Source organism: Vibrio sp. HM8-C (genome assembly GCF_058630515.1).
The window spans coordinates 288,358-519,043 of the sequence record NZ_JBMMKS010000001.1 but is presented as its reverse complement, the minus strand read 5'-3'; the positions used below and the strand labels follow the sequence as shown (position 1 = coordinate 519,043).

214 protein-coding genes, 2 tRNA genes and 1 pseudogene (2 of these 217 running past the window's edge) are annotated in these 230,686 nt (G+C 42.7%); 81 read left to right on the top strand and 136 right to left on the bottom strand.

The features are described 5' to 3' along the window. The 4 genes in view from flgE to flgB are tightly spaced (at most 43 nt apart) and all read right to left on the bottom strand, a layout consistent with a single transcriptional unit that may run on beyond the window. On the bottom strand, positions 1 to 1,172 hold the 5' portion of the coding sequence (flgE, locus tag ACOSVQ_RS02370) for a flagellar hook protein FlgE (RefSeq protein WP_491980990.1). The gene continues 25 nt to the left of window position 1, outside the view; the window shows 1,172 of its 1,197 coding nt (coding positions 1-1,172); its start codon is at positions 1,170 to 1,172; its stop codon lies beyond the left edge, outside the window. Positions 1,173 to 1,187: 15 nt separating this feature from the next. Further along, on the bottom strand, positions 1,188 to 1,877 hold the full coding sequence (locus ACOSVQ_RS02365) for a flagellar hook capping FlgD N-terminal domain-containing protein (protein ID WP_491980989.1): 690 nt from the start codon (positions 1,875 to 1,877) through the stop codon (positions 1,188 to 1,190). A 3-nt stretch (positions 1,878 to 1,880) separates the two neighbouring features. Beyond that, positions 1,881 to 2,306, bottom strand: coding sequence for a flagellar basal body rod protein FlgC (flgC, locus tag ACOSVQ_RS02360; protein ID WP_491980988.1), 426 nt, complete (start codon positions 2,304 to 2,306; stop codon positions 1,881 to 1,883). Between the two features lie 43 nt (positions 2,307 to 2,349). Continuing rightward, positions 2,350 to 2,697: a flagellar basal body rod protein FlgB gene (flgB, locus tag ACOSVQ_RS02355; protein WP_491980987.1), complete on the bottom strand. Its 348-nt coding sequence runs from the start codon at positions 2,695 to 2,697 to the stop codon at positions 2,350 to 2,352. 285 nt (positions 2,698 to 2,982) lie between these two features. On the opposite strand from flgB, the gene ACOSVQ_RS02350 reads away from it, so the two are divergent. The 6 genes from ACOSVQ_RS02350 to flhB are packed head-to-tail and all read left to right on the top strand — an operon-like array spanning position 2,983 to position 7,030. Continuing rightward, complete coding sequence (locus ACOSVQ_RS02350; RefSeq protein WP_491980985.1) at positions 2,983 to 3,744, top strand: FliM/FliN family flagellar motor switch protein; 762 nt, start codon at positions 2,983 to 2,985, stop codon at positions 3,742 to 3,744. Continuing rightward, a complete protein-coding gene (locus ACOSVQ_RS02345; RefSeq protein ID WP_491980984.1) occupies positions 3,737 to 4,105 on the top strand; it encodes a FliM/FliN family flagellar motor switch protein in 369 nt (122 codons plus the stop codon). The genes ACOSVQ_RS02350 and ACOSVQ_RS02345 overlap by 8 nt, the downstream gene beginning before the upstream one ends. After that, a complete protein-coding gene (gene fliP / locus ACOSVQ_RS02340) occupies positions 4,098 to 4,850 on the top strand; it encodes a flagellar type III secretion system pore protein FliP (protein WP_491980983.1) in 753 nt (250 codons plus the stop codon). Before ACOSVQ_RS02345 ends, fliP begins: the two co-directional genes overlap by 8 nt. A gap of 2 nt (positions 4,851 to 4,852) precedes the next feature. Continuing rightward, positions 4,853 to 5,122 (top strand): flagellar biosynthetic protein FliQ, encoded by a 270-nt coding sequence (locus ACOSVQ_RS02335; RefSeq protein WP_165311069.1) that lies wholly within the window; start codon positions 4,853 to 4,855, stop codon positions 5,120 to 5,122. 15 nt (positions 5,123 to 5,137) lie between these two features. Beyond that, the gene (gene fliR / locus ACOSVQ_RS02330; RefSeq protein WP_491980980.1) at positions 5,138 to 5,911 is read left to right on the top strand and encodes a flagellar biosynthetic protein FliR; all 774 of its coding nucleotides are present in this window, start codon (positions 5,138 to 5,140) and stop codon (positions 5,909 to 5,911) included. Continuing rightward, positions 5,912 to 7,030 (top strand): flagellar biosynthesis protein FlhB, encoded by a 1,119-nt coding sequence (gene flhB / locus ACOSVQ_RS02325; RefSeq protein ID WP_491980978.1) that lies wholly within the window; start codon positions 5,912 to 5,914, stop codon positions 7,028 to 7,030. It begins immediately after the preceding gene. Between the two features lie 122 nt (positions 7,031 to 7,152). On the opposite strand, the gene ACOSVQ_RS02320 is transcribed toward flhB, so the two are convergent. Continuing rightward, positions 7,153 to 8,211, bottom strand: coding sequence for a hypothetical protein (locus ACOSVQ_RS02320; RefSeq protein ID WP_491980977.1), 1,059 nt, complete (start codon positions 8,209 to 8,211; stop codon positions 7,153 to 7,155). Then, positions 8,204 to 9,232, bottom strand: coding sequence for a plasmid segregation protein ParM domain-containing protein (gene parM, locus ACOSVQ_RS02315; RefSeq protein WP_491980976.1), 1,029 nt, complete (start codon positions 9,230 to 9,232; stop codon positions 8,204 to 8,206). The genes ACOSVQ_RS02320 and parM overlap by 8 nt, the downstream gene beginning before the upstream one ends. A gap of 335 nt (positions 9,233 to 9,567) precedes the next feature. Here parM and metR point away from each other — a divergent pair, with 335 nt between their 5' ends. Then, positions 9,568 to 10,479: an HTH-type transcriptional regulator MetR gene (metR, locus tag ACOSVQ_RS02310; protein ID WP_491980975.1), complete on the top strand. Its 912-nt coding sequence runs from the start codon at positions 9,568 to 9,570 to the stop codon at positions 10,477 to 10,479. A 14-nt stretch (positions 10,480 to 10,493) separates the two neighbouring features. On the opposite strand, the gene ACOSVQ_RS02305 is transcribed toward metR, so the two are convergent. Together ACOSVQ_RS02305 and ACOSVQ_RS02300 are read right to left on the bottom strand one after the other, a co-directional pair. Then, a complete protein-coding gene (locus ACOSVQ_RS02305) occupies positions 10,494 to 10,694 on the bottom strand; it encodes a DUF4250 domain-containing protein (protein WP_165311063.1) in 201 nt (66 codons plus the stop codon). 91 nt (positions 10,695 to 10,785) lie between these two features. Beyond that, positions 10,786 to 11,469: an HI_1241 family integral membrane domain gene (locus ACOSVQ_RS02300; protein WP_491980972.1), complete on the bottom strand. Its 684-nt coding sequence runs from the start codon at positions 11,467 to 11,469 to the stop codon at positions 10,786 to 10,788. A 189-nt stretch (positions 11,470 to 11,658) separates the two neighbouring features. Here ACOSVQ_RS02300 and ACOSVQ_RS02295 point away from each other — a divergent pair, with 189 nt between their 5' ends. After that, on the top strand, positions 11,659 to 14,031 hold the full coding sequence (locus ACOSVQ_RS02295) for a YgiQ family radical SAM protein (RefSeq protein WP_491980971.1): 2,373 nt from the start codon (positions 11,659 to 11,661) through the stop codon (positions 14,029 to 14,031). A 77-nt stretch (positions 14,032 to 14,108) separates the two neighbouring features. Here the strand turns inward: ACOSVQ_RS02295 and serC are convergent, their stop codons facing one another. Beyond that, complete coding sequence (gene serC, locus ACOSVQ_RS02290) at positions 14,109 to 15,203, bottom strand: 3-phosphoserine/phosphohydroxythreonine transaminase (protein WP_491980970.1); 1,095 nt, start codon at positions 15,201 to 15,203, stop codon at positions 14,109 to 14,111. A gap of 138 nt (positions 15,204 to 15,341) precedes the next feature. Beyond that, positions 15,342 to 16,607, bottom strand: coding sequence for a DUF945 family protein (locus ACOSVQ_RS02285; protein WP_491980968.1), 1,266 nt, complete (start codon positions 16,605 to 16,607; stop codon positions 15,342 to 15,344). Positions 16,608 to 16,818: 211 nt separating this feature from the next. Between ACOSVQ_RS02285 and ACOSVQ_RS02280 the strand changes: the two genes are divergently transcribed. The 3 genes from ACOSVQ_RS02280 to ACOSVQ_RS02270 all read left to right on the top strand — a co-directional run bounded on the left by ACOSVQ_RS02280 (position 16,819) and on the right by ACOSVQ_RS02270 (position 20,006). Then, positions 16,819 to 18,759: an ATP-binding protein gene (locus ACOSVQ_RS02280; RefSeq protein ID WP_491980967.1), complete on the top strand. Its 1,941-nt coding sequence runs from the start codon at positions 16,819 to 16,821 to the stop codon at positions 18,757 to 18,759. A gap of 10 nt (positions 18,760 to 18,769) precedes the next feature. Next, positions 18,770 to 19,267, top strand: a complete 498-nt coding sequence (locus tag ACOSVQ_RS02275) for a response regulator (RefSeq protein WP_491980966.1) — start codon at positions 18,770 to 18,772, stop codon at positions 19,265 to 19,267. 190 nt (positions 19,268 to 19,457) lie between these two features. Next, positions 19,458 to 20,006 (top strand): hypothetical protein, encoded by a 549-nt coding sequence (locus ACOSVQ_RS02270; protein ID WP_491980965.1) that lies wholly within the window; start codon positions 19,458 to 19,460, stop codon positions 20,004 to 20,006. A 64-nt stretch (positions 20,007 to 20,070) separates the two neighbouring features. On the opposite strand, the gene ACOSVQ_RS02265 is transcribed toward ACOSVQ_RS02270, so the two are convergent. Then, positions 20,071 to 20,661 carry a TfoX/Sxy family DNA transformation protein gene (locus ACOSVQ_RS02265; RefSeq protein WP_491980964.1) on the bottom strand — a complete coding sequence of 197 codons (591 nt, stop codon included), beginning with the start codon at positions 20,659 to 20,661 and terminating at the stop codon, positions 20,071 to 20,073. A 365-nt stretch (positions 20,662 to 21,026) separates the two neighbouring features. Here ACOSVQ_RS02265 and ACOSVQ_RS02260 point away from each other — a divergent pair, with 365 nt between their 5' ends. From ACOSVQ_RS02260 to ACOSVQ_RS02240, 5 genes are all read left to right on the top strand, one after another. After that, a complete protein-coding gene (locus tag ACOSVQ_RS02260; RefSeq protein WP_491980963.1) occupies positions 21,027 to 21,947 on the top strand; it encodes an HDOD domain-containing protein in 921 nt (306 codons plus the stop codon). 19 nt (positions 21,948 to 21,966) lie between these two features. After that, positions 21,967 to 22,872 (top strand): LysO family transporter, encoded by a 906-nt coding sequence (locus ACOSVQ_RS02255; RefSeq protein WP_491980962.1) that lies wholly within the window; start codon positions 21,967 to 21,969, stop codon positions 22,870 to 22,872. 131 nt (positions 22,873 to 23,003) lie between these two features. Continuing rightward, entirely contained in the window at positions 23,004 to 23,516 is a 513-nt protein-coding gene (locus ACOSVQ_RS02250) for a hypothetical protein (protein ID WP_491980961.1), read from the top strand. A gap of 253 nt (positions 23,517 to 23,769) precedes the next feature. Continuing rightward, on the top strand, positions 23,770 to 25,416 hold the full coding sequence (gene panP / locus ACOSVQ_RS02245) for a pyridoxal-dependent aspartate 1-decarboxylase PanP (RefSeq protein ID WP_491980960.1): 1,647 nt from the start codon (positions 23,770 to 23,772) through the stop codon (positions 25,414 to 25,416). Between the two features lie 298 nt (positions 25,417 to 25,714). Further along, positions 25,715 to 26,569 (top strand): MurR/RpiR family transcriptional regulator, encoded by an 855-nt coding sequence (locus tag ACOSVQ_RS02240; protein WP_165310972.1) that lies wholly within the window; start codon positions 25,715 to 25,717, stop codon positions 26,567 to 26,569. A 77-nt stretch (positions 26,570 to 26,646) separates the two neighbouring features. Here the strand turns inward: ACOSVQ_RS02240 and ACOSVQ_RS02235 are convergent, their stop codons facing one another. Further along, the gene (locus ACOSVQ_RS02235) at positions 26,647 to 27,894 is read right to left on the bottom strand and encodes an iron-containing alcohol dehydrogenase (protein ID WP_491980959.1); all 1,248 of its coding nucleotides are present in this window, start codon (positions 27,892 to 27,894) and stop codon (positions 26,647 to 26,649) included. A gap of 367 nt (positions 27,895 to 28,261) precedes the next feature. On the opposite strand from ACOSVQ_RS02235, the gene ACOSVQ_RS02230 reads away from it, so the two are divergent. Together ACOSVQ_RS02230 and ACOSVQ_RS02225 are read left to right on the top strand one after the other, a co-directional pair. After that, positions 28,262 to 28,528: a GrxA family glutaredoxin gene (locus tag ACOSVQ_RS02230; RefSeq protein ID WP_165310968.1), complete on the top strand. Its 267-nt coding sequence runs from the start codon at positions 28,262 to 28,264 to the stop codon at positions 28,526 to 28,528. A 169-nt stretch (positions 28,529 to 28,697) separates the two neighbouring features. Further along, positions 28,698 to 30,380, top strand: a complete 1,683-nt coding sequence (locus tag ACOSVQ_RS02225; RefSeq protein WP_491980958.1) for an aspartate:alanine antiporter — start codon at positions 28,698 to 28,700, stop codon at positions 30,378 to 30,380. 109 nt (positions 30,381 to 30,489) lie between these two features. Here ACOSVQ_RS02225 and fabV read toward each other — a convergent pair whose 3' ends face one another. The 3 genes from fabV to psrA form a co-directional block, all read right to left on the bottom strand. Further along, a complete protein-coding gene (fabV, locus tag ACOSVQ_RS02220; RefSeq protein ID WP_491980957.1) occupies positions 30,490 to 31,692 on the bottom strand; it encodes an enoyl-ACP reductase FabV in 1,203 nt (400 codons plus the stop codon). A 176-nt stretch (positions 31,693 to 31,868) separates the two neighbouring features. Beyond that, a complete protein-coding gene (locus ACOSVQ_RS02215; RefSeq protein ID WP_491980956.1) occupies positions 31,869 to 34,151 on the bottom strand; it encodes an acyl-CoA dehydrogenase in 2,283 nt (760 codons plus the stop codon). A 46-nt stretch (positions 34,152 to 34,197) separates the two neighbouring features. Continuing rightward, positions 34,198 to 34,827, bottom strand: coding sequence for a TetR family transcriptional repressor PsrA (gene psrA / locus ACOSVQ_RS02210; RefSeq protein ID WP_491980955.1), 630 nt, complete (start codon positions 34,825 to 34,827; stop codon positions 34,198 to 34,200). A gap of 478 nt (positions 34,828 to 35,305) precedes the next feature. Here psrA and ACOSVQ_RS02205 point away from each other — a divergent pair, with 478 nt between their 5' ends. The 4 genes from ACOSVQ_RS02205 (at position 35,306) to ACOSVQ_RS02190 (ending at position 38,516) form a co-directional block, all read left to right on the top strand. Next, positions 35,306 to 35,980 (top strand): response regulator transcription factor, encoded by a 675-nt coding sequence (locus ACOSVQ_RS02205; protein WP_491980954.1) that lies wholly within the window; start codon positions 35,306 to 35,308, stop codon positions 35,978 to 35,980. Then, complete coding sequence (locus tag ACOSVQ_RS02200; protein ID WP_491980953.1) at positions 35,980 to 37,242, top strand: sensor histidine kinase; 1,263 nt, start codon at positions 35,980 to 35,982, stop codon at positions 37,240 to 37,242. Before ACOSVQ_RS02205 ends, ACOSVQ_RS02200 begins: the two co-directional genes overlap by 1 nt. A 72-nt stretch (positions 37,243 to 37,314) precedes the next feature. Continuing rightward, entirely contained in the window at positions 37,315 to 38,238 is a 924-nt protein-coding gene (locus ACOSVQ_RS02195) for a 1-aminocyclopropane-1-carboxylate deaminase/D-cysteine desulfhydrase (protein WP_491980952.1), read from the top strand. Between the two features lie 11 nt (positions 38,239 to 38,249). Then, on the top strand, positions 38,250 to 38,516 hold the full coding sequence (locus ACOSVQ_RS02190; protein WP_491980951.1) for a DUF1496 domain-containing protein: 267 nt from the start codon (positions 38,250 to 38,252) through the stop codon (positions 38,514 to 38,516). A 116-nt stretch (positions 38,517 to 38,632) separates the two neighbouring features. Here ACOSVQ_RS02190 and rhaD read toward each other — a convergent pair whose 3' ends face one another. The 9 genes from rhaD to ACOSVQ_RS02145 form a co-directional block, all read right to left on the bottom strand. Then, a complete protein-coding gene (rhaD, locus tag ACOSVQ_RS02185) occupies positions 38,633 to 39,457 on the bottom strand; it encodes a rhamnulose-1-phosphate aldolase (RefSeq protein ID WP_491980950.1) in 825 nt (274 codons plus the stop codon). Between the two features lie 67 nt (positions 39,458 to 39,524). Then, positions 39,525 to 40,535: an ABC transporter permease gene (locus ACOSVQ_RS02180; protein ID WP_416924156.1), complete on the bottom strand. Its 1,011-nt coding sequence runs from the start codon at positions 40,533 to 40,535 to the stop codon at positions 39,525 to 39,527. Between the two features lie 25 nt (positions 40,536 to 40,560). Further along, complete coding sequence (locus ACOSVQ_RS02175) at positions 40,561 to 41,541, bottom strand: ABC transporter permease (RefSeq protein ID WP_491980949.1); 981 nt, start codon at positions 41,539 to 41,541, stop codon at positions 40,561 to 40,563. Beyond that, the gene (locus ACOSVQ_RS02170; protein ID WP_491980948.1) at positions 41,538 to 43,043 is read right to left on the bottom strand and encodes a sugar ABC transporter ATP-binding protein; all 1,506 of its coding nucleotides are present in this window, start codon (positions 43,041 to 43,043) and stop codon (positions 41,538 to 41,540) included. The genes ACOSVQ_RS02175 and ACOSVQ_RS02170 overlap by 4 nt, the downstream gene beginning before the upstream one ends. A 134-nt stretch (positions 43,044 to 43,177) precedes the next feature. Next, positions 43,178 to 44,179, bottom strand: coding sequence for a rhamnose ABC transporter substrate-binding protein (gene rhaS, locus ACOSVQ_RS02165; protein ID WP_491980947.1), 1,002 nt, complete (start codon positions 44,177 to 44,179; stop codon positions 43,178 to 43,180). Between the two features lie 91 nt (positions 44,180 to 44,270). Continuing rightward, positions 44,271 to 45,530 (bottom strand): L-rhamnose isomerase, encoded by a 1,260-nt coding sequence (rhaA, locus tag ACOSVQ_RS02160; RefSeq protein WP_491980946.1) that lies wholly within the window; start codon positions 45,528 to 45,530, stop codon positions 44,271 to 44,273. Further along, entirely contained in the window at positions 45,530 to 46,993 is a 1,464-nt protein-coding gene (rhaB, locus tag ACOSVQ_RS02155; RefSeq protein ID WP_491980945.1) for a rhamnulokinase, read from the bottom strand. Before rhaB ends, rhaA begins: the two co-directional genes overlap by 1 nt. Before the next feature lie 244 nt (positions 46,994 to 47,237). After that, the gene (locus ACOSVQ_RS02150; RefSeq protein WP_491980944.1) at positions 47,238 to 47,954 is read right to left on the bottom strand and encodes a carbonic anhydrase; all 717 of its coding nucleotides are present in this window, start codon (positions 47,952 to 47,954) and stop codon (positions 47,238 to 47,240) included. A gap of 152 nt (positions 47,955 to 48,106) precedes the next feature. Beyond that, on the bottom strand, positions 48,107 to 48,997 hold the full coding sequence (locus tag ACOSVQ_RS02145; RefSeq protein ID WP_491980943.1) for a LysR family transcriptional regulator: 891 nt from the start codon (positions 48,995 to 48,997) through the stop codon (positions 48,107 to 48,109). A gap of 165 nt (positions 48,998 to 49,162) precedes the next feature. On the opposite strand from ACOSVQ_RS02145, the gene ACOSVQ_RS02140 reads away from it, so the two are divergent. From ACOSVQ_RS02140 to ACOSVQ_RS02120, 5 genes are read left to right on the top strand one after another with little or no spacing between them, the layout of a single operon-like run. Next, a complete protein-coding gene (locus ACOSVQ_RS02140; RefSeq protein ID WP_020328720.1) occupies positions 49,163 to 50,185 on the top strand; it encodes an amino acid ABC transporter substrate-binding protein in 1,023 nt (340 codons plus the stop codon). Positions 50,186 to 50,243: 58 nt separating this feature from the next. Then, entirely contained in the window at positions 50,244 to 51,398 is a 1,155-nt protein-coding gene (locus ACOSVQ_RS02135) for an amino acid ABC transporter permease (RefSeq protein WP_491980942.1), read from the top strand. Between the two features lie 2 nt (positions 51,399 to 51,400). Next, entirely contained in the window at positions 51,401 to 52,486 is a 1,086-nt protein-coding gene (locus ACOSVQ_RS02130; protein ID WP_491980941.1) for an amino acid ABC transporter permease, read from the top strand. Between the two features lie 24 nt (positions 52,487 to 52,510). Continuing rightward, the gene (locus ACOSVQ_RS02125; RefSeq protein ID WP_165310941.1) at positions 52,511 to 53,245 is read left to right on the top strand and encodes an amino acid ABC transporter ATP-binding protein; all 735 of its coding nucleotides are present in this window, start codon (positions 52,511 to 52,513) and stop codon (positions 53,243 to 53,245) included. 8 nt (positions 53,246 to 53,253) lie between these two features. Then, complete coding sequence (locus ACOSVQ_RS02120) at positions 53,254 to 54,183, top strand: isoaspartyl peptidase/L-asparaginase family protein (RefSeq protein WP_491980940.1); 930 nt, start codon at positions 53,254 to 53,256, stop codon at positions 54,181 to 54,183. 52 nt (positions 54,184 to 54,235) lie between these two features. Here the strand turns inward: ACOSVQ_RS02120 and ACOSVQ_RS02115 are convergent, their stop codons facing one another. Continuing rightward, positions 54,236 to 55,078: an SGNH/GDSL hydrolase family protein gene (locus tag ACOSVQ_RS02115; RefSeq protein ID WP_491980939.1), complete on the bottom strand. Its 843-nt coding sequence runs from the start codon at positions 55,076 to 55,078 to the stop codon at positions 54,236 to 54,238. 161 nt (positions 55,079 to 55,239) lie between these two features. Here ACOSVQ_RS02115 and gltS point away from each other — a divergent pair, with 161 nt between their 5' ends. Continuing rightward, positions 55,240 to 56,466: a sodium/glutamate symporter gene (gltS, locus tag ACOSVQ_RS02110; RefSeq protein WP_491980938.1), complete on the top strand. Its 1,227-nt coding sequence runs from the start codon at positions 55,240 to 55,242 to the stop codon at positions 56,464 to 56,466. 91 nt (positions 56,467 to 56,557) lie between these two features. Here gltS and ACOSVQ_RS02105 read toward each other — a convergent pair whose 3' ends face one another. From ACOSVQ_RS02105 to ACOSVQ_RS02080, 6 genes are all read right to left on the bottom strand, one after another. Next, on the bottom strand, positions 56,558 to 58,087 hold the full coding sequence (locus ACOSVQ_RS02105; protein ID WP_491980937.1) for a GGDEF domain-containing protein: 1,530 nt from the start codon (positions 58,085 to 58,087) through the stop codon (positions 56,558 to 56,560). Between the two features lie 22 nt (positions 58,088 to 58,109). Beyond that, complete coding sequence (locus tag ACOSVQ_RS02100) at positions 58,110 to 58,412, bottom strand: hypothetical protein (protein WP_491980936.1); 303 nt, start codon at positions 58,410 to 58,412, stop codon at positions 58,110 to 58,112. Positions 58,413 to 58,555: 143 nt separating this feature from the next. Then, a complete protein-coding gene (locus tag ACOSVQ_RS02095) occupies positions 58,556 to 59,740 on the bottom strand; it encodes a hypothetical protein (RefSeq protein WP_491980935.1) in 1,185 nt (394 codons plus the stop codon). Between the two features lie 571 nt (positions 59,741 to 60,311). Next, a tRNA-Ser gene (locus ACOSVQ_RS02090) sits at positions 60,312 to 60,399 on the bottom strand. Positions 60,400 to 60,558: 159 nt separating this feature from the next. After that, positions 60,559 to 61,008: an L-alanine exporter AlaE gene (locus tag ACOSVQ_RS02085; RefSeq protein WP_491980934.1), complete on the bottom strand. Its 450-nt coding sequence runs from the start codon at positions 61,006 to 61,008 to the stop codon at positions 60,559 to 60,561. Between the two features lie 259 nt (positions 61,009 to 61,267). Further along, a complete protein-coding gene (locus tag ACOSVQ_RS02080) occupies positions 61,268 to 63,685 on the bottom strand; it encodes a hybrid sensor histidine kinase/response regulator (protein WP_491980933.1) in 2,418 nt (805 codons plus the stop codon). 188 nt (positions 63,686 to 63,873) lie between these two features. Here ACOSVQ_RS02080 and ACOSVQ_RS02075 point away from each other — a divergent pair, with 188 nt between their 5' ends. After that, positions 63,874 to 64,446 (top strand): UPF0149 family protein, encoded by a 573-nt coding sequence (locus ACOSVQ_RS02075; RefSeq protein WP_491981114.1) that lies wholly within the window; start codon positions 63,874 to 63,876, stop codon positions 64,444 to 64,446. Between the two features lie 66 nt (positions 64,447 to 64,512). Here the strand turns inward: ACOSVQ_RS02075 and nadA are convergent, their stop codons facing one another. The 16 genes from nadA to cysS all read right to left on the bottom strand — a co-directional run bounded on the left by nadA (position 64,513) and on the right by cysS (position 78,799). Next, the gene (gene nadA, locus ACOSVQ_RS02070) at positions 64,513 to 65,574 is read right to left on the bottom strand and encodes a quinolinate synthase NadA (protein WP_491980932.1); all 1,062 of its coding nucleotides are present in this window, start codon (positions 65,572 to 65,574) and stop codon (positions 64,513 to 64,515) included. 180 nt (positions 65,575 to 65,754) lie between these two features. Next, complete coding sequence (ybgF, locus tag ACOSVQ_RS02065) at positions 65,755 to 66,531, bottom strand: tol-pal system protein YbgF (RefSeq protein WP_491980931.1); 777 nt, start codon at positions 66,529 to 66,531, stop codon at positions 65,755 to 65,757. A gap of 16 nt (positions 66,532 to 66,547) precedes the next feature. Beyond that, complete coding sequence (gene pal, locus ACOSVQ_RS02060; RefSeq protein WP_491980930.1) at positions 66,548 to 67,090, bottom strand: peptidoglycan-associated lipoprotein Pal; 543 nt, start codon at positions 67,088 to 67,090, stop codon at positions 66,548 to 66,550. A gap of 30 nt (positions 67,091 to 67,120) precedes the next feature. Continuing rightward, positions 67,121 to 68,473, bottom strand: a complete 1,353-nt coding sequence (gene tolB, locus ACOSVQ_RS02055; protein WP_491980929.1) for a Tol-Pal system beta propeller repeat protein TolB — start codon at positions 68,471 to 68,473, stop codon at positions 67,121 to 67,123. A gap of 14 nt (positions 68,474 to 68,487) precedes the next feature. After that, positions 68,488 to 69,558: a cell envelope integrity protein TolA gene (gene tolA, locus ACOSVQ_RS02050; protein WP_491980928.1), complete on the bottom strand. Its 1,071-nt coding sequence runs from the start codon at positions 69,556 to 69,558 to the stop codon at positions 68,488 to 68,490. A gap of 14 nt (positions 69,559 to 69,572) precedes the next feature. After that, positions 69,573 to 70,016, bottom strand: a complete 444-nt coding sequence (gene tolR / locus ACOSVQ_RS02045; RefSeq protein ID WP_491980927.1) for a protein TolR — start codon at positions 70,014 to 70,016, stop codon at positions 69,573 to 69,575. 3 nt (positions 70,017 to 70,019) lie between these two features. Continuing rightward, entirely contained in the window at positions 70,020 to 70,703 is a 684-nt protein-coding gene (gene tolQ / locus ACOSVQ_RS02040; protein ID WP_491980926.1) for a protein TolQ, read from the bottom strand. Further along, the gene (gene ybgC, locus ACOSVQ_RS02035; RefSeq protein ID WP_491980925.1) at positions 70,693 to 71,100 is read right to left on the bottom strand and encodes a tol-pal system-associated acyl-CoA thioesterase; all 408 of its coding nucleotides are present in this window, start codon (positions 71,098 to 71,100) and stop codon (positions 70,693 to 70,695) included. Before ybgC ends, tolQ begins: the two co-directional genes overlap by 11 nt. 169 nt (positions 71,101 to 71,269) lie before the next feature. Next, positions 71,270 to 71,575, bottom strand: coding sequence for a cyd operon protein YbgE (gene ybgE, locus ACOSVQ_RS02030; protein WP_491980924.1), 306 nt, complete (start codon positions 71,573 to 71,575; stop codon positions 71,270 to 71,272). Beyond that, complete coding sequence (gene cydX, locus ACOSVQ_RS02025; protein ID WP_000270285.1) at positions 71,568 to 71,675, bottom strand: cytochrome bd-I oxidase subunit CydX; 108 nt, start codon at positions 71,673 to 71,675, stop codon at positions 71,568 to 71,570. The genes ybgE and cydX overlap by 8 nt, the downstream gene beginning before the upstream one ends. A 12-nt stretch (positions 71,676 to 71,687) precedes the next feature. Next, complete coding sequence (gene cydB / locus ACOSVQ_RS02020) at positions 71,688 to 72,824, bottom strand: cytochrome d ubiquinol oxidase subunit II (protein WP_491980923.1); 1,137 nt, start codon at positions 72,822 to 72,824, stop codon at positions 71,688 to 71,690. 15 nt (positions 72,825 to 72,839) lie between these two features. After that, a complete protein-coding gene (gene cydA, locus ACOSVQ_RS02015; RefSeq protein ID WP_491980922.1) occupies positions 72,840 to 74,426 on the bottom strand; it encodes a cytochrome ubiquinol oxidase subunit I in 1,587 nt (528 codons plus the stop codon). 460 nt (positions 74,427 to 74,886) lie between these two features. Next, positions 74,887 to 75,891 carry a Holliday junction branch migration DNA helicase RuvB gene (ruvB, locus tag ACOSVQ_RS02010; protein ID WP_491980921.1) on the bottom strand — a complete coding sequence of 335 codons (1,005 nt, stop codon included), beginning with the start codon at positions 75,889 to 75,891 and terminating at the stop codon, positions 74,887 to 74,889. 132 nt (positions 75,892 to 76,023) lie between these two features. Then, complete coding sequence (ruvA, locus tag ACOSVQ_RS02005; RefSeq protein ID WP_491980920.1) at positions 76,024 to 76,641, bottom strand: Holliday junction branch migration protein RuvA; 618 nt, start codon at positions 76,639 to 76,641, stop codon at positions 76,024 to 76,026. A 141-nt stretch (positions 76,642 to 76,782) separates the two neighbouring features. Next, a complete protein-coding gene (ruvC, locus tag ACOSVQ_RS02000) occupies positions 76,783 to 77,304 on the bottom strand; it encodes a crossover junction endodeoxyribonuclease RuvC (protein ID WP_491980919.1) in 522 nt (173 codons plus the stop codon). Between the two features lie 115 nt (positions 77,305 to 77,419). Next, positions 77,420 to 78,799 carry a cysteine--tRNA ligase gene (gene cysS, locus ACOSVQ_RS01995; protein WP_491980918.1) on the bottom strand — a complete coding sequence of 460 codons (1,380 nt, stop codon included), beginning with the start codon at positions 78,797 to 78,799 and terminating at the stop codon, positions 77,420 to 77,422. A 145-nt stretch (positions 78,800 to 78,944) separates the two neighbouring features. On the opposite strand from cysS, the gene ACOSVQ_RS01990 reads away from it, so the two are divergent. The 4 genes from ACOSVQ_RS01990 to ACOSVQ_RS01975 all read left to right on the top strand — a co-directional run bounded on the left by ACOSVQ_RS01990 (position 78,945) and on the right by ACOSVQ_RS01975 (position 82,067). Beyond that, the gene (locus ACOSVQ_RS01990) at positions 78,945 to 79,439 is read left to right on the top strand and encodes a peptidylprolyl isomerase (protein WP_167411048.1); all 495 of its coding nucleotides are present in this window, start codon (positions 78,945 to 78,947) and stop codon (positions 79,437 to 79,439) included. Positions 79,440 to 79,491: 52 nt separating this feature from the next. Beyond that, the gene (gene lpxH, locus ACOSVQ_RS01985; protein ID WP_491980917.1) at positions 79,492 to 80,220 is read left to right on the top strand and encodes a UDP-2,3-diacylglucosamine diphosphatase; all 729 of its coding nucleotides are present in this window, start codon (positions 79,492 to 79,494) and stop codon (positions 80,218 to 80,220) included. A 100-nt stretch (positions 80,221 to 80,320) separates the two neighbouring features. Then, positions 80,321 to 81,535 (top strand): EAL and HDOD domain-containing protein, encoded by a 1,215-nt coding sequence (locus ACOSVQ_RS01980; protein WP_491980916.1) that lies wholly within the window; start codon positions 80,321 to 80,323, stop codon positions 81,533 to 81,535. A gap of 64 nt (positions 81,536 to 81,599) precedes the next feature. Further along, complete coding sequence (locus ACOSVQ_RS01975) at positions 81,600 to 82,067, top strand: YchJ family protein (RefSeq protein WP_491980915.1); 468 nt, start codon at positions 81,600 to 81,602, stop codon at positions 82,065 to 82,067. A gap of 67 nt (positions 82,068 to 82,134) precedes the next feature. Here the strand turns inward: ACOSVQ_RS01975 and ACOSVQ_RS01970 are convergent, their stop codons facing one another. Next, positions 82,135 to 82,731 (bottom strand): DUF2057 family protein, encoded by a 597-nt coding sequence (locus ACOSVQ_RS01970; protein ID WP_491980914.1) that lies wholly within the window; start codon positions 82,729 to 82,731, stop codon positions 82,135 to 82,137. Positions 82,732 to 82,838: 107 nt separating this feature from the next. Further along, positions 82,839 to 83,819 (bottom strand): porin, encoded by a 981-nt coding sequence (locus tag ACOSVQ_RS01965; protein ID WP_491980913.1) that lies wholly within the window; start codon positions 83,817 to 83,819, stop codon positions 82,839 to 82,841. A 511-nt stretch (positions 83,820 to 84,330) separates the two neighbouring features. On the opposite strand from ACOSVQ_RS01965, the gene dinG reads away from it, so the two are divergent. The 4 genes from dinG to rsmS are packed head-to-tail and all read left to right on the top strand — an operon-like array spanning position 84,331 to position 87,960. After that, positions 84,331 to 86,406: an ATP-dependent DNA helicase DinG gene (dinG, locus tag ACOSVQ_RS01960; protein WP_491980912.1), complete on the top strand. Its 2,076-nt coding sequence runs from the start codon at positions 84,331 to 84,333 to the stop codon at positions 86,404 to 86,406. 55 nt (positions 86,407 to 86,461) lie between these two features. Then, positions 86,462 to 87,241 carry a TSUP family transporter gene (locus tag ACOSVQ_RS01955; protein WP_491980911.1) on the top strand — a complete coding sequence of 260 codons (780 nt, stop codon included), beginning with the start codon at positions 86,462 to 86,464 and terminating at the stop codon, positions 87,239 to 87,241. Continuing rightward, the gene (locus ACOSVQ_RS01950; RefSeq protein WP_491980910.1) at positions 87,238 to 87,786 is read left to right on the top strand and encodes a primosomal replication protein; all 549 of its coding nucleotides are present in this window, start codon (positions 87,238 to 87,240) and stop codon (positions 87,784 to 87,786) included. Before ACOSVQ_RS01955 ends, ACOSVQ_RS01950 begins: the two co-directional genes overlap by 4 nt. Continuing rightward, complete coding sequence (gene rsmS / locus ACOSVQ_RS01945) at positions 87,787 to 87,960, top strand: pleiotropic regulatory protein RsmS (protein ID WP_491980909.1); 174 nt, start codon at positions 87,787 to 87,789, stop codon at positions 87,958 to 87,960. 31 nt (positions 87,961 to 87,991) lie between these two features. Here the strand turns inward: rsmS and ACOSVQ_RS01940 are convergent, their stop codons facing one another. Continuing rightward, a complete protein-coding gene (locus ACOSVQ_RS01940; RefSeq protein WP_491980908.1) occupies positions 87,992 to 90,112 on the bottom strand; it encodes a methyl-accepting chemotaxis protein in 2,121 nt (706 codons plus the stop codon). A 252-nt stretch (positions 90,113 to 90,364) separates the two neighbouring features. Between ACOSVQ_RS01940 and xthA the strand changes: the two genes are divergently transcribed. Continuing rightward, positions 90,365 to 91,171: an exodeoxyribonuclease III gene (gene xthA, locus ACOSVQ_RS01935; protein ID WP_491980907.1), complete on the top strand. Its 807-nt coding sequence runs from the start codon at positions 90,365 to 90,367 to the stop codon at positions 91,169 to 91,171. Positions 91,172 to 91,238: 67 nt separating this feature from the next. Here the strand turns inward: xthA and ACOSVQ_RS01930 are convergent, their stop codons facing one another. The 4 genes from ACOSVQ_RS01930 to ACOSVQ_RS01915 form a co-directional block, all read right to left on the bottom strand. Beyond that, a complete protein-coding gene (locus ACOSVQ_RS01930) occupies positions 91,239 to 91,916 on the bottom strand; it encodes an ABC transporter permease (protein WP_491980906.1) in 678 nt (225 codons plus the stop codon). A 2-nt stretch (positions 91,917 to 91,918) separates the two neighbouring features. Next, positions 91,919 to 92,650 (bottom strand): ABC transporter permease, encoded by a 732-nt coding sequence (locus ACOSVQ_RS01925; RefSeq protein WP_491980905.1) that lies wholly within the window; start codon positions 92,648 to 92,650, stop codon positions 91,919 to 91,921. Between the two features lie 128 nt (positions 92,651 to 92,778). Then, a complete protein-coding gene (locus ACOSVQ_RS01920; RefSeq protein ID WP_491980904.1) occupies positions 92,779 to 93,555 on the bottom strand; it encodes an ABC transporter substrate-binding protein in 777 nt (258 codons plus the stop codon). An 87-nt stretch (positions 93,556 to 93,642) separates the two neighbouring features. Further along, entirely contained in the window at positions 93,643 to 94,413 is a 771-nt protein-coding gene (locus ACOSVQ_RS01915) for an ABC transporter ATP-binding protein (protein WP_491980903.1), read from the bottom strand. A 609-nt stretch (positions 94,414 to 95,022) separates the two neighbouring features. On the opposite strand from ACOSVQ_RS01915, the gene ACOSVQ_RS01910 reads away from it, so the two are divergent. The 3 genes from ACOSVQ_RS01910 to ACOSVQ_RS01900 all read left to right on the top strand — a co-directional run bounded on the left by ACOSVQ_RS01910 (position 95,023) and on the right by ACOSVQ_RS01900 (position 100,316). After that, positions 95,023 to 96,570, top strand: a complete 1,548-nt coding sequence (locus tag ACOSVQ_RS01910) for a DUF3360 family protein (RefSeq protein WP_491980902.1) — start codon at positions 95,023 to 95,025, stop codon at positions 96,568 to 96,570. A gap of 291 nt (positions 96,571 to 96,861) precedes the next feature. Then, complete coding sequence (pflB, locus tag ACOSVQ_RS01905) at positions 96,862 to 99,141, top strand: formate C-acetyltransferase (protein WP_491980901.1); 2,280 nt, start codon at positions 96,862 to 96,864, stop codon at positions 99,139 to 99,141. Positions 99,142 to 99,329: 188 nt separating this feature from the next. Then, entirely contained in the window at positions 99,330 to 100,316 is a 987-nt protein-coding gene (locus tag ACOSVQ_RS01900) for a lipid A deacylase LpxR family protein (protein WP_491980900.1), read from the top strand. A gap of 13 nt (positions 100,317 to 100,329) precedes the next feature. Here the strand turns inward: ACOSVQ_RS01900 and ACOSVQ_RS01895 are convergent, their stop codons facing one another. Next, a complete protein-coding gene (locus ACOSVQ_RS01895; protein ID WP_491980899.1) occupies positions 100,330 to 102,210 on the bottom strand; it encodes a methyl-accepting chemotaxis protein in 1,881 nt (626 codons plus the stop codon). 237 nt (positions 102,211 to 102,447) lie between these two features. On the opposite strand from ACOSVQ_RS01895, the gene pflA reads away from it, so the two are divergent. The 3 genes from pflA to ACOSVQ_RS01880 all read left to right on the top strand — a co-directional run bounded on the left by pflA (position 102,448) and on the right by ACOSVQ_RS01880 (position 104,569). Continuing rightward, positions 102,448 to 103,188 (top strand): pyruvate formate lyase 1-activating protein, encoded by a 741-nt coding sequence (gene pflA, locus ACOSVQ_RS01890; protein WP_491981113.1) that lies wholly within the window; start codon positions 102,448 to 102,450, stop codon positions 103,186 to 103,188. A 75-nt stretch (positions 103,189 to 103,263) separates the two neighbouring features. Beyond that, positions 103,264 to 103,944 carry an energy-coupling factor ABC transporter permease gene (locus ACOSVQ_RS01885; RefSeq protein ID WP_491980898.1) on the top strand — a complete coding sequence of 227 codons (681 nt, stop codon included), beginning with the start codon at positions 103,264 to 103,266 and terminating at the stop codon, positions 103,942 to 103,944. 124 nt (positions 103,945 to 104,068) lie between these two features. Further along, positions 104,069 to 104,569 carry a YfbU family protein gene (locus ACOSVQ_RS01880; protein ID WP_165310851.1) on the top strand — a complete coding sequence of 167 codons (501 nt, stop codon included), beginning with the start codon at positions 104,069 to 104,071 and terminating at the stop codon, positions 104,567 to 104,569. Between the two features lie 79 nt (positions 104,570 to 104,648). Here the strand turns inward: ACOSVQ_RS01880 and ACOSVQ_RS01875 are convergent, their stop codons facing one another. After that, on the bottom strand, positions 104,649 to 105,401 hold the full coding sequence (locus ACOSVQ_RS01875) for a MipA/OmpV family protein (protein ID WP_491981112.1): 753 nt from the start codon (positions 105,399 to 105,401) through the stop codon (positions 104,649 to 104,651). 326 nt (positions 105,402 to 105,727) lie between these two features. On the opposite strand from ACOSVQ_RS01875, the gene ACOSVQ_RS01870 reads away from it, so the two are divergent. The 3 genes from ACOSVQ_RS01870 (at position 105,728) to ACOSVQ_RS01860 (ending at position 110,631) form a co-directional block, all read left to right on the top strand. Further along, positions 105,728 to 107,662, top strand: coding sequence for a PrkA family serine protein kinase (locus ACOSVQ_RS01870; RefSeq protein ID WP_491980897.1), 1,935 nt, complete (start codon positions 105,728 to 105,730; stop codon positions 107,660 to 107,662). A gap of 125 nt (positions 107,663 to 107,787) precedes the next feature. Beyond that, entirely contained in the window at positions 107,788 to 109,059 is a 1,272-nt protein-coding gene (locus ACOSVQ_RS01865) for a YeaH/YhbH family protein (RefSeq protein ID WP_491980896.1), read from the top strand. 12 nt (positions 109,060 to 109,071) lie between these two features. Next, a complete protein-coding gene (locus ACOSVQ_RS01860; protein WP_491980895.1) occupies positions 109,072 to 110,631 on the top strand; it encodes a SpoVR family protein in 1,560 nt (519 codons plus the stop codon). Between the two features lie 166 nt (positions 110,632 to 110,797). Here ACOSVQ_RS01860 and kdsB read toward each other — a convergent pair whose 3' ends face one another. From kdsB to ACOSVQ_RS01835, 5 genes are read right to left on the bottom strand one after another with little or no spacing between them, the layout of a single operon-like run. Further along, complete coding sequence (kdsB, locus tag ACOSVQ_RS01855) at positions 110,798 to 111,553, bottom strand: 3-deoxy-manno-octulosonate cytidylyltransferase (RefSeq protein ID WP_491980894.1); 756 nt, start codon at positions 111,551 to 111,553, stop codon at positions 110,798 to 110,800. After that, the gene (locus tag ACOSVQ_RS01850) at positions 111,553 to 111,732 is read right to left on the bottom strand and encodes a Trm112 family protein (RefSeq protein ID WP_165310841.1); all 180 of its coding nucleotides are present in this window, start codon (positions 111,730 to 111,732) and stop codon (positions 111,553 to 111,555) included. Before ACOSVQ_RS01850 ends, kdsB begins: the two co-directional genes overlap by 1 nt. After that, on the bottom strand, positions 111,713 to 112,720 hold the full coding sequence (lpxK, locus tag ACOSVQ_RS01845) for a tetraacyldisaccharide 4'-kinase (RefSeq protein WP_491980893.1): 1,008 nt from the start codon (positions 112,718 to 112,720) through the stop codon (positions 111,713 to 111,715). Before lpxK ends, ACOSVQ_RS01850 begins: the two co-directional genes overlap by 20 nt. Before the next feature lie 8 nt (positions 112,721 to 112,728). Then, positions 112,729 to 114,477, bottom strand: a complete 1,749-nt coding sequence (gene msbA, locus ACOSVQ_RS01840; protein WP_491981111.1) for a lipid A ABC transporter ATP-binding protein/permease MsbA — start codon at positions 114,475 to 114,477, stop codon at positions 112,729 to 112,731. 32 nt (positions 114,478 to 114,509) lie between these two features. Continuing rightward, positions 114,510 to 116,753 carry a DNA internalization-related competence protein ComEC/Rec2 gene (locus ACOSVQ_RS01835; protein ID WP_491980892.1) on the bottom strand — a complete coding sequence of 748 codons (2,244 nt, stop codon included), beginning with the start codon at positions 116,751 to 116,753 and terminating at the stop codon, positions 114,510 to 114,512. A gap of 8 nt (positions 116,754 to 116,761) precedes the next feature. Here ACOSVQ_RS01835 and ACOSVQ_RS01830 point away from each other — a divergent pair, with 8 nt between their 5' ends. Then, positions 116,762 to 117,277 (top strand): DUF2062 domain-containing protein, encoded by a 516-nt coding sequence (locus tag ACOSVQ_RS01830; RefSeq protein WP_491980891.1) that lies wholly within the window; start codon positions 116,762 to 116,764, stop codon positions 117,275 to 117,277. A 141-nt stretch (positions 117,278 to 117,418) separates the two neighbouring features. On the opposite strand, the gene lolE is transcribed toward ACOSVQ_RS01830, so the two are convergent. Genes lolE through lolC form a run of 3 tightly spaced genes read right to left on the bottom strand, consistent with a single transcriptional unit; the run spans position 117,419 to position 120,550 of the window. Then, positions 117,419 to 118,663: a lipoprotein-releasing ABC transporter permease subunit LolE gene (gene lolE / locus ACOSVQ_RS01825; RefSeq protein ID WP_491980890.1), complete on the bottom strand. Its 1,245-nt coding sequence runs from the start codon at positions 118,661 to 118,663 to the stop codon at positions 117,419 to 117,421. After that, positions 118,663 to 119,349 carry a lipoprotein-releasing ABC transporter ATP-binding protein LolD gene (lolD, locus tag ACOSVQ_RS01820; protein WP_491980889.1) on the bottom strand — a complete coding sequence of 229 codons (687 nt, stop codon included), beginning with the start codon at positions 119,347 to 119,349 and terminating at the stop codon, positions 118,663 to 118,665. The genes lolE and lolD overlap by 1 nt, the downstream gene beginning before the upstream one ends. After that, the gene (gene lolC, locus ACOSVQ_RS01815; protein ID WP_491980888.1) at positions 119,342 to 120,550 is read right to left on the bottom strand and encodes a lipoprotein-releasing ABC transporter permease subunit LolC; all 1,209 of its coding nucleotides are present in this window, start codon (positions 120,548 to 120,550) and stop codon (positions 119,342 to 119,344) included. The genes lolD and lolC overlap by 8 nt, the downstream gene beginning before the upstream one ends. 227 nt (positions 120,551 to 120,777) lie before the next feature. Here lolC and ACOSVQ_RS01810 point away from each other — a divergent pair, with 227 nt between their 5' ends. The 4 genes from ACOSVQ_RS01810 (at position 120,778) to ACOSVQ_RS01795 (ending at position 126,269) form a co-directional block, all read left to right on the top strand. Further along, positions 120,778 to 121,347 carry a PilZ domain-containing protein gene (locus ACOSVQ_RS01810; RefSeq protein WP_491980887.1) on the top strand — a complete coding sequence of 190 codons (570 nt, stop codon included), beginning with the start codon at positions 120,778 to 120,780 and terminating at the stop codon, positions 121,345 to 121,347. A gap of 8 nt (positions 121,348 to 121,355) precedes the next feature. Next, positions 121,356 to 124,817 carry a transcription-repair coupling factor gene (gene mfd, locus ACOSVQ_RS01805; RefSeq protein WP_491980886.1) on the top strand — a complete coding sequence of 1,154 codons (3,462 nt, stop codon included), beginning with the start codon at positions 121,356 to 121,358 and terminating at the stop codon, positions 124,815 to 124,817. A 73-nt stretch (positions 124,818 to 124,890) separates the two neighbouring features. Then, positions 124,891 to 125,661, top strand: a complete 771-nt coding sequence (locus ACOSVQ_RS01800; RefSeq protein WP_491980885.1) for a peptidoglycan binding protein CsiV — start codon at positions 124,891 to 124,893, stop codon at positions 125,659 to 125,661. A 71-nt stretch (positions 125,662 to 125,732) separates the two neighbouring features. Further along, complete coding sequence (locus ACOSVQ_RS01795; RefSeq protein WP_491980884.1) at positions 125,733 to 126,269, top strand: GNAT family N-acetyltransferase; 537 nt, start codon at positions 125,733 to 125,735, stop codon at positions 126,267 to 126,269. Positions 126,270 to 126,370: 101 nt separating this feature from the next. On the opposite strand, the gene ACOSVQ_RS01790 is transcribed toward ACOSVQ_RS01795, so the two are convergent. From ACOSVQ_RS01790 to hinT, 7 genes are all read right to left on the bottom strand, one after another. Next, positions 126,371 to 127,660 (bottom strand): NAD(P)/FAD-dependent oxidoreductase, encoded by a 1,290-nt coding sequence (locus ACOSVQ_RS01790; protein ID WP_491980883.1) that lies wholly within the window; start codon positions 127,658 to 127,660, stop codon positions 126,371 to 126,373. A 340-nt stretch (positions 127,661 to 128,000) separates the two neighbouring features. Then, positions 128,001 to 128,540 (bottom strand): alpha/beta hydrolase YcfP, encoded by a 540-nt coding sequence (ycfP, locus tag ACOSVQ_RS01785; RefSeq protein WP_491980882.1) that lies wholly within the window; start codon positions 128,538 to 128,540, stop codon positions 128,001 to 128,003. A gap of 100 nt (positions 128,541 to 128,640) precedes the next feature. Next, on the bottom strand, positions 128,641 to 129,495 hold the full coding sequence (locus ACOSVQ_RS01780) for a phosphotransferase (RefSeq protein WP_491980881.1): 855 nt from the start codon (positions 129,493 to 129,495) through the stop codon (positions 128,641 to 128,643). 34 nt (positions 129,496 to 129,529) lie between these two features. Then, positions 129,530 to 130,120 carry a penicillin-binding protein activator LpoB gene (lpoB, locus tag ACOSVQ_RS01775; RefSeq protein WP_491980880.1) on the bottom strand — a complete coding sequence of 197 codons (591 nt, stop codon included), beginning with the start codon at positions 130,118 to 130,120 and terminating at the stop codon, positions 129,530 to 129,532. A 20-nt stretch (positions 130,121 to 130,140) separates the two neighbouring features. Beyond that, positions 130,141 to 130,530, bottom strand: a complete 390-nt coding sequence (locus ACOSVQ_RS01770) for a YcfL family putative periplasmic lipoprotein (protein ID WP_491980879.1) — start codon at positions 130,528 to 130,530, stop codon at positions 130,141 to 130,143. Then, a complete protein-coding gene (locus ACOSVQ_RS01765) occupies positions 130,530 to 131,924 on the bottom strand; it encodes a COG3014 family protein (protein ID WP_491980878.1) in 1,395 nt (464 codons plus the stop codon). Before ACOSVQ_RS01765 ends, ACOSVQ_RS01770 begins: the two co-directional genes overlap by 1 nt. Positions 131,925 to 131,989: 65 nt before the next feature. After that, on the bottom strand, positions 131,990 to 132,340 hold the full coding sequence (gene hinT / locus ACOSVQ_RS01760) for a purine nucleoside phosphoramidase (protein WP_042486751.1): 351 nt from the start codon (positions 132,338 to 132,340) through the stop codon (positions 131,990 to 131,992). Positions 132,341 to 132,610: 270 nt separating this feature from the next. Here hinT and ACOSVQ_RS01755 point away from each other — a divergent pair, with 270 nt between their 5' ends. Together ACOSVQ_RS01755 and ACOSVQ_RS01750 are read left to right on the top strand one after the other, a co-directional pair. After that, positions 132,611 to 134,602 carry a methyl-accepting chemotaxis protein gene (locus ACOSVQ_RS01755; protein ID WP_491980877.1) on the top strand — a complete coding sequence of 664 codons (1,992 nt, stop codon included), beginning with the start codon at positions 132,611 to 132,613 and terminating at the stop codon, positions 134,600 to 134,602. Between the two features lie 177 nt (positions 134,603 to 134,779). Then, positions 134,780 to 135,940: a DUF1887 family protein gene (locus ACOSVQ_RS01750; RefSeq protein WP_491980876.1), complete on the top strand. Its 1,161-nt coding sequence runs from the start codon at positions 134,780 to 134,782 to the stop codon at positions 135,938 to 135,940. Positions 135,941 to 135,995: 55 nt separating this feature from the next. On the opposite strand, the gene fadR is transcribed toward ACOSVQ_RS01750, so the two are convergent. Then, entirely contained in the window at positions 135,996 to 136,835 is an 840-nt protein-coding gene (fadR, locus tag ACOSVQ_RS01745; protein WP_491980875.1) for a fatty acid metabolism transcriptional regulator FadR, read from the bottom strand. A gap of 641 nt (positions 136,836 to 137,476) precedes the next feature. On the opposite strand from fadR, the gene nhaB reads away from it, so the two are divergent. Beyond that, positions 137,477 to 139,069, top strand: coding sequence for a Na(+)/H(+) antiporter NhaB (gene nhaB, locus ACOSVQ_RS01740; RefSeq protein ID WP_491980874.1), 1,593 nt, complete (start codon positions 137,477 to 137,479; stop codon positions 139,067 to 139,069). An 83-nt stretch (positions 139,070 to 139,152) separates the two neighbouring features. Further along, positions 139,153 to 139,686 carry a disulfide bond formation protein DsbB gene (gene dsbB, locus ACOSVQ_RS01735; protein WP_491980873.1) on the top strand — a complete coding sequence of 178 codons (534 nt, stop codon included), beginning with the start codon at positions 139,153 to 139,155 and terminating at the stop codon, positions 139,684 to 139,686. Between the two features lie 68 nt (positions 139,687 to 139,754). Here the strand turns inward: dsbB and ACOSVQ_RS01730 are convergent, their stop codons facing one another. Together ACOSVQ_RS01730 and lrp are read right to left on the bottom strand one after the other, a co-directional pair. Further along, positions 139,755 to 142,613: a DNA translocase FtsK gene (locus tag ACOSVQ_RS01730; protein WP_491980872.1), complete on the bottom strand. Its 2,859-nt coding sequence runs from the start codon at positions 142,611 to 142,613 to the stop codon at positions 139,755 to 139,757. Positions 142,614 to 142,801: 188 nt separating this feature from the next. Beyond that, positions 142,802 to 143,296: a leucine-responsive transcriptional regulator Lrp gene (gene lrp / locus ACOSVQ_RS01725; protein WP_004726475.1), complete on the bottom strand. Its 495-nt coding sequence runs from the start codon at positions 143,294 to 143,296 to the stop codon at positions 142,802 to 142,804. A gap of 156 nt (positions 143,297 to 143,452) precedes the next feature. On the opposite strand from lrp, the gene ald reads away from it, so the two are divergent. After that, entirely contained in the window at positions 143,453 to 144,577 is a 1,125-nt protein-coding gene (gene ald, locus ACOSVQ_RS01720) for an alanine dehydrogenase (protein ID WP_491980871.1), read from the top strand. Between the two features lie 39 nt (positions 144,578 to 144,616). Here the strand turns inward: ald and ACOSVQ_RS01715 are convergent, their stop codons facing one another. Together ACOSVQ_RS01715 and cysB are read right to left on the bottom strand one after the other, a co-directional pair. After that, positions 144,617 to 145,816 carry a methyltransferase gene (locus tag ACOSVQ_RS01715; RefSeq protein WP_491980870.1) on the bottom strand — a complete coding sequence of 400 codons (1,200 nt, stop codon included), beginning with the start codon at positions 145,814 to 145,816 and terminating at the stop codon, positions 144,617 to 144,619. A gap of 54 nt (positions 145,817 to 145,870) precedes the next feature. Then, a complete protein-coding gene (gene cysB, locus ACOSVQ_RS01710) occupies positions 145,871 to 146,845 on the bottom strand; it encodes an HTH-type transcriptional regulator CysB (protein ID WP_165310789.1) in 975 nt (324 codons plus the stop codon). A gap of 310 nt (positions 146,846 to 147,155) precedes the next feature. Between cysB and ACOSVQ_RS01705 the strand changes: the two genes are divergently transcribed. Both ACOSVQ_RS01705 and miaE read left to right on the top strand, forming a co-directional pair. Continuing rightward, positions 147,156 to 147,920 carry a DNA repair protein gene (locus ACOSVQ_RS01705; RefSeq protein WP_491980869.1) on the top strand — a complete coding sequence of 255 codons (765 nt, stop codon included), beginning with the start codon at positions 147,156 to 147,158 and terminating at the stop codon, positions 147,918 to 147,920. A 71-nt stretch (positions 147,921 to 147,991) separates the two neighbouring features. Next, positions 147,992 to 148,762 carry a tRNA isopentenyl-2-thiomethyl-A-37 hydroxylase MiaE gene (gene miaE, locus ACOSVQ_RS01700; protein WP_491980868.1) on the top strand — a complete coding sequence of 257 codons (771 nt, stop codon included), beginning with the start codon at positions 147,992 to 147,994 and terminating at the stop codon, positions 148,760 to 148,762. A gap of 40 nt (positions 148,763 to 148,802) precedes the next feature. Here the strand turns inward: miaE and pyrF are convergent, their stop codons facing one another. From pyrF to tig, 13 genes are all read right to left on the bottom strand, one after another. After that, positions 148,803 to 149,498, bottom strand: coding sequence for an orotidine-5'-phosphate decarboxylase (pyrF, locus tag ACOSVQ_RS01695; RefSeq protein WP_491980867.1), 696 nt, complete (start codon positions 149,496 to 149,498; stop codon positions 148,803 to 148,805). A gap of 101 nt (positions 149,499 to 149,599) precedes the next feature. After that, entirely contained in the window at positions 149,600 to 150,769 is a 1,170-nt protein-coding gene (gene lapB, locus ACOSVQ_RS01690; RefSeq protein ID WP_491980866.1) for a lipopolysaccharide assembly protein LapB, read from the bottom strand. Positions 150,770 to 150,781: 12 nt separating this feature from the next. Beyond that, on the bottom strand, positions 150,782 to 151,069 hold the full coding sequence (locus ACOSVQ_RS01685) for a LapA family protein (protein ID WP_491980865.1): 288 nt from the start codon (positions 151,067 to 151,069) through the stop codon (positions 150,782 to 150,784). 133 nt (positions 151,070 to 151,202) lie between these two features. After that, the gene (gene ihfB / locus ACOSVQ_RS01680; protein ID WP_491980864.1) at positions 151,203 to 151,481 is read right to left on the bottom strand and encodes an integration host factor subunit beta; all 279 of its coding nucleotides are present in this window, start codon (positions 151,479 to 151,481) and stop codon (positions 151,203 to 151,205) included. A gap of 299 nt (positions 151,482 to 151,780) precedes the next feature. Continuing rightward, positions 151,781 to 153,451, bottom strand: coding sequence for a 30S ribosomal protein S1 (rpsA, locus tag ACOSVQ_RS01675; RefSeq protein ID WP_165310767.1), 1,671 nt, complete (start codon positions 153,449 to 153,451; stop codon positions 151,781 to 151,783). 105 nt (positions 153,452 to 153,556) lie between these two features. After that, complete coding sequence (cmk, locus tag ACOSVQ_RS01670; protein ID WP_491980863.1) at positions 153,557 to 154,237, bottom strand: (d)CMP kinase; 681 nt, start codon at positions 154,235 to 154,237, stop codon at positions 153,557 to 153,559. A 195-nt stretch (positions 154,238 to 154,432) separates the two neighbouring features. Further along, entirely contained in the window at positions 154,433 to 154,747 is a 315-nt protein-coding gene (locus tag ACOSVQ_RS01665) for a ComEA family DNA-binding protein (RefSeq protein WP_491980862.1), read from the bottom strand. Positions 154,748 to 154,892: 145 nt separating this feature from the next. Beyond that, positions 154,893 to 156,752: a peptidylprolyl isomerase gene (ppiD, locus tag ACOSVQ_RS01660; RefSeq protein WP_491980861.1), complete on the bottom strand. Its 1,860-nt coding sequence runs from the start codon at positions 156,750 to 156,752 to the stop codon at positions 154,893 to 154,895. Between the two features lie 154 nt (positions 156,753 to 156,906). Further along, entirely contained in the window at positions 156,907 to 157,179 is a 273-nt protein-coding gene (locus tag ACOSVQ_RS01655; protein ID WP_042486811.1) for an HU family DNA-binding protein, read from the bottom strand. Between the two features lie 192 nt (positions 157,180 to 157,371). Next, entirely contained in the window at positions 157,372 to 159,726 is a 2,355-nt protein-coding gene (gene lon, locus ACOSVQ_RS01650; protein ID WP_491980860.1) for an endopeptidase La, read from the bottom strand. A gap of 149 nt (positions 159,727 to 159,875) precedes the next feature. After that, on the bottom strand, positions 159,876 to 161,156 hold the full coding sequence (clpX, locus tag ACOSVQ_RS01645) for an ATP-dependent protease ATP-binding subunit ClpX (RefSeq protein WP_491980859.1): 1,281 nt from the start codon (positions 161,154 to 161,156) through the stop codon (positions 159,876 to 159,878). A gap of 83 nt (positions 161,157 to 161,239) precedes the next feature. After that, positions 161,240 to 161,866, bottom strand: a complete 627-nt coding sequence (clpP, locus tag ACOSVQ_RS01640) for an ATP-dependent Clp endopeptidase proteolytic subunit ClpP (RefSeq protein ID WP_165310753.1) — start codon at positions 161,864 to 161,866, stop codon at positions 161,240 to 161,242. A 107-nt stretch (positions 161,867 to 161,973) separates the two neighbouring features. Next, positions 161,974 to 163,278, bottom strand: a complete 1,305-nt coding sequence (gene tig, locus ACOSVQ_RS01635; protein ID WP_491980858.1) for a trigger factor — start codon at positions 163,276 to 163,278, stop codon at positions 161,974 to 161,976. Positions 163,279 to 163,800: 522 nt separating this feature from the next. On the opposite strand from tig, the gene ACOSVQ_RS01630 reads away from it, so the two are divergent. Both ACOSVQ_RS01630 and ACOSVQ_RS01625 read left to right on the top strand, forming a co-directional pair. Further along, a complete protein-coding gene (locus ACOSVQ_RS01630; protein ID WP_491981110.1) occupies positions 163,801 to 165,636 on the top strand; it encodes a sensor histidine kinase in 1,836 nt (611 codons plus the stop codon). Between the two features lie 15 nt (positions 165,637 to 165,651). After that, the gene (locus ACOSVQ_RS01625) at positions 165,652 to 166,992 is read left to right on the top strand and encodes a sigma-54-dependent transcriptional regulator (RefSeq protein WP_491980857.1); all 1,341 of its coding nucleotides are present in this window, start codon (positions 165,652 to 165,654) and stop codon (positions 166,990 to 166,992) included. Between the two features lie 69 nt (positions 166,993 to 167,061). Here the strand turns inward: ACOSVQ_RS01625 and ACOSVQ_RS01620 are convergent, their stop codons facing one another. The 7 genes from ACOSVQ_RS01620 to ACOSVQ_RS01590 all read right to left on the bottom strand — a co-directional run bounded on the left by ACOSVQ_RS01620 (position 167,062) and on the right by ACOSVQ_RS01590 (position 175,574). Beyond that, positions 167,062 to 168,423, bottom strand: a complete 1,362-nt coding sequence (locus ACOSVQ_RS01620) for a TRAP transporter large permease (RefSeq protein ID WP_491980856.1) — start codon at positions 168,421 to 168,423, stop codon at positions 167,062 to 167,064. Between the two features lie 3 nt (positions 168,424 to 168,426). Further along, a complete protein-coding gene (locus ACOSVQ_RS01615; protein ID WP_491980855.1) occupies positions 168,427 to 169,089 on the bottom strand; it encodes a TRAP transporter small permease in 663 nt (220 codons plus the stop codon). 100 nt (positions 169,090 to 169,189) lie between these two features. Further along, entirely contained in the window at positions 169,190 to 170,188 is a 999-nt protein-coding gene (locus ACOSVQ_RS01610) for a DctP family TRAP transporter solute-binding subunit (protein WP_491980854.1), read from the bottom strand. Positions 170,189 to 170,503: 315 nt separating this feature from the next. Then, on the bottom strand, positions 170,504 to 171,751 hold the full coding sequence (locus tag ACOSVQ_RS01605) for an ABC transporter substrate-binding protein (protein WP_491980853.1): 1,248 nt from the start codon (positions 171,749 to 171,751) through the stop codon (positions 170,504 to 170,506). A gap of 24 nt (positions 171,752 to 171,775) precedes the next feature. Then, entirely contained in the window at positions 171,776 to 173,230 is a 1,455-nt protein-coding gene (locus ACOSVQ_RS01600; RefSeq protein ID WP_491980852.1) for an ATP-binding protein, read from the bottom strand. A 5-nt stretch (positions 173,231 to 173,235) separates the two neighbouring features. Beyond that, entirely contained in the window at positions 173,236 to 173,964 is a 729-nt protein-coding gene (locus ACOSVQ_RS01595) for a response regulator (protein ID WP_491980851.1), read from the bottom strand. Between the two features lie 140 nt (positions 173,965 to 174,104). Next, the gene (locus ACOSVQ_RS01590; protein WP_491980850.1) at positions 174,105 to 175,574 is read right to left on the bottom strand and encodes a protein adenylyltransferase SelO; all 1,470 of its coding nucleotides are present in this window, start codon (positions 175,572 to 175,574) and stop codon (positions 174,105 to 174,107) included. Positions 175,575 to 176,089: 515 nt separating this feature from the next. On the opposite strand from ACOSVQ_RS01590, the gene ACOSVQ_RS01585 reads away from it, so the two are divergent. The 4 genes from ACOSVQ_RS01585 (at position 176,090) to ACOSVQ_RS01570 (ending at position 180,925) form a co-directional block, all read left to right on the top strand. Continuing rightward, positions 176,090 to 177,622 (top strand): GNAT family N-acetyltransferase, encoded by a 1,533-nt coding sequence (locus ACOSVQ_RS01585; RefSeq protein ID WP_491980849.1) that lies wholly within the window; start codon positions 176,090 to 176,092, stop codon positions 177,620 to 177,622. A 184-nt stretch (positions 177,623 to 177,806) separates the two neighbouring features. Next, positions 177,807 to 178,427 carry a LysE family translocator gene (locus tag ACOSVQ_RS01580; RefSeq protein WP_491980848.1) on the top strand — a complete coding sequence of 207 codons (621 nt, stop codon included), beginning with the start codon at positions 177,807 to 177,809 and terminating at the stop codon, positions 178,425 to 178,427. Next, positions 178,409 to 179,329 carry a DMT family transporter gene (locus tag ACOSVQ_RS01575; RefSeq protein ID WP_491980847.1) on the top strand — a complete coding sequence of 307 codons (921 nt, stop codon included), beginning with the start codon at positions 178,409 to 178,411 and terminating at the stop codon, positions 179,327 to 179,329. The genes ACOSVQ_RS01580 and ACOSVQ_RS01575 overlap by 19 nt, the downstream gene beginning before the upstream one ends. Positions 179,330 to 179,602: 273 nt before the next feature. After that, a complete protein-coding gene (locus ACOSVQ_RS01570; protein ID WP_491980846.1) occupies positions 179,603 to 180,925 on the top strand; it encodes a tyrosine-type recombinase/integrase in 1,323 nt (440 codons plus the stop codon). A 152-nt stretch (positions 180,926 to 181,077) separates the two neighbouring features. Here the strand turns inward: ACOSVQ_RS01570 and ACOSVQ_RS01565 are convergent, their stop codons facing one another. Together ACOSVQ_RS01565 and ACOSVQ_RS01560 are read right to left on the bottom strand one after the other, a co-directional pair. Then, positions 181,078 to 181,374, bottom strand: a complete 297-nt coding sequence (locus tag ACOSVQ_RS01565) for an HNH endonuclease (protein ID WP_491980845.1) — start codon at positions 181,372 to 181,374, stop codon at positions 181,078 to 181,080. A 160-nt stretch (positions 181,375 to 181,534) separates the two neighbouring features. Continuing rightward, positions 181,535 to 181,801 (bottom strand): hypothetical protein, encoded by a 267-nt coding sequence (locus ACOSVQ_RS01560; protein ID WP_491980844.1) that lies wholly within the window; start codon positions 181,799 to 181,801, stop codon positions 181,535 to 181,537. 107 nt (positions 181,802 to 181,908) lie between these two features. On the opposite strand from ACOSVQ_RS01560, the pseudogene ACOSVQ_RS01555 reads away from it, so the two are divergent. Then, positions 181,909 to 182,073: pseudogene (locus ACOSVQ_RS01555) on the top strand (IS110 family transposase); the annotation flags it as partial. Between the two features lie 220 nt (positions 182,074 to 182,293). Here ACOSVQ_RS01555 and ACOSVQ_RS01550 read toward each other — a convergent pair. The 17 genes from ACOSVQ_RS01550 to ACOSVQ_RS01470 all read right to left on the bottom strand — a co-directional run bounded on the left by ACOSVQ_RS01550 (position 182,294) and on the right by ACOSVQ_RS01470 (position 196,137). Continuing rightward, positions 182,294 to 182,881, bottom strand: coding sequence for a hypothetical protein (locus tag ACOSVQ_RS01550; RefSeq protein ID WP_491980843.1), 588 nt, complete (start codon positions 182,879 to 182,881; stop codon positions 182,294 to 182,296). 153 nt (positions 182,882 to 183,034) lie between these two features. Continuing rightward, complete coding sequence (locus tag ACOSVQ_RS01545) at positions 183,035 to 184,144, bottom strand: hypothetical protein (RefSeq protein ID WP_491980842.1); 1,110 nt, start codon at positions 184,142 to 184,144, stop codon at positions 183,035 to 183,037. 172 nt (positions 184,145 to 184,316) lie between these two features. Beyond that, positions 184,317 to 184,853, bottom strand: a complete 537-nt coding sequence (locus ACOSVQ_RS01540) for a hypothetical protein (RefSeq protein ID WP_491980841.1) — start codon at positions 184,851 to 184,853, stop codon at positions 184,317 to 184,319. Between the two features lie 6 nt (positions 184,854 to 184,859). Continuing rightward, entirely contained in the window at positions 184,860 to 185,315 is a 456-nt protein-coding gene (locus tag ACOSVQ_RS01535) for a hypothetical protein (RefSeq protein ID WP_491980840.1), read from the bottom strand. A gap of 167 nt (positions 185,316 to 185,482) precedes the next feature. After that, entirely contained in the window at positions 185,483 to 186,415 is a 933-nt protein-coding gene (locus ACOSVQ_RS01530) for an FRG domain-containing protein (RefSeq protein ID WP_491980839.1), read from the bottom strand. Between the two features lie 140 nt (positions 186,416 to 186,555). Continuing rightward, a complete protein-coding gene (locus ACOSVQ_RS01525; RefSeq protein ID WP_491980838.1) occupies positions 186,556 to 187,221 on the bottom strand; it encodes a hypothetical protein in 666 nt (221 codons plus the stop codon). A gap of 89 nt (positions 187,222 to 187,310) precedes the next feature. Continuing rightward, entirely contained in the window at positions 187,311 to 188,108 is a 798-nt protein-coding gene (locus ACOSVQ_RS01520; RefSeq protein WP_202854166.1) for a PD-(D/E)XK nuclease domain-containing protein, read from the bottom strand. Between the two features lie 144 nt (positions 188,109 to 188,252). Next, the gene (locus ACOSVQ_RS01515) at positions 188,253 to 188,852 is read right to left on the bottom strand and encodes a hypothetical protein (RefSeq protein WP_491980837.1); all 600 of its coding nucleotides are present in this window, start codon (positions 188,850 to 188,852) and stop codon (positions 188,253 to 188,255) included. Positions 188,853 to 189,248: 396 nt separating this feature from the next. Further along, on the bottom strand, positions 189,249 to 189,494 hold the full coding sequence (locus ACOSVQ_RS01510) for a hypothetical protein (RefSeq protein ID WP_491980836.1): 246 nt from the start codon (positions 189,492 to 189,494) through the stop codon (positions 189,249 to 189,251). Positions 189,495 to 189,599: 105 nt separating this feature from the next. After that, positions 189,600 to 190,922 (bottom strand): McrC family protein, encoded by a 1,323-nt coding sequence (locus tag ACOSVQ_RS01505; protein WP_491980835.1) that lies wholly within the window; start codon positions 190,920 to 190,922, stop codon positions 189,600 to 189,602. 3 nt (positions 190,923 to 190,925) lie between these two features. Then, positions 190,926 to 192,980: an McrB family protein gene (locus ACOSVQ_RS01500; RefSeq protein WP_491980834.1), complete on the bottom strand. Its 2,055-nt coding sequence runs from the start codon at positions 192,978 to 192,980 to the stop codon at positions 190,926 to 190,928. 182 nt (positions 192,981 to 193,162) lie between these two features. After that, entirely contained in the window at positions 193,163 to 193,786 is a 624-nt protein-coding gene (locus ACOSVQ_RS01495) for a hypothetical protein (RefSeq protein ID WP_491980833.1), read from the bottom strand. Between the two features lie 158 nt (positions 193,787 to 193,944). Then, positions 193,945 to 194,418 carry a hypothetical protein gene (locus tag ACOSVQ_RS01490; protein WP_491980832.1) on the bottom strand — a complete coding sequence of 158 codons (474 nt, stop codon included), beginning with the start codon at positions 194,416 to 194,418 and terminating at the stop codon, positions 193,945 to 193,947. A gap of 89 nt (positions 194,419 to 194,507) precedes the next feature. Continuing rightward, positions 194,508 to 194,864 (bottom strand): hypothetical protein, encoded by a 357-nt coding sequence (locus ACOSVQ_RS01485; RefSeq protein WP_491980831.1) that lies wholly within the window; start codon positions 194,862 to 194,864, stop codon positions 194,508 to 194,510. Between the two features lie 10 nt (positions 194,865 to 194,874). After that, positions 194,875 to 195,060: a helix-turn-helix domain-containing protein gene (locus ACOSVQ_RS01480; RefSeq protein ID WP_491980830.1), complete on the bottom strand. Its 186-nt coding sequence runs from the start codon at positions 195,058 to 195,060 to the stop codon at positions 194,875 to 194,877. Positions 195,061 to 195,145: 85 nt separating this feature from the next. Further along, positions 195,146 to 195,604: a hypothetical protein gene (locus ACOSVQ_RS01475; RefSeq protein ID WP_491980829.1), complete on the bottom strand. Its 459-nt coding sequence runs from the start codon at positions 195,602 to 195,604 to the stop codon at positions 195,146 to 195,148. Between the two features lie 456 nt (positions 195,605 to 196,060). Further along, positions 196,061 to 196,137 (bottom strand) — tRNA-Arg (locus tag ACOSVQ_RS01470). A gap of 200 nt (positions 196,138 to 196,337) precedes the next feature. On the opposite strand from ACOSVQ_RS01470, the gene folD reads away from it, so the two are divergent. Further along, positions 196,338 to 197,198 carry a bifunctional methylenetetrahydrofolate dehydrogenase/methenyltetrahydrofolate cyclohydrolase FolD gene (gene folD, locus ACOSVQ_RS01465; RefSeq protein WP_491980828.1) on the top strand — a complete coding sequence of 287 codons (861 nt, stop codon included), beginning with the start codon at positions 196,338 to 196,340 and terminating at the stop codon, positions 197,196 to 197,198. Positions 197,199 to 197,262: 64 nt separating this feature from the next. Here the strand turns inward: folD and ACOSVQ_RS01460 are convergent, their stop codons facing one another. Next, complete coding sequence (locus tag ACOSVQ_RS01460) at positions 197,263 to 198,234, bottom strand: lytic murein transglycosylase (RefSeq protein ID WP_491980827.1); 972 nt, start codon at positions 198,232 to 198,234, stop codon at positions 197,263 to 197,265. A 24-nt stretch (positions 198,235 to 198,258) separates the two neighbouring features. After that, positions 198,259 to 198,537, bottom strand: coding sequence for a YcgL domain-containing protein (locus ACOSVQ_RS01455; RefSeq protein ID WP_491980826.1), 279 nt, complete (start codon positions 198,535 to 198,537; stop codon positions 198,259 to 198,261). A 191-nt stretch (positions 198,538 to 198,728) separates the two neighbouring features. Here ACOSVQ_RS01455 and minC point away from each other — a divergent pair, with 191 nt between their 5' ends. From minC to minE, 3 genes are read left to right on the top strand one after another with little or no spacing between them, the layout of a single operon-like run. Next, on the top strand, positions 198,729 to 199,391 hold the full coding sequence (gene minC / locus ACOSVQ_RS01450) for a septum site-determining protein MinC (protein WP_491980825.1): 663 nt from the start codon (positions 198,729 to 198,731) through the stop codon (positions 199,389 to 199,391). A 21-nt stretch (positions 199,392 to 199,412) separates the two neighbouring features. After that, a complete protein-coding gene (gene minD, locus ACOSVQ_RS01445; protein ID WP_491980824.1) occupies positions 199,413 to 200,225 on the top strand; it encodes a septum site-determining protein MinD in 813 nt (270 codons plus the stop codon). Between the two features lie 9 nt (positions 200,226 to 200,234). Then, the gene (minE, locus tag ACOSVQ_RS01440; RefSeq protein WP_491980823.1) at positions 200,235 to 200,498 is read left to right on the top strand and encodes a cell division topological specificity factor MinE; all 264 of its coding nucleotides are present in this window, start codon (positions 200,235 to 200,237) and stop codon (positions 200,496 to 200,498) included. 74 nt (positions 200,499 to 200,572) lie between these two features. Here the strand turns inward: minE and rnd are convergent, their stop codons facing one another. The 8 genes from rnd to ACOSVQ_RS01400 all read right to left on the bottom strand — a co-directional run bounded on the left by rnd (position 200,573) and on the right by ACOSVQ_RS01400 (position 208,522). Continuing rightward, complete coding sequence (gene rnd, locus ACOSVQ_RS01435; protein WP_491980822.1) at positions 200,573 to 201,691, bottom strand: ribonuclease D; 1,119 nt, start codon at positions 201,689 to 201,691, stop codon at positions 200,573 to 200,575. Between the two features lie 103 nt (positions 201,692 to 201,794). Continuing rightward, on the bottom strand, positions 201,795 to 203,483 hold the full coding sequence (gene fadD, locus ACOSVQ_RS01430; protein WP_491980821.1) for a long-chain-fatty-acid--CoA ligase FadD: 1,689 nt from the start codon (positions 203,481 to 203,483) through the stop codon (positions 201,795 to 201,797). A 143-nt stretch (positions 203,484 to 203,626) separates the two neighbouring features. Continuing rightward, positions 203,627 to 204,487 (bottom strand): alpha/beta fold hydrolase, encoded by an 861-nt coding sequence (locus ACOSVQ_RS01425; protein WP_491980820.1) that lies wholly within the window; start codon positions 204,485 to 204,487, stop codon positions 203,627 to 203,629. Further along, positions 204,484 to 205,047, bottom strand: coding sequence for a Slp family lipoprotein (locus ACOSVQ_RS01420; RefSeq protein ID WP_491980819.1), 564 nt, complete (start codon positions 205,045 to 205,047; stop codon positions 204,484 to 204,486). The genes ACOSVQ_RS01425 and ACOSVQ_RS01420 overlap by 4 nt, the downstream gene beginning before the upstream one ends. Positions 205,048 to 205,084: 37 nt before the next feature. Then, on the bottom strand, positions 205,085 to 205,381 hold the full coding sequence (locus ACOSVQ_RS01415) for a chromosome partitioning protein ParA (RefSeq protein WP_491980818.1): 297 nt from the start codon (positions 205,379 to 205,381) through the stop codon (positions 205,085 to 205,087). 103 nt (positions 205,382 to 205,484) lie between these two features. Further along, on the bottom strand, positions 205,485 to 206,186 hold the full coding sequence (gene tsaB / locus ACOSVQ_RS01410; protein ID WP_491980817.1) for a tRNA (adenosine(37)-N6)-threonylcarbamoyltransferase complex dimerization subunit type 1 TsaB: 702 nt from the start codon (positions 206,184 to 206,186) through the stop codon (positions 205,485 to 205,487). A gap of 8 nt (positions 206,187 to 206,194) precedes the next feature. Continuing rightward, positions 206,195 to 208,126, bottom strand: coding sequence for a DNA repair helicase YoaA (yoaA, locus tag ACOSVQ_RS01405; RefSeq protein WP_491980816.1), 1,932 nt, complete (start codon positions 208,124 to 208,126; stop codon positions 206,195 to 206,197). A 186-nt stretch (positions 208,127 to 208,312) separates the two neighbouring features. Beyond that, positions 208,313 to 208,522 (bottom strand): hypothetical protein, encoded by a 210-nt coding sequence (locus ACOSVQ_RS01400; RefSeq protein WP_165311881.1) that lies wholly within the window; start codon positions 208,520 to 208,522, stop codon positions 208,313 to 208,315. 219 nt (positions 208,523 to 208,741) lie between these two features. Between ACOSVQ_RS01400 and purU the strand changes: the two genes are divergently transcribed. Then, positions 208,742 to 209,575 carry a formyltetrahydrofolate deformylase gene (gene purU, locus ACOSVQ_RS01395; RefSeq protein ID WP_491980815.1) on the top strand — a complete coding sequence of 278 codons (834 nt, stop codon included), beginning with the start codon at positions 208,742 to 208,744 and terminating at the stop codon, positions 209,573 to 209,575. A gap of 60 nt (positions 209,576 to 209,635) precedes the next feature. On the opposite strand, the gene ACOSVQ_RS01390 is transcribed toward purU, so the two are convergent. After that, on the bottom strand, positions 209,636 to 211,639 hold the full coding sequence (locus tag ACOSVQ_RS01390) for an FAD-dependent oxidoreductase (protein ID WP_491980814.1): 2,004 nt from the start codon (positions 211,637 to 211,639) through the stop codon (positions 209,636 to 209,638). A gap of 207 nt (positions 211,640 to 211,846) precedes the next feature. On the opposite strand from ACOSVQ_RS01390, the gene sppA reads away from it, so the two are divergent. After that, on the top strand, positions 211,847 to 213,694 hold the full coding sequence (gene sppA / locus ACOSVQ_RS01385) for a signal peptide peptidase SppA (RefSeq protein ID WP_491980813.1): 1,848 nt from the start codon (positions 211,847 to 211,849) through the stop codon (positions 213,692 to 213,694). Positions 213,695 to 213,813: 119 nt separating this feature from the next. Beyond that, positions 213,814 to 214,827, top strand: coding sequence for an asparaginase (gene ansA / locus ACOSVQ_RS01380; protein ID WP_491980812.1), 1,014 nt, complete (start codon positions 213,814 to 213,816; stop codon positions 214,825 to 214,827). Positions 214,828 to 214,913: 86 nt separating this feature from the next. On the opposite strand, the gene ACOSVQ_RS01375 is transcribed toward ansA, so the two are convergent. Further along, positions 214,914 to 215,198, bottom strand: a complete 285-nt coding sequence (locus ACOSVQ_RS01375; RefSeq protein WP_491980811.1) for a YeaC family protein — start codon at positions 215,196 to 215,198, stop codon at positions 214,914 to 214,916. A gap of 195 nt (positions 215,199 to 215,393) precedes the next feature. On the opposite strand from ACOSVQ_RS01375, the gene ACOSVQ_RS01370 reads away from it, so the two are divergent. Continuing rightward, positions 215,394 to 216,215: a DUF2989 domain-containing protein gene (locus tag ACOSVQ_RS01370; RefSeq protein WP_491980810.1), complete on the top strand. Its 822-nt coding sequence runs from the start codon at positions 215,394 to 215,396 to the stop codon at positions 216,213 to 216,215. Positions 216,216 to 216,257: 42 nt separating this feature from the next. On the opposite strand, the gene msrB is transcribed toward ACOSVQ_RS01370, so the two are convergent. After that, positions 216,258 to 216,662 carry a peptide-methionine (R)-S-oxide reductase MsrB gene (gene msrB, locus ACOSVQ_RS01365; RefSeq protein WP_491980809.1) on the bottom strand — a complete coding sequence of 135 codons (405 nt, stop codon included), beginning with the start codon at positions 216,660 to 216,662 and terminating at the stop codon, positions 216,258 to 216,260. Positions 216,663 to 216,998: 336 nt separating this feature from the next. Between msrB and gap the strand changes: the two genes are divergently transcribed. Both gap and ACOSVQ_RS01355 read left to right on the top strand, forming a co-directional pair. Then, positions 216,999 to 217,994 carry a type I glyceraldehyde-3-phosphate dehydrogenase gene (gap, locus tag ACOSVQ_RS01360; protein ID WP_102940087.1) on the top strand — a complete coding sequence of 332 codons (996 nt, stop codon included), beginning with the start codon at positions 216,999 to 217,001 and terminating at the stop codon, positions 217,992 to 217,994. Between the two features lie 129 nt (positions 217,995 to 218,123). After that, on the top strand, positions 218,124 to 219,008 hold the full coding sequence (locus ACOSVQ_RS01355) for a D-hexose-6-phosphate mutarotase (protein WP_491980808.1): 885 nt from the start codon (positions 218,124 to 218,126) through the stop codon (positions 219,006 to 219,008). 136 nt (positions 219,009 to 219,144) lie between these two features. On the opposite strand, the gene ACOSVQ_RS01350 is transcribed toward ACOSVQ_RS01355, so the two are convergent. Next, positions 219,145 to 221,028 carry a methyl-accepting chemotaxis protein gene (locus tag ACOSVQ_RS01350; protein ID WP_491980807.1) on the bottom strand — a complete coding sequence of 628 codons (1,884 nt, stop codon included), beginning with the start codon at positions 221,026 to 221,028 and terminating at the stop codon, positions 219,145 to 219,147. Between the two features lie 287 nt (positions 221,029 to 221,315). On the opposite strand from ACOSVQ_RS01350, the gene rlmA reads away from it, so the two are divergent. Then, positions 221,316 to 222,134: a 23S rRNA (guanine(745)-N(1))-methyltransferase gene (gene rlmA, locus ACOSVQ_RS01345; protein ID WP_491980806.1), complete on the top strand. Its 819-nt coding sequence runs from the start codon at positions 221,316 to 221,318 to the stop codon at positions 222,132 to 222,134. A 237-nt stretch (positions 222,135 to 222,371) separates the two neighbouring features. Beyond that, entirely contained in the window at positions 222,372 to 222,728 is a 357-nt protein-coding gene (locus ACOSVQ_RS01340) for a hypothetical protein (RefSeq protein WP_491980805.1), read from the top strand. Positions 222,729 to 222,807: 79 nt separating this feature from the next. Here the strand turns inward: ACOSVQ_RS01340 and ACOSVQ_RS01335 are convergent, their stop codons facing one another. Further along, a complete protein-coding gene (locus ACOSVQ_RS01335) occupies positions 222,808 to 223,248 on the bottom strand; it encodes a YcgN family cysteine cluster protein (RefSeq protein ID WP_491980804.1) in 441 nt (146 codons plus the stop codon). 165 nt (positions 223,249 to 223,413) lie between these two features. On the opposite strand from ACOSVQ_RS01335, the gene ACOSVQ_RS01330 reads away from it, so the two are divergent. Both ACOSVQ_RS01330 and aqpZ read left to right on the top strand, forming a co-directional pair. Next, on the top strand, positions 223,414 to 223,662 hold the full coding sequence (locus tag ACOSVQ_RS01330) for a YkgJ family cysteine cluster protein (RefSeq protein WP_491980803.1): 249 nt from the start codon (positions 223,414 to 223,416) through the stop codon (positions 223,660 to 223,662). 122 nt (positions 223,663 to 223,784) lie between these two features. Then, positions 223,785 to 224,483, top strand: a complete 699-nt coding sequence (aqpZ, locus tag ACOSVQ_RS01325) for an aquaporin Z (RefSeq protein ID WP_491980802.1) — start codon at positions 223,785 to 223,787, stop codon at positions 224,481 to 224,483. Positions 224,484 to 224,562: 79 nt separating this feature from the next. Here the strand turns inward: aqpZ and recR are convergent, their stop codons facing one another. The 6 genes from recR to ACOSVQ_RS01295 form a co-directional block, all read right to left on the bottom strand. Further along, the gene (gene recR, locus ACOSVQ_RS01320; protein WP_491980801.1) at positions 224,563 to 225,165 is read right to left on the bottom strand and encodes a recombination mediator RecR; all 603 of its coding nucleotides are present in this window, start codon (positions 225,163 to 225,165) and stop codon (positions 224,563 to 224,565) included. A gap of 14 nt (positions 225,166 to 225,179) precedes the next feature. Continuing rightward, complete coding sequence (locus ACOSVQ_RS01315) at positions 225,180 to 225,509, bottom strand: YbaB/EbfC family nucleoid-associated protein (protein ID WP_042486139.1); 330 nt, start codon at positions 225,507 to 225,509, stop codon at positions 225,180 to 225,182. 79 nt (positions 225,510 to 225,588) lie between these two features. Further along, complete coding sequence (dnaX, locus tag ACOSVQ_RS01310) at positions 225,589 to 227,739, bottom strand: DNA polymerase III subunit gamma/tau (RefSeq protein WP_491980800.1); 2,151 nt, start codon at positions 227,737 to 227,739, stop codon at positions 225,589 to 225,591. A 90-nt stretch (positions 227,740 to 227,829) separates the two neighbouring features. Beyond that, complete coding sequence (gene apt, locus ACOSVQ_RS01305; RefSeq protein WP_491980799.1) at positions 227,830 to 228,375, bottom strand: adenine phosphoribosyltransferase; 546 nt, start codon at positions 228,373 to 228,375, stop codon at positions 227,830 to 227,832. A gap of 136 nt (positions 228,376 to 228,511) precedes the next feature. Further along, complete coding sequence (locus ACOSVQ_RS01300) at positions 228,512 to 228,904, bottom strand: YbaN family protein (protein WP_491981109.1); 393 nt, start codon at positions 228,902 to 228,904, stop codon at positions 228,512 to 228,514. 356 nt (positions 228,905 to 229,260) lie between these two features. Continuing rightward, complete coding sequence (locus tag ACOSVQ_RS01295) at positions 229,261 to 230,364, bottom strand: response regulator (protein WP_491980798.1); 1,104 nt, start codon at positions 230,362 to 230,364, stop codon at positions 229,261 to 229,263. Positions 230,365 to 230,601: 237 nt separating this feature from the next. Here ACOSVQ_RS01295 and ACOSVQ_RS01290 point away from each other — a divergent pair, with 237 nt between their 5' ends. Next, positions 230,602 to 230,686: the start of a LysR family transcriptional regulator gene (locus ACOSVQ_RS01290; protein ID WP_491980797.1), read on the top strand. It continues 791 nt past the right edge of the window; 85 of the gene's 876 nt are visible here — the first part of the coding sequence; the start codon lies at positions 230,602 to 230,604; its stop codon lies beyond the right edge, outside the window.

The following is a 230,686-nucleotide window of genomic DNA, read 5'->3' as shown; positions in this document are numbered from 1 at the left end:
ATCAGTTGATCTGATGTAGAAATTGTTTTGGTGTTTGCTTGGTAGTTGCGTTGCGCTGTCATCAGGCTGACTAGTTCTGACGTTAAATCAACGTTTGAGCTTTCAAGCGCACCCGATGCAAGCTCACCAAACTGACCCGTACCCGGTACACCGTATACTGGGTTACCAGATGCGAATGTTTGCGTCCAAGAAGTGTTTGATGTTTGTAGAAGCTCTTGAGGTGCTGTGAAGTTAGCAAGAACTAACTGTCCTTGAAGCAGAGACTGACCATTACTGTAGGTTGCGTAAACCATACCGTTAGATTCGATACGAATATCAGAAAAGTCACCCGCGGTGTAACCATTAGCGCTGTTTTGAGAAACCACAAAGTCACTGCCGTATTGGCTTAGTGAAGAGATATCGATAGTGATATCAAGTTGGTTTGCACCCGCTGCGTTTGCCGTCACAGTGTATGAAGGGTTAGACGTTAGCTTACCCGTTGTATCAAACGTTACTGGTGATTCAGTAATGATATTCGCGGTGTCGCCATCAACAACAGAATGAATCGTCCATTCGTTGTCAGCAGTTTTTACAAAATACTGCGTCAGCGTGTGCTCGTTACCTAATGAGTCATAAACTGGAGTCGTGTATGAGTTGGTGTAAGAGTTCACGTCTGATGGATCAAATGGATAGGTCGCCGTATCAACGATGTCTGAACGTGAATCAAGATTTGAGGTAAACGTCATACTGTCTGTTGCTTTTGCTGGCAGAGAAGCACTATCAATCTTCAGGTTACCCATTGAACCTTCAAGCAGGTTATTGTTGTTATCAACCGCATAACCCTGCAAGTTACCGCCTGTGTTTGAAACGATGTAGCCATTTGCATCCATTGAGAATGCGCCGTTACGGGTATAGCTCATCTGACCGTTGCCTTCTTGGATAACAAAGAAGCCACCGCCAGTTAGCGCCATATCTAACGAACGCCCCGTACCTGCAATCGAACCTAGTGAATCAAAGTTCTGGCTGATACCGTTCACTTGAACACCGCCCGCTTGACCACCGTTGTACACAGAACCAAACTCAGTACGAGACTCTTTAAAGCCAGTCGTTGACGAGTTAGCGATGTTGTTTGAAATTGTGTTTAGCTCTTGGTTAGAGGCATTTAGGCCACTCAGGGCAATATTAAAACTCATAAAATACTCTCTTTATTAACTGTTGTTACTTTTTTGCCCGAACGAGGCAATTTCGTAGAATGGGATGTCGCCAATGCCGTTGATAGTCAAGACACTAGAACCACCAGTAGATGGAATAGAGACCATTTCAACAGTGCCGTTTAGCATAATATCTGGGGTGTAAGTTTGACCTTCATCGAGCAACACCGTCATGGTGTAATCACCACTTAGACCTAACGCTGCTGTATCAATAGAGAAGTCCACCATGCCTGCAGAGTGACTACCTAAAGCAATATTGCTTACGTTACCCTGCGCATCAGTTAACTGCAGAGTTACTGTGTTTGATGCAGAAGTCAGTTCAATCGAACCGTCAAAAGTACTTTCACCATCGGCTTGTAACGTATCAGTACGAACAGATACTGTTTGACCCACTAAGTCAGCAGTAGTCAGTACTTGTAAGTTATCCATCATGATGGCGTTGTTGTTCAGGATCGTAACCATGTTCTCGGTACTTTGAACCTGAGCAAACTGAGCTAACTGAGACACATATTCAGTACCATCTGCTGGGTTTAATGGGTCCTGATTTTGCACCTGAGCCACCATCAACGTGATGAATTGGTTGTACAACGCATCCGCACTGTTCTGATTGGTTGTCACCGTTGATGCTGACGTTGTTGCCGATTGAACGGTCACGCTAGTATCTGCACCCGCTACTACTGTCGTCATCGATTAAACCTCCCAAATGCGCATTAGAGACTGCTGCATTGATTTCACGTTATTAAGTACTTCAACGTTGGCTTCAAAACTGCGTGTTGAAGACATCATGTCTGCCATTTCATTCACTACGTTTATTCCTGTGTGGTAGACGTAACCTTGTTCGTTCGCCAAAGGGTTGTTCGGCTCATAACGAGTCTGCGCTAAACCATCCATCTCAATCACATCTGCAATTTTCACAGGCACAAGACCTTGGTCTTTCTGTGCTGCTGAAAGTGAGTTGAACGCCGCAGAAAAAACAGGCTTCAATGGCTTGTAGACATCGTTAGGATTACTTGCCACAGAGTCAGCGTTCGCCAAGTTACTGGAAATCGTATTCAAACGAATGGTTTGCGCCGTCATGGCTGAACCGGATGTTTCGTAGATGCCGTTAAAAGACATGTTGCCCCTTAAATAAAATTACTGTGGGTTCTATTGAGAACCTTTATTGACCTTCAATCGCTCGTTTTAAGCCTGATACTTTCGACTTTAGAAACTGCAAACTCTGGTGGTATTCCATGCTGTTTTGAGCAAATCGAGCTTGCTCTGACTGAAGCTCAACAGTGTTTCCGTCACGGCTGCGCTGCACCGGAATTCGGTACATCGTATCGGTTTGAATTTGGGTAGATGACACACCACCAATCTCCGACATTACTGCATTGAACGTAACGTCTTTTGCTTTGTAATTAGGCGTGTCTACGTTAGCAATATTCGATGCGAGTACAGACGTACGCTCTGTTCGAAATTGCAACATCTTAGGGTGAATACCCAATGCATCGTCTAAACTGATCATAAAGCTAAAATAAAATCCTAATAATGTATTCCCGGTTATTCATACAAACATTCACAACCTGAAAATAAAACATTCAACATTAATGATCTGCATTATAAATAATTCAATTCAAATCTAATGTAGGATTAATCCCAAACTGATTCGTAGTTCTTCCTAACAATCCTTACATAGCAATATATTAAGCATTATTAAGGTGTTTTCCATTTGAAGTAATATTTCGCTTATGTATAATCGCCCGCCTATTTCCGAACTCTATAATTCGGTTTAGTTCTTTGGAGTATTTTCATGCAACATATCGCAATAACCGATATTGGCAATCCTAAAATTGCCATTAAGAAAAGGATTATTGAGTTTCTTCAAGAACATGCGAACGTAATTAAACGTCAGCTACGTGGTACATTTAATGGTGTATCCGTCGAAGTTGAGCCACGAGATGAAGGCTCTTCTGAAGAAGACTTACATGAAATATGCCTAGATATAAGTAATATCGGCATTATTTCTTTTTCTTTATCCATCAGTACGTTGGATAAATTATTTTGCAAACATCTGAATATTCCTACAAATAGTTCAGATAGCAATGTGAGCATTAATTCTATTACAGTCTCACACAGAAAATTTTTCGAACGATTTGCAAGTAAGATTATTAATTGTTTATTTCCAAGTGAGAAAATAAACACCATACAGTGTGAGAAAATTAAACATACTGATATCAGAATTAATAACATTCTTTCTATCGGTGATATACATGAAGAAATGTTTATTACTTTTAGTGAAGAGTCGCTCAAATATTTTTCAAATGGTCTCAGAAAATACCGACCATTTAATCAGAAAGATGTCGTTGCTACGTTGAACCAAGTACCTGTTGACGTAAGTGCAATTCTGATGAGAACAGAATTATCTATTGATGCACTTGATGCGATCTCAGTCGGAGACATTATCAACGTGCAAAAACCTGAACAAATTGACGTAAAAGTAAGTGGTAACACACTTTTTAAAGGTCAGCTTGTGATTGATGAACATGCTCAATTTGGAGTGAAGTATGAGTGATTTAGACCAACTAGATGATCTTGACCTGCTAAACGATGATCTGGATTTTGATGCGCAAGATTCAGCGTTAACATCGAACAGAGCTCCAAACACATTGGATGCTCCAACAAGCAAGTCGAACATCGGTATGATCCGCGACATTCCAGTTGAAGTAACAGTAGAAGTTTCAAGACGCAGCCTTCCTCTCAAAGAAGTAATGGCGATTGAGCCCTCTTCTGTTGTCATGCTTGATAAGCATGAAGGTGAACCTGTTGATATCAAGATCAACGGAGTTTTATTTGGTACAGGAAGCATTATCACTAAGGATGGCAAATACGGTGTTCAAGTTTTGTCCCTTGTTGATAGTGGAAGCCATGAATAAAAAATATTTAGGATGGCTAACAGTCATCCTTTTTTTATTGTTGCCAAATATAGCTGCAGCAGAACCAGAACTGAGTTTATTCACCATCAATGATGCTTCAGGCTCAAGTGAATACTCGGTAAAACTGCAAATCCTCATTTTGATGACAATGCTGAGTTTTATTCCAGCGTTTATCATCATGTGTACCTGCTTTACACGTATCATCATCGTATTAGGTATCTTAAGACAAGCTCTTGGCTTGCAACAGTCTCCACCAAACCAAGTTCTGGTTGGTCTAGCTTTGATCTTCAGTATTTTAATTATGCGCCCTGTTTGGACAGACATTTACGACAATGCCTACCAACCTTATGCCAATAACGAAATTACTTTAGTGGACGCGCTACAAAGAGGCAGTGTACCGCTGCGCGAGTACATGTTGGCTCAGACGCAGACGCAGACACTTGAACAGGTAACTAAAATCGCGGATGAACCTTTAGCAGAAAAACCAGAAGACATTCCATTTCTGGTACTGCTACCTGCCTATGTGCTCAGCGAGCTAAAAATCGCTTTTCAGATCGGCTTTATGGTGTTTCTGCCATTTTTGATCATCGACCTTGTTGTAGCATCCGTATTGATGTCTATGGGTATGATGATGTTGTCACCCTTGATTGTTTCACTGCCATTCAAACTACTTGTATTCGTTGTCGTTGATGGTTGGGGCATGTTATTGGGTAGTTTGTCGCAAAGCTTTTGGGTTGGGGGTTAATCATGACTCCTGAAGTATCCGTCACCATCGTCGCTCGTGCACTTTGGGTAGTTGTCTCTATGGTATCGGTTCTGATTGTACCGAGCTTGTTGGTCGGTTTACTGGTTGCTGTTATTCAAGCAGTAACCCAAATCAACGAACAAACACTGAGCTTCTTTCCGCGACTGATCATCACCATGTTAAGCATCATTTTTGCTGGCCACTGGTTACTCATGCAGGTATCCGAGTTCTTCGAATACATTTTCTTCACTGTGCCAACTTTGGCTCAGTAATAGAGCGCACGCTGTATGCTCGATCTTACGTTTACCCAAATTACCGAATGGCTTGGCTTTGTCTGGTGGCCATTTGTTCGCTTTTCAGGGTTCTTTCTGATCGTCCCTTTTTTCGGTGACACGCGAGTACCTGTCATGGTGCGAATTTTATTACCTATGATCTTTTCGATCATGTGTGCAGGGATAATTGATAACGTACCTTCATTCAACCCGTTTTCCATCCAAGCGTATGTCTTTGCTATTTATCAGTTTAGTTTCGGCTTTATTCTTGGAATGGTGGTATTGCTGTTTATGAATATTTTCAGTATCGGTGGACAAGCGGTATCCATGCAGATGGGTTTAGCGATGGCGGTAATGAACGACCCAAGCAGTGGCGCGAGCGTGCCGATCACAGCGCGAATCTTCAACATTACTGCAATGTTGCTGTTCCTCTCTTTGGATGCGCATTTGATTGTCTTAGATATCTTCGTAGACAGTTTTCGTCAGTGGCCATTTGATACTGAATATCCATTTGAAGGTATTAAACACGTCCTCACCATGTTCGGCTGGATGTTTTCATCAGCGCTGATTATCGCCATTCCAGCCATGTTGACTATGATGCTTAGCAACGTCACCTTTGGCTTCCTTGGCAAAATCGCTCCTTCATTAAACATTTTTACATTGGGTTTCCCGATGACCATGTTGTTAGGCATGATCGCTTTGATGCTCTCTATTTTTGGTGTCGGCGATATTTTCTTTGATATGGTCAGCGAGATGCGTGACCACATGAATTACGTATTGAGTCTATAAATGAGCCAAGGGGATAAAACCGAACAGGCCAGTAGCCAGAAACTCAGTAAGGCACGCTCCGAAGGTCAGGTAGCCCGAGCCAAAGAGTTTACGACTGCTATCTGTATGATCGTCGGCGTCAGCTACTTCTATATGTATGGTGCAGAACTTAAGCGATCGATATTTTTGTTATTCGAGACGGCTTATACCTTCGACTCGACAACAATTTTCGATATCGATCCTATGCTCGAAATGTTCGCCCAAGCGCTGTTCATTCTGATTAAACTTTTTGCCCCAATGATGCTTTTTATCACTCTAACAGCTGTCGGTGCCAGTAGTGTTCTGGGCGGGTTTAACTTCAATTTCAAATCCATCAGTCCCAAGTTTTCCAAGATCAATCCAGCATCTGGTTTAAAGCGCATTTTTTCAAAGCAGACCTTTATTGAGTTCTTAAAAAGTGTGCTCAAGATTTCCATCATTCTTTCTTTGCTGTACATCACTATCAACAACAATGTAGGCATCATCAGCGGACTCGTTAGAGCTTCTTTCCAGACAGTTATACAAATTGCTTTTGGTAACTTGTTAAGTCTTATCATCATGCTCATTTCTGTTGCGGTTATTTTCGGTTTGATTGACTTGCCATATCAAAAAATGACGTTTAATAAACAGATGATGATGTCAAAAGAAGAACTAAAACAAGAACATAAACAGCAAGAAGGTAGCCCAGAAGTCAAAGGCCGACGCCGTCAAATTCAAATGCAGTATGCGCGTAACTCTGCCAATAAAATGGTACCGACGGCAGATGTCGTACTAATGAACCCAACCCACTACGCTGTGGCTCTCAAATACGATATTTCAAAAGCAGAAGCGCCATTCGTTGTGGCGAAAGGAAAAGATGAAGTGGCTTTCTATATACGTTCTTTGGCAGATAAACATGAAATTGAAGTTCTGATCGTGCCTGAAATAACACGTTCGATTTACCACACCACTCAAATTAACCAAATGGTTCCCAACCAACTGTATTTAGCCGTGGCTCAAATTCTAAAATACGTGCAGCAATTACAAGCATGGAAAAAGGGACAACAAGCGAAACCCAACAAGCTACCAAGTTTCACGATTCCTGAGAACATTCGCTATTAGGATTAGGTAATGCATATTGCTACTACCAATTGTTACTCAAGTGGTTGTTGCTGACCCCGGTTATAATATCCACAAAAAAAGCCAGCTTAAGCTGGCTTTTTATTCGTTAGAAGAATCGAAGGTTAAAACACTCCCTTCTTCTTCAAACGCTGTACTTTTTCTAAGCGCTCTTCAACAGACTCTTGAGGCTCTGCAAAGTTTGCAGGTGTCGTCACAACACCGCCTTGCTGCCTGATTTGTTGCATTAACTGATTGATAAGCGTGTTTTGTTGGGTCACGACACTCTTTAGTTCAGATATTTGCTGGCTATGGTCAAGCTTATCGCCAATCGCCATAGCAATATCATGACTCAAAGCCTGCTGGTCAACAGGTTGCATCTGCGCGCTGTTCGACGAGCTACCTAACAATTGTTTTTGATGTTCAATAAGCTGACTACTAATGATTGACGCAATGTCTTGGCTAAGCGCTAGTGTATCAATGTCGTTTGAAGATGAGCTTGGCATCAACGTGATGAGGTCACGCAGAGCCTTTTCGTTTTCCGCAAACTTACCACTCATTGAGTTAACAATTTCTTGGCTCAATGACTGTGCATCAATCTTGCTCTCAAACTGAGTATTGGCATGAGCAGCAATGTGCTCCACCAGCGATTGTTGATGTTGAGCCAACTGGGAACTCATATGTTCAGTGATGTGTGCAAAATCAGGCACAGATGGCATTGAACCCGCCGAGAAATCAATCTGAGACAAGTGTTCTGACAGTTTCATTTCGAGTAAATGTTCAATCTTCGACGAAACGTTATCAATCACAGCATCAACATCGATAGATTTGCTTTCGGATGCTACTTTGCCCTCATCTATGCTGCTTTGAACACTTTGTGGATAAATTTGGTGCACTTTCAGAATATCGAGCAGTGATTGCTCGCTGATTGAATCATTGGACAGCGCCGCTGCAAAGCTAGTAGCCAATTCTGGCTTTAAGCAGTGCAAAAACATTCCACTCATATAGATATCTTTATGAATATGGACTAACTGGTGCAGTTCCATCGCAGCGGTGGCATCCGCTGCGAGTTCTTTGCGCTTTTTCGACCAACCAATAAAGGTGTTATATGCAAAGCTATCAGGGATAGATTGCAGTGGGTCGAGGTAGATCGCTAGTGATACGCGTTTAAAGCGTTTATTCATCACTACCAGCCTCTGCGCTGTTGTTTTCATCTGCGTGATACAAACACATTTCTTGTGCCAGTGCAGACTGTGCATTATCAACAAGGATCACGCGATCACCCAACGTTGGATACGCTTCTTTTACCGCATCAAAAATCAACGTTGCACCGCCGCCAACCAAATAAACTCGGTTAGGGTTTTTAGCAAATTTCTTCGCTTCGGTGACGACTTGTTTGCCAAGTTCGTGAATTTTCGCGTTCATTTTTTCACGAACCATCTCGATTTGAGATTCGTCGTTGATCACTTCCGATGCAAATTCATCATCATGTCGACGGCGGATTAGTTCGTTAGCCACTAAGTAACTTGAGTCACTGTCCGCAAACGCCAATGCTTTGCGAACGGTGTTAGTGACCATAGATACACCAATCTCGTTGTTGCCGTAGACGCCAGACACTTCATCGAACTCACCGACAACGATACCCATGTCTAACGTTGTTCCGCCTAAGTCAATGACAAGTGAGCGAGTAAACTCATTGCAGTTGGAGTTCACTAGCGTTGATAACACGGCTGGTAAACTTTCAGGCATCACCTCAACTTCTACCACGTTGAACGTTTCACCTTTGTTCAGTGAAATTTCGCGCATCAGGTTTTGACGCTTACGTTCAATGTTCTTTTCATTCTTTTGGCAATCTTCAAAACGGTAGTATTCGGTGATCGGTAAAGTCACAACCAGAGATACGTTACAAGGCTCTAAACCCGTTTGTAGAAGTGCATGATGAACCGCCAGTAGGTTCAAATCGTCATACTGATAATCAACGTGTGTTGTTTCAAGTGCTTTATCAGACGTTGCATCGTAAGTGTATTTAAAGCCATCAATGGTGTAGTTGTAGACTTTTTTATCGTTTCTTAACGCTGCACTCTTCCAATCTTTTCTAAATGAGTTTGGTGACACCAAACTTTTAATTTCACCGTCAGCCAACCAACTTACTTTTACGTTTGTTGAACCATCATCAACAGCAAATTTCATCAAAGTATTAGTCATGTGTGTAACCTTAAGATAAAAAACCAACTAAATAGGAGCGAAGGCGGATGTTAACTGAAGCTCAGTCGATTAACCTAACTTCCAAGAAATATCAAAGCCGTAGGAAATTCAATGTAACTCTTTGTTTAAATTGAAATATATCTAAACAACACAGACTCAAACCTCAAGGACGACATCAAAATAAGAAAAGACTCACAACGCAAAACCTACACACTTACAGCTTAAACTGACACCTAGTTAAATTCTCAAATAGACGTCTAGATGTTTACAGCTCCAAAAAAAGAGCGTAACTTAGGTATAAATTCATGATGCTTAAGGAATGATGAGGATTTCTCATGTTAGAGCTAAAACATTTAAGAACGATTGCGTCACTGCGTGATACAGGGTCACTGACCTCCACTGCAACATCGCTGCATTTGACTCAATCTGCCCTTTCGCATCAGATTAAAGACCTTGAAGCTAGGCTTGGTGGCCAACTATTCCTACGTAAAACCCGACCGGTCAAATTTACTTCCGAAGGCGAAATACTGCTTAAACTTGCAGACGATATCTTGCCAAGAATTGCCAAAGCCGAAAATGAACTTGCCAGTTTGAAAGAGGATGTAAATGGTCGCCTGCATATGGCTATTGAGTGCCACTCCTGCTTCCAGTGGCTTATGCCTGCGTTAAGAGAATACCAAGTTGCATGGCCAAGTGTTGCTTTGGATTTTTCTTCGGGTTTTGGTTTTGAACCACTTCCTGCTCTGTTGGCTGGTGAGTTAGATTTAGTGATTACTTCAGACATTCTTCCTCGCTCTGAAGTGCATTATGAACCACTGTTTGATTTTGAAATGCGCTTAATCACTGCAACGAATCACCCTCTTGCTAATAAAGAGTGGATCGCTCCTGAAGATATTGCCGATCAAACTCTACTGAGTTACCCAGTACAAAAGCAGCGTTTAGATGTGGTGAAGCACTTCCTTCAGCCTGCAGGCGTAGAGCCAGCAAAATGGAAACAAGCAGACAACACATTGATGTTGGTACAGATGGTATCAGCAGGGTTGGGCGTTGCCGCACTGCCAAACTGGGCGATCAGTGAATTTTCTCGCCAAGGATTAATCACCAGTAAACCACTTGGTAACGGTTTATGGCGTCGGCTATTCGCCGCTGTTCGCAACAGCGATAAAGAGAAGCGTTACTTGCAAACCTTTTTCGCTACTGCGCGACAACAATGCAAAAGCCACCTCGAAGGGATCAAGATGGCTTAAAAATGCGATTAAACTTAGCGACCAGAAGATTTGAACTGGTTGGTCAATGGATCATAGCGAAAACCGAGATGACTTAATTTACCAACCACGTTTTCAACATCCATCTCATAAGTAGAAACAAGCTCATCCAAACTGTCACACTCTAAGCGCAACTTCTCGTTCACTATCCCTAAGAGAATAATACTGTCTAGTTTATTAACGTTGCTCAGATCCATATTGGCACTCCTTTGAACAAAACCCACTTATTAAGCCTAGTCTGGATTTCTCACAAGAAAAGTGATTTTGTTCTAGGGATTAAAATTCCAACTATTGAATCAGATACAAGCTATGAAAGCCGGTACAAGCTAGCAGTACCAATAAGAAAGCTACCGTTAACTGGCCTTTTTCCGGTTTCTTCGCGGTAATGATATGCCAGCTCCAAAATACAATTCCTGCAATCAACAAGCTAAAACTAATAAGCAGCGGCATAGTAAGTTCAGCTAGCGCTTCACTTTCAAGTGAGTAAGCAAACGGCACAATACATACCGTCGTTGCCATTGCAGACAAAATTCCTACCACAGGCAAGATTCGATGAAAGGCATCTAGTCGACTGCGAGCGATAGACAAAAGCATGTTCGCAAAAGCAGACCCAAGTAAAAAGATCATCATAAACAGCGAAAGCGAGGCACTCCAACTTGGCGCTTCACCAATGAGGATACCGACGTAAGCCAATGAAAGACCGTTAACTAAATAAAGAACCCATAGCGGCCCTTCATCACGAGTTTTGGTGGTTTGAACGCGTGAGTAGAAATAGAAAATGGCAAAAACCACCATAAATGCTTCAATTTTAATAGAAGCGACCGCCAACCAAAGTACACCTAAAGAAGGTAAAACCTTATGCAAACGTCCACGTTGACCAGGACAAATTTCACCTTTGACCAAAATCATCGTCAAAATAATTTGAGCACCTAAAAGCATAGGAGCGAAAACAGAGAGTAGTGAATAAACCATAATTTCAAATAACTAAGCCCGATTTAATAGAGGGCGATAATAGCAAAGCCCAGTTATCTTTCCTATCTCCGCGGACTTTCCTATCTTTATCAACATAGAAAAATCCCCAACAAAGATGAGGTGATGTTCCGCTAGATACTCCATGTTCAAGTCGCTATAATGCGCACCTCTCAAATACAAGGTCAAAATATGTACAGCAATATTACTCCTATCCATCAACACAAAAAGTACTGGGCAGAATGCTTCGGTACGGCACGCTTTTTACCTACCAGCCGTAAAGAGATGGATGCGCTTGGATGGGATAGCTGTGACATTATTATTGTAACTGGTGACGCCTATGTCGATCACCCAAGTTTTGGTATGGCAATTATCGGACGTCTGTTAGAAGCTCAAGGTTTCCGCGTCGGTATCATTGCGCAGCCAGAATGGCAGAACAAAGACGCATTTATGGCGTTAGGCAAACCCAATCTCTTCTTCGGCGTAACAGCAGGTAACATGGACTCCATGATCAACCGTTATACGTCAGATAGAAAGCTGCGCCATGATGATGCATACACGCCAAACAATGAAGGCGGCAAACGCCCTGATCGTGCAACCTTGGTTTATTCTCAACGCTGCCGTGAAGCGTATAAAGATGTACCTATTGTTCTAGGTGGTATTGAAGCTAGCCTTCGTCGTGTTTCTCACTATGATTATTGGTCTGACAAAGTTCGTCGTTCAGTACTGTTTGATGCAAAAGCCGACATTCTTTTGTTTGGTAACGCAGAACGCGCTCTGGTAGAAGTGGCACACCGACTAGCTGATGGTGAGTCTATTAGCGATCTTATTAATGTCCGCGGCACAGCAGTCAACCTTGCAGCCGTACCTGAAGGCTTCAAAGTCATTGACTCATCACGCATTGACAAACCTAGTACGCCATTTGTACCAACAAACCCGTACGAAATTGAAACTCAGTGTGAAACCAAAAAAGACGAAGAAGAAGCAAAACCGATTACGGTTCGCCCTTCCCGCCATGATGCGAAAACAACTGCTGTACGTCTGCCTTCGTATGAAAAGTTACTGAATGACCGTATTCTTTATGCTCACGCAAGCCGCGTACTGCATTTAGAAACAAACCCGTACTCTGGTCGTGCTCTGATTCAAAGCCACGGCAACCGCGAACTATGGGTAAACCAAGCTCCGATTCCATTAACTACAGAAGAAATGGACTATGTGTTTGATTTACCATACGCACGTGTGCCTCACCCTAAATACGGCAAAGATAAGATTCCTGCGTATGACATGATTAAAACGTCAGTCAACATTATGCGTGGCTGTTTTGGTGGCTGTTCTTTCTGTTCAATTACAGAGCACGAAGGACGAATCATTCAGAACCGCTCAAAAGAATCTATCATCAACGAACTAAAAGAGATTCGCGATAAAGTACCGGGCTTTACTGGCACGATTTCGGATCTCGGCGGACCAACAGCTAACATGTACCGTTTGGGTTGTTCAGATCCTAAAGCGGAAGCAAACTGTCGTCGTCCTTCATGTGTTTTCCCTGGTATCTGTCATAAGTTAAATACAGACCACAAGCACACTATCGATTTGTATCGTGAAGCACGCAAAGTGGAAGGTATTAAGAAAGTGATGATCGCGTCTGGCGTCCGTTACGACTTAGCCATTGAATCTCCAGAATACGTCAAAGAGCTTGTGACGCACCACGTAGGTGGTTATCTGAAGATTGCTCCTGAACATACGGAAAAGAACCCGCTGGATCTGATGATGAAGCCAGGTATGGGTACATTTGACCGCTTTAAAGAGCTATTTGATAAATACAGTGCGGAAGCAGGCAAGAAACAATACCTTATTCCTTATTTCATCTCTGCACACCCAGGTACTGAAGATGAAGACATGGTGAACTTGGCGCTTTGGCTAAAAAGCCGTGATTATGAGTGTGACCAAGTACAGAACTTCTACCCATCACCAATGTGTAATGCAACAGCGATGTATCACTCTGAAGTGAACCCGCTTAAACGTGTGAAGTACAAAAAGCGTGAGGAAGTCACTGTACCAAAAGGTGACCGTCAAAGACGTCTGCACAAAGCACTGCTTCGTTATCACGACCCACTAAACTGGCCGTTGATTCGTGAAGCGTTGATTAACATGGGTAAAAAACACCTTATCGGTGATAAGCCAGGCTGTTTGGTACCTTCGGAAGACAGCGACAAGCTCACACCTGCGCAACGTCGTAAATCTGGCCGTCATGGTTCAAACCGCTTCGCGACAAAGCATACAAAAACTCAACCGGGTTTTGATGCACTTCGTGGTGACAATAGTCGTGGTGATGGCGGCCGTGGTGAAAATAGCCGTAAAGAAAACAATCGTGGCGAGAATCCACGTGGAAACAAAGCATCAGGCAACAACAAATCAGGTGGAAAAGGTTCCTACGGCAGCTCACAAGGTACTAGTAATTCACAAGGCAGCAGTCGTCCTCAAGGAAATGCTCGCCCACAGAGCGGCGCTCGACCAAATGCGAACAAAGGTAAAGGTCAGAGCCGACCTTCTCAACGAACTCAATAACGTATTCGTTAACCGCAAAGCATAAAAAAGCGCAGCTCTCGGGCTGCGCTTTTTATTAACTGTTTTTTCAGAGCGATTTAAGCGTACTGCGCTTCGAACTCTTTCATAAACGAAACAAGTGCTTGAACACCTTCAAGAGTCATTGCGTTGTAAATTGACGCTCGCATGCCACCAACCACTCGGTGACCTTTTAGTGACGTTAAACCACGTGCTTCAGCCAACTCTAAGAAAGTACCGTCTAACTCTGGCTTCGCTAATTGGAATGGCACATTCATTAGAGAACGGTTGTCTGGATGAATACCGTTGCGGTAAAAATCTGACGAATCAACGTAATCGTATAGTAATGCTGCTTTTTCGCGGTTGATTTTCTCAATCGCTTTTACGCCACCTTGCTCTTTCAACCACTTAAATACCAAACCTGACAAATACCAAGCGTAAGTCGGTGGTGTGTTGAACATTGAATCTTGTTCTGCCAACAATTTGTAATTCAAAATACCCGGTACTAAATCACTTGCTAGTCCTAATAAATCATCACGTACGATCGCGATACAGATACCAGCAGGACCAATATTTTTCTGCGCACCAGCGTAAATAACACCGTATTTCGACACATCAATTTCACGAGAAAGAATGGTTGAAGACATATCAGCAACGATTGGTTTATCGGTTACTGGTAGATCGTTAATCTCGATACCATCAATAGTTTCGTTTGGACAGAAGTGAACATAAGCCGCTTCTGGATCAATTTTCCATTCGCTCGCAGGTAAAATGGCAATTTTGCCATCTTTTTGCACTTTCGCGTCAAAAACGTCCGTTTCGCAATATTTTTGAGCTTCATTTACTGCGCTTTCTGCCCAGTATCCACCATCAATATAAGTTGCTTTCTTCGCATTACCCATGAGGTTTAGCGGCACTGCTGCAAATTGTGCACGTGCGCCACCTTGGCAAAATAGTACTTTATAGTTGTCTGGGATATTTAGAAGATCGCGTAAATCTTGTTCAGCTTCTTCTGCCACCTTGATGAAAGGTTTACTACGGTGGCTAATTTCCATAACCGAAACGCCCATGCCGTTCCAATTAACAAATTCAGCCTGTGCTTTTTCCATCACGGCTTTTGGTAACGCTGCTGGACCAGCACTAAAGTTATAAACAGTGTCCGTTTTCGGCTCCATGTGTTCCTTGCTCCTGCTATCGATGATGAGTGTGATTAATACCACTTTTTTCATCGGATAAAAAGCAAGAAAAGAGGTCTTTCGACCTCTTTTCTTCAACTAATCTAAATTTCAAAGACTTTAGGATGTGTAGCGAGATTAACGTGCCATCATCGCCGACATAAACAACGCAAAAAGTGGCACTTGATGACCATTAGAGAAGACCACATTCCCTTCTTTGATATCAGCATTTAACTGATAACCTTGGTCGTTTTGAGTCATCATTTCCATTAGCAACAGTTCATCCACACCTTGCTGAATAGTTGGATAATCCAAAACCAGTTGATTTGAAACAAACGCTTCCAAACTGCCAGTGAGTGCAGATAAAACGATACTTGGGTCTTTAGAAACACTACTAGTACCTTCAGGGATTGTCAGAGTCATATTTGACTTAAACTCACCTTCGCCAAGCGTTAAAGCTAAAGGATTCATACTGACAAAGAAACCTTTGGAGAACAATGCATCAATATGTGGCATCGCTTTTTGAATATCATTAGCATCCAGATACGGATTGCTTTGATAGATATTAGAAAGCGCTAAGAAAGCAGCACTGTCTGCATCACCCAAAGTGAAATCTACCTGAACATCGTTTACTTCACCGTCCTCAAAAGTTAATTGCTCAACATTAATCTTGTGATTGCTGGTAAAACGAGCTTGTTCAGCATCTAGCTTCGATTCAAACTGATAAGAAGTATTGTTAATAGCAAACAGGGTCGTTCCTAACCCATCATCTACGGTTAAAGAACCAAGATTGACGTTTTGCTTTCCAATCCAAAAGCCCGCATCTTGCTTCCCATCACCATGACCGTTTAAATCGGTCAGCAGCATGTTCTCACCCGTCGCAAAATTCAATGCAATGGAAGGAATAGAAATATTAAAGTCCACTTTACCTAATGTGGTCACAGTGCCAGTCAATTCAGAAGAAAGAATCGATATAGCGACGGAATCTGGACCTTCGCTTTGGAAATGCCAATTATCAAGCTTAGAAGAATAGCTCGTATTGCCATTCAGTTGCGTTGTACTGTTTATCACTAGAGGAGACTCAGGATAATCAGGGAAAGTGGATACTGCAGTAATACCCACCAGACCATGGTGAACATCACTGTTAACAGTAACTTCTGTTGGGATGCCTTCTGCCATCATCTGTTGTTTCAGAACTGGACTTGTCACGCTAAACCGAGTTTGTACACGCGAAGAAAGGTATCCGCGATCGTAACTGATCAGCTCCGCAGATATTTCGTCATTGCTGACATGTTTCAGACCATCAGTAATAACATTTTGACCAATTTGCCCAACAGCTAAAGGCCAACACAATGCTAGCGAAATAGCACCACCCACTGCGCCAACTAATTTCAATTTTTTCATATATGGAAGTTCCCAACGTGTTTCATGCAGTCTACCCATAAGGTTCGGCTATCTCAAGGCAACGGTCAGTGAATTGATTGTAAAGAAGTTTGTATACTCAAAGTGTTGATGATAATTGACTCTGATTTGGCATTCTAAAACCTCGCTCTCAGTTCGTTTTCACACCGCTTGCTAGAGTAAAGCGGTCAGATTTCAATATGATGAGAGCACCGTGAATCAATACGCCCTACTCTGCTTAGATAACAACCCGATTAGTATCGAACAATGGCGGCAAGAACTGCGCTCGTTCGCCACTAAGTTTGACCTGCACACAGCTGATTCTTTTGACGAGGCACAGCAGGCACTCGAGTATTTGGAATCACAAAATCAGACTGTGGCATTAGTCATCGCTAGCCATAACGAGAATTTAAACGGCGCAGATTTCCTGATTCATCTAGATAGAATGGAAAATACCAAGAATGCCCGAAAAGTTCTCATCAGTTGCGGACAGGATATTCAAGCGATAGTCAGCGCTGTAAACGAAGGACGTCTTGACTACTGCTTAACCAAACCACTGCAAAACAATGTGCTCTATAAGACAGTCGTCCAAGAGCTCACTACCTATGTATTGGAAAATGATAAAGATAACGCGCTTCATTACAGCAGCGTGCTCGATCAGCAAAGGTTACTGCGTTCGCATATCGACAATAAAATGCACTCCTACCGCCAAGGCTTTATCACTGAATACCACCAGCTATCCGATGCAGAACTTGCAGACCAAGTGATAGGTGCTCTTTATCAGTTCTTTGAAAAGCAAGATGACACCAAAGCATGTAGAACCTATTCTGCCGACCATTTGCTCACCGTCGAAGGAAAGGAGAACCGCTTTTTGTGGTTCATTACTGAAGGCGAAGTCGCACTGTACAAAAAGGACAAACACGGCCAGCAAAGAGAAGTTGTTAGGCATAAAAAAGGAAATATTGTAGGTGGTATGTCTTTCGTGACCGGTGAGAGTTCTTTTTCAACAGCAATAACGCTGACTAAAACAGAGGTTATCAAGCTAGACCGAGACGTTTTCGCTAAAGTCATGCATACAAACACCAGTTTGCTGCCTCTTTTTACCAACCTTTTATTACGCCATTTTAACCGACGTCTGCAAAGAAGCATCAATACGAAAATACAGCTGCAAGAAACCCTTGAGTCTTTGGAATCCGCACACCAACAGCTGATCGAAGGCGAGAAAATGGCGATGCTTGGACAGTTGGTTGCAGGTGTAGCTCATGAACTGAATAATCCGGTGTCAGCAATACTAAGAGGCACTGACACACTTTCCAATAACATTGAAAGTATTGTTGAATCATATTCTGATTCAACAACTAATCGTCAAGGCGCCCAAATGCTTAAAGCAGCATTGACAGCAAAGCCCATGTCGACGTCAGAAGAGCGAGAGCTCGCCAAGCAATTGGAAGCCCAAATACACCATCGCCTGCTAGCCAAAAAAATGGTTAAGCTAGGCTTAAATAGCCAAGAAGATTCGGTTAAACAAGCCAAAGCTAATCCCGAGGCGATGTTGAAGGATTTGGAATCACTCGAGCGTTATCATCTAACTGGCGCCACGCTTCGCTCTATTAAAGTATGCGCACAACGGATCACCGACATGGTTAAAAGCTTAAAAGGTTACGCTCGTGCCGATGATGAAACATTCCATCTGGTTGATATCCATGAAGGTATTGAAGATACACTGGTTATCTTTGAAAATCGGCTAAAGCTGCACAAATTAATCAAAGAGTATTCAGAAATCCCACCCATTCGTTGCCTTCCGATTGCGCTCCAACAAGTTTGGACGAACTTAATTTCAAATGCGATAGACGCTTTCCCTGAAAGAGGGATATTGGAAATCCGCTCTGCTATCGAAGAAAAAGAAGGGCAAACTTATGCCGTCATAAGTTTCAAAGATAACGGTCATGGTATTTCAGAAGACATTAAAGAAAAAATATTCGAGCTTAACTATACAACGAAACGCGAAGGCAATTTCGGCCTAGGTATTGGGCTTTCTATTTGCCAGCAAATAATGCATCAGCACAATGGTTGGATCGATGTTGAGTCCGAACTCGGTCAATACACAAATATGCGAGTATGGCTGCCTTTACTCCTCGCCCACACTGAACAATAAGGAAAATAACATGAGCAAATTCATGATTTTATGTGTCGATGATGAACGAGAAGTACTAGATAGCGTCCTTCAGGACATAGATTGTTTTGAAGATAGCTTCATTATTGAAGCTGCACAGTCAGTGAGTGAAGCTAAATCTGTGATTGAAGATTACCGTCAACAAGATGTCTCTTTGGCTCTTATTCTATGTGACCACATCATGCCAGAGCAAACCGGCATTAGTTTTCTCATTGAATTGAACGACGAATCGGATACGGCAAAAACTCGTAAGATTTTGTTAACAGGACAAGCAGGTCTTAACGACACTGTAGAAGCAGTTAACCACGCTAGCTTGGATTTTTTCATCGCAAAACCATGGATGGGAGATCAACTTCGCCAAGTGGTAAAAGAACAACTTACACAATATGTGATTGAAAATGTGAAAGATCTTCTGCCATGGGTAAAAATACTTGATACCGAAAAGCTTCTCAATGCTATCGCTGAGAAGCGAATGGATTTTGGTGAATAACGATTTCCCGGAGAAAATGGCATTTAAATTGCTTTAATTCAACAAACGACAAAACTATGACATTTTTTGATGGTTTCTTGATACATCAATGCTTTATGATGTCACAAGAGTTGAAGTAGGATTCAGGAGTAAGGCGAATCTTCCTTTATAACCATGGAATTAACGATAAAAATACAGGTTTACCGTAACTATGCGTAAAACAATCATTGCAGCAGCACTACTTATTGCTTCGGGTCAAACTTTTGCCGAAGTTGACCGTAACAGCCCTTCAATTATGAGCAACTTTAGCTACGACTATGCAGAAGCTCGAATTGGCGCTAGCCCAATGACATTTGGTGGCGCTATCAGTAAGTCTATTCACCCTAACGCTCACGTGATTGGCCGAATTGATTCTGAACTTGATAGCGATTACGCGGCAGCAGCAGGTTTTGGCTTCCATGCTCCAGTAAACAACTGGGCAGATTTCACCGGTGAGATGTTACTTCGTCTTGAAGACAAAAAAGATGGTTCAAGTGCAGATACAGGTATGGAACTTAACTTAGGTATTCGCCAATGGTTAGGTCCTCAACTTGAAGTAGGCGGCAAAGGTGGCTACGTTTCAATTGACAACAACGATGACTGGATCGCTTCTTTCTATGCTCGCTTCCACTCAACAGAGCTTTTTTCAATTGGTGCTGAAGCGCGCTTCAACGACTCTTACGGCGACCAAATCATGTTTACAACTCGCTTCAAACTATAGTTTCAAGCGAAGTTAAAAAACAAAAGCCGAAGTTAATAACTTCGGCTTTTTTATTATTTTTCGTTTAGCGCTGACAACTTTCCAAAAGCTGGCGCTTTCGAGGTTCTTGTAGCAATTTCCAGTGGATACCTTCAATCGCTCCGGCAAATTTCCACAATAATTTGATGTCTACATCGTTTCCATACGTCTGACAAACTTTACTAAATACAGCTGGAGCGCCTAACTTAATAAACGTTTCTACATCATCCACACCCGACTTCTTAACCATCCGTTCTAGAGTCAGTTGCATGTTCGGCAAATCACGTAAACGACGGTTCAGTGATGATTTTTGAACAACACGTTGAGACACAGCTTTTTTAATTGAAGTGCCAACAATAGTTTCTAGCTCTAAACTGTTACTCGCATAAAGGTCAGTGATGTCATAGTAGTTAACTGTCGCTACCGTCTGTTTCTTAACATGACGGTATTTTTCACATCCCAATGCGGTTAACTGGTCATCAAGCTCCTCTCCGCCACGGATATATATGCAATCGTTAGTTAACAGCGCATACATAGCATCTTCTTGGAATAAACCTATACCACCAAACATTGAACGCTGCTGGCTTTCGCCAAACTTATTTACAAAATCGAAAAATGTTTGTTCTACCATAGTCATTGACCCTTTAATCAAATTCCCCGATTAAGAAAGATCACCAGATAGCAGTACAATTTAGCGAATAAAATTAATAACTTAATTGTTAGTATCTCATCAATGTGAAGATACCTGTTTGTTATGGCAGTATCATAGTTAACGAAGCGAATTAAGTCAGGATATATCTCACACTAGAACGCTTTATTTTTACCAAGAATGAGAAGTGACTCGCATAGCTATATTTTTAAGAGATTCAGTTTTAAAAATTCCTTCCAAATTCTGCTTTTTGCCTTGCAATAGAAGAAATTGACCACTTTAAGATGGAATCTGTTGCGTATCTACATTCGCGAAAGTTAAAATCGCGTTACATCTGCCTACTAATATTATTTATGAATCACTTATCCTTTTACTGGCTTCCAGACAACAAACAGCTTCTTATTAAAGGAGTCGAGAGCGAGTTTGCGAAACTTGTGGAAACCTCCATCAGTACAGGAAAAATAACGCTACCTCCTATTCCAGATGTGGTATTAAAAATCCAGAAAATGACATCTCAGGAATCGACATCCATCTCGGATGTAGCAAACTGTTTAGCTGATGACCCAAGTCTTGCCGCTGTTGTGATTCGTATAGCGAACTCTGTTATTTTTAACCGTCGCAATATCACTTGTACTGATTTAACCACTGCTGTTTCTCGTTTAGGAATCATGCGAGTAAGAGATATTGTGACTGCGCAAGCGATCGAGCAGCTCAAACACTCGGTCAATTTGAGCAAAGAATGCAATAAGGTTTTGGTACAAAGCGCGATTGTTTCTCGTGAGCTTGGAGCAACAATGGTACTGGTTACGCAGGCTTTCAAAGAGCTTGCACCAGAAAAATATCATCACCTAGAGCAAGAAAAAGCCCTTCTTGTTGGCTTGCTTGCCGATATTGGTCTGTTTTGCTTGGTCAACGAGTATCATCTCTATTTGGAAAACGGCAATTACCTTGATCAGGATATTGCTCTGCAAGTTTTCCACTCCCGCTGTTCAGACACCAGCCATTTGGTATTAAAACATTGGGGATTCGACAGTGACTTTTTAGACGTATGTTGCAACAAACAAAGTGTGGCACATTCTTTCGAAGTCAGTTACCTTGATGTAGCACGAATATCAAACCACTTGCTTATGTTTAGAAAACAAGACGACGCCATTGATGATCATGAAGTTGAAATCAATACAACCGGTGCAGAAGTTCTCTACAACCTGAGTAATCTTAGTGACGTAGAATTTAATTCAAAACTTAGAGCGGTTATAAACGCCAGCGGGTTCTAAACCTTATTTCGAGGAATGTATGCTTTCAGGGATGTTGTTTATCTTTGCCCCACTTGTTGTGGGGTATCTGTTCTCTATTCACAATAAAAATTGGCTAGCAAAACTTAACAGCGCAACGGCATCACTGGTTTATGTGATTTTATTCCTAATGGGTTTAAGCCTTGCATCGTTAGATAATCTAGGTGACAACCTTCAGCTCATCATTAAATACACGGCGGTATTCTTCTTAGTCATCGGTAGCTGTAACCTGATGATACTGCCGTTAGTGGACAAATTTCTGCCTCTAGAAACGGACATCAGCCATACAAAACTGCCCCTATCAAGAATGGCTTTGGAATCAGCGAAACTGATACTTGTTGTTGGCGGTGGTTTGGCTATTGGTGTTGTACTCGGTTTCGATCTGAGTTGGGTAGATACCGCCAGTGAATGGATCTTGTTCATCTTGCTGTTCTTTATTGGCATTCAACTTCGAAACAGTGGATTGTCTTTAGGTCAAATTTTGCTGAACAAACACGGCATGGTGATAGCAAGTGTTATCGTGGCTACAAGCTTAATCGGTGGTGTAATTGCATCGTTTATTTTAGATATTTCGCTTTATCAAGGCTTAGCGATGGCTTCAGGTTTTGGCTGGTACTCACTGGCTGGTATCTTAATGGGCGACGCCTTTGGTCCTGTCTTTGGTGGCGCATCTTTTCTTATAGAACTTTTACGCGAACTTATATCCCTCGTTTTAATTCCGATGTTTATCGGCAGAAAGCCTTGTACTTCTATCGGCTATGCGGGTGCGACCGCAATGGACTTTACACTTCCGGTCATCCAAACGACAGGTGGAGTTCGTTGTGTTCCTGTCGCTATAGTTAGCGGATTCATACTTAGCTTGCTCGTTCCTGTTTTGATGTTATTTTTTGTATCTCTCTCGCACTAATTGCCAGAGAATTTATGTACATTATGGAACGCTTATAAAAGACAAATTTGTCAGCCCAATACAAGAAAAAATGCATGGCTATACGATTTATGGATAGTCATAGCAATATAACAATAGTTAAAGGAACAATTATGAAACGCCTTCTAACCACGCTACTTCTTACCGCAACCTCTCTGAGTGCGGCCGCCGCGGATAACAAATGCTACGCTGGAAAATATGATGCGTATATCGATGCGTCTTTAGGCTGGTATGAAGATCTAGCAAAACTAACAACTGAGAAGTACCCAGAACTTTCCGATGTGAGTCAGTGGTTTTTAGAAGGTCGCCAACACCACTTTGAACTGAATCGTGCTGCAGTTCACTACTACTTAGAACACGACGCCTCTAAAGTAGCTACAAGCCAACCTGTTGAAGCTTGGTTAAAACTAGAACAGCATGACATTAAGGTTCTCGCATCTCGCAGCGATGATTTAGGCATAATCGCTAAAACCACTTTTGATGATCGCCAAGCAAAGCCACATGAAAAAAATTACGAACTTCGTTCAGCATTTGCAGAGCTTCTAAGTCATCCAAAGCAGATAGATACTGCTCTGAATCGATATAACGACGCGATTGCGAAATTAGAAAAAATAGAATGTAACTAAAACCACAGTTTTTAGCCGGTAATTTTCGTAATTTATACTCAAACTACTTGAAGTAGCAGGTAGGCGACAAGTGAGTGAATCCCCATGAGCATAGATAAACTATGTGATTGAGGAGAACGAACGTAGGTAACACCGCTGCGACTTCAAGTAGGACGGGTATAGGCTTCCCGAATTAAGACGGGACATTAGTCCCGTTTTCGTTTAGATTGTCCCGCTTGCAACCCTAAAACTACAACTATTATATAGACGCGCCATGGTATCAGAACAAAGAACCGCTGATGCGAATTTCGAATCTCTGCTTCGAATCTTCACAGTACCAGAAGGTCCAGACTCAACCCTGACCAAAATAGAAGAAGAACTCTCACGCAACCTAAATAAGTTTTTGCGAGAGCATATCGTTGCTGAAGAAAAATCTCTCAAAGATATCGAAAAAGACTTCTCACACGCTCACATACCTGAGCAACCAGAATTCGTCTCTGATCATACTCAGCATCTGCTAGACACCTTGGTTTCTCACTCTGTTCATACAGCATCGCCAAGCTTTATTGGTCATATGACTTCAGCATTACCTTATTTCTTAATGCCGTTGTCCAAGATCATGATCGCGTTAAACCAAAACTTGGTAAAGATTGAAACATCCAAAGCTTTTACACCGCTCGAACGTCAAGTGCTTGGCATGCTTCACCGCTTAATCTACAGCCGTGATGACAGCTTCTATTCCTCTTGGATGCACAGCGCGGAACACTCGTTAGGAGCATTTTGCTCTGGCGGTACCATTGCCAACATCACGGCGCTTTGGGTTGCCCGTAACAAAGCGTTAAAAGCTCAAGGCAGTTTTAAAGGCGTTGAAAAAGAAGGTTTGTTCAAAGCCATGAAACACTATGGCTATGAAGGATTAGCGGTACTTGTTTCCGAGCGCGGTCACTACTCTCTTAAAAAAGCGGCTGACGTTTTAGGTATTGGGCAAGAAGGCCTGGTATCTGTAAAAACAGCGGATAACAACCGTATCTGTCCTCAAGATCTGCAAGAAAAAATAGCTCAGCTAAAGGAACAGAATATCAAGCCGTTTGCAGTTATCGGTGTTGCTGGAACAACAGAAACTGGCAACGTTGATCCGCTGAGAGAAATTGCAAAAATATGTCAGGATGAAGGTTGTCACTTCCACGTCGACGCTGCTTGGGGTGGCGCAACATTGATGTCGAACAATCATCGTCATTTGCTTGATGGAATCGAGCTCGCAGACTCAGTAACCATTGATGCTCATAAACAGCTCTACATCCCTATGGGCGCTGGCATGGTGTTGTTCAAAGATCCTGATGCGATGAAGTCTATTGAACATCACGCACAGTACATCTTACGCAAAGGTTCGAAAGATTTAGGCAGTCATACCCTAGAGGGGTCTCGCTCAGGGATGGCAATGCTTGTGTACGCAAGTATGCACATTATTAGCCGAGCTGGTTATGAGCTGTTAATTGACCAAAGCATTGCTAAAGCTCGTTATTTTGCCGACCTTATAAAAGCTCAACCTGATTTCGAGTTAGTATCGGAACCTGAGTTGTGCCTTTTGACTTATCGTTACTTGCCTGCCCACATTAAGCAAGCACTAGAAAAAGCCGACGCTAAGCAAAAATTTGCGCTCAATGAACTGCTCAATGAGCTGACTAAGTTTGTGCAAAAAACGCAGCGTGAAACTGGTAAGTCATTCGTATCGCGAACTCAGTTGAATCCAAAATGTTGGGGCCAACTTAATACGATTGTTTTCCGTGTCGTATTAGCTAACCCACTAACGACTCACGACATCCTTCATTCAGTGTTGGAGGAACAGCGCAAAATTGTTCTTCAAGCACCAAACTTGATGCGTCAAATTGAGCAAGCAGCGCAAAGCATCTTAAGCGCGTAAAGCTTAAAAAGTTACAGTAAATTTGAAAATTACTTTCGGTTTACTGTAACTTTTTCGTCAATCACTCGCCGATATTCTCCTATATCGAGAATTCTCTGCTAAAAACTGTAGTTTTTTTAATTTTTAGTTTGAGGCTTGTCATATTCTCATCATCCCGTAGATTTTTCGTTTCGGGATTCTTACAGCTTAGGTTTATACTGACATTATGGCGTTGGTATTAGGAAATTTGTTATTTCCTTCTTTTAAAATGGTCTATCCATGAAACCAACAAGTTGTTCTCTATGCCTGCGTGAACACTATGAATACATTAGAAAAAATTCAAAAAAATCTGGAAAACTTTAGCAAGTCAGAGCGTAAAGTTGCGGAAGTTATTATGGCTTCTCCGCAAACAGCTATTCACTCTAGCATTGCAACATTAGCTAAAATGGCTGATGTGAGTGAGCCGACTGTAAACCGCTTTTGTCGTCGTTTAGACACTAAAGGCTTTCCTGATTTTAAATTACATTTAGCTCAGAGCCTTGCTAACGGTACTCCTTACGTTAACCGTAACGTAGAAGAAGACGATGGCCCAGACGCCTATACTCATAAGATTTTTGAGTCAACCATGGCGTGTCTGGATGTTGCTAAAAACAGCTTAGAGCCAATGCAAATTAACCGTGCGGTTGATCTACTGACACAGGCGAAACGTATTTCGTTCTTTGGTCTGGGTGCTTCTTCTGCAGTCGCTCGTGATGCGCAAAACAAGTTTATTCGTTTTAACATTCCAATTAGCTGTTTTGAAGATATCGTAATGCAACGCATGAGCTGCATTAACTGTACGGACAACGATGTCATCGTACTTATTTCTCACACTGGCAGAACGAAGAGCCAAGTTGAGATTGCAAATCTGGCTCGTGAAAACGGCGCGACAGTCATTGCTATTACAGCCAAGGATTCTCCACTAGATAAAGCGGCATCTTTATCTATCTGTTTGGAAATTCCAGAAGACACTGATGTCTACATGCCGATGGCTAGCCGTGTTGTTCAAATGACTATTATTGATGTGTTAGCAACAGGGTTTACTCTGCGTCGAGGCTCAGGCTTCCGTGAAAACCTAAAGAGAGTGAAAGAAGTATTAAAAGACTCTCGCTACGACAAGTCATCACACTTCTAAAAGAAACGGAGCATAAGGCTCCGTTTTTATTTCCCATTATTCTCTAAGCACATATGTTTGCCAAAAACTCGATGTAATTACTCGGCTTCAAGCCCTCTCTCTTCTCGCATCGAATTATAAACAATCTCAACTTTCGCACTGGCTTGACTCTCACTCGCCTCTTGGCATACACCACTGCACGAACATACTTGATTTAAGATGAACACTAAACGTTCTTTGGTAAGCGGAATTGGATTTCCTTTGATCGAATTCGACTTCAATGCATCTTGCGCCACCTTATCAAAAGAAGTATTGCAGACACCAAAACTGCTCAGCAGTGGCAATGCAAGCGTATCTAGCATCTCTTCTACCCATGATATACCGTCTTCGATTGTTGCTCGGCCATTACGAGTTAGCAGCTCAGCAAGGTGCGTGTAACGATAAATAATATCTTCCCTACCCGCTAAGCGTGCAGCATTGACATTTTCTCGCATCACATAGGGAGCAAGACGAGCGGTAATAACACTATGCGGTGCTTCGAGCTTTCCACAAAGAGCAGAAGCTAAGCCATGAGCTGCACCTAACTTAGCATTTGTCGCCGACATACCTCCTAACATAGCTGCAAATGACAAATCCGATCGTGCCGATTTATCATCATTCAAGCACCCAGGAAGAATCGCTCGGGACAGTTTACGAACGCCCTCTTCACAAACCATGTCAGTCAATGGATTTGGGTCACCGCACACATAGGATTCCATAAGATGCGTGAAAGTTTCCATCGCTCCACGCCCTGAAATTAAAGAGTCTGTTCCATAGGTTAACGTCGGGTCTACAATTGCGACGTCAGGGATCATCTCTGGGCTACGTAAACTCACTTTCACTTTGTCTTGCCCAGATTTCAACACTGCTTTTCTCGTAACTTCTGATCCTGTACTCGCCGTCGTGGGGATGGCAATCATAGGGAGTGGCTTAGTTTTCAACGGAACGCATCGCCCCAACACTTCAACATAGTCATACACATTTCCTTGGTTAGGTATTATGGCCGCGAGCGCTTTTCCCATATCGATAACACTACCACCACCAATTGCGACAACCAGATTCGGAGAGAATCTCCGACCTACGATGGCCGTTTCTTCAACCATAGTGATATTGGGTTCACCGGAAATAGAGACATGTTGATAACGGAGTTTTTGATCATTTAGATAATCAACAATTGGACGAGCACGATCACTCTGCTTACCAGAGACTAAAAGGACGCTGTAACCAAGCTGTTTTATCAATGAGAGGGAGTTGTCGAGCGCCCCTTCCCCAAAGATAATTCGGTTAGAAGTCATGAATTGAAACATAGTGGAACTCCATTCCGCTACAATAGATGGCAACTAGATTGCTCCTATCCATAACGAATTTTTTTGACTCAGGGCAATTCGTAAGCAATAACCCTGTTTTTTGACTGAGAATATGCTCAAAGTCACGTATGTTTTTATAGAGCAATTTTCTCCACTGAAAAATATTCAACAGCTATCTGATTGGTTTCGATGAATAATAATTGCGCGTATAAAGTCGCATTTTTATTCGATCCATTTGTTGTTCGATAACGTATTTAATAGACTCACTTTTCAATAGGTTTTAACTATTAAAACAAGTGATAAATGCCACTTTATTTTCTATGTTGGATCGGGCATAGTAGACTCAAATGAATTATAGGAGAAAGATATGTTCGCAGTTATTTTTGGTCGCCCAGCTTGCCCTTATTGTGTTCGTGCTAAAGAGCACGCTGAAACGCTAAAAGCAAAACGTGACGATTTTAACTACCGTTATGTTGATATTCATGCTGAAGGTATCTCAAAAGCTGATCTTGAAAAAACTGTTGGTAAACCAGTAGAAACTGTTCCACAAATCTTCCTAGATCAAGTGCACATTGGCGGTTGTACAGATTTTGAAGCTTACGCAAAAGAGCACCTAGGTCTGTTCGACGAGTAAGCACAACGCTTATAAAAACGATTGCAAAAAAGCCCGCTAATTTAAGCGGGCTTTTTTTGTTGATTCGAAACAGGTTTGCTCAAGAATTTAATTATTTTTTTTTCTTATTACGTTAGAATCGTCACACTTTATAGCTCCACTGTTGCACATGTAATAATTGAGATAATTTGTGAACATCGACGTCGTCCTTTTACTTGAACAAAACCCGATATTGCTAATTTTTGTCGTATTAGCAATTGGCTTATCTATCGGCAAAATTCGGTTTGGTAGCTTACAGTTAGGTAATTCAATCGGTGTGCTAATTACCTCTCTTCTAATGGGGCACTTAGGGTTTTATATCAACCCTGAAGCATTAACTATCGGCTTCATGTTATTTATTTATTGTGTGGGGATCGAAGCGGGACCGAACTTCTTCGGTATCTTCTTCCGCGATGGAAAAGATTATCTCATCTTGAGTCTTGTGGTTCTGACTACCGCTACTTGGATTACCTATTTTGGTGGCTACTACCTTAAGCTCGATTTCGGTCTTGCGGCAGGTATGATGGCCGGCGCATTAACATCAACGCCTGTGCTCGTAGGTGCTCAAGACGCATTGAACTCCGGTCTGGCTGAAGCTCCGCGTAATATGGAACTATCAACCATTCTCGAAAACATGTCTGTCGGCTACGCAATGGCTTATTTGATCGGCTTAATTAGCATGATCCTATTTGCTAAGTTGTTGCCAAGACTACAGAAGCAGAACCTTTCAGATTCCGCTCAACAAATCGCGCAAGAACGCGGTATTGGTGGCAGCGGTCAACGTAAGGTTTACCTTCCGATTATCCGTGCTTATCGCGTTGGCCCTGAACTGATTAAGTGGATCGACGGACGTAACCTCAGAGAGCTGGGCATTTACGGCCAAACAGGCTGCTACATCGAACGTATCCGCCGTAACGGCATTCTTGCACATCCTGATGGTGAAGCGATTCTGCAAGAAGGCGATGAAATTGCACTGGTTGGTTACCCTGACAGCCATGCTCGTCTTGATTCTAGTTTCCGTGAAGGTAAAGAAGTTTTCGACCGCAACTTACTAGACTTACGTATCTCAGAAGAAGAGATCGTGGTTAAAAACGACAAGTTCGCTCAAAAACGTCTTTCTGATTTGAACTTATCTGAATATGGTTGTTTCTTAACTCGAGTTGTTCGCGCACAGGTAGAAATGCCGATGGATCTGGATATTGTGCTGGCGAAAGGCGATATCCTGCATGTGAGCGGTGAAAAGAGCAAAGTATTAGGCTTAGCCGATAAAATCGGTTTCATCTCGATCCACAGTCAGATGGCAGATTTACTTGCGTTCTGTAGCTTCTTCATTCTAGGTATCATGTTTGGTCTAGTGACCATGACATTTGGTCAGGTTTCCTTTGGTCTTGGTAATGCTGTAGGCCTGTTACTCTCAGGCATTACACTTGGTTTCTTACGTGCAAACCACCCGACATTCGGATACGTACCGCAAGGTGCGCTGAACATGGTGAAAGACCTAGGCTTAATGTTCTTTATGGCTGGTATCGGTTTGAGTGCCGGTGGCAACATGTTCCAGCATCTATCTGAAGTTGGCGTACAAGTTCTAGGTCTTGCATTCTTAGTGAGTTTTGTACCTGTCGTACTCGCGTATCTGGTCGGTGCCTATCTATTGAAAATGAACAGAGCCCTACTGTTTGGTGCCATCATTGGTGCGCGAACCTGTGCTCCTGCAATGGACATCGTAAACGAGTACGCAAAATCAACCATTCCAGCTTTGGGTTATGCGGGAACGTATGCCATAGCCAATATCTTGATGACTCTGACAGGTACTATCATCATTTTGTTGGTTTAATAGTTTAGCCACATTAACCCTGATAGCGGCTAATGTAAAAATCAGACACAAAAAAGGCGCTTATAATAAGCGCCTTTTCTTTATCTCATTTGTCTATCTCATACAGAGATTAGATATCAATTACGTCAAATGCTACTTCTGCACTCACGTCTGCATCGTAATCCACGCCGTCGATACCGAAGCCAAATAGTTTTAGGAACTCTTCTTTGTAAAGTTCGTAATCTGTTAACTCTTTTAGGTTCTCAGTCGTAATTTGAGGCCATAGATCGCTACAGTGTTTTTGGATATCTTCACGAAGTTCCCAGTCATCTAAACGCAGACGGTTTTTCTCGTCTGTTTCAGGAACGCTGCCGTCTTCTTTATAAAGACGTTGACTGAACATGCGATAGATTTGCTCCATACAACCTTCATGGATGCCTTCTTCACGCATCTTCTTGAATACCATCGCAATGTATAAAGGCATTACAGGAATTGCAGAACTTGCTTGAGTCACAACAGATTTAAGAACCGCTACGTTTGCGCTTCCGCCAGTTGCAGATAGTTTCTCGTTCAGCGCTGCCGCTGCACGGTCTAGGTCCATCTTCGCACGACCTAACGCACCATCCCAGTAGATTGGCCAAGTTAGTTCAGTACCGATGTAGCTATACGCAACTGTTTTACAGCCTTCTGCTAAAACACCACCTTCTTCAAGCGCTTGCATCCAAAGTTCCCAGTCCTGACCACCCATTACAGTGATAGTGTCTTGGATTTCTTCTTCAGTCGCAGGCTCTACACTCGCTTCGATAATAACGTCTTTGTTAGTATCAACCGCTGTTGAAGTGTAAGTCTCGCCGATTGGTTTTAGTGAAGAACGAACCAATTCGCCTGTTTCAGGCATTTTACGAACAGGAGATGCTAGTGAGTAAACAACCAAGTCGATTTGACCAAGGTCTTGTTTAATTAGCTCTACTGCTTTTTGTTTAGCTTCGTTTGAGAATGCGTCGCCGTTTAGGCTTTTCGCGTACAGGCCTGCTTCGTGAGCAAGTTTGTCAAATGCAGCTGCATTGTAGAAACCCGCTGTACCTGTCTTCTTCTCTGAACCCGGTTTTTCAAAGAAAACACCGATAGTTGCAGCACCACCGCCAAATGCAGCAGCAATACGAGAAGATAGGCCGTAACCACTTGAAGAACCGACAACAAGCACACGCTTAGGCGCATTCTTGATTGGACCTTGTGCTTTAGTGTAAGCGATTTGTTCTTTTACATTAGCTTCACAACCCACTGGGTGCGTTGTTGTACAGATAAATCCGCGAATTTTAGGTTTGATGATCATATTCAACTTCCTTCAAAAATCTTCGCTAGGATAAAAGTTTCAACCACAAATCGCACCCTATTTCTGTCAAAATAGCCCGATTTAGCAAGTGGTTGGAGCACTTTCCATCAACGTTTTCAGGTGACATAAAGAAGGCTTCACAATGGAAGCCTTCTTATAAGTGATTACTCTTATCCTTAAGCTACGTTGTTTAGCTTAGGTTTCACTGTCTGATTGGTCAAAACTTTTGAAAAATCATGGCTGAAGTGATCCACTTGAATCGCTTTGTAGCGCAGTTTTTCAGCTGCGAGAATGGCATCAATCTCTTCGGCAGTTAACACACCCGCTTCTTTTGCCTGAATCAGGCGGTCAGCCAGTAGACCTTTACGCGCCACTTTACCTTCTTTAACTCCACGATACAGTTTCTTCTCAAGTCCTTGAATGCTGTAAAGCGCAAGGAATGCTTTTTCCATCAGACCAACGCTGTCATATTCACCCTTTCCGATGTAGCAAAGGTGTGTCAGACGATCACGATGAGCGCCCGGAATCATTAAGCTCTCAGCCACCGCAAGCGTCAAATCATTACTTGGTGCTTGATAGTGATTGCCCAGCGGGAACAGCAAGCCTTTTAGCAATTTACCGACCGCTTTAGACGGATAATTTCGGTACACTTCATTGAGTGACTTAGCCGCATTGTACAAACAGTGCTGCATCGCGTAATGAACATAGTTGAGGTCAGACTGCTGACGTCCATCATCTTCGTACTTCTTCAATACCGCTGAAGCCATATATAAGTAACTTAAGCCATCACCTAAACGCGCTGAGATCATCTCTTTACGCTTCAGTTCACCGCCTAGCGTTAGCATTGCCATATCAGCACTTACTGCCAGTACACGACTTAATCGAGTTAACTGTTTGTAATACGTCTTCGTTGGACCACTCATGTGAGCTTTAACAAACGCTGATCCTGTTAATGCCGCAGTAAGCGCACCAATCGAGTTTTTCGTTGCATGACCAATGTGCTTGAACAGTAACTTATCAAACTCTTTAGCCCCCTGTTTTTCATCAGGATTCGCAGCCGCTTCCATCTCTTTCAATACATATGGATGACAACGCGTTGCACCTTGACCAAAGATCATCAGGTTACGAGTTAGAATGTTCGCGCCTTCTACTGTAATCGCGACAGGAATACCTAAGTAGTGGCTTGCCAAGTAGTTCATAGGACCATCTTGAATGGCACGTCCAGAATGAATGTCCATGGAATCATTCAAAATCGTGCGAGCAATTTCTGTCATGTGATACTTAGCAATCGCAGTAACAATACCCGGTTTCTCTTTAAGATCTAGAGAAGTGGTCGTCAGTGTTCGTGTTGCTTCCAACAGATACGTTAAGCCACCAATTCGACCAAGTGACTCTGCCACACCTTCGAATTTGCCAATCGGCATACCAAATTGCTTACGAACATAAGCGTAGGCACCCGTCGTGCGAGAAGTCAGATGACCAATGGCTGTACCTAATGCTGGAAGTGATATACCACGGCCAGCAGACAAGCATTCCACTAGCATGCGCCAGCCTTTACCTGCGTAGTCAGAACCACCAATCAACCAATCCATAGGAATGAACACATCATTACCACGAGTTGGGCCATTCATGAACGCAAGCCCCAGTGGGTCATGGCGTTCGCCAATTTCCACCCCTTCGTGGCTCGCAGGAATTAAGGCACAGGTAATACCGATATCTTCTTTATCACCAAGTAGCTTTTCAGGGTCGTTTAGTTTGAATGCTAAACCAACGACTGTCGCCACCGGCGCAAGTGTGATGTAGCGTTTGTTCCAGCTTAAACGAATACCCAGAACTTCTTTTCCTTCGTGTTTGCCATAACAAACCACACCTTGATCGGGAATGCCACCAGCATCAGAACCCGCTTCAGGCCCGGTTAGCGCAAAACACGGAATATCAGTACCATCCGCAAGACGTGGTAACCAGTAGTCTTTTTGCTTTTGAGTACCATAGTGAGACAGCAGCTCACCTGGGCCTAATGAGTTAGGTACCATTACGGTTACAGCAGCACTGATTGAACGAGTCGCAATGCGTGAAACGATGGTTGAGTTTGCTAAAGCAGAAAACTCACGGCCGCCATATTCAGCAGAGATGTTTAGAGAGAAGAAACGCTGTTTGCGCATGAATGTCCAGACATCCTCTGGCAAGTCACGATCTTCTTTCACGATTTTATGGTCATCAAGCATTTCAAGCAGGGTTTCCAGCTCGTTATCCATAAATGACTGTTCTTCGGCAGTAAAAGACGGTTTTGGGTAATGGTGAAGCTTCTGAAAATCTGGCTGACCAGAAAACAGTTCACCATCCCACCAAACACTGCCCGCTTCCATTGCTTCTTTTTCGGTACTAGACAGCGGTGGCAATACCTTCTTAAACAGCTTGAAGGCAGGGTCACTTATCCATTTTTGTCGTAGAGAGCTCATTGTTCAGATCCTTTTGTTCACGGGGCTTTATTATTATTTTTTAGCTTTATATTTTTGCTGCAACGCCAGCAGCAAGATATGGAATGATTTGGTCGACAACCACTTTTGCATCAACCTTACTTCCAAAATCATTTTCTGCGATTTCTGCCAACGCCTTACTTGAAGCCATAGTGAAAACACATGTGCCTAACGTAAAGTGAAGACGCCAAAACAGAGTCTCGCGTGTCAGTTCAGGGTTCGCTTTCATTACCGAATCAGTAAACAATTTCAATACATCTTCGTAACGAGTGGTAATAAACCAACGCAGATGTCCTTGCACGTCTGTATAACCCCGTCCAATCAACAACATAAAGCGGCTTGTACCATGTGTACTGACCTTGTTGAGGTTTTTCAAAGGTTCACGCAACGATTCAAACACATCTTCCATGGAGTAAGATTCACGTTGATTCAGTGCAATCAGAGCTTTCTGTACTTCAGGCATAAATGCCTCCAAGTAACGATTCAGCACTGCGCGAACCAAAGTTTTCTTATCGCCAAAGTGATAATTCACTGAAGCTAAATTGACCCCAGCCTTGCCGGTAATCGTTCTAAGCGAGGTGTCTTTAAAACCCTGCTCAGCGAAAAGCCCTTCAGCCACATCCAGTATTTTTTCTTTGGTACTACTTCTCGACGCCATTCATCACTCACATGAAACACTTAAATCAAACACCTGTTTGAAATATACTTCTGATACACAAAATTAACAACAGATTAACATCACACTTTCTGATCTTGCCTGACCCTTCTCCTGTGCCAACGTTGGATCAAATAAAGCAAAACAAAAAAATTGAAAATATTTCGCTACTCGTGGAACTAAACAAAAAACACTTAGTCTTAATTAGTGTCCGTTGTTAGCGCATTAAGAGTTTTACAGGCCGTCGAACTGTTTTGTTTTCTGACAACATGAACACCACTGCTTTTCATATTTAACTCCAATTTTTGTATCCGCCCAGATCGCTTTATGTTCTGGGCTTTTTTTATGCCTCTTAAACACACGCCTACTGAATCATTAAAGGGATGTACTTTTCTTAAACGACGAATAGATGCAAGATAGAACCAAATAGTTTTAGGCTTACTTTACAAATGCTAAGCCACACAGCTGAATGAGCGTCGACATGAAGAAAATATTACTGGTTGAAGATAATCGAGAAGTTGCGGGAATCTTGTTTGATTACTTTGAAAGTGAAGGTATGGAACTCGATTATGCCGACAATGGAGAACTCGGCCTCAAGCTAGCCCTACAAACACCATTCGATGCCATCATTTTAGATCTCATGCTGCCGCGTATGGATGGTTTGACTGTTTGTGAAAAGCTGAGAGAAGCAGGTAATACAACACCTGTGCTGATGCTTACCGCATTGGATAGTCGTGAAGATATGTTGAGTGGATTCAAATATGGCGCAGATGATTACCTCACTAAACCTTTTGATCTCGAAATTCTCGAAGCTCGCTTACACGCTTTAATTAAACGCTACCGCAGAACGGTTACAGAAACCTCACTCGAATTTGCCAGCCTTCGCATTGATCAAAAAACTCATCAGGCTTATCGAGATGGTATCAAGCTCTCGTTAAATCCAACCACATATTCAATCTTGGAACTGCTTTGCCAACGTGCCCCCGATGTTGTCACCCGCGACGAAATCACCGATATGCTCTGGCAGGATAACGAACCAAACAATGATGTGTTACGTAGCCATATTTACCAACTGCGTAACCAATTAGATAAACCGTTCGAAGTATCTATGTTGGTCACAGTGCCTAAAATTGGCTTTCGTTTGGAGAAGGTATAATGAATACCATCAGTTTTACCAACACTCGCACCCTTACCGGACAACTCGCTATTTTCTTTACCAGCGTTGCCTTAGTTATGGGCCTAGCCAGTTACATCATTTTTTACACCGCACTGCACTGGTCAGAAGACAGAGTGGGTGAACGACGTATCGAAATCGATAAGAACGAAGCCATTTCGCGTTTTATGAACGGCGAAAATGGCAAGATAACCATAGATGTACTAACCACCGCCTATAACGATATCAGCCTAGTTCCAGCAGAATACCATAAGTATTTTGAAGGCAGAGACAACTTCGTCGGTGAAGTGGGTAACGACCCAGATTCACGTATGGTGTTTTTTAGTTATTACTATAAAGACGGTGAGAGAAAACCTGTGATCTTACTGTCTGATATCAACCAAATAGAGTTTGGGCAAAACGAAACCATATTCTCCGGCATTATCGTGATAACCAGTGTTGCTGGTCTGCTACTCATTTTCGGCGGATTACTTATGCGCCTCTCCCAGCGCTTAATTGAGCCGATCAATAACCTGACACAACAATTGACTGAGCACAGCGGTAATGCGGCACACGTATTTGATATTCCCACAGGCGGTGCAAGTGAGTTCCAAATCCTTGCTGACCAACTTAATCAATACCGCCATGAAATCCACAGCTTACTTAAACGTGAACAAGCCTTTGCCCGTTACGCCAGCCATGAGTTAAGAACGCCGTTAACGATAGTCAAAGGCGCAAGTAAACTATTGGAACGTAATGTCGAAGATGAATTTCAGCAGCGCCAAATCGTACGAATCAACGAAGCCACATTACAAATGAGCACTATGGTTGACGCGCTACTTGGGCTTGTTCGCTATGAACGCAGTGAAGACGATGCCATTGTAAGAGATGTAAGCAAAACCGAGTTTGAAACCATCATTGACCTCAACAGCGCACAAGCAAAAGACAAAAGCATCGACATAGAACTGATTTTCCACCAAATGCCACAGCTCAAAGCAGCACCCGCAGTGCTTAACATGGTGGTTGGTAACTTACTGCGTAATGCCATTGCCGCAACCCATCAAGGCGATGTTACTTTGGAAGTATCTGCCGATTCGTTAGCCGTCAGAGACAGTGGACCCGGTCTGAACCAAACTGCCAATCAAGATGGGCATGGCTTGGGTTTATTAATTGTCGAAGACTTATGTCGCCGATATCACTGGGATTTTTCGATTGAGAATCGTCCTACTCGTGGCTGCGAAGCCTTAATTACTTTTGGGCAATAAACTTACGTGTGAGCAGAAGACTTAGGGTTATAATGCGCCTTCTTTAGCTATCTCATTGAAGTAGGAAGAGTTATGAAACTCGCCGACAGCCCTATTACCGAACATCATTTCAATGGTCATCACTTTTACCTCAAACGTGATGACCAACTGCATTCTCAGTTCAGTGGTAATAAAGCAAGAAAGTTCATGTCGTTGCTGGAAGCCGATCTCCCTCAGGTAACTACGCTTATAGGCTATGGATCAGCTCAGGCCAACTCCCTCTATTCGATGGCGGCATTAGCGAGTATTCGCGGTTGGACACTGGAATTCTATGTAGACCACATTCCCTCTTGGCTAAAACAAAGACCGATTGGTAACTACCGCGGTGCTCTCGAACTTAACGCAAACATCATTGAAACTCGTTCATCAGGTCTTCACCCGAGAGATTATGTCGAGCAAATTCGTCAGCCCGACGATAGCTGTTTATCCGTACCGGAAGGTGGACGCTCAAAAATTGCGCAAGCAGGCGTTAAACAATTGGGTTTGGAAATTCTCGAGTGGGTTCGAATGCAGCCTAAGCAGCAATGGTGTGTCGCACTCCCTTCTGGCACTGGCACCACCGCGCTCTATTTGCACAAAACCCTTTCCCCACATGGCATTCAGGTTATGACCTGCCCTTGCGTGGGAAATGCAGAGTATCTTACAGAACAGTTTCTTGAGTTAGGGGAAACAAGCCATCCTGATATCCTGCGACTTGAAGACAAACACTATTTTGGTCATCTTTATCGTGAAGATTTTGATATCTGGCAGCAGCTACAAGACCAAACCCATGTCGAATTCGACTTACTTTACGACCCTATGATGTGGCGCTGTTTACAAACGTGGTTTGAAAAAGAAACCTCTCAAGAAGGAAGTAAACAGCCTGAAAACCACCCTTCACTCATCTATATTCATCAAGGTGGTCTGTTGGGAAATGAAAGCATGCTGCCTCGTTACCAACGCCAATATGATCTATAAGGACCAAAGCCATGACTAAGTATTTAGCTCTCACTTTTCTGCTTCTCAGCCCAGTATCGATAGCGAAAACGGTCACCACACCTGCTGCACCAGTTCCTGTGATTGTCGATGGCAATGTGGGCAAACGCGTTTGCTACTATCAGGATCAAGCCTACTCAGAAGGTTCTCTACTGCAAGTGGGTGAGCTGTATATGATTTGCCAAGCCACAAACAAATTTGAGACCAACGGGCAATTGAAATGGGTACAGCTAGATAGCGACCCAAAAAAGCCTCAGTGAAAACTGAGGCTAAATAACCACTACACGATATTCAAACTACAGCGCGCTCTACAAATAAGGGATCTATACCCGCCGACCTGCAACTCCAAATAGTGTGGGTATATAGTCGTTGTTTATTACAATCCGAACGTTTCTTTCAGTTCCTGCATGTCTTTAGCACTGACGCCTTCTGGAACAAAACCGCTAGATAGACACATCAGGAACAACTTGGCACCTTTGTTAGCCACATCCACATAGTCAAACGCTTCAAGAGCATCTTTACCTGTCGCTACCGCGCCATGTTTTTCCCAAATCGCCACATCATGTTTAAGCAGTTTTGCTGTAGTTCCGTTCGCCATAGTTTGGCTACCCGGCATGCAATAAGGCACGATACCAATTCCTCTTGGAACAAACGCTCTCACTTCTGGAATCATCTGCCAGCACACGTGGGTATATTGGTCTTCATTGTGTCCATAGTCAGAGTGATGAGACAGAGCAATTAATTCCAGCGGATGAGTGTGAACCACACAGCGGTCTTTTGAACCCTGTTTGATTTTCGCCATGATGATTTCAACGTGAGAGATAAATTCACTGGTTGGCGCGAACGTTTCATCACCATTGCCACCCCAAAGGATGTGATACCCCTTAGCCTCATCATCAATGCGCAAAATACAGCCTGCTTTCTCAGGGTTACGCAGTTCGCGAATACGCTGCCCAGTACCTTTTACGAAGAAGATATGCCCCGCACTCTCTTTTGGAAATGCAAATTCACCAACGGATTTAAGAATGTTATGCGCAAAACCAGAAAGATCTTGTGGTGCTTCGCCAAAGATATCGGTCACATCCACTGAGATATTGCCGCCATTGCGCTCTGCCCATTCTCGCAACCAAAGGTATTCGCCGACTTCAGAAACTTTGCTGATCTCATCCAATACAGCTGCATTGGGTTGTATTGTTTTCATGAAAACTTCCTTTAAATAAAGAGGATCTCTACTTTTTAGAACCTGAGCCCGAAGGCTCAGATTTCCCTTATGCCTTCTTCTTGTTTGCCAAGCGCTTCAAGATCACAGGACAAGCAATAACACTAATGAGCATGATGCCGATGATGATGGACATAACGATGCCTGGAACGTTTAGCAGCCCTAGACCCGCAGTCACGAGTCCCATCAAGAATATCGAAAGCACGACACCAACGATGGTGCCCGAGCCACCCATAATGCTGACGCCACCCAATACCACCATAGTGACGATGTTAAGTTCCCAGCCCATTGCGATGGTTGGACGTGTACTGCCTAAACGGGAAGTCAGCATGATAGAGGCAATGCCACTAAACAGACCGACAAGCGCGAACAACAGCAACTTATGCCCTTGCACATTAATACCTGAGTAGTAAGCGGCGGTTGGGTTATTACCTATCGCATAAGTTCGACGACCAAAATTGCTCTTTTGCAACAAGACATAGAACACAACCGCCATCACGAGAAAGAACACAAACTCAAAACTGAAGTAAGGGAACACATAGCCTTGACCAAAGAACTCAAAACCCTCTGGGTATTCACGAATGGCTTTGTCTCCCAGCACTATGTATGCAATACCGCGGAATAAGCTCATGGTACCGATAGTGACCACAATCGAAGGAATGTTCATTCGCGTCACAAGTAGTCCGTTGAACAAACCACACAAAGTGCCAACGACTAAACCGACTAGGCAAACAACCTCAACGCCAAAACCTTGTTGAGCCACCATACCCATGGCGACGGAACATAGAGCAATGATTGCTGCCACTGAGATATCAATCTCTCTGACTATAATGACTAGCGCTAAAGGCAGAGCGATGATCGCTTTTTCAGTAAAGTTAAACGTCGCATCAGACAGTGACCAAGGGTCCAAGAAATACGGTGATGCAAAGCAGTTCAGAACAAAGACAACCACCACAGTTAACAACAAGAACGCTTCCCATGATGCAAAGTTTGACAGCCATTTACTCTTGGACTTTGGTTTCATCTCGTTGTTTAACAAGTTGTTATTTACGTTTTCCATATTCAAATCTCCAATCAGTATTCGGCTACGCGTTCTGCACCGCTTTTCTCAAAATGATGCGTCCAAGCTTGCGCTCCGAACGAGAGTTGGCGACAACGGCAATGATGATGACCGAACCTGAAATAGCCATCTGCCAGAATGGAGAGACGCCAATAACAGGCAGTGCGTTGTTAATCACGCCAAGGAAAATAGCACCAAGCACACAACCCAATACCGTACCAGTGCCACCAGCAATACTCACACCACCGATAACGCAAGCCGCCACCACTTGTAGTTCAAAACCATTGGCGATATCGACATACGCAACTGCGTAACGAGAGATCCACAAGTAGCTGGATAATCCCGCGCACAAGCCTGAAATGGTAAAAGCAATGAACTGGATTTTGCCTACATCGATACCGGTATAGAACGCAGCAGTTGGACTATTGCCCGCGGCATACACTTTACGACCGAGCTGACGATGGCGCATGAGGTAATACACTGCCCCAATAGCGAAAATGGAACACCAGCTCAGCACTGGAAGCCCAAGAATCGAAGCGCGTGGAATCGCTAAGAAAGACTCCGTCATCTGGTGAGCGTTGATCCAAGCACCATCACTAATAAGGAAGACAATACCGCGATAGATACTCATTGTGCCCAAAGTCACCACGATGGCAGGGATATTCATTTTCCACACAAGGAAGCCGTTTATCATGCCTAATAAAGTACCTAAGCAAGCACCGATAAGAATGATCAGCGGCACGCTCATCTCTGGATACGTGTTGTTCAGAGTAGCCACCACCATCCCCGTCAACGCTACGTTGGCAGCAACCGACAAATCGATGCAGCGGGTAATAATCACCAACATCTGACCTAAGGCGAGAATGATAAGAATCGACGTATCGTTGTAAACCGAGAGCATATTGCCCAAACCAAGGAAATCAGGAACAACGAGTGAAATCAGCCCCACGATGACCACGATCACTAGGGCAAGCAACGCTTCCCTTTGTTTCATTAAGCTCTTCATGACGCACTCCTTAAGCCAGTCGCCGCACCAACGATATCTTCTGCGGTAAACTCATCGCGTTGGAACTCTTTCACCATCAGACCTTCGCGCATCACAATAATGCGATCTGCCATACCCATAACTTCAGGCAGCTCAGATGAGACCATAATGACCGCCAAACCTTCTTGAACCAGCTCGGACATAAACTGGTGCACAGCAGCTTTAGAGCCAATGTCGATACCTTTTGTCGGCTCATCAAGAATGATGACTTTTGGTCGAGTCGATAACCATTTACCAATAACTACTTTTTGTTGGTTACCACCGGACAAGTTCTCAACCTTTTCTTTCCAGTTCGGCGCTTTTACACGCAGTTTTTGCGCATAACTGTCCGCTAAGGAGTATTCCGCCTGTTCATCAATGAAGCCTTTACCGTTAATTTCGCTGAGTTTCGGTAAGCTGATGTTTTGATAGATCGGGAATTCAAGAACGACACCTTGGCTTTGGCGCTCTTCTGGTACATAAACGATGCCTGAATTGATCGCATCTTTAGGCGAACGAATGGAAACCACATTGTCATCAATGCGAATTTCACCCTTAGCCACGTTGGTAATACCAAACAACGACTGCATCAGCTCGGTTCTTCCTGAACCAACCAAGCCGTAAAAACCTAAAATTTCCCCTTCATGGAGATCAAAGTTAATGCCGTCGAATTCAGTAGGATGACAGAATTGTTTCACTTCAAGGCGCTTCACGCCCTTCTCAACATCGATTTTCGGATAGGCATTTTCAATGGTTCGTCCCACCATCATGGCAACGAGTTCTTGTTCTTCCACCTGATTAATAAAGCCGCTACCTACGTAGCAACCATCGCGGAAGATGTTATAGCGATCAGCTATTCTGAAAATTTCATCGAACTTGTGGCTGATAAATAAGATGGCGCAGCCTTTATTTTTCAAACGTTCAACGATTTGATAAAAGTCTTCGATTTCTCGATGAGAAAGCGCAGCGGTCGGTTCATCTAATACCACCACTCGAGCGTCAAATGACAATGCGCGAGCAATTGCAACCATATGGCGTTGACCGATACTCAGCTCTTTCAATAATTTGGTTGGGTTAATTGGCGCATCAATCGATTTCAGGATTTCAGCGGCACGGGTCTCCATCCCTTTCCAGTTCAGTCTGCCCGAAGGGTAAAGCATGTAATTACCCGCAAAAATGTTCTCGGCAACACTGAGTTCATCAAACAAAACCGTTTCTTGGTGAATCGCTGTGATCCCCAAAGCACGTGCATCATCCGGCGTTTTTAGTTCGATTTTCTGATTATCCAGTTCCAACTGACCTTCAGTAATTTCATGAATCCCAGTCATCACCTTAACTAAAGTGGATTTGCCAGCACCGTTTTCGCCAATCAGTGCGGTTACTTGCCCCGGATAAAGATCAAGCTGAACATTGTCCAACGCTTTAACGCCAGGAAAATGTTTGCTGACATTACGCAAGGAAAAAATGGGTTCTAATTCAGACATAATTAATCTTCTTCTCTTTTGTTATTTGAGCGCCTAGAGACCTCTGCATAGAGAGAGCTGCCTAAAGGCGCTCATGCATCAATAAAAACGCAAAGATGATTGAGTTCTGTTAACCAACAGAACTCGACCAGTTTTTAGAAGATACCTGCAAATTTATGTACGTTAGATGCGTCATAAACAAACGGTTTCGCCATTGCTGCATTACCGTCTTTGTCTAGTGTCGCTTTACCCATTCGACCCATATCAACTTCAGTATCGGTGTAATCACCTTTAATCAAGTTAACTGCGATAGTTGTTGCTGCGTAACCCAAATCGATTGGGTTCCAGATAGCGAAGCTCTTCACTGCGCCTGAATCCACGTGACCAGCAAGTTCAGAAGGAAGACCTAAGCCTGTTACATAAACCTGACCCACTTTACCCATGTCGCTTACCGCCTGAGCTGCCGCTACAATACCCACAGACGTCGGCGCGACAATCGCTTTAAGGTTTGGATAAGAGTCAATTAGACCTTTAGTTTCGCGGTAACTTTTATCTGCTAAGTCATCGCCATAAACGGTCGCAACAAGATGTAGGTTCGGATACTTAGCAAGATCTTTTTCCATCTCGCCAATCCAGATGTTTTGGTTGGTCGCTGTTGGAGAAGCACTCAGAATCGCGATGTCGCCTTTCTCGTTACCTGTTGCCTTAACGGCAACGTCAGCCAACTCAACATTCATCAAACCAATCAGCTCGTTGCTTGATGGGTTTAGGTGAATTTGACGACCTTCAGGCGCAACACCCGAGTCAAACGAGACCACTTTGATACCGCGTTGTTGTGCGCGTTTTAGGATTGGAACTAAAGCATCTGTGTCGTTAGCAGAAACCACAATCGCATCCACTTTTTGGGAAATTAGCGAGTTGATGACTTCAATTTGACCCTCAGCTGTTGGCGTTACAGGCCCAGTGTAGATAACGCTTACATCACCAATTTCTTTTGCAGCCTGTTGTGCGCCTGCATTCGCCGCTTCAAAGAAGCCGATACCTTGCGCTTTTACCACAAGGCCGATACGTAATTCGTCAGCACTGGCAGCGAAGCTTGCAACGATACTGGAAGCAAGAAGTGCAGTTTTTAGTAGGGTTTTCATGTTCTTTTTCATTATTCAGAACTCCATTCTCTTTATTATTGTGTTTCACGTTGTAGGGGTTTTAATGCTCTACCCCAGCCACACTATGTAACTGGGGTATAACTTAGCGTTTGAGCAGAACTTCTTTTTCATACTCTTTAACTTGTTCCAGCCAGCTCAAACCAACTGGGACATCTTGGCTCATGCAGTAGTAATCCCACACTGCGTTCCAAGGTAATGACTTGTTTTCCTCCATCATGGCTAGTCGTGTTGTGTAGTCGCCAGACAACTCAGCTTGTTTCATTTGCTTACTTGGCTCTAGCAGTGCTCTAAGCAGTGCTTTACGCATATTTCGTGTACCAATGACCCATGCTGCAATTCGGTTTATAGACGCATCAAAGAAGTCCAGACCAATGTTGACGCGATCAATCAAATCGTTACGAACGATTTCGTTGGCAATCGCTTGTGTTTCGTCATCAAGTAACACAACGTGGTCACTGTCCCAACGGATTGGACGACTCACATGGAGCAACAACTCATCGACGTAAAGAGAAGCTGCAGAAATTTTGTCTGAGATAACTTCCGTTGGGTGAAAATGCCCTGCGTCCAAACAAAGCATGATGTTTCGGCTACCTGCGTAACCAAGGTAAAACTCATTTGAACCAGGCGTATATGCTTCAGCACCTATACCAAACAGTTTCGACTCCACGGCATCCTTGTGATATTGCTTGGATATTGGTTCAGCAATAATCTTATCTATCGATTCCATTAAGCGCTGACGAGGACCTAGACGATCAACTGGTAAGTCTTTAGAGCCATCCGGAACCCAAATATTCATGACCGATGGAGTCCCAAGTTCTTTGCCGAAATATTCCGATATTTTTCGACTCGCAATACCGTGATCTATCCAGAATTGACGTACTTTTTCATCAGGATGACTCAATGTCATGTTGTCTTCGCTGAGCTTGTGTGAAAAGAACGTTGGGTTGAAATCTAAACCGATTTTTTGCTCTTTTGCCCATTCAACCCAGTTTTTGAAATGCTCAGGTTTAATCTGGTCACGATCAACAAACTGCTCTGCTTCTAAATAAATGGCATGCAGATTTAAACGCAACGCACCCGGAATTAACCGCATTGCTTCATTAAGGTCACTACGCAGCTGCTGCGGAGTTCGAGCTTTACCCGGATAGTTCCCTGTAGTCTGAATGCCGCCCGTCAATTGCCCATCGGGGTCTTCAAAACCAACAACATCATCTCCCTGCCAGCAATGTAATGAGATGGTGATTTTATTCAGTGTTTCTAAAGCACTGTCGACATCAATACCCAGTTCATTAAATGCCTGTTTGGCGAATTCATAATTCGACTTGATTTGCTCTACGTTCATCAGTTCACACTCTTTCTAGTTGTTAACGACATGAATCGACTCCAATGCTCACCAAATGAAGCGCTGTTGCTTGCAACAGGCGTGTACTTTTTCATTGGGAAAGAATCGCGAACGATTTGTCTTGCTTGTTTCACGTTTTGGATTTCATTTAGCGCAATAAGCTGCCCGCAAAGGTTACCTAAAGCAGATGCTTCAATCGGACCGGCAGATACCTCACACTCACAGGCATCAGCACACAGCTGATTGAGAAATTCGTTTTGACTGCCGCCGCCAATAATTTGGATTTTCTGTAACCGTCCTTGGCGTAATTCATTCAGCTCAATCCATACTTTTTTGTACTGGAAGGCTAAGCTTTCAAACACAGAACGTGCGAGTTCTCCGGCTGATTGAGGAACAGGTTGTTCGCTGGCAGCACAGTAGTTTTGGATAGCTTCAGTCATTGAAGTTGGGCTAAGAAAACAGATGTCGTCAGGATTGATTAAGCTACGAAATGGCTGCGATGCCTGCGCCAGTTCAACTAGTTGAGCAAAGCTGAACGCTCCCAACTCTTTCTGTACGTTCTGAATCAACCACAATCCCATGATGTTTTTCAGAACTCGGAATTGATGTTCAGCACCACCTTCATTGGTAATGTTGAAACGTTGTGCAACCTCATGGGTGATCGCCTTATCGCTCTCAATCCCCATTAATGACCAAGTTCCAGAGCTGATATAAGCGCACTCTTCGCCACCTTGTGGTAAGGCGAGGATTGCCGAAGCGGTATCATGACTAGCAATCGATGCCAGTGGGATAGGCTCGTTAGTATCTGGGTAATATCGCCCGATGATCTGATTTGGCAAGCTGGGTTTTAAAAACCACTTGTCAGGCACACCTATCTGAGAAAGTAGCTCGCTATCCCAGTCATATGTCTGACAATTCAGAAGCTGAGTAGTACTGGCGTTCGTGTATTCACAATGAGGGACGCCGGTTAATTTAAATCCCAAGTAGTCAGGGATAAGCAATAAACGGCTGACATTTGATAGCCATTCTGGTTGGCTTTTAACGACAGCAGCTAACTGATAAATCGTGTTGAAAGGAAGGAACTGGATCCCCGTTGTTTGATAAATAGTGTCTTTGCCAATCCTAGCGACAACATCATCGAAAGTTTCGTTTGTACGGCTATCACGATAAGAGACCGTTTTACCGAGGGTATTGCCATGTTTATCGAGCAACGCGAAATCCACACCCCAAGTGTCGATACCCATGCAATCCACATTGATACCTTCATTTTGGACTTTTGCAATCCCTACTTTGATTTCGCTAAGTAGAGTCTCTAAGTCCCAACAAAGCTGATTATCGGCATCACAAACTACACCGTTGCTAAAGCGATGGTATTCAGTAAGGCTAAGCATACCTTGGTCAAAACGACCTAAGATCACTCGTCCACTGGATGCTCCCAAATCTACCGCTATCAGATGTTTCATACCAATTCTCCTTATTCTGATACTTACGTTAGGAGATTGAGTTAGAAACAACCTTTGAGATTTTTAACGGTTAAGCGGCAATTCGGTCATTTTTCCAAAGTTACCGTTAGACTGTTCACAGTTGTGACAAATGAGTCCATTTGCCAAATAAATTTAGGAAATAACGAGAAAAGAGTTAAAGAGGAAAAGAGAAAACATCAAAGAAAGCCTGCTTAACATTCCATCTAAGCAGGCTTTGCATGAACTATTGACCTAATACGAGACGAGCATTAATAGCTTGAATAGGACGGTTGTTATGCCCCATCAACTGTTCAAACTTCTCAACTTGAGCATTTGAAATAGTAAGTGGCTGTTTCAACACCAACCAACGTACGCCTTCAGAACACGGAGGAGTAGTTAACGAGCCATTAAAACGGTAATACTGCTTTTCTTTCGGCAGTAGCGCAGTTACCTCGAATGGCTTAGAAAGGTCAGTTTTTGCCTCTTCTTTCGGCGCTACAGCTAACAGTTTTTCAAGCTCTGCATTTTGTTCTCCCAATTTAAAAAACAGGGAAACCACCGCTAAATGCCCATTTTTATCCGCATGAACGTAGTGTGCTTCTAACGGATAAGACTGCCCATCGACTTGGTTCTCTGAAGGTGTGTGGAAATGGAACTGCTTGAGCTTAAAAGCCTGACCATCAACCCATAAGATGTTTTGCTGTGATACTGATGCCTGCAAAGTGTGACCGTTGTTGGTCACAGATACAGCTTGACCTGAATAGTCAAATTTAAGGTCTTTCAGTTCAGCTTTTGTTACTGCACTAATGTCAATTGGGCTCTGGTTTTGCCCTTGAGCACAAGTCGCAGAAACATTACCCCAATGCTCAGGAGAATGCTCGCCATGATATCCCCATTCAGAAGCTTGAGCTTGGCTCATAGAAGCAAGAATCATTGCAGCAGCCACTAGCGTTTTTTTCATCGTTTATCCCTGTTAACTAATAGAAAAACGGGATAATTACACAGAGCAATATCTTAAAAATCGATGAAATCTTTGATTACTTATTTGCGTCATTCATAGCGATAAAACTTAGAGGCTAATGCAAAATTTCAATCAAAAAAACGTCCTTCTACCTACCCGTTGGCTATGGATTTCGCATGCTCAAACAGCTCATTAATATAGGGATGTGGATTCTTGGAATCAGTCAGCCGTATTAGCACAATTTCTAAAGGTTCACTGTACTCTGACCAAATATGAATGAGCCTTCCATCATCGATGTATTCCTTCGCAACTGAATAAGGGATACAAGCGACACCATTGCCATGAATTGCCATCGGCAATAACGATTCGGAGATAGTGGATTGAAAAACCACTGACAGCTTTTTCGCTTGCGGTGTAGCGTTAAACAGTGGCAAAGAGAGCTCTAATAGCTGAGAAGACGGCGCATACGTCAGATGTGGAATCGTACTCTCTTCTAACTGTTGTCTTGGAAATGACGCACCGCAAACCCAAACGAGCGCATCATCTGCGAGCTTCAAAACTTCAAACTCATCTGACTCAAAGTAACGTGCTGCTTGGTTGCTTTGGTAAAACAGTAAGCAATCAGCGCGCTGAGATTGCAACGCAGCCTGATAACCAGTGACAGAACGCACGCCAGAATCAATACTGCTGACTAATGGCGCAGTCATACAATTTAGTACTTGCGTGAACCATTGAGGGAAAAAGTTACACGCTAAGGTATGCAAAGATGCGAAAACCATTGGGTTAGGTTTGTTCGCCACCATCTCTTCACAACGCTCAGCCATCTGAACCATTTCAGCTGCAATGGGATAGAGTCTTTTACCCTCTGGTGTTAGCTTGACGGGGGTTCGACTTCGATCAAACAGTTCAACGTTCAGATGTTGCTCTAACTGCTGAATCCTGCGGCTAAATGCCGCTTGAGATGACGCATTTAATTGAGCCGCCAACGAAAATTTCTGGCAGTCTGCCAAAGTAATAAAATCCTTTAACCAGCGAACATTCATTCCTTTATCCCTTCATTGCCACATTATCGAAATTTTGCATAAGTTATGCAAAATACAAGACATCAAATGCTTCCAATCACCATAGATAAACGCATAAATTGTAACCAAAGGAAAGCAAAATTTAATTACAAATCTATCAAACTGTAATAAATAAAAGGACTTATCATGAAACTAAAAGCTGTAGGGCTCGTTGTATCAGGATTATTGTCAGTTGGATTTTCAACTAGCAGTTATGCAAATCTTAAAGATGACATTATTCAACGTGGCACACTGAAATGTGGCATTTCAAGCGACAAAATGGGTTTTTCTTACATCAATGACCAAGGCAAATGGACAGGGATGGATGTTGATTACTGTCGCGCTGTTGCTGCCGCTGTTTTAGGTGATCCAGAAAAAGTTGAATACATTACAACCACTTCGAAAAACCGCTTCACATCTTTAGCTTCTGGCGAAATTGATATCCTATCCCGATCTACCACTTGGACCGTATCTCGCGATGCAAAGCTAGGGGCTGACTTCACCACGATTTGGTTCTACGACGGTCAGGGGTTCATGACTCGTAAGTCGCTTGGTGTTAAATCAGCAGCAGAGCTGGACGGCGCGACATTCTGCCTCTCCCCAGGTACCACTTCTGAGCACAACCTTGCAGACTACTTTGGAGCTAAAGGTCTGACATACCGTTCTGTTGTATTTGAAAAGACCGAAGAGCTTTACGCGGCCTACCAAAAAGGACGCTGTGATGCTCTGACCAATGACGTAACTGGTTTGGCTGCTCGTCGTACCCTGTTTAAAGATCCTGATGAGCACATCATTCTTCCTGAAATCATTTCAAAAGAACCTCTTGGCGCTTACGTAAAACAGGGCGACAACGAATGGCGTGACATCGTCACTATGGTGGGTAACGCGCTTATTGAAGCCGAAGAGTTAAATGTTACTCAACAAAATGCGGAAGAATTGGCGAAGTCATCGGCTAAGCCAGCAATTAAACGCCTTCTTGGTACTGAAGGCAGCCTTGGTACAGATTTAGGCTTGAAGCAAGATTGGGCACTTAAAGCGATTGAAGCGACAGGCAATTACGGTGAGATTTTTGCGCACCACGTTGGTCTTAACTCGCCACTGAAATTTGAACGTGGTGCGAATGCTCTTTACACCAATGGCGGCTTAATGTACGCCCCTCCTTTCCGTTAATCTTGTTTATCTGTCAGCCTACCTAGATGTGGGCTGACCTTCCATGGATAGGTTGAATATGCAATTAAAACTGACCAAAGGCACCTTGATAGATTGGGGCCAGCAAGCCGTACTCTTAATCACGGTAACTCTCTTATTTTGGTACTTAGGTACTAATGCTTCTGAAAACATTGCCAAATTAGGCATAACCACTGGTTTTGATTTTCTCGGTGAACGAGCAGGCTACGACATTACTTTCAGCCTGATTGACTACGACCAAAATGATACTTACTTGCAAGCCTACTATGTGGGTGTTGCCAATACGCTACTGGTCTCCTTTTTGAGTATTATTCTGGCAACCGTTCTTGGCTTTGTTATCGGTGTCGGTCGCGTATCGAATAACTGGGTGATCAGCCGTCTATGTCGTGGTTATGTTGAGTTTATTCGTAACGTACCTCTCGTCGTTCAACTGGTATGGTGGTATGCCCTGTTTCTCAGCTTGCCTGCAATTCGAAACAGCATTCAGTTGGGTGATAACATTTATCTTTCTAACCGTGGTTTAGCAATTCCACACTTATCATTGGCTGGCTGGGGTGGTTATGTATTTCTTGCTCTACTCGCGTCATGCTGCGCAGCGTTCTTCTATCGCAGAGCGGTAATTCAAAAGGTTCAGTGGGTTGGATTTAACCCTATTCTCTGGCCACGCCTTTTGGCTATTGTGGTTTCGTTACCAACCCTTGTGATCATCATTACTTTGGTTTCTGGAAACTTCGAATACAGCACCCCGAAACTTACGGGATTCAACTTTCAAGGCGGGATGATTGTTATTCCAGAACTGGTCGCGTTGTGGATTGCACTCTCTTTTTACAGTGCCAGCTACATTGCAGAAATCGTTCGTGGTTGTATCCAGTCAATATCAAAAGGTCAGCACGAAGCAGGGAAGGCTCTTGGATTTAACGATTCAACCATCATGTGGAAATTGATTGTTCCTCAAGCCGTTTACCCTATGGTTCCACAAATCACCAGTGTCTATCTGAACATCATTAAGAACTCATCTTTGGGTGTTGTGATTGGCTTTATGGAACTGGTCTCCTCGACTGGCGGAACAACGTTGAATAACACAGGTCAGGCGATTGAGTGCATCCTCATTGTCATGGGTACGTATTGTGTCTTTAGCTTGGTTACAAGCCTGCTGATGAACTGGTACAACTCGCACGTTGCGGTAGGGAAATAATCATGCAAAGTGAAACTATCATGGAATACATTGAACCGCGCCCAGCGATTGAGATAAAAGCAGGATGGAAAGAGTGGTGTCAACAAAACCTGTTCTCTTCGGTATTCAACACCCTACTTACTATCACAGGTTTACTGTTTGTCATCTGGCTAGTGCCGACATTGCTTAACTGGTTTATTTTCGATGCTACGTTTGTTGGCGAATCTCAAGCAGACTGTGTTTCTGGCGGAGCATGCTGGTTACCTGTGGTAAACCGTATTGAACTCTTCACCTATGGGATGTATCCCGATGAACAACAATGGCGAGTCGATGTTGCTTTCGGTTTGGCTGCTATCGCAATCCCGATGTTGTACATCAAACGCTTCAATAAACTAGTGATGCTTTGTTACATCGCAGTGTTGCCATTTGCAATGTGGATGCTGCTTAAAGGCGGCACGTTTGGCCTTGAAACCATCTCAACTACTAAGTTCGCAGGCATCATGCTGACTCTGTTCTTAGCGATTTTCGGTATGGTTTTTGCCCTCCCGCTTGGAATTTTATTAGCTCTGGGCCGGCGTTCAAAACGCCCAGTGATTCATTGGCTCAGCGTGGCTTACATAGAACTGGTTCGCTCTGTCCCTGTGATCACCTTGCTGTTTATGGCATCCCTCATGATTCAGTTGTTCTTGCCACCCGGTCAAGAATTCGATGTTCTGCTACGTGTTGTTGCTGTGCTGGTACTGTTTACTGCCGCTTATATGGCAGAAACCATTCGCGGCGGTCTTCAGTCAATCCCTCAAGGGCAGTTTGAGGCTGCGCAAGCACTGGGTTTTGGATACTGGAAAATGATGGGACAAATCATTCTCCCGCAAGTACTGAAAAACTCCATACCATCTTTGCTCAATCATTTCGTCGGTATTTTAAAAGAGACCACGCTGGTGATGATCGTTGGCGTGTTAGACATTGTCGGTGTTGCTTCAAGCACACTCTCAAACGCGAAATGGGTGGGATTAGAAAATGAAATGTACGCATTTTTGGCGGTCTTTTTCTTCGTCTGCTGTTTTTCACTCTCTCAATACGCTGCGCATTTAGAACGCCGCTTAAAATAATGCCTTTTTAGGAGAAGTTATTACATGGAAGTCATCAACACCAAAAATTTAAATAAGTGGTACGACTCATACCATGCCCTTCGCGATATCAACTTAAGCGTAAAGAAAGGCGAACGCATCGTTATCTGCGGCCCTTCGGGATCGGGGAAGTCAACATTAATTCGCTGCATCAACCAATTGGAAAAGCACCAATCGGGTTCTCTCAACGTGTTCGGTCAAGAAGTCAGTGATACCCCAAAAGATCTGATTGAGTTGCGTAAGCAAGTGGGTATGTGTTTTCAGTCGTTCAACCTGTTCCCTCACCTCACTGTGTTGGAGAACTGTGTGCTACCGCAAACGTCTAACTTGGGTATCAAAGAACATGTGGCGATTGATAAAGCGCTAGCTCTGCTCAACAAAGTGAAAATCAGAGAACAGGCAAACAAATACCCGAGTCAGCTTTCAGGAGGACAACAACAACGTGTTGCGATCGCTCGTGCGCTGTGCATGAACCCTGAAGTAATGCTCTTTGATGAACCAACTTCTGCACTCGACCCAGAAATGATCTCTGAGGTGCTTGATGTCATGACTGACTTAGCAAGCGAAGGGATGACTATGCTGTGCGTAACGCATGAAATGGGCTTTGCACGCAAAGTTGCCGATCGAGTCATCTTCATGGATCAAGGCCAGATCGTCGAAGAAAACAACCCTGAAGAATTTTTCTCTGCACCTAAATCACCTCGTACGCGCGAGTTTCTAAACCAGCTGATTCACCACTAAGGATGTATATGTTAAACGAGTATTCTATTGCTATTCACGGCGGCGCAGGTGCTATGTCCAAAGGGAAACTAACTCCTGAACAAGAATTGGAAATTACCACGGTTTTAAAAGAGATTATCGAGGATGGACTCGCAAGCCTTAAAGAAGGAGCAAGTGCTCTGGACGTTGTTCAGGTTGCAGTCAACATGTTAGAAGACTGCTCGTGGTTTAATGCTGGCAAAGGTGCGGTATTTAATCACGAGGGGAAACACGAGCTTGATGCTTCTATCATGTGTGGAAAAACTCTCGACGCTGGCGCAGTATCTGGCATTCGTTTCAGCCCAAACCCAATCAACGTTGCCAGAGCGGTTATGGATTGCTCTCCTCATGTTTATCTTGGTGGCGAAGGCGCTGAACAATTTGTTCGCGATCTCGGCTTAGTTGAAGTCGATAACACCTATTTCTCAACAGAGATGCGTTATCAACAGCTTCAATCAGCGTTAAAAGCTCAGGAAGTGATTCTTGAACCAACGGATAACGACTACAAATACGGTACCGTCGGCGCTGTTGCTTTTGATAAACACGGTAACCTAGCGGCTGCGACCTCTACAGGTGGGATTACCAATAAACAATATGGTCGTATCGGTGACTCTCCAGTGATTGGGGCAGGAACTTACGCCAACAACCAAACTTGTGCAGTGTCTGCAACTGGACATGGTGAGCATTTCTTACGACATGTGGTTGCCCACAATATTTCGTCTCGTATGAAGCTCGCCAATGAAAGCCTAGAGCAAGCCACCAATCATGTTGTCTTTCATGACCTAGCCAGTACAGGTGGCAACGGCGGTGTTATTGCCGTCGATAACCAAGGCAATATCGCCCTTCCGTTCAATACTGAAGGTATGTACCGAGGCTGGGGTGGTTCGAACCAACCCGCTCAATCGAAGATTTATGAGTAATAAAGATGAACGGAAAGCGCCGAATGTTAAACATTAGGCGCTGAATTATCCATCACTCGCGAAGGCTAAAATACTCCTCCAGCATTGGAGTAAGCAAGGCAATCCATTGTCCATAAGCGTGAGAGTTAAGATGAAGGTCATCAGCACTGCAATTCAATGGTAGAAAGCCTTCGGGGCAAAGCATAGCGTTTAAATCGATAAACTTGGCATCTGTTTTGTCACAAAGCTTAATAAGCTCTTGATTCAATTGTGCTACCAAAGGGTTTAAATCCTGTAGGCGCTGGCCAACAAACAACGTCGACTGAACCCATACATCGATACCGCGCTCATGCCAGTAATTCAGCATCTGCCCATAGTTATCTATGATTTCTTCAACAGTGTATCCCTGCGCCAAATCGTTGATACCAGCCATCATACAAATTAATTTCGGCTGACAAGCAACTGTGCTCTCTATACGGAAGATCATTCCATCTGTCGTATCGCCACCTAACCCACGGTTCGCCAACGATACACAGTGAATGCCGTCATGCCATGGTCCCCACTCAGTAATGGAATCACCATACATCACTAAATCAACAGGTTTTGCAAAAGCTAGGTGGTTATCTTTTGTTTGCATGAAGCGGCTTACCTTTTGGGTTCGTTGGCTTAAATCGAGTGCCTGCACAATCTGCTTAAAATGTTGCGGCGTGACATTATAACCATCAAGAAATTGAGTAAGTTTTTCTACTTCAGTTTTGAATCGAGAAATTCGCGTCGTGAAACCATGCTCATCACGCAGCTTATAGAGCTGTTCAACCAGAGTGTAGAAATGTTGGGTAGTATCCGCTTGATAAAGTTTTACCAAGTCTAGACATTCTGTCTCTGAGAGTTCATTTAGAAGCTCTTCTCTGGTCATTTTATGACTCCTTTCTTCTTATCTGATGATAAAACCGATGAAAAACTTACATTTCTCATAAAATTTTTCGGAAAAAGCCGTCGAGGGGTTGCTATTACCCTACAAGAGGCATAACACTCTCCGCTTAAGAACGATGAATATAACCACGAATAAGGGGCAATATGAATCATTTGATATCAGTAAGTGCACTTGAATCATTTTTAGTAGCCATCAGTGTACTTTTCTTAGGGCATTTCATTAATGCCAAACTGCCGATTCTTAGTAAATTCAATATTCCAGAGCCGATCGTCGGTGGTCTAATTATCGCTTGCTTGATTACTGTGCTGCATTTTTATGGCATCGATTTAGAGTTTGATTTACCGCTTCAGAACACCTTCATGTTGATGTTCTTTGCTACTGTCGGGCTCGCTGCAAACTATACCCAACTGATGAAAGGCGGAGCGAAAGTCTTCATCTTCTTAGCTGTCGCATCAGTCTACATCATCATCCAAAACGCAATTGGTGTGTCATTAGCTGCTGCTTTGGGTCTTGAGCCTTTAATGGGCTTGATTGCGGGCTCTATCACTCTATCTGGTGGTCACGGAACAGGTGCAGCATGGTCTCAAACCTTCCAAGATGTTTATGGTATGGATAACGTACTGGAAATCGCTATGGCATCTGCGACATTCGGTTTGATTATCGGCGGCATCATCGGTAGCCCAGTAGCACAGCGTTTGGTAGAGAAAAACAACATTGAGTCTGAATATGGCAGAGGGTCGAAAACTCACGAAAAGTTCCCAGAACTGGTGACTTACAATGAGTACGAAGAAGACAAAGTTACGGCTAAGAAAGTGATTGAGAAATTGTTCTTCTTACTTATCTGTGTGACCGGAGCGAAATACGTAGAACTGTGGGTCAATACATTTGAAATTTCATGGTTGATGATTCCTGATTTCGTTTACGCATTGTTTATTGGTGTAGTCATTACCAACTTCTTAGAAGTAACCAAAATACGTAAACTGGATGCCGAAACCATCGATATGCTCGGTACTGTATCGCTTTCACTATTCTTAGCGATGGCACTGATGAGCTTAAAGCTGTGGAATATTTTTGACTTGGCGATTCCATTCTTAGTCATACTTGCCATTCAGTCAGTGATGCTTGCCATATTCACTTACTATGTGACGTTTAAAGTGATGGGAAGTAACTATGATGCCGCGGTAATATCTGGTGGGCACTGTGGATTCGGTTTAGGGGCTACACCAACGGCGGTAATGAACATGGGTTCTATCGTAAACCGTTTCGGCCCATCACCTCAGGCTTTCATGGTTGTGCCGATTGTCGGCGCATTTTTCATAGACATCGTTAACTTGATAATCCTTCAGGGATACATTTCGTTTCTTGGTTAACACCACTTAATTTCAGTTATGAATATCAAAATCAAATTAAGTCGTAACAAATACATGTTTGTACTGCTGTAAATAGAAAGTGGGTAAAGTTCTAGGTTTTTAAGCCATCAATTTTGAATCCTGTTTTACCCGCTTTTTTAACTCGATACATCATTTGGTCTGCTCTAACGAGCAGAGTTTCAACGTCATATCCAACTTTTTGCGAAGTGCTTACACCAATACTAGCACCTACACTTACTGCAATTTCATCGCTAATTTCGATTGGGCGTGTAAACGCATTTTCCATATCACTGAGTATATTAGGTAAAACATCCAACTGTTCTAAAACGGTTGCAACAATAAACTCATCACCTCCCCAGCGTGCGACAATGTCATCAGGTCTTGTGACACCTCTTAGTCGTAAGCTCAATTCTTTAAGAACAATGTCACCAGCTTCATGCCCATACTCATCATTAACAATTTTAAAGTCATTGAGATCAAGCCATATCATTACTAAATGGTAGCCATTTTCTTTCGCCATTCCGTTTAGAGCTTCAAACTGAACTTCTGCACCACGTCGATTAAATATTCCTGTTAGTGCGTCATGTGTCGCGTTGTAAACGAACGTTTTTTCTTTGCGTGCTCGATCAGAAATATCGTAAACAACTAGCTCGACAAATTTTTCTGATTCATCTTTCTGGTGATGTTCAACATGTGAAAAAAGCACACGTAACCAAACATCATCTTTATCCTTGAGTCGAAGATCTTGAAATGAACTGTTGCCCTCGTTACGAACTTGGTTGATCAAAAATACAAACTCTTCTTTATCGTCAAAAAGTTGAGGCAAATAAATCAAATCAGCATCAGTAGCTCGGTATTGAAGAGTCGTTTTAAATGAACGATTCGATAAATAAACTTGATCCCTTTCATTTATCAAAGCAATACCTGCATGTGAGTATTCGAAAATAATTCTGAACTGGCGCTCTAGCTTAATAATCTGTTGACTTTGTTCCGCTTGACTACGATAAAAACTAGATATTCTGTTCATCAAATTATTGGTATTTTCAGCAAGAAAACCAATTTCATCATTTGAGCGTACATGTATTTCTTTTTCTGATTGAACTCCATCTACAGGAGCATTTCGGATCTGTTCTAGTAGTTCATTGAGTGGCTGGGTAACAACGAAACGAATAAGAATATACACACACAGCAGGATAAGAATTAGCAATGATGATTGCCAAATCACTAAAGATATCCCCTTGTCCTGAGCGTTATCGTTAATATATGAATAATCTAGGAAAAGCTCTAATTTCCCAACTTCGGTTTGACTAAATGGCGGCGTAATAATTTCAACGATATTACTTGTCGAATTTGGAATATTGCCAGCAATAAACTGTGAGTTATCAGAAATACTGAAGCGTACGGCCTTTACTTCTGGATTTTGCGATAAACTTGAAACGATCTCAGACGCCAGAGATTTATCTGACAAGTAAGCAGCCATCGATGCATTGTACTTAACCATATCTACTAGCCTGTTTACTCTTTGCTCAGCAGATCTCTGTGATTCCTCAAAAGTGTATTGATAGCTTATGAAACTTGTAACGGGTATAAAAAAGATGGCAACTAAGACAATACCGGCCATCAACTTGAATCCGATTCGACTTTTAATCCATTGATATAACGAAAACCGTTTTAACACCGTCATTCAGTTCTCCAATTGAAGCCTTAGATATATATCCAATTGCATTTGCATTATCAGCAACTAACTTAACAATATCTTGCTCTTTAGGTACAGGCATAGGTGGCGTAGCTCTGCCACTAAACATTAATCGAGCCCAATATGCGTTTACTTCTGGCAAGGACATGTGAACTAGGGATTGGTAGAAGTCTTCTCTAACGTCTGATGAACTAGGTGCATCAAGTTTTACGACAGCATCACCTGATGGAAAGTAAGGCGATCGCCCCATAAACAAATCTATAATTTGCTGTTTTGATATAGAGTTCAGTGGATTATCTCTATTCACGATCACGAGCAGATCTTGCCCCCACCCTTTGATTGGAGTGCAAAGCAATATCATGATGAGTAAGACAAAATACTTTTTCATATGCATCAAAATATAAAGCTCATGCCAATACTAAATATATTTACCTGCTCGTCACTGGTCACGGTGTCACCATCCCACAGCAAATCTTTGTTTGCCGACACCCAGCTTCTATCCCACTGACCTTTTAATGCAATATTAGTTGCTATATCCCATCGAGCACCAATGGACAGTGTGCTTTGTTCAAAGTCTGCGGAATTGAGACCGTTCTGAATGTACGTTCGGTATAACGCTGGAAGTTGTTCACTTGCAGATTGAGGTGAATGAGTCGTACGTGTGTGAGACAAAAGCCCGTACAAAGCAAAATCATTTACACGCTTAACCAAACCAGTGTAAGCGGCAACCGATGGGAGAACGAGAGACATGTCCGTATCCATATATGACACCTCCGTTAACCACTTCCAGCCCATATATCGATATTCGAAACCAGTTGCATAATAATCAATTGGCGAATTGGTGCTATCTAGTTGACGTAAAGTCTCGCTCACACCAGGAACTAATATATAAGCTTCGAGTAAACTCCTTATAGGGTCTAGACCCGATTGCGTGGCAGACTCTATCTCTGTTCGAGCATATGCAGCTCTATATATGAACCCTCCATTCTCATATCGAATCGCTGCTCCAGCAAACGGGACAAGATCAAAGTCAGACTCACTTGTTTTGTACTTAAACGAGCTTCCTGAGCGGCCATAAAAAACTTTGGCGGCAATATGCCCTTCTGACAATGAATAACGATATAAGAGTTCTGCTCCATCAAAATGGTAGAAAGGTATTGCACCGTAGAAATCAACAGGAGGTCTTACCCAATCATAGGAATACCCTATATTGCCAACGTCGCCAATCAGCGTTAAATCACTACCGATTCTACCGATACGTAAATTCCATGCATTATTAAAGTCGTAGCTTAAATTCGCCCAAGAGATCGATTCATCGAGACTATTGTTGATTCTATCTTTACCAACAACTTGTACTGATGCTTTGAGCGCATCGGTAAATTGAACATCTGCCTGTAAACCTAGTAATGAATCTTGAGTTAAACTGAATTCTCTAGCTTTACCTTCTTGAGTCATGTCTCTTCGATAAGCTAACGATTCAGAGTCAGAATATACCCCACCAAGAGTTCCAAACCCTCTTAGCTCAACCATATCAGTAGCAGAGTAACCTATTGACGGAAGGAAAATTATCCCTATCAATACTCTCCATACTTTAAACTTCATGGCTATTCCCTTCCTTAGAGATTGGCGAATCCCACAAACTTAATTCTTTAAGCAATCAATGAGCCATAGTTCTATAACATGCAGCAATACTACATTAGTTTAATGGAATATAAATAGAGCATAAGTCATATAGTAGAAAAGTTTGATTTTTATTATCCAACTAAGAACTTCTCTTAAACATCAAATTACTAGCATTAGGGACTTCTTATATTTATCCGCTAGCATCCTACAGTATGCGCATTAATATTTATTATTTATTATTTATTATTTATTATCAAATAGTTATGATATCACCATTGGCCAGAAATAGGATTTCACTACATGAATCGATTGATAAAAGAAAAATCCTAAGACGCATTTTTCTAAAAATAATGTCCATTTTAGTCAACAACTAATGAAGCTTTTCAACTTTTAAAAGCATTACTTTTGGCATTATATAAAACAGCCGCTATCTTCAACTTGCGCAGACATGGGAAAATACAACTAGCTGATTTTCTTGAACAGTAGAAACGAAAAAAGACGTCCTAAGACGTCTTTTTCTAGAATTTGGCGGTGAGCAAGAGATTCGAACTCTCGATACGTTGCCGTATACACACTTTCCAGGCGTGCTCCTTAAGCCACTCGGACAACTCACCGGAGGTTAACCTTAACGGCTAACGAGGCGCTAATTTAATGATTCAGTTATTGATCGTCAAGGAAAAAACCCAAAAAAAGCGTCCTAAATAAGTTATTTGCTTACTAATTGGCTAAATTGGATATTTTACCTGCATTTGCGTTTTGATCTGCTGATTGAATCACATCGCCTGATAATAACCAGGTACTTTAAACCAGCGACGGCACATATCTAAAAAGTAACCGTAAATCACACCCATTCCACAAGACACAACAGCATTACTCGCAACAGCAGTCATGATTTGGTCCGTTGATGCACCAACAGTGAATAAGATAGCGGCATAAACAGGTGATTGGAACAAAACATAAGCAACCAGATCGGACACGTTTTTCATCATACTGGTTTCTGAAATACGGCGACCTTGTCTAAGCATAAAATCTCGAAAAATACCGTAAGGCCAAGCAATAGCGATATTGACAGGAATAGACAACGTTCGCGAAGCCAGAGATTGCTCGAATGTCATTTGAGAAATGAAGATTTCAATAATCATTCCCGACACAAAACAAAAAACGACCATAGCAAATGTGTCCGCAGCAGCATGACGTATACAAAAAGGGCCACGAGCTTTCATTTATGTCCTCACAAGATAATAAACTGCAAAATTAGCACTCTCATAACACATATCACCACCATAAAAAGATCAGGCAGTTAATGGCGCCATTAGAACACAACTCATATAGTTTTTGATCTCGTATTTTTAATTAGTTATTGAATAAACAACCATAAATGAAATGCAAAGTAGCATCTCTCTCTTATTTCACACTGTTATAACAAATGATTATTCTATGCTTTGAGGGTCTAGAAGTTAAACCTAGCGCTGTCTTTTGTGTTCAATAATCAGACAGCAGTACGGTTAACAAATCGACAGATGATTTTGGAGGTAGCTCACCCTCTTCCAAGTGCGCTTTCACAGTTTTAAGTGCCGAAACTAACTGACTTTCGGAAGGTAACTCTAAAGATTCTTCTAATATCTCAATAATGTCCAAAGCCTCACCTAATGCTTTGTTTTCTATTGCTATATAGAACTTAACCAACATCTCTTCAGCGTTTCCGCTAAAAGCCAATTTGGGCATTTCTGAATGGTATTGATAGAGTTTGTTGATGTGATTATAGAGCGCATCATCTAGCTCAGCTTCATTGATTGGTTTGGCAACGATGGAATCAGCTCCTGCATTTAAAAGACCTTCTCTTGTCTCTTTAAATACATCTGCCGTACACCCAAGAATCAGCACTCGAGATTGAGGGCTGCCAAGGTGGCGTATCGCCTGAATCGCTTCTACACCATCTTTAACAGGCATGTGGTTATCCATTAGAACAAGGTCAAACTGCCCACTTGCAACGGCTTGAATAGCTAGATCCCCGTTTTCGACGCATTCACACTCGAAGCCTTTGTTCTTCATAAAAGTTTCGATGATCATTGTATTGGTTCGGTTGTCTTCCACTATCAGCACTTTCAGCCCCGCATAACTTAAATGACGAGATTGATTGTTTTCGTGTGTCTCTGGATCGCCAACATCTATCTTTAGGTTTACTTGAAAGCTAGTGCCAATATCGACCTTACTGTTTACCGAAACGGTTCCGTCCATAAGTTCGGCAATCTGCTTAACAATGGCCAAACCTAAACCTGTACCCCCAAATCTGCGTGTTGTTGACGACTCCGCCTGTTCAAAGGGGCGGAAGATTTTTTCCTGTGCTGCTTTTTCTATTCCTATACCAGTATCTCGTACTCGGATACTTAAATAGAGCTGGCCATCGAGTTTCACTTCGCTAAAGAAAACTTCCACTAAGCCGCGAGAAGTAAATTTCACTGCATTGTTCAACAAGTTAAACAAGATCTGGCGAATACGAGCTTTGTCAGAATTGTACCAACGGTTCGCTGGTACTTCGGAATAGACTTTAAATTGCAGCCCTTTCTCATGGCACAAAGATGAGTACACACTGGTAACACTGCCAATAATGAATTCGAGTGGGAATTTGGTGTAATCAAGCTCCATATGCCCTTGCTCAAACTTAGAAAAGTCGAGCATCTCGTTAAGCAACGTCATCATATGTTCACCAGACTCATAAAGGCTCTTCAGTTGCTTACGCTGCTGTGGTTTTAAGTCTCCGCGAAGAAGAATCTGCGCCATACCCAAAACCCCATTCATCGGCGTGCGAATCTCATGGGATAAAGTTGCAAGGAAAATACTTTTTGATTTGGTTGAAGCCTGCGCTTTAACTTTCTCGGCTTCCAAATAGATGGTTTTCTGATTAAAGGTATCAATCAAATAACGGATTTCGTCATGACTGTTGTATGGGATATCAATAATCCCACCTTCTTTAGAGTCATCTACTTTCTGCGCAATGAGAGCAATCGGGTTTATCAAATAACGGTTAAGTAAGTAGTAACCGAACATCAAGCAGAAGAGTAAGAGCGGAATAATGCCTTTTTCTACACTCATCACTAAGTCGAAGACATCTTCATCAACCAAACGACGAGAGTTCACAACGTCGAGTTTCCAGTCAAAATCGCCGAACGTGTATTTGCTGACATATGCACCATCACGCAACCGGAAATTATGCTCTGTGATGTTAGAACCATAAGAGTCTCTTAGCGATACGCCAAGGTCGTAGCGTTCAGCATGACGAGATATCAAAGCAGTTAAGCTTTGCAGTGACAAATCGACCGTTGCTACACCTGCAAATTCACCATTCACGTAATACGGAGAGGTTACCGTTATCATCTGAATTTGGGTGAAGGAATCGACATAAACGGGTGACCAGAATACTTTGCCACTCGGCTCTTCCATACCAGATACGTACCAGACTTCACTATCGTACCCTCCGGCTTCAGGATTATTCCACGAATAGAGCTGATCGACTTGACCATCTGTAGCTCGGTTAAAGAACAGTCCACTGTATTTAACATTAGGGTCAACGCTGTACGGCTTTGGCCAAATGCCGCCACTGATAACTACATCATCTACAGTAGAAAATATAGAACGAAGCATACGAGAAGCTTCTTCTTGATTTTCAGAAGCCTGAGCAATACTAACGATGCTTTGAAGAACACCCACGGAGCGATTAAGCGGATCTAATACTTGTGAAGAGAGAAGCTCAGCACGTACATCCAAGTACTGCTTCAGCTCCTTTCTGAAAGGAGAATCGACGGCCAAATAAGTCAATGAGCCGATTGTGGCTAGGAAAAAGCACAAATACACGATGAGAGCCAAAATACTTTTGCGCTTTAATGATGAACGTATTTCCATAAGCCTTTGATAAAATATCCTTTTGTAACAGTATAGTGAAAATATATTGAAATTTATCCGCTCGTGACTGCAAATATTACTCTAAACCGCATTTTATGTACTAAAAAACTGTTTTTGCTGCAAACTCGCATCAATTAGCTGTTAAGGGTAAGATAGCGCTAATTTTTCGCAGTAAAGTATGGAACCTTATTTTGACCTTACACGATATCCTTACCCTACCTGAGTTAGAAGATAAGTTGCTTAACGAAGCTAAGTCGCGTGGTTTTGTTGCTGCTATGGCATGCGCCCCAAATATTCTTCCGCCGCAAGAATGGCTACCGTTCCTTTGGGGTGGCGAAGAAGTCGCTCCATTTAGCGATGGCGAACAGCTAGAAACATATATCCAGCACATTATCGATATGTGGAACCAATATCGTTCGTCTTTCCTTGAGGGAACATGGGTTTGGCCGGAAGGTTATGAGCTTGATGAAGAAGAGATCGTTAATGATTCTGTGCGTGATTTTTGTGAAGGGGTACTGCAAGGCTGGCAGTTAGCACGCGATGACTGGGAAGTTCTAATGCCTGAAGAGAGTCAAGACAATGCCTTACTCGGCGGTGTGCTTCTATCACTTAGTATGCTCTACGATCCTGAAACAGCCCTGACAACATTAAGTGAACAAGGAATGACAGGTTTAGATCAGTTTGAAGAAATCTATGCTGCAATACCTGTAATGCTATGCGGGTTAACGCAACGCGGTGTCACTCTCGCAGAAGATCAATAATATCGACGATAAGTTAAAGACAAAGAAGCCAGCATTTGCTGGCTTCTTTCATCTTAAATGGGCAGATTAAGCATTGCCTTTCACTTTTATATTCAGCTGCTCTGCAAAATCTAGCATTCGATTAAGAGGGATAAGAGATTTTACACGTAGCTCTTCATCAACGAATATCTCGTGCTCTCTCCCACCGTCTTTTAACGCTTTCTCAATCGCTTTCAAACCGTTCATCGCCATCCACGGGCAATGTGCGCAGCTACGACACGTTGCTCCCGCTCCGGCGGTTGGTGCTTCAATCAGTTCTTTTTCAGGCACCAATTGCTGCATTTTAAAGAAGATCCCTTTATCAGTTGCAACAATCATTTTCTGATGTGGAAGCTCTTTGGCTGCTTTGATTAATTGGCTCGTAGAACCTACAGCATCAGCCAACTCTACAACACTTGATGGTGATTCAGGATGAACTAGTATGGCCGCCTCTGGGTAAAGGTTTTTCATTTTCTTCAGTGCGTCGGCTGAAAACTCATCGTGCACCACGCACTCACCTTGCCAAAGCAGCATATCTGCGCCAGTTTTCTGAGCAATGTAAGAACCCAAATGACGGTCTGGTCCCCAAATAATTTTCTTATCTTCAGATTCAAGCTGTTCAACGATTTCTAATGCGATACTTGAAGTCACAACCCAATCAGCGCGAGCTTTAACCGCAGCTGAAGTATTGGCATAAACCACAACAGTGTGGTCTGGATGTGCATCGCAGAACTCTGAGAATTTATCGGCTGGGCAACCAAGGTCAAGTGAACACTCTGCATCTAAGGTTGGCATTAAAATACGTTTTTCGGGCGTCAAAATTTTTGCAGACTCACCCATAAATCGTACGCCAGCAATAATCAGAGTGCTTGCTGGATGACGATTACCAAACTTAGCCATTTCCAAAGAGTCACCGACAAATCCGCCAGTCTCTTCTGCTAGTGCTTGAATTTCGGGATCAGTGTAATAGTGAGCAATCAGCACTGCATCTTTCTCTTTCAGCAACTGTTTAATGCTCGCAAGGTAGGTTTGCTTCTCTTCGGCCGATAACGGAATCGGTTTTGGAGGGAATGGGTAAACCGTGTCAATTTTATCTAATATATGGCTCATTGCTCATGCTCTATGCAACTTCCTTTAGTCCGCGCATTGTACACCGACATAGATTAGATAGGCAAAAATGATTCCTTTGCTGGATGATTGTTGAGCTTCTAGTAATTGGTCGAATTAAACATGAATGACCAATAAAAAAGGCTGCCTTTTGGCAACCTCTTTTCAATCATTTACTTATTATTACTTCAGATTTTCACTTGCGACTTTCGCAGATGCACTGGTTGGGTACTCATCAACGACCTGCTGATAGTACTTTTTAGCCTGAGCGTCATTGTTATTGCGCTTAGCTATGTCACCTAGCTTCACTAAAGCATCCGCACGCTTGTTGGAATCTTTGTAGGAAACCACAGCAGCAAAACTGGTGACGGCTTCTTTATCTTGCTTTTTCGCGAAGTAAAGTTGGCCAAGCCAGTAATGAGCGTTAGGTGCAAAGTTGGAGTTTGGATAGTCTTTTTGGAACTGTTGAAAAGCGGCTATCGCTCCAGCGTAGTCACGTTTCTTTAGAATTAGGTCCACGGCATTTTGGTAAGCCGCTTGCTCGTCTGCATCACTGCTAAATGTGCCTTGTGGTACATCGTCATCGTTCGACGCAGCTACAGCAGGTGCTGGTTTTTTAACTTCACCACGGACACGGTCAAGCTCAACAAACAACTCCCTTTGGCGTTGTAACATCTGCTGCATGTCGTAGTTGTTCTTTTCTATCTGCCCACGTAATTCATTAATTTCGAGAGCCATGTTGTCTAGCTGTTGCTGCATCTGCACTTGAAGACGTGCACGATTTTCAAGCAGACGTTCTAATCGCTGGATTTCAGATTCTGAAGACGCAGAACGAGTGGATGACGCTTGGCTAGATGAATTATTGCTGAGATCAGATACTGGAGCTGGTGCAGCGAACGAGCTGTTCGCTGCACTTGCCAGTAACGTAAGCGTGATCACGCGCTTTAAGTTACTGAACATGAGGTTCTTTCCCGAATTAGTATACTAGAACTGCGCGGCGGTTCTTCGCGTATACTTCGTCAGATTGGCCAAGAAGAAGAGGTTTTTCTTCGCCGTAGCTAACGATAGAGATTTGGTCAGCTTGAACACCTAGAGCTTCTAGGTATTTAGCAACTGCTTGTGCACGACGCTCACCAAGTGCGATGTTGTACTCTGGAGTACCGCGCTCATCAGCGTGACCTTCGATAGTTACTTTTAGGCTAGGCATTTTGGTTAGGTAAGCCGCGTGTGCTGCTAGCATTTCTTCGTAATCGCCAGCGATAGTTGCGTTGTCGAATGCGAAGTAAATTGTTGATGTTTCACGTAGAGCTTGTTCTTTAAGCTCTTGCTCAGAAAGCTGACCGTTTTGATCCATTGGAGAAACAACTGTTGTATCAACTTGGTTAGCTGAACCTGAAGTTGATTGGTTAGTTGTTTCTGAACCAGCGTTGCTTGCTGCGTCTTCGCTTGAACTACAAGCAGTCACTGCTAGAACTGGTAGCGCAATTAGTAGCCCTTTAAGAACTTTATTAAGTTGCATCTTGTTTTTTCCTTTATTTTGTATTTTTCGCTATAAGAACGGAGACCAGGCAGGAGCGCGTACACGTCCGTTGGTTGCCGGTAATCTAGCTTTAAATCTTCCGTCTATTGAGACCATCGACAATACGTTGGTCTTGTTGTAGATGGAACTGTATATAACCATACCACCATTCGGCGCAATACTTGGAGACTCATCAAGCAAAGTTTTTGTAAGAACTTGTACTGACCCCGTTTCCAAATCTTGTTTTGCCAAATTAAACCCAGAGTTTGAACGATTCACCATTACGAGGAATCGACCATCGGGAGTAATCTGACCGCCTAAATTTTGGCTGCCCTGCCAAGTCAAACGCGTCGTCGCACGGTCTGACAAATTTACTTGATATATCTGAGGTTTACCACCCCGATCTGATGTAAATATGAGCGATTTACCATTCGGATGCCAAAATGGCTCCGTGTTATTTGAGCGACCACTCGTTATTTCAGTCAGCTTACGAGATGCCAGATCTAAGGTATACACTTGTAGACTGCCTGTTTTAGACAGTACTAACGCCAACTGTTTTCCGTCAGGAGAAAATTTTGGCGCCCCATTGTGACGTGGGTATGAGGTCACTTTTTCACGAGTTCCCGTATAAATGTTCATCAGATAGATTTCTGCCTGACCATTTTGGAAACTTACGTAAGCAAGTGTTTTTCCATCAGGAGACCACGAAGGAGACATGAGAGGCTGCTTTGAACGCAGAACCAGTCTTTCGTTGTAACCGTCATAATCCGCAACGCGTAGCTGATATGGGTATTGGTCTTTGTCGTTCACTACCACATAGGCAATACGAGTTAAAAATGCGCCTTTTTCACCTGTTAGTTGTTCATATACAAGATCAGAAATACGATGTGCATATTCACGAAGTCGGTTCGCTGGTACAGTAGCGACCTTGTTGAACAACACATGATCTTTAGAAAGCACCAGTTGCCCATCTGAACTTAATGTCTTGCTCTGTCCTTGAGTCAGTTGCCCACGAACAACATCAACCAGTTGGTAGCTAATAGCATAGTTACCATCGGCGTTTTGCGTAATAGAGCCAGTTAGTAAAGCATCAACACCAACACCCGTCCAAGCGTCGAATTTCACCTGAGCTTCAGTGTACGGTGTTTGTGGCATTTTGCTTGTAGGAATCGGGCTGAATTTCCCACTTCTTTGTAAGTCTGATGAAATAACCGCCGAAACATCTTGAGGTAACGGGGCTGAACCTTCCCATTTAAACGGAACAATGGCAATTGGACGCGCAGAGTTGATACCGTCAGTGATGATCAGTTCCAATGCTGCGTTCGCGTAATGCACGCTACTTGTGATGACAAGTACACATCCTAAAATCAATCGCTTTAACACAAGCTATATCCTTTTTACTCTGGTACTACTGTTAAATTAATATTCTTGAGCTTATTAACAACGTCTGGCTCATCTTTAGGTAAAGGGAAAGACCCTACCTGTGCGATAGCACGTTTGGTTGCTGAACATAAACGAGAATCACCACCTAAAACAGAAACATCACCCACAATGGCTCCGGTTCCTGTAGGGATAAGCCGCAGATTCACTTTACATTCTTTGCCTTTAAAGCTGTCTTCTATCAGCAAGTTTTGCTGAATCAACTGAGTGTAAATTGCACCCCAACGCATAGATTCATCCGAAACGTACTGAGAACGAGCAGAGGAGTTCTGTTCAGCTTCAGTTTCTAGGCCAGAAAATATGCTGTTCAACGCTTTCTCTTGCTCTTTACGCTCACGTTCTAATTTCTCTAAGCGTTCTTTCTCTTGTCTTGCTTTTTCAGCCGCTTCTTTTGCAGCTTTTTCCTTCGCTATACGTTCTTGCTCTGCTTTTTCAGCCGCTTCACGCTCACGGCGCGCTTTTTCTTGGGATTCTTGAGCTGCTTTTTCTTTCGCTAGACGTTCTTGCTCAGCTTTTGCCGCTGCAGCTTCTTTTGCAACACGTTCAGCTTCAGCTTTCTTTGCAGCTTCTTCTTTCGTTTTACGCTCAGCTTCTGCTTTCGCAGCCTGTTCTTTGGCTACTCGCGCTTTTTCAGCAGCAACTTTTTGTTGCTCCTCTTGTTCCTGACGTCGTTTTTCTGCTTCTCGAGTAGCTTTCGCTTCTTTTACTTGCTGCTCTTTCAGCTTACGAATTCGTTCTTCTTCAGCTTTGCGGTTCTTCTCTAGTTGCTCACTTTCTCTACGCAGCTTATCCAGACGCTCTTGCTCTTTCTTTGAAGCCGCTTCTCGCTGGCTACGAATTTTATCCGCTTGTTGCTTCACTAGATTAGGGTCGATAACTATAGCTTGCACCATTTGGCCTGAAGGCTCAGGTTTAGACATAGTGAAGTCAGTACCCCAAAGTAATGCGGCAATCAAAATCGCATGAAGACCGACAGATATTGCTACCGGCTTGCTATATGAACTTTTTCTCGACTTATGATCTTTCATGAACGATGTTAAGCCTATTCCTTGATGTCCGTTAACAACCCAACTTTTGGTATACCGGCTCGGCTTAACTCATCTAACACAAGTACCACCTCTGCATACGGAGTCGCAGCATCACCACCCACGGCTACCGGAGAATTTGGCTTTATTGATAGCTCCGCTTTCACTCGCACGATAATGTCTTGTAGCGACAAACCTCGCTGAACTTCTTCATCGTTTACACTTAACCCTAAGTTACCTTCTTTATCTATTTCAACAATGATAAAGCTTGCATCACTATCACCCGCCATATCAGATGCAGGTTTCGCAGTTGACGTTTTAGGGAGCTCTACATCTACGCCTTGTGTCACAAACGGCGATGTCACCATAAAGATGATCAACAACACCAACATAACGTCGATATAAGGTACAACGTTGATTTCGGCAGTGAGTTTACGCTTTTTTGGCTGATACCCGGCCATTGATTATTCCCTACCCGCCATTGCTTGACGATGTAAAATACTATGGAATTCTTCAGAAAACGTTGCGTATGAGTGCTCTAGCTTACCAACAGTATTACTTAAACGGTTATATGCCATTACTGCTGGAATCGCAGCAAATAGGCCCATAGCTGTTGCAACCAGCGCTTCTGCGATGCCCGGTGCAACCATTGCTAATGTCGCCTGTTTTACCGCACCTAAAGCAATAAACGCATGCATGATACCCCAAACAGTACCGAACAAACCGATATACGGGCTGATAGAACCAACCGTTGCTAAAAATGGTAGGTTTGTTTCTAACTCTTCTACTTCGCGAGCTACAGACACGCGCATTGCTCGACCAGTCCCTTCCATCACGAAGTCGGGAGAATCGGCATTAGTTTTACGTAGACGAGCGAACTCAGTGAAACCTGAGTAGAAGATCTCTTCTGTACCCATGATTTCATCTTTACGTTTTTTCACATCTTGATAGAGAACTGCTAAGTCTGTGCCCGACCAAAACTTATCTTCAAATGCTTCCGCATCTCTTGTGGCTTGCGACAAAACTTTGTAGCGCTTAATGATCATCGCCCATGAAACAATCGACATTCCCAGAAGAATAAGCATGACCATTTTTACTAACAAGCTGGCCTGAAGGAATAGGTCAAGAATTGAAATATCAGCGTGCACTGTGGGTTAACTCCGAAATAATTAATTGAGGCATGGCCTTAGGTCTCATCTTCTCATTGTCGATACATGCTACCTTAACTATTGCTTTACACAACACCTTGTTATCAGGATTGACGAGCTCCTGACAGAATATTAGCGATGCTTTCTTAAGTTCTGAAATAGTTGTAACGACGTTGAGCTGGTCATCCAATCGAGCACCTTGAATAAAATCAATGTCGGCATGTCTGACAACAAAACCAATGCGTTGTTCCAATAAAACCTGTTGAGATACACCGATTGCACGCAACATCTCAGTGCGGGCTCTTTCAAAGAATTTGAGGTAGTTCGAATGGTATACGACACCACCTGCATCAGTGTCTTCGTAATAAATGGTAATTGGCCAATGAAACGCTTTCATAGTTTTGGAATACGTGATTTACCGAATGAGGTTTTACTATAACGCAACTCATTGTCGATAGTACAAGGGGGAATGAGGTATTTCGTAACAGAGTGTCAAAAAAATTAGCGCTACCTCAAAGAGAAAGCGCCAATTCGTTTATTTCTTCACCAATTGCAATTTCAATCACTTAAGCGAGAAGTCTAATCCCAGTGAATACCAGCAATATAGGAAGTGAAATGTATGGGCTAAACAATAGCTGCCAAACCCAGAAACGCGGTTTAAACCCTACGCCAAACACCATACTTGAGCACATTGCCCAAATAATTAGTGGAGATACGATGGCATTAAAACCACCGATGCTGTCGGCGTAAGATTCTGGGTTCCACATGATGGTAAACAAATGATAGAAACCCAGAACTAAAGATAAAGCCTTAAATAAGGCTTTATCTAATGGAGAGTGGAACTTGGCAACCTGAGTCGACAAGTTATTCACTATCTTTATCCATCATTTCAGTGTGCTCTAACCAAAGAGCATTGATGATGCCAAATGCACAAGCGAGTAATACGCCTAAAATCCATGCAAAGTACCACATAATTGTTGCTCCTTAGTAAAGTGAGTTCTTGTTTTCTTCAATAAACTTGTTATCAAGACGACCAAACATCTTGTAGTAAGTCCATGAAGTGTAAGCCAGAATGATTGGTACCATTACGAATGCAACACCCGTCATTAGATTTAGAGTCAGTTCACTTGATGTAGAATCCCACATCGTTAGGCTGCTCTTAGGATCTAAACTAGATGGCATAACGAATGGGAACATTGCTAAGCCTGCAGTAAAGATAACGCCAGCGTTACCTAAGCTTGAAGCTAGAAACGCGAAACCACCTTTTTCAAAACGTGAAGCCAACGCTGCAAGTAGAGGCATTGCCACACCAAGAGCAGGCGCAGCCCACATTAGTGGATATTGCTCGAAGTTATGCATCCAAGCACCCACTTCGCGAACGACTTCTTTGTTTAGTGGATTAGATACCGCATTGCCATCAATGCCACCAGCAATAACGTAGCCTTCAATACCCTGAACCCAGAAACCCGCCGCAATAAATGCAACAGTAGTTAGAAGACCCATTAGCTGTGCAACACCACGAGCACGTGCATGCACTGCATCAGTCGTCTTCATTTGTAACCAAGAGGCACCTTGAAGCAGGATCATAAATAAGCTCACTAGACCACACAGAAGTGCAAACGGGTTTAGTAAACCAAAGAATGAGCCATGGTAAGTAGGCATCAGGAATTCATTCAGTTGGAATGGTACGCCTTGTAGCAAGTTACCAAATGCCACACCAAAAATGATTGGTGGAACAAAACCACTGATTGAAATACAGATATCCCACGCGTTACGCCATTTTGGTTCTTCGATTTTTGAGCGGTAATCAAGGCCAAGTGGACGTAACCAAAGTGCTGCTAATGTCACGATCATCGCTAGGTAGAAACCTGAAAATGACGTCGCGTATACCAAAGGCCACGCAGCAAATAATGCACCACCTGCGGTGATCAACCATACTTGGTTACCATCCCAGTGAGGAGCGATAGAGTTAATCATTACGCGACGTTCATTGTCGCTTTTGCCGATAACTGGGACTAGTGCACCAACACCCATGTCAAAGCCATCTGTAATTGCGAAACCAACCAGCAATACGCCAATAAGTACCCACCAGATTAGTCGCAAGATTTCATAATCAAACATGTCTTATCTCCTTGCTTATGCTTCTACTTGGCGACTAACTTTGTCTTCAACAGAGTTAGCGTCTTGCTCAAAATGGTAACGACCAGTTTTCAGGCTACTAGGACCTTTACGAGCAAATTTCACCATTAGATAAACTTCAGCAATCAGGAATACTGTGTACAGTGCCAAAATCGCGAACAGAGATGTCCAGATTTCACCAGCGCTTAGAGCAGAAGCCGCCACGTTAGTTGGTAAGATTTCACCAACAGCCCACGGTTGACGACCATATTCAGCCACAAACCAACCTGCTTCGATTGCAATCCAAGGCAGAGGAATACTGAATAGCGCTGCTTTAAGTACCCACGGTTTTTGTTCAATTTTTTGACGACACGTTTGTAGGAATGCCATACCAAATACAAACAACATAACAAAGCCGACACCCACCATCACACGGAATGACCAGAATAGAGGCCAAACTGTTGGGATAGAGTCATCTGCCGCTGCTTGAATCTGCTCTTCAGTTGCATCAGTCACTTTGTCAGTGTAACGCTTAAGCAGTAAGCCATAGCCTAGATCATTTTTCACTTCGTCAAATGCAGTCATGTTCTCTGATGATTTATCACCAGCACGAAGCTTTTCTAGAAGCTCATATGCATACATACCGTTGCGGATACGATCTACGTGCTCATCACGAAGGTCGCGCAAGCCTTTTACTTCAGTATCAAGTGAACGCGTCGCGATAATACCCATTACGTATGGGATTTTTACCGCGTAATCCGTATGCATGGTTTCTTGGTTTGGAAGGCCAAACATAGTGAATGCTGCTGGAGCTGGCTCTGTGTGCCATTCTGCTTCAATCGCCGCAAGTTTCACTTTTTGCACTTCGCCTACTTCATAACCAGATTCGTCACCTAGTACGATTACAGACAAAATTGCTGCCATACCAAATGATGAAGCGATAGCAAAAGAACGACGAGCAAACGCAACATCACGTCCTTTTAGTAGGTAGTAAGAACTGATACCTAGAATGAACATTGCACCAGTTGTGTAACCAGAAGCCACTGTGTGAACAAACTTAACCTGAGCAACTGGGTTGAAGACAACTTCCGCAAAGCTCACCATTTCCATACGCATGGTTTCGAAGTTGAATTCAGCACCTACAGGGTTTTGCATCCAGCCGTTAGCGATCAAGATCCATAGTGCTGAGAAGTTTGAGCCTAGTGCCACTAACCACGTAACGGCTAAGTGTTGACGCTTAGTGAGTCGGTCCCATCCAAAGAAGAACAAACCAACAAAGGTAGATTCTAGGAAAAACGCTACTAAGGCTTCGATAGCAAGAGGAGCACCAAAAATGTCGCCTACGTAGTGAGAGTAATAAGACCAGTTGGTACCAAACTGGAATTCCATTGTCAGGCCTGTAGCCACACCCAATGCGAAGTTGATACCGAAAAGCTTACCCCAGAACTTAGTCATGTCCTTGTAGATCTGCTTGTCAGTCATTACATATAGAGACTCCATGATGGCGAGTAAAAACGCCATACCGAGAGTCAATGGAACGAACAAGAAGTGATACATCGCTGTCAGTGCGAACTGCAACCGCGACAGATCAACTACGTCAATCATAGTAACTCCTTTGTGCCGGCTGAATGACACCTTATGACATATTACAACGGCTACGACACCTGTTAACGACAACTCCTATTTGTTGCCAGTTAGCGGCAAGTTGTTGCAATTATGTGCTTTTGTGGTTAGTTAATTGTTAAGTAACAGCTAATATAGCTTGAGCTAATACTACTGAGAAAAAACCTACGTTTCAAAAGATTTATCAGACAAAACCGCCTTGATTTAAATCAAATTAACTGCGTGATTTTTAGTCAACAGCACAACAAAATGACCCAGATCAACGAAAGATGAACTTTATTGTTAGTATTAGGTAAATTTTACCGAGAGAGGTGAGTTTTTGAGAACAAAGGGTTAACAAGATCACAAACTTTGATAACCCTTTATAAAGTTTTGAGATTATTAAAATGTGACATAAATCACAAACATCATGTCTACATTTTAATCAACCAGAATTGTAACTTTATTTTTCTAAACCAAAATGAAGATAAGCACGATCGGTCGCGATACGACCACGAGGCGTTCTTTGTAAATAACCCTGCTGAATTAGATACGGTTCTATAACATCTTCAATGGTATCTTTTTCTTCGCCAATCGCTGCAGCAAGGTTGTCTAACCCTACCGGACCACCAGAAAACTTTTCCATTATAGCTAGAAGAAGCTTTCTATCCATATAGTCAAAGCCTTGGTTGTCAACATCCAGCATATTCAGTGCTTTGTCAGCAGTCTCATCGCAAATATGCCCATTACCTTTGACTTCTGCATAGTCTCGCACTCGGCGTAGCAATCGGTTTGCAATACGAGGGGTCCCTCGTGCACGACGAGCAATTTCCAATGCACCATCGCTATCCATCGACAAACCTAAACAATTAGCACTGCGTTGTACGATGTGTTGTAAGTCTGCAATTTTGTAATATTCGAGCCGCTGGACGATACCAAAGCGATCTCTTAGCGGGGATGTTAATGAGCCAGCACGCGTTGTCGCACCAATAAGCGTAAAGGGTGGCAAATCTATTTTGATGGAGCGAGCTGCAGGACCTTCACCAATCATGATGTCTAGCTGATAGTCTTCCATTGCTGGATAGAGAACCTCTTCAACCATTGGACTTAAACGGTGAATTTCATCAATGAAGAGAACATCGTTCTCTTCTAAGTTGGTAAGTAACGCCGCTAAATCACCTGCCTTTTCCAGAACAGGCCCTGAGGTGGTGCGAATGTTCACTTCCATCTCGTTAGCGACGATATTAGCAAGCGTAGTTTTGCCTAACCCAGGAGGTCCAAATATTAGTAGGTGGTCTAGGGCTTCATTACGCAACTGCGCTGCTTTGATAAAAATATCCATTTGATCACGAACGTGATCCTGACCTTGATAATCGGCCAATTTTTTAGGACGAATCGCACGATCAATCACCTCTTCATCTTTAAATGAAGGGTTCATTGGAGCAATGAGGCGATCTGCTTCAATCATATTTACTTTCCTAACGTCTGCTCTTCGTCATTTTTACTTTATCGATAAAACACAAGGATAAAACACGTTCACATTTAAGCGAACATATTAAACTTTAAACCAGAGTTCTATTACACCATGGCTCTATAAAACCTAAACCATAGACTTGAGTGCTTCACGGATAAGTTGTTCGCTAGTCATACCGGGCTTAGCCACTTGAGAAACTACTTTCGCCGCTTGTGGTGCTTTATAACCTAATGAGAGCAGCGCACTTACAGCTTCCTCTTCTGCACCTTGTTCTTGGCTGTTTGGTCGAGAATCTATCGGTGCGGCATCAGTAGCAGGTGTAAATAAATCGCCAGCTCCCCAACCTTTCAAACGGTCTTTCATTTCAACCACTAAACGTTCAGCCGTCTTCTTACCTACACCTGGAAGTTTAACCAACGTTGAAATATCTTCTCTTTCGACACAAGAAACAAACTGAGAAGCCGTCATACCCGATAAAATCCCCAGTCCCATTTTAGGCCCAACACCGTTGGCTTTAATCACTTCACGGAACAGAGCTCGCTCGCTAACAGTATTAAAACCATAGAGTAACTGAGCATCTTCTCGAACAACAAAGTGAGTATAAATAATTGCTTCTTCTCCAATGTTTGGCAGTTCATAGAAGCAACTCATTGGCATTTGTACTTCATAACCGATACCGCCTACTTCGATGAGTAGTTCAGGTGGTTGCTTTTCTATAAGAGTGCCGCGAAGACGTCCAATCACTTGAGATTCCTTTGGTTGGGAAATTTGCAATGGAAAAGATGATAATAAATAACTGGATATATAGCCAGTAAAACATAGGTAAGGGAAATCTCACTTTCCGGTGACTTCTATACCGTTATTTTGCCCGATATAGATAAAGGGTTAGCGGTAACGACCTTTTCTCGCACCTGTCGCTTTTCCTGCTAAAGCAATTAGCGTTTTATTTGTATTGGCATGACAAATTGCCACCCCCAAAGCGTCGGCAGCATCGGCTTGAGGTTTTGCAGGAAGCTTCAACATTTGCTGAACCATATGCTGCACTTGCGTTTTATCAGCACCACCAGTGCCAACCACCGCTTGTTTTATCAGCCTTGCTGCGTATTCATGCACAGGAAGATCTGCATTCACAGCGGCGACAATCGCACTACCTCTCGCCTGCCCTAGTTTAAGTGCCGAATCCGCATTCTTCGCCATGAATACTTGTTCAATTGCAAACACATCCGGTTGGAATTGAGTGATGATTTCGGTCACGCCTGCATAGATTTGCTTTAAGCGTGTAGGAAGATCTTTCTCTGAGGTACGAATACATCCACTCCCTAAATAGAAGAGGTGTCTGCCTTGTTGTTTGATCACACCATAACCCGTAATACGAGAGCCGGGGTCAATCCCTAAAATAATCGACATTCAGTGCCATTTAAAAATCTGATGAACCTAAAGAATCTAGAAAAGAACTGTTGTACAGATAAAGAACAATAATCTAGATAAAGAAAGTGGGCTTACGCCCACAATCTAAAACGAATTATTTACGACGCCAAGTTGTACCTGCTGGGCCGTCTTCTAAAACGATACCCATCTCGTTTAACTTGTCACGAGCCAAATCTGCATTCGCCCAATCTTTTGCAGCGCGTGAATCGTTACGCAGTTTGATCAGTGCTTCGATTTCCGCAGCTTCATCATCACCCTGATCACCTTTAAGGAATGTTTCTGGGTCTTGATAAAGAATACCAATCACATCTGCTAGTTCACGCATTAATGCACCAAGTGCACTGGCATTCGCCATGTCTTCGTTTTTAAGGCGGTTAACTTCACGCGCCATATCAAACAATACAGAGTAGGCTTCAGGCGTATTGAAGTCATCGTTCATTGCTGCAGTAAAGCGAGTTAGGTACTCTTCACCGCCTGCCGCTGTCGCATTAATATCTAAACCGCGCAACGCTGTGTATAAACGCTCAAGAGAAGCACGAGATTGGTTTAAGTTCTCTTCACTGTAGTTAAGCTGACTGCGGTAATGACCCGACATCAGGAAGTAACGCACTGTTTCTTGATCGTAGTGATTCAATACGTCACGAATAGTGAAGAAGTTACCTAGTGATTTCGACATTTTTTCTCTGTCTACCATCACCATGCCACTGTGCATCCATGTATTAACGTATTGAGTACCGTGTGCACAGCAAGACTGTGCAATTTCATTTTCATGGTGTGGGAACATAAGGTCAGAACCACCACCGTGAATGTCGAAATGATTACCTAAAATTGAAGAGTTCATTGCTGAACATTCGATGTGCCAACCAGGACGGCCTGGACCCCATGGAGATTCCCATGTCGGTTCACCCGGCTTAGACATTTTCCATAGAACGAAATCAAGTGGGCTGCGTTTCGCTGTTTCGATGTCAACACGAGCACCAGCTTGAAGTTGGTCTAGGTCTTGGCGAGACAATTTTCCGTATTCATTGTATTTGCTTACTTCGAACATAACGTCACCGTTGTCCGCAACATAAGCAAAACCACGTTCAATCAAACGCTCTACTAATTCGATGATTTCTTCAATATAAGCGGTTGCACGAGGTTCAACATCAGGACGTTTGATATTTAGCGCATCAAAGTCAGTGTACATTTCTTGAATTAAGCGCTCAGTCAATGAGTCACACGACTCTTTGTTTTCAGATGCGCGCTTAATGATTTTGTCATCGATATCAGTAATGTTACGTACGAATGTAAGATCGTAACCCAAATAACGAAGGTAACGTGCTACCACATCAAATGAAACGAATGTACGGCCATGTCCGATATGACAAAGATCATATATGGTCACTCCACAGACATACATGCCGACTTTACCAGCAGTAATGGGTTTAAATTCCTCTTTCTGTTTTGTTAGTGAGTTATATATTTTCAGCATGATCTTTATCTAATTACCGTTAAAACCAAAATAGTTGTGCAGTATAACAACTCTGTTATCGCTAGGTCATCCATTTGATGTTTTGAATGCGCAAAAAGTTAGGCTAAAATCCTTTATTCATACAAAACAAGCAAAGGTAATGCACATGATCACCCTTCATACAAACTTTGGTGACATTAAAGTTCAGCTGAATACAGAGCAAGCGCCTGAAACTAGCGCAAACTTTTTACAGTACTGTCGTGACGGCTTTTACGACAACACTCTATTCCACCGTGTTATCGATGGCTTCATGATCCAAGGTGGCGGTATGACTTCTGGTCTACGTGAAAAAGAAACTCGCGCACCTATCCGTAACGAAGCAAACAATGGCCTAAGCAACAAAGTAGGTACTCTTGCGATGGCTCGTACTATGGAACCGCACTCTGCAAGTTCTCAATTCTTCATCAACGTGAACAACAATACTTTCCTAGACTTCCGTTCAGAAAGCCTAGACGGTTGGGGTTACTGTGTTTTTGCTGAAGTTGTAGAAGGCATGGACATAGTGAACAAGATTAAAGGCGTAAGCACTGGCTCTTACGGTATGCACCAAGACGTACCATTAGAAGATGTTGTAATCACTGGTACAACAATCGAAGAGTAATCTTTATTAAGCGGAGCGTGAAATACGCTCCGCTGCTTTAATGACCTATTTTATGCATACACTATTTATTTCAGACCTACACCTTACCCCTAAACGTCCTGACATCACCGATTGTTTTATTAGTTTCATGCATGATGAGGCTCCTAAAGCGGACGCACTCTATGTATTGGGCGACCTATTCGATTTTTGGATTGGGGATGATGACCCAACCAACTTTGCTGAACAGATAAAACACGAATTTAAAACTCTGGTGAACAAAGGCGTTCCTGTCTTTTTCTCACACGGAAACCGAGATTTTCTCGTTGGAAAAAGATTTGCTAAGCAGACTGGCGTAACACTTCTTGATGAAGAGCAAGTGATTGACCTTTACGGTGACAAGGCTGTCGTATTGCACGGAGACACACTTTGCACCGAAGATACACGCTATTTAGCGTTTAGAGAAAAAGTTCATAAACCTTGGTTACAGTGGGTATTCAACCGCCTCCCTTTTTTCATCAAAACAAAAATTGTCCGTAAAATCCAAGCAGATACCAGCAGTGACAAAAGCAACAAATCAATGACCATCATGGACGTTACCCCAAGCGAAGTTTTGACAGTTATGGAAAAACATAATGTCGAAATGATGATACATGGCCATACCCATCGCCCGAATATACACAAAATATCCACAAATGATGGTGAAAAAACTCGTATTGTTTTAGGTGATTGGTACACACAGGGATCTATACTTGTGTATTCAAAAGATGGCTATGAGCTGCAAAACAAGAAATTTGTATCATAAAAATGGTGATCGCACTCGCATAGGGATTTGAGTGTGAACGCAAAAAATAAACTTTTTATTGATATAATTACCACACCAAAAATGGAGTTAGGGTGAAGCCTTGAAGTACTCATATATTGCTAGACAACCTATATTAGATTCGGAGCGAAAGACTTTCGGTTACGAGCTTCTATTTAGAGACGGTCCAAAGAATACGTTTCCAGAAATTGATCCTGATAAAGCAACCAGTATGTTGTTATCGGACCATTTCTTATCGACTCATTATCAAACCCTTGGTAATCACGTCGGCTTTGTGAACTTTCCTTATCAGAGCTTAGTGAATCTTGTTCCTACGCTATTTCCCTCGGACAGTTTGGTTGTTGAAGTTTTGGAGGATTGTGAGCCGACGTCTGAGCTTTTGGATGCTATCAAAAAGATGGCTAAACAAGGTTATAGTATTGCCTTGGACGATTTCGTCCCTAGCAAAGACTGGCAACCATTTTTACCCTATATCTCCTATATAAAATTTGATATTCGCATTGTCTCTATTGCCAAAGCTAGCTTGTTCATCAGCAAACTCAAAGGCTCTAAGATTAAGTTTTTGGCAGAGAAAGTAGAAAACTACGAAGAGTTTGAGCAAGCCAAGAAAGCTGGGTTTGAACTGTTCCAAGGTTATTTCTTCAGTAAACCAGAGATTATTCAACGGAAAGCCTTACAGCCAACATTCTTAACGATTGTTCAGTTGTGTAAAGAGATAGCGAAAGAAGAGATGGACTATAAAGAGCTTGAGTCTTTAATTGCTCGCGACCTTTCACTGTCCTACAAACTTCTGACTTTTGTGAATGCTTCATCGATTGTCAGCTCTAAGATCCAATCCTTTAAACAAGCATTGGTGTATCTAGGCGAGCAGCGTCTGAGACAATTTATTTCACTGGTAGCGATTGCATCTACAGATAGTTCTAAACCTAACTATCTATACGGTCTTTCAATTCAGCGAGCCCGTTTTTGTCAATTGGCTTGGAGTAAAAGTCGACAAAGTGGCGACTCAGACCTTGCATTCCTAACAGGTATGTTTTCCCTACTCGATTGTTTGCTGGATCAATCCTTAGAAACGATCGTAGACGTTATTCCTATTGATGAGAGCGTCAAAGCAGCGCTGACTAAAGGCGAAGGTTCACTGGGTAAAATATTATCTCTGTCAAAAGCTTACGAGCACGCTGCTTGGGATCAAGTCTCGACTTTGGCTAGCAGTTTAAACCTCAATGATGCGGTATTAAGTCAATGTTACGATGAAGCTCTGCATTGGAGCGCCGACTTACTACAAGTTGATATCTAGACTTTCTCTATTCACATCCCTAAAATTGGCCTCACTTTGAGGCCATTTTTATACCCAAAACCTTATGAACAATTGCTACTGCGGTCACGCAAAACCGTACTCGGAATGTTGCCAGCCTATCCATCAAGACCACCACAAAGCTAAAACGCCAGAACAGCTAATGAGGGCTCGCTACAGTGCACACGTCGTGGGTTTAGTGGATTTTGTCGTCAGTACTTATCACCCATCCTGCAATGCGGAAAAGGATAGAGAAGCAATCGAGGACTCAGTGAATAGCAATTGGAAGCGCTTGCAGGTGGTAAAAAGTGACAACGGCTTAACTGAAAATGAAGGCTATGTTCACTTTAAAGCTTTTTTAGAAGAACAAGGTAAAGAGCTATGCCTAGAAGAGCGTTCCCGTTTTGTAAAAGAAGACGGCTTGTGGTTCTACATTGATGGTGAGTTTCCCCAGCACAACCAAACTCCTAAACTTGGGCGAAACGATCCTTGTATCTGTGGTAGTGGGAAAAAATATAAGAAATGTTGTGGTTAACGCTAAAACCCTAGCTGTTTAATCATCAGAACCAAAGCAAACGCCAGTCTAAGACTGGCGTTTTAAATTACTCTTGATCAATCATCCAACGGCGGAAAGCTTTACGCTCTTCGGTTGATGACTGCAAATACCAAGCTTTTAGTTGTACGAGATTAGAAGCATCTTGTTCAGGAACTGTACTTGCTTTTACAGCTAACTCCTTAATCTCTCTGTTATCTGCAGCACTATAATAGTTTGCTACTAATTTTTCTAACCCTGCATAAGGGAAGAGAAGCCCTTCATTCGGTGGTAATAGCTCTTGCTTATAGGAAATTTCGCTACCGTTTTGAGTTATTTTCCACTGAGGTTGGCCTGAACGAAAAGCATTTTCAGCTTCTTGATAGCTACGAGCTGTTGGATGATCCAACTTAACCTCATCTCCAGATACAGAAAACTTCACAACATAAGGCGCTGATGTAAATACTTTTGAAGAACTGCCTCGACCAAAATCTTTATCAAGTCGAACAATAACTTCTGTGTCGCCTGCGTCAAGGTGTTGATAACCTATCGATTTTTCTGTTGCTACACCGTTAATATACAGCACAGAAACCCCATGTTCAGGAATTAAAGTGGCTGCGTTTACTGAAAACGCTACACTAGCAGACAACAAAAACCAGTTTTTCATATTTACGTCCTACACAACTGCTCAATTAGTTTCTTGAAGCTTATAATACAAATAACATAAAGCCACCTCTAGGGTGGCTTTACTATAATTACTAATAGGTTTAACTATTAGAATGATGCTTCGATACCGATACCGTAACCTAGCTCAGAATCGTCACCGTTGTTATCACCGATTTCAACGTAAGCATTAGTATTTGGTGCTAGTTTGTAACCAACGTTTGCGAACCAGCCTTTTGAATCTTTATCTTCGTCAGACTTATCAGTTACTGCATAACCAGCACCGAATTTCCATGCATCCATAGTGTAGTCAGCTGCTACTGCGTATGTATCAGCAGAAGTATTGTCAGCCCAATCGTCACCGTAGTAACCAAATTCTAGGTTAACATTTTCGATACCAGCGTAGCGAGCTTCAAATGCGTAAAGTTTGTTAGCATCAGTTGAAGTATCAGCGTCATTTGCAGACTCACCGTAGTAACCAGTAAAGTCGAAACCAGCTACACGCACACCACCACGGATGTCGAAGTTGTGGTCACGAGAGATGTCACCGTTAGTACCGTGTGCGTTTTGGATGTAACCAAGACCGATGTAGTACATACCTTTATCTAGGTCATAACGAACCGCTTCGTTACCGCCAGCGTCGAGATCGCCAATTACAGTAGAAATACCGAAGATTTCATCGCTACCGATACCCATGTCATCAAGTTGGATATCTAGTTTACCGAATTTTAATGAACCGAAATCAGCTGTGTAGAAACCTACATAAGCGTTACCGCCTTTAACACCAGTTGCGTCTGTTCTGTCACCAGCAGCATCTTTGTCTTTGCCGTTAATAACGTTGTTATTATCAGCTTCGTAGCTAACATAACCACCAATTGAGAATTGGTCATTTACAGCGTAACGAGTATCAAAACCTAGGTCAGCATCAGTAACGTTTAGTTTTAGATTGTCGTCTTTCTCTTGTTCTTTAACGTAACGAAATTCAAAGTCACCTTTAAAGTTAACTGTCACGCCATCTTGGTTGTAAACTTCGATAGCTTGTGCTGAACCTGCTGCTGCAAATACAGCTAGTGCTAATAGAGTCTTTTTCATAGTAATCCACTGCCTTTTCTTAAATGTGGGAAATCCTTGTCCGGTTCCCTTTTATTTTTGATGGTAGTGACTAACTCTTCGGTTAGTTCCTACCGCCACTAAATTTCGAGGTTTAGATTGCAAAAGAATATCCTGCGTGTCAAATACTCTAAATTACTCGCATAAAAACAAATAAAAACAAATAAAAACAATATGTTAATCGTAAAAATGAACATTTAGCGACCAAGTTGCATCGAAATATTCATAAAAATGTAAACGTTTCACAAACCATCAAAACAGATTTATATTCTTAATATTAAGTGAAAATTGAACATTTAAAGAATTTAATAAAGTCACAATCAATATTGTTAAGTTTTATATTTTTTATTTTGCAAATTAATTTTAAGTCTCTGATGGTTCAGTTTTTTTTTGTGAAGGAGATCTATATTCCTTTCAAAATGATGCAAAATCGTGAGCTACGTAGGATTTGTAAACTGTGCTAACATGCGATTCCCGTCACGCAGGGCTCGTTATGCTTACAAAAAAAATCCAACAATCGATCCGCAGTAGTTACCAAAACCTGCAAAATCAGCTCGATAATTTCGTTCCTCGTCGAGCACAAAATTTTCTCGTTGCAGAAATTGCAAAAACATTGTGTGGGAGCTATCACAAGTCCAATCGTATGATGGTAGCGGAAGCCGGTACTGGAATTGGCAAATCTCTCGCCTATTTAATGGGTGTAATTCCTGTCGCTGTATCCAATAATCGTAAAGTGGTGATATCAACAGCCACTGTCGCATTACAAGAACAGCTCGTTCATAAAGATTTACCTTTATATAGAAGAATTACTGACCAGCCTTTTACTTTTATTATCGCTAAAGGTCGTCAGCGTTATTGTTGTGCCGAAAAACTAGCCGCAGCCTCAGGATCTGACGGTGCTCAACTCGCTATGTTTGAGAGCAAACCCAAAACCGCCGACATAGAAATGCTTGAAGCAATGTATAGCGCTTTAAGCGCAAACAAATGGGATGGAGACAGAGATTCTTGGTCAGAAACAGTCAGTGACGAAATCTGGAACTCAATTGTCAGTGATAAGCATACGTGTAATGGCAGTTTCCCCGCACACAGAGATTGTCCCTTCCAGAAAGCTCGCTCAGAACTCGATAAAGCCGATGTGATTATCGCCAACCACAGCTTAGTTATGGCAGACGCAGACTTAGGCGGCGGAATTATCCTTCCCGAACCTGAAAACACCATTTATGTCTTCGATGAAGCACACCACTTACCGCATGTTGCTAGAGACCATGCTTCAGCTGCTACATCGTTAAAAGGTGCTGCCACTTGGTTAGAAAGTCTCAATCGTTCATTGGTAAAACTGAGTAATCTTGCCGATGCTAAGCGAGCAGCACGATTTGTTGATGAAGCGCAAACGGCTATCCAAGAACTGATACCAAGCTTGAACAAACTTCCACAGCAGTTTGATCCCGCGTCGTTTGAAGAAAACATCTACCGCTTCGAACATGGTGAACTACCACAATGGCTCGAAGAAGAATCAAAGCACTTAAAGCGTCAGAGCCAAAAAGCGAATCAAAGCGTGTCTAAAATTGCCGACTTAATTGCTGAAAAAGTGAAGGAAGGAGAGCTTGCTACGCGCTTAGCCGAACCAGCACTTACTGAGCTTGGTTTTTACATTCAGCGTTTAGATAACTTGTACCAAGTTTGGAATTTAATGGCGGAGCCTAAACGAGAAAAAGGTGCACCGTTAGCTCGTTGGCTACAAACACATACTGAGCGAGAAGGCGATTTTACCGTTCATGTGTCTCCACTTGAGATTGGCTGGCAACTCGACCAGCAAATTTGGAGTCGCTGTATTGGCGCAATTTTGGTTTCAGCAACACTACGTGCTCTCAATTCTTTTAGTTTTTTCTGCCGCCAAGCAGGGATCAGTGAAAAAGCCGAAGACGGCGTGCAATTTCTTTCACTCGCCTCGCCTTTTAATTACATCGAACAAGGTGAACTGTTGGTTCCATCAATGAAACTCGAGCCACCAGCAAAGGATTTCACACCCTATCTGGCAGATAAAGTGAAAGAGTACTTGGTTGCGGATAAAGCCAATCTGGTACTTTTTGCTTCCTATTGGCAGATGAAAGAAGTTGCGGACAAATTAGCGCCAACCATGAAAAAGAAAGGTTGGACATTGCAAGTACAAGGCGAAAAGTCTCGTGGAGAAATTCTAAAAAAACATAAAATGCTCGTTCAGTGCGGTAAAACAAGCGTGTTATTTGGTACCGGAAGTTTTTCTGAGGGCTTAGATTTGCCTGGGGATCTGTTGGAGAACCTCATTATTACTAAGATACCTTTTGCAGTCCCAACCTCCCCAGTGGAGCAAGCGCATGCAGAGTACATTGAGCACCGTGGTGGTAATCCGTTTTTGCAAATATCGGTACCTGAAGCAAGTAAAAAGCTTATTCAATCCGTTGGTCGCTTGCTGCGTAAAGAACAGGATTCTGGTAGAGTCGTCATACTTGATCGTAGAGTTGTATCGAAACGATATGGCAAAGCTTTGCTAGATTCGCTGCCACCGTTTAAGCGAACCATTGAATATTAGGGTCTCACTTTCCCTACTTAAATAACTAAAAATAGAAATCAGGACCGTATTTTTGATGGAATTAGTCGAACCAACTATGTTGGTCGTGTTGGCTCTCGTGGCTTTCATCGCGGGATTTATCGATGCTGTTGCCGGCGGCGGCGGTATGCTGACGGTGCCAACATTGCTCTCTTTGGGGTTACCTCCACATATTGCTCTAGGCACCAATAAACTTGCTGCAACATTCGCTTCGTCTACCGCAGCGTTTACTTATTATCGGAAAAAATTATTTAAGCCTCAGTTTTGGCTTCGTGCATTCATCATGACACTAATCGGCGCCACGATTGGTACTTTAGTTGTCGACGCTATCAGCACGGAGTGGCTGCAAAAAGCACTCCCACTAGTTATTCTCGGCGCTGCAATTTATACGGTTTGGCATAAAGCGCCAGCTTCTACCCAAAATGAAATGCCGGCAGGTTGTAAGAAGTTCAACATCAAACAATATCTGCAAGGTTTTGGTTTAGGGTTCTATGATGGCTTAGCAGGTCCGGGAACTGGTGCGTTCTGGACCGTGAGTTCCATGGCTTTATACCGCTTAAACATACTTGCGGCCTCAGGCTTGGCTAAAGCGATGAACTTTACCAGTAACCTGACATCATTAATTATGTTTGCTATTTTGGGTCATATTGACTGGGTACTGGGGTTAACTATGGGCGTTTGCTTAATGGCTGGAGCCTTCGTTGGCGCCCATTCTGCAATAAGATTTGGTGCTAAATTTATCCGTCCTGTATTCGTAACTGTAGTCAGTATCCTTGCCGTAAAACTTGCTTATGATGCTTGGTTTGTATCTCTATGAGTGATTTCTCCCGATTAAATTCGATTATTGACGAGCTTAAAACAAGTGCTGCGCTTATTGACCGCACACGAGGTGAGCATCATCGCCCTTTGTTTGACGACACTCTCTTCCATTGCCACGGTAAACTCTTAACACCCTGTGTTGTAGAAGCAGAAAGCACTCTGAATGCAATCCTCCGCGAGCAAACGGCAGGTAAACTGACTCAGCTTAGAGCGGAATATCTTACCGAACGTCTTCTTGCTCAGATAAGTGCGATTCAGCGTGAAATGTCAACTCAAGCCATTCGCAAGAAAGAACCCAAACATTTTAGTGAGACACGAAAACCAATCAGCGATTTATATCAAGATTTGGCGCAGCACCAAGATTGGGAACGAAGATTAATGTTACTTGTTCAGGATAAACAGGCCGCCGTTGAGAGTTCATTTGGCGCAAGTAAAACCACAGCTCAACAAGCATTGCTAACTGCGGAACAAAGACTTAAACGGTGCCAAGAAGCAAAAACAAAGATCGAAAAACAAATCACCTTTAGAGAGAAGAACCAATAAATGACGGATATCAGCACCTCTTTAGAAAATGCATCTGATGACATCAAACTTGCCGTCGACCTAATATACTTGCTCGAATCGAACAACGTAGACACTGAAATTGTTCTCGCGGCGTTAGAGATAGTCAAAGCAGACTTCCAAGCAAAACTCGAAAAGGAAAAGAGCGCTAATTAGCGCTCTTTTTAATTATTACCGTATCGCCAGTTCAATTGACTTTGAACTGATTAACCAAAGACTGTTGCTGCTTTGACAAGGCACTAATTTCAGCTCCAACGGCTTCTGATTCGCCTGCTTGTTCCAGAATCTGAGCACTCAAATCTCTAATGTTCGCCACATTCTGATTCACTTCTGCGGACACCGTTTGTTGCTCTTCTGCCGCTTTTACAATCTGCGTATTCATATCGTTGATTGCTGAGATAGCTTCAAAAATCTTGTTCAACTCTGTCACCGCACGTTGTACATGCGACGCGGTACCATTTGCCAAAGTGTTTCCTTCTTGAATGGCATTAACAACGTCACGAGTGCCCTTTTCCACTTTCTCGATAACGGTGCGTATTTCACCCACTGAAGCCTGAGTTCGGCTTGCAAGGTTACGGACTTCATCTGCAACGACAGCAAAACCTCTACCCTGTTCGCCCGCTCGTGCAGCTTCAATTGCAGCATTAAGCGCTAGAAGGTTCGTTTGCTCAGAGATACCTTCGATCACTTCAAGGATATCGGTAATGTTCACGTTGTTGCGCGCTAAATCTTCAACAATCGGAACCGCTTGGTTCATGGTTTTCACTAAGTTGAGCATTTCGGCTTCTGACGTTTTAATCACATCTTGACCAATTCGAGCAGACTCATTCGCTTGTTCAGCTGCATGAACCGCATTTTCCGCATTGTGCACAACTAGGCTAGCTGTTTGAGTCATCTCTTCCGACGCAGTAGCAACAAGGTCAACTTCTTTAAACTGAGCTTCACTGCTTCGTCTGGTTTCAACTGCGGTAATCTTAGCTTGTTCAGTTGTTTGAGCCACAGAATGAGTGGTCTCAATAACTTGGCTGATGGTGGATTGTAGTTTCTCTAGGAACTTATTGAATCCATGAGCCAACTGACCAATTTCATCTTGCGATTGAACATCTAAACGCTGAGTTAAATCACCTTCACCATCAGCAATATCATTCAAACGCACAACAACTTCACGAATAGGCTTAACAATACGCGAAGCTGTGTAGGCTATAACCGTCAGCCCAAGAATGGCAAACAATAGACCAGCAAGTAGCTCTACTTTAACGCCGCTTTCTACTTGCGCGGTAATAACGCTATCAAGTTGGTCAGCATCTTTAAGAACGCTGCTACGAGGCATTTCAAAAACCACCCCCCACGTTTGGTTAGCAACAGGAATGGGCGCAAATACTGTCATCCAAAGGCCATCTTCGCTCCACAAAGATTCTACTTTTTTGCCAGATAAAAGACTTGAGACCTTTTCTCTAGAGACACTAGAGCCACCAAACGGTTGTCCGATAGTTAATGAATCGTCATCACTTGCGATCAGTGTGCCATCCAGACTGATGATGAATATTTTGCCTTCACCGTTAAACAAGCTGCTATCTGACTCCTTCGCTATATCGAGTAGAGGCGTTAATTTAAGGTCTATGCCGTAAAAGCCAATGACTTCGTTGTCGACAACAATAGGAACATAGATAGATGTAGCTAAGAATTGTTCACTACCTTGATTGATCATACGTGGAGAGGTTACACATGCATTACCCTCATTTAACGGGCAAGCAAAACGTTCACTATTCGCACCATCAGTTAATTGCTTTTCAGTTAAAACTTCATTGATTGCATCCTGACCGGCGTCTTTGGCTCTCCAATACGGAGCAAAACGTCCAATATCGTTGGAACCAACATAGTCTGCATTGACATAGTTACTGTCTTCAGAATCAAGAGCGTTTGGTTTGAATACTAGATACGCACCTTCAATCGTCGGAAAATCTAATACAGATTTTCGAACCATTTCATTTAAGGCGGTACGTAAGGCTTCACTTTCTCCAAAATTGTCTTCAGAGTTTTTCTTTAGGAACAAAGCGTTTGAAGCGAGCATTTCTGCACGATAGGTGGCTTCGCTGAGATATTCCGAGATTTCAGTTGAATTGAGCTGTGCGCGTGTCTTTAGCAACTGCTGAGATTTATTGATAACGGATTCAGCACTCTGCGTTTTAATCACCTGCTGATTACTTACAGCATTGTAAACCGAGAAACCGATAAGAGATAACGAGGTTACGAGCAGGCAAAAACCGGCCAACAGCGTAATTTTCCACTGAACTGATAGTGTTCGCATACAACATCCTTATGCTTGCGTTTAAACTCATATAAACGAATGAGATAACCCGAAATTAGACCACAATCTATCGATATATCAATACAAATATGACACAAAACTTGCCAATTTCTGACATATCCAGTTTAGGCAAGTTCTGCGGTTTGTACTCTCTAATCTAAGTGGTAACATCGAACTCATTCGTGGTTACCTGACAAATGAATAAATCCAATAGGTAACAACTCAATTAAAACCATAATCAAGGACTAACCAATGAAAGTTATCAGCTTTAACATCAATGGGTTAAGAGCTCGACTTCACCAACTTCAAGCATTGATTGAAAAGCATCAACCGGATGTCATCGGCTTACAAGAAATCAAAGTTCATGATGAAGCTTTTCCTGTCGAAGATGTCGAAGCCATGGGGTATCACGTCTATTTCCACGGACAAAAAGCTCACTATGGTGTCGCAATGCTATGCAAAAAAGAACCAATTGAAATTAAGAAAGGCTTTCCTACTGATAATGAAGACCATCAAAAACGTATGATTATGGCAACGTTCTTAGATGATAACGGCGAAAAAGTCACAGTTCTGAATGGTTACTTCCCACAAGGCGACAACATTGAGCATGAAGTTAAGTACCCATACAAACGTCAGTTTTATAAAGATCTCATGGCCTACTTAAACGATCATCACAGCAACGACGAACAACTGATTGTTATGGGAGACATCAACATCAGCCCTATCGATTCTGATATTGGCATTGGCGAAATTAACCGTAAACGCTGGCTTAAAACAGGCAAGTGTTCGTTCCAACCTGAAGAGCGTGAATGGCTGAAAACATTGACTGACTGGGGTTTCGAAGACACATTCCGCAAACTCCACCCAACTGTTGACGATAAGTTCTCGTGGTTTGATTACCGTTCTCGCGGTTTCGAAGACAATCGTGGCCTGCGCATAGATGTCATTTTGGCTACGCCATCTCTGGCTCAAAAATGCGTCGAAGCAGATATTGACTATGAGCTAAGAGGTATCGACAAACCTTCTGATCACGCTCCTATTTGGTCAGTATTTAATTAAACACTTCTCAGAGAATCACACTAATAACAAAAAGCCCCGATTTACTAGTAAGCGGGGCTTTTTTCTATCAGCTTAAAGGTCTTAAATAACGTAAGAAGCGTTTCTCAGCGCCTTTAAAGCACCAAAGTACAATGAAAGTTAGGCTCATATAGAACAAGCCAGCCGTCATAAAGGATTCAAATGGTGCATAGTAACGAGAGTTCACCAAACGAGCAGCACCCGTCAAATCCATAATAGTGACGATACCTGCTACCGCACTACCGTGAATCATAAAGATCACTTCGTTACTGTACGCAGGGAGTGCTCGACGAAGTGCACTTGGCAAAATAATTCGACGATAAGTCTGGAATACACTCATACCGTAAGCTTTAGCTGCTTCGACTTCACCTCTTGGTAAACCATTAATCGCACCACGCACAATTTCTGCTGTGTAGGCAGACGTATTGAGAATAAAAGCGACTAATGCACAAAACCACGCATTCTCCCACAGAGTACCTTTAACTGGGAAAAACTGGTCCATACCGTAATAAATGAGATATAGCTGCACGAGCAATGGCGTACCACGGAAGAAATAGATATATCCCCAAGATGGAAGATATAACGCATAATTTTTACTGTTTCGTGCAATCGCTAATGGAATAGCAATACAAATACCGATGATCAGTGACAGCGACACTAACCATACCGTCGTCCATAAGCCTTTGAAGTAAATTGGCAGGCTTTCGATAATCAATGAAAAGTCCATATCTACCTCGTGTGAATACTGAATTTACGTTCAACCAACTTCAAAAGTCCGGTCGAAATACTGGTGAATACAAGGAATATGATTGAAACCGTCATATAAAAGGTGAAAGGCATTTTCGTTGAGCCTGCAGCAAGCGAGCTCATTCGCACCATATCCTCTAAACCGATGATAGAAACCAGTGCCGTTGTTTTCAGCAGTACCAGCCAATTGTTACCAAATCCGGGTAGCGCATGTCGAATCATTTGCGGTAGCAAAATACGTCTAAACGACAATACTGCGTTCATACCGTAAGCTTTAGCAGCTTCAAGTTCACCCTTATCCACAGCCATAATTGCACCACGGAAAGTCTCTGCCATGTAAGCACCAAAGATAAATCCTATCGTTAGTACACCAGCGACGAATGGGCTCACATCGATATAATCAGGCACGTACTGAACCCAATTATCAGTCGTCCCAAGCCAATCGTTGAGAGATTCATTAATCGAGTAAAGACTGTTGTTTAGTAAGATTTGGCCACCGAAGAATATCAGCATCATCAGAACTAAGTCCGGAATACCGCGAATAATGGTGGTGTAAACTGTTGCGATGCCTCGTGCCCATGTGTAAGGAGACAATTTTGCCAACGCTCCTAACATACCAAGCACAACAGCTAATAATAGTGAAAGTATGGCTACTTCAATTGTGAGTACAGCCCCCTTTGCAATAGAGGCTTCATATCCCTGTAGATCCAGCATAAAAACTTCCTAGTCCCTTAACGCTTGGCTGCTGGGTACTGCTACGAACTAGGAACCAACAGCCAAGAATGCCTTTATTATTGTTTCGTCCCTGCTGCTAATGAACACACAGGGACATTTGAGGCTAATTAATCACCGTATACGTCGTACTTGAAGTACTTAGCAGCGATTTGTTGATAAACACCTTTTTCACGAAGCGAGTCAATAGCACCATTTAGCTTCTCAGTTAAGTCTTTATCTTGTTTACGAACTGCAATACCAAAACCATCACCGAACCATTTAGGATCAGTCAATGATGGACCAACGAATTCGTAGCCTTCACCACCTGGTTTGTTTAGTACGCCATCTTCAAGTGCTGATGCATCACCTAGAACAGAGGCGATACGACCATTCGCTAGATCAAGATATGCTTCATCAAATGAACCATAACGAACGATTTCTACAGAATCGCCGTAGTTATCAGTTAGGTATTTGTCGTGTGTTGTTGCGCGTTGAACACCAATTTTTACGCCTTTAAGACCGTCTTTAGAGAAATCTAAACCAGCGCCTTTTTTAGCGATAAATTTGTTTGGAATCAGTGCATATTTGTGAGTGAAATCCACTTTGTTCTTACGCTCTTCCGTAATAGACATCGCTGCAATGATTGCATCGTACTTACGAGCAAGTAGTGAAGGAATAATACCATCCCAGTCTTGAGCAACGATCTGACACTGTACTGCTAGCTCTTTACATAGAGCGTTTGCCATATCAACGTCAAATCCCTTTAGTGAACCATCAGCTTCAGTCCAGCTAAACGGAGGGTAAGCGCCTTCGATACCAAAGCGTACAGTTTTCCACTCTTTCGCTTGGGCAACACCGGTCGCAGCTGTAGCAGCTAACGCCGCAACTAATAACCACTTTTTCATTTCCATACTCCTGTGATTGTTGTGTTTCTATTTTTATAGCTTTAGTTTTCTCAACCTATCCGTAGAACAACAGATGGGGTGAAATTTTTAATAAATCGATGAAATAAACTGTTTTAAACGCTCTGAATCAGGATTCGTAAACAGCTTTTTAGGATCGCCCTGCTCTTCCACCAATCCCTGATGCAAAAACATAACATGGTTTGAAACATCGCGAGCAAACGCCATTTCATGGGTCACGACTAACATTGTTCTCCCTTCTTCGGCCAATGAACGCATTACACCTAATACTTCACCAACCAATTCAGGGTCAAGAGCAGACGTCGGTTCATCGAAAAGAAGAACTTCAGGTTCTACTGCTAATGCTCGAGCAATCGCTGCACGTTGTTGTTGACCACCAGAAAGATGTCCTGGGTAGTAATCTTTACGCTCATACAAGCCTACTTTTTTCAGTAGAATTTCTGCATTTTCAATTGCTTGAGCTTTTGGCACACCTAAAACATGAACAGGCGCTTCAATGACGTTTTCTAAAACTGTCATGTGAGACCAAAGATTAAACCCCTGAAAAACCATAGCTAAGCGAGAACGGATTCGCTGTACTTGTTTTTCATTAGCAGGAAGAGAGATACCTTGACGGTTTTTCTTCATCTGAATTAATTCACCATTAACCCAGATTTCACCGTCAGTAGGTGTTTCAAGTAAGTTGATGCAACGTAGGAAGGTACTTTTGCCAGAACCGGACGAGCCGATAATAGAGATAACATCGCCTTTATGTGCTTGAAGTGAGATACCTTTCAGAACTTCATTCTGGCCAAAGGTTTTGTGCAGTTGTTTTATATCGAGCGCTGGTACTTCTTTCATGCGCTTTAACTCCCTGTATTTTATGACACTGCAGAGCATTCCAGCTCAATTTCGCTACAAAGTATCACTCACCGCCAGAACATGCAACAAATTATTAACCTGTAAAAACGAAATATTTAGTTATTTTATGTGACTATAAATTCATAATATGGCTAATTCTTCTTCAAAGTTCGCATATTCACACACTCAACTTCTGCCCAATCAGATAAAAACCATTTAACAAATTAATAAAAGCAAGACTTATAGCAAACTTTAAAACATAACACTCACTCATAGGTTTTAACGTTTTGGCAAGCAAAAAAGACGTAATAAACATCACACTTTGAAAATAAATTTCAACAAAAAATCCTCTATCTCACTGATTTTATTATAACGATGTAGTTTTCTTTCATTTCCCAAACTAAAGTGATCAAGATCAATCACTACAAAGGGTTAGCACGTTAAACTCGCCACTAAATATAAGGCTATTCTAATGCCCATTATTATTTCGTTGGCTATGCTATAAAGCACAACAGAAACGTGTTACATATTCAGCCGAAACTTTCGCGATTGCGGACACTTAAGCAGAATTCAATTCAGAATTAATAACTTTATATAAATGAGGAATCTATGTCAGAAGCAGTGAATAAAGCGCATTCTGATTCAGATATCGAGACTAAGAGCTACAGTGAGCTTCATCGTCCAGCGTCTGAGTTCAATAGCCGTTCAGATTACTTAGATCACGAATTGCAAATCATGAAACCACGCCGTTTCGGTTTGAACTTGCCGGGTCGTGATTTCCGTTTCGAACTTGAAGATTTTGTTCCTGCTCTAGCTGGTACTATCGGCATCATCTCGATGTACTCTGCTGTTATGATGTCTTGGGCAGAAGGTCTTACTCAAGCTTGGGATCACGTTCATCTAACTAAAGAGTTCGCTATCGAAGTAGCTCGTGTTGAGATGTTGATTCCTGCTCTACTATTCTGTGTGCTTGCTTCTGGTATCTTTAACCCTAAAGCAAACTTAGCAGGTAACCACGGTCCGATGATCCCACTTATCGGTACTATCGCTCTAGCTGGTGCTCACCCTCTTGCATTAGCACTGCTTATTGGTGTCTTTGGTCTACTACTCAGTTTCTTCAAAGGTGGCTCTAAGCTTGTTAACCTCACTTCTGAAGGCACAGCCGGTGGTTTGCTCATATTCCTTGGTTTGACGGGAACAATCAGTCAGATCAACTCCATACAAACCTGGGCGGTCGGTTTACAATCGGCAGACGTAGCTGCGGGAAGCATGGGTTATGTGGGCATTATCGTACTTGGTATCAACGTAGCAATTTACGCTTACCTAGCGAAAGTTAACAAACGTTGGCTTGCTATCCCAGTATGTGCGTTCTCTGGTCTTGCGATCGCTCTAGCTCTTGGTGCTGGTTTCGACATTAAATTCGAAACTCACATGGGTCTTCCAAACCTAAACCCAGTTTACTGGTGGGGCAGTACTGAAGAAGGTTGGATGCTAGGTCTTCCTAACATGGAACACTTTATTGCATCTCTACCATTCGCAATTCTTGCTGTTGCAATGTGGTCACCAGACTTCCTTGGTCACCGTATCTTCCAAGAAATGAACTACCCTAAAGGTTCTGAAAAAGTACTAATGGACGTTGATGACACTATGACTATGTGTTCATTCCGCCAAATGGTTGGTACAGCAGTTGGTGGTGGTAACATTACATCTTCTTGGGGTACATACATGATCCCAGCCGCTATCGCTAAGCGTCCAATTCCAGCGGGTTCAATTCTGCTTGGCTTGATCGTAATGACAGTTGCAGTTCTTGGTTTCCCAATGGACGTAGCAGTATGGCCTCCAGTAATGCGTGTTGCTCTGCTAGTAGGTGTATCTCTACCTCTACTAGAAGCAGGTATGCAAATGGTTCGCGATACGAAAGACTCACAAGCAGCGGGTATCTGTATCTTCGCTTCTATCGTTGCAAACCCAGTTCTTGCATGGGCACTAACAATGTTCCTAGACAACAACGGTCTAATTGGTGACAAAGAACGTGCTTCACGCTTGTCTTTCATGGATAAAATTGTTATCCCTGTAAGCGTGTTTATTATCTGTCTAGTTGCTATGCTTGCAGTTGGTATGCTAGAAGCTCAATATGGTCTAAAAGCTTGGCTATAAGCTAAAGGTCAAAGATTAGATGGGTAGCGCAAGACGCTACCCTCTTTTTATTCGTTTTTTCAACTTTTATTGATTTAGTTTAAGTTTTGCAAATTTTTTTTAGTGTAATGTAATTTCATCAAACGGACATTTCACTGTAAGAACAAGTAACAATATCTATAGTATTAATCTGAGATTATGAACTATACATATTGTTATTAAATAGAGTGTACTGCCTCTCTTTGACTAAAGAGATAGCTGGCTCAACGGCGAAACAGTACGTGTTTTTTCTACTAAAAAGGTAGGTATGTCATGGCAGAGCAATTTGCTAAAGCTTGGGAAGGTTTTGCTGCAGGTGAGTGGCAAAATGAAGTAAACGTTCGTGATTTCATTCAAAAGAACTACACTCCATACGAGGGTGACGAATCTTTCCTAGTTTCTGAAGGAACTGAAGCGACTAACGCGCTTTGGGCGAAAGTAATGGAAGGCATCAAACAGGAGAACTCTACTCACGCTCCTGTAGACTTCGACACTTCTGTTATCTCTACCATCACTGCTCACGATGCAGGCTACATCGAAAAAGATCTAGAAACTATCGTTGGTCTTCAAACTGACGCTCCACTTAAGCGTGCAATCATCCCTAACGGTGGTATCCGTATGGTTGAAGGTTCATGCAAAGCATACGATCGTGAACTTGATCCTATGGTTTCTAAAATCTACACAGAATACCGTAAAACTCACAACGCTGGTGTTTTCGATATCTACACTCCAGACATCCTTGCATGTCGTAAATCTGGTGTACTAACTGGTCTTCCTGACGCATACGGCCGTGGTCGTATCATCGGTGACTACCGTCGTGTTGCATTATACGGTATCGACTTCCTAATGAAGGACAAACTAGCTCAATTCACGTCGCTACAAGCACGTTTTGAGAACGGCGAAGACCTTCACATGACTATGCAACTTCGTGAAGAAATTGCTGAGCAACACCGCGCTCTAGGTCAAATCAAGAAAATGGCTGCGAAATACGGTTTCGATATTTCAGGTCCAGCTACAACTGCTCAAGAAGCAATCCAATGGACTTACTTCGGCTACCTAGCTGCTGTTAAATCTCAAAACGGTGCTGCAATGTCTCTAGGTCGTACTTCTACGTTCCTAGACGTATACATCGAGCGTGATATCGCTGCAGGTAAGATCACTGAAGCTCAAGCTCAAGAAATGATCGACCACTTCGTAATGAAACTACGTATGGTTCGTTTCCTACGTACTCCTGAGTACGATGAGCTATTCTCTGGCGACCCAATTTGGGCAACAGAATCTATGGGTGGTATGGGTCTTGACGGTCGTACGCTAGTAACGCGTTCTAACTTCCGTTTCCTAAACAGCCTATACACTATGGGTCCTTCTCCAGAGCCAAACATCACTGTTCTTTGGTCTGAAGCGCTACCAGATGGTTTCAAACGTTTCTGTGCAAAAGTATCTATCGATACTTCTTCTATCCAGTACGAAAACGACGACCTAATGCGTCCAGACATGAACTCTGACGATTACGCGATTGCATGTTGTGTATCACCAATGGTTGTTGGTAAACAAATGCAGTTCTTCGGTGCTCGTGCGAACCTTGCTAAAACGATGCTTTACACCATCAACGGTGGTATCGATGAGAAACTGAAAATCCAAGTTGGTCCAAAAATGGACAAAATCGCAGGTGAATACCTAGATTACAACGAACTTTGGGAAAAAATGGACCACTTCATGGATTGGCTAGCTAAGCAGTATGTGACTGCACTAAACGCTATCCACTTCATGCACGACAAGTACAGCTACGAAGCGTCTCTAATGGCTCTACATGACCGTGACGTTATCCGTACTATGGCATGTGGTATTGCAGGTCTGTCTGTTGCAGCTGACTCACTATCTGCAATCAAATACGCGAAAGTTAAACCAATTCGTGACGAAGATGGTCTAGCAATCGACTTCGAAATCGAAGGCGATTACCCTAAATTCGGTAACAACGATCCTCGCGTAGATGACATCGCTTGTGAACTTGTATCTGTATTCATGAACAAGATCCGTGAGCTTAAGACTTACCGTAATGCGATTCCTACTCAGTCTATCCTTACTATCACTTCAAACGTGGTATACGGTAAGAAAACTGGTAATACTCCTGACGGTCGTCGTGCTGGTACTCCATTTGCACCAGGTGCAAACCCAATGCACGGTCGTGACGAGAAAGGTGCTGTAGCATCATTGACTTCAGTAGCGAAACTACCGTTTGCTGACGCTCAAGATGGTATCTCTTACACCTTCTCTATCGTTCCTAACGCATTAGGTAAAGAAGAAGCAAGCCAACGGGCTAACCTTGCAGGTCTAATGGATGGTTACTTCCACCACGAAGCTGGCAAACTAGAAGGTGGTCAACACCTAAACGTTAACGTGCTTAACCGCGACACTCTACTAGACGCTGTTAAACACCCAGAGAAATACCCACAGCTAACTATCCGTGTATCTGGATACGCTGTTCGTTTCAACTCTCTGACTGCTGAACAACAAGCTGACGTTATCGCTCGTACATTTACTGAGTCAATGTAAGACTTCGCTTAAATAATGAGCTACAAGCCCTCGCCTTTGCGGGGGCTTTTTTATTTATTCAGTAAATTTATCAAAGCGTTAACAATACTTAGTGAAACTCAAATATTTAAATTCATCATTTATCATTACTCGTCTTAGCCTTTTCAATCAGTTAAACTCACGACTCTGTTGTATTCGAGCTGTATCAAATGTCCATATCCCGAATTTTTCTTTTGTTAACATGCAGTTTTTCCGCTCTCGCTGCTCAAACATCGACTGTAACTCTCAACGTTGATAACGATGGTATTTACGGGATAGACCAAGACTACACCAGTGGTCTTTTCCTCTCTTACACGTCAGGTGCTGTTCGTCCAAATTGGTGGTCGAAACCACTTAGCCTTTCTGCTTGGGGAGCAGCAAGTTTAGATAAGTGGGAAATCAGTGTTGGCCATAAAATGTGGACACCTTCAGACATCACGCTTGATACTCCGCAACCGAATGAACGCCCTTATGCTGGCTTATTACACGGTGAATTCAGCTACATCAGTTTGCTCCCACAACAAGCGCAGCGTTTTAATCTTCTAATAGGAACAACAGGCGAGAGTTCTCTTTCTGAAGAAGCTCAACGCATCGTCCATTCCATTACAAAATCTGACGATCCAAATGGCTGGGCATATCAGGTTGAAGATAAAGTCGTAGGCAGCGTCGGCTATCTTTCCCATTTCAATTTAATTCGTCGACGCTTCACTTTAAGCACTGACTTTGAAATATCGAACGTTTCAGAGATCAATGTCGGCAACTACCGTAGCGATGCCGCAACCGGCTTTATGGTACGTTGGGGACAAGATCTCGCAGGTAACTTTGGTAGTGCACAGATTTCGGTAGAAAACCCATTTAAAGCGGGAATGATTGGCGCTTCTGACTACGGATGGTTTCTGTTTGGCGGTATTGAAGGTCGCTATCGCTTTAACGACATTACGATTGAAGGAAATAGACCATTAAATGGCTTGGAACATCCTGCCAGTTATTACGAAGTGACGTTAGAACCTTGGCAAGCGACCGCTGTAGCGGGTGCTGCTTGGTACAGCCGTCATTTTGGCTTTACCTTTACGACAACCGCCAATACCTCAGAATATAAAGAAGATAAGAAATCTCTTCATGGTACCGGCGGCGTATCGTTCTATGCGTTTTTCTAAACGCATTTGTGTATTAGATACTAAAGCGTTGGCAATCCGAATTTAGCTCCGAAGAACGTTGGTCAACGACGCGACTGATTGAACGCAGTTGCTCGTTGTTACCTTCTAACTCTTTCATCGCCACGGAAATCTGAGTCATACTATCGGCCATCGATTGACTGGTCGTCGCAAGCTCTTTAATGGAACTCACAATGATTTCCGTTTGATGTGCCGCTTCGCCTGCTTTATCAGTAATTTGAGTCAATGCTTCCATGGCTTCATGTCCACGTTCCTGACCGATGCGCATGGTTTGCTCTGACTGACCAAACTTCTGAATAACTTCAGCACTCTCTTTTTTCATCGTTTCAATCGTGCTTGAAATTTCGGTAACTGCGTTTACAGTACGTACCGCTAAACTGCGAACTTCATCTGCTACAACTGCAAAGCCACGACCTTGTTCACCAGCACGCGCAGCTTCGATAGCCGCATTCAGCGCTAGTAAGTTTGTCTGCTCAGCAATGCTATTAATGATATCCATTACGGAGTCAACTTTGGTTGATGCTTCTTCAAGTTGCTCAATGTTGCCAGTAGCAGAGCTCAGAATCTTGCCTACGTCTTCTAATGAACCAATTGCGGCAGCAATGATTTTCGAACCATTTTCAGCCGCTTCCGTGGAAGACTTGCTTACGTTAGAAACGAAAGCCAGTGAATTCGATACCTCATGAGTCGTCACACTGACCTCTTCAGTTGCCGAAGCCAAAAGCTGTGTTTGACCAAGCACATCGGATTGCCCATTAACTAAATCATCCACTCCTGAGTTCAATTGAGCCGCATCACCGGATAATGCTTCACTGCGCTCTTGAACGGCTTTAACCAGTTCACCAAGATGTTCGCAACTTTGGTTAATTGCCAGTGCAAGCTGGTTAAATTCATCATTAGGGTTGTTTGAAATAGGCATACGCTGCGACAAATCCCCTTGAGAAAGACGATCCATTACAGCTTTGGTTTGAGTTAATGAACGAGTCAATGAAACGCTAAGCATGATGAAAATAGAAATGGTGATGACAGCCAAAACAGCACAAGCCACCAGCACAGACCATTGTGTTTGAGTACCTGCCTTCTCTGCTTGCATCTGATACGTTTCACTAATGCTCTCAATCTGCTTTGAAAGCATTTCAATCAGACTTTTTGCTTGTGATTCGCTAGTGACCAACTGTGCCTGCTGCTCGTTAACCATCTGCGAAAGTTCACTCACACGCAAAAACGTTTCTTTGAACTTCCCTACTTCCTTTTCATACAGATCAAGCATTGAGTAACTTTTTGACATATTGACAAAGCTTGCCATCGCACGGTTGAACAGCTTCAAATTCTGTTCACTCGGTTGTAACAGATAGTTTTGTTGTGCTTTCACCATCGCCTGAAAATCTGAGTTGATGGTTACCATACCTGTTTCTGCGATTTTTGTTTCGATGGTCGTTGCTAAGGTTTTTAACTCACCCAGTTTTCCTTCCTCAACGTTGAAGCCCAATTCTGATTTTAGATCCATCCAAGGCAATAACGACTGATTAAACTGAGAAGTCACTTGTTGAAGTTGCTGAGATTCGTCATTTAGGTTCAGCTGTTGGAGAAACTGGACATCGGTCTGAACATGCTCCATCAAGCGATTGAGCTTATCTTTCGCTTGAGAAACTTGGTCAGCGGTTAAACTTTCTTTTTCAGAGGCAAGCGAGAGAAGCTCTGCTTGAGTGGACTGCATGGCTAATGCGCCAGAAGTGATATTAGAACTCTGCTTATATTGAGTCCCCATCCCCGTCAAACTTAATGCGGTATAAAGGCCGAGGCTAACAAAGCCAATACATAGAACAATGATAAATAGTGTGATTTTTTGCTTCTGAGACAATTTCAGTACATCCATGCTAATCTTCCTTGTCACCATCCTGTGACTTTAGACTTCAAGATACTACAGGCTAAAATGAGCCCAATGTGACATTTATATTTTTGTCACTAACACCTTTTTTATAACACCCATCATCACTAAATTCGATGTTTTTTTAAACTATTTATTACAACCCTGAATTAAATAAGGAAAACCTATTTAATCCATACTATTTGTAATAAAATGACGACTAAATTACACAATCGAGAGCAGCACATGTCTACACCAGGTCGAATTCATTCATTCGAATCTTGCGGTACGGTTGATGGCCCGGGAATTCGTTTCATCGTCTTTCTTCAGGGTTGCTTATTCCGTTGTAAGTATTGCCATAACCGCGATACTTGGGACACTCACGAAGGCAAAGTAGTCACCGTTGAAGAGATCATCAACGAAGCGAAGTCATACCGCCACTTTATGAATGCCTCAGGTGGTGGCGTTACTTGTTCCGGTGGCGAAGCTATGCTCCAACCAGAATTTGTCCGAGATTTCTTCCGAGCGGCTAAAGCGGAAGGTATCCATACCTGTTTAGACACAAACGGCTACATTCGTAAATTTACGCCTGTTATCGATGAGGTTTTGGAAGTATCAGACCTCGTAATGCTCGATATCAAACAGATTAATGACGATATTCACCAAGATTTGGTTGGTGTATCAAACAGACGTACTCTCGATTTCGCTGAATACCTACATAAAATCAATCAGCCGACTTGGTTACGCTACGTTATTGTTCCTGGATATACCGATGACGATGAATCCGCTCATAAACTAGGTGAGTTCATTAAAGATATGGATAACATCGAGAAAATCGAGCTGCTTCCTTATCACAAGCTTGGAGCGCACAAATGGGAAGCGATGGGTGAAGAGTATCCTCTTGAAGGTGTAGAGCCACCAAGCAAGGAAACTATGGATAGAATCGTTTCTGTTCTTGAGCAATATCACTCAAACGTAAAATATTGATACCAGCCTTGTGCACAATCATTAAAAATACCAGCTCGCGTGCTGGTATTTTTATTTCAATCACAGGGATAAGTTGTGCAACTACAAGAGCTCACCTCTTCAATTATCGTTATCGTCTTTATCTTACTGTGTTTAAAAGACGTTAAACTCGCTTTTTGGCCGAAGTTTCAAAACGAAAAATCCTTCCAGCACCTTACTTATGCCGTGATGTTTGCCCTTCTATTGCTCTGGTCAGCTCAAGCCAGTGTGAAAGATGGATTGCACATTCATTTTCTCGCACTTACAAGCTTAACTATGATGTTTGGCTGGCAATGTGCTTTTATGCTATCCATTCCAGTCAGTGTAGCCCTAGTGCTTATTGGCAAGTTGGCGCTGTTTGCGTTGCCTGAATATTTGCTGCTTTCTTGTTTGGCTCCCATCCTCATCACTTACGCTATTTTTTCACTTAGCTACCACTATTTACCGCGTAATATCTTTGTATTTATTTTCATAGCGGGATTTTTCAACGGTGGTTTAACGGGGAGTCTCCATCTAATCATCAATGCAGGGTATCAATTTAATCTGGGCTACCATGATTGGAAAACCATCTTAGATAACTACCTTATCTTCGTACCATTGCTAGCGTTTCCTGAAGGGTTACTCAACGGTATGGCTCTCGCCATGCTATCAGTATTTAAGCCAGAATGGCTGAGAGTGTTCTCCGACCGCGACTATATATACAACCACCATCACAACAACAATCATCACAAAAAATAGTCACACTACTGCATATTTTATGTACTATCTCTATTAAAACAGTGTTGAGATCATGTTTCAGAGTAACGCATTACTGTTAACCTAACCTCAGCAAAAAAATAACCAATTTTTAGTGAGGCCAGCTATGGAAATGACTAACGCTCAACGTCTTATTCTTTCAAACCAATATTATTTGATGTCTCAACTTGACCCTTCAAACTCAGCGAAATACAAACGTCTACAGACCATCGTTGAACGTGGTTATGAGCTTCAGATGTGTGAGTTGAACAAAGAGTTTGGCTGCTTGAGTGACGCACAATGCCGTGAAGTAATCGACATTATGGAGATGTATCACGCCATGCAAGAGTCGCACAAAATGCTTAGTGAAGAAGCTCGAAAAGACGTCGATGTACGTCGCTTGAATTTCCTTGGCTACGATATTGCAACCGAAGGTCAATTGGTAAACTACGTACGTTTCCTAGTGGATTCTGAAGGTCTATACCCTCAGTTTGATAAAGGTGACCATCACTTTAACAGCCAAATGCCAATGGCTGATAAATACCGCCGCATGCTAGCAACATGGCGCCACTGCCCTCGTCAATACCACCTATCGGCAAATGAACTACGCCAGATATTTAATGCTTAAGCAAATCGCGTAGAAATACAGATTTTATATAACAAAAAGGCGGATATACCGCCTTTTTCAATTCGCTAAATCTATATCATTAAAACAGATAGGCAATTCCGAGAGATACCGTGGTATTGATGCCACTAACGATAATCGGGCTAGATTCCAGATCACCTTCTAAGTTCGTGTATCGAAGGTTCCCCGTCAATCTCACCGTATCAATGATGTTCCAATACGCTGATGCTCCAACAAAGTATTGCCCATCCCATTTCGCTTCAAATTCAGGAAGACCACTTCGAGCAGACTCTTCACTAGAAACGCCATATAGATGGTTATTGAGCTTATCTGAGTTGTAAGAATAACCAATACTCGGTGTGAATCCCCAAGTACCAAAACGCAGTGGAAATCTCCACGCCAGTTCCGCATAAAGGCCATTGTGCGTATCGCCAATGTCAGTTCCCACTGAAGTTTCAAACATACCTGCAGGAGTCATTAGCTGATAGCTGGCACCACCAAGAATGGTCGATGAGCGCTTATCTAAAAGACGAATTTGTGCGTTGTCCGAATCTTCTGGTTTTAACGTTCTTGGATCGTACATCAGTCTGAAAATGACGTTTTGCTGAGATCTCATCGGAAACAGTCGGTAACCGGCATTGAAGCCGCGCAAAAACAAATGCTCACCTTCATAACCAATCAAAGGGATCACGGTTCGATTCGAAGGTGTTTCCTTATACACAGCTGGTGAGTATGCCGCAGCAACACCCAGAGACCACTGGTTAAGCTCTGCGTGAGCTGGAAGAGTTATCGCCAAAGAGGAAGCAACAAACGCAGAAAAATAGAACTTATTCATAGTGATAGTTATATCCATAGGTATGCAATCCATTGAGCGACATCATACGAACCAATTCATTCAATAACAACATTGATGAAGACTATTCCAATTTTATCCCCAGAAAACTGTGTTTAGTTCTCAATCATAAGCCTCATTTAAATCTACAAGCACAAATCAATTCTTCCGCAAACGCCAAATTCGAAATTTCTTTTTTCCATCACTAATTTGAAATAAATGCATAATCTCTAAGCAAAATCGAGAATAGCAAACTAGGCTTATAGTGTTAGGGATTTATGTTTTGAAGCGGTTGTATGTCTGTGTGACATTATTAGAGGGGACTTACTATGAGTATTTTTGACCACTTTCAGGCACGCTATGAAGCAGCCAAGGATGAAGAGCTAACTATTCAAGAGTTTTTAAATCTATGTAAAGACGACAAAAGCGCATACGCCAATGCCGCAGAACGCTTATTGCTCGCCATCGGTGAACCCGAGATGGTGGATACGTCAAAACACCCTCGATTAAGCCGTATTTTTTCTAACCGAGTCATTTCAAGATACAAAACATTCCAAGATTTCTACGGTATGGAAGATGCCATAGAACAAATCGTTTCTTACTTAAAACACGCTGCCCAAGGCTTAGAAGAACGTAAACAAATTCTCTACTTACTTGGCCCTGTAGGTGGCGGTAAGTCTTCCCTCGCTGAAAAACTTAAAGCACTGATGCAGCAAATGCCTATCTATGTACTTTCAGCAAATGGCAAACGTAGTCCTGTTAATGATCACCCGTTCTGCTTGTTTGATGTCAACGAAGACGGCGAACTACTAAAACAAGAATACGGTATCGAAAAACGATACGTTAAATCCATCATGTCTCCGTGGGCAGCAAAACGTCTACACGAGTTCGGTGGTGACATTACTAAATTTAAAGTCGTCAAAGTACGCCCTTCAATTTTGGATCAAATTGCCGTTGCTAAAACAGAGCCGGGCGATGAAAACAACCAAGATATCTCTTCATTAGTTGGTAAAGTGGATATTCGTCAGTTAGAACACTTTTCTCAAGACGACCCAGATGCGTATAGCTACTCTGGTGCACTTTGCCGAGCAAACCAAGGTTTGATGGAATTCGTAGAGATGTTTAAAGCGCCAATTAAGGTGCTACACCCTCTATTGACCGCCACTCAGGAAGGTAACTATAACGGTACTGAAGGACTATCCGCTTTGCCGTTTGATGGCATGATACTCGCCCACTCAAATGAATCCGAGTGGCAGACATTCAGAAACAATAAAAACAACGAGGCATTCTTAGACCGTGTCTACATCGTCAAAGTCCCTTACTGTTTACGTGTTTCCGAAGAAGTTAAAATTTACCAAAAACTGCTTGAGCACAGTGAGCTATCCAACGCGCCATGTGCACCAAGCACACTTGAGTTACTCGCGCAGTTCAGCGTGCTATCACGTTTGAAAATTCCAGAAAACTCATCGCTATTCTCGAAAATGCGGGTTTACGATGGTGAAACACTGAAAGACACCGATCCAAAAGCAAAAAGCTATCAGGAGTATCGTGACTACGCAGGTGTAGATGAAGGAATGTCCGGTCTTTCTACTCGCTTTGCGTTTAAGATTCTCTCTCGCGTATTTAACTTCGACCATATCGAAGTGTCCGCGAACCCAGTTCATCTCTTCTATGTAATTGAACAACAGGTTGAGCGTGAACAGTTCCCACAAGAAACTGCAGACCGTTATTTAGAGTTTGTGAAAGGCTACCTAGTCCCTAGATATGTCGAGTTCATTGGTAAAGAGATTCAAACCGCTTACTTAGAATCCTATTCTGAGTACGGTCAAAATATCTTTGACCGTTATGTCACCTATGCTGATTTCTGGATTCAGGATCAAGAGTACCGTGATCCAGAAACCGGACAATTGTTTGACAGAGCTTCCCTCAACAGCGAATTGGAGAAAATTGAGAAAACCGCCGGCATCAGTAATCCGAAAGATTTCCGTAATGAAATCGTTAACTTCGTATTGCGTGCACGTGCGAACAACAATGGTAACAACCCAGCTTGGACCAGCTACGAAAAATTGCGCACGGTTATCGAGAAGAAAATGTTCTCGAACACTGAGGAACTGCTACCTGTTATCTCCTTCAATGCGAAAACCTCTTCTGAAGATCAGAAAAAGCACGACAACTTTGTCGCTCGCATGATGGAGAAAGGTTATACCGAGAAACAAGTGAGACTATTGTCTGAGTGGTATTTACGTGTTCGTAAATCCTCTTAAACACTGTCTATACCCAAAGAACTTGTTGTAAAGGGTATATCTGAAATCCAACTTGACCATAGGCATCCACGGATTGGATGCCTAGTTGGAGGAACGATTCAGGTGACGTATACAGGGGAAGACTCATGCCGCAATTCATCGATAGACGATTAAACGGTAAAAATAAAAGCGCGGTAAACCGACAACGCTTTTTACGCCGTTATAAAGACCAGATTAAAGAGTCGGTTTCCGACGCGGTAAACCGTCGCTCAATCACGAATACTGAAACCGGCGAAGATGTCTCTATCCCGAATAAAGACATCAAAGAACCGATTTTTCATCAAGGTCAGGGAGGCATGCGCGAGCGTGTCCATCCCGGTAACGACCAATTTATACGTGGAGACAAGATCGAACGTCCTAAAGGCGGTGGACAAGGTGGCGGCTCAGGTGAAGGAGAAGCCAGTCAGGATGGAGAAGGTGAAGACGAATTTGTATTCCAAATATCCAAAGATGAATATTTGGATATTCTGTTTGAAGACCTTGAACTGCCAAATCTTGAAAAGAACCAGATAAACAAAATCACCGAGTGGAAAACACATCGTGCTGGTTATCAAACCGCAGGCTCGGCATCGAATATCGCTATTGTCCGTTCACTTCAACAATCTTTGGCTCGGCGTACAGCCATGACAGCCAATAAACGTCGCTTAATGAGGGAGCTGGAAGAAGAGTTAGAGAGAATCAAAACCGCTGAGCCCGCTCTGCTTCTGGAAGAAAAACGCATTAAACAGGAGATTGAAGAGCTGCGCGCGAAAATTGAAAGCGTACCTTTTATTGATACCTTCGATTTGCGTTTTAAAAATTATGAAAAACGCCCTATTCCATCAAGCCAAGCTGTCATGTTCTGCTTGATGGATGTCTCTGGCTCTATGGACCAAGCGACTAAAGACATCGCAAAACGTTTTTATGTTTTGCTTTATCTGTTCCTAACCCGTACCTACCAGAACGTTGAAGTAGTGTTTATACGCCATCACACTCAAGCAAAAGAAGTGGATGAGCAGGAATTCTTCTACTCACAAGAAACTGGCGGCACCATAGTTTCGAGTGCATTAAAGCTGATGCATGAAATCATTAAAGAGCGCTACCCACTTGGTGAGTGGAACATCTACGGTGCTCAAGCTTCTGATGGTGATAACTGGGCAGATGATTCACCACGTTGTAAAGAACTGCTCACCAATCAGCTGTTACCTTACTGCCAATACTATGCCTATATCGAGATTACTCGTCGGTCACATCAAACCTTATGGCATGAATACGAAAAGCTGCAGCCAGCATTTGGCAATTTCGCAATGAAAAACATCCGCAGTGTAGAGGACATCTTCCCCGTCTTTAGGGAATTGTTCCAGAAGGAATCGGCATAGGGAGAAGCGCGCATGACTACTAATGCTACGACAAAAAAGACCAAAGCTTCGCCGAAGAAAGGTGCGAGCAAATCGAATATGTTGCCTGATGGACCAGATTGGACTTTTGACATTCTAGAGCAGTACCACGCGGAGATTAAACGTGTGGCTGAACTCTATAGACTTGATACCTATGAGAACCAAATAGAAGTCATCACATCTGAACAAATGATGGATGCTTATTCGAGCATAGGTATGCCAATCAACTATAACCACTGGTCGTTTGGCAAAAAATTTATTCATACCGAGCAAAATTATAAGCATGGGCAAATGGGGTTAGCGTATGAGATCGTTATCAACTCTGACCCTTGTATCGCGTACCTGATGGAAGAGAATACAGTTACCATGCAGGCTTTGGTTATGGCACACGCCTGTTATGGTCACAACTCTTTCTTTAAAGGTAACTATCTGTTCCAGACATGGACAGATGCTAGCTCGATTATCGACTACCTCTTGTTCGCTAAAAACTACATTTCTGGGTGTGAAGAAAAATACGGTGTCAGTGAAGTAGAGCGACTGCTGGATTCTTGTCACGCCTTAATGAACTACGGTGTGGACAGATACAAACGCCCAGAGAAGATTTCGATAGCTGAGGAAAAAGCACGCCAAGAAGAACGCGAAGAATATTTGCAGTCGCAAGTGAATGCTCTATGGCGCACGGTTCCTCGCAAAGCGAGAGCGGAAGATGATCAACCGCGTTTCCCGAGTGAACCGCAAGAGAACATTCTTTACTTCATTGAAAAGCACGCGCCGCTGCTTGAGCCTTGGCAACGTGAAATCGTACGTATCGTGCGAAAAATCAGTCAGTATTTCTATCCGCAGAAACAAACTCAGGTCATGAATGAGGGGTGGGCAACATTCTGGCACTACACCATCTTGAACCATATGTACGATGAAGGATTAGTATCAGACAAATTTATTCTTGAGTTCCTACATAGTCATACCAGCGTGGTGGCTCAGCCGCCTTATAACAGTCGCTATTTCAGTGGTATCAACCCGTATGCTCTAGGGTTTGCCATGTTTACAGATATTAAACGTATTTGTGAAAATCCAACGGCTGAAGACTATGAATGGTTCCCTGAATTGGCAGGATCAGACTGGTTAGATGCGGTGCATTTCGCTATGCACAACTTCAAAGATGAAAGCTTTATCAGCCAATATTTATCACCAAAACTGATTCGTGACTTTAAGCTGTTCGCAATTACTGACGATGACAGAAAGAACTTTATTGAAGTAACAGCCATTCACAATGACAGCGGTTATCAGCTCATCCGAGAGAAACTCGCTGCTCAATATAATCTGAGTAACTTGGAACCTAACATCCAAGTATTCAGCGTCGACGTTCGTGGAGACCGTTCCATTACGCTACAGTATGTCCCCCACGACCGAATTCCTTTAGACCCAAGCTACGAGGAGGTACTTAAACACATGCATCGCCTATGGGGTTTTGAAGTCAAATTGGAGGAGGTAAAAGACACTGGAAGAAGAGAAATCCTCGCAACCTGTCCTAAGAAAGGTGATCACGAAAAGTGATTATCGTTGCGACAACCAAAACATCTAACCTAACAATTAGTTGTGAAAATAAGTAGTTGTAAAAGTAAGTAGTTGAAAAATAAGTGTTGGACAAAATAGACACTTAGTAAAACGAACAAAGCCCCAGACTTTCATCTGGGGCTTTTCTTTACTTGAACACTTTAGGCTACGATTGTTTTGCCACAATACTGCGTACCAGTTCCAAATCTTCAGGTGTATCGACACCCGCAGGAGGTGCTTCTAGTGCAACCGCAACGTGAATTTTCTCGCCATACCAGAGAACGCGTAACTGCTCTAAACACTCAATCTTTTCAAGCTGGCTCGGCTGCCAGTTAATGTAAGTATTGATAAAGCCTGCTCGGTAAGCATAGATACCTATGTGGCGCATCAACGGCTGAACAATAGCTTTGTCTTTAGCAGCGAAATTATCGCGATCCCAAGGAATCGTAGCTCGACTGAAGTAAAGAGCATAACCTTCCCTGTCGGTGACCACTTTCACCGCATTAGGATTAAACACTTCACTTTCATGGTCGATTTCAACGGCTAAGGTCGCCATAGGCGCTTTGCTTGCGGCTAAGTTATCAGCCACTTGACGAATAATGGATGGTGGAACCAGAGGTTCATCGCCTTGCACGTTAACAATGATATGGTCATGTTCAATACCCATCAATTCAACCACTTCCGCTAAACGCTCAGTGCCAGACTGATGATCAGGAGAAGTCATACATACTGTAGCGCCAAACGCTTTCGCGACAGTTTCTACTCGTGCATCATCAGTCGCAATAATCACTCGCTCAGCACCTGCAAGCAGTGACTGCTCGTAAACCCATTGAATCATAGGTTTGCCGCCTATATCAGCAAGCGGTTTACCCGGTAAACGCGTTGACTGATAACGAGCTGGGATAACAACGGTAAATGACATTAGCGTCCCTCGTCCATTGACATAGTGCGAGCTTCTGGCTCAAGGAGAACAGGAATGCCCTCTTTAATTGGATAAGCAAGACGATCAAGCTTACAAATAAGCTCTTGTTTATCTTTATCGTAAGTCAGTTTGCCTTTACATACAGGACAAGCAACGATTTCAAGCAGACGGTGATCCATACTGTTCCATAACCTCTTTAATTGTTTCCACAATATGCTGCTCATCAAGATGAGAAATCTGCGCCGAGACTGGCAGATACCACCAGTTATCTTTCGCAAATGCAGCACATTTTACAGCGTCTTTTTCTGTCATAACGACGTTATCCCCTCGCTCTGCCAAAGCAAACAGCACTGAGGAATCAAAATCTTGGTGATCGGCAAACCCATGTTCAACAATAGGAGTGGCTCCCAGAGCTTTCAATGTATTAAAAAAGCGTGGTGGGTGACCAATACCCGCCCAAGCAACAATCTTGGACAAAGTGTCAACCGAGACTCGCTCTCCTGTCACCATATTCACAGCTAAATCCGGTTGCAATGTCATTGCAACTTCACCTGTTAAAGGAGAGCCGCCATTGGTAATGGTAAAATCCACTTCTTTTAAGCGAGATATCGGCTCACGAAGCGGACCTAAAGGCAGTAGTTGCTCATTACCAAATCGTCTCACACCATCAACAACGGCAAACTCAATATCTCGCTCCAGCGCGTAGTGCTGCAATCCATCGTCAGTGATTATGATATCGACGTTTTGTGCGAGCAGCGCCTTTACTGCATTAGAGCGAACAGGGTCAACCGCAACGGGTGCCTTAGTTCGTTGGAAAATCAGTTTCGGCTCGTCACCGCAGTGAGAAGTCGATGTACTATCGCAAACAAGTAGCGGATACGAAGGCGCTTTTGCCCCATAACCACGTGAAACCACACCTGGTCTGAAACCTAGTCGCTGCAAAGTCTCTACTAACCAGATAACTACTGGCGTTTTTCCATTGCCACCAGCGGTAATATTCCCAACGATAACGACAGGAACAGGAGCCTTATAACTCTTTTTCTTACCTGTTTGAAAAGCTTCTCTGCGTGAGCGGCTAATCGCTTTAAACACAAGGCTTAATGGCCACAGTAGTGGCCATAAAAGAAAGCGAATTGGGTGATGCTGAAACCAGATTTTTTCAATCACAGTGAAACCTATTCACCAAATTGAATTCGGTGAAGCTGTGCGTAAGCACCATCTTTTTCAATCAGCTCAGCATGCTTTCCGCGTTCAATAATTTCACCTTCATCAACAACCAAGATTTCATCCGCTTGTTCAATGGTAGAGAGTCGGTGAGCAATAACCAAAACCGTTTTGTCTTTTTGCAATTCATCTAGTGCTGCTTGAATTGCTCGCTCAGATTCCGTATCCAAAGCAGATGTGGCTTCGTCAAGAATCAATACTGGTGCATCACGCAGTAATGCTCGAGCGATAGCAATACGTTGACGTTGACCACCCGACAAACTGGTTCCGTTTTCACCAATAATGGTGTCTAAACCATTTTCCATGCCATTAACGAATTCCATGGCGTGTGCTAGACGAGCAGCTTCTTCAATTTGTTCACGACTGTATTCACCTTCAGCAGCGTAGGCAATATTGTTCGCGATCGTATCGTTGAACAAGTGCACGTTCTGAGACACTAGCGCAAAGTGTTTGCGCAGGTTGGTTAACTTAAAGTCACGCACATCATGCCCATCAAGCTCAATCGAACCTGAGTCAACGTCGTAAAAACGTGTAAACAGGTTTGCTATAGTCGATTTACCCGAACCTGAGCGGCCGACCAGCGCCACCGTTTTTCCTTTCGGAATATTAAAACTCACGTGTGATAGCGCTGGTTTCTCTTTACCTGCGTAGGTGAACGTAATGTCTTTTACTGCAATCTCGCCACTTACTTTATCCGCAACGAATGTGCCGTTGTCACGTTCAGTTTCAAGATCCATTAGATTGAAGAGTGTTGAGCTTGCAGCCATACCACGCTGGAATTCAGAAGTAACGTTAGTAAGTGCTTTCAATGGACGCATCAAACCAAACATCGCAGAGAAAACCACACTAAAAGTACCTGGAGTTAACTCAGCACGGATACTTTCATTACTTGCTAGAAGTAACACTGTCACTAACGCCAAAGAAGCGATCATTTGAATTACTGGGTCAGCAATTGACTGTGCCGCAACCATCTTCATGGTTTGCTGACGCATGCGATTACTTACCTCATCAAAACGTTCACGCTCTACAGCCTGACCACCGTAACTCAATACAACCTTATGGCCTTTTAACATTTGTTCTGCTGACGAGGTGACATCACCCATCGTGGTTTGCATGTTCTTAGAAATTTTGCGAAAACGCTTAGAAACAAAGCGGATACCCATAGCCACAATAGGTGCGACCACTATCAAAACTAATGAAAGCTGCCAGCTGTTCCAGAACATTAAAGTCAACAGACCAATAATACTCGCACCTTCGCGCACTATACTTACTAAAGCACGGCTCGTTGCACCAGAGACCTGTTCAGAATCATAAGTAATACGAGACAAAAGACTACCTGTTGGCTCTTTATCAAAGAAAGTCACTGGCATGTGCATGAAGTGATGGAAAATGGCGCGACGCATCTGCATAACGACATTGCCGGAAACCCAGCTAAGGCAGTAGGAGGACACAAATCCACTTAGGCCTCGTATTGCCATCACACCAAGAATAATAAACGGAATGACTTTTAAGAAATTAGATTCAACGTCACCAAAACCTTCATCAAGAAGAGGTTTTAGTAGAGAAATCATGTAAGTGTCAGAAACGGCGTTGATGATTAAAGCAATAACAGCTACGAATAGCCCTGCTTTATACAAGCGGATGTAAGTCCACAAGCGTTTAAATGTTTGCCATGTTGTTTCGTCTGTATTCAGTGACATATAAGTGCTTATTCTTATTTCAATATTGCCAGTCATTCTACCCCTTTACGTAGCATCTGCCTATACCAAGGGATGAGCCCATGTTGTCGCAAAGTGGATAAATCGCGCCTTTCTGCTCGATATTTCAGCGTAATCTGACCGGAAGATCCCGTGTCGTACCAAACGGCGCCGCTATTTATGTACCTTGTGACTATCTCTGCATGGGGAAGGTTCCATCGATTAGATCTATCTAACGAAGCAATCGCTATTTCAGGAGATACACGTTCGATAAATGCTGCTGTTGAAGAGGTTTTACTTCCATGATGCGGAACTAACATAACATCGCTTTTCAAGCTAACACTATCTCTAGCGAGTAACCACTCACCTATAGCTGTTACATCACCAGTCAAAAGAACACTGTGCCCATATCGTCCATCAAATATTCGTATAACGCACGAGTGCTGATTATGGGCTCGGTCAACTTGTTTAGGGGGCCACAACACGGATATATCTAATCCGTGCCAATCCCATTTTTCTCCTCGTATGCAGGGCGAAGCTCCACTGAGCCTTTGACTAGAATACGTATGGGCAGGTGTGAGCATATGGTTCACATCTTCCCTACCACCCGCATGGTCATTATCAAGATGACTGTAAATAGCGGTATCAAGGGATTCGACACCTCTTTTATCCAGTAATGGTGAAATAATGGAACGCACATAACTGCCATTATCCCAACTGCTGCCCGTGTCATAGATCAACGTTCTGCCCTCTTTTTCAATTAAGACGGACAAGCCATGTCCGACATCAAGTACATCCATTCGCCAGTCATAAGACGGAGACCTAAAAATCAGACAGCCTATTGCTATGAAAGAAGCCAATATTTGGCTGAAGCGACTAATCGAAAACCTCAATAACCACAGTAAAGATATGAGTAACAATACCAGTAAGTTGATATTACTCACCGCTACCCAACCTGTATCAGCAAATTTTAAAGCCCAAGCCACAGGTTCAAATGAACGATCTGCGAGAAGCCATGTTGAATTGCTAAATGAAAAAGTAAGACAAGAACAAATCACGGCAATAAACAATAAGGGTACGACAACAAAAGAGAACCAAGGGATGAATATCAAATTAAAGGCAATAGAGAGCCAACTTATTCCACCGAAGAAGTAAGCACTTACAGGAGTCATCAGCAGCATCAAAGCTACCTGCCCAACCATTAGCTTCATCCACCAATGTTTCCATTGTGAACTTACGCCATACAGATAGATGACAATGCTAACCGCAATAAAAGAAAGCCAAAAACTACTGGATAAAGAAGCAAAAGGGTCGAGAAACAGTAAGACGCTTAACGTTAACCATATTCTCTGAGAGACAGAGAGATTCATGCGCAGAGCAGTAAGCAAAACATTTAGAAGGCACATGGTCAGCGCACGTTGAGTTGGCAAAGTAAAGCCAGCCAACCAAGCATAGCTAATAGCGAAGACAGATCCGAAAATAAAAGGGAACCAAAGAAATCTCGGAGAGAGCCTCACCAAACCAGCACCGCATATATAACCAAAACCGAAAGCGATGCCGATATGAAGCCCTGAAATGGCGACTAGATGGACTAAGCCGCTGTTTCTCAGTTGAGCCCAATCATCTTGACTAAGACCTGATCGTTCCCCAAAAACCAAAGCGGTAATCATCCCTCTGAATGGGCTAGTGGCGATATAGTTTTGCACTCGTTGATAGATCCAAGAACGTAAATTGGAACTTGAAGTAACCTGAAAATGTGAATTTTCGTTGACCGTAGCTCGTGCAACCCATCTTTGGCTCAAATAATAGGTTTCAGCATCAAAGCCGACTTCATTTAATCGACCAACAACGGGTTTTACTTTCACTGAAAATTCAAAGTGTTCGCCAATTTCTAAAGGAATCGGTGAGAATAAACGTATATGGGGAGGGAACAACGTAGTGACAAAATGGTTATTTATTTGATGTACAGCAACAGAACCTTCGTATCCATAACTAATTTGTTTAAAAAAGCTGTCAACTTTTCCTTTTATGGTAATATCCTGCCCTGCTTGAAAAATGCTACTGGATTGAGTTTTTACTTCGTTGCCATGTGTTATTATCACTAGCAATCCAAATACAATCCCGCCCCATTTTCTCAACTTGGTGAATCGAACACTAAGTATGAAAAAAAGTGGGCAAAATAGCGCAAAACCCAAAACTGGCATACAAGGCCAATAGGGCGATGACAAAACAGTGAGCGAAAACGAAGCAAGCGTCCAATTTTTCGATAAGAGAGTCATGGTTCCCTATGCCAAGAAAATTCATCAAAAAATTTATGCCTAACCATGACGTGATTAAACGTCAAAAGGCATTAAAAGTTTTTGGCAATGTCTTATACAACCCAAACTTGTGGTGTCTAAATCGACGTTCAGCTGCAGGTGCATTTGCTGTTGGTCTCTTCATGGCATTTGTTCCACTTCCAAGCCAAATGATCATGTCTGCTGGTATCGCCATTGCTCTAGGTGTCAATCTGCCACTCTCTGTTGCTTTGGTATGGATCACCAATCCAATTACCATGCCGTTCATCTTTTATATCGCCTATAAACTGGGTGCTTGGATATTGAACATCCCGCCACAACATTTCCATTTCGAGCTTTCTTGGGATTTTCTGACACATCAGATGGGTACAATTGCTCCTCCATTCCTTTTAGGCTGTGCAGTATGCGCTGTAGTGGCTTCAGTAGTAGGCTATTTTGGTATCCGTGGTTTGTGGCGTTATTCTGTGGTGAGAAGCTGGCAGAAACGACGTACGAAAGTAACCTGAAAACAAACAAATAAAATGACTTACGTTCTAAGATGAGATGCGTATATTGCCCTTAGATGTAATGAATGTATTACGCGCATGAAAAAAGGACCTAACGGTCCTTTTTTTGCATTTTGATCTTCTAGCTTAAACCGCACTGGCCTACTTACTACTTAACACTGCCGCAGGGTTTAATTTACTTGCACGAGAAGCTGGATACCAAGTAGCAAGCAGACTTAAGGCGATAGCAGTACCGGAAACTAAAAACACGTCTCCTGCTATAACTTGTGATGGTAAGAAGTCGACAAAATAGATGTCGCCGGATAAGAATTTATGTCCAATCAAGGACTCAAGTGCTTTCACCATTGGCGTCAAGTTCAGCGCCACCATTACACCAAACACGCTCCCTACTACACCACCAAGCACCCCAGAAAAGACACCTTGCCAAACAAAAATACGTTTCACCAATCCGTCGCTTGCACCCATAGTACGAAGGATGGCGATTTCCGCAGCTCTGTCTTTTACCGCCATCATCAGCGTAGAAACGATGTTGAAGCTGGCAACGCCGATCACTAGCACCATGACCAGATACATAATGCTGCGTACCATCTGAATATCACGATAGAGGAAACCAAACTTTTGTTGCCAGCTACGAAGATAGACATATTCATTTAACGTCGTTCCCACCTCACGAACGACATTGGTCGCCGTCAGAACATCACGGACTTTGATAGAGACACCTGTAACCGCATCCCCCAAATTCGAATATTGTTGCGCATCTTCAATTGGAAGCAGCGCCAGACTGTGATCGATTTGACCGTTAAGAGCTAGGAGACCCGCAATTTTTACCCGCACGCGTTTTGGGGCTTGCACTTTGTTTTCATTGTTCGTGCTAGGAATCATTAACGTAATGAAATCGCCAACTTTAGCATCCAACTTATCAGCAACACCCTTACCAAGAATCACTTGCTGTTGACCAGCAGTAAAAGACTGCCAAGCATTGTCTGTCACATATTGTGAAAGGCTGGATACAGCACGTTCCATTTGAGGGTCGATACCTCGCACTTCTATCGCTTTAAGTTGAGCACCTTTCTCTGCTAAGGCTGTCATTTTCACATAGGGAGCTGCAGCCTCCACTTCTCCATTTTGATTGGCTTTCAATACAATATCTTGCCAATTTCGAATGGGGTCTCGTACGCCTTCGAACTCACCATGAGGGATGACAGACAAAACTCGATTTTGTAATTCACGCTCAAAGCCATTCATCGCAGATAAACCAATGATGATAACTGCAACGCCAACAGCAATTCCGATAGTTGAAGAAAGGGAGATGAACGACACCATTTTATTGCGCTGTTTCGCGCGACTAAATCGGCCGCCAATAAACATCGACAGTGAAGAGAACACTACGCCTCCTCCACATCTAGCAACAGACCATCTTTCATGTGCATCTGGCGATCCATTTTTGCTGCCAGTTCGCCATCGTGAGTGACGACCAAAAAAGCAGTTCCAGACTCACGATTCAGTTCACGCATCAAATCGTAAATAGAAAGCGCCGTTGTATGATCCAAGTTACCTGTAGGCTCATCGGCGAGCACCAAATCCGGCTTATTCACTAGAGCTCTAGCGATAGCAACTCGCTGACGCTCACCACCAGATAATTCAGAAGGACGATGTTCCAAGCGATGGCTTAAGCCCACTCTTTCTAACAATGCTTGTGCCGAAGCTTTTGCTTCTGACACTTTCATACCGCCGATAAGCAACGGCATCGCTACGTTTTCCAGTGCAGAAAAATCGGCTAACAAGTGGTGGAATTGGTAAACAAAGCCCAAATGTCTATTGCGGATTTTTGCCTGCTTATTCGAATGTAACTTCGTCAAGTCTTGTCCTAAAAACTCCACACTACCTTCAGAAGCATCATCTAGCGCCCCCAAAATATGTAGCAGAGTACTTTTACCAGAACCTGAAGAACCGATAATTGAAACCAATTCGCCACGTTGAATATCGAAGCTGACGCCTTTTAATACCTGAGTTTCTAGTTCGCCTTCTTGATATGTTTTGCAAACTTGGTGACAACGTAAAAGGTTATTCATAACGCAAAGCCTCAGCGGGTTTAACAGAAGATGCTCGATAAGACGGGAAAAGAGTGGCAAGAAGGCTCAAGCATATCGCCAATACGACCACAACGAAGATTTGAGTTGAGTTAATTACGACAGGCAACTCGCCCCCCAAAGAGAACAAAGCAACACCCAAACTGTCCAAAATGGTATTCAAGTTACTTGCAAGCAATACACCTAAGGTTCCTCCGACGATAGCACCGATGACGCCGCTACTCGCCCCTTGAACCATAAAAATCGCCAACACTTGACGGTCAGTCATACCTTGAGTTTTCAAAATGGCGACTTCCGCCTGTTTCTCCATCACAACCATGATGAGAGCTGAAATGATATTAAATGCGGCAACACCAACAATTAGACCAAGCATTAAGCCCATCATGTTCTTTTCCATACCAACAGCTTGGAAAAGTTCACCACGTTGTTCACGCCAGTCTGTCCAATGCCAACCTTCAGGTAGTGATTTGTTCGAGAGTTCCCCAACCACAAATGGGTCTTCAAAAAACAGACGCCATCCTGAGACTGTATTTTGGTCGAACTTCAACAATTTCCCCGCATCACTGATGTGAGTGATCATTAGCTGACCATCGACATCAGAACCTGTATTGAAGATCCCTGCGACCGTAAAATTACGTTGGCTTGGTATGCGGCCGAGAGGTGTAAACTGGCTGGCACTCGTGACCATTAATCTCACTTTGTCATCAAGCGATACGTTGAGGCTACGAGCTAAGGTATGACCGAGAAACACTTGGTACTCTCCAGCTTTAAGCGACGACAGACTACCAGCGATAAGATAATCCATTATGGGGTCATTGACAGTTGGTTCAATACCCACCATCAGTCCTGCAGCTAACTGAGACGGACTTTGAATAACCGCTTCACTGCGAACTATCGGTTCGGGACTGCGCTGACTCGATAGCTGAGAAATAAATGCTGGCGGCTCAGGTGTTAAAGTCGTTTTATCTTGAGATTGCGAAATGACAGCCTGAGGCAAAACACCAAGAATGCGGCTTTTTAGCTGCGCTTCAAAACCGTTCATAACAGAAAGCACGGTTACCAAAGACATCACGCCTATGGTAATACCTGCGGTAGACATATATGACACGAATCGACTAAACCTGTCACCGGAGCGTCCTCTTAAATAACGCAGACCGATAAAGGTCGATATCGGATGAAACATAATAAAAACCAATCAAATAAGATGTCGCTACTGTAACTAGATTCCAGCCAAGGTTGTAGCTTTTCTTTGCCAAATCTGTGTAAGAGACAGATTTACTCACGCGAAATGCAAGAATCGATGTCCAAGCCATTAATGATGAGAAAACAATTATTTGCCTTTGAACAACAGGCATAACTTGATTACTTGGACGGTATGGCGATAATCAACAAAGAAAAGAAGGAACTTATATGACAGATCAAGAATTTTTCACTGTACATCATTCACTCACTATTAACGTCGAGCCATTGTCGGACGATTTCACTTTTCCTTCTTATGAGCAGTTCGTTACTGAGATTCCGGCGCCATTTATTGTTGCCAGTGAGTTTAGCCAACTGGATCAACTCAACGATGCCGCAAAGCTGGAACTTAAAAACAGCGACTTTAAACATGTTGTGCAGTTATTGGACACACAAAATTCTAAACTGAATCTGTTATTAACATTCATGTTGTCTCAACAAGATGACCCAACTCAACGCCAGCAAACCACCGCTTTTGGTGCAAGCCAATTGTCTTACGTAACCGTCAGTGCCCCAAGTATCGGCACTAAGCTGCGTATCAAACTATTTATAGAACATCCTGCTGCAGCAATTTATTGCTATGCCACCGTTCACAGTGTTGAAGAGCAGGATGTTGAAAAAGTGGTCACGGTAAAATACGATTTGCTGCGTGACACTGACCAAGACTTGCTGATCAAAGCTGCTCTCTATCAGCAGCAAAAACTATTGCGTCAGCGCTCTTTGGATAGAGATAAAACATAAGCGTTTCCATGACTAAAAAAACACTACTCTCTTTGAATTCGGCTTCAAGTGCCGGAGACAAAAAGCACATAGGCAACCTAACGGGCGCAAGTTTGGCGTTAGCCATTGCTGAAATAGCAAATGGTCATTCAGGACATACACTGCTTGCAGTACCCGATCCGCAGACTGCACTTAAGTTGCTGCATGAAATTGAGCAATTCAGTCATAGCGAAGTAGCTATTTTCCCCGATTGGGAAACCTTACCGTACGATAATTTTTCTCCTCATCAGGAAATCATTTCTGACCGTATCTCACGTCTGTATAACCTGCCGACGTTAACAGCAGGCATCACTATCGTACCCGTGAGTACGCTATTACAGCGCCAAACACCCAGAGATTTCTTGCTGCAGCACACCTTGATGGTCAAACGCGGCGATCTATTCTCCCTAGAAAAGCTAAGAATCCAACTGGAGAAATCGGGTTACCGCCATGTTGACCAAGTGTTCGGCCCTGGTGAATACGCCAGTCGTGGTTCTATTCTTGACCTGTTTCCAATGGGCAGTTCGGATCCATATCGCATTGATTTCTTTGATGATGAAATTGATACCATCCGCACTTTCGATCCAGAAAATCAGCGTTCAATTGAAGAGATTCAGGATATCTGCCTGTTACCAGCACACGAGTTCCCAACGACCGAAAGTGCAATAGAAGATTTTCGTATTCGTTGGCGTCAGCGCTTTGAAGCCCGTCGTGAACCTGAATCCGTTTACATGCAAGTGTCTAAAGGCACATGGCCAGCCGGTATCGAATACTGGCAACCGCTATTTTTTGAACAGACAGAAACTCTATTCGATTATTTGCCCGCGAACAGCCAACTGATTTCCGTCGGTGAGTTAGAGAAATCGATTGACCAGTTTTTAACTGACGTCGACTACCGCTATGATCAGCGCAAAATCGATCCACTTCGTCCACTGCTACCGCCAGAAGAGTTGTGGCTTAAAAAAGATGAACTGTTTACTCAGTTCAAAGAGTTGCCTCATACCCTAATGAGTGTCGACCCTGTGGCCGAAAAAGCGGGTCGCAGCAACCTAGATATCAGCCCTCTACCTCCGCTCGCCGTTCAGCATCAAAATAAAGAACCGATGGCAGCACTTCGTCAGTTTAGCGAGCAATTTAAAGGCAAAGTTGTCTTTTCTGTAGAGTCGGAAGGGCGTCGAGAAGCACTGCTTGAGCTGTTGCAACAGATTAAGCTACGTCCACACAGTAAAAGCTCGTTTGACCAAGCTTTGGAAAGTAGCGATAAGTTTTCACTGATATTGGGTTCCTCAGAACACGGCTTCATTTTTGGAACGGATAAATTAGCGCTTATTTGCGAAAGCGATCTACTCGGCGACCGCGTTATTCAAAGACGCCGAAAAGAACGTAAAGCGACCAATAGTGATGCAGTTATTCGTAACCTTGCCGAACTCAAACCAGGTCAACCGGTTGTCCATATTGATCACGGCATCGGTCGCTATGTTGGGCTGCAAACGTTAGAAGCTGGAGGCTTAACCACCGAGTTCGTCACTCTAGAGTATTTGAATGATGCCAAGCTCTATGTGCCAGTATCTTCATTGAATCTAATTAGCCGCTATTCAGGTGGCGCAGAAGAAAGTGCACCTTTACATAAACTCGGTAGCGAATCATGGACTAAAGCTCGCACTAAAGCCGCGGAAAAAGTTCGTGATGTGGCAGCAGAGTTATTAGACGTCTACGCCAAGCGTGAACTTAAACCGGGTTTTAAATTCACTCTCGACCGAGATCAGTACGCGACATTCAAAGCAGGTTTCCCGTTTGAAGAAACTGACGATCAGGCAATGGCTATTAACGCCGTATTGTCTGACATGTGCCAAGCGAAAGCGATGGATAGACTGGTGTGTGGTGACGTGGGCTTTGGTAAAACCGAAGTGGCCATGCGCGCGGCATTCTTGTGTACTGACAACGATAAACAAGTTGCGGTTCTCGTTCCAACCACACTTCTAGCACAGCAACATTTTGAAAACTTCCGAGACCGATTTGCCAATCTGCCAATACGTGTCGAAGTGTTGTCGCGATTCAAATCCGCAAAAGAGCAGAAACAGATTCTACAAGATGTCGCTGATGGTAAAGTCGACATTCTCGTTGGTACTCATAAGCTACTTTCTAACGATATCCAGTTCGCTGATTTAGGATTACTCATCGTCGATGAAGAACACCGCTTCGGCGTACGTCAGAAAGAAAAAGTGAAAGCGATGCGTACCGACGTCGACATACTTACGCTAACTGCAACGCCAATTCCTCGTACCTTGAATATGGCTATGAGTGGGATGCGCGATCTGTCGATCATTGCCACTCCACCAGCAAGACGTTTGGCGATTAAAACCTTTGTACGTCAAAGTGAAGACAGTGTGATTCGTGAAGCAGTGCTGCGTGAAATTATGCGTGGCGGTCAGGTTTACTTCTTGCACAATCAGGTCGAAACCATAGAGAAAGTGGCTGAAGACTTGGCGAAACTCATCCCTGAAGCTCGTATTACGACTGCACATGGACAAATGCGAGAACGTGAGCTGGAACGTGTGATGAATGATTTCTATCACCAGCGATTCAACCTGTTAGTGTGTACAACTATTATTGAAACGGGTATCGATGTTCCAACGGCGAACACTATTATCATGAACCGCGCGGATTCATTAGGTTTGGCACAGTTACACCAGTTGCGTGGTCGCGTGGGTCGTTCTCACCACCAAGCTTACGCCTATTTACTTACACCTCCACCTAAAGCGATTACCAAAGATGCCGTTAAACGTCTTGAAGCAATTGCGTCATTAGAAGATCTTGGGGCTGGGTTTACATTGGCAACCCACGACTTAGAAATTCGAGGGGCTGGCGAGCTATTAGGTGATGAACAGAGTGGTCAAATTCAATCTATCGGTTTCACTCTTTACATGGAGATGTTGGAGCAAGCGGTAGAAGCTTTGAAATCAGGTAAAGAGCCATCATTAGATGACTTGTTACGTGAGCAGACCGAAGTGGAAATGCGTTTACCCGCTCTACTTCCTGAAGATTACATCCCTGATATCAATACTCGCCTGTCAATGTACAAACAAATTGCCAGCGTACATGATGAGAACGAGCTCGCAGAGCTCAAAGTAGAACTGATTGACCGTTTCGGAAAACTGCCGGACGCAGCGCTGAACCTGCTGGCGCTTGCGCAGCTGAAACTTGATGCCGCCGAACTTAAGATCCGTAAGATTGAAGCCCACGAAAAAGGTGGCTACATTGAGTTCTATCCAAATGCTGACATTAACCCTATGTTTTTGGTTAAACTGTTGCAGTCTCAACCGAAAAAATTTGCGATGGATGGTCCAACCAAATTCAAGTATGCGGTACCATTAGTCGACAGAAGAGAACGAATTCAGTTTGTTGCAGACATGTTGGGTGAATTCCAGCAAAATCTACTTCCAACAGCGTAAAGGCTTTCTCAGTAAACAAAGATTAAGCCATAAAAATGATGTAAGGTGCCCTGCACCGAATGACGGAGTCATAATGAAGAAACTGATCCCATTACTGCTTTTACTTGTTTCTATGCCGAGTTTGGCTCAGAGACAATTTGATATTGAAGTGATTATCTTCAAAAGAGCAGTTGATGCAGAAAAAATCAGCGAATCTTGGCCAGATAATCTGCCTGAAATTAACATGGCAAAGGCTGGTACTTTTTCTGATGCGACTTACCGCCAAACCAAAGGCGTTAAGATGCTCGCTTATTCAGATTATCAACTGACTAACCAAGTCCAAGAACTGAAAAAGCACGCTGGTTTTGACGTATTGCTGCACACAGCATGGCGTCAGGGAGACGAAGGCCGAAGCGCGGCTCCTGTATTCCATATTCAGGCAGGTAAAGACTACTCTCGTCAATATCGCCCTGATGGTAGCGCGATTGGAAGTTCTTCGACTCAAACATCCATAGATGGGGTAACAGAACAAAGTTTCGCTAAACCGTTCTACGAGCTAGACGGTACTTTGCAAATCTATGTTCAGCATTATCTATACGCTGAAGTAATGATGGATTTGAAAGAACCAAGCGTACGTGAAGTTCTAATGCAAGATGAGCCCCTAGAGCTGACCTCAACAGATATGCAGGCTGACGGTACAGTTCAGGCGGGTAACTTAGCGCCAGTTTCTCCTACACGAAAAGTAGAATCATTTTTGAAAAGCTACCGTATCGACCAGAAACGACGTATGAGAAGTAGTGAAACACACTATTTGGATCACCCGTTAATGGGCATGATTATCCAAGTTCGAAAAGTAGAAGAATAGTAAAACCTAAAGCGCCCTGTGGGCGCTTTTTTGTATGTGTAACGGCCAATAACAAGGGTTGATATGTAACCATGTTGCCAGATTTTCAAATAGTGACTCAACGATTGCAGCTACGATTACTTAAGCTTGAAGAAGCGCAAGTACTTTCAGATTGCATTAGTCACTCTCCTTCCCTTCATCAATGGGTAGATTGGTGTCATGACGGGTTTTCTAAAAAAGATGCCGAACAGTTCATCTTAGCGAACCGATTGAATTGGGTGAAAGCCGATGCTTACGGTTTCGGGGTCTTTGACAAACAGCAGAAATTTGTAGGCATGGTCGCCATTAACGAGTTTTATCGTGTATTCAACATGGCAAGTTTGGGCTATTGGATAGCAGATGACTTCCAACATAAAGGCTTCGGGAAAGAGGCTGTCGATGCCCTGATAGAGTTTTGCTTTAGTCAGCTAAAACTAACCAGAATAGAAATTGTTTGTGATACAGAGAATTTGCCCAGCCAAAAACTGGCTCTTGCTTGTGGCGCAGTAAAAGAGAATGTTGCCCGCAACCGCTTCCTGTTTAACGACCAGCCAAAAGACGGCATCGTTTTCTCACTTATCCCAGAATAGAACAATGCTAATTACTCAGCTTCGTTGCTATTTGAATGCAGCGTACAGACATAAAAAATCCCACTCTTGGAAGTGGGATTTTAATCGTCAATCAGAACTGATTAGTGCAGTTTCAAATTAGGACGTAATACTCGGTTGATACGACCAACCAACATCATCAAACCTGTCTTGAAGATGCCATGAAGAGCCATCTGGTGCATACGGTATAGCGAAATATACACAACGCGTGCAATGCGCCCCTCAACCATCATCGAACCTTTTGTTAGGTTCCCCATCAAGCTACCTACGGTAGAGAAACGGCTTAGAGATACAAGTGAACCATGATCCTTGTAAACATAAGGTTTTAGTTCACGACCATTAAGCATAGCAACGATATTTCTAAACGCTTGTGAAGACATCTGGTGAGCTGCTTGAGCACGTGGTGGCACAAATGAACCATCAGGCTGTGTACATTGAGCAAGGTCACCGATAGCAAAGATACTATCGTCACGAGTCGTTTGCAGAGTATCTTTTACCACCAGCTGGTTGATGCGGTTAGTCTCAAGACCTGCGATATCTTTCATGAAATCAGGCGCTTTAATACCCGCAGCCCATACCATGATCTGTGCAGTGATCTTCTCGCCATCTTTCGTGGTTAAGCCGTCTTTATCAGCTTGTGTAACCATAGTAGCCGTACGTACGTTTACACCAAGCTTAGTTAGCTCACTGTATGCAGCAGAAGAGATACGAGGAGGCAAAGCAGGAAGAATACGTTCACCCGCTTCAATCAGGTTTACGTTCAGCTTGCTTGAATCTAGATCGCCGAAGCCATATGTACGAAGTTCTTTCACAGCATTGTGAAGCTCAGCTGACAGTTCAACACCCGTCGCACCAGCACCAACAATTGCGATATCTACAGTGCCTTGACCATTTTTCGCATGCAGCTTCAAAAACTCATTATTCATTTCTGTACGGAAACGATGAGCTTGTTCTGGGCTATCTAGGAAAATACAGTTTTCGCGAACACCCGGAGTATTGAAATCGTTTGATGTAGAACCAATTGCCATAACCAGAATGTCATATGCCAGTTCGCGTTTAGGCATCAACAGTTCACCGTGATCGTCAAACAACTCGCTTAATACGATTTTTTTACCTTCACGGTCTATCGACTCTAGACTGCCTAATTGGAAATCAAAGCTGTGGTTTTTAGCGTGCGCACGATAGCTCAGCGCATCAACACCTTCATCCAACGAACCAGTAGCAACTTCATGTAAAAGAGGCTTCCATAGGTGGCTTGATTTGCGGTCTACCAGAGTAATATCTGCTCGGTTCTTACGGCCCAAGGTGCGTCCAAGCTTAGTAGCAAGCTCAAGACCACCGGCGCCACCACCGACTACAATAATGCGTGTCACAACAACATTCCTCAAAAATAATGAAAAATCAAAGATCAGCATGACAGGTTCACACTGAAGAAATTCTTAAATTTGTACTAAGCTCTGTGCTTCCGAGGCTATTTTTAATGCTACTTGTTCGGGACTAAACTGGACTGACTTCTAAATTTTAGGCAAGTTTTGTGTCTTGCTCTTGGTCGTTTTTTTGACATACATCAAATTTATTTCGAGGCTCACATTATATAGAGCTAAATCCTCTGTGCAACCTTATATTCATTCAAATTGTAGGGAAATAAACCATACGTTGCACAATAAAAAACGGCCTCAAAATCGGCCGTTTTCTAGATTAAAACTAATAATATCAAGCGGTTTTAAAAGCTTTTATCGCTTGAAGATGCTGAGAGATTTTCTTGAACTTATGAGACTGTGTATCATCCCAAATGATGTCATAGTAGTCTTCTAATGCTTGGGCTGTTTGCTGGTTATCAAGCATCTCATCATTACGAGAAAGTATGACTAAGCAGCGCCCCTTGTTTTTCATGCGATACTGCTCAACACACTTAGTGGCAATGTCGTCGTATTCTTCTGGGCGATCGATTTTACCGCTCATATTGTTTTCTGGGTTTAGATTCGGATTAAGAATCACTTGTTTAATACCGCATAGAAAACCAATACGCTCTGACCAATAGCCACCCAAACCTACGCCACAAATGATTGGATTTGGATCTTTAGAATGCTCAATCGCTTTGTGAACTTCTTTCAGAAGATGCTGCATATCGTGCTTTGGATGTAAGGTACTGTAGCTGACAAAGCGCACATCATCATCGATGAATTGCAATTGTAGAACTTTTTCGTGGTTCCCTGGACTGGTTGAGTCGAAACCGTGTAAATAAATAATCATAATACTCCCCCGCTCCTTGAGGTTTTAATCTACCACGAACAATAAGGTTTTAAAGTAAATCGTACGTAAACTAACGATACATAAATGAGAAACAGTGATCCTAACTACAAAATGTTTCTTTTATTTGAAGGGCCTGATGATAATAGTACTCGTCCCCCCACAATTGAAAAGCAAGTAAGTACCACAGCATTGACATGACAGTGGTTCGAGGTAGCCATGCTTTTGCACCTTCAATCCAAGTATCTATGTCTTCTATTTCTCGCAACTGGCAATAACGTGCAATAGCTTCGACTGGATTCTCTCCTGCCACATCGATACTTAAAGCTAAGTCCATTCTTGGGTCTGCAATTGAAGCATATTCCCAATCAATCACTTTAAGACCATCATCCGTTTTGACCATGTTGTAGCCCGCAAGATCAAAATGACACAGTGAATATCCAACATTGGTCAGGCTAGGCGGATTACGCCATTCGCGATACAACTTTTCAAACTCTGGAGTTTTCAAATGCTCTTTGATTTGAAACCAATAATGATCCATACGCGCGGAAAATGAGAATGGCACAACTGGAATTTTAGTGGTGTCGATTGTGTGTATTCTTGCCTGAATTTTTAGCAGTGAGTCAAAGTTAACGCCATCGTGTAATGATTGCCCTTCAACCCATTCAACCAACAAGCCTTGGTCGCTAATGAATATCGCCTCAGGGCCGATATGGGTCGATTCAATGGCTTTGAGAATCTGATATTCCTGAAAACGAGAGATAGAGAATGCTTTGGTGATAGGAGTATTCGGTCGCCAAACATAGGCTTTACCCTTTTGGCACACCACTTTCCAACAGCGGTTCGTTAAACCACCAGTAAGCGTTTGTGCGTATTCAGGCGGAAATGAAAAAAAGTGAGCAACAGACTGTAACGTTGGGTCCAACTGACACGCTTCATGCCAAGACATTCTCGCCATCGCTCACCTCTTTCGCTTTCCGCACTAAATCGGATTAAAGACCAAGTAAACTTTTAGACTCTTGCTTACGAATTTCAGTTTCATCAGCCCATTCGATTAGGCCAGTTTGCAAATCCATTAAACGCATGGTCATTTTGTAGTAAACGTCTTTGTCACTTCCGGCATTCTTCACAATGCTGGCTAGGTTTCCGTACAACATATATTGAGCTCCAACCATTTTGCCGAATTGGATTGCAGTACTTTGGTTCACAAGCTCGTCATTATTTTGGAAGTTCAGCTGCTCACGAACAGATTCTACACGGTCCATATCGACGAAGCGGAACTTACCTGAGTTCAACATCTTAGTACTGATTGTGTCAGTGATTGATTCAGTATCAATATGCTCACTGGTTTTATTCTTGATTCGTTCGACAAAAACGATTGGTCTAGCATCACGAGTAATCGCAGCAACTGAGCCTGACATCATCATGCTATCTACCATTTCACCTGCGATTTTTTGTAGGTCTGTCGAACCAAAATCAACCGTCACTGTTTCTACTGCTTGCGCATCACCGTAACTGACTTTGTTTGAACATCCACCAAGAACCACCGCTAATCCAAGCAACGCAATAACACTCTTGTTCATTTGTCTTCCTCTAAAATTGCCTAGTCGTCAGATTCACGGATCTGAACACGAAATTGTTTTCCATTTGGATTCACCGACACTTCCGAGATAGAGATACTTTCCATGCCGCGTATCACCGCTTGCTTCCAAGGAGCAAGACGGGTATTTACTTCCAAACCGTTATCATCATACCAATAGAATCGGTACTGTATGTTTTGGTCACCATTGTAATTGCTAACTAAGCGAACCACGCCTCGTGCATGCCCGTCTACATCTACGGTAGAAATGTCGTCAATAACCAAGCGACTTCCTAATACGTTGTCGGCAAATAACACTCTCTGCGACTCACCTTCAACACTTAACCCTGCGGTATTTTTACTACAGCCCACTATCGCTAATGTCGACAGTAAAGCTATCAGCCATTTTTTCATCACAATTTCCCTAGTTGCTTATGCCACATGGTTGCATTTGACCCTTGTTGGGAAACCCAAACAAGGGTGGTTCCTTGATCCGGTACATTGAAGCTGTATGACTTCCCAGCTGCATTCAATGTTTGCTCACCTGACTGAACGATTTCGCTCGTACCATGAACCGTTGCCGGCAATGTAATCCAGCTGCGCGTATCTGGTTGCTCTGTTAGGGTATTCCAAACATTCAGAACCAAGTTTCCAACATCATTGCTATTAGTCGTTTCTTTACGTAGTTGGTCTTTTGCTACTACACGTAAAGCTTGTCGAATAGCGATTGCTGGCATTTTTTCAGACAGATTCCGTTGTGCCATTAAATCAACGTTAGTTAACGGTGTAGAAGTTATCTCCTTACCATTTAACTGCAAATGAAACTTCTGTTGCACTACGTTGTTGTTATAGTACGGCAAAGCTAAAGAATACAGTGCACTGTTGCCTCTGCTGTCATAGAGAGGTAAAGATAAGCGCCAGCTCTCCATAGCTTTAACCACACCTTGCTCATCTAAAATGATAACTCTACCTTCACCCGCTTGCAGAGATTGTGCCGAACCGTATTGTTTTTCCAACAATACCAAGTCTTCTTTCATTGCAAGACGTTTGGCTACTCGTAAAGTTCCATCAATAACAGCTTGATTTTCGGGCGCTACAGCTAATGCACGACGGTAATCTACATAAGCACTATTAAGATCGTTGGAAGCTTCATAAAGCAGGGCTGATAGATAAAGCAGATAACCATTCTGCACCGCCTGCAAAGTTTTGCCTGCGTCTGGGTATTTGGAAAGCACACTTCCGAGATTAGCACTAACGCCATTTTCACGAAGTTGACTCTGCGCGCTTTCTAGCTCGGCTTCACGACTTGCGCGGGCTTGCTCCTGAACCTGATTCGCGCGACGCATTTCCACGAGCGCACCATCAAGATCATTGGCATGAACATAGTTCAGACCTAAATAAAGGTGCAAAAATCCCAACTCATAATCTGCCGGTTGGTAATTATTCAAGTTATCGTTAACGGCCAGTGAACCAACGCTTGTCGCGGTGTCAGATACCGAGATGACCGCCTTGCTTTGCTGCTCTTTAATGGCTGAATCAGACAGTTCTAATGTCGTTTTACTCTCGGCATACTGCTCATTCAAAAAGTAGACTCGGCCTTTTTCCAAATTATCAAGAATGTCGCCAGCTACATAATCTTCAAATAGATCGGTTGCTTCTGAGTATTGACCCTGTTTGACTGTTTGATACAGGTCTTGATTCTGCGCACTGTAATGACTGAACAAGTTGCCAGCCGTCATGTTGGCGCACGCACTTAGCAGTAAACAAGCTATGGAAACCGTAATGTGTCGCTTATTAGCCTTCACCACACACTCCGCAAAAAATTAGGATGGAAACAATAATGCCCCGTTGTAACACAGGGCATTATTCATACTTAGCTCATCAATAGTGGGCCTAATGGACGACCACCGACAAGGTGCATGTGGATATGGTAAACCTCTTGTCCACCGTGAGAGTTACAGTTCACAAGTAGACGGTATCCATCTTCTGCAATCCCTTCTTCCTTAGCCAATTTTTTAGCCACGGTAAACATGCGGCCAAGAGCAAGTTCATCACTCTCTTCCACGTCATTTACTGTTGGAATCAACTTGTTTGGAATGATCAGAATGTGGCTTGGAGCGCGAGGATTGATATCGCGAAATGCTGTTACTAAATCGTCCTGATAAAGGATATCTGCTGAGATCTCTTTGCGAATAATTTTACTGAAAATGGTTTCCTCAGCCATAAAGTGCTCCGTAGTAGGCATTTTTTATAAATAATTGTGCATTTGAGTATGCGTCAAGGTGCTTCAAACCTCAATACAAAACATTATCCAGTTAACAGAATTCAATTTCCGTACCCACAAAATCACAATTTTGTAACTTTGCTCTAAAAACGAACTATTGATGATTTATAAAATAGCGTTTGCTTGTTTCGTCGTTGAGACATTTTGCCGAAGAGCAATTTTTATTACTTATTTTTATTTTTTGAGAATGTGTTTATTGGGGGTAGAGGTATGCAAGGTTCCGTAATTAGACGGATGTATGCTGGTTTTGCATTAATTATCATCATGTTCGCAGTGACAGTTGCCATCATGATGAGTGGAATGAACCAAATTCATTCAAACTTTGAAAGTGTATCGAAAACAGCTCTGCCGCTTGTTTCTTTATCTAACAAAACTAGCGTTCAACTCTTGTCTGCTGACAAGTCATTTAAAGACTTTCTGACCACTCAGAATCTAGAGCGAATGAACGAAATGCGTAATTCATTTGCTTCTGCCAAGAACAAATTCAGCGAAACATTAAATCAGTTACAAGAAGCAAGTGCTTCCCATCCTGAACTTATTGAACGCGTGGATTCTCTTAAGCAATTAGAAGACCGTTATTTTAGCGAAGCTGACAATGCGATGAGTAACTACCAAGCGATGTTTGACGCTCAAGCTAAAGTGCAGAAATCAACTCGTGAATTCCAACGCTTACAAGCAGAACTCAGCTCAGGCATGAAAGAAGCGGTTGATGGTCAAAACAACATTTCTGTGAAAGTAATGGCAAAAAGCTACTTTATGAAGCTTCGTGATGCTGAAGTGATTACTTCAGATGCGTTAGCAAGTTCGGATGTAGAATTTGTAGAAAAAGCCGTCGCACTGAATAAGAAAGCCGTAACTCATCTTAATTACGCCTATCGTGGTTTGATTACTCAGCTTCCAGAAATTAAGAGTACTTTTGATGAAAAAGTTCAACAGTTTACTCAAGACATCGGTCAGAAAGGCGGCGTGCTGGATCAACACAACGAGTATCTGAAAGCTCGCGCTGCTTTGTACGAAAACATCGGCAACCTAGCGGCTGAAATTGATAACGCAATGACCATATTGGATTCGTTCAACGAAACGGCGACTAATGACTTAAATGGCTCATTAGCGGAAGCTGGTGACGTTTATCAGCAAGGCCTTTACAAAGCAGTAGGCATTGGTATCGCCGTTCTAGTGATTGCCGTAGCGATTGGTTATCACCTAGCACAGAGTGTACGTGAACCACTAAAACGTATTCTGACGACGTTAGAGAGCCTAACTGATGGTGATATGACTCAGCGTATCGACATTCGCTTCAATAACGAATTTAGTCGTGTTAGTGGTCATATCAATACCCTAGCGGATAGTTTGCATGACATTCTGAAGAAGTTGAACCAAGCATCGGATGCTCTAACGTCAACAGCGAACAATAACCAAACGACGTCACAAGGTGCACAGTCACAACTCAATAGCCAACGTGAACAGACAGCAAGTGTAGCAACAGCCATGACAGAGATGGCTCATTCTGTGGAAGAAGTTGCAAATAGTGCGCAAAACTCACTACAAATGGTTCAACAGGTTGAAACTGCGTCTGAGTCTGGCCGTGTGATTATGAGCCAGAACATCTCCACAATTAATCAACTTGAAGCACGTTTGACTGAGTCGGTAGAAGCAACCAACGATCTACGCAGAATGAGCAGCCAAATTGGCAGCATTCTGGATGTAATTCGCAACATTGCAGAGCAAACCAACCTCCTTGCATTGAACGCAGCAATTGAAGCCGCTCGAGCGGGTGATCAAGGTCGAGGCTTTGCTGTTGTAGCAGACGAAGTGCGCGTACTTGCTCAACGTACAACAGAATCAACCACTGAAATTGAGAACATGATTAGCAATTTGCAATCAAGCTCAACTTCAGCAAGTAAAGTGATTGAAAGCTGTATGAAGGATATGGAGCAATCGGTTGAACAAGCTTCGAATGCCAATAGTGCAATGGAAGAGATTCAAGCTCTGATCATCGAAATCAGCCAAATGAGTACTCATATTTCTCAAGCAGCTGCAGAACAAAATGAAACAACGTCAAGCATCGCTCGTAGCATTGAAGACATCAACCTGATATCGGATGAAAGCTATCGCGCAATGGCAGAGATTGCAGATAACAGCACTAACCTAACGCAGCTTGCTGCGCAGCAAAGTGAACTGGTGCATAGATTCAAACTCTGATTTAACTGTGCAATATAAATACAAGATTGTAATCATTTAGTAAAAACTAACCTCAGGGTGATCTTTTCTATAGGGTCACCCTTGTTTTTTCCGTATAGCACCGTTATATGATAGCTATGGCTTGCGGCAAACCTTTCATACTTAACTCTTTTTGCAAGCCAAACATGAGGAATAACTATGGCCGTTCATGTTGGCATAATCGACCAAGACCCAGTTCGCTTGGTTACCCCACTTTTAGATAACAGAACCGCGAGTCGTCATATCGTATTCATCGGGGATAGTTCGCAAGAAGCAATGTATGTTCGCCTGCACACCGTACTTAGTCAGCGCGAAATAACCTCAGAGTTTTTCGAAATTCCCGCAGGTTCAAACGTAGCGGAGATAAAGAAAGCAATAAACAAACTAGCGGATGATCTTAAGCAACGTAACTTGCCAATCAAGCTAAACGCAAGCTGTGGCCTCAGACACCGATTACTTTGCGTATACGAAGTCTTCCGCACTTATCACTGGCCTATTTTTGTTGTCGAACCAAACAGTGATTGCCTCTGCTGGCTTTATCCTGACGGCAACACAGATACCCAAGTTCAAGACCACATCACCATCTCAGATTACCTGACTATATTTGGAGCACGTGGCGAGTTTAGTGAACAGAACATCCCACCTCAGTTAGACGAAAAGCTATATAACCTTGGTGAGCGCTGGGCAAGTAATGCCTTGGAATTAGGCCCAGGTTTAGCAACACTTAACTACTTAGCGACCACTTGCCGCAAAGAACAACGTTTAGACGTAGAGTTATCGGAGAAGCAGCAAGGTTATCGCGAACTAAGCATGTTGCTAAATGACTTAGTAGAAACAGAAATTGCGACCTACGAAAATGGCATTCTGACTTTCGCTAATGAAGACGCACGCCGTTTTTCAAACGGTGAATGGCTAGAAACCTTAGTACATAGTACCGTTAAGCAGATTCAAGACGATTTACCAACCATTCAGGACCGTTCATTAAACGTACAAGTCTACCGTCAACTCGGCGACAAAGAAGTGCGTAATGAACTTGATATTGCTACGGTTGTGAACAACAAACTGTATATCATTGAATGTAAGACTAAAGGTATGCGTGATGACGGTGATGACACTCTGTACAAGCTCGAATCTCTGCGTGACTTGCTAGGCGGTTTACAAGCAAGAGCTATGCTTGTTAGCTTTCGCCCACTTCGCCACAACGACATCACTCGTGCAGAAGATCTTGGGCTTGCGCTCATTGGCCCAGACGAGTTAAAAGACCTTAAGTCTCACCTTACTGCTTGGTTTAAAGAAGCCGGTGGTAGAGAGAACATTTAGTTCAACACTATCGAGACATAGATATTAAAAAGCCCGCTAAATGCGGGCTTTTCTTTTAACAATCGTCTTCGGTGAAATTCGAAGGCAAGGTATCTTTCATCTTGTTCCAGATTTGTGCGCTATCTATACCATAGTGACGAATCACGCCCGGTAACTGCTCACGATCACCTGTTCGGCAAATCGTCAACAAATCTCGATAGAAAGAAAGAGAACGTTCACGAGCTTCTGGGTTTGAGAAATAGTAGCTACCAACACGGTCATACAGTTTTTTCACGCCATTAAAGATCAAACCGTAGATTTGGTTACCAGAATGGAATGCTAAACGTTGGAACAACATATAGTCGTAGTAGTTAAAAGTTTTAGCAATCAACACTGATTGACGCTTCTCTTCGTCTTTCTCACCATCATCTTTCACATGCTGCTGCAACTTGTCTGCGAATGGTGAAGATGCCATAAATGCATCCCATGATTCTGCAGCCATAAGAGCTTCGCACGATTCAATAACATTCGTAATAGTACGTTCCGAGTTCTCTTTGTTGATCTTGAATGCATAACGCATAAAGATTGGACTGATATTCGTACGAGCAGCAAGTAAGTCTTCCACGATGCTGGTTGCATTGTCTGCGTCCAACGTCATTAACGTATCTAGAATATGTAAACCAGATGTCTCCATGAACTGGTTTACTTTCGTTGGCTTACCATGCTGAATAGTTAACCATCCATCACGTGCTAAACGCTGAAGAACTTCACGCAAAGTTGTTCGAGTAACACCTATAAGTTCTGAGAGTTCACGTTCTGCAGGTAAAATGGAACCAGGTGGGAAACGACCGTTCCAAATGCTTTCGATAATATATTTTTCTGCGAAACCTGCTGGGCTTTTTGCCTTAATAACCATTAAGTACTTATCCAGTTTTCTATTTATTAGATTTGATTGGGACTCATCATACCACTAGTTATCACCAAGCGGAAACAAAGCAACCCTAAACTTGTCACAAAGCTAACCAATCAAAATAGAATTCTCTGATGATTAAATCTGACTTGTCATATAAATGCTTAAAATGTGTTTCAAAATATTTCCATTCGTAACTTTTAATGCACAAAAACCACACTAAAAAAGAGAGTTTAATCACATTAACTATTGGACTATTTGTAAAATAAACTTACTAAAATAGAGTGATTTACGTGAGCTCGGTTGTATTTACGCACATTTATTCTTCATATAGTCTTGAAAAGAATTTTTTAATTAGCTTCAGGTTATAAATGAAGCGACAATATCACACCAAATGATGATTAATACTGACTTCCGCGCCACACAGCAGCTTGTTGACTAAATAAGTTATGCAGGTAGAGTTGCGGTCGAAGTCTAGAGTGCTTGTTTTGATCAGGGAGTGACTTGGCAAGGTTCTAAATAGGTAGTTTTCTTTATTGCCTCTCTAAGTCACTGTTGATAAGTCTTTGATTAAAATCATATTAAGATTTAAGTCAAAGCTGGCACATATCCTTGTTAAATTTATTATAACAGTGAGAGTAATTACCATGCCGATGTCCCTTGGAAACGCTTTTATCAAGAATTTCCTAGGAAAAGCACCTGATTGGTACAAAGTTGCCATAATTGCCTTTCTTATTATTAATCCGATCGTTTTCTTCTTTATCAATCCGTTTATTGCTGGCTGGCTTCTTGTCATCGAATTTATATTCACTTTAGCCATGGCATTAAAATGTTACCCACTTCAGCCCGGTGGTTTATTAGCAATAGAGGCGATTGCTATCGGGATGACCAGTCCCGCTCAAGTAAAGCATGAACTAGTGGCCAATATTGAAGTACTGCTCCTGTTGGTATTTATGGTTGCAGGTATCTACTTCATGAAGAACTTGCTGCTATTCATTTTCACAAAAATATTGCTTGGCATCCGCTCTAAAGTGGCTCTTTCCGTTGCTTTTTGTATTACAGCCGCTTTCCTGTCTGCGTTCTTAGATGCGCTTACAGTCATCGCTGTAATCATCAGTGTAGCCGTAGGTTTCTACTCGATTTACCACAAAGTGGCATCTGGACAGTCATTCAATTCATCGCATGATCACACTCACGATGAACACATTTCAGAACTGACTCGTGATGACTTAGAAAACTACCGCGGTTTCCTTCGCTCTTTACTCATGCACGCTGGTGTTGGTACTGCTCTTGGTGGCGTAATGACTATGGTTGGTGAACCTCAAAACCTTATCATTGCTGACCAAGCAGGATGGTTCTTCGGTGAATTCTTAATTCGAATGTCACCTGTCACTGTCCCTGTATTTTTCTGCGGCATCCTGACCTGTATCTTAGTCGAGAAGTTTAAAGTTTTCGGTTACGGAAGTGACTTACCAGCAAACGTTCGCCAAATCCTCATCGATTTTGATACGGAAGAACGTAAAACTCGTACAAATCAAGACGTTGCTAAACTATGGGTACAAGGTATTATCGCGGTTTGGTTAATTGTAGGCCTAGCATTGCACCTTGCGGCTGTGGGTCTGATTGGTCTTTCTGTCATCATCCTTGCAACGGCATTTACAGGCGTCATTGAAGAACACTCCATGGGTAAAGCGTTTGAAGAAGCATTACCTTTCACTGCACTACTAGCTGTGTTCTTCTCTGTTGTTGCAGTAATCATCGACCAACATCTATTTAAACCCATCATTGATGCCGTTCTTCACATTGAAGATAACGGCACACAATTAGCCTTGTTCTATGTTGCGAATGGTTTGTTATCCATGGTATCTGATAACGTATTCGTAGGTACGGTTTATATCAACGAAGTGAAGGAAGCGATGATGCAAGGCATCATTTCGCGCGACCAATTCGACTTACTTGCTGTTGCAATCAACACAGGTACGAACCTGCCGTCAGTTGCAACACCTAACGGCCAAGCGGCATTCTTGTTCTTGTTGACGTCAGCACTGGCGCCATTAATTCGTCTTTCGTACGGTCGAATGGTACTAATGGCATTACCATATACTCTGGTTCTTACCCTAGTAGGCCTAGCAGGCATAATATTCCTAGCCGAGCCAATGACGCATATGTTCTATGACTTGGGATGGCTTTCTCATCATTCAGTTAATGCCGTTGGCAACCTTGCACCTGAAGGCCACTAAAATTTGTATTGAATAGGAAACTATTTCGAGATAAAAAGCTCTGATTACTCAGAGCTTTTTAATATAAACGGTAAGGATTCACTGTGACTTTCTTTTCTAGCCTGCACACTTTTTCTAAAAACCGAATCTCTTGGATATTGTTATTGGGATTCGTATTGTTTTTTGAAGCCAGTGCGCTTTTCTTCCAACACGTGTTGGTTTTAGCACCTTGCGTCATGTGTATTTATGAGCGAGTCGCTATGTTGGGAATTGGCGGAGCTGCAATTGTGGGACTAATTGCACCTAAAAACCCGCTATTTCGTTGGTTAGGTTTTGCTGGTTGGGGCTTTAGCGCATACAAAGGATTAATGCTATCTCTACAACACGTTCAATATCAGTTTCACCCTTCTCCTTTTGCAACGTGCGATGTATTTGTTCAGTTCCCGAGCTGGGCACCGTTGAACCAATGGTTCCCATGGATGTTCGAAGCTTATGGTGACTGTAGCAAGATAGTTTGGCAATTACTTGATTTATCTATGCCTCAGTGGTTAGTCATTATTTTTGCCGCTAATATTGTTGCGCTAGCGATTATTGTCATCTCTCAGTTCTTTAAAGAGAAAAGACGTTTCTTTAGATAAAAACGTTAGAAAATTAAAAGACAAAAGGCGCCAACTGGCGCCTTTTTCATCTTCAAAACAAATCAACATCAGTCGCGAATAGGTGCTGGTGAAAGCACCTCACGGTTACCGTTGTGACCAGGCGCACTCACTATTCCTTGAGCTTCTAATTGTTCAACAATGCGTGCAGCTCGGTTATAGCCGATCTTAAAACGACGTTGCACGCCAGAAACAGAACCACGACGCGTCTCTACAACATGCTCTACCACTTGATCAAATAGCGGGTCTACTTCTTCATCACTTTCCATTCGTTCACCCGGCAACATCATTTCTGGGCTTTGATCGCCACTGATGATATCGCTGATGTAATTAGGCTTACCACGCGCTTTCCAGTTATTCACAACGGCATGTACGTCATCGTCAGAGGCAAATGCACCATGTACACGAATTGTATGGCTAGAACCCGGAGCGAGATAAAGCATGTCACCCATACCTAGCAGTGACTCCGCACCGCCCTGATCTAAAATAGTTCGCGAGTCCGTTTTCGTTGAAACAGTAAAGGCTACACGTGTTGGAATGTTTGCTTTAATCAAACCAGTAATAACATCAACAGATGGGCGCTGAGTTGCCAAAATTAAGTGAATACCTGCCGCACGTGCTTTTTGAGCAAGACGAGCAATCAGTTCCTCTACTTTTTTACCGACCACCATCATCAAGTCGGCGAACTCGTCCACCACCACAACGATATATGGCAATTTCTCAAGCAATGGCGCTTCTGCGTCCATACTGTCACCTTCTTTCCACAATGGGTCGTGAATCGGGTGACCAGCTTCAGCTGCCATTTTCAGTTTGTCGTTGAAACCTTTAATGTTCCGCACGCCTAACACGGACATAAGCTTGTAACGACGTTCCATTTCTCCCACACACCAACGAAGTGCATTTGAAGCATCTTTCATGTCTGTTACAACTTCAGCCAGTAAGTGTGGAATACCTTCGTAGATAGAAAGCTCCAACATTTTCGGGTCGATCATGATGAAACGTACATCTTCTGGTGTCGACTTATACAACATACTCAGGATCATGACGTTCACACCCACCGACTTACCGGAACCAGTTGTACCAGCTACCAACACGTGCGGCATTTTCGCGAGATCAGCCACGACTGCATCACCAGCAATATCTTGCCCAAGTACTATCGTCGTCGGAGACTTTGATTCTTTAAATTGAGGGCTTGCGATTACGTCAGACAGATATACCGTTTGACGACTCATGTTAGGTAATTCGAGACCTACATAAGGTTTACCCGGAATAACCTCTACAACACGCACTGCCATTGCAGACAGAGAACGCGCTAAATCCATCGATAAGCTCGAAATTCGGCTCACCTTAACACCAGGAGCCAAATCCAATTCAAAACGAGTTATAACCGGCCCAGGGAAGATATCAACTACTTCAGCTTGAATCTTATAATCAGCTAACTTTGCCTCTACCAGACGAGCTATCTCTTCCAACGCCTCTCGGTCTATGAAGTTTTCACGTTTTTCTGGGTGATAAAGCAGTTCCAATGTAGGCATTGGTTCTGCTGGTTTTGGCAGTTTCACATCTTTTTGCATTAAAAATGGATTCTGTTGCCCTGCCATATTGGCTTGTGCTTCAGAAACCAAGTTTTGGAAAGCAGCAAGATCTTTGTCTTGTTCTAACTCTTCGTTATCTTCATCATCATAGTCTTCAAAACCATATTCAGACTGTGACTCTGGTTGCCACTCATCTTCGTCATCTAGCACATCTAAATTTGAGATAGTCGGTTCGATATGGATATCATCAGCAGGCTCAATATCAACAACATCAAGTTGGCTGGTGTTTATCATTGGCTCAGCTGGCACATCGATATCTTCAACTACCTCATCACTTGAAGATTCCCAAGGCATTTCATCTTGAGCAAAATCATCCGATTCACGAGCAACCATATCAAGCTCTTCAATTGTCGAAGACAGTTGCTTACTACGTGGTGGAAGATCTTCTTCCTCGTCGTCGAAATGATAGTTCGGTGCCTGCGAAACTTGCTCTATAGCAAAATCATCAGACTCTATTGATGCTTTTGCCACAGGTTCTTCTTTTGGCATGTGAATATTGAAACGTCGAGCGACAGGCTGATTCTCTTGCTCCGAGTCTTCGGGCAATACTGAAATACTTTCCACAGCATCTGAAGCTTCATCGTTATCTTGATGCTCTAACGCTCTAGTTTGTAGAGGTTCTATGAGCGAAGGTGATGTTAATTGAGGTTCAACAATCTCCTCTTTCTGCCCACGAATTCGGTTAAGAATCCAATGAAGGCAAGCAATACTCATATCGCCAAGTCTTTCAACGATACTAAGCCATGAAATGCCAGTTAAAAGCGTAAAACCTGCCCCCCAAAAGAATAAAAGAGCAAGCGTTGTTCCGAGCACATTGAGAGTAGGTAAAGCAAGGCTGGTTAGCACATCTCCAACAACACCCCCAGATGAGAAATACCAAATATCATCGAAATTGATATCCGCCAATCCGCAACTCGTTAATAAGAGAACCACTAAACCCAATAGGCGCGTTCCCCACAGCATTAAATCAATGCTTTCGTCTTCACGACGTTTACGAAAAACGACCCACGCAGCAGCGGTTAAAATAACAGGTAGAGGATAAGCTAAAGAACCAAATACAAAAAACAGTGTATCCGCGACCCAAGCGCCGACGATACCACCACCGTTTTGAATATCTGAGCCCCATGCAGTTTGAGACCATGAAGGATCGGCAGGATTAAATGTAAATAGTGCTACTGCTAACAAAATAGAAGCCAGAACGGTCAGGATTAGCCCGCACTCTTTAAGTCTTTGAATACCATTCAAACGGGAAGAGCCAATTTCTTCACTCGTTTTGATAATAGTTTCGACTTTATTTTTGTTCTCTTTGAACATAAACCAACTTGAATATGATTATTATGGCCAACGTGAGTAACACTATACTCATATTGGATAGGTGAAAACAGTCCGAGCGGCAAAAGCCGCTCGGTTTGTTCGAAGATTTAACCATATCAAGGTCAAAAACCCAATTAACTAAAGTCAGAATGCGGAAAGAAATACCACTATTCTGAACCGAAGCACGATTAACGGGTTTTGATAACTAACTGATTGGTTTGTTTAACTTCTTCCATTACAACGTAGGTACGTGTGTCGTTTACGCCCGGTAAACGCAACAATGTATCCCCAAGTAACTTACGATAAGCACCCATGTCTGATACACGAGTTTTCAACAAGTAGTCGAAATCACCTGATACTAGGTGACATTCTTGGATGTCATCCAGTTTTTGAACTGCGGTATTAAACTGTTCAAACACATCTGGCGCACCACGGTTTAGAGTAATTTCTACGAAAACCAATAGTGATGCATCAAGATACTGAGGGTTTAATAACGCTGTGTAGCCAGTAATGTAACCCTGACGTTCTAAGCGACGTACACGCTCCAAGCACGGCGTTGGAGAAAGACCTACTCGCTTAGACAATTCAACGTTCGAAATACGACCGTCTTTCTGCAACTCATTCAAGATGTTGCGGTCGATACGGTCAAGATCCTTGGACGGCCTTTTATAGTTGTCTGCCATTTTTATATTCCACCTTAATTACTTCCTTGCAAAAAATATACTACAACTTTTTAATATGCAGTTTCAAATCTTAAACAATAGCGCATATACTAGCAATAAACTCGCCATGCAACTCAAGACACAGTCAATACAACCAAGTTAGACTAAGGAGTCAGGATGATCATTGGTGTACCTAAAGAAATCAAAAACCACGAATACCGTGTCGGTATGATCCCATCAAGTGTGAGAGAACTTGTCTCTCACGGCCACCAAATCTTTATAGAAACAAATGCCGGAAATGGCATTGGTATTTCAGACGACGATTACATCGCCGCGGGCGCATCCATTCTTCCTACCGCTGCAGACATATTTGCGAAAGCAGAGATGATTGTAAAGGTTAAAGAACCTCAAGCTGTCGAACGAGCATTGCTCAAAGAAGGGCAAATATTATTTACTTATTTACACCTAGCTCCAGATTTTCCACAAACTGAAGAGCTAATCAAGAGCAAAGCTGTCTGTATAGCGTATGAGACTGTAACAGATAATATGGGTCGCTTACCACTATTAGCACCAATGTCTGAGGTCGCAGGTAGAATGTCTATTCAAGCTGGTGCACAAGCTTTAGAAAAATCACGGGGCGGATGCGGTTTATTGTTAAGCGGTGTACCCGGCGTCGCGCCTGCAAAAATCGTGATTCTAGGTGGTGGCGTAGTTGGTGCGAACGCTGCCAGAATGGCTGTTGGGCTAAGGGCTGATGTCTCAATCATCGACAAAAATATTGATACATTGAGAAAACTTGATGAAGAATTTCAAGGTCAAGCAAAAGTCTTATTCTCAACTAAAGATACGGTAGAACAAAATGTTCTAAATGCAGACTTGGTCATAGGTGCTGTTCTCATTCCAGGCGCAGCAGCGCCGAAACTAGTCACTAAACAGCACATTAAGAAAATGAAGGCAGGCTCAGCCATTGTAGATGTCGCTATTGACCAAGGTGGTTGCTTTGAAACATCACACGCTACAACGCACGCAGAACCCACATATGTGGTTGATGATGTAGTTCACTACTGTGTTGCCAACATGCCAGGTGCCGTTGCTAGAACGTCAACTTATGCTCTCAACAACGCCACACTACCCTATATACTCAAGCTGGCAAACAAAGGGTATCAAAGAGCGCTATTGGAAGACTCTGGGCTGCTTAATGGTCTCAATGTGATTCACGGTAAAGTTACCTGCAAAGCCGTTGCCGACGCTTTCCACATTGATTACGTTGATCCTAAACAAGCCATTGCAATGTTTAACTAAGATGAATGGAATGCCGAGTCGCTACTCGGCATCTTTTTACTAAGGACTTTCATTCCTTACTGCATGAATAAGAATGTTTCTAGGTGTGCTTTCTCTTTTGCAGAATTCACTCAGTTCAACTCGATAGCCACTCTCTTGTAAAAACATCGCTTTATCCAGTACAAGCCATATCTCAAGTAAACGACGAAAGCATTGTTGAACCAAACTTAAACGCTCCATTTGCCAAAAACGCTCTATACCTATTTCTTCGTAGTGTGAGAAATTCACATCTGGCAAAATAAAACCCTTTTCTTTAGCTGCCCAAAGACAAAATGCTTCAAACCCTTCGCTCAAAAATGATTTCTTGATACTTGGGATAGGTACGTATTCGCTTACAGATAAGCATTCATTTAGCAAAGCATTTAAACCTAATCGAAAACTCATCTCTTGTTGTCTGTGACGTTTTACGCGCTCGCCTCCCGTTACCGTTTCCTGCAGTGGAATTCTTAATTCTTGCTTTGTTAATTGGATCTTAGATTCTTTACCTAAACAAGATTGCGCGTTGTATGTATCGCTCTGTATTAAATGGTAGCAACACGGAGAGAAACTGAGGGCTTTAGTTTTCGCCTGAGCAGCATAGTGCATTAATTGGACATGCAAATCCCCGCATGCATGTAGTGCTACAGCGTGTTGTTCTGCGTGAAAAACATCTGCACTTTTTGAGTCAAATGCATCACCTTGAACAAATGACATAGGTAATGACAGATTCTCCGCGTCCCTTTGCCCCGATTCACAAAGCGATTGCTGGAACTCAAAGCTGACTACAGGCTGATTTGAATTAAACGCCAAAATACGTCCTAAATACCCCTTACCCGAACACCACTCTAACCATTCTTTACCATGATGATGAGATAGTACACTTTGTCCTAGAGATTGGATCTGAGCGAGCTTCCTGCCAGGAATGCCTGCTTCTAACGCAAGATGACGTTGGAGTTCAGTATGCTTTGTCGTTGGTAAGTATGCGAGTTCAGGGATGATGCTGAGTTCAGGAATAAAGTTAGAAAGCTGGATGATCATTTCATCAGGACAACTTTTCAGCCTCTCGATATCCTCTAAACTCAGGCTTTGCAGCCAATTATTTAATTCAGGATATTGCGGCCACAGATTCTTCTCATCAAAACACTGGAAGAATGCTTCAAAGCGCCAGAAAGATTGAAATTTAAATAAGAATTGATCGAGTGTTTGAAATCTAGACTGCATGACTCCCCCTAAGCTGCCTGTAGTGTAGGGGGAGTTTTAAGCGAAGTAAAAGCCTTAGCGCACTGGTAATTCAATGTCTTTGAACATCTCTTCGATTTCCATGTTAGATTTCAAGGAGATCGCTTGTTCAACTACCGGGCGAGTTAAATGAGGTGCGAAGCGCTCCATAAAATCGAACATGTATGAGCGTAAGAATGTTCCTCTGCGGAAACCGATACTGGTTGTACTTGCTCCGAATATATGGCTCGCATCGATAGCTACAAGATCTTTATCCTGCTCCTTATCGATTGCCATACTCGCAATCACACCCACCCCAATACCCATACGAACATACGTCTTGATAACGTCAGCGTCGGTAGCGGTAAACACCACTTTTGGCGTTAAACCGACACGATTAAACGCAGTATCTAGCTCAGAACGTCCAGTAAAACCAAACACGTAAGTAACCAGAGGGAATGCAGCTAAATCTTCAATCGTAATACGTTCTTTTTTCGTTAATGGGTGGTCTTTAGGTACAACAATAGAACGGTTCCAGTGATAGCAAGGTAACATCACTGCGTCTTGATAGAGATGTAAGGCTTCAGTTGCGATAGCAAAGTTAGCGACACCTTTCGCTATCGCTTCAGACATTTGGCTAGGTGTCCCCTGATGCATATGGAGAGACACTTTAGGATATCTAGCCGTAAAACCTTTTATTACTGCTGGCAGTGCATAACGGGCTTGAGTGTGCGTAGTCGAAATATTAAGCGTACCCATTTCTGGATGGGTATGTTCACCTGCGACAGCTTTGATACTTTCAACGCGGGAAAGTATTTCGGTAGCAATACGTACAATATCTTCACCAGCTTGTGTTACCTGAGTAAGATGCTTACCGCTTCGTTCAAATATCTGAATACCCAGTTCGTCTTCCAATAAACGAACTTGTTTACTGATTCCCGGCTGAGATGTATACAAGCTCTCGGCGGTGGCAGAAACGTTCAAATTGTGGTTAACCACTTCAACGATGTACTTCAATTGTTGCAACTTCATAACTGCCTTAAATCCTTGCCTAAATGAGTATGCTATATAATTATTAGTTATATACTCTACTATGCAGAATTTGCAAGGTCTGAGCGGACAGCTTATACATAAAATAGCGAAAACAAGCCGTAGGATGCGAAATAGATCCGGTTATCGCGTTTTACAGGCAAAACTTTGTGCAGACTTTCAAACAATATCGATTGAAGCGTTTTTTCGCTTCAAAAATATCACAATGAAATTAGTAAATTTCTAGGTGTAGTGATAAGTTATGTTGTTGTATCCTATTCACTAGTCATTGAAAAATGAAGACACGGAATTTATGAATATAGGTTTAATTATCGCGCTGGTTGCAATACTGCTTGTTTTGGTTTTGGGCTACAACATTATGTTGCAATACAAAGTCAAAGTTGAAGCTGCAAGAAAGCAAGAATCATCAAAATATATAGCGATTATTGATGCAACTGAAGACTTGATCGGTAATGCTCATCACCTGCCTTTTAGTAAAGAATTACTACTATGCTTAAATATTCGAATTTTGGATTGCTTGCAGAATATGTTCGAACTTGAGCCAAAGAATAAACAATTGGCGCAGCGTATCGAACATATGAACGCACAAATTAAGCATTTGAAAGAGCATCATCCAGGTGGCGACAGCACAACTTTTAAAGTTCCAAGCAGTGATAAGCAAGCTATCGTTATGCTTAAACTGGTTAAACGCTTACGAGACACTATCAAGAGCGAACACAATAAAGGTCGCTTCGAAACCCAAGCTTATGTAACTGAAAACGCTCGACTAGAAAACATTCAAGTCCGAATTAACATTGAAAACGTCATCAAGCGTGCAAACGACTCTATTATTCGTGGTCAACCTGGTACTGCTATTCAATTGTTACGTAAAGGTCTTGATGTTCTTAGTACAAAAAATGACAACTACTCAAACCAAGCGAGAGACAAGTTGCAGCAGATGTATGATGACTTAGAGCATAAGCGTCAAAGTAAAAATGCATCTGACCTACAAGAAATCGAAGAGAAAGAACGTAATAGTGATATGGAAGCGCTCTTCGGTGAGAAGAAAAAGTGGTAACATCCTAGTTTCCAACGTAACACTCTGTTTAATCAAAGGTTGCCTCGGCGACCTTTTTTCTTATAAGAATTATGAACGAACACCAAACCTTTGATACTCTGCTCGCTCCAATTCATCAATTTCTTCAATATCCGACACCGGATGCGTGGATTATAGAAGCGCAGAAGCCTGAGAATCTCTCGAGAATCCTCAGAGATCACCTGTTATGTGAGTTGAAAGCGGCTCAGAGCGCTGTATTCTTACTAAAACGATATGTACTGACAGATGAAGGCAAAGAGCAGATTACGCAGCTTGTAGAGCCATACGAACTCTTTGCGTTTAAAGGGGTAGGTAACCTCGAAACGTTGCGTGGTAAAAGTCAATTGTCTAAGTCCATCAAAGCCAGAGATGGCTGTTCATACGGGCAAGATATGATTGACAAGATGGTTCTGCTCATCAAAGAAGAACTTCATCACTTTTATCAAGTGTTAGAAATCATAGAACAACAAGGGTTTGAATATCGGCCGATTACCGCAAGTCGCTATGCAAAGGGGATGATTAAGCATGTACGAACTTTCGAGCCGGAGGCACTCATCGATAAGTTGATTATTGGCGCGTACATTGAAGCACGTTCATGCGAGCGATTTGCGAAACTTGCACCTTATTTGGAAGAGTCGATAAAAAAATTCTACATATCCCTTCTTCGTTCAGAAGCGAGGCACTATCAAGACTATTTAGAACTTGCAGAGCAAATTTCCGAAAAAAATATATCAGATAGGATTAAACTTTTTGGAGATGTGGAAGCTGAGCTCATTTCTTCAAGCGACAACGAATTCCGGTTCCATTCAGGATCACCAGTATAAAAAAGCCAGCGAATGGCTGGCTTTTTCATACTCAAATTAATTAGGCTAACGATGCATTAATTTCAGCTAAAACTGCAGCAGGGTCTACCGCTTGAGTGATTGGTCTGCCAATAACAAGATAGTCTGAACCTGCTTGAACCGCTTCATATGGCGTCATAATTCGGCGTTGGTCACCAACGTCTGAACCAGCAGGTCGAATACCCGGAGTCACCAATTTAAACTCCTGCCCAAGACTTTGCTTTAGCATCTGTGATTCTTGAGCTGAACACACCACACCATCTAAACCTGCATTCTTCGTCAAACTAGCTAAACGCATAACTTGCTCTTGGGGCTTAACGTCTAACCCAATACCAGCAAGATCACTTTGCTCCATGCTTGTCAGGACAGTAACGCCAATTAATAGTGGGCGATCTTTACCATAAGGTTCCAATATTTCACGAGATGCTGCCATCATTCGTTCACCGCCGCTGGCGTGAACATTCACCATCCATACGCCTAGCTCTGCAGCTGCTTTTACTGCTTTTGAACATGTATTGGGAATGTCGTGAAACTTAAGATCTAAGAATACAGAGAAGCCACGTTTGTGTAGTTCGCGAACGAAATCAGGGCCAAAAAGAGTAAACATCTCTTTGCCCACTTTTAAGCGACAGCTTGTTGGGTCGATTCTACTGACGAATGCAAGCGCATCCGCTTGATTATCATAATCCAGTGCAACGATCACTTTCTGGTCGTTCATCTCTACTCCTAAGTATCCATTGAGCTAAAAAAAAGCAGCTGATTTAGCTGCAAGTCTTAATTGTTATTCACCAACCAATCAATTGGCTGATAAAACTTATACTACTCTCCGTCCAAACCACGAATAGGTTTGACAGATCCCCACCCCTTACATGAAGGACAATGCCAATATAATGAATGAGAAGAAAACCCACATTTACGGCATCGGTAATGTGGTTTGACTTTCAACTGCTCGCCAACAAGCTTTTTAAGCGTAGACAAACTTGCTTTTGCTCGCCCCTCTTCAGCCTCAGCAATATGGTAATCGATCAAACGGTAAAAACCTTTCATAGTAGGATTTTTTACCAGTTGTCGCGTCAGTAATTCCTGTGCTGTTGCAACACCTTCGTGCTGTGCAACCAATTGAGCCAACATAAGTTCTGCAGATACACCGGCTTTATTTTCAATGCATTTGCGTAAGAACTCGACCAGTTCATGCTCTTGGCCTAGATGGTAATAGCACTCAGCAAGTGTTGGTAGTACTTCACCGATAAAATCGATATCTTGCTCAAGCACCATTTTCATGTAATGAATTGTCTGCTTATAGTCTTCACTTTCTAAAAAAGACTTTCCAAGAGCGATACTTGCCCTTACACACTTCGGATCTTCTGACAGGGCCCTTTTAAACAATTGAATACTTTTGCTATCGCTGCCGTTCGCTTTCTCTTGCATCGCCAACTCACAGAGAAAGTGAGCAATGCTACTTCTCATGCGTTTGCGACCCATTTTGACCAAAGCGGAAGCGCACTCAATAGCTTTATGCCATTCTCTTGTTTGTTGATAAATGGATGTTAGTTGCTGTAAAGCAGACTCTCTATGTTCTGGCTCATCTACAAGCTGTTCGAAAATCTTTTCCGCTCGGTCAAGGAAACCTGAGACCATGTAGTCTTTAGCCAATTGCTGAAGAGCTAAGTTTTTTTGGTCTATAGTCAAACCAGATCGAGAAATGAGGTTTTGGTGAATACGTATCGCTCGGTCAACCTCTCCTCTTGAACGGAACAAGTTACCCAAAGCAAGGTGAGTATCAATAGTTTCGTTGTCTACTTGAAGAAGTTCAATAAAGTGATCGACCGCTTTATCTGATTGATCAGAAAGCAGTAGGTTTAAACCCGTGACATATTGACGTGAAATTTGGTGTGAATGCTTCTGCTTGTCATGTTGGGCACTACGATTACCCATATACCAACCGTAAGCGGCAGCAATTGGCAATAACAAGAAGAGAATTTCTAACATCTAAAAACAGCCTTATCCAATATTAACTCTGTTTTCGGATGGTTCTTTGTTAACTGGAGTGGCCTTCTTAAGCTGCTTATTCAATTTGCGCACTTTCAATTGTGATTTTAGATGCAAGCTGCCAAAGATAACCCAAGCAAGAACAAAACCTGATACAAATACAGAACCGAGAAGCGTAGATAGATGAAATTCTCCCTGAGCAATTAGATAATTGAAAGTCACTACTTCTTGGTTTTGAGAACCTAAAGCAAGTGCAATCAAAAAGAGAGCGAGTACCACAACGATTTTTATAATTTTCATAGTCCATCACCTATCCATAAATCGGCTTTACTGATTATGCAGGAAAATCCCCTGACAAACCATGTCTATATATCATAAAAAAGCGGCACACCTTGTCGGTATGCCGCCTATTTAATCAATCTGTATGCTGAGATTAGCCGTTCACTCGCTCACGCAATTCTTTACCAGGTTTGAAGTGAGGTACGTATTTACCTTCCAACTCAACTTTATCACCTGTCTTAGGATTACGGCCGACACGCGGTTCACGATAGTGAAGAGAGAAACTACCGAAACCACGAATTTCGATGCGATCTCCACTCTCAAGAGTGTTGGCCATATGCTCAAGAATATCTTTTACCGCATCTTCGATTTCTTTTGCCGACAGATGTGTTTGCTCAGCACAGAGCCTTTCGATCAATTCAGACTTAGTCATAATTTCCCTCATAGATTTTTTATTACTCATTATAGTAAGTAATATCAATTCCAACAAACACTTACTTAGTATTGTAGAAAATGATCTTGCAAAACACCTAATAGTTTTTCTAAAGATCTTCTGTTTATTTAATAAAACATTAGCTCAATTAGCTTTGAACTGCGCTTTAGGTGCACTCTTTTTATAAAATAGACCACTAACTGCAATCTGTTCAGCAAGTTAAATACTCAAAAAACGAATATGATAATAAAAAAGCAAAAAAAAGGAGCCTTACGGCTCCTTCTTATTAGCGATAGCTATTATTCGCCTTTAGCAGCTTTGAAAGCGTCTGCCATTGCGTTACCGAAAGAAGCACCATCTTCTTGGTTGATAGAAGCCATTGCTTCTTGCTCTTCAGCTTCATCTTTAGCTTTGATAGATAGGTTGATTACGCGGTTTTTACGGTCAACGCCAGTAAATTTCGCTTCAACGCTGTCACCAACGCTTAAGATTAGAGTTGCGTCTTCTACGCGGTCACGAGCAACTTCAGAAGCGCGGATGTAACCTTCTACACCTTCTTCTAGCTCGATAGTTGCGCCTTTAGCGTCAACTGCAGTAACAGTACCGTTAACTAGAGCACCTTTCTTGTTGTCAGCTACATAAGCATTGAATGGGTCGTTTTCCATTTGCTTAACGCCTAGAGAGATACGCTCACGCTCTGCGTCTACTGCTAGAACAACTGCAGAGATCTCGTCGCCTTTCTTGTACTCGCGTACAGCTTCTTCTCCAGGAACGTTCCAAGAGATGTCAGATAGGTGAACTAGACCGTCGATGCCGCCGTCAAGACCGATGAAGATACCGAAGTCAGTGATTGACTTGATCTTACCAGTAACTTTATCGCCTTTAGCTTGCGCTTCAGCGAATGACTGCCATGGGTTAGCTTTACACTGTTTTAGACCTAGAGAGATACGACGACGTTCTTCGTCGATATCAAGAACCATAACCTCAACTTCGTCGCCAACATTAACAACTTTAGATGGGTGGATGTTCTTGTTAGTCCAATCCATTTCTGAAACGTGTACTAGACCTTCAACGCCTTCTTCGATTTCAACGAAGCAGCCGTAGTCAGTTAGGTTAGTTACGCGACCAGATAGCTTGTGACCTTCTGGGTAACGCTTAGCGATTGCTACCCATGGATCTTCGCCTAGTTGCTTAAGACCTAGTGATACACGAGTGCGGTCACGGTCGAACTTAAGAACTTTAACTAGGATTTCGTCACCAACGTTAACGATTTCTGATGGGTGCTTAACGCGTTTCCAAGCCATATCAGTGATATGTAGAAGACCGTCAACACCACCAAGGTCAACGAATGCACCGTAGTCAGTAAGGTTCTTAACGATACCTTTAACTTCAGTACCTTCTTGTAGAGTTTCAAGAAGTTCGTCACGCTCAACGCTGCTTTCTGATTCGATAACAGCACGACGAGAAACAACTACGTTGTTACGTTTCTGGTCTAGCTTGATAACTTTGAACTCTAGCTCTTTGTTTTCTAGGTGAGCAGTGTCACGGATTGGACGTACGTCTACTAGAGAGCCAGGAAGGAATGCACGGATACCGTTTAGTTCAACAGTGAAACCGCCTTTAACTTTACCATTGATGATACCAACAACAGTTTCAGCTTCTTCGTATGCTTTCTCAAGAACGATCCATGATTCGTGACGCTTAGCTTTCTCACGAGAAAGTTGAGTTTCACCGAAACCGTCTTCAACAGCGTCTAGAGCAACATCTACTTGAGAACCAACTTCAACTTCAAGTTCGCCAGCAGCGTTCTTGAATTGTTCAGCAGGGATAGCAGACTCAGACTTAAGACCAGCATCTACAAGAACGTAACCGTTCTCGATAGCTACTACAGTACCTTTAACGATACTACCTTGTTGGAATTCAGTTTCATTTAGGAACTCTTCAAAGAGTTGAGCAAAAGATTCAGTCATTTATTTAATCTTCAATAATTAAACGTCCACGGGCATCCTACCGCATGGGGGTTATTAAATTCGCCGGTCATCATCCTTGCAACCAACGCTCTTAGCTGACGTGGTTTATTCCGCCAACTTCGATTCGATATATTGTAGTGCTTTTTCCACGACTTCGTCGATAGACATTTCGGTCGAATCTAGCACTAGCGCATCCTCAGCAGGGCGTAATGGAGCCACTGGGCGGTTACGATCTCGGTCGTCACGCTCTTGGATTTCGCTTAAAAGGGCGTCAAATTTAACATCAAGCCCTTTCAGTTGCAACTGCTTGAATCGTCTACGAGCTCTTTCTTCAGCACTTGCGTCTAAGAATATCTTCGCTTCCGCCGTTGGGAAAACAACAGTTCCCATGTCACGACCATCAGCGACTAAGCCTTTACCTTCTGCGAATGCACGTTGACGACGTAGAAGAGCTTCACGTACTCGTGGTTGTGCAGCTACTTTAGAAGCAGCCATACCGGTGTCTTCTTTGCGTAATTCTTTCGAGACGTCTTCACCTTCAAGGATAACTTTTACTAAGTCACCTTCAGCGATAAATTGAACATCTAAATGCATAGCCAATGGCACTAACGCGTCTTCGGACTCTAGGTCAACACCATGATGGATAGCAGCCAGTGCTAACACACGATAAATAGCGCCTGAGTCTAAAAGATGAAAACCGAGTTTATTTGCTAATAGCATGCAAAGCGTACCTTTACCTGCTCCGCTTGGACCATCTACGGTAATCACCGGTGTGTGTGAGGGCATGTTTTACTCCACTTATTTTTATTCATGGATAGAGAATATCCACGTTTCACCGGCGAAAAATTATAGTGGGAATAGAGCGAAGGCGCTAGGAAGGATTTCTATATATCGTGTTTTATTCTACAAAGTTGCTTTTTGCCGAATGGAAAATAAAGGCTCAAGTAGAGACTTGAGCCAAATTGACTGTGTGAATAGTCTTTATAATTGGATTCGGTCTTCGTTTTTCTTAACCGTTGAAACCCCAATCCCTTTGACTTTTGTAAGGTCCTCTTTAGCGGTAAACGCACCATGTTGAGATCGGTAATCAACTATTGCCTGTGCTTTCTTCAAGCCAATACCTAATAGCAGAGTCGAAATTTCTTCAGCTGATGCCGTATTGACATTAACTGTAATGACTATACCGTCTGCTGCAGTTTCTTGGCTTTTCACATTGTCCTCTGCTATTACATGAGCAGTTGGTAACAACAAAGCCAACGAAAAAGCCAAAATCCATTTTTTTGCTAGTACAAACATTTTCTCCATTTTTTGCTCTCACTTTTGATTAAGTGAGAAGTATCTTAGACCTGTAAAAAGATAATTAAGATGGCACTTTGAATAAAATAAAAGGGGCTACAATCGCAGCCCCTTTTGTTAAACATATCAATTACATTTCTGTCAGCTATTGGCTCACAGCGTAATATTCGATGTCAGTGTTCGCTCTTAGTACAGATAGAACACCAGCAATATCCTGTTGTACAGCAATGCGAGACAGTTGAGCACCAATTTGATTTTGATACTGAGGCTCTATTTTAGCTTCAACCTTACTTAGCTCGATTAAAACAATATTGCCGTCTAAGTCTTTAGCTTGACCATATACCACTTGCTCAGCTGCAGGCTTAGGCATTGAGTAAACAGTCTGTGCCAATGGTGAACCACGGTCGACCGTTTCTAACTCGCCAAATGCCAACTTATTTTCTTCCAGAAGAGATTGATCACCTTGTTTCAGGCCAGCGATTAATTTGTCACCTAACTCAAGAGCTTGCTGCTCGCCTTTCACTTTAGATAAATGAGCGACTACTTGGTCTTTGACTTCTTCTAGAGGTAAAACCATTTCAGGGCGGGTTTCGTCAACACGTACAACTACAACATGCTCTGGTGCAACTTCGATCACCGATGAGTTCAAACCGTCTTCTTTCACTTCTGGAGACTGAATTGCTTGCTGAACAGCTGCATTTTGAAGAGTTTCTGGTGTATCTGATTGAGAAACAAAATCAGTTTTCACAACTTGAGCAGAAATAGCTTTAGCAGCTTCATCTAAAGAATCTGGGTATTCAAACGCAACTTTTTCGAGCTCAGTTTGCAATTCGTAGAAAGTATCTACCGCTTTTTGCGAAGCTAACTCAGTTTTAATCTCTTCAGCCACTTCTTCTAAAGGTTTTGCTATAGAAGCTTTTATTCCATCAAGCTTGATGATGTGATAACCAAAATCAGACTTAACAAGACCTGATACATCTCCAACTGAAGCTAAGCTAAAGGCTGCTGCCTCGAAAGCAGGATCCATAGTGTCGTGTTCGATCCAACCTAGAGAACCGCCAATTTCCGAGCTACCAATGTCTTCAGATTTTTCTTCTGCAAGTTTAGCGAAATCTGTACCTGCATTTAATTCATCAAGAATGGCTTGAGCTTTTGCTTCGTCATCGCCTTGAACAAGGATATGGCTAACTTCACGTTGCTCAGCAGTTGAATATTTATCCAAGTGTTCTTGATAGTAAGCTTTCACTTGCTCATCACTGATGGTCACTTGCTCAGCCAATTTCTCTGCTGAAAGCTCGATATAAGATACTTTAACTTGTTCTGGGCGAGTGTAGCGTTCAGTATTTTCAGAGTAATACTTCTGAGCATCTTCATCGCTTACAATTGCATTGTTTGCAAAATCTTTAAGAGACAATGTAACGGTGCGAATATCACGAGTTTGCGCAATTAATGCACTTTGTGCATCAATTTCACCTTGAAGGGTGAATTCACTACCTTGCAGTGCTGACGTCAACTGACTACGCAGTAAATCACGACGAAGGTATTCAGCAAAAGATTCAGCCGTAAAGCCAGCACGACGTAGTGCAGCTTGATAGATGTCTTGGTCAAACTTACCTTCAGATTGGAACTGAGGCATTTCTAGAATCAGTTTACGCACTTGTGAATCGCTGATTCGAAGACCTAGAGAATTCGCATGCTGCTCAATGAGGACATCGTTAATCATGCGATCTAAAACAGATTTACGGAAAGAAGCAACGTACGCTGGATCTGCTAGCAAGTTAGCAAAATAGTCACCCATTTGAGATTGCATACGGTTTCTTTCGTTTTGGTAAGCTTGTTCGAACTGACCACGATCGATCTCAACGTTGCCTACTTTAGCCGCCGCGTTATTACTGCCACTGACTAGGTAGCTACCTACCCCTGCGAAGATAAAAGAAAGGATGATTAGTCCTAGGATAATTTTTACCGCGATGCTGTTAACACCCTCGCGTAATCGATCCATCATAGTTTTACTGCTCTCCGGATTTGAAGTTCATACTTCAGCCAAAAATGAATAGCGCGATAATATCAGAAAAAGAAATGCGCATCAGTAGGATGCGCATAATTAAAAAAGGTTCGAATAAATTTTGCCGCATGCAGCAAAAAGTCATTCTAAGAAATTAGTTGCAAGCGTCTTTCAGTGCTTTACCAGCTTTGAATGCAGGAACTTTAGCTTCTGCGATTTGGATTTCTTCACCAGTTTTTGGGTTACGACCAGTGCGAGCTGCACGAGTGCGAACTTGGAAAGTACCAAAGCCAACTAGAGCTACTTGGTCGCCAGACTGAAGAGTATCGCTCACTGCTTCGATAAATGCGTCTAGAGCACGACCAGCTGAAGCTTTTGATAGATCAGCGTTAGCTGCGATTTTTTCTACTAATTGTGTTTTATTCACTGTGATTCCCCTTTGGTCGCCAATTTATTATTTTGTTCGGCGCCTATTCGTTCCATTGATGTTTAAAGATAACCTAAAGCCTTGTTACAACTGGGCTGAAAGCTATAGTGAATAACGGTAGCCTCCAAAAAAAACGCTGACAAGCCCTTTTTGAGCCTATCAGCGTAATCTTTTACTTATTTTTGCTGCACATCACTCTTTTACGGCTTCAAACACCACGCCAGTCGGGTCATTTTCTAGTGCAACCTTTAAAACTTCGTCAATCCAGCGTACTGGAATCACTTTAAGATCAGCGATTACGTTATCTGGAATCTCTTCCAAATCACGCTCATTATCCTTTGGAATTAGCGCAGTTTTAATACCACCACGATGAGCTGCTAGCAGTTTTTCTTTCAATCCACCGATAGGTAAAACTTCACCACGAAGTGTAATTTCACCCGTCATTGCAACATCTGCTCTTACAGGGTTACCAGTTAAACAAGAAACTAAAGCGGTACACATAGCAGTACCAGCACTTGGACCGTCTTTCGGTGTTGCACCTTCTGGTACGTGAACATGGATATCACGTTTTTCGTAGAAATCAGGGTTAATACCTAATTTTTCGGCACGAGAACGAACCACGGTCATCGCAGCTTGGATAGATTCCTGCATCACTTCGCCCAAAGAACCAGTCTGAGTAAGCTTACCTTTACCAGGCATTGATTGAGCTTCAATGGTTAGCAGATCACCGCCAACTTCTGTCCAAGCTAAGCCTGTAACTTGACCTATACGGTTGTGCTCATCCGCTTTACCAAAGTCAAAGCGTTGTACACCAAGGTATTCTTTAAGATTTTCTTGATTCACCGTAACGTGCTTAACGTCTTTGTTGAGCAGAATATTCTTCACGGCTTTACGGCAGATTTTGGATATTTCGCGTTCTAGACTACGAACACCCGCTTCACGAGTGTAGTAGCGAATCACGCCAATAATTGCTGAATCTTCAATCGTAATTTCAGAAGGCTTCAAGCCATTGCGTTCAATTTGCTTTTCAACTAAGTGACTCTTTGCAATATTCAGTTTTTCGTCTTCGGTATAACCCGATAGACGGATCACTTCCATACGGTCTAACAACGGACCCGGTATGTTCATTGAGTTCGATGTTGCTACGAACATAACATCAGACAAATCGTAATCCACTTCTAAGTAGTGGTCGTTGAATGAGTTGTTCTGCTCTGGATCTAGTACTTCCAACAAAGCAGAAGCTGGATCACCACGCATGTCCGATGCCATCTTATCGATTTCATCCAATAGGAATAGCGGGTTTTTCACTCCAACTTTTGACATTTTTTGGATCAGCTTACCCGGTAAAGAACCGATGTAAGTACGACGGTGGCCACGAATTTCAGCTTCATCACGAACACCACCCAAGGCCATACGAGTGTACTTACGACCTGTCGCAGCAGCAATTGAGCGACCTAACGACGTTTTACCCACACCCGGAGGACCAACCAAGCAAAGAATCGGACCTTTTAGCTTACTAATACGACTTTGAACTGCCAAATATTCCAGAATGCGTTCTTTCACACGCTCTAAGCCATAGTGGTCAGCGTTTAGGATTTCTTCTGCTTTCGCTAGGTCACGTTTAACTTTTGAACGCTTAGTCCAAGGAACATTAATCATCCAATCAATATAGCTGCGAACCACTGTTGCTTCGGCTGACATCGGAGACATCATTTTAAGCTTCTGAAGTTCTTGCTCAGTTTTTTCACGCGCTTCGGCAGGCATTTTTGAATCATCGATTTTCTGTTTTAGAACTTCGAACTCATCGACACCATCTTCTGTCTCGCCCAGCTCTTTCTGAATCGCTTTCATTTGCTCATTCAGATAGTACTCACGTTGAGATTTTTCCATCTGCTTTTTAACGCGAGTGCGAATGCGTTTTTCGACTTGAAGCAAATCGATTTCAGATTCCATTTGCCCCATTAAGAACTCTAAACGTTCAGCAACATCTAGAATCTCAAGCACTTTTTGCTTGTCGGCCAACTTGAGTGGCATATGGGCAGCAATGGTATCCGCTAGACGTGCAGCTTCATCAATCCCATTCAGTGAAGTCAAAACTTCAGGCGGAATCTTTTTATTCAGTTTGATGAATCCATCGAACTGGTTGATAGCACTACGTACTATAACTTCCTGTTCTTTGTCATCTAATTCAGGAGTGATCAGGAATTCAGCGCTCGCAGAGAAGAACTCACCTTCATGAAACTCATTAATTTTCGCTCGTTGTTGACCTTCAACTAACACCTTCACAGTGCCATCAGGTAACTTTAGCAATTGCAGAATTGTTGCAACCGTACCTACTTCGAATAAGTCCGAAATAGTAGGTTCATCCGTTTCGGCCTGCTTCTGTGCAACCAGAAGAACTTGTTTGTTGTTATCCATTGCCGCTTCTAGGCACTGAATAGATTTCTCACGACCAACAAACAAAGGGATCACCATATGTGGGTATACAACCACATCACGCAAAGGTAGTACGGGGATCTCTATACGCTCGGAACGCTCCAAGTTCATATTATTCTCTCTTCCGCTTTGATATATATGGGAGTATATGGGGGCTAACTAACTGGATTCAATAACAGAATAAAAAAAAGGAGGTAATGCATACCTCCTTTGATTATTTATTAGCTTTTACTGGCTTACGGACGCCAATAGAATTTTATTTACTCTGCGCCTGCCGCTTGGCTTTCGTTGCCAGAGAAAATCATTAATGGCTCAGATTCGCCATTGATAACTGACTCATCAATAACTACTTTTTCAACGTCAGACATCGAAGGTAGTTCGTACATGGTCTCAAGCAATACGCTTTCAAGAATTGAACGTAAACCACGAGCGCCTGTTTTACGAGCCATCGCTTTCGCCGCAATCGCACGCAGTGCATCTTCACGGAACTCAAGATCCACATCTTCAAGTTCGAAAAGCGCCGCATACTGTTTAGTCAATGCGTTCTTTGGTTCGCAAAGGATCTGAATCAGAGCTTGCTCATCAAGTTCAGTCAACGTTGCAGTTACTGGTAGACGACCAATGAATTCTGGAATTAGGCCATACTTCACTAAATCTTCCGGTTCTACTTGAGTGAACAATTCACCAACCGTTCTGTTTTGATCTTTAGAACGAACTTCAGCTCCAAAACCAATACCAGTACCAGTTGCAACACGTTGTTCAATCACTTTATCTAGGCCTGCAAACGCACCACCACAGATAAACAAGATTTTAGAAGTGTCTACTTGTAAGAACTCTTGTTGAGGATGCTTACGACCACCTTGTGGTGGAACCGATGCAATAGTACCTTCAACCAGTTTCAATAGTGCTTGTTGTACGCCTTCACCTGACACATCTCGTGTAATAGATGGGTTTTCAGATTTACGAGAAATCTTATCGATTTCATCGATATAGACGATACCGCGCTCAGCTTTTGCTACATCGTAATCACACTTCTGAAGCAGTTTCTGGATGATGTTTTCAACGTCTTCACCAACATAGCCTGCTTCTGTTAGCGTTGTAGCATCAGCCATCGTAAATGGTACATCTAGGAAACGCGCAAGTGTTTCTGCAAGTAGCGTTTTACCACTACCGGTTGGACCAATAAGCAAAATATTACTTTTACCTAGCTCAACACCATCACTTGTCGTATCACCATTACGTAAACGCTTATAGTGGTTATATACCGCAACAGCGAGCACTTTTTTAGCGTGTTCTTGGCCAATTACATAGTCGTCAAGATGTGCACGAATTTCACGAGGCGCAGGCAATGCTGACGACTCTTTCTTAGGTAGTACATCTTTAATCTCTTCGCGAATAATGTCGTTACATAGATCAACACATTCGTCACAGATATACACAGAAGGACCTGCAATTAGCTTGCGAACTTCGTGCTGGCTTTTGCCACAGAAAGAGCAGTACAGCAGTTTACTACTACCACCCTCTTTGCTTTTATCTGTCATTCGCTAACCTCTTAGCCTTTACTCTTTATGGTTTGAGTGTATAACAATTTCTTTTAAATTGCGTTAAACAATTACCAGAACTGTTACTCTCCGCGGTGGGTCAATACTGAGTCCACCAAACCGTATTCCACTGCTTGTTCAGCTGACATGAAATTGTCACGGTCAGTATCACGCTCAATGATTTCAAGCGGTTGACCTGTATGCTCTGCCAACAAGCGGTTTAATTTATTCTTAATAGTTAGAATTTCTTGCGCGTGAATTTGGATGTCCGAAGCTTGGCCTTGGAATCCACCTAGTGGTTGGTGAATCATTACGCGCGAGTTTGGTAGAACATAACGTTTACCAGGTGCGCCACCAGCTAGTAAGAATGCGCCCATAGAACATGCTTGTCCCATACACACTGTGCTCACATTTGGCTTAATAAACTGCATGGTGTCATAAATAGACATACCAGCTGTCACACTGCCACCCGGAGAGTTGATGTATAAGAAAATATCTTTGTCTGGGTTTTCAGATTCTAAGAAAAGCAGCTGAGCCACGACAAGGTTTGCCATGTGGTCTTCTACCTGACCCGTTAAGAAAATAACTCGCTCTTTTAAAAGACGTGAATAAATATCGTATGAACGCTCGCCACGGGAAGTTTGTTCAACCACCATGGGTACTAGCGCATCAATAATCGGCGACATTGCGTTTTTTTCTTGGTAGCTCATAGTCTTAATATCCCTAAAAATAAATGGCCCGGATGATGAATATCATACGGACCATTGTTAGCAGAAGAGTTGACGTGAAGTCAACCTTCTACGCTATAGATTGCTTATTAAGCAGCAACTTGAGGGTTCATTAGCTCGTTAAAGCTAATTGCTTTCTCTGTAACTGTTGCTTTAGCAATGATCGCGTCAATCGCTTGTTCTTCTAGAGCTACGTTGCGCATGTTGTTCATCATTTGCTCGTTTTGCTCGTAGTAAGAGATAACTTCAGCTGGATCTTCGTAAGCTGTTGCCATTTCTTCGATAAGTGCTTTCACTTTGCCTTCGTCAGCTTTTAGTTCTTCAGTCTTGATAACTTCACCTAGAAGTAGACCTACAACTACGCGACGTTTAGCTTGCTCTTCGAACATTTCACGTGGAAGTTGGTTTGCAGCTTCGATGTTGCCACCAAAACGTTGTGCAGCTTGTTGACGTAGTACGTCGATTTCTTGATCTACAAGAGCTGCTGGAACGTCGATTGCGTTCTCTTTCACAAGACCTTCAATCGCTTGCTCTTTGATGCGAGCTTTGATTGCTTGTTTAAGTTCACGTTCCATGTTCTTACGAACTTCAGCTTTAAGTGCGTCAACACCGCCTTCAGTTACACCGAACTTAGCAACGAACTCTTCGTTTAGTTCTGGTAGTTGGCGAGCTTCTACTTTGTTCACTTTGATAGCGAACTTAGCTGCTTTACCTTTTAGGTTTTCAGCGTGGTACTCTTCTGGGAAGTTCACGTCGATTTCGAATTCCATGCCTTTAGTTTTGCCAACGATACCGTCTTCAAAACCAGGAATCATACGACCTGCACCCATTTCTAGAGGGAAGTTTTCAGCTTTACCGCCTTCGAATTCAACACCGTCGATAGAACCAACGAAGTCGATAGAAACGCGCTTACCGTTGTCAGCAGCTTCTTCTACTTCAGTCCAAGTAGATTGTTGCTTACGTAGAGTTTCTAGCATCTCTTCAACGTCAGAGTCTTGAACTACTGCTGCAGGTTTTTCTACAGTGATGTTTGATAGACCTTTAAGTTCAACTTCTGGGTAAACTTCGAAAGTTGCAGTGAATACTAGGTCTGCGCCTTCTTTAATTTCTACTGGTGCGAAAGTTGGTGCGCCAGCTGGGTTGATTTTCTCTTTTACGATTGCTTCGATGAAGTGACGTTGCATAACTTCACCAAGAATGTCTTGACGTACTGCTTTGCCGTACATTTGCGCAACCATCTTCATCGGTACTTTACCTTTACGGAAACCGTCGAAACGACGATTTTTCGCGATGTTGCGTAGTTCAGCTGCTACTGCATCTTCGATGTTTGCAGCAGGAACAGTAATATTCAAACGGCGCTCTAGGCCTTCTAGCGTTTCAACAGTAACTTGCATTGTATTTAAACCTCAAAACTGGCTCAGCATTCCTGAGCATCATGAGCCAACATCTCTGTTTGGCTTCATCCTTATCTTGTGCTCGGTAGAACACTAACTGTAAATATTGAGCATCGATACTCTCAGTGAAATTCACCTAAATATCGAACTAATGAGTGACATCTTTGGTCGATTTGCGCCGAATAAAGGTATCTCTGATTAGCCTCAGGACTAAAAATTAGACGCGATATACTACCGATCTCAGCTTTAGCTGTCGAGCTAATACCCGGCAAGAAAAAGCCAATGTCCTAAAAAACTCTTTGACTGCTAAAAAAACCATCAATTGATGGATCTCTTGATGGCTTTGAAATGGGGACAATATAGGCTTTTTCAAGAGAATCGAGGGATTTTTTTCCCCAAATAATCAAAAAGAGATCTGGCTCTTGTTTTGTCTCCCATATTCGATATGTTTTTAAACAGATAAATTGAAGTTCCCAGTATCATGATCGACGAGATAAACGAGGAACGAAAACTATGACAAGGATGCTGTCTGTACGCCAACTCTCAGTATTGTTTTTGATCATTTATATTGTCATCGCGGCCATGGCTGCGCATTTGGTTTGGCGCTATAGCTACCAGTCATTGTTGATTGAGCAACAGTCCGAACTGGAGCGTTTCTCTAGCCACATATCCGCCAAACTCGATAAATACGCCCACATCCCTCGCCTCTTATCTAAAGATAAAGAATTGGTGGATGCACTTAGTCATCCCGAAAACACGGCACAAATTGATTTAACCAACCGCTACTTAGAACAAGTAAACGAAGTGATTCAGGCAGCCGATACTTATTTGCTCGATGGTATTGGCAATACCATCGCTTCCAGCAACTGGAATCTTGACCGTTCCTTTATCGGGCGTAACTTCGCATGGCGTCCATACTTCTACGACGCGATTTCGGGTAAAAAGAGTCAATACTTTGCTCTGGGCTCAACATCTGGGCAAAGAGGTTATTACTATGCCTATCCCGTTATCTACGCTGCTGAAGTGATTGGTGTTGTGGTCGTAAAGATGGATCTCTCCGCGATCGAGGAAAACTGGCAAAGCAAGAACAGTTATTTTGTCGCGACCGATGATAACAATATCGTGTTCATGTCTAGCCGACCGGATTGGCTATTCCATAGCGTGTCTGAACTGAGTGAAGAAGCGCGAAAAAAGGTGCAAGATACCCGCCAGTATCTCGACAGTACCATTCCATCTTTAGATTTCTACGGTGATGTTGATATTGCCGAGACCGAATGGGTTAAACCTAATGAGGGTTGGATCAAAGATGACTACATAGTTTCAACCAACAAACTGGATAATCTCGCGCTCAACATTCACGTGTTGTCACCTAAAGTGAATGTGTTCTGGGATACCTTTGGTTTCCTCATCATCCTTACTATGATTTTCGCCATTATTTATCTTGCCTTTCTGCTGCTACATCACAGACAAGTTCGGCAACGGCAGATCGAGCGATTACAAGCGGAAGCAAAGCAAAAGCTTGAGTTCCTAGTGATGGAAAGAACTGCAAAGCTGCACGTTGAAATCGGTGAAAGAATCAAGACAGAACATGTGTTAAGGCAGACCCAAAACGAGCTGATACAAGCGGCGAAACTGGCAGTTCTAGGCCAAATGTCAGCAAGCATAAGCCATGAACTAAACAACCCTTTAGCAGCGATACGCAGCTTTGCTGACAATGGCAGGCGTTTTCTTGCTAATGGCAAACCTGAACGTACTGACGAAAATCTGGAACGTATTTCTGCACTTACCGTTCGCATGGCAAAAATCAGTGAACAGCTCAAATCCTTTGCCAGAAAAACAGAAAGCGATGAACACGTAGAAGCACAGTTGCTACCTTTGATTATCAATGCCAAAGAACTGATGCAACCTCAGTTTAAATCTCATTACATAGAGTTTGAAATTCAAGCTCCAGAAGCACCAGTTCGCTGCAGTATTAATCCAATTCAGTTAGAGCAGGTCATCATTAACTTGTTGACCAATGCGATGCAGGCAGTTGATGAGCAGGAGATTAAGAAAGTGGTTCTTACTTTAGAAGAACAACCAGAACATATCTCGATACATGTCGACGACACAGGTGTGGGTCTTAATTTGGAACAGATGAAGAATCTGTTCGAACCTTTCTATACCACGAAGAAAAACGGTTTGGGCTTGGGGTTATCTATATCCCAACAAATCATGCATAGCATGGGTGGGGATTTAACCGCCCACTCTTCTCCACTCGGGGGGGCAAGATTCACTATTATTCTTAATAAAAACAAACCTGTTCTTAATAAAAATCAGACGAGTCTAGAACAAACCCAAGTCAGCTCAGAATTATAAAAATAAGGGAAATGTATGTGCGATGTATTTTTTATTGATGACGAATCGGACATTCGAATAGCAATCGAACAGAGCTTTGAACTGGCAGATATCGATGCCAAATTTTTCTCCAGCGCAGAAGAAGCGCTGCTAGCCATCAAGCAAGATAAGTTGCCCATGGTCGTCGTGACAGACATCTGTCTACCGGGGATCAGTGGGCAGAATCTTCTGTCGTCGATACATCATCAAGACAGTGATGTGCCGGTCATTCTCATCACTGGTCATGGTGATATATCCATGGCAGTGCAAGCGATGCATGATGGCGCTTATGACTTTATCGAGAAACCTTTCGCACCAGAAAGACTCATTGAAACCGTCAATCGAGCTATTGAACGCAGAAAACTAACGTTGGAAAACCAACAGTTAAAACGTAGCCTCAAAGCCAGCCAAACACTGGGTCCGAGAATCATCGGTGAAACCAACAGTATTATTGCGTTAAGAGATACCATTACTCACGTTGCCGACACCAACGCCGACATACTTTTGTTTGGTGAGACTGGTACGGGTAAAGAACTTATTGCTCGCTCACTACACGAACAAAGTTCTCGACGAGAAAAAAACTTCGTAGCAGTCAACTGTGGCGCTGTACCGGAAAATCTCATTGAGAGTGAACTTTACGGACACGAAAAAGGCGCTTTTACCGGCGCAGACACTAAACGTATTGGTAAGTTTGAACATGCTCAAGGCGGAACACTGTTTCTAGATGAGATTGAATCAATGCCGATGCAAGCTCAGATTCGTCTACTACGTGTGTTGCAAGAGCGCGTTATCGAACGAGTCGGTTCGAATGAACTTATCCCATTGGATATTCGCGTTATCGCAGCAACCAAAGTCGATTTAAAGAAGGCCGCTCTAGAAGGAAGCTTTCGCCAAGATCTCTATTACCGACTTAACATTGTGACTCTTGATATACCACCGCTTCGCGAGCGCCGAGAAGACATACCAGCCCTCTTCCATCACTTCCTGCTTGTGGCAGCAGCTCGCTACGGAAAAGCCGCTACAGCTCTGCCGCACAGTGCTTTGCAAGCCTTGCTAAGTCACAACTGGCCAGGAAATGTCAGAGAGCTACGTAATGCCGCTGAACGCTATGTGTTACTTGGGAAGCTTTCAGAACTTGGCGAGCAGAGCAACAATGCTAAAGTGTTGACCAGCCTTGCGGATCAAGTGGCAGAGTACGAAAAGTCACTGATCGAGCACACGCTGATTGAGTGCTCTGGAAGCATTAAAGACGCCATGGAAATTCTCAATATTCCGCGAAAAACACTCTATGACAAAATGCAGAAATATCAGATAAATAAAGATAACTACAAAGAGTAGAAGTAGTGCCAAACAGTAGAAAAACGCCTAGCAATGCTAGGCGTTTTTTTCCATCTCACTTCATCACTTTTATTTGGTGATGATTTCCGGTCCCATCAGTAACGTTGGTAACCAAGTCGATACGATAGGTACATAAGTTACGATGATCAAGAATAGGAACATAATGCCTACCCATGGTAAGGCGGCTTTGACAACATCCATCATCGACATCTTCGCAACCCCTGCAGTAACAAAGAGGTTGAGCCCAACTGGCGGCGTTATCATACCTATCTCCATGTTCACGACCATCATGATACCCAAGTGAATCGGGTCAATGCCTAGCTGAATCGCAATTGGGAACACTAATGGAGCCACAATGATCAGCAGACCTGATGGTTCCATAAACTGACCGCCAATCAACAGCAATACGTTGACCACAATTAGGAAAGCAATTGGACCTAAGCCAGCAGAAAGCATTGATTCCGTGATCATCTGAGGGACGCGTTCTTCCGTCAGTACATGTTTCAAAATCAGAGCGTTAGCAATGATAAACAGCAACATGATTGTCAGTTTACCTGCGTCATACAGCGTATTTTGCGTATCTTTATGAACAAAAGTTTCAACCGCTTTAACAAGGAATGGTTTGGTATTGTTCTTATCAGCAAACGGTCCCATATCGCGGTAAATAAAGTTGGCAATAAAGAATGAATACACAGCTGCAACTGCTGCTGCCTCGGTTGGCGTAAAGATGCCGCCATAAATACCGCCAAGAATAATCACCACTAGCAATAACCCCCAGCTAGCATCTTTGGCTGCTGATATTGCTTCTTTCCAACCCACAAAAGGTTGTCTTGGTAGATTTTTGATACGTGCAGTAATGTAGATCGCAATGATCAACATTAGACCCGCTAGCAATCCCGGAATTACCCCGCCAAGAAACATACGTCCAACAGACACGTTGGTCGCAGCGGAGTATACAACCATTACGATTGATGGCGGGATAAGAATACCCAGTGTACCTGCGTTACAAATCACGCCTGCTGCAAACTCTTTGCTGTAGCCATTTTTCACCATACCGGCAATGACGATACTACCGATAGCCACAACCGTTGCTGGCGAAGAACCTGACAGAGCTGCGAACATCATACAAGCGACAACAGAAGCGACAGCTAAGCCGCCACGGAACCAACCTACCATCGCAATCGCAAAACGAATGATACGTTTCGCTACGCCACCAGTAGACATAAAGCTCGACGCCAAAATGAAGAATGGAATAGCTAAAAGGGTGTAGTGACCTTCAAAGGCGTTAAAAAGAGTCTGTGCCACCGAAGCCAATGAAGCATCTGAATGCCACATCAAAAACAGAACGCTCGACAAACCTAGTGAAATCGCAATCGGTACGCCAATCAGCATAAAGCCGATGACGAGTAGGAATAACAACAAAATAGCCATGGCTTACTGCTCCTTATTCTTATTATTAGCACTCATGACATCTTCCACATCTGCCAATTCGGCTTTTAATGCATCAAGATCTTCTTCAGCTTCATGACCTGCAATCATTCGGTCCAATTTGCCCGTTAAAATCTGATAAGCGATTTGCAAGAAGCGAAAGGTCAACATTGCCATACCGACTGGCAGCGCCATGTAAGGAATGAATCGAGGCAGCTTTTCGTAGCGCTCGCCTTCATTAAGCCAATCCGCTAAAAATTGCAGCATCTCTGGCATAGGAATATCGTCGGTTTCATACCAAGCGCGCTCTGTAGCAAACGGATACCAGTAGTTCCAAGAGCCAATTAGCAGCAAAGTCGAGAAAGCTAAACAGCATGAAATCGCAATCAAAGCATATATTTTACGACCCGCTGGCGGTGCTTTATTGATGATGACATCAACACCGATGTGAAAGTGTTTCTTCACCCCATAAGACGCGCCCACGAGTACCATCCACGCAAACATAAATACCGTTAACTCTAGCGCCCAGAGGATGTTGTCGTTGAACAGATAGCGCAACACTACGTTGGCAAAGGTAAGTAGTGTCATTGCACCCAAGAAGAAGGCAATTAATGTCTCTTCCGCTTTGTCAGTGATACGACCGACTTTGGCAAAAAATGACTGTTCCATAAGATACTTAGCTCTTGTTGTAATCGTTATTGTCGTAATGTAATTGATGTAATGTAATCGGCATAAAAGCCCCTACCCGAATGAGCAGGGGCAAACGTCATTACTTCTTATTTGAAGCCAAAGCAGCATCAATCAAATCACTACCGATATCTTTCTCAAACTTCTTCCAAACTGGTTTCAGAGCATCAACCCATTGTTGGCGTTGTTCTGGCGTTAGTTCACGTACTACACCGCCCGCTTCAAGAATGTATTGCTTGTTTTGCTCTTCAACTTTGTTTGATTCAGCATTTCGAGTCACAGTTACTTCATTAAGAATGGTTGCTAGCTGATCACGTACATCGGCTGGTAGACCGTCCCACCATTTGGTAGAAGTTACTACTAGGTAATCAAGAATGCCGTGGTTGGTTTCAGTAATACCATCTTGAACTTCGAAGTATTTTTGACCGTAAGTGTTCGACCAAGTGTTCTCCTGACCATCGATAACTTTGGTCTGTAAGCCACCATATACTTCGGCAAACGACATTTTTTGTGGGTTAGCGTTGAGCTGTTCAAACTGAGCTACAAGAACATCAGAAGCCTGAACACGGAATTTAAGACCTTTTGCATCTGCTGGAACAAGAATTGGTTTGTTAGCAGAAATTTGCTTCATACCGTTGTGCCAGAATTCAAGACCTTTAACACCACGACGAGTCATTGCATTCTTAAGCTGTTCACCTGCGTCAGATGTCTGGAAACGGTCTACTGCGTCTACGTCTTCAAAAAGGAAAGGTAAGTCGAAAAGGCGGAACTTTTTGGTAAATTTTTCAAATTTAGACAGAGACGGAGCCGCTAGCTGAACATCACCGTTCAACATTGCTTCAAGTACTTTATCATCATCGTATAGCGTCGAGTTTGGGTAAACTTGCATACAAGCTTTGCCATTCATCTCTTCGTTCACGCGTTTTTCAAGCAGTGTCGCTGCGATACCTTTAGGGTGTTTATCTGTGTTGGTTACATGACTGAATTTAATCACGATTTCACCTGGGTCACAGTTAGCAGCAGCGTTGAAACTGGTCACAGCTAGGATAGAGGCAGTCAGTAGGGTAAGAGGCTTTAACATTATTATTCTCCTTGGTTTATATCATCAGCAAACTCATCAATGAGCGCTGCATGAACTCTATAAAGCAAGGAGCGATCCAAGTTGAAACAATTAATTAACAACCATTGTAAAACAATTGGTTACAGTTAGTTTCTAATTGTCATATCGATAGAAGTAACACGAGCTCGTTGAGAAATGGGTGGGAAATGACACATCAAAAAAAGGCGTATGTGTCATTTCCCGCCATGTCTTTTGGAAATAAACATGTTCGAGATAACAACATGTTTGATAGGCAAAATCAGTTATTACTACTTTGTAGATGCAACACTGAAGATGCTACATCGCAGATTTAACAACCTTAGCAAGGCGCTCTACTGCTTCTTTTGGATCGGCACTTTGGTCGTTAAAGAAATTAGTGATCACATCAAACATCGCACCTTGAACATAGCCAGCGGTCGACATGCCATGCGCCATACTTGGTACAAGATCGCCTGTTTGAGCTGATGATTTAAAATCTTTCATTGAATCTAAAGCACATTGGTCGAAATGGGACATATCCATGTCAAGCCGCACAGGAATTGAGCCTTTATTTAAGTTAAAGACTTCCTGAAACTCTGGGTCAAGGATGGTAGATGCTAACGCCTTTTGTGCTTTAAAGCTCTCTTCATCCTGCAGTTCAAAGAAGGCAAAACTGTCAACGTTGTAAGTGAATTTTCCAGCCGTACCAAAGGCAGGCATACAAACATAATCTTTGCCCGGAACCTTCCCTGCTGCGGTAAATTCGCCTTTTGCCCAATCCCCCATTATCTGCATTCCCGCTTCACCTTTAATCACCATAGAGGTTGCCGTCATCCAGTTTCTTCCGGGAGAGTTGTTGTCAACATAGCTTCGGACACGTTTAAACTTGGTGAAAACCTCAATCATTTTTTCACCGCCTAAGATGTCCATATCCAAATCGACAAAGGCTTTTATGTAGTCTTTCGCTCCCAAGACATCCAAAGCAATAACTTCAAACAGTGTGGCATCTTGCCAAGGTTGACTACCGTGAGCTAAAGGAATTAATCCAATGGCTTTGATTTTCTCCGCTGCGGTAAAAAATTCATCCATTGTAGTAGGGATCTTTGCGCCTGCTTTTGCAAATACTTCTGAGTTAGCCCAAAGCCAGTTCACGCGGTGCACATTGACAGGCACAGCAACATAATGATTGTCGTACTTCATAACATCAGTGATCATTTTGGGAATCACATCGTCCCAATGATCAGGATTTGCAACGCTATTTAAGTTGGTTAAAAAGCCAAGTCGCGCCCACTCTTGAATATCGGGTCCTTTAATGTTGGCCGCAGAAGGGGGATTACCAGAAACTGCGCGAGTTCTTAAAACTCTCATTGCACTTTCACCGCCGCCGCCTTCCACACCGAAATCGATCCATGAATACCCTTGCTGCTCTAATCTATTTTTTAGAACAGAAATCGCATTAGCTTCACCACCAGCCGTCCACCAGTGAAGCACTTCCACTTCAGCAGCCAACGTACAATTTGTAGAGAAAAGTAATGATGTGGCAAATAAGATTTTATTAAGTTTCATGATATTTCCTTAGAAGTAAGGAACTTATACTTCAAGAGTTGGGGGGATGAAAAGCTTCACTCGTAACCCACCGCTAAGCAGATTTTCTATTACCATATCGCCACCATGCCCGCGAAGAATGCTTCGACTAATACCTAAGCCAAGCCCATGACCTTCGTTGTCATTGGCAATACGGAAATAAGGTTCAAAAACCGTTTCGAGTTTATCTTTAGGGATGCCCGGACCACGGTCTTCAATCGTCACCGTTATCCAATCTTCCGTTTCATCGAGGCTTATCCAGACTTCATGTCCGTACTTCACACCGTTATTAATGAGATTGGTTAGCGCCCGCTTCATGGCTAACGGTTTAGCCACAATTGGTTCGATAGATATAGGTTTAAAGTGGACAGTTTGAGTAGATAAGTTATGTCCTTCTGCAATCGACATGATCAGTTCATTGAGATCAATATAGTCGTTGTTTTCATGCAAATCAGTATCACGAACACACTGCAAAGCGCCTTTAACCATCATTTCGAGCTCATCCAAATCTCGGTTAAATTTCTCGCGTTTTACGTCGTCATCCAACAGTTCAGCCCGTAACCTCAGTCGAGTAATCGGCGTTTTTAAGTCGTGCGATATGGCTGAGAATAAATTTTCCCGGTCTGAAACATAACGACGAATACGCTGTTGCATCAGGTTAAATGCGCGCGTTGCTGTAATTAACTCACTGGCACCTTCTTCATTCAGTGGTCGTTGTTCAATACCCATACTCATGTCATTGGCAGCGCGAGCCAAGTTTTTCAAAGGTCGAACTTGTCTGCGCATCAGCAAGTAAGTGAGCACTAACAATATAGAGGTTGAGCATAAGAGGTAGATGATCTGCTCTTTGCCTATGATGGTGTCATCCAAAGTAATATATGGCGAAGGCAACAAAGCTGCGATGTATATCCACTCTTTCTCGTCGAGTTCAATTTGTACCACCATGACAGGTGGATTCAGAGGTTCCAATGTTAGGGTGTGATGAACCCATGACTTGGGTAAGTCGTTCATGAAAATGCTGTTTTTCAGTAAACGCAGTCTTTCAGGTCGCGAAAAATCCACTAGCACTTGACCAACATTGGTCAGCTTTTCATTCAAAACTTCCTTAACCGCCTTGACCGATGCTTTTTTAAGGCTCGTTTCTTCGATCGGCTCAACAATTAAGCTTTCTTTATTGAAGGATACAAAAAAGCGCGTGCCGCCCATGTTTCGGATTTGATCCAAAATAATGTGGCGATAACGCACAGGAAGAGACTGGAAGAATGTCACTGTAGAGGCAAACATACCCGCCATACTGGCTGAAGCAGAATGAATGCCTTCAAGCTCTTTAGCTTTTGATTGGCTATACCAAACGGAAGTGGCGATGCCTTGGGCAACCACCACCGCGAGAAGTGTCAGTAATAAAGTACGAGCAACCAATGAATTGGGTTTAAAGCTCTTCCAAAAACGTCGAACTGGCATAGCGATTAATGCTCATACTCAACAGGAATAGCTAACTTGTAACCGTTGCCTCGCATGGTTTTGATGTAGTGAGGGAACTGCTCACTACTACCCAAACGCTGTCTTAATCGGCTCAATTGCACATCAATACCGCGCTCGTATGGCAGAGCTTCACGTCCTCGGGTCGCCATAGAGATAGTGTCTCTATCAATTACTTCATTAGGATTGGTTAAAAACAGCATCAGAAGAGCGAAATCACTACCTGACAGATCATGCTCTTCGTGACTTTGCGCATGGACGATACGGTGAGAAGTTGTATCTAAGCGCCACTCTCCAAACACCACGTGTTTAGGCAGAACCTCTTCACCTTTTTCTTCATTGGCATTGAATCTGCGTAACACCGCTTTTATGCGAGCCACAAGCTGTCTTGGACTGAAAGGCTTCGCGATGTAATCGTCAGCGCCGATTTCCAAACCAATGATTTGATCGGTTTCATCAGAGACCGCAGTCAGCATGATGATAGGGACATTAGAATCACGGCGAATGTTCTGGCATATATCAAAGCCATCGTCACCCGGAAGCATCACATCGAGCAAGATAAGGTCGGGATAACCGTTGGCGTCTAAGTGAGACTGTAGCTCAACCCCATCCCCCACTGCAGCAACGTTAAAACCCGACTTAGTGAGATACTCATCTAGTAGCTCACATATTTCTTTATCATCATCAACGACGAGGATGCGAGTGTCTTCCAGCATGCTTGTTCCGTATTCCGTGTGTAACAAATCGTGAATCGATTTTATAACCGTAACTCATTCTTGATTACGCTTATTTCACTAAAACTTGAATTCATCATGGATAGAGATCACATAATTCATTCAAATTACTGTAAACGTTCTCACGAAGAGCAACTTATCTCTAACTTTTTGCCCCACTCTGGTGGCAATTTCGCATACTGCTCGTTGTGCGGCTGCTCATCATAAGGATATTTCAGCAATTCAGATAAACGATGCAACTCTGAAAAATCCCCTTCTTCCGCCTTATCAATCGCAATTTGTGCCAGATAGTTTCTCAAAATGTATTTAGGGTTTACCTGACGCATTTTTTCACAACGTTGAGCAGCGCTAACAGCCTTGCCTTGATCGTCTAACTCACTGTTACAACGGGATAAATAGACATCTAACCATTGAGCAGCTTGCTCTCTGTCGATAAACAGGTCGACCACCGCTTGAGCATCTTGTGTATCCAGCATAGAGATTTGACGGAAGAATCGGGTGTAATCCACCTTGTTTGTCGCTAAAAGTTCAAACATGGTGTCAAAAATAGTTCCATCTTCTGGCAAACGAGTAAGCAGTCCGAGCTTTTTACGCATTAAATCGCTGAAGTAGCCATTCAGTTGCACTTCATATTGATTCAACGCTTGTTCCAAATCATCTCTTTCTATTAGTGCTGAAAGTGAGTGCGCTAGAGCGGACAAGTTCCATAAAGCGATGCGAGGTTGTTGATCAAAAGCGTAACGCCCCTGATAGTCTGAATGGTTACAAATAAAATTAGGCTGGTAATCATCTAAGAAGCCGAAAGGTCCATAGTCAAATGTCTGCCCGAGAATGGACATGTTATCGGTGTTCATAACTCCGTGAGCAAAACCTACCCCTTGCCACTGAGCGATCATTAAAGCGGTTCTATCGACGATCTGATTAAACATCATCAGATAAGGTTTTTCTTGCTCTGCGCACTCAGGGAAATACCACTCAATCACTTTGTCAGCCAAAAGCTTTTGTTCCGCTAACTGATTGGTATAAAAGAAGTGTTCGAAGTGACCAAAGCGCACATGGGTATCTGCCATACGAATCAATAACGCACCCAACTCTTGTTTTTCGCGATAAACGGGCGTGTCACTACTCATCAGTCCTAGCGCTCGGGTAGTTGCTATGCCTAGACCAGCCATCGCTTCGCTACATAAGTACTCTCTAACAGAAGAACGCAACACAGCTCGCCCATCACCCATTCGAGAATAAGGTGTTAAACCGGCACCTTTGAGATGGATATCTGCAACTTCACCACTTTTAGTAGCAACTTCTGCCAACAACAATCCTCTACCATCACCCAAATCTGGGTTGTATACCCCAAATTGATGGCCAGCATATTTCATTGCGAGAGGAGCAAATTGATCTGGAACATTCGTGCCTGAAAACGCCTGTAACAGTTCATCTGTTGGCTCATTGGGAAACCCGTACTGTTTAGCTAAGTCACTATTCCAAGCGACCCATCGCGTGTTAAGCAAAGGCTGAGGAGCAATAGGTGTGTAGAAGGATTTAGGCAACTCGCTAAAACGAGTCGTCAACGTGACGGTATCCCAAAATGACATAACATTTCTCACAAGGATCGATTGAGCAAATTTATTTGTTCGAACGTTAGCAAATACTTGAGTTAAATACTAGGTTATAAGTGAGAGATATAAAAAAGCCCCAACGGTGTGGGGCCTTAGCCATACTTGCTTTTAGTCCTACTTACTTTAAGTAATGTTTGTTTTAAGCGACTAAATCAAAACCACTACGCTGACTAACGCTACTAGGGAAAACACTAGCGTGCGACCAATAACACCCAACAAACTTGGTTGAATCATTTCTACATGCATAATGCTCTCCTCGATAAATATGACAATGTAATGACAATATGATGAAAACTTGGAGATTGAGCAATATCTAGACAAATTAAATTTTTGTTACAACGTAAGTTACACACCTTCTGCAATTCAAAAAATCAGCATAAAGAACACATTAGTCATAAACATGATAATGGCGCGCAAACCATTCAACCCTTGAATTGAACCTGCAAATTGTCCAGTATGAAAAAAGGACAGCAATAGAAGGACAAGGATGAATGAGAAATCCAACGCCGCGCCTAACGCTGCGCGTAATTGAAAAAAGCGACTATCCAGAATTAGCAGAGTTAATGGATTTAGTTTTTCATGATGTGGGTGGTGCATGGCCACGCATGACAATTATGGATTTGATTCACCAGTTTCCTGATGGACAAATTTGTATCGAGGACGATGGCAAAATCATTGGTGCCGCTCTTACCATTAAAGTCGATTACAACCGCTTCTCTCTCCCTCATGTCTACACAGACATCGTAAATGAAAACAACGTCATTCAGCACAAGGCCAACGGTGATGCTCTATATGGACTTGACGTGTTTGTGCATCCCGATTACCGCGGTTTGCGCTTAGGAAGACGCCTTTATGCGGCTCGCAAAGAGTTATGCCGCAGTACGAACTTAAAAGCGATACTGGCGGGCGGGCGAATTCCGGGATACGGCGCATACGCCAACAGCATGCCTGTGACAGAATACATTGAAAAAATCAAACGCCGCGAAATACATGACCCTATCCTGTCTTTCCAGCTCTCAAACGATTTTGACGTCAAACGAATCATGCGTCATTACCTGCCGGAAGATGACAGCTCACGCGGATATGCCACGCTGTTGGAATGGGATAATTTTTTCTATGAAGATGACATTATCTCGATCCACGATATTGAGAAAACACTGGTAAGAATCGGTATTGTTCAATGGCAGATGCGCGCAGTAACTAGCGTCGATGACCTAATGGATCAAGCTGAATTCTTTGTGGATTCACTCTCCAACTACAAAGCGGATTTTGCTCTCTTCCCTGAATTTTTCAACGCCCCTCTGATGGGATTGAAAAATGACCAAAACACTGTTGAGGCAATTCGTTTTCTTGCTTCATTCAGCGAAGAAATCAAACTTCGTTTCTCAGAATTAGCGGTCACTTACAACATCAACATCATCGCTGGAAGTATGCCAGTGATGGAAGACGGTGTTCTCTACAACGTTGCCTATTTACTTCATCGAGATGGAACCATTGATGAGCAGCATAAGATACATATCACTCCACATGAGAAACGTGACTGGGTCATTGATGGTGGTGACAAGATTCAGGTCTTTGAAACGGATGCGGGGCGAGTTGGCATTCTAATTTGCTATGACAGCGAGTTCCCTGAGCTGGGCAGAATGATGGCTGAGAAGGACGTTCAAATTATCTTTGTGCCATTTTGGACTGATACCAAAAACGGCTACCAACGGGTTCGCCTCTGCTCACAAGCGCGTGCGATTGAGAATGAATGTTACGTTGCTATCGGTGGAAGCGTGGGTAACTTACCTCGCGTGGACAACGTCGATATTCAATATGCACAATCTGCGGTGTTCTCGCCATCAGATGTGTACTTCCCTCACGATGCAACCATCACTGAAGCAAGTCCAAACACTGAGATGATCATCTTTGCTGACGTTGATTTGGATAAACTGAAACAGCTTAATACGGAAGGTTCAGTTACCAACCTTCGTCATCGAAGAATGGATCTCTACGGCGGATTTACTCAGGCAAAATCTTAACCAATATTCTCAATTAGTTAAGAGTTCCAGTTATTCAAAAACTAAACGCACAGTTCACCCTGTGCGTTTTTGATTACATTTCACTCAAAAATCGATTTTTCTGCGAACTACATCAAACAAATATTGATCGTCGCTAACTCTACGCTTATTGTAATTCTCCGACTCTCAAGATATGGATATCTCTATGAATACCGCGCTGTTAGGAATGTTTATTCCTACCTTTTTCTTCGTTTCCATTACCCCTGGCATGTGTATGACACTTGCGCTTACATTGGGTATGACCATCGGTTACAAACGCACACTGTGGATGATGGTAGGAGAATTAGTTGGCGTTGCGGTCGTTGCGGTTTCAGCCGTTGTAGGTATTGCAGCCGTCATGCTTACTTACCCTTGGTTATTTACTGTTTTTAAATCGATTGGTGCTTGTTACCTGTTCTATCTCGGTGTGCAAATGTGGCTATCAAAAGGCAAACTGGCATTAAATCTTGATAATGAAGATTCATTTAAAGGCAGCAACTGGGCGTTAACCGCTCAAGGCTTTGTTACCGCGATTGCCAACCCTAAAGGTTGGGCTTTTATGATTTCTTTATTGCCACCGTTTATCGATCAATCTATCAGCCTTACACCTCAACTGTTATTCCTTGTATCTATTATTCTTGTGTCTGAATTTGTGTGTATGACTCTTTACGCCACAGGCGGAAAAGGACTTAAACGCGCGTTAGGTAAAACTCAGAATGTACGTCTGATGAACCGTATTTCAGGAACGTTAATGATGGGTGTCGGTGTATGGCTATTTTTGAGTTAGGTCGTTTAAATACGGGAGTACGAAAGCTATCCGAGTCGCGCGCGGTAATTCTGTTTTTCTTCTTATTACCGCCGCTATTCTGGGCTGGCAACTTTATTGTTGGTCGATCTGTTCGCGATGAAATTCCACCAGTGACCCTTTCGTTCAGTCGCTGGGTTCTAGCAAGTATCTTGTTGTTGCCGTTTTCTTATAAATACATTCTTAAGGAATGGAAACTCTATATCGAGCAATGGCGTTTAACGCTGGTCTCATCTATTACTGGCTTTGCAGCATTCAACTCATTTATTTATCTTGGATTGCAATCGACACCTGCAACTAACGGCACCATCCTAAACGCGTTTATACCAATTTTAATCAGTATTTTTGGCGCTGTTTTCTTCGGTCTCGCGATCACTTGGCGCTTATGCCTAGGTATCACCATGTCATTGTGTGGCATTCTCACGATTGTCAGCGCAGGCGACTGGAACAACCTGCTCGCACTCAATATCAATCACGGCGACTTTATTATTTTCTTAGCCATGATTTGTTGGGCGATATACACCATAGGCCTTAAGCAATTACCATCGACGATTAATAAGCTAGGGTTAATGTCTGTGCAGATGGTTATTGCAATTCTAGCGTTACTGCCGTTTTTCCTTTGGGAAGTTCACTCGGGTCAGTATCCGGTCTGGAACACGCACTCTATCTTGAGCTTGCTTTATATCGGCATTTTTCCGTCCATCGGTGCCTTTTTGCTTTATATGCAATGCGTGAAATTGCTGGGACCTGCGAAAGCTAGCCTTTCCGTTCATTTAATTCCGGTATTTGGCGCAATGCTTTCTGCATTGTTCCTCGGTGAATTTGTTCAAATGTTCCATCTATGGGGAATTCTATTGATTTTCTTAGGCATCACACTGAGCTAAGAATGATGAAATTAAAAATGAAAGAGTCTAGAAATGAAAAAGGCTCCAGCAATGATTAGTTGCTAGAGCCTAGAATAATGGCACGCCCTACAGGAATGAAACCGAAAAATACACCAACATTAACACTCTTTAATAACGCTTAATTATTATTAAAAAACATATAGTTATTATATAAAATACAAAGTTGATAGCTTAACGAAATACTACTAAAATTAGCCTAATTTAATACCGCCGGCACCACTATGGCACCACCAGAATTATGGATAACTTACTATGCTATATGGACTTAACTTTACAAAACGTGCTTTAGAGCAACTCGAATCACCAAATAGGCGAGTTAGATATAGTGATACTGGTGGGTCAAACAGCGTTCGGGGGTTAGGACTGGAAATAGTAAAATCTGGTGATAAAACATTCCGCTACATAGAAAAAGTTAACGGTAAGAATATCAAAGTAACAATTGGCAAGTTTCCGGAAGTTACGGTTGAATTCGCGAGAAAAAAAGCTAAGGAAATAGCCCAACAAATATCTGAAGGTAGAAATCCCAACCAAGAAAAGCGCGCGAAAAAAAGTGCATCTACTTTTAACGATCTTTATAAGCTGTATGTGGAGCTCTTTAAGCTCGACATTAAAGCAGGGAAAAGGCGCGAAAGCAGCTTAAAAGGGTACGAAACACTATACAGGCTGCACTTGCAACCCTTAGTTGGAAACATCAGCATTACTACCTTTACAAAAAGCGACGCGAAAAACTTACTGAATAGATTATTGTCTGATAAAGGCTATAGTGTTCATAATCATGCTCTTACGTTACTTAAATCAATGTATAACAGGGCGGACATTGAGCCTAACCCTATCGCAACTCTCAAGAAAATCGATGAGTCTGTTCACAGGCGAGAGCGTACTCTATCGCCTGACGAACTCCGACGTTTGTTTGAATCACTCGACCAGGAAGACGAAATCTATCGCGATTGTGTGCTATTGCTTTTGCTGACAGGACAGAGAAAAGCCACGGTTTTATCAATGAGATGGGCAGAAATTAATAATCACAACAAAACATGGGTAATTCCAACATCTAAAATCAAAAGTAAAAAGCCACATGTTGTGCCTCTCTCCAATGAAGCGATGAAGATTCTTGAAAGACGTTCTTCACACGCCGTACAGGGGGAGGAATATGTATTTCCTAGCAATCGGAGTGCTTCAGGTCATATAACAGATAAAAGCGGTGTAGGTGGGTTCTGGAGACGAATTACACAACGAGCTGGCTTATACAGCCCTGACTCGGAAGACAACCTTCAAGTTCATGATTTAAGGAGAACACTAGCGACTTATCAGGTCACGTCTGGAGGGTCTCTGCAAGCCACCAGCAAGCTTTTAGGGCATTCAAATATAAATATAACATCTCAGGTATATGCCCATCTATCTGTAGACTTAGTACGGCAAGAACTCGAAAACACGACAAAATTTATGCTTGATGCCGCACCAAAATCTGAGCTTGATGACATTAAAGAACGGATTCGAGGGTTATCGGCTGACGAAAAACAGAGTTTGTTGGAGTTTTTGGAAGAAGAGACTCTTCAGTGCGAGGTTTTGGCTTAGGTGTACTAATTACCCACTAAGTGGTTTCCATGTATTTATTTATTCGGGACCAAATTACCTTTAGGTCTGTGATTAACCAACATCTATCCAACGGACCCAAGTGATTGGACTTTATACACAAAACTTAACACGAGTCACTCTTAAAGAGTTTGTTAGGCTTCTTTTACGACCAAAGCTTGCAGTACTCTTTTTAAGGTTGACCGAGGCAATTTAGTGTCAGCCAAAAGCTTCGCATAATAACTGCTACATGCCTCTGAATTAACGTGAACATTTCCATTACTATCAAACTTAAATGCCGCCGAATCATATAGTTTGTGTAAGTCACACCTCAAAACTATACCGTTTGAAGGAATATCAGATCCTCCTTCAGCTACAGGTATAATGTGCGCTGCTTCAAGAACTGTGTTGCTTTCTTCTCCAGTAAGAACACAACATTTATCAAGCTTCATTAATAACTTTCTAAATTGGGCTTGTTCTCTTTGTAACTTCGTTGAAGTAACTCTTCTACGCTGTGACGACTTTAAAGGGGAATCTAAGCGAACCCAGCGACAAGCGCCATCATGTGAATGTTTGGTACCATCAAGCCAATGAGCTTCACCTGAATATTCATTAGGGTTTTAAGAGCAAAGTACTAGTCCCCCAACATACTTCGTCAGGAGCAATATTCGTATTAATACTAGACTCATACTTTATTGTTACTTCAACCACACCATCTTCCAACTTGTTAATCTGTGGTTCGATAAAGTAATTATATTCATCACCAGAATCCCATAACTCCGATGATGTACGGACTAGCCCAATAGATTCCAAGTTTTCATAATCAAACTCAATAACCTCTTGAGATTCTGACCAATAAACAATGATACCTTTTTCCATAAAGCCCCCTACATTAACTAAATATTAAGCCTAACGAATGATATCGCCCCCTCTACGTGACACTCTTCGTGCCATAGTTACTCATGACACGTTGATAATTGTCCAACATTAAAACTATTGGCATTGGTGCTTATGGCGCGTGTGTACTACGCAAAACGGTTAAAAGAAACAAACCGTTAGAGATATTCGCCAATTTACCGCCCTGATTAGTCGGTATGGAAGTTTGCTCTGGCGCTCATCATTGGGCTAGAGAACTGAGTAATCTTGGGCATATCCCGTATTATGGCTTCCAAGTTTGTTATCCGTTATCTACAAAATGAAAAAACGATGCCAATGATGCTTAAGACATATGTGAAGCGGTCAGCCGACCTAAAACACAATTTGTCGCTATTAAGCTACCACAATATTCAACTATTACACCGTAAACGGGAAAAGCAAAATCAAACCAAAACCGCCGAGCGTTGCGAATCCGTCTTAAAGCGTTTGTTAGAATTATCTTTCGCCGTTGTATGACACTTCAGACTTGTCGATACCAATGTCTTTGCGCATTGCATTAGTCAAGTTGAGAGCCTTAGACCTAATAATTTCCCAACTAACAGACTGACCGTCAAATACGACGGCTAACAACTGATCTATGAACACATCATTTGCATCCATCACCTCTTGCGGAGCTATCATAGCTAGATACCCATAAATCTTTAGACGTTCTGCTTCGAATTGTTCTGCTTCTTGCGCTGTTAATTGCTGCTTATTTCTAAGCACGATCATTTCTACTTTTGCCAACATTATAGAGACTAAGTCAATCGTAGCTCTATAGATCAATAACTTATCATTATGCTCTCTAAGCTGGGTTTGCTTATAAACTTCTATTTCGCTATTGAGTTTCGCTAAATGTTGCTGGCTCTCCTGATGTAAATCGATTCTCAGTTTTTCTAGCTCTCGATCATGTTCAGCTTTTTCTTTTGCCATTAATCGGTCTGCCCAAATTTTTCCTAAGTAATTTGCCAACCCAAGAATAATTGCGCCACTGCCACCAAGAGTAGCAATGATAGTAGCCCCTATTTTTAGATATTCGTCCATAGTCACCCGATAATTTCTAACGCCCAATTAAGGGGTGAGCAACGCTACCACCCACCTGAAGCATTGTACCGTAACCACTAAAATTGAAGTAGAAGCAAAAATGCCAAGCGTTGGTTTTTCCGTCTTTAGCGCATTGTTAGGCAGTTACTTATTTTATTCTTCATCAGGAGCTAGTTCTCCATCATAATTTTCTGCAGCGTCAAGCACTGCAGCAAGAGCGTTTTCCGAGTTAGCCCTTCCGCATATTTTTTCCATCAACGCTCTGCGAATATAATACCTAGATGGTAAATCTGGATTTTTAATATTTTGAAGCCCCTCAAAAGAGCTCGTTGCCAATATACTTTGCATGTTTTCCACCATCTCATCGTGAGTCAATTCTATTTCATGTGGCAGTTTTTCAAAGTGCATTGCATCTATGATTTCGTCTATAACTGATTTCTTCCATACAGTTCCAATTTGTGGATCTTTTTCCCCTTGAATCCCTATACGTCCCACATATATACCTGCGAGAATCACTGCCTCTTGGTTGAGTTGATATGTAGTGCCACGAATTTGAACTCGACCATTAGGGTTGTAATACAGTACGGGAGCACCTGACATCCCACTTTTAGATGCACTATCAATGAGAAATTTTGGTTCTTTATTCCAACCATGTTGTACAGACGAAGCAATTGTGGCACGCTTCCATACAGGCTGAACATAAAAATCTTTCACATTGTGTGGATATCCTGGAATAAATAGCTCCTCAGTTACATCAACGCTATCAAACCATTTAGCAGTCACATCAGAATTTGGCACAAGATAGTTCTGTATTGGACATATTTCAGTAGTTCCCCCACCATGTATGTCCATTATAGGAGAGAACTCAATATCTCTATGCTCACCTGTTGAAAGATATATTTCAGACAAAAAAGTGGCATGAGGATCAAATGGCAAAACAGCCACATCCACACGAGGGAAATTTTTTGGGTGAATATAGAACAGTGATTTTTCATCATCAACCAAGGGTATTGTAATGGAATGACGTACCACCAGACCAAAAGCAGGTGTGTTAATAGCAAGGTTGACTACTACATTATCAGGTATCGCTAATTCTTTTGATAATGGCTTTAATGTTTCAGAGTGTCGTCCTGACAGATTGTGCCAAGCTGTAACAATGAAATATTCACTACCTTGTTTGTAGATAACTCCAGAACCGATGGAAAGCTCAGTTTTTTGATATCTCATTGTTAAATGAACTACAGAATTACTAGCTGCTGCCATACTCAATTCCTATATACTTAGCTGAGATCTGCCTAACGCCCAATCAAGGTGTGAAGCACGCGACCACAGCACTTCATTTGACCACCGTAAACGCTGGACTAAACCTAAACCCCAAATGCCAAGCGTGCTGAATCACTCTTAAATTGCTTGTCAGAAAAACTGATACGGATGACTAATTGGTTTCATCAGCACCCTTGTTCTGTTCCTCGATCTTTGCAATACCATTAGGTAAAGCAATATCACAAAGAGTATTAACCTCTTTGAAGTTTTCCTTATGCCGTTGTAATTTTTTTTGGGCGTCTGGAGTCACTTTTCCTTCCGGGTTTGTCATCACAATTAAGTTTACTTGGCAATCTGGACTACGGTTTGAATCAGAAGCATGTTTGTCGATGGTGTCTCCGCTTACAGTTTTTACATTTTTGACATCAATACGCACTTTTAATTTACCTTTTTTAGTGCTTTGATCTAGAAAGTTCAAACTATCGACTGAATGTCCTGTTAGATCACTAACTAAACTTTTAATTTCTTCCGTAGTACCGGTAACACCAAGATCATGACCACCGTCAGGAGTATTAGTTGTTGTTGCCCTTGTGATTTCCAAGCTAGTAGTATTGCCAGCATAAGTCGATAATGCAGCTAAACAACGATGTTCAGCCTTTCTAGCCGCATCTGCGACTTTCATCGCGTTTTTTTTCTTATCATCACACATAGCTAATCACCCTAACTTAATGACTGCACCAAAATCATCAGACAACCTTAGGTGTTTTTTTTCAAAAAGTTTGATTACACCAGTTAGGATATGAAAGCGTGCCACTGCCTCGTTTAGCGGGTCATCTAAAGTATTGATGGTATCATTTTCAACCAACTGAACTTCATTTTTGCTAGTTTTCCCTGCAACTAAAGCATCATGTTCATGCTTAATTAGTTCCAAAAAATCCTTTTTAAGCATGTCTAAAATTTCTTGAATTTGAGAGTTGTTAAAGCACTCTATTTCAAAATGTTCCTCTAGGTTTTCATCAAAGTAGACCGGCAACTCTTCAAGTGGAAAGGAATCTGTCAAACGTTTTAGTAGGACGGGAGACAACTCTTCAAACTGTACTGTCCTAACATCATCTTCAATTAACTTGTCTTCTTTTGTTTTATAAATTACAAGATTTAAGCTTATAGACATTGTATATCTCCCCCTGAACCACATAAGTTATATCTAACACTAACATCCTCGATTACAGTAGTCAGTTTTTGTTTTTCTAACGCCTTGTCAAGGTGTGAGGCACGCAATATCTGAGCTTCCGTGCCACCTTAACCACAAATACCAACGCATGGTAAAAATGCCACGCGTTACGAATCACTCTTAAACGCTTTGTTAGGTGTTTCATGGTATAGATTAAGGCTGAATAACCTATCGGCAAAGCTATCACTTTTTCGGCGAAGCAAAAGCGTTTTTTCCTTTTCCAGTTGCCTATTTGCTAGATCTGCAGCACCAATTAAATCAGGGAAAAGAGTCCCACTATGCACGTTCATTGACTCCAAATGCCTCAAGAAGTCATCTCTATTAGACATTGGTATTTTAATTTTATACAACACAGGTGCATGCCCATTTAAATTGAGAACCTTAGGGATGAATTCGTCAATATCTTCGCCGTTAGGCGTAAGTGTAAAAACACCTCCCTGACTAATAACCCTCTGGTTTTCCTCGCACAATGCATCATGGATGAATCTAATACTTTCATCTTCTGATTCAACTCTATGGTCTTGATTAATATGTAAATCATGAAACGCTGCTGGAGAGAATACCCAAAGTGCGTGATACCCAGATTCAGGTAAAGTTTGAGATATGAGTGAAAAATATAGCGATACATAAGGCGATCTAGACCAATCAAGCAAAGGTGTAGACAAACCAAAGTGCTGACCTAAAGACCACCATTCCATATCATTCAAGCTAGTAGGACTAGTACCTCTTCTGCCGACAGTGTTAGTCTTAAACCTAGATAAATGTTCTTTAAGTAAATAATGTCGAGGCTTAAGCTGTATCAAGCCTTTGATTTTAGAGGCTTCTGAAGAATTATAGTTACTAATCTCAGATAGCATATTTTTATAGTCCCGATCAAACTTAGATCTTAAAGTCCAATCAGAGTCAGCTTGTCCTCGAAATATAAATTCCGACCAATCTAAAAAACTAGCTTCGAGGAGATAGACCAAGTCACCCCAACATTCCACTGTTATCTCAGCGAACGCCTCTCTCACTTCCCATTGATTAAACATATCTTCCATCTCCTAGAAACACCTAACGCCGCATTGCCGCATTAAGGTGTGAGCAACGCTACCACGGACTAAACCAATGTACCATAAACACGAAACCTAACGATCACACCAAAAGTGCTAAGCGTTGGGAATCACTCTTAAATGCTTTGTTAACCGTCACATCCAACGGACATTGGTAAATCGATGCTTCCTGAATATGGAAGCTCCTGCCCATTTTCAAAAATAGCATTGAAGCTAACTGCAATAAAATCCGCAACATGGCTACGTTTACTTGATATAGGTACTAACAGCGCAACATTAGTATGATAAGTTTCGCCAACTGGAATTAGCTTATTTAAATATCTATCAAAGTTCGGTTCAAAATCCACGCCATTGAGCGACAAAGCATCTAACCATTTAGGCAAATGCCAAGACAACTCATAGGGAGTAAGGTACGAATAGTAGACCATATCTTTCTTGGTAAACTCTTCCTGTCCTTTTACAAAATATAGGAAAGGTTGATCACCTTGAGCATAGTTGAACTTGGTTAATGTTGTCGCTAAGTCACCAGAGTTGTTGTAGCTCAAAGGTATTGTAGCCAGCAGATAACACTGCTCTTTAACTAAATAAGTGTCAACTTTTGGCGTCCCTGAACCATCAACAATTATTGCTTCTTTCGAGCTAGAAAAGCCCTGAAAATAGGTCAATATCGCAACGAGAAGCCCAATGCCGGCTATTGAAATTTTGCTTTTTAGCTTTTTAATAATTACGTCGATGATACCTATTTCCTCTTTGACGGTTAACGCCCTATTAAGGTGTAAGCAACGCAATGCCAATGCTTCCGCATACCACCTTAAACACTAAACGCAACGCATAGCAAAAATGCCAAGCGTTACGAATCACTCTTAAACAGATTGTTAGTGGTTTACTGCTGCGGAGTTATATATACCTCGACAGGTAACCCATCGAACGTTCTAGATAAGTCGTTCTCGATGCCTTTAGGGTTTGCTATTTGTCCCTCTGGGTCGTACACAAAACATACTAAAACATCACAATCTGGATGAGCTTGATACCTTTGCGTATCAATGATCAGTTGTTCACCTAATTCCTTAGCTTTAAGACTCTTTCTCGTTTTTTTGATCTCTATAACTATTCGCTCTTTCTTTAGCAGAAAATCAACACGTGAAGCAGCACCTGCATAGCTTGGTGTACATTCCTCAGGACGAACATCATCAAAGTGAATTCTTAGCAGAGCATGAAATAAATCTTGAACATCATATTCGTCGTCTATATCAAGAGTAGGTCTATCAGCATGTCTGCTTCTTAACTGTCTTGCGACTTGGTGAAAGCGCGAGATTAATGTCTGAATAAGTACGAGAGAGTTTTGCTCTTCAGGTTTTTCAGAAGAAGTATCGTCCAGAGTCCAGTACTCCTCAATTTCGTCAATGAAAGACTGAATAGTTGTAACTGATGTCTTCATACCTGATTGGTATGCCCTTTCAAAGGTAGATTCTGGAGTTGAAGACGAAAACATACCTAACGAATATCGAATTTTTTGGAAATCTTTCAGATGCCTGGTGTCCTCACCAAAGATCCGTTCAATTGCGACTTCTGTATCTCGGCGCCACTTTTTAAAGTCTTGGCTTCCACGCTTGGTATTAACTAAGTTTTCTCCGACCTGTTTCAAAGTCTTGAGTTTATCTATCGCTTTATTTTTATCCACTTCATACTCCTAAACCACTAACGCCCTGTTAAGGTGTGAGCAATGTAATACCGATGCTTCCGCATACCACCTTAAACACCAAACGCAACGCATAGTGAAAATGCCACGCGTTGCGAATCACTATTAAACAGTTTGTTAGGTGAATTAGTATACTGCAAACCTAACTTCTTCTGGACTATATGGCTCCAATGTGCCGGAAGAGCTTTCCTTTAGGAACTGAATTCTAGTGCTAGACATCTCGAAGCAGTACTTTGGGTCAAACTTCAGCATGGCTTCATGCTGGAAACGTTTTGGAGCTAACTTTATTTCACCTTCCCATGTAATTTCGTAACCATGTTGCTGAATCCAAAACTGGATAGCTTTCAATGACTCTTCCATAAAATCGTGACTACCATAAGAACTATGCTCAAGAAGAATAGCGTTGCGAAGAAAGGCGAACTTATTCTCTTTGTATTCAAAGTTAGAAACAACAGCCATAGGGCAATTTCTACTCGTTTTTCGCAATTTGCCATGTTTGTAATAATCGCCAGCGTCCACAATTAGGCTTTGTGAAAAAGACATTTCATTAGCTTGCTTATCACTTAGTTCTGAAAAATCGACTTGGTGACGTAACGCTATTGCGATCCCCCCGGCTAAACGAGTTACATCAGATAAATCGGGTTGAAAAGCAAATTGATTTACAAGAAGTAGATTCAACTCATCCCATGGCTTAATAACATCGTTTATGAACCTATTTCTGTTCATTTGCACATCCTTTCACCTAACAGTTGTTATACAGAATCAGTATCGCAGAGTGATTCTGTATAATTGATAACAGCCCACTCTACAACCATAATAACAGGCTGTTTTATATAAAATTATCATCATTAGATATGTGTGAAATATAGAAAGTGTCCGTATAAGTCGCTCACAAACTGAAAGGTAAAGACCGGACATCTCTATCAGATTATTGAGAAATCAATGTTCACCTATCCAGCTAAACCTCCAACCGTATCCTACCCTCTATAACGCCAGTTACTTCGTCAAATACACTGTCTACACTTTCAGTCTGGCTTAAATCTAAAAGATAGTATTCAAAAGGTAGCACTTTAGACATAACTCCCCGAGTTCAGACTCCAAGGTTAAGAATCGGCGAGAGTTTTACTTTCTAACAACCCGACCGAGCAAAGCAAAAGGACCACCAAGACTATTACACGACTCACTAACCGGTGTGGCAGGCTTGAAATACGCACATAATTTCTTTTTTGCCAATTGTTCTAGTTCAAACTCATTTTCAGCGAGATAAACATGCTGATTGCAGTCAGAGCAGTACTTCGCTTTGTCATTATTTGTATTTTCCAAACTTGCCCAAGCCTTCCCACAAACGAATTCAAACTCGCATTTCATCAACGCTACCCTCATCGATTTGCTAATAAGTTAATGTTCCCAAAAATAAAAATAGGCGAATATCCATCGTAGATGTCACTACAATTAGTAAAAAACACGATAACGTCAAAAATTAGTGCCTAATTCCATTTTTTCAGGCATCAATATTCGAGGGACTTGCTGATCAATAACAAAAGGAACAATCCAAAGCTTATGATCATCTCCTAATTCGAACGGTTCAGGTAATGGTAAATCAAAATTATCCTGACTCGGATAAATCAACACGACATCTTTTCCTGAACCTTCAGAACATAGGTATTTCTTGGCGTAGGCAAAAAGCTGATAAATATCTGATTGAGAAATATTAGCGTTGGTCACTTTAGTATCAAGTAACTTCCATTTGGTATCCAACACCATATAATTTTGAGTACCACTTCTAATTAACAAATCCGGTCTAAGTGTAAAGCGCCCCTTATTGCTATAAATAGCTAAGAACTTACCTTCAGCCTGTGTCTCCAATGAGTAATGTCGATTGTTTTCATACAATTTTTGCCGGATGTGCTTCGCCACATAGTCTTCAAAAACGCTTTCCATCGGGAATAGTAACGAGAAAGCTTCATTGGAACCTTTCATTGTTTGAGGGGAATGTCCATCCAAAATCAACCTTGTCCACGCTAGCGACTGCTGATAATGACTCATTCCACGGTCTACTCTTATAGACGAGAAATCTATCGAATAATTAGTTGATATAGGGACTTCTTGAAACGAAAAATCCAATTCTCTAAGTAACTTTTGGTTGGCTACATTACTTGAGTATGACTTTACCTTTCTCAGTGCAGCTCTGATTAGTCGATTTGCTGGTCTATCGAGTAGGAATTCATCATATTCGCAATAAAATCTGTGCTTATTGACGAAATTATGCTGACGTTGTTGTTTAACTTTTAGCTTCCCCTTAAGAAATGAAATGTTATCGTCTTTACGTACATAATCACTTCTCAACCCGCGCTTTAAAAGTGTATTTACCGATTGTAAGAACTGAGAAATGAACACCTCAAGTAATGGCATTTGTTCCGAAGAAATGTGAGCATTAGAGGTTTTAATAAACTCAAAACCACATAATGAGCGCAGCATAGTTATTAGTGTTGCTCTAGCTCGCGCTTGTCCCTTTTGGTCATCAGTAAAAGCTTTTCCAACTTTGGGCAATACTTCAATTTGTGTTCCATCCGGGGTAAAAATCACACCTGCGTAATTCTTCAACTGTATGACTTCCATACCCTGAAAACTTTTTAAAGTCAGCAGTTGACTGTCCGTACTGTCAGACAAACACATAGACTTTAAGTAATCGTATGCACCTGCCGATACTTTCTGCACCTGTGTATTACTTTCAGCTCGTTTATCTTTCGATAGTAAACCGAACTCGTAAACTGCCACTTCCTGACGAATGTCCATGTTCTATGATGTCATATCAGCAGAGGAATAAATCGCTTTGTATGCAAGTGGATCTTTCCATACCCCTGATTCAACATTTGCTAACTCATATCGGCTTTGGATTTGTCCATATCCATTAGGTTGGTAGCCAGTCCCAAACAGTTCTTGATATGGAACTTCAGTTGCACTAACAAATTGCAATGACACTTGTTCTTTCTGATTGTCACCAAGGACCAAACGTATCTTTTCCCAATCTTCAAAGAAGTATTCTTCAAGCAACGGGATAATCTTGTTTTGGAACACCGATTGTAATTCTTTAAAAGCCCCTGATTTGTTATTGTTTTCCACCAGCGTCTTAATAGGCATAAAGAACGCATGCCCCAATGTGTGTTCACGGTCATATAGCACTTCAATACGTTTGTTCATCGTTGTTAGCAATAACTCTAAATCAATACCTTCAACAATAACGTCGCGTAGAAGATCGGGAGCGGGCATCATTTCAACAAAATCAAACCGACGGCGAAGTGCTGTATCCATCATTGCAAGTGACCGGTCAGCAGTATTCATGGTTCCTATGATGAAAAGGTTTTTAGGTACTGAGAGTTTTTGACCAGAATATGGCAAAGTCAGCTCGATTTCTTCCTCCGCACTTTGACGCTTAGAAGGTTCAATCAGTGTAATCAGTTCTCCAAAAATCTTGGAAATATTGCCCCGATTTATCTCATCAATAACAAGGACATAATTTTCAACTTTATCCGTACTTTGGCTATTTAGAGACCTTTCTAGCATTTTAGGCAGCATAGCCTTGTATAAAGAGTCATAGCCGGTCACAAAGTAAGTTTCAATATCGTTAGGGAAACCAGATAACCAAGTTTTCTTCTCATCTTCGATAGAAAAAAGCCCATCTTTGAAATATTCATACACACTATCAATGAGCTTTCTAGATATTGGTAACTTATTCCCATTCTGTTTCCTAAAGGTGTACAACTCAGGTGATACTTCTAACAATTCGAAGCTGTTAAATTTGTCACCGACTTTTATTAACGAAGATTTGGGACTAGTGGCATCATGACAAATAGATTTAAAGATTCCATCTTTCTCATAATACGATATCTGTCCTTCTTCTGTTTTAGCACTTAACCCCTCTACAAATTCTTCGTAACCATAGCTTTGGTGGAAAGTGACAAAGCGGATTCGCCCTTTGCGGACCAACTGCTCATATTTATCTTTTAATTCAATACGATTTTTCCATTTAAACTCAGGAACAGCAGCTCGAACTGATGCTTCAATCGTATGATAAGTTTTACCAGTTCCTGGTGGACCATAAAGTATTTGATTAAGTCGTGGAGTAACACCTTGTATAAAGTTCTGATTTTCCACGGGCGCCTCGCTATACATATTTCCTGCAATTTCGACTAGCTCATTGAAAGTCATGGAGTAATACGGTTGTAAAATGTTCTCTTCAAATAATGTTCTATCTGCTTTTTGTCGTACAGATACTTGCCCAAGCGTATTGTTATAATTTGGAGCCCAGCCCTTACTTACTCCAGAATATTTTTGTAACTCCGATAACACTTTAATTGGTTCATATGTACGTAAAGACCATTCTTCACCTAGTGGCGAATTATCATTCGTAACAATATCACTTGTTACTTTGACCAGTGCTTTCACATACCCACTACGTGACAAGCTAACTATGTCACCAACTTTCATTTCACCAATAAATTTTTTACCTTGGCTTTTAGCTGTATCCTGATGCACTGTTATGTAGCAATTGCTATCAAGCCACGACGAAACCTCATCATTAATCTCACTGTAACCATGTGAAACCTTCCAAATATTAGGCAGTCTCACCGCAGGGTCTTTATTCACCAAGTGATATCCTTCCTTTTTGAAATATCTTTCTGCTTCAGCTGTATGGCACTCTGTATGATGAATACCAAAAATTACGCTATAGAGTCTCTTGGAAGGATACAAGTTACCCTCTACCTCTACAAAATGATGAAAATCACTGTCGGTGTAACCATCTTTATTTAGTTGAAGAATTGCTTCCTCAATTGTCAAAATTGATGGTTCCATATAGCCCCCTAACTGTTTAATTCCATATCAATGCAACATCGTTTAAAAGCACACGCTAGTAGTAAGATTTCAAACGCAAGTTGATCATTCTAAAGCATAATTATATTTTTTCTTTGATTAACATATGGTTATTAACCATCGATATATTTAAAATACTGCAACTTCCTTGATTGATTCGATCACTACCAGCTAATATCGAAAGTTACATTACCCGCATTCAGTTGACGCTTTCGGCTTTCAACGGTTTGCTCGATAAGGGTAGTTTGTGCGACATCTTTAGTTAAGCTGGTATCGTCGCGTCGTAATTTCGATAAAGTCGAGTGAATTGATTCTATTCGTGCAATAGTTCTATCTTCTGCATCCACCAGCTTTAGCAATATCTCCATATACTGTGCTTTTAAATCTGGTTCACCCAACTGTTCGAGCTTACTTTCAATTTCGTTTCGAGTTTTCAATGCAGAAGCTAATCTTGCACGACACACTATCAGTTCATCTTCCAATGACTTCGCGTTTACAGCGATAGTTACATCATCTTCTCTCAACAAACATGAATATGCACCATGCTTTCTAGCCATTTGATTTCCATCTTTAAAAGAAAATTGATTTGCTTTGTTTAGATTCGAAGTGATCACATTTTGCCGTTTCGTTTTTTTCACATCTGGATTCAATGATTTTATTGCTTTGACACTAATATGTTTACGAGCATTCTGATAATTAATTCCGTTGTCATTACACCATTGCTTAAGGCTGACTCCAGATTCTTGATACTTAGCTGCGTACAGATTACTTTTTACTTCCCAATCCATTTTATTCCCCTGGTATGGTTATGTATAAAGGTGTCTCAAAACAAGACAAAACCAACAATTAACAAAATCACATAAGATAATGATTTAAATAATCTTTCCAATTATCACTAGTCTTAATTTGAGACTTAAAAACTCTAGACTTGTCTCAAATCAGTACCTTAAACCGACCTTACTAGTCTCAAATCAGGACGTTGATTCTGTTCCCTTGGGAGCAAGATCGAAATTTTGTCTCCATCAAGCACCAACTCGCGGCACTCTTTAATCCCTTTTTCCAACGGCTGATGAAAAGGTCTGTCGCTTCTTTCATTTGAAGGCTGCCAATTAATACCGTATAAATGACAGTGTTTTTTCCCACTGCTTATACCTCCTTTTATAGTTCTGGTAATAAATCCAGCCTCTATTAGTGCTTCAATAGCCTTCTGGTTCGAACCCGGACTATTAAAACCTCGAACACTTAAGTCTTTTCTGGTCAAACTCAAGTACCCATTATTTTTAGTGTCATACTGAGCAGCGAGCTCAAGCAGTATCGCTTTACTTAGCGGAGCTAACTGCGTGTAAGCCTCAGTGATCAAAATCGTATGAGGAATTCCGGCAAATCTCCCTGAGTTCCTTTTTAGTTTCTTGTTTTTCATATACACTACCATTGAAAGCTGGTGGTACTCAGTCGCCAAACTACGACCACCAGCATCTATATGAAGCCAACTTTCTGTTGGCTTTAATTTTAGCCTGCCAATTGGTTAACTATTGCAAACAACTGATCGACTTGCCCCTGTTCCAAAACTCTATGAATTCGTTTAGCCAACGTTATCAGTCTCTTCTTCATAATTTTATCTTCCATCTCTTGTATTTGTTGTTCTCGTTGATGATTAAATCGGTATATTTCCCAATGAGTTATGTACCAAACAGCTTCTCCACCTATGGTTTCACAAACGACCGGTATTAAACGATGATTTCTAATGACATCAATAATCCGGCTGGAATCCTCCGTAGTAACAGAAGCGATTCTACTTTTGTTAAAGCGCTCACCACTAAGCATCGCATTTAAAATAAATTGCGAGTGTAGAGATCTTTTACCCATAAATTTCCCCTTATTTAGTTTGTGTAACAACGTTTGATTCGATAAAAGCTTCAAGGTCAGATAACCGGTATAAGACCTTGCGACCGACTTTAATGAAAGGTAATTGGTAACGCCCGGTTGACGCCCATACGGCGAGGGTACCTTCGGATAAACCGAGGTACTCTGCTGCTTGTTTACGATTGAGTTTTTTGCTCATAATTAACCCTTTAGTAGTTTGGTTGAATCAGGTTAATTATCATTACGTTGAGGGGTGGTAAAAACGAAAGAAGTACTTGTGGTGGTTAATTAGTTTTTAGTAATTTTCTATATTTAACGAGCCAATTTTCAACTGTTCTTTTATTTAGCTCTTCAAATCCTTTTGCACCACTACCAAATAGAAAGTTAGGTTTTTCGTGTTTAATCGCTGACTCAATATCTTCCCTTAACTGGTCAACTGTCTGGCTGGAATTATGCAAATAGTCTTCTATCTTAGGCTGTATAATTTCGCTCCAAAATTCATCGTATTTACCCTTTTGACCGCCTATACTTTGCTTCTTAGCTGTTATGCGAGTCCTTTGAACATAACTAGTTACGTAGTACTCTTCTTGCAAAGACGCCAAGATTTTTTCTACTTTTGAACCCAAATAAGAAGCTGTAGTTGACCGACCTGTTAGTGTTGCTTTAGCGAACTGCCTTTCGAGATCAAGAAGATAAACGAATGATTCCTTGCGCCCCCCCAAAATAGGTAAATCTGACCGCATAAGAAAGATCATCAATGGTACTCGCTCTAAGCTATCCCCTAATGTCACTAGGAATTCGCTTTTAGGCAGCTCTATACCAAATTGATTTAATAATGTGATTATGCGTTGATATCGCTCAGCAAAAAATCTGGATTCCCTATGTGTACCCAGCTCTAAAATATTTTGATGGTACCGAAATGAGGATAGAGATGGTTCAATAGTGATTTTTACGACTGGACTGGATGTGTGAAGAGGCTTTCCACTCTCATTACTGCTATAAGTCATACTGTAAGTGATATATTTGACGATAGTTAAAGGTTGCCACAGCTTACTTAAACTATCCCAACTATCTATCGCTACTGTGATCAGCTTAATATTTGTATACAGAAAATCATCATTCCACCGGCACCACTATGGCACCACCAAAACGACAAAGCCCCGACAACTCATTGAGTTATCAGGGCTTTTTTGAATAAATGGCACGCCCTACAGGATTCGAACCTGTGACCACCTGCTTAGAAGGCAGGTGCTCTATCCAGCTGAGCTAAGGGCGCGCTACAGGGAAAGGATTATACGAGTTAAAGTTGGTAAATCAACGGCTTTATCTTAGTTTCTGATTTAAATGCCTAAAAATTTACCACTCAACGGACAAGCGCCGAAAATTACAACAAAGCAAACGTTTGCTTATAGATGTTCATCAAAATTTCTGCGACAATGCGCGCAAAAATTTTCGCTATAAATGTGAAGGAAAGTCATGACTGCTCAAAATATTGATGGAACACTTATTTCTAAAACCGTGCGTTCAGAAGTTGCTGCACGAGTAAAAGCTAGAACAGAAGCTGGATTACGTGCTCCGGGACTAGCAGTAGTGCTTGTAGGTGAAGACCCTGCGTCACAAGTGTACGTTGGAAGCAAACGACGCGCTTGTGAAGAAGTGGGCTTTATTTCTAAGTCTTTCGACTTACCAGCAACGGCTTCAGAAGCAGAATTGTTGGATTTGGTTGATCAACTTAACCAAGACCCAGAAATCGATGGCATTCTTGTTCAGCTTCCTCTACCAGCTGGCATCGATTCAACACATGTACTTGAACGTATTCACCCTGAAAAAGACGTTGACGGCTTCCACCCATACAACGTGGGTCGTTTAGCGCAACGTATTCCAAAACTACGTTCATGTACACCAAAGGGGATTATCACCCTATTAGATCGTTACAACATTCCTATGCGTGGTAAACATGCTGTGATTGTTGGCGCTTCCAATATTGTTGGTCGCCCAATGACACTAGAGTTGCTACTTGCAGGCTGCACAACCACAACATGTCACAGATTTACCAGAGATCTAGAAAGCCATGTTCGTCAAGCTGACGTGTTAGTCGTTGCTGTAGGTAAACCAAACTTCATCCCTGGCGCTTGGATCAAAGAAGGTGCTGTGGTGGTCGATGTCGGTATTAACCGCCTTGAGAATGGCAAACTGGTTGGTGACGTTGAATACGATGTTGCACGCATCAACGCAAGTTTCATTACGCCTGTACCGGGCGGCGTAGGTCCGATGACGGTAGCAAGTTTGATTGAGAACACCATGATTGCATGTGAGCAATTCCACACCAATAAATAATCAAGCAAACCGATATTAAAAAGGGCTCTAAGAGCCCTTTTAATTTCTTTGATGTCTTATAAGACTAATACACAATTCTGTCTGCCAAATGACTTACCGCTAAAGCAAAGTAATAAGAACGGTTCCACTTCATCAGCACGTTGTAGTTGTTGTAAACCAAATAGGTACGACCGTCTTCATCATCAGGCATTATCAACCAAGCTTTAATGTCATCACTCAGTGCAGGAAGTGGCTTACCATCGTAACGAGTAATTCCAAGCTTGCTCCACTCACTCAAGTATTTACCTTTTTCTGGCTGACGACCTTCAAGTTCCTTATCGAGCCCATGAGGTACTTTAACCTGACGTCCCCAAGTGTATTTGTCATCCCACCCAGATTGGCTCAAATAGTTTGCAGTTGAAGCAAACACATCTGATTTGCTGCCCCAAATGTCCTTCTTACCATCACTATTGCCGTCGGCAGCATAGGCTAAGAATGAACTCGGCATAAACTGACACTGCCCCATCGCGCCAGCCCAAGAGCCTTTCATCTCTTCAGGCTTAATATGGCCTTGTTCAAGAATTTGCAGTGCTGCCATGGTCTCTTTACGGAAAAACTCTTCACGTCGACCTTCATAAGCCATCGTTGAGAGTGCATCAATAACACTAAAGCGCCCCATATTGGCGCCGAAGTTACTTTCTACACCCCATAAAGCAACAATAAAACGAGGTTGCACGCCATATTGTTCGCCAATGCGTCTCAACTCTTGATAATGCTTTTCATACAGAGCTTGCGCTTGTTTTACTTTCCAATCTGGAACTGCACTTGGAATGTACTCGTCTAGCGTTTTCTTTTTCTCGGGCTGATTTCTGTCAGCCACTATTGCTCGAGGCTTATATTCCACTTTGGTAAAAGCAGATTGGAGAATCTGCTCCGAAATACCTTCTTCGCGAGCTTGTTGTTTCAGTCCTTCAACATACTGTTCGAAGCTCACTTCATTCGCCAATACTGGCGAAGAAAGACTTAAACCCAAAACCACTGACAATAATTTTCTCAACCTAGCCTCCTTGAGTATTTGCACTCAGGAATTGTTCTGAGCTTTTCTCTCTTTATGTTGTTCCAATAGATTCACTGGTGGTGGCGGCAATTGCAAGAAGAAACCTTGCTCATCCATCGATGCTTTGACTTTTTCCACATTTACCTGAGCTAGCTGGCGAGATTCCAAGTTCACAAGCATAACAAATATCGGTTTACCGAATGTTTGCATGAGTGCTTCTGGGATCTGAGAGAAATCATCTCTTTTTGGAATGTAGAGATAGGTGCCTTCTTTCTTAGGACTTTTGTAGATAGAACAAAGCATGATGAGCCTTTTATTGTAAATAACACGTACTAATGACGAGTTTTGTCTAGAAATGGTCAAGATTCGACAAATATGCGACCAAATCACTTAATTAACCGCAAGATAACTTGCTGAGCTTGGGCGCTGAATATAACATGACACCCCTAGTCTCAGGCAACGCCTAGCCAAGAGTTTATGAGGTCAACGTTCTAATGTCTAATACACCTGACCTAAAAGGTAGTAGTTTTACATTGTCAGTTTTACACCTTTCTGACAATCACATCTCCAACACTATAGATTTTCTAAAACAAAAAATCGCTCAAGCGCCTGCATTTTTTGCTAATGCTCCCGTTGTCATCAATATTGCTAAAGTCGAAGGAGACATCGATTTTGTGCAACTAAAAAAAGGCATTAGCGAGGCGAATTTAATTCCTGTTGGTATTTCTGGCTGTAAAGATAAACGCAGCCAAACACTTGCTACTGAAGCTGGCTTTGCAGTCATGACCGCCAGTAATAGTCCAACCAATGCACCAGCGAAAATGGCACCAACCAAAGTAGTTCGAACGCCGATTCGTTCGGGTCAGCAAGTTTATGCTAAAGATGGTGACTTAGTGATTCTTAATCACGTAAGTGCAGGTGCTGAAGTGATTGCCGATGGTTCAATCCATATTCATGGCACACTACGTGGACGAGCTATTGCAGGTGCGAGCGGTCAAAAAGAAGCACGTATTATTTGTCACGATTTACAAGCTGAGCTAGTCTCCATTGCTGGAAATTATTGGCTTAGCGATCAGATTGAAAGTGAGTTTTGGCAGCAGAAAGTCATGCTGAGTATGCATGATGACTCACTCCTGTTTGAATCTCTCGCAATTTAAGTTTTAAAGGAAATTATAAAAATGGCACGCATTATTGTCGTAACGTCGGGTAAAGGCGGTGTGGGAAAAACCACATCTAGCGCAGCGATTGCGTCAGGCTTGGCTTTAAAAGGTAAAAAGACAGCAGTTATCGATTTCGATATCGGTCTGCGTAATCTTGATTTGATCATGGGCTGCGAGCGCCGCGTAGTTTATGACTTTGTTAACGTGATTAACGGGGAAGCAACCCTGAATCAAGCGCTGATTAAAGATAAACGCAACGAGAACCTCTTCATTCTCCCTGCGTCACAAACTCGTGACAAAGACGCGTTAACCAAAGATGGCGTGCAACGTGTGTTCGATGAGTTAAAAGAGATGAATTTTGACTTCATCATTTGTGATTCACCAGCGGGTATCGAACAAGGCGCACTGATGGCGCTTTACTATGCCGATGAAGCGATTGTTACTACTAACCCAGAAGTCTCTTCCGTTCGCGATTCAGACCGTATTCTTGGCATTCTTGATTCCAAATCACTACGTGCTGAACAAGGTTTGCAACCTATCAAGCAACATCTGCTATTAACCCGTTACAACCCTGCACGTGTTAATCAAGGCGAAATGCTGAGCGTTCAAGATGTTGAAGAAATTCTGCATGTGCCGCTATTAGGTGTCATCCCAGAAAGCCAAGCTGTTCTAAATGCTTCGAACAAAGGTGTACCTGTGATTTTTGACGAGCAATCGGATGCTGGTCAGGCATACGACGATACAGTAGCGCGTCTGCTTGGTGAGGAAGTTGAATTCAGATTCCTAACCGAGCCGAAGAAAGGCATCTTTAAACGACTTTTTGGGGGCTAAACAGCGACTATGTCTTTACTTGAATTTTTCAGACCACAGAAGAAAACATCCGCGAGTTTAGCGAAAGAACGTTTACAGATTATCGTGGCAGAACGTCGTAGCCAAAATGACCCTGCGCCAACTTATTTGCCGCAGCTGAAAGACGATATTTTGAAAGTAATAGCAAAATATGTGGCCATTGACCCTTCGATGGTTGAGCTCTCTTTCGAACACAAAGACGACGATATTTCAGTACTAGAGCTGAACGTTAAACTTCCCGATGACGAAAAATAAATCGTCCACAGAAAAGCCGACTAATCATGTCGGCTTTTTTATTGATAGTGATACACACAGAAAAGAGAGCGATGTTATTTCAACAACTTATCTAAACGCTCGCCAAGAATCGGCAAACGCCATCCACTCATCACATCTGGTAGCTGTTCAGGATCTCTATCTTCATTCCAAACCCAACTTAATAGCTGATTAAGCTGTTTTTTAGAGGCTAGGAACTCTGTCGCTAATCCAGACGTTTGAGATACAGCTTTCACTTCGTCTTTCAGTCGCTTAAACAACTGCTTGTAACCCGGATAATCCATCAAAGGTACGATTTTCTCTGGGTACTGCTCTTCTGGTGTTTGCATCGCGTCTTTTACGATTTGAATCAGCTTAGTGCTGTGGCGACGAACGGCATGTGGGTCTACACCTTCTTCAATCATGCGTTTCGAGCTGCGAAGAGCTAAACGAGCAATGGTCAGCAGCTCGTTTTCACGTACCACGAAATTTAACGCTAAATCGCGTTTCACCGCTTCATGGTAACGCCAAGTAGCCAATGGTTTTAAGACTGCCAACTCTTTTGGTCTCAGCTGCCACGCACCTTTAATGTCCAAATAGACGTTATCAGGGTTTACTGGCTTGATACGCTTTTCAACCAACAAGTCAGATTCTTGCTGCGCGGCATCCCACCAATCCGCTTGTGTCACTTTTTCTAGCAGTTGTTCGTACATCGGCTGCAAATAAAAGACATCAGCTGCAGCATAATCAAGTTGCTTTTGTGATAGAGGACGAGCTAGCCAGTCGGTGCGAGATTCACTTTTATCTAGCTCAACATCCAGCAGATCCTTCACCAAAGAAGCAAATCCTGTAGAAAGTCCGTAACCTAAAAATGCCGCCATCACCTGTGTATCGACCATAGGGAATGGAACACAACCGAAGGCGTTCTGGAATACTTCCAAATCTTCACCACAGGCATGAAGCACTTTGAGTACAGAAGTATCTTGAAGTAACTGGGTAAACGGCGACATATCTTCCATGGTGAGAGGATCAATCAACGATAAATTCTCACCATCAAACAGCTGGATAAGTCCTAGCTGTGGGAAATAAGTACGCGTACGTACAAACTCGGTATCGAGCATAACGACATCTGCGTCTCGTGCTAATAAGCACACACGCTCTAACTCGTTAAACTGGGTAATAATTTGATAATTCACAAATGGCTCACTATGAGTTTCCCTATTTGACATCAGCATGATCTTCATGGGAACAAAAATGCCGACGGTTTAGGTCGGCATTGTAACATCAATAAATGTCAGGTTACGCACTTTTAGCTAATGCTGCGTCGTTCTCTTCGCGAAGCACGCGACGCAAGATCTTACCAACGTTGGTTTTAGGCAGTTCATCTCGGAACTCAACCAGTTTAGGAACCTTATAGCCAGTGAGATATTCACGACAGTGTTCGATGACATCCTCTTTGGTCAGGCTTGGGTCGCGCTTAACCACGAAAATTTTCACCACTTCACCTGAAACTTCATGAGCTTGCCCGATAGCGGCGACTTCTAACACTTTACCGTGCAATGCAACCACATCTTCGATTTCGTTTGGATAAACGTTAAAGCCCGACACAAGAATCATGTCTTTCTTACGGTCAACAATATGCAACAAGTAATTCTCGTCAAATTTTACGATATCACCTGTTGATAGCCAGCCATCTTCATCCAACACTTCTTTCGTCGCTTCAGGACGCTGCCAGTAACCTTGCATCACCTGTGGACCACGAACTTGCAACTCACCCACTTGGTCATTCGCAAGCACTTTGCCTTCATCATCAACGATACGAACTTCCGTGGAAGGCACGGGTAAACCAATAGCCCCAGTGTATTCAGATAGATCGTATGGGTTGCCCGTAACTAACGGAGCACACTCAGTTAGGCCGTAACCTTCAAGCAAATGGATACCCGTGATCTTTTGCCATTTTTCTGCCACAGCACGCTGAACAGCCATACCACCGCCAACAGAAAGCTTTAGATTGGTGAAATCCAGCTCATGGAAATCTTCATTGTTTACCAATGCATTGAACAGAGTATTTACACCGGTAATCGCTGTCGCTGGAGTTCTTTGTAACTCTTTCACAAACCCAGGAATATCTCTCGGGTTAGTAATCAGGAGGTTGTTGCCGCCCATTTCAATAAACAGCAAACAGTTCACAGTTAATGCGAATACATGATAAAGCGGCAGTGCTGTTACCACAAGCTCACGGCCTTCACGCAAAACGGCACCGTAAGCACCTTTTGCCTGCAATACGTTGGCAATCATGTTTCTGTGTGTAAGCACCGCACCTTTAGCCACACCCGTAGTACCACCTGTGTACTGAAGGAATGCAATATCATCACCTGCCATGAAAGGTTTCACGTATTGTTGACGGCGCCCTTTACGCAGTGCTTTACGCATAGAAATCGCACCCGGAAGATGATACTTCGGTACCATTCCTTTTACGTATTTCACAACGAAATCAACAACGGTACCTTTTGCACGAGGCAGCATCTGACCAAGGCTAGTTAACACAACGTGCTTCACCTGTGTGTTAGCCACGATTTTTTCTAGTGTGCTTGCAAAGTTAGAGACGATAACAATCGCTCTCGCATCTGCATCGTTTAACTGATGTTCTAGCTCTCGAGGCGTATAAAGAGGGTTTACGTTGACCGCGATAAGACCTGCGCGCAAAACACCAAACAATGCCACTGGATATTGCAAAAGGTTTGGCATCATTAACGCGACGCGGTCACCTTTCTTCAATTTCAAATCGTTTTGCAGATATGCGGCAAATGCTCGGCTACGCTCTTCCAATTTACGATAAGTCATCACCGTGCCCATATTGATGAAAGCAGGCTGATCAGCGAATCGATTGACAGATTGTTCGAACATTTCCACCAATGATGGATATTGATCTGGATTTATGGTTTCTGGTACGTCACTTGGGTAACGCGAAAGCCAAGGTTTATCCACGGTAATACTCCTCGTTATAGGCTGGCAATTTATATTCACTAGATTTTCTTATGAACAATTGACTTAACGTCGCGCCATTATTTTTATGGCGCTTATTACAGCACAGCCTTGATGCTTGAGCACGAAAAGGCTCAAACACTTGTTTAAATTTTGTTAACTACGCCAAAAATTAGTTCAGCAACCTGCTCTGGTTGCTCTAAATGGCAATGATGACCACCAGAAACAGTGAACGTTTCTAGACAACTTTGCGCCGAAATGCTGCGAAGTCGCTTTAAACTCTGAAAACCCTGTTCACCTAGAATCAATCGATGAGGACATTGAATTGCAATCATGATTTCATCGGCATGTTGTGGTGACATCCGATATAAAGACTCGCTTTTTAGCTTCACGTCATGACGCCAATGCCACTTACCGTCCACTTGCGTTATACCTCGCTCAACAACAGGGGCAATCAATTCTGGCGCAAGATGGTTACTCATGGATCGGCGCTCTATCGCTTGTGAAACATCGGCATAACTTCGTTCCGGCTTTTTGCGTAAACGTTGGCGACTCAAGACGCCCTGACGTATTCTTTCAACGCTTTCTGACGTCGGTTCAACCAAAGGCGCATAACCTTCAATTTGAACTAATCCAGCCACGTTTTCAGGAAAGGCGGCACTATAGCAACTTGCAACCAAAGCACCAAGAGAGTGACCTACAATTACCCGTTTGTTTGCCGAGAAATTAAGCAATAGCTGACAAAAATCATCGATATAGTCATGAAATGGGTAAAAATTGCTGCCATTTTTATGTTCTGATAACCCATGCCCAGGTAAATCGATTGCGCAAAGGTGTAACTGAGGGGCAAGCCTTACCAGCTCTCGCATAACGGAGAAAAAACTCGCAGCGTTGTCTAGCCAGCCATGAATAAAAACGACCGAAATATCGGCCGCTTTTGAATCTCCAAACTCCACTGCGGCTATCCTGCCACTGTGGATTTGATATTGAGTCTGTTTAAACATCATTTCACTTCTTGAATGACTCGGCCTTCACGATACATGTCATCTCTGTCACGGCAGAAATAACTTAAACAGTGGTGATATAGGTACGGGCCACTGTCTTGCATGATGATTCGCTCTTCAACGCGCCATAAATGATAACCTTTCACTGTCATAACGGGATACTGGTGTTCAAAATCTCCCACTTTTCCAGCTTCAGGCGCTGCGGTATTACCTAACAACGTGACCAATCGACCTTCCGCAAAAGTCACAGGGTCGAGAAACTCATTTACGTAACCAACAAAACGTCCTTGAGGTTCCACTTTCACGCTGGGTCTGCCCACGCTATCAATCGGCACATTGACCACTTCAATTCGAGTTTTGTCTTTTAAGTTGGTAATACTGGCTATTACCCCACCCAATCTCACTTCACTGTCTTGAGATGTGCTTGGATCTACCCATGTTTTGTAATCAGAAATGACGGTTTCTTCAGAAGAAGCACTCAGTTCAGTGGGTAATGAAGTACAGGCAGAAAGAAGGATGACAGCCGTAAAGGCAAATAAGTGACGTAGAGTGATTGGTTTCATGATCGGCTCTCAGGCTAGGCTTAAAGATGCGAATGATTCAGATATAAATATCGACCCCTAACAGCTGGGCTAGTTCCTCTCTTTTAGCACGATTCATGACATCCATGTAGGCTTCCATCGCTTTTCTAGAGCGACCTTCAGGTAAATCGTACTCAACTTGAGCTCGATGGATTTCAGATTCATCAACAGGACGAATAGAGTATGAGACAGCTTCCGCTACTTTAGTAGCTCTGGTAGCAACCTCATTACCTTTCTTAACCCCGTTGTTTTTCTTTGCCTTAGATGTTCGATTGGTATTCGAGACACTGCCGGGCAAACCATTAATTGAAACCATAAAGTTCCTACTGTAAACGGGTAAGGAGAGAGTCCTTACCCTTTCAATTTACTTTTCACTGAGAGCGGATTTTCAACCTAGAAATCCCCCTCAAAGTAGTCCGTTATTCACGACCCGGAAGCTTTTTCCATGCCACAGTATCACGCAGATACACAGGGCTAGAGTCTTCAACAGGTGTTGTATTGCCTTTTGCCCATTCAAACTGAGCTAAGTAAACAATATCTTGCGAGTCAGGATAAAGCATCTCTGACTCAGTTAACGTCAGTGGCAAGTTCGCCAAATCTTCAGCGTACGCTTCCCAACCTGTACCTACTTTTGCCCAAGTTTTGTCATCTTTTTGAACTTCTGCGACTAAAACAGAGGGTGGAATAACGCACTCTGCATCGACTTCATTCCAACTGCCATCTTCTTGACGCTCAAAACGACCCCAATACACTTCGCTCATTCGAGCATCAATTGCACTGGCGACATGAGTTGTACCGTGTAGACGGTAAGCACCTTGTGCCATTGCCGCTAAAGTCGACACACCAATCATAGGTAAATCTGCACCGAATGCTAAACCTTGTGCAATTCCGATACCAATTCGAACACCAGTGAAGCTGCCCGGACCGCGCCCAAATGCCAAAGCATCTAAATCGCTAAGCGCTAAGCCTGCTTCTTTTAAAACCTCGTCCACCATAGGCAGAATTTTCTTTGTATGGTCGCGAGGAGCAAACTCACTACGGAAGTAAACTTTTTCACCAACCATTAGTGCTACTGAACACTGCTCGGTTGCTGTGTCTAAGGCAAGAATTTTTGCGCTCATGGATATCTCTAATTTGTTTCTGTTTCTGATAATTGTGCAAGAAAGCCTTTTACTACATCCAAATCTCGCGTACGAGGGATGGGAGGCAAACTGGCGAGGAAAATTCCGCCGTAGTCTCGGGTCACTAATCGGTTGTCACAGATGATCAATGCACCTTTGTCTTTCTTGTCTCGAATAAGTCGTCCAACACCCTGCTTCAAAGTAATAACCGCTTCTGGCAGTTGTACTTGAGCAAACGGGTCTCCGCCTCGCAAACGGCAATCTTCAATACGCGCTTTTAATAGCGGATCATCTGGAGCGGTAAACGGAAGTTTGTCGATGATAACACAGCTTAATGTGTCACCTCTAACATCAATCCCTTCCCAGAAAGCTCCTGTCGCCACCAGCAACGCATTGCCCAATTCCATAAACTCTGCCAATGTTTTTTGCTTGCTGGTTTCCCCTTGCAGCAACACAGGTAGAGTTAATATCTCTCTAAATTTTTCGCCAAGTTCACGCATCATGCTGTGCGATGTACACAAGAAGAAACAACGACCTTGGTTTTGTTCAATGACAGGTGCCAACATCCGCACCAACTTATCCGCAAGACCAGGGCTGTTTGGCTCCGGCAAATATCTTGGAACGCAGAGTTTCGCTTGGTTTTGATAGTCAAAAGGACTTGGTAATGAAAACTGCTCACTAGGCTGTAAACCTAAACGATGTGTGAAATGACCAAAATCGTCATTCACTGCCAGTGTCGCAGAGGTAAATATCCAAGCACCCTGCTTCATCTCAATTTGTTCATGAAACTTATCGGCGACCGATAACGGCGTAATATGCAAGCTGAAATGGCGTGGCGTAGTATCAAACCAATACGAGTAACCAGTAATTGAGACATCACATACCCTTTCGATGCGACCTTTAATTAGGTTGGCTCGTTCAAATGCCGCATCCAACAACTGGCTACGACCTAACGCTATTTTGAGTACTTCTATCGCGAAGTTGAGGCTCTCTTTAACCCGCTCGATTTCACGGGCGATAGAAGGTGATGCCATTGCTTCTCGCCAGTTTCCTCTGTGACCAGAATCGCCAAGCACAATGCGTAAATCAGCGGAAGATTGTACTAACTTATCACCCACTTTTTGTAGCTGGCGCATATCTTTAGCTTCAGTGCGATAAGCAATTTCAATGTCTTTTGCCAGTTCTTGGATCTGTCGGCTGGAAACCGACTGACCGAAATATTGGCTGGCAATGTCCGGCAACTGATGAGCTTCATCAAAGATAAACACTTCAGCTTCTGGGATCAGCTCACCGAACCCTGTCTCTTTAATAGCTAAATCGGCTAAGAATAGGTGGTGATTGACTACTACGATATCCGCATCCATTGCTTTGCGTCTTGCTTTGTTTACAAAGCATTCGGTATAACTCGGACACTCTTTCCCCAAACAGTTGTCATTGGTAGACGTAATCGTTGGGATCACCATGCTGTCTTCAGGCAGCGCATCACACTCGCCTAAGTCACCGCTTTTGGTCTCCGATGACCATGCCCTTACTTTTACAAGCTGAGTGAGAAGTTGTGGATCTGCGGCGTCATTGGTGTGGCTTTCAACCATCTGTCTGCTAAGTCTGTCTAGACACAAATAGTTAGCACGACCTTTGAGTAATGCCACATTGCCGTGGAAACCCAGAGCATCAACCATTAAAGGCAGATCGCGGTGAAACAACTGCTCCTGCAAGTTTTTGGAGCCGGTGCTGATGATGGTTTTCTTCCCACTCAATAGCGCTGGTACGAGATACGCGAAGGTTTTACCCGTTCCCGTTCCGGCTTCAACAACCAATTGAGATTCGCCAGCGATTGCTTTAGCAACTGCCTGAGCCATATCAATTTGAGCTTGTCGAGGCTGGAAGCCCGGAATGGCTTTGCCTAAAGCGCCTTGTTGAGAAAAGGTTTTTTGGATCATCCACGTCGAAAAATTAATAACTTTGGCGCGATTATGGCAGGTTTTTAAGCTAGGAGCGAATGGCGATAGATATGATTAGACAGCAAGCAGTTTTGTAAAGCGAAGTTAGAAGCGTCTATAACGATTAATCGGTTTGCGTCAGGTACGAAGCCCGTTCGCACCTGACTAACAAGGCTATTGTCGACTCTATTTCCGGTTCAGATACCGGTTGACCCACTTAGACCCTACTTCTAAAGACGTGAGTTGGACTGGCGGCATCATGGCTTTTGCAGCCTCTTCCGGTGACGCTTTGCTCTCCCACATAAACTCTAAAATATCGTCATCAATTGTGTGCTCGCCCATTAATGACATAACACGTTCTACGTACAATTTACGTGCAAGTAATTCTTTGTCCATAAACACCACCTTCGCAAAATCCAGTACCAACAGAGGAGACGCTTTATCTAGCCGAGGTTTATTAGAGCCTAGTTATCCTGAGTTCAGGTTATTTTTTATTTGTTGAAACCAATTGGAGAATAGATTAATTATAGAACCCATATTGGGATTTGCCTTACCGTTCAGGCCAATCTACATCTACTAAGAATTAAAAATTTGCACGCCCGGAAGTCGTATTTAATGGAAAAGAAAACTCTCCTAACGCATTGCAGTGATGCACCAGGACTTATCTCGAAAATCACCAACATCTGTTACAAACATCAACTAAATATCATTCATAACAATGAGTTTGTTGATAACACCAGTGGCCACTTTTTTATGCGTACAGAGCTTGAAGGTTACTTTAATGACCACACTCTGTTGGCAGATTTAGACCAAGCATTACCTACAGGAGCGAAGCGTAAATTAGTCGGTTCATCACGTAAGCGTATTGTGATTCTTGTCACCAAAGAAGCGCACTGCTTGGGTGATATTCTGATGAAAAACTACGATGGCAGCCTAGACGTAGATATCGCAGCTGTTGTCGGTAACTACGACAAACTGCAAACCTTGACTGAAAGATTCGATATTCCGTATCACTGTGTTTCTCATGAAGGTTTAGAGCGTCAAGAGCACGAAAAAGAGCTTTTGGCTGTGATCGAGCAATATCAACCAGACTTCATCGTTCTGGCTAAATACATGCGTGTTCTAACTCCCGGCTTCGTTGAGAAATTCCACCATAAGATTATCAACATCCACCACAGCTTCTTACCAGCATTTATTGGTGCCAAACCGTATCAACAAGCCTATGACCGTGGTGTGAAGATCATCGGCGCAACCGCGCACTTTGTAACCAATGATTTGGATGAAGGTCCAATCATTAAACAAGATGTCATTCCTGTCGATCACACATTCAGTGCTCAAGATATGGCTCAAGCAGGACGTGACGTAGAAAAGAACGTTCTGAGTAAGGCATTGAACAAAGTGATCAATGACCACGTGTTCGTCTACGGAAATAAAACCGTTATTCTTTAAGTTTATAAGAATAAAAAATGGCGCTGAATCAGCGCCATTTTCTTTAGTGATGAGCAGCGATTAAATAGACACTGCCAACTTCACACCCTGACGAATGGCTCTAACCGCGTCCAGTTCACCAGCATGTTCTGCACCACCAATCACATGCAATTTATCAGACAACTGTGACCATTTATCTTCAAACGGACGAACAGACACCTGTCCTGCACAGATAATGACTTTATCTACATCAAGCAGTTTTGATTCACCATCAATGCCGATGTGCAAACCTTGGCCATCAATTCCTTGGTACTCAACACCGCCCAACATGTGCACGCCACGTTTTTCTAACGTTCGCTTATGAACCCAGCCTGTTGTTTTACCGGGTCCTTTGCCTACGCTGCCCTTACGGCGTTGTAATAGCCAAACATCTTTCTCACTACGCGAATCAGGGTATGGATATAAGCCTCCAGGGTAAGCGATCTCTCTATCGATTCCCCACTCATGTAGCCAGTCATCTAATTCATTGTCTTCAGGCTCAGTGATCATGCTTGCCACATCCACACCGATACCACCTGCGCCAACGATGGCAACCTTTTGGCCTACGGGTGTCTTTTCGCGAATGAGCGTCTGATAATCCACCACTTTCTCGCTATTTTCTAATCCTGCGATATCGACTTTACGAGGCTCAACGCCTGATGCCATCACGACTTCGTCGTACTCTGACAACATCTCAAAATTCGCTTCTGTTCCTAAATGCAAACGAACACCTGTTTCATCTAAACGATTAGCAAAGTATCGAATGGTTTCACGAAACTCTTCTTTACCCGGAATTTGCATCGCAAGTCGGAACTGACCACCGATGCGGTCATTACGCTCATATAGATCAACTTCATGACCACGTTCAGCTAAAGTCGTCGCGCAAGACAGTCCAGCGGGACCTGCGCCAATCACGGCGACTTTCTTCTTAACATTCGCTGGTTGAACAACAATCTCTGTTTCGTAACAAGCCCTTGGGTTAACCATGCAAGAAGCGCGTTTACCTTTAAATACGTTGTCCAAACACGCTTGGTTACAACCAATACAAGTATTGATAAATGCTGCGCGCCCTTGCTCGGCTTTATTGACAAATTCTGGGTCAGCTAAAAATGGACGAGCCATAGAAACCATATCAGCTTTACCCGATGCGATGATGCTTTCAGCTTCATCAGGTGTGTTGATTCGATTACAAGTGATAACTGGGATAGACAAGTGAGGTTTAATCTTTTCTGTTACCCAGCTAAATGCAGCGCGAGGCACTTGCGTAACGATTGTTGGAATTCGAGCTTCATGCCAACCAATACCCGTGTTAATAATGGTTGCACCCGCTTTTTCCAACTCTTTCGCCAACATCAACACTTCTTCAAATGTGCTGCCCTGTTCCACCAAATCGAGCATCGAAAGACGGAAAATAATAATGAACTCTTCACCTACCGCTTCGCGAATTGATCTCACCACTTCTAATGGAAAACGAATTCGATTGAGATAGCTACCACCCCAATCGTCGTAGCGCATGTTGGTACGTTTACAGATGAACTGGTTGAGCAAATAGCCTTCCGAACCCATGACTTCCACGCCATCATAACCAGCGAGCTGAGCCAGTTCAGCGCTATTTGCAAAAGCTTGTATGGTTTTACGAATTTGACGCGGTGTCATTTCGCTAGGAACAAATTTGCTTATTGGCGATTTGATAGCAGAGGCACTTTGAGAGAAAGGATGCATCGCATAACGGCCAGCATGGAGAAGTTGTAGCGCTATTTTACCGCCGTGACGATGTACCGCTTCGGTGACAACTTTGTGCTCTTTAGCATGCTTCACACTGCTGAACTCAGCACCGAACGGATGTAAGCGCCCACGTAGGTTTGGAGAGTATCCACCAGTAACAATAAGACCTACGCCGCCCTTTGCTCGTTCTTCATAAAATGCGGCTAGTTTGTGTAAACCTTCTTTCTCGTCTTCTAATCCAGTGTGCATCGAACCCATCAATACTCGGTTTTTCAACTGAGTGAATCCTAGATCCAATGGCTGTAGCAGATGTGGGTACATGGAGAGTTAACCTTTATCGTTATTGTTTTCCGACCACACTATGCCTCACTTACACAAAAATCAAACAAGTGTTTACATTTTTGTAACACCGATCAATCTTGCGGTTGTTTGCGTATACTAGATCACGTACGATGCAACTAAATTAATATTTCAAGCTAATGATTTTGAGGTATTAACAAGCGTTTCAAAGGCTTTGATGGAGACACAATGAAAACAATATTCCGATTTATTGGGCTGCTTTTTAAAGGGATTTGGAAACTAATCACTTTCATTCGTATCGCTCTAACCAACCTCATTTTTCTACTCAGTATCGCACTCGTCTATTTCCTCTATGCTTATGAATCTCCGGCTCCCATCGTTGAGAAAAAGTCTGCACTGGTATTAAACCTCTCAGGTCCAATTGTTGAACAAAGCAGTTATTTAAGCCCGATGGACTCCGTAACAGGTTCGGTACTTGGCAAAGAAATGCCAAAAGAAAACGTATTGTTCGATATTGTGGATACGCTTCGTCACGCAAAAGATGATGACAAAATCACTGGCTTAGTTTTGGCATTACGTGACATGCCAGAAACCAACTTGACTAAGTTGCGCTACATCGCCAAAGCGATTAACGAATTTAAAGCCTCTGGTAAACCTGTTTTTGCTCTGAGCGACATGTACAACCAAAGCCAATACTATCTGGCAAGTTATGCCGATAAAGTATTTTTGGCCCCCGACGGTGCAGTGCTGCTGCACGGTTACAGTGCTTACAACATGTACTACAAAACCCTTCTAGAAAAGCTAGATGTAAACACCCATGTATTCCGTGTAGGTACTTACAAATCTGCGATAGAGCCTTTCATTCGTGACGATATGTCTGAGGCAGCCCGTGAGTCAGCATCTCGTTGGCTAACACAATTGTGGGGAGCGTACATTGATGATGTGGCAACCAACAGAGGTATTACGGCAGACGCATTAACACCAAATATGGATGAGTTTCTTACTCTTCTCGAAGAGTCCTCTGGAGACTTAGCTCAGTTGTCACTCAAAGTTGGCTTAGTGGATGAGTTGGCAACTCGTCAACAAATTCGTCTAGAGCTTGCAAAAACATTCGGCAGCGATGGGAAAGATAGCTACAACGCTGTGAGTTACTACGATTATGCACCAACTGTGATGCCAAAAGTCAGCTCATCTAGTGATGACATTGCCGTTGTTATCGCAAGCGGCACGATTATGGACGGAGCTCAACCCCGTGGCAGCATTGGCGGTGATAGTACTGCAGCTCTTCTGCGCCAAGCTAGAAATGACAAAAACGTTAAAGCCGTGGTATTGCGTGTCGACAGCCCAGGAGGCAGTGCCTTTGCTTCTGAAGTCATTCGCAATGAAATCGATGCACTTAAAGCAGCAGGCAAACCTGTCGTCGTTTCTATGTCGAGCCTAGCTGCGTCAGGTGGTTACTGGATTTCAATGAGTGCAGATAAAATTGTGGCTCAACCAACTACACTCACTGGCTCGATCGGTATTTTTAGTGTGATTACCACGTTCGAAAAAGGTCTCAACAAATTAGGTATCTATACCGATGGTGTGGGCACTTCGCCGTTCTCGGGTATTGGCATTACTACTGGCCTCAATGAAGGTGCACAAAAAGCACTGCAAATGGGCATTGAACATGGTTACCACCGCTTTATCTCATTAGTGGGTGAAAGCCGTGGTATGTCAGTTGAAGAAGTAGATCAAGTCGCTCAAGGTCGAGTTTGGACTGCTCAAGATGCTCAGAAATTTGGCTTGGTCGACAAGTTAGGTGACTTCGACGATGCCGTTGCACTGGCTGCCGAACTGGCTAAGTTGGAAGACTACAATCTATTTTGGGTAGCAGAACCATTAAGCCCTGCGCAGCAGTTCCTGCAAGATATCTTTGGACAGATTAAAGTAAGTTTAGGTTTGGATGTCTCAAGTATGATTCCAGCAGCTCTACAACCCGCGGCAAATCAACTGATAAACGATGCAAACTTGTTAAGCAGCTTTAATGATCCTAAAGGTCAATATGCTTTCTGTCTGACTTGCCAAGTTCAGTAGTCAGTCATTAGAAATTAATTTCCGTTTAAGGGGTGCTAATAATAGAGCGCCCCTTTTTATTACAATCGTTTTCGTTATAATCGCCACACTATTTATCACGACCTTCAGTAGTTGTAATCATGGCAAGAAAACATATCTATATCGCCTACACTGGCGGCACTATCGGCATGAAAAAATCTTCACACGGATATGTTCCTGTGGCGGGATTCATGGAGAAGCAACTGGCGAATATGCCTGAGTTCCATCGTGACGAAATGCCTGAGTTCACGGTTCACGAATATGAACCATTGATTGACTCTTCAGATATGACACCAGAAGACTGGCAGAAAATCGCTGATGACATCAACGACAACTACGACAAATACGATGGCTTCGTGATTCTTCATGGTACTGACACCATGGCTTATACCGCTTCAGCACTGTCGTTCATGTTGGAAAATCTAGGCAAGCCAGTGATTGTGACCGGCTCACAGATTCCATTGGCAGAACTGCGTTCTGATGGTCAAGCTAACTTGCTCAACGCACTGCACATTGCAGCAAATTACCCAATTAACGAAGTAACGCTATTCTTTAATAATCATTTGATGCGCGGCAACCGCAGCACGAAATCTCACGCTGACGGTTTCAATGCTTTTACATCACCAAATATTCCACCTTTGCTTGAAGCAGGTATCAATATTCACGTCAGTAACGGCGTGCAAATAGGTAAAGAACCTGAAGGCAAATTCCGTGTGCACCATATTACTCCGCAGCCGATTGGCGTAATCACAATGTACCCAGGGATTTCGCATGAAGTTATCCGCAATACCTTATTGCAGCCAGTAAATGCGATGATCCTACTTACTTTCGGCGTTGGTAATGCACCACAAAACCCAGAATTGTTAGCACAGCTTAAAGCGGCTTCAGAACGTGGCGTGATTGTAGTGAACTTAACTCAATGCTTGGCTGGTAAGGTTAACATGGGTGGTTACGCAACAGGATGTGCCCTTGCCGATGCAGGTGTGATCAGTGGTTACGACATGACTCCAGAAGCTGCGTTAGCAAAACTGCACTATCTATTGAGCCAAAATCTCTCTTACGAACAAGTTAAGCAGAAAATGCAGCAAGTACTGCGTGGTGAAATGTCTTTATAGATAACCGTAGTAAGCTCAAACAAACCGCTTTAAAGTAAGAAAACCCCGTATTCACATACGGGGTTTTCTTTATCCAGCCTTTGTCACTACTCGTGATTAGGATTAATTCGTACTATATCTTCTTGATTGTCTTGGAAACGTTTCTTTAATTCTGCTTTCGATTTAAAGACCATTTCGCCACCAACACCAATAGTCATATGGTCAGCGTCGTTGTTATGCTTCGATTGGTACAACATCACAGCTTGCATACAAGAATCTCGCTGCTCTTGAGAAAGTGAAGTACCTTCAGGCCACTTACCTGTTTCAACAGCAAACAATAAACGCTCATAGGCTTCAGGTGTAATTGCAGCAACAAGTTGATTTGCGTCCATGGTGCATTCCTAAATTAAAGATTTGCGCCAAAAATAACTTGCTGGCACATTGAGTCAAGACAAGCTAAATAAATAAGTGTATCGGATCACAAGCTAAACATTTTTCTAACATCACGTGGCATAGAGTCTGCATTATTTGAGTCTCATCCGTTACTAAAAATATTATCTATTCGTTAGGTCAACAGGCCAATATATATGAACATAACTAAAGCCATTCTCGTTTTATCATTGCCTTTCGCATTGTCTGGATGCTTTGAAAATAAAAAGAATACAGACCAACTTTGTGAAGATAACCCAGCTTTGCAATGTGAAAGACTTAATGTGAATGATGGGCAATGCCGTATCCCTAGAACTGATCTGATCTGGCATCGTTTCGAAGTACTTAAAGACCCAACACCTGCAAATAAGATTGAAGAGTACAATCTAACCAGCACTTACCGTAAATGTTTAGAGCTTGCCTCTCAAATACAAACCATTGACCAAGCACAGCTCAAACAAAACCGCGTTAATGCATTAGTGAATTCGGGAGAAGATTTAAAACGTTTGGCGGCTGAACTACGTAAAGAACGTACGCCAGAGGCGTTATATTTTTTATGGAGCCAAGAAGGCGACCATAAAGCTCGTCGCGAGTTTTTACAGCTTGAAGGCAAACCTGAACTTGAAACCGCAGAGCTGCAGTATGCGTTAGCGACCTTCTATACCACTCGAGATCGAGAGAAAACCATCGCTTTACTCAATCATGCTTTAGAGTTGAGCAAGCCTGACAAGATCAACACTGAAATATTCAAATCACTCGCCAGCAATTATCACACTGGGGGAGATAAAGAACATGCCTATATTTGGGCGATGGTTGGTAAAGAATATAAAGTGCCTATCGCAAGCGAATCTGAGCTCGCATTAATGTATGGTTTTAATGAAGAGAAGTTTGAAAAGCTGGATAAAATTGCGGAATCGGTCATTAAATCCATCAAACAGGGACAATACAAAAAGAGCATCGTCCCTAACTCTTTGAAATAATGTAGCTATCAAACAAAAGTTGGTGATCTATCACCAACTTTTTCACTTTTTGTTGAAAATTAACGACACCGAGTTAACACAAAAACGCTCACCAGTAGTCTGTGGACCATCTGGAAATACGTGACCTAAATGGCTGTCACAAGCTGAACAACGAATTTCAGTACGTATCATTCCGTGACTCAGATCTTCTAAATAACGGATGGCTTGGTCATCAATTGGCGCATCGAAACTTGGCCAACCACAACCGGAGTCGTACTTGTTTTCAGAGCTAAACAAAGGCGCGTTACAGCACGTACAATGGTAAGCACCGGTCAATTTGTTATGCAGCAATTTACCTGTGAATGGCGCTTCAGTTCCTCTTTGGCGACAAACGTAATATTCCTCTTCCGATAACTGGTCTTTCCAGTATTCGTCAGGCTTCTCTATCTTTTGGGCTTTTTCAACCACGCTTTTCTTTCTCCATTTTTCTAATAATTATTTTTGACTTTTTTCTCTAAAAACTTGCGTACATATGATTTTGTAGCACATACTTTTTCACCATAGAATGGTGGGTTATTTGAGCATTTATAACCTCGTAGATTGATTATTTTACGTCAATTGGTAGGGATGAAAAGCAGTAGCACGTTTAAAAACTAATCACTTGTAAGTGATTGTGAAAAAAAGCGACAGTTTTTTTTGACTTTAAACAAGTTAAGTCGGATTATCTGTTGCAGATGTTTACTGGATTTTGTAATTTTACTACCAGTTATCTTTAATCAGAAATTAAGTTGTGGAGCAACTATAATGACTATCAAAGTAGGTATTAACGGTTTTGGCCGTATTGGCCGTTTCGTATTCCGTGCAGCACAAGAACGTAATGACATCGAAGTTGTTGGTATCAACGACCTTATCGACGTAGATTACATGGCTTACATGCTTAAGTACGATTCAACTCACGGTCGTTTCAACGGCACTGTTGAAGTTGAAGGTGGTAACCTAATCGTAAACGGTAAGACTGTACGTGTTACTGCTGAGCGTAACCCAGAAGATCTAAAATGGGATGCAATCGGTGTTGACGTTGTTGCTGAAGCAACTGGTCTATTCCTAGACGACGCTACTGCACGTAAGCACATCACTGCTGGTGCGAAGAAAGTTGTTATGACTGGTCCTTCAAAAGATGCGACTCCAATGTTCGTTAACGGCGTAAACTTCGACACTTACGCTGGTCAAGACATCGTTTCTAACGCTTCTTGTACTACTAACTGTCTAGCGCCTATCGCTAAAGTTCTTAACGACAAGTTCGGTATCGAATCTGGTCTTATGACTACAGTTCACGCTACTACAGCAACTCAAAAAACTGTAGATGGTCCTTCAGCTAAAGACTGGCGCGGTGGCCGTGGTGCTTCTCAAAACATCATCCCATCTTCAACTGGTGCTGCTAAAGCAGTAGGCGTTGTACTTCCAGCAGTTAAAGGTCTTCTAACTGGCATGGCTTTCCGCGTACCAACTGCTAACGTTTCTGTTGTTGACTTAACTGTTAACCTGAAAAACCCTGCTTCTTACGAAGAAATCTGTAAAGCGATGAAAGAAGCTTCTGAAGGCGAAATGGCTGGCGTTCTTGGTTACACTGAAGATGCAGTAGTATCTCAAGACTTCATCGGCGAAAAATGTACTTCTGTATTCGATGCTAAAGCTGGTATCGCTCTAACTGACAAATTCGTTAAAGTTGTATCTTGGTACGACAACGAAATCGGTTACTCAAACAAAGTTCTAGACCTAATCGCTCACATCTCTAAGTAATGTAAGCATTAGCGAAGAAATTCGTTGAGAATGATGAAAAGGCGGCCGATGTGTCGCCTTTTTTAGTTTTTGCAGCTTTGATGTTCAATCACAAACAGCCAAACAGAAGCTGAATGAGGAATGATATTTATGGATCTAAAATCTCTCCCTACACTGACTTACCTTTCTGACAATGTAACCATCGTTGAAAAAGATGATGTAAAAATTGTTCGCGTAATCCACGACAAAGCAACTGCAGGTATCGCTTTGCATGGTGCACATGTGCTTTCTTATATTCCGGCAGGAAAAGAAGACCTAATCTGGATGAGCAGTAACACACCGTTCGATGGCAAAGCAGCTCTCCGTGGCGGCATTCCAGTTTGTTGGCCATGGTTTGGCAAAATTGCTGAACCTGGACACGGTTTTGCTCGCATTTGTGAGTGGAAACTGGCTGAACATAGAGAAAGTGAGCAAGGTGTTGTCGTTGTTCTGGAGCTAGAAGAAACAGAACAGACGTTAGCAATCTGGCCTTACAAATTTAAAACTCGCTTATTCGTTGAAATTGGTGATGAACTGAAAGTCACGTTGGAAGTTAACAACACTGATGAAAAAGCATGGACGTTCTCAAGTGCGCTTCATACTTATCTAAACGTTGGCGATGTGGCTCAAATATCTACAACCGGTATGGGCGCTGAGTATATCGACAAACTACAAGATTCTAAGATTTGCCAAGGTGAAGCTTCTCTAGTTCTCACTGATACCATCGACCGAATCTACACCATGCCTGAACAGATCATTAAAGTGTCAGACCCAGTGCTGAAACGTGCGCTCTATATTGAAAATACAGGTCACAACTCAGCAGTACTTTGGAATCCTTGGTCGCAAGGCTCAAAAGCTATGGCAGACATGCCAGATGATGGCTACAAAACCATGTTCTGTGTTGAGTCAACCATTCACGCTCCTTGCATTTCAGCAGGTCAAACTCTGCAGCCTGGTGAACAGCACCTACTGACAACAACAATCTCAGCGGAATAATATTCATGCCTAAGGAGTAATCTCCTTTTCTTATGAATAGTTTTCCCCGATTTGTTTAAGTCATTACCAATAGAAAAGCCCGATAACTGAGTTTTATAACAAACTAGATTATCGGGGCTTTTTTGTCTAAAGAATCTTAGACTTTAAATCGACGAATTTCAGATTCCAACTCATGAGAAAGTGAAGATAGCTGTGCAGCTTGTTTAGCGGCATCTTGTGCTTCAATTGAGAACTCGTTCGATACGTCACGAATACCTTGGGTATTACGTGTGATTTCCGAAGTTACCGAAGCTTGCTCTTCAGCCGCTGTTGCGATATGAGTTGCCATATCACTGATTGCCGATACAACACTTCTAATTTGATCGAGCGACTGTGATGCATTGATGGCATCGGCCACGCTCGTCGCTGCAAGCGCTCGACTATCATTCATAATCGATACTGCTTTACCAGTTGTGCTTTGAAGCGTATCGATCATTTGCTGAATTTCTTTGGTCGAAGCATGGGTACGCTGACTCAATACACGAACTTCATCAGCAACCACCGCAAAACCGCGCCCTTGTTCGCCTGCACGCGCAGCTTCGATAGCAGCGTTTAATGCCAGCAAGTTTGTTTGCTCTGCAATACCTTGAATCGTGGATAGAATATTGCTGATCTGGTTACTGTGCCCTTCTAACTCTTCAATCACGCCCGTTGCAACTTCTACTTCAGTTGCAAGGTTCTCAATAGAGACTTGTGTTTGTGTAACCTGACGAGCGCCAGCATCACAAGCGATCACAGCATCATTGGAGTTACCCGCCGTTTGCTCTGCATTTCCGGCAATTTCATGTGTAGCAGCTGACATTTCATTGATGGCAGTAGCGACCATATTAATCTCATCTTGCTGCTGTTGAATGCGGATATTATTTTGCTCTGATTGCTTAGCCGCGTGTGCAGATTGTTGTAGCAAGTTAGATGAAACATTACCTAAATTCGCCACCATTTGCTGCATGTTACCAACAAATTGGTTGAAACTTTGTGCAAGTTTTCCAACTTCATCATCAGAATGGATAGCTAGACGTTGAGTTAAATCTGCGTCTCCTGATGCGATTTCTTCCAGAGCTTTGCTCACACGAGAAAGGTCTTTAATCAAGAAGTTAACCAACCATGAAACAGCCAACAGAACTAATAGCGTCACCACGACTGCGGTAGAAATCAGCCCCCACAGCAGAGAATTTGTTGAAGCAAGCTCGGTCTTTTTATCTAACTCAGCCACAAAAATCCATTGAGTACCAGGTACTGCTTTGAAGTAATACAACTTCTCAGAACCATTAAGTTCAACCGGAATAAAGGTTTTCGACTTAGCAGCTTGATTAATTGCTTCAATAGTTAATGCTTTTGAAACAGAAGAAACAGGTTTAAGAGTGAGATCTTTTTCAGGATGTGCTAACCAGTTTCCATCTTGAGTATCGATAAGCATGGTTCTTGCGTTATCCCCTGCATCTGAGGAAAGAACATCTGACACAAGCTGTTCAATCAATACATCTGCACCAACGACACCAGAAAAACGTCCGTTAATTTTTACTGGCTCAGCAATAGTGATCAGTAATGCATTGGTTACCGCATCTTGATATGCGGTAGTTACAATCATCTTACCTGCAGTTGAAGCATCGATGTACCAAGGACGTTTACGTGGGTCATAGCCTGCTTTGTTACGCTCAGGGTATGAACGATGCATCACACCTTCCGTAGTACCGTAATAGAGCTCATCAAAACCACCGGAAATTCGGCCTTGTTGTAAAAATGGGACAGGATCTGAAGCATTCGCATAATCTTTAAATGCTGACGTGATGGATTTTCTATCGGCAACCCAATCTGAGATACCTTTAGCTGTAGCCGTAGTCAGAGTTTCAACGCGCTCCGACATCGCTTTTTGTGTCTGATCGTAGATTCGGTCGATAGACAACCAAGTCAATGCTCCAGCCATAACAACAACTGCGGTAAGGCTAGCACCAATTAACTTTTGCTTTAGCGAAAATGACATTATTAAACTGCTCTCAATATTGTTGTTTTTACGCGCGAGATACTAACCTCTTTAGCATGCGCTATGCACTAAAAATATGACAAAACAATCAATATATAAGCTATTGTTATACAAGGAATAAGGTCAAAATATTGGCATAAACCAAATAGTTGTCAGTTTGACTATCCGAGCGGCTAGAAAGTGAAACCTTAGTTCCAAAAGTAGCTGAAATGCCCTATCCAATCGGCTTTTTATTTGATTGAGATACCGCTACACTTACCGCTTCGATTTATTACCTTGAGAACACCATGGCTTATCAGTGCCCGCTTTGCCAGCACCCCCTCACTCTTAATCAGCGCACTTATTCATGCGAAAACAATCACCAGTTTGATTTGGCGAAAGAGGGCTATGTCAACTTGATGCCCGCTCACCATAAGCGTTCAAAAGATCCCGGTGACAATAAAGAGATGATGCAGGCAAGACGTCGTTTTCTCGATGGCGGTCATTACAATCCAATGCGTGAAAAAGTCGCGGAATTGTGTAAACAGTTCTTAAAAAGCACAGACCACCAGCTACTCGATATTGGTTGTGGTGAGGGCTACTACACGACTTACATTGCCGATTGCTTAAAAGAGCAAAGTGCAGATGCTAAGACCTTTGGTTTAGATATCTCCAAAGTTGCTATTCGATATGCAGCCAAACGTTATACAAACTGTGAATTTACTGTAGCTTCAAGCCACCGATTACCTTTTGCCGATAACTCATTGGATGGAATCTTACGTATCTATGCTCCATGTAAAGCGGATGAATTAAATCGCTGCATAAAATCAGGCGGAGTGGTTATTACAGTGACTCCTGCTGCTAGACATTTGTACGAGTTTAAACAAGGTATCTATCAAGACGTGCGTTTGCATGAAGAGCAGCCAGAATCGATAGAAAACTTCACCTTAGAACATGAAGCAAAAGTTAATTATCTGATGAACCTTAATGGTCATGAGGCATTTGACTTATTGCAAATGACACCTTTTGCATGGCGCGCTAGTGAGGCTTACAAAGCAGAATTGAAAAACTCAGACACTGTAAAATGCGAAGCAGATTTTATGATTCGCGTTTATAGAAAAGCTTAAAAAATCGAATTTTGAAGTTACAGCTGACGTGAAAATCACTGTAACTTCAACTGCAAACCTCTTCGCTTGAGACAAATTTCAGCCATTTCTCCTCCTCACTCATCTCAATTATAAAAGTACAAAAATCAGGCATGCTAATTGCTTTGTAAGCAACAAGTGAAAAAATGATCAAAAAATCACACAAGTTTGACATAAGCCTGTCGATATATTTATTGAGGAAGGATTTAGGAGAGCAGTATGAACCCAGTAGGCGCAGGATCAGTATCGAATCTGAATGCCCCCCAAGCGGTAAAAACTCAAGCTTCAGCTAGTACAGAGTCGACTTCGCCAGCTCCTCTGAAGGTCGAACAAAACAAAGTTACGCTTTCTGACGAAGGAAAGGCGTTGCTTGCTGCATTACAAGATATTGAGCAAAACGGCAAAATGCCTGAAAGTGATAAAACCATGAGTGATAAGGTGGAAGCCTTTACCTATGGTGCTTTAGGTATGGAACACCCAGACAAAGTAAAAGAGAAAGATGATTCATTCTTCTCAGCGGGGCAATATCTTTCCGCTGCGGCAACCGTTGGTAGCCTATTGTTACTATTAGCCTAGACCCAATTTTTATTTTCTTTTCAGGCTTAAAAAATCCCACAATATTTAACAACACTGTGGGATTTTTTGTATCCGGCTTCTAGTTTCGATTTGGGTGGTTGAGTATGTGATCTTCCCAATCGACAACATCGATTTCATACACCACTTTATTGCGAACACTTTCCCCAGCTGCATGCATTGCGGCTTTTGAACCGGTAATAAGCGGATGCCATTGTGGTATCGGCTCATTTTGAGAAAGCAGACGGTAGGCACAAGTATCTGGGAGCCAGTGGAACTCATCAATCTTATCGCGAGTCAGTTTTAGACACTCTTCACCAGATTCGAAGCGGTTTGGGTAGTCTTTGCAAGCACAGGTTTTGCTATTTAACCAACTACAAGCCACATTGGTGTAATAGACTTCGTCACTGTCTTCATCCATCAGCTTATGCAGACAACACTTACCGCAGCCATCACACAATGACTCCCATTCGGTTTCTGTCATTTGCTCTAGTGTTTTGCTTTCCCAAAATGGTGTTGTCATCGCTGCATTCTTTCTATCTGTAACTGAGGGGCGTGTTATACCCCCCCACCACACAAATTACAAGGGCAAACATGCTGAAAAAAACAGCTTAAAAAGTCTGCAGCAGTGAAGGTTTTCTGTTAACATCTGCGCCCTTATTTTTGCTTTTACTTTCGGTAGGTCTCAATGAATTGTCGACTTGGATGTGGTGCATGCTGTATCGCACCTAGCATATCTTCTCCAATTCCGGGTATGCCGAATGGTAAACCTGCTGGTGTTCGATGCATTCAATTGAATGAAGACAACTTATGTAAGTTGTTTGGCAAACCAGAAAGACCAAACGTCTGCCATGACTTCAAACCTTGCCGTATCGTCTGTGGTTCGACGAACCAAGAAGCGCTACAAAACCTTACTGAACTGGAACAGTTGACCTAATTTAGACTGTTTTTGAACCCAAGTACCACTTTTGAAACATATAAGTTCATCTATCCACTAAGCGATTTATCTTTTTCAACTACGCTTCTGATATGTATTTCGTTACATATAGGAATGTGACTATGAAGAAATATCTTGCTGAACTAATCGGTACATTTTGGTTGGTACTCGGTGGCTGTGGTAGCGCGGTGCTTGCGGCAGCGTTCCCTGACGTAGGAATTGGTTTGCTTGGCGTATCACTAGCGTTTGGTTTAACCGTTCTCACTATGGCTTTCGCCATCGGCCATATCTCTGGATGTCATTTGAATCCTGCCGTGACTTTTGGGCTTTGGGCTGGAGGTCGATTTGAAAGTAAAGACATCCTTCCTTATGTTCTTGCTCAAGTGATTGGTGGCGTGATTGCTGGCGGTGTGTTGTATGTCATCGCAACAGGCCAAACTGGCTTTGATGTGGTCGCTTCAGGCTTTGCAACCAACGGCTACGGTGAACACTCTCCCGGTGGTTACTCTTTCATGGCGGCTTTGGTCTGCGAATTGGTTATGACTGCAATGTTTCTTTTCGTCATTATGGGAGCCACTGATTCAAGAGCGCCACAGGGATTTGCTCCTATCGCTATCGGTTTATGTTTAACTCTCATCCACTTAATTAGTATTCCAGTCACGAACACTTCAGTTAACCCTGCGCGAAGTACAGGTGTCGCTGTGTTCGTCGGTGATTGGGCAATTTCACAACTGTGGCTATTTTGGGTAGCGCCAATTGTGGGCGGAATTATTGGGGCAGTTATCTATAAGATTGTCGACGGTGAAATAAAAGAAATTTAGTTCATTTATTGAATGATAAATGCTGAAGATAAAACAAAGCCGCTGTGAAAATCAGCGGCTCTGGTCACTACGGTAAATCTTAGGAAAGTTTTTGGCGACCAAGTAAAGAGTGGGACAGCGTTGTGCCGTCAACCAGCTCTAACTCACCGCCTACCGGCACACCATGAGCAATACGACTTGCAGAAACTTGGTGCTCGCGACACAGCTCAGCAATATAGTGAGCGGTAGCTTCGCCTTCTACCGTTGGGTTAGTCGCTAAAATAACTTCACTGATCCCACCTCTTTGCAGGCGAAAATCCAGAACATCTAGACCAATATCACTAGGTCCAATGCCATCCAGTGGAGACAAGTGTCCCATCAGTACAAAGTAACGACCTGAAAATTGACCGGTTGCTTCTAAAGCTGCAATATCGGCAGGACTTTCCACCACACACAACTGACCATTTTCTTGGCGTTTAGGGTTATTACAGATGTGGCAGGTCTCTTCTTCGGTGAATGTCCGACATTCACTGCAATGACCGATATCAACCATTGCCTGACCAAGCGCCTCAGCGAGCAACAGCCCACCTTTTCTGTCGCGCTGTAACAAATGAAAGGCCATACGTTGAGCCGACTTGGGTCCAACCCCAGGTAGACAACGTAAGGCCTCCATCAAATGCTCCAGCATATGACTGGTACGCATCAATCACCTACTTCTTAGAAAGGCATCTTCATACCTGGTGGTAATTGCATACCGCCAGTTACTGCAGCCATTTTCTCTTTTGAAGCTTCTTCGATACGACGTGCAGCATCGTTAAATGCAGCAGCAATCAAATCTTCTAGCATTTCTTTGTCGTCTTCCATCAAGCTTTCATCGATGTCAACGCGACGGACACTGTGACTGCCAGTAATAGTAACTTTTACCAAACCTGCACCAGATTCACCGGTGATTTCCATGTTTGCGATTTCTTCTTGCATCTTTTGCATGCGATCTTGCATTTGTTGGGCTTGCTTCATTAAGTTGCCCATTCCGCCTTTACCAAACATCTTTATCTCTCTGGTTTATCTTTGATTGTTTCACATACAGTGGGGTTAAAAGTTTGAAATCTCAACCCCGCTGTTTCGGTTAAATTGGTCTTACGCTGTCTTTATCCAATTCTGCGCTAAATCGACGCTCAATAAATTGTACATTAGGATCCGATGATAGTTGGCTCATCGCATGAGAAAGTTTCTCTTGGTAGAGCCTTTCACGCAGCTCAAGCGGTGTTTCCCCATCCTCTCCTAGTGAGACAGAGAGCACACACTCTTCACCTAATTTTGTATTGATCGCCTGTAGCAATTCGCTTTGTGCTTTATCGGTATTGAGGTGAGCATGACTAGAGCGTAATAGAAGCTCAATCACATTGCCCTGCTTTTTATAAACCGAGTTTAATGCCAACTGCTCTACGAGTTTTGCTGTCTCTAAACTTTGAATCAGATTCGCCCATTCATTCTGAGCACAGGCTTCATCAATAAGTTTCGATGTCATCTCTGGTGTTTTTTCATGTTCCAAAGACTTTTTAATTTGAGTCGGTGTTAGTTCTTTTTTTACTTCAACGTCAGCAACTGGCTGAGTTGGACGCCATTGATAAGCTTCTTGCTCTTCAGGCTCATTAGTAACAAAAGAAGGCGACATCGGCGAAGCGTTTTGAGCACGTTGTGCAACACGTTCTAACACCGTTGTAGGTTTTGCTGATGCCGCTTCAGACTTTTTTGAGCCGTGACCTGTGTTTCCTTGACCAGAGTTTACTTGCTGATTCAGGCCTTCGCGCTGTGAACGTAACTGGTGTCTCAGCCCCGTTAGTGGCGATGCCGCTTTACGTTCTTGCTGAGGAGGTTCGACAGCGATTGGTTGTTCTACCGGAACATAAGGTTCAGACTGAGAAACAGGATTCATCGGCGCCTGTTGGGCATCACGCGGCGCGTTATATTGCTCGGCATGATTGTCTACAGGTTGACTCTGAACTGGCGCTGATTGCGGCACAGTTTGAGCCGGAGCCGCAGAATGTTGCGGAGCGCTTGGTACTACAGGAGCCGAAGGTGCGACGTGAGATCTCGGAGCTACAGGTGCTTGAGCGGCTGGTTCAGCTACTGTTGTTCTAATTGGCGTTGCAGGTTCACTTTGCGTAGATATTGCTGATGTCAGCGACACTTGAGAAGGTCTAAACGCCATCATTCTTAAGGCGATCATTTCCATACCGATTCGGCCAGTCGGCGAAGCAGCAAGGTCAGCTCTGCCTTTTAGCGCAATTTGGTAATAAAGCTGTACGTCTTGAGGTGCCAGTGAGTGCGCGAGCCATTGGATTCTTTCTGCATCAGGAGCCGATTTATCTAGACTCGCGGGCAGTGCTTGAAACATAGCAACGCGGTGCAACTGAGTAGCAAACTGCTGAAGTAACCCATCCCATTCAACGCCATTTTGTGCAAACGTCTCAATCGACTCCATCACCTTCTGAGGTTGCTTTGAGCTGATTGATTGCAGCAAATGTAGTGCTTGGTCGGTATCTAACGTACCCAACATGTGTGACACAATATCGTGGTTTACATGTTTGTTACCTAGTGCGATAGCTTGGTCAGTTAAACTCAGTGCGTCGCGCATACTACCATCGGCAGCATGAGCAATAAGACCTAATGCCTTGCTCTCGAAGGCAATCTTTTCTTCACCAAGCACATGTTCGAGCTGCTGCTGGATATTTTCGACGCTGATTGGTTTTAGATGAAACTGCAAACAACGTGACAATATCGTCATCGGCAGCTTCTGAGGATCGGTGGTCGCGAGTAGGAACTTCACGTACTCCGGTGGCTCTTCCAACGTTTTCAATAATGCGTTGAAACTGTGACGCGACAGCATGTGAACTTCGTCTATCAGATAAACCTTAAAGCGACCACGAGCCGGCTTATACTGGACGTTATCGAGAAGCTCACGAGTATCTTCAACTTTGGTGCGAGACGCAGCATCGATTTCTAACAAATCAACAAAGCGTCCTTGGTCAATTTCTTTACAGGTTGCACACTCACCACACGGTGTCGATGTAATACCTGTTTCGCAATTAAGCCCTTTCGCAAAAAGTCGTCCAATCGTTGTTTTACCAACACCACGAGTACCACTAAAAAGATACGCGTGGTGAAGTTGATTGTGAGCCAAAGCATTTTCTAAAGCTGTTAATACATGGGCTTGCCCTACCACTTCTTTAAACTTGGTAGGACGCCATTTACGCGCTAAGGCAAGATAACTCATGAAACCTTCCGTTGTAGATGTTTGTACCTAATGAATCTATTCAGTTATTGGGCAGTTAAAAAACGTAACCGCCCTGCAACTGAAAAGGTATTAGTGGCCTTCGAATTCACAAATGCTGTAAACGTTTAAGCCTAAACCTTCTAAACGCTTGTCACCACCAATTTCTGGCAGGTTGATAACAAATGCTGCGTGTTCTACTTCGCCGCCAAGTTGACGAATAAGCAGAGTTGTCGCTTCAATCGTGCCGCCAGTCGCTAGCAGGTCATCAACAACAAGGACTTTGTCGCCAGCTTTGATTGCATCAACATGAATCTCTAGTACGTCAGTACCGTATTCAAGCTCATAAGATTGAGCGATAGTTTGACGAGGCAGTTTACCTGGCTTACGCACTGGTACAAAACCTACGCCTAATTCTAATGCTAGTGGTGCGCCGAAAAGGAAACCACGAGCTTCTGTACCCACAACCTTGGTAAATCCCATATCCTTATACTTATCAACCAATAACTGAATAGTTGCTTGATAAGCTTGAGCATCCTCCAACAGACTCGTTACGTCACGGAACAAGATTCCTGGCTTTGGATAGTCTTGAATAGATTTGATGCTTGATTTGATCAGTGAAAGAGTTTCGGTTGTCATAACTAAATTAACTTCGGTTCGTTCAGTACAAGAATCTATGTACTGGTATTAAAATTCCGGCACACCCTAAATTAATATTTCATAGCGCCGAAAAAACAAACGCCCACTCGAAGAGTGGGCACACTTCCCGCTAATGCTAGTGATTTTCTCGCTGGTTAGCAACCAGCTCGTAGGTAGGGATCCGCTGAAAGCCAGTGATCAGTACCACAAGCCCAAAAAACAGTAGAAACTTTAGCCAAATATGAGGCACAAACCAGATAGAGAATGAAAAGCTCGCAATGATGAATAGCGTTCCACGAATCTTCACCTTCTTGGAAACTGCTCTGTTCTTATGCCAGTTTTCTAATATAGGACCAAACAATGAATGCTGATGTAACCAACCGTGAAACCTAGGGCTTCCTCTAACAAAGCAAGCGCTGGCAAGCAATATAAAGGGGGTGGTTGGAAGCAAGGGAAGGATGATGCCCAGAACACCTAGGCATACACTCACAACACCAACAATATTATATGTGTAACGACGAATACTGATGGTGGAACCTCTAAATGATTAGAAGCCTTCGTATCCACTGAATACGCGAATCCAAGTCAATGTAGCTGGAAGCGTTGGGATCAAAAGAGCTGCAATAAAACCTAAAAAATATAGAACGTTATATGGTTCTTTAAAATCTTTGTCTGCCATGGGTATACGTCTCTGAGCTGGTGTTGAGTCTTGTTGTTGCATCTCGTTACATACAAGTAAACAAAATGATGCATCATTGTTTTCGGCGCAGACTATACCTTAAACAAACAGACTCAAACACTGAGTAATTGTAGGGTTATTAATAACTAGATACTAGGCTCACACTATTAAGATATGTAAAAGCCTACAACCTAACCACCAAGGCCTCACGCACCTGCCCCACGATGTATATCAAGTGAAAAACTGCTCACACCTATTTTACCCAATGAGAGCTGACATCCACCATGAATCAGAAGATCTTTGGTAATAAAATTTTTCAAACAATTTTCACCAAGGTTCACTCCTGCTGCGATATGTTGCGTCATATAACCATTTGACCATTGGCTATCCAAACCCGCAGGCAATATTGATAGAGTTCCATCAGTTAAATTTGCAACGCCAAACAAAGCAGAAACAGGTTTGGCGCAAGGAGAACACTCAATTCCTTTCTCCAAAATATCAGCTAAATCTTTGAGATCCGCACTGAAGCTGCGCAGATTACGCAGATAATCATGGAATAGCGCTCTCACTAGCAGTGTACTTGCAACGTTATCTTCATCATTGCTCGCGGAATCCACCAGATAGAAAGCGAACTGACCATTCATCAGCCACGCATAATCAAAGACCAGTGGCATTGTGCTGGTAGACTGAAGCAGACGATAACTGCACTTCCAAACACCTTGAGAGGTATCATTTTCTGGCAATAATGCATGCAGCAGATCTCGTGCAGCACTCGGATTAGAACGCAAAAAGTCGAGATGCCAGTGAAGTTCCTGTTCTTCTGGAACATCACCACCACCATCCACCCTAAACCATTGACTAGAGAAGTCACGTTGGTCAGCAAGGTGATTATCTGTATCTTCTAGCGTACTTTGTATCGCACAGCCCAAATGGGCATGATTGCCAATTGGTTTAGCTAAAAAGTCTTTTATGCCATAACGTAAGGCCTTTGCTACATCAGACATTTCGTCTGTTGCTGAAACTACGATTAATGGTAGCGACGGGTATTCTAAGCTCACTTCTTCAACGAACTCTATGCCATCTAAGACTGGCATAGACAAATCACAGAGAACCAAATCTGGTTCAATCGTTCTTAATTTTCTCAGTCCATCGAGGCCATTTTCCGCCTCCATGACTTCGTAACCTTGTGCAGATAAATAGCCACTCGTGATTCGCCTAAAAATGGGGTCATCATCAACCAACATAATTAGTTTCTTGTGAACCGATTCATGCATCGGATTCGGTTCCACTCGTGGATGAGTCTTGTACATAGCCTAACCTCACTATGCGCTTGTAGTTTGCATTGACATTGACTTCAAAGCAGGTGAATTCGTTATTTAAAAAGTAGTCAGTAAATAGCGTTTATACAAATATTCCACTCTAAAGCCTCGTTGCATACTATATGTACGCAATGTCACAAAATCGTCAAACAAGTTGACATGACTCAACCTTTGAATTCTGATAACCGTATAAGTTAAGCAAATTCGTAAAATAATGTGTCAGGAAAAATGAAACTAGACGATCTAAATCTCTTTCGACTGGTAGTCGAGAATGGAAGTTACACAGCAACTTCTCGTAAAACGATGATTCCAG

Coding starts and splice junctions, on each gene's coding strand:
- ACOSVQ_RS02365 (WP_491980989.1), bottom strand. CDS start 1,877: ATGACGACAGTAGTAGCGGGTGCAGATACTAGCGTGACCGTTCAATCG.
- flgC (WP_491980988.1), bottom strand. CDS start 2,306: ATGTCTTTTAACGGCATCTACGAAACATCCGGTTCAGCCATGACGGCG.
- flgB (WP_491980987.1), bottom strand. CDS start 2,697: ATGATCAGTTTAGACGATGCATTGGGTATTCACCCTAAGATGTTGCAA.
- ACOSVQ_RS02350 (WP_491980985.1), top strand. CDS start 2,983: ATGCAACATATCGCAATAACCGATATTGGCAATCCTAAAATTGCCATT.
- ACOSVQ_RS02345 (WP_491980984.1), top strand. CDS start 3,737: ATGAGTGATTTAGACCAACTAGATGATCTTGACCTGCTAAACGATGAT.
- fliP (WP_491980983.1), top strand. CDS start 4,098: ATGAATAAAAAATATTTAGGATGGCTAACAGTCATCCTTTTTTTATTG.
- ACOSVQ_RS02335 (WP_165311069.1), top strand. CDS start 4,853: ATGACTCCTGAAGTATCCGTCACCATCGTCGCTCGTGCACTTTGGGTA.
- fliR (WP_491980980.1), top strand. CDS start 5,138: ATGCTCGATCTTACGTTTACCCAAATTACCGAATGGCTTGGCTTTGTC.
- flhB (WP_491980978.1), top strand. CDS start 5,912: ATGAGCCAAGGGGATAAAACCGAACAGGCCAGTAGCCAGAAACTCAGT.
- ACOSVQ_RS02320 (WP_491980977.1), bottom strand. CDS start 8,211: ATGAATAAACGCTTTAAACGCGTATCACTAGCGATCTACCTCGACCCA.
- parM (WP_491980976.1), bottom strand. CDS start 9,232: ATGACTAATACTTTGATGAAATTTGCTGTTGATGATGGTTCAACAAAC.
- metR (WP_491980975.1), top strand. CDS start 9,568: ATGTTAGAGCTAAAACATTTAAGAACGATTGCGTCACTGCGTGATACA.
- ACOSVQ_RS02305 (WP_165311063.1), bottom strand. CDS start 10,694: ATGGATCTGAGCAACGTTAATAAACTAGACAGTATTATTCTCTTAGGG.
- ACOSVQ_RS02300 (WP_491980972.1), bottom strand. CDS start 11,469: ATGGTTTATTCACTACTCTCTGTTTTCGCTCCTATGCTTTTAGGTGCT.
- ACOSVQ_RS02295 (WP_491980971.1), top strand. CDS start 11,659: ATGTACAGCAATATTACTCCTATCCATCAACACAAAAAGTACTGGGCA.
- serC (WP_491980970.1), bottom strand. CDS start 15,203: ATGGAGCCGAAAACGGACACTGTTTATAACTTTAGTGCTGGTCCAGCA.
- ACOSVQ_RS02285 (WP_491980968.1), bottom strand. CDS start 16,607: ATGAAAAAATTGAAATTAGTTGGCGCAGTGGGTGGTGCTATTTCGCTA.
- ACOSVQ_RS02275 (WP_491980966.1), top strand. CDS start 18,770: ATGAGCAAATTCATGATTTTATGTGTCGATGATGAACGAGAAGTACTA.
- ACOSVQ_RS02270 (WP_491980965.1), top strand. CDS start 19,458: ATGCGTAAAACAATCATTGCAGCAGCACTACTTATTGCTTCGGGTCAA.
- ACOSVQ_RS02265 (WP_491980964.1), bottom strand. CDS start 20,661: ATGACTATGGTAGAACAAACATTTTTCGATTTTGTAAATAAGTTTGGC.
- ACOSVQ_RS02260 (WP_491980963.1), top strand. CDS start 21,027: ATGAATCACTTATCCTTTTACTGGCTTCCAGACAACAAACAGCTTCTT.
- ACOSVQ_RS02255 (WP_491980962.1), top strand. CDS start 21,967: ATGCTTTCAGGGATGTTGTTTATCTTTGCCCCACTTGTTGTGGGGTAT.
- ACOSVQ_RS02250 (WP_491980961.1), top strand. CDS start 23,004: ATGAAACGCCTTCTAACCACGCTACTTCTTACCGCAACCTCTCTGAGT.
- panP (WP_491980960.1), top strand. CDS start 23,770: ATGGTATCAGAACAAAGAACCGCTGATGCGAATTTCGAATCTCTGCTT.
- ACOSVQ_RS02240 (WP_165310972.1), top strand. CDS start 25,715: ATGAATACATTAGAAAAAATTCAAAAAAATCTGGAAAACTTTAGCAAG.
- ACOSVQ_RS02235 (WP_491980959.1), bottom strand. CDS start 27,894: ATGTTTCAATTCATGACTTCTAACCGAATTATCTTTGGGGAAGGGGCG.
- ACOSVQ_RS02230 (WP_165310968.1), top strand. CDS start 28,262: ATGTTCGCAGTTATTTTTGGTCGCCCAGCTTGCCCTTATTGTGTTCGT.
- fabV (WP_491980957.1), bottom strand. CDS start 31,692: ATGATCATCAAACCTAAAATTCGCGGATTTATCTGTACAACAACGCAC.
- ACOSVQ_RS02215 (WP_491980956.1), bottom strand. CDS start 34,151: ATGAGCTCTCTACGACAAAAATGGATAAGTGACCCTGCCTTCAAGCTG.
- psrA (WP_491980955.1), bottom strand. CDS start 34,827: ATGGCGTCGAGAAGTAGTACCAAAGAAAAAATACTGGATGTGGCTGAA.
- ACOSVQ_RS02205 (WP_491980954.1), top strand. CDS start 35,306: ATGAAGAAAATATTACTGGTTGAAGATAATCGAGAAGTTGCGGGAATC.
- ACOSVQ_RS02200 (WP_491980953.1), top strand. CDS start 35,980: ATGAATACCATCAGTTTTACCAACACTCGCACCCTTACCGGACAACTC.
- ACOSVQ_RS02195 (WP_491980952.1), top strand. CDS start 37,315: ATGAAACTCGCCGACAGCCCTATTACCGAACATCATTTCAATGGTCAT.
- ACOSVQ_RS02190 (WP_491980951.1), top strand. CDS start 38,250: ATGACTAAGTATTTAGCTCTCACTTTTCTGCTTCTCAGCCCAGTATCG.
- rhaD (WP_491980950.1), bottom strand. CDS start 39,457: ATGAAAACAATACAACCCAATGCAGCTGTATTGGATGAGATCAGCAAA.
- ACOSVQ_RS02180 (WP_416924156.1), bottom strand. CDS start 40,535: ATGGAAAACGTAAATAACAACTTGTTAAACAACGAGATGAAACCAAAG.
- ACOSVQ_RS02175 (WP_491980949.1), bottom strand. CDS start 41,541: ATGAAGAGCTTAATGAAACAAAGGGAAGCGTTGCTTGCCCTAGTGATC.
- ACOSVQ_RS02170 (WP_491980948.1), bottom strand. CDS start 43,043: ATGTCTGAATTAGAACCCATTTTTTCCTTGCGTAATGTCAGCAAACAT.
- rhaS (WP_491980947.1), bottom strand. CDS start 44,179: ATGAAAAAGAACATGAAAACCCTACTAAAAACTGCACTTCTTGCTTCC.
- rhaA (WP_491980946.1), bottom strand. CDS start 45,530: ATGAACGTAGAGCAAATCAAGTCGAATTATGAATTCGCCAAACAGGCA.
- rhaB (WP_491980945.1), bottom strand. CDS start 46,993: ATGAAACATCTGATAGCGGTAGATTTGGGAGCATCCAGTGGACGAGTG.
- ACOSVQ_RS02150 (WP_491980944.1), bottom strand. CDS start 47,954: ATGAAAAAAACGCTAGTGGCTGCTGCAATGATTCTTGCTTCTATGAGC.
- ACOSVQ_RS02145 (WP_491980943.1), bottom strand. CDS start 48,997: ATGAATGTTCGCTGGTTAAAGGATTTTATTACTTTGGCAGACTGCCAG.
- ACOSVQ_RS02140 (WP_020328720.1), top strand. CDS start 49,163: ATGAAACTAAAAGCTGTAGGGCTCGTTGTATCAGGATTATTGTCAGTT.
- ACOSVQ_RS02135 (WP_491980942.1), top strand. CDS start 50,244: ATGCAATTAAAACTGACCAAAGGCACCTTGATAGATTGGGGCCAGCAA.
- ACOSVQ_RS02130 (WP_491980941.1), top strand. CDS start 51,401: ATGCAAAGTGAAACTATCATGGAATACATTGAACCGCGCCCAGCGATT.
- ACOSVQ_RS02125 (WP_165310941.1), top strand. CDS start 52,511: ATGGAAGTCATCAACACCAAAAATTTAAATAAGTGGTACGACTCATAC.
- ACOSVQ_RS02120 (WP_491980940.1), top strand. CDS start 53,254: ATGTTAAACGAGTATTCTATTGCTATTCACGGCGGCGCAGGTGCTATG.
- ACOSVQ_RS02115 (WP_491980939.1), bottom strand. CDS start 55,078: ATGACCAGAGAAGAGCTTCTAAATGAACTCTCAGAGACAGAATGTCTA.
- gltS (WP_491980938.1), top strand. CDS start 55,240: ATGAATCATTTGATATCAGTAAGTGCACTTGAATCATTTTTAGTAGCC.
- ACOSVQ_RS02105 (WP_491980937.1), bottom strand. CDS start 58,087: ATGGCCGGTATTGTCTTAGTTGCCATCTTTTTTATACCCGTTACAAGT.
- ACOSVQ_RS02100 (WP_491980936.1), bottom strand. CDS start 58,412: ATGGGGCGATCGCCTTACTTTCCATCAGGTGATGCTGTCGTAAAACTT.
- ACOSVQ_RS02085 (WP_491980934.1), bottom strand. CDS start 61,008: ATGAAAGCTCGTGGCCCTTTTTGTATACGTCATGCTGCTGCGGACACA.
- ACOSVQ_RS02080 (WP_491980933.1), bottom strand. CDS start 63,685: ATGGAAATACGTTCATCATTAAAGCGCAAAAGTATTTTGGCTCTCATC.
- nadA (WP_491980932.1), bottom strand. CDS start 65,574: ATGAGCCATATATTAGATAAAATTGACACGGTTTACCCATTCCCTCCA.
- ybgF (WP_491980931.1), bottom strand. CDS start 66,531: ATGTTCAGTAACTTAAAGCGCGTGATCACGCTTACGTTACTGGCAAGT.
- pal (WP_491980930.1), bottom strand. CDS start 67,090: ATGCAACTTAATAAAGTTCTTAAAGGGCTACTAATTGCGCTACCAGTT.
- tolA (WP_491980928.1), bottom strand. CDS start 69,558: ATGAAAGATCATAAGTCGAGAAAAAGTTCATATAGCAAGCCGGTAGCA.
- tolR (WP_491980927.1), bottom strand. CDS start 70,016: ATGGCCGGGTATCAGCCAAAAAAGCGTAAACTCACTGCCGAAATCAAC.
- ybgC (WP_491980925.1), bottom strand. CDS start 71,100: ATGAAAGCGTTTCATTGGCCAATTACCATTTATTACGAAGACACTGAT.
- cydX (WP_000270285.1), bottom strand. CDS start 71,675: ATGTGGTACTTTGCATGGATTTTAGGCGTATTACTCGCTTGTGCATTT.
- cydB (WP_491980923.1), bottom strand. CDS start 72,824: ATGTTTGATTATGAAATCTTGCGACTAATCTGGTGGGTACTTATTGGC.
- cydA (WP_491980922.1), bottom strand. CDS start 74,426: ATGATTGACGTAGTTGATCTGTCGCGGTTGCAGTTCGCACTGACAGCG.
- ruvB (WP_491980921.1), bottom strand. CDS start 75,891: ATGATTGAAGCAGATCGCCTCATTGCTCCAATGAACCCTTCATTTAAA.
- ruvC (WP_491980919.1), bottom strand. CDS start 77,304: ATGTCGATTATTTTAGGGATTGACCCCGGCTCTCGTATTACGGGTTAT.
- cysS (WP_491980918.1), bottom strand. CDS start 78,799: ATGCTGAAAATATATAACTCACTAACAAAACAGAAAGAGGAATTTAAA.
- ACOSVQ_RS01990 (WP_167411048.1), top strand. CDS start 78,945: ATGATCACCCTTCATACAAACTTTGGTGACATTAAAGTTCAGCTGAAT.
- lpxH (WP_491980917.1), top strand. CDS start 79,492: ATGCATACACTATTTATTTCAGACCTACACCTTACCCCTAAACGTCCT.
- ACOSVQ_RS01975 (WP_491980915.1), top strand. CDS start 81,600: ATGAACAATTGCTACTGCGGTCACGCAAAACCGTACTCGGAATGTTGC.
- ACOSVQ_RS01970 (WP_491980914.1), bottom strand. CDS start 82,731: ATGAAAAACTGGTTTTTGTTGTCTGCTAGTGTAGCGTTTTCAGTAAAC.
- ACOSVQ_RS01965 (WP_491980913.1), bottom strand. CDS start 83,819: ATGAAAAAGACTCTATTAGCACTAGCTGTATTTGCAGCAGCAGGTTCA.
- dinG (WP_491980912.1), top strand. CDS start 84,331: ATGCTTACAAAAAAAATCCAACAATCGATCCGCAGTAGTTACCAAAAC.
- ACOSVQ_RS01955 (WP_491980911.1), top strand. CDS start 86,462: ATGGAATTAGTCGAACCAACTATGTTGGTCGTGTTGGCTCTCGTGGCT.
- ACOSVQ_RS01950 (WP_491980910.1), top strand. CDS start 87,238: ATGAGTGATTTCTCCCGATTAAATTCGATTATTGACGAGCTTAAAACA.
- rsmS (WP_491980909.1), top strand. CDS start 87,787: ATGACGGATATCAGCACCTCTTTAGAAAATGCATCTGATGACATCAAA.
- ACOSVQ_RS01940 (WP_491980908.1), bottom strand. CDS start 90,112: ATGCGAACACTATCAGTTCAGTGGAAAATTACGCTGTTGGCCGGTTTT.
- xthA (WP_491980907.1), top strand. CDS start 90,365: ATGAAAGTTATCAGCTTTAACATCAATGGGTTAAGAGCTCGACTTCAC.
- ACOSVQ_RS01930 (WP_491980906.1), bottom strand. CDS start 91,916: ATGGACTTTTCATTGATTATCGAAAGCCTGCCAATTTACTTCAAAGGC.
- ACOSVQ_RS01925 (WP_491980905.1), bottom strand. CDS start 92,650: ATGCTGGATCTACAGGGATATGAAGCCTCTATTGCAAAGGGGGCTGTA.
- ACOSVQ_RS01920 (WP_491980904.1), bottom strand. CDS start 93,555: ATGAAAAAGTGGTTATTAGTTGCGGCGTTAGCTGCTACAGCTGCGACC.
- ACOSVQ_RS01915 (WP_491980903.1), bottom strand. CDS start 94,413: ATGAAAGAAGTACCAGCGCTCGATATAAAACAACTGCACAAAACCTTT.
- ACOSVQ_RS01910 (WP_491980902.1), top strand. CDS start 95,023: ATGTCAGAAGCAGTGAATAAAGCGCATTCTGATTCAGATATCGAGACT.
- pflB (WP_491980901.1), top strand. CDS start 96,862: ATGGCAGAGCAATTTGCTAAAGCTTGGGAAGGTTTTGCTGCAGGTGAG.
- ACOSVQ_RS01900 (WP_491980900.1), top strand. CDS start 99,330: ATGTCCATATCCCGAATTTTTCTTTTGTTAACATGCAGTTTTTCCGCT.
- ACOSVQ_RS01895 (WP_491980899.1), bottom strand. CDS start 102,210: ATGGATGTACTGAAATTGTCTCAGAAGCAAAAAATCACACTATTTATC.
- pflA (WP_491981113.1), top strand. CDS start 102,448: ATGTCTACACCAGGTCGAATTCATTCATTCGAATCTTGCGGTACGGTT.
- ACOSVQ_RS01880 (WP_165310851.1), top strand. CDS start 104,069: ATGGAAATGACTAACGCTCAACGTCTTATTCTTTCAAACCAATATTAT.
- ACOSVQ_RS01875 (WP_491981112.1), bottom strand. CDS start 105,401: ATGAATAAGTTCTATTTTTCTGCGTTTGTTGCTTCCTCTTTGGCGATA.
- ACOSVQ_RS01870 (WP_491980897.1), top strand. CDS start 105,728: ATGAGTATTTTTGACCACTTTCAGGCACGCTATGAAGCAGCCAAGGAT.
- ACOSVQ_RS01865 (WP_491980896.1), top strand. CDS start 107,788: ATGCCGCAATTCATCGATAGACGATTAAACGGTAAAAATAAAAGCGCG.
- ACOSVQ_RS01860 (WP_491980895.1), top strand. CDS start 109,072: ATGACTACTAATGCTACGACAAAAAAGACCAAAGCTTCGCCGAAGAAA.
- kdsB (WP_491980894.1), bottom strand. CDS start 111,553: ATGTCATTTACCGTTGTTATCCCAGCTCGTTATCAGTCAACGCGTTTA.
- ACOSVQ_RS01850 (WP_165310841.1), bottom strand. CDS start 111,732: ATGGATCACCGTCTGCTTGAAATCGTTGCTTGTCCTGTATGTAAAGGC.
- msbA (WP_491981111.1), bottom strand. CDS start 114,477: ATGTCACTGAATACAGACGAAACAACATGGCAAACATTTAAACGCTTG.
- ACOSVQ_RS01835 (WP_491980892.1), bottom strand. CDS start 116,753: ATGACTCTCTTATCGAAAAATTGGACGCTTGCTTCGTTTTCGCTCACT.
- ACOSVQ_RS01830 (WP_491980891.1), top strand. CDS start 116,762: ATGCCAAGAAAATTCATCAAAAAATTTATGCCTAACCATGACGTGATT.
- lolD (WP_491980889.1), bottom strand. CDS start 119,349: ATGAATAACCTTTTACGTTGTCACCAAGTTTGCAAAACATATCAAGAA.
- lolC (WP_491980888.1), bottom strand. CDS start 120,550: ATGTTTCATCCGATATCGACCTTTATCGGTCTGCGTTATTTAAGAGGA.
- ACOSVQ_RS01810 (WP_491980887.1), top strand. CDS start 120,778: ATGACAGATCAAGAATTTTTCACTGTACATCATTCACTCACTATTAAC.
- mfd (WP_491980886.1), top strand. CDS start 121,356: ATGACTAAAAAAACACTACTCTCTTTGAATTCGGCTTCAAGTGCCGGA.
- ACOSVQ_RS01800 (WP_491980885.1), top strand. CDS start 124,891: ATGAAGAAACTGATCCCATTACTGCTTTTACTTGTTTCTATGCCGAGT.
- ACOSVQ_RS01795 (WP_491980884.1), top strand. CDS start 125,733: ATGTTGCCAGATTTTCAAATAGTGACTCAACGATTGCAGCTACGATTA.
- ycfP (WP_491980882.1), bottom strand. CDS start 128,540: ATGATTATTTATTTACACGGTTTCGACTCAACCAGTCCAGGGAACCAC.
- ACOSVQ_RS01780 (WP_491980881.1), bottom strand. CDS start 129,495: ATGGCGAGAATGTCTTGGCATGAAGCGTGTCAGTTGGACCCAACGTTA.
- lpoB (WP_491980880.1), bottom strand. CDS start 130,120: ATGAACAAGAGTGTTATTGCGTTGCTTGGATTAGCGGTGGTTCTTGGT.
- ACOSVQ_RS01770 (WP_491980879.1), bottom strand. CDS start 130,530: ATGAAAAAATGGCTGATAGCTTTACTGTCGACATTAGCGATAGTGGGC.
- hinT (WP_042486751.1), bottom strand. CDS start 132,340: ATGGCTGAGGAAACCATTTTCAGTAAAATTATTCGCAAAGAGATCTCA.
- ACOSVQ_RS01755 (WP_491980877.1), top strand. CDS start 132,611: ATGCAAGGTTCCGTAATTAGACGGATGTATGCTGGTTTTGCATTAATT.
- ACOSVQ_RS01750 (WP_491980876.1), top strand. CDS start 134,780: ATGGCCGTTCATGTTGGCATAATCGACCAAGACCCAGTTCGCTTGGTT.
- fadR (WP_491980875.1), bottom strand. CDS start 136,835: ATGGTTATTAAGGCAAAAAGCCCAGCAGGTTTCGCAGAAAAATATATT.
- nhaB (WP_491980874.1), top strand. CDS start 137,477: ATGCCGATGTCCCTTGGAAACGCTTTTATCAAGAATTTCCTAGGAAAA.
- ACOSVQ_RS01730 (WP_491980872.1), bottom strand. CDS start 142,613: ATGTTCAAAGAGAACAAAAATAAAGTCGAAACTATTATCAAAACGAGT.
- lrp (WP_004726475.1), bottom strand. CDS start 143,296: ATGGCAGACAACTATAAAAGGCCGTCCAAGGATCTTGACCGTATCGAC.
- ald (WP_491980871.1), top strand. CDS start 143,453: ATGATCATTGGTGTACCTAAAGAAATCAAAAACCACGAATACCGTGTC.
- ACOSVQ_RS01715 (WP_491980870.1), bottom strand. CDS start 145,816: ATGCAGTCTAGATTTCAAACACTCGATCAATTCTTATTTAAATTTCAA.
- cysB (WP_165310789.1), bottom strand. CDS start 146,845: ATGAAGTTGCAACAATTGAAGTACATCGTTGAAGTGGTTAACCACAAT.
- ACOSVQ_RS01705 (WP_491980869.1), top strand. CDS start 147,156: ATGAATATAGGTTTAATTATCGCGCTGGTTGCAATACTGCTTGTTTTG.
- miaE (WP_491980868.1), top strand. CDS start 147,992: ATGAACGAACACCAAACCTTTGATACTCTGCTCGCTCCAATTCATCAA.
- pyrF (WP_491980867.1), bottom strand. CDS start 149,498: ATGAACGACCAGAAAGTGATCGTTGCACTGGATTATGATAATCAAGCG.
- lapB (WP_491980866.1), bottom strand. CDS start 150,769: ATGTTAGAAATTCTCTTCTTGTTATTGCCAATTGCTGCCGCTTACGGT.
- ACOSVQ_RS01685 (WP_491980865.1), bottom strand. CDS start 151,069: ATGAAAATTATAAAAATCGTTGTGGTACTCGCTCTCTTTTTGATTGCA.
- ihfB (WP_491980864.1), bottom strand. CDS start 151,481: ATGACTAAGTCTGAATTGATCGAAAGGCTCTGTGCTGAGCAAACACAT.
- rpsA (WP_165310767.1), bottom strand. CDS start 153,451: ATGACTGAATCTTTTGCTCAACTCTTTGAAGAGTTCCTAAATGAAACT.
- cmk (WP_491980863.1), bottom strand. CDS start 154,237: ATGCCCTCACACACACCGGTGATTACCGTAGATGGTCCAAGCGGAGCA.
- ACOSVQ_RS01665 (WP_491980862.1), bottom strand. CDS start 154,747: ATGTTTGTACTAGCAAAAAAATGGATTTTGGCTTTTTCGTTGGCTTTG.
- ppiD (WP_491980861.1), bottom strand. CDS start 156,752: ATGATGGATCGATTACGCGAGGGTGTTAACAGCATCGCGGTAAAAATT.
- lon (WP_491980860.1), bottom strand. CDS start 159,726: ATGAACTTGGAGCGTTCCGAGCGTATAGAGATCCCCGTACTACCTTTG.
- clpX (WP_491980859.1), bottom strand. CDS start 161,156: ATGACAGATAAAAGCAAAGAGGGTGGTAGTAGTAAACTGCTGTACTGC.
- clpP (WP_165310753.1), bottom strand. CDS start 161,866: ATGAGCTACCAAGAAAAAAACGCAATGTCGCCGATTATTGATGCGCTA.
- tig (WP_491980858.1), bottom strand. CDS start 163,278: ATGCAAGTTACTGTTGAAACGCTAGAAGGCCTAGAGCGCCGTTTGAAT.
- ACOSVQ_RS01630 (WP_491981110.1), top strand. CDS start 163,801: ATGCTGTCTGTACGCCAACTCTCAGTATTGTTTTTGATCATTTATATT.
- ACOSVQ_RS01625 (WP_491980857.1), top strand. CDS start 165,652: ATGTGCGATGTATTTTTTATTGATGACGAATCGGACATTCGAATAGCA.
- ACOSVQ_RS01620 (WP_491980856.1), bottom strand. CDS start 168,423: ATGGCTATTTTGTTGTTATTCCTACTCGTCATCGGCTTTATGCTGATT.
- ACOSVQ_RS01615 (WP_491980855.1), bottom strand. CDS start 169,089: ATGGAACAGTCATTTTTTGCCAAAGTCGGTCGTATCACTGACAAAGCG.
- ACOSVQ_RS01610 (WP_491980854.1), bottom strand. CDS start 170,188: ATGTTAAAGCCTCTTACCCTACTGACTGCCTCTATCCTAGCTGTGACC.
- ACOSVQ_RS01605 (WP_491980853.1), bottom strand. CDS start 171,751: ATGAAACTTAATAAAATCTTATTTGCCACATCATTACTTTTCTCTACA.
- ACOSVQ_RS01600 (WP_491980852.1), bottom strand. CDS start 173,230: ATGCCAGTTCGACGTTTTTGGAAGAGCTTTAAACCCAATTCATTGGTT.
- ACOSVQ_RS01595 (WP_491980851.1), bottom strand. CDS start 173,964: ATGCTGGAAGACACTCGCATCCTCGTCGTTGATGATGATAAAGAAATA.
- ACOSVQ_RS01590 (WP_491980850.1), bottom strand. CDS start 175,574: ATGTCATTTTGGGATACCGTCACGTTGACGACTCGTTTTAGCGAGTTG.
- ACOSVQ_RS01585 (WP_491980849.1), top strand. CDS start 176,090: ATGAGAAATCCAACGCCGCGCCTAACGCTGCGCGTAATTGAAAAAAGC.
- ACOSVQ_RS01580 (WP_491980848.1), top strand. CDS start 177,807: ATGAATACCGCGCTGTTAGGAATGTTTATTCCTACCTTTTTCTTCGTT.
- ACOSVQ_RS01575 (WP_491980847.1), top strand. CDS start 178,409: ATGGCTATTTTTGAGTTAGGTCGTTTAAATACGGGAGTACGAAAGCTA.
- ACOSVQ_RS01570 (WP_491980846.1), top strand. CDS start 179,603: ATGCTATATGGACTTAACTTTACAAAACGTGCTTTAGAGCAACTCGAA.
- ACOSVQ_RS01565 (WP_491980845.1), bottom strand. CDS start 181,374: ATGAAGCTTGATAAATGTTGTGTTCTTACTGGAGAAGAAAGCAACACA.
- ACOSVQ_RS01560 (WP_491980844.1), bottom strand. CDS start 181,801: ATGGAAAAAGGTATCATTGTTTATTGGTCAGAATCTCAAGAGGTTATT.
- ACOSVQ_RS01550 (WP_491980843.1), bottom strand. CDS start 182,881: ATGGACGAATATCTAAAAATAGGGGCTACTATCATTGCTACTCTTGGT.
- ACOSVQ_RS01545 (WP_491980842.1), bottom strand. CDS start 184,144: ATGGCAGCAGCTAGTAATTCTGTAGTTCATTTAACAATGAGATATCAA.
- ACOSVQ_RS01540 (WP_491980841.1), bottom strand. CDS start 184,853: ATGTGTGATGATAAGAAAAAAAACGCGATGAAAGTCGCAGATGCGGCT.
- ACOSVQ_RS01535 (WP_491980840.1), bottom strand. CDS start 185,315: ATGTCTATAAGCTTAAATCTTGTAATTTATAAAACAAAAGAAGACAAG.
- ACOSVQ_RS01530 (WP_491980839.1), bottom strand. CDS start 186,415: ATGGAAGATATGTTTAATCAATGGGAAGTGAGAGAGGCGTTCGCTGAG.
- ACOSVQ_RS01515 (WP_491980837.1), bottom strand. CDS start 188,852: ATGAACAGAAATAGGTTCATAAACGATGTTATTAAGCCATGGGATGAG.
- ACOSVQ_RS01510 (WP_491980836.1), bottom strand. CDS start 189,494: ATGAAATGCGAGTTTGAATTCGTTTGTGGGAAGGCTTGGGCAAGTTTG.
- ACOSVQ_RS01505 (WP_491980835.1), bottom strand. CDS start 190,922: ATGGACATTCGTCAGGAAGTGGCAGTTTACGAGTTCGGTTTACTATCG.
- ACOSVQ_RS01500 (WP_491980834.1), bottom strand. CDS start 192,980: ATGGAACCATCAATTTTGACAATTGAGGAAGCAATTCTTCAACTAAAT.
- ACOSVQ_RS01495 (WP_491980833.1), bottom strand. CDS start 193,786: ATGGATTGGGAAGTAAAAAGTAATCTGTACGCAGCTAAGTATCAAGAA.
- ACOSVQ_RS01490 (WP_491980832.1), bottom strand. CDS start 194,418: ATGAAAAACAAGAAACTAAAAAGGAACTCAGGGAGATTTGCCGGAATT.
- ACOSVQ_RS01485 (WP_491980831.1), bottom strand. CDS start 194,864: ATGGGTAAAAGATCTCTACACTCGCAATTTATTTTAAATGCGATGCTT.
- ACOSVQ_RS01480 (WP_491980830.1), bottom strand. CDS start 195,060: ATGAGCAAAAAACTCAATCGTAAACAAGCAGCAGAGTACCTCGGTTTA.
- ACOSVQ_RS01475 (WP_491980829.1), bottom strand. CDS start 195,604: ATGCGGTCAGATTTACCTATTTTGGGGGGGCGCAAGGAATCATTCGTT.
- folD (WP_491980828.1), top strand. CDS start 196,338: ATGACTGCTCAAAATATTGATGGAACACTTATTTCTAAAACCGTGCGT.
- ACOSVQ_RS01455 (WP_491980826.1), bottom strand. CDS start 198,537: ATGCTTTGTTCTATCTACAAAAGTCCTAAGAAAGAAGGCACCTATCTC.
- minC (WP_491980825.1), top strand. CDS start 198,729: ATGTCTAATACACCTGACCTAAAAGGTAGTAGTTTTACATTGTCAGTT.
- minD (WP_491980824.1), top strand. CDS start 199,413: ATGGCACGCATTATTGTCGTAACGTCGGGTAAAGGCGGTGTGGGAAAA.
- minE (WP_491980823.1), top strand. CDS start 200,235: ATGTCTTTACTTGAATTTTTCAGACCACAGAAGAAAACATCCGCGAGT.
- ACOSVQ_RS01425 (WP_491980820.1), bottom strand. CDS start 204,487: ATGATGTTTAAACAGACTCAATATCAAATCCACAGTGGCAGGATAGCC.
- ACOSVQ_RS01420 (WP_491980819.1), bottom strand. CDS start 205,047: ATGAAACCAATCACTCTACGTCACTTATTTGCCTTTACGGCTGTCATC.
- ACOSVQ_RS01415 (WP_491980818.1), bottom strand. CDS start 205,381: ATGGTTTCAATTAATGGTTTGCCCGGCAGTGTCTCGAATACCAATCGA.
- tsaB (WP_491980817.1), bottom strand. CDS start 206,186: ATGAGCGCAAAAATTCTTGCCTTAGACACAGCAACCGAGCAGTGTTCA.
- yoaA (WP_491980816.1), bottom strand. CDS start 208,126: ATGATCCAAAAAACCTTTTCTCAACAAGGCGCTTTAGGCAAAGCCATT.
- ACOSVQ_RS01400 (WP_165311881.1), bottom strand. CDS start 208,522: ATGGACAAAGAATTACTTGCACGTAAATTGTACGTAGAACGTGTTATG.
- purU (WP_491980815.1), top strand. CDS start 208,742: ATGGAAAAGAAAACTCTCCTAACGCATTGCAGTGATGCACCAGGACTT.
- ACOSVQ_RS01390 (WP_491980814.1), bottom strand. CDS start 211,639: ATGTACCCACATCTGCTACAGCCATTGGATCTAGGATTCACTCAGTTG.
- sppA (WP_491980813.1), top strand. CDS start 211,847: ATGAAAACAATATTCCGATTTATTGGGCTGCTTTTTAAAGGGATTTGG.
- ansA (WP_491980812.1), top strand. CDS start 213,814: ATGGCAAGAAAACATATCTATATCGCCTACACTGGCGGCACTATCGGC.
- ACOSVQ_RS01375 (WP_491980811.1), bottom strand. CDS start 215,198: ATGGACGCAAATCAACTTGTTGCTGCAATTACACCTGAAGCCTATGAG.
- ACOSVQ_RS01370 (WP_491980810.1), top strand. CDS start 215,394: ATGAACATAACTAAAGCCATTCTCGTTTTATCATTGCCTTTCGCATTG.
- gap (WP_102940087.1), top strand. CDS start 216,999: ATGACTATCAAAGTAGGTATTAACGGTTTTGGCCGTATTGGCCGTTTC.
- ACOSVQ_RS01355 (WP_491980808.1), top strand. CDS start 218,124: ATGGATCTAAAATCTCTCCCTACACTGACTTACCTTTCTGACAATGTA.
- ACOSVQ_RS01350 (WP_491980807.1), bottom strand. CDS start 221,028: ATGTCATTTTCGCTAAAGCAAAAGTTAATTGGTGCTAGCCTTACCGCA.
- rlmA (WP_491980806.1), top strand. CDS start 221,316: ATGGCTTATCAGTGCCCGCTTTGCCAGCACCCCCTCACTCTTAATCAG.
- ACOSVQ_RS01340 (WP_491980805.1), top strand. CDS start 222,372: ATGAACCCAGTAGGCGCAGGATCAGTATCGAATCTGAATGCCCCCCAA.
- ACOSVQ_RS01335 (WP_491980804.1), bottom strand. CDS start 223,248: ATGACAACACCATTTTGGGAAAGCAAAACACTAGAGCAAATGACAGAA.
- ACOSVQ_RS01330 (WP_491980803.1), top strand. CDS start 223,414: ATGAATTGTCGACTTGGATGTGGTGCATGCTGTATCGCACCTAGCATA.
- aqpZ (WP_491980802.1), top strand. CDS start 223,785: ATGAAGAAATATCTTGCTGAACTAATCGGTACATTTTGGTTGGTACTC.
- recR (WP_491980801.1), bottom strand. CDS start 225,165: ATGCGTACCAGTCATATGCTGGAGCATTTGATGGAGGCCTTACGTTGT.
- ACOSVQ_RS01315 (WP_042486139.1), bottom strand. CDS start 225,509: ATGTTTGGTAAAGGCGGAATGGGCAACTTAATGAAGCAAGCCCAACAA.
- dnaX (WP_491980800.1), bottom strand. CDS start 227,739: ATGAGTTATCTTGCCTTAGCGCGTAAATGGCGTCCTACCAAGTTTAAA.
- apt (WP_491980799.1), bottom strand. CDS start 228,375: ATGACAACCGAAACTCTTTCACTGATCAAATCAAGCATCAAATCTATT.
- ACOSVQ_RS01295 (WP_491980798.1), bottom strand. CDS start 230,364: ATGTACAAGACTCATCCACGAGTGGAACCGAATCCGATGCATGAATCG.